Source organism: Martinezella multihospitum (assembly GCF_900094585.1).
GTDB classification, from domain to species: Bacteria; Pseudomonadota; Alphaproteobacteria; order Rhizobiales; family Rhizobiaceae; genus Rhizobium; species Rhizobium multihospitium.
Window position 1 is genome coordinate 55,542 of record NZ_FMAG01000006.1, and the last position, 224,971, is coordinate 280,512.

General features: G+C 58.5%; 227 protein-coding genes, 5 tRNA genes and 3 pseudogenes (2 of these 235 only partly in view). 90 read left to right on the forward strand and 145 right to left on the reverse strand.

Translation table 11 applies throughout. The features are described 5' to 3' along the window. On the reverse strand, positions 1 to 31 hold the start of the coding sequence (locus GA0061103_RS23020) for a VOC family protein (protein ID WP_167376635.1). It extends 341 nt beyond the left edge of the window; only the first 31 of its 372 coding nucleotides appear in the window; the start codon lies at positions 29 to 31; its stop codon lies off the left edge, out of view. A 31-nt stretch (positions 32 to 62) separates the two neighbouring features. Continuing rightward, the gene (gene tehA / locus GA0061103_RS23025; RefSeq protein WP_092715318.1) at positions 63 to 1,064 is read right to left on the reverse strand and encodes a dicarboxylate transporter/tellurite-resistance protein TehA; all 1,002 of its coding nucleotides are present in this window, start codon (positions 1,062 to 1,064) and stop codon (positions 63 to 65) included. A gap of 304 nt (positions 1,065 to 1,368) precedes the next feature. Between tehA and gnd the strand changes: the two genes are divergently transcribed. Next, positions 1,369 to 2,394 (forward strand): phosphogluconate dehydrogenase (NAD(+)-dependent, decarboxylating), encoded by a 1,026-nt coding sequence (gnd, locus tag GA0061103_RS23030; RefSeq protein WP_075856957.1) that lies wholly within the window; start codon positions 1,369 to 1,371, stop codon positions 2,392 to 2,394. A gap of 126 nt (positions 2,395 to 2,520) precedes the next feature. Here the strand turns inward: gnd and GA0061103_RS23035 are convergent, their stop codons facing one another. The 5 genes from GA0061103_RS23035 to GA0061103_RS23055 are packed head-to-tail and all read right to left on the reverse strand — an operon-like array spanning position 2,521 to position 8,009. Continuing rightward, entirely contained in the window at positions 2,521 to 3,747 is a 1,227-nt protein-coding gene (locus GA0061103_RS23035; protein WP_092715319.1) for a molybdopterin molybdotransferase MoeA, read from the reverse strand. A gap of 3 nt (positions 3,748 to 3,750) precedes the next feature. Next, on the reverse strand, positions 3,751 to 4,245 hold the full coding sequence (gene moaC, locus GA0061103_RS23040; protein ID WP_092715320.1) for a cyclic pyranopterin monophosphate synthase MoaC: 495 nt from the start codon (positions 4,243 to 4,245) through the stop codon (positions 3,751 to 3,753). A 1-nt stretch (position 4,246) separates the two neighbouring features. Further along, positions 4,247 to 5,062, reverse strand: coding sequence for an indole-3-glycerol phosphate synthase TrpC (trpC, locus tag GA0061103_RS23045; protein ID WP_092715321.1), 816 nt, complete (start codon positions 5,060 to 5,062; stop codon positions 4,247 to 4,249). Positions 5,063 to 5,068: 6 nt separating this feature from the next. Next, positions 5,069 to 6,091: an anthranilate phosphoribosyltransferase gene (trpD, locus tag GA0061103_RS23050; protein WP_092715322.1), complete on the reverse strand. Its 1,023-nt coding sequence runs from the start codon at positions 6,089 to 6,091 to the stop codon at positions 5,069 to 5,071. Between the two features lie 25 nt (positions 6,092 to 6,116). Then, on the reverse strand, positions 6,117 to 8,009 hold the full coding sequence (locus GA0061103_RS23055; protein ID WP_092715323.1) for a peptidylprolyl isomerase: 1,893 nt from the start codon (positions 8,007 to 8,009) through the stop codon (positions 6,117 to 6,119). 180 nt (positions 8,010 to 8,189) lie between these two features. Between GA0061103_RS23055 and GA0061103_RS23060 the strand changes: the two genes are divergently transcribed. The 4 genes from GA0061103_RS23060 to GA0061103_RS23075 all read left to right on the forward strand — a co-directional run bounded on the left by GA0061103_RS23060 (position 8,190) and on the right by GA0061103_RS23075 (position 11,996). After that, positions 8,190 to 8,471: a hypothetical protein gene (locus GA0061103_RS23060; protein ID WP_075856963.1), complete on the forward strand. Its 282-nt coding sequence runs from the start codon at positions 8,190 to 8,192 to the stop codon at positions 8,469 to 8,471. 304 nt (positions 8,472 to 8,775) lie between these two features. Beyond that, positions 8,776 to 9,240, forward strand: coding sequence for a MarR family winged helix-turn-helix transcriptional regulator (locus tag GA0061103_RS23065; protein WP_092715325.1), 465 nt, complete (start codon positions 8,776 to 8,778; stop codon positions 9,238 to 9,240). Next, the gene (locus GA0061103_RS23070) at positions 9,233 to 10,459 is read left to right on the forward strand and encodes an HlyD family secretion protein (protein ID WP_092715327.1); all 1,227 of its coding nucleotides are present in this window, start codon (positions 9,233 to 9,235) and stop codon (positions 10,457 to 10,459) included. Before GA0061103_RS23065 ends, GA0061103_RS23070 begins: the two co-directional genes overlap by 8 nt. Next, complete coding sequence (locus tag GA0061103_RS23075) at positions 10,452 to 11,996, forward strand: DHA2 family efflux MFS transporter permease subunit (protein ID WP_092715329.1); 1,545 nt, start codon at positions 10,452 to 10,454, stop codon at positions 11,994 to 11,996. Before GA0061103_RS23070 ends, GA0061103_RS23075 begins: the two co-directional genes overlap by 8 nt. 73 nt (positions 11,997 to 12,069) lie before the next feature. On the opposite strand, the gene GA0061103_RS23080 is transcribed toward GA0061103_RS23075, so the two are convergent. Further along, positions 12,070 to 12,666 carry a DNA-3-methyladenine glycosylase gene (locus tag GA0061103_RS23080; protein ID WP_092715330.1) on the reverse strand — a complete coding sequence of 199 codons (597 nt, stop codon included), beginning with the start codon at positions 12,664 to 12,666 and terminating at the stop codon, positions 12,070 to 12,072. 775 nt (positions 12,667 to 13,441) lie between these two features. Here GA0061103_RS23080 and GA0061103_RS23085 point away from each other — a divergent pair. Beyond that, a tRNA-Ser gene (locus GA0061103_RS23085) sits at positions 13,442 to 13,531 on the forward strand. A 111-nt stretch (positions 13,532 to 13,642) separates the two neighbouring features. Here the strand turns inward: GA0061103_RS23085 and GA0061103_RS23090 are convergent. Beyond that, positions 13,643 to 14,650 carry a lysozyme inhibitor LprI family protein gene (locus GA0061103_RS23090; RefSeq protein WP_092715332.1) on the reverse strand — a complete coding sequence of 336 codons (1,008 nt, stop codon included), beginning with the start codon at positions 14,648 to 14,650 and terminating at the stop codon, positions 13,643 to 13,645. Positions 14,651 to 14,726: 76 nt separating this feature from the next. Between GA0061103_RS23090 and GA0061103_RS23095 the strand changes: the two genes are divergently transcribed. Then, positions 14,727 to 15,176, forward strand: coding sequence for a phage tail tube protein (locus GA0061103_RS23095; protein ID WP_092715334.1), 450 nt, complete (start codon positions 14,727 to 14,729; stop codon positions 15,174 to 15,176). A gap of 56 nt (positions 15,177 to 15,232) precedes the next feature. Here GA0061103_RS23095 and GA0061103_RS23100 read toward each other — a convergent pair whose 3' ends face one another. The 4 genes from GA0061103_RS23100 to GA0061103_RS23115 all read right to left on the reverse strand — a co-directional run bounded on the left by GA0061103_RS23100 (position 15,233) and on the right by GA0061103_RS23115 (position 18,555). Further along, positions 15,233 to 15,538, reverse strand: coding sequence for a hypothetical protein (locus GA0061103_RS23100; RefSeq protein WP_092715335.1), 306 nt, complete (start codon positions 15,536 to 15,538; stop codon positions 15,233 to 15,235). Next, positions 15,535 to 16,761: a phage portal protein gene (locus GA0061103_RS23105; protein ID WP_092715337.1), complete on the reverse strand. Its 1,227-nt coding sequence runs from the start codon at positions 16,759 to 16,761 to the stop codon at positions 15,535 to 15,537. The genes GA0061103_RS23100 and GA0061103_RS23105 overlap by 4 nt, the downstream gene beginning before the upstream one ends. Continuing rightward, complete coding sequence (locus GA0061103_RS23110; RefSeq protein ID WP_092715339.1) at positions 16,761 to 17,300, reverse strand: HK97 family phage prohead protease; 540 nt, start codon at positions 17,298 to 17,300, stop codon at positions 16,761 to 16,763. The genes GA0061103_RS23105 and GA0061103_RS23110 overlap by 1 nt, the downstream gene beginning before the upstream one ends. A 67-nt stretch (positions 17,301 to 17,367) precedes the next feature. Beyond that, positions 17,368 to 18,555 (reverse strand): phage major capsid protein, encoded by a 1,188-nt coding sequence (locus GA0061103_RS23115; RefSeq protein WP_167376636.1) that lies wholly within the window; start codon positions 18,553 to 18,555, stop codon positions 17,368 to 17,370. 536 nt (positions 18,556 to 19,091) lie between these two features. Here GA0061103_RS23115 and GA0061103_RS23120 point away from each other — a divergent pair. Continuing rightward, on the forward strand, positions 19,092 to 19,802 hold the full coding sequence (locus GA0061103_RS23120) for a GIY-YIG nuclease family protein (RefSeq protein ID WP_092715343.1): 711 nt from the start codon (positions 19,092 to 19,094) through the stop codon (positions 19,800 to 19,802). 21 nt (positions 19,803 to 19,823) lie between these two features. On the opposite strand, the gene GA0061103_RS23125 is transcribed toward GA0061103_RS23120, so the two are convergent. The 7 genes from GA0061103_RS23125 to GA0061103_RS23155 all read right to left on the reverse strand — a co-directional run bounded on the left by GA0061103_RS23125 (position 19,824) and on the right by GA0061103_RS23155 (position 24,531). Further along, on the reverse strand, positions 19,824 to 20,192 hold the full coding sequence (locus GA0061103_RS23125) for a hypothetical protein (protein WP_092715345.1): 369 nt from the start codon (positions 20,190 to 20,192) through the stop codon (positions 19,824 to 19,826). Between the two features lie 280 nt (positions 20,193 to 20,472). Beyond that, positions 20,473 to 21,651 (reverse strand): AAA family ATPase, encoded by a 1,179-nt coding sequence (locus tag GA0061103_RS23130; RefSeq protein ID WP_167376637.1) that lies wholly within the window; start codon positions 21,649 to 21,651, stop codon positions 20,473 to 20,475. Positions 21,652 to 21,716: 65 nt separating this feature from the next. Next, positions 21,717 to 21,926, reverse strand: coding sequence for a hypothetical protein (locus GA0061103_RS23135; RefSeq protein ID WP_092715349.1), 210 nt, complete (start codon positions 21,924 to 21,926; stop codon positions 21,717 to 21,719). Further along, positions 21,923 to 22,105 (reverse strand): hypothetical protein, encoded by a 183-nt coding sequence (locus tag GA0061103_RS23140; protein ID WP_092715351.1) that lies wholly within the window; start codon positions 22,103 to 22,105, stop codon positions 21,923 to 21,925. The genes GA0061103_RS23135 and GA0061103_RS23140 overlap by 4 nt, the downstream gene beginning before the upstream one ends. Positions 22,106 to 22,178: 73 nt before the next feature. After that, positions 22,179 to 22,391 carry a helix-turn-helix transcriptional regulator gene (locus GA0061103_RS23145; RefSeq protein WP_092715353.1) on the reverse strand — a complete coding sequence of 71 codons (213 nt, stop codon included), beginning with the start codon at positions 22,389 to 22,391 and terminating at the stop codon, positions 22,179 to 22,181. 145 nt (positions 22,392 to 22,536) lie between these two features. After that, the gene (locus tag GA0061103_RS23150) at positions 22,537 to 23,700 is read right to left on the reverse strand and encodes a tyrosine-type recombinase/integrase (protein ID WP_092715355.1); all 1,164 of its coding nucleotides are present in this window, start codon (positions 23,698 to 23,700) and stop codon (positions 22,537 to 22,539) included. A gap of 306 nt (positions 23,701 to 24,006) precedes the next feature. Further along, a complete protein-coding gene (locus tag GA0061103_RS23155; RefSeq protein WP_092715357.1) occupies positions 24,007 to 24,531 on the reverse strand; it encodes a DUF6428 family protein in 525 nt (174 codons plus the stop codon). A 42-nt stretch (positions 24,532 to 24,573) separates the two neighbouring features. On the opposite strand from GA0061103_RS23155, the gene GA0061103_RS23160 reads away from it, so the two are divergent. From GA0061103_RS23160 to GA0061103_RS23205, 11 genes are all read left to right on the forward strand, one after another. Next, entirely contained in the window at positions 24,574 to 24,948 is a 375-nt protein-coding gene (locus tag GA0061103_RS23160; RefSeq protein WP_092715359.1) for an ArsR/SmtB family transcription factor, read from the forward strand. Continuing rightward, on the forward strand, positions 24,948 to 25,631 hold the full coding sequence (locus GA0061103_RS23165) for an aquaporin (RefSeq protein WP_092715361.1): 684 nt from the start codon (positions 24,948 to 24,950) through the stop codon (positions 25,629 to 25,631). The genes GA0061103_RS23160 and GA0061103_RS23165 overlap by 1 nt, the downstream gene beginning before the upstream one ends. After that, positions 25,628 to 26,050: an arsenate reductase (glutaredoxin) gene (gene arsC, locus GA0061103_RS23170; RefSeq protein WP_092715363.1), complete on the forward strand. Its 423-nt coding sequence runs from the start codon at positions 25,628 to 25,630 to the stop codon at positions 26,048 to 26,050. Before GA0061103_RS23165 ends, arsC begins: the two co-directional genes overlap by 4 nt. Before the next feature lie 152 nt (positions 26,051 to 26,202). Continuing rightward, positions 26,203 to 26,826 (forward strand): flavodoxin family protein, encoded by a 624-nt coding sequence (locus GA0061103_RS23175; protein WP_092715364.1) that lies wholly within the window; start codon positions 26,203 to 26,205, stop codon positions 26,824 to 26,826. Continuing rightward, on the forward strand, positions 26,819 to 27,691 hold the full coding sequence (locus tag GA0061103_RS23180) for a sigma-70 family RNA polymerase sigma factor (RefSeq protein ID WP_092715366.1): 873 nt from the start codon (positions 26,819 to 26,821) through the stop codon (positions 27,689 to 27,691). The genes GA0061103_RS23175 and GA0061103_RS23180 overlap by 8 nt, the downstream gene beginning before the upstream one ends. A gap of 73 nt (positions 27,692 to 27,764) precedes the next feature. Then, positions 27,765 to 28,274, forward strand: a complete 510-nt coding sequence (locus GA0061103_RS23185) for a GNAT family N-acetyltransferase (protein ID WP_208603560.1) — start codon at positions 27,765 to 27,767, stop codon at positions 28,272 to 28,274. A gap of 79 nt (positions 28,275 to 28,353) precedes the next feature. Beyond that, entirely contained in the window at positions 28,354 to 28,506 is a 153-nt protein-coding gene (locus tag GA0061103_RS35105) for a hypothetical protein (protein ID WP_162747640.1), read from the forward strand. Positions 28,507 to 28,606: 100 nt separating this feature from the next. Beyond that, positions 28,607 to 29,782, forward strand: coding sequence for a septal ring lytic transglycosylase RlpA family protein (locus GA0061103_RS23190; protein WP_092715368.1), 1,176 nt, complete (start codon positions 28,607 to 28,609; stop codon positions 29,780 to 29,782). A gap of 70 nt (positions 29,783 to 29,852) precedes the next feature. After that, on the forward strand, positions 29,853 to 31,064 hold the full coding sequence (locus GA0061103_RS23195) for a D-alanyl-D-alanine carboxypeptidase family protein (RefSeq protein WP_092715370.1): 1,212 nt from the start codon (positions 29,853 to 29,855) through the stop codon (positions 31,062 to 31,064). Between the two features lie 153 nt (positions 31,065 to 31,217). Then, positions 31,218 to 31,895: a dTMP kinase gene (gene tmk / locus GA0061103_RS23200; protein ID WP_092715372.1), complete on the forward strand. Its 678-nt coding sequence runs from the start codon at positions 31,218 to 31,220 to the stop codon at positions 31,893 to 31,895. Then, positions 31,892 to 32,923 carry a DNA polymerase III subunit delta' gene (locus GA0061103_RS23205; RefSeq protein WP_092715374.1) on the forward strand — a complete coding sequence of 344 codons (1,032 nt, stop codon included), beginning with the start codon at positions 31,892 to 31,894 and terminating at the stop codon, positions 32,921 to 32,923. Before tmk ends, GA0061103_RS23205 begins: the two co-directional genes overlap by 4 nt. Positions 32,924 to 33,060: 137 nt before the next feature. Here GA0061103_RS23205 and GA0061103_RS23210 read toward each other — a convergent pair whose 3' ends face one another. From GA0061103_RS23210 to GA0061103_RS23220, 3 genes are all read right to left on the reverse strand, one after another. Then, the gene (locus tag GA0061103_RS23210; protein ID WP_245304848.1) at positions 33,061 to 35,547 is read right to left on the reverse strand and encodes a glycogen/starch/alpha-glucan phosphorylase; all 2,487 of its coding nucleotides are present in this window, start codon (positions 35,545 to 35,547) and stop codon (positions 33,061 to 33,063) included. Positions 35,548 to 35,882: 335 nt separating this feature from the next. Next, the gene (locus GA0061103_RS23215) at positions 35,883 to 36,509 is read right to left on the reverse strand and encodes a cysteine hydrolase family protein (RefSeq protein ID WP_092715375.1); all 627 of its coding nucleotides are present in this window, start codon (positions 36,507 to 36,509) and stop codon (positions 35,883 to 35,885) included. 185 nt (positions 36,510 to 36,694) lie between these two features. Further along, positions 36,695 to 37,438: a sulfite exporter TauE/SafE family protein gene (locus GA0061103_RS23220; RefSeq protein WP_425349539.1), complete on the reverse strand. Its 744-nt coding sequence runs from the start codon at positions 37,436 to 37,438 to the stop codon at positions 36,695 to 36,697. A 306-nt stretch (positions 37,439 to 37,744) separates the two neighbouring features. Between GA0061103_RS23220 and metG the strand changes: the two genes are divergently transcribed. The 5 genes from metG (at position 37,745) to GA0061103_RS23245 (ending at position 41,963) form a co-directional block, all read left to right on the forward strand. Then, positions 37,745 to 39,298 carry a methionine--tRNA ligase gene (gene metG / locus GA0061103_RS23225; RefSeq protein WP_092715377.1) on the forward strand — a complete coding sequence of 518 codons (1,554 nt, stop codon included), beginning with the start codon at positions 37,745 to 37,747 and terminating at the stop codon, positions 39,296 to 39,298. 8 nt (positions 39,299 to 39,306) lie between these two features. After that, the gene (locus GA0061103_RS23230; protein ID WP_092715379.1) at positions 39,307 to 40,089 is read left to right on the forward strand and encodes a TatD family hydrolase; all 783 of its coding nucleotides are present in this window, start codon (positions 39,307 to 39,309) and stop codon (positions 40,087 to 40,089) included. Positions 40,090 to 40,093: 4 nt separating this feature from the next. After that, a complete protein-coding gene (locus GA0061103_RS23235) occupies positions 40,094 to 40,921 on the forward strand; it encodes an MBL fold metallo-hydrolase (RefSeq protein ID WP_092715381.1) in 828 nt (275 codons plus the stop codon). Next, positions 40,918 to 41,409 (forward strand): YbaK/EbsC family protein, encoded by a 492-nt coding sequence (locus GA0061103_RS23240; protein ID WP_092715383.1) that lies wholly within the window; start codon positions 40,918 to 40,920, stop codon positions 41,407 to 41,409. The genes GA0061103_RS23235 and GA0061103_RS23240 overlap by 4 nt, the downstream gene beginning before the upstream one ends. 74 nt (positions 41,410 to 41,483) lie before the next feature. Continuing rightward, positions 41,484 to 41,963, forward strand: a complete 480-nt coding sequence (locus tag GA0061103_RS23245; protein WP_092715385.1) for an SRPBCC family protein — start codon at positions 41,484 to 41,486, stop codon at positions 41,961 to 41,963. 288 nt (positions 41,964 to 42,251) lie between these two features. On the opposite strand, the gene GA0061103_RS23250 is transcribed toward GA0061103_RS23245, so the two are convergent. Beyond that, positions 42,252 to 43,049 (reverse strand): class I SAM-dependent methyltransferase, encoded by a 798-nt coding sequence (locus GA0061103_RS23250; protein ID WP_141694458.1) that lies wholly within the window; start codon positions 43,047 to 43,049, stop codon positions 42,252 to 42,254. A 402-nt stretch (positions 43,050 to 43,451) separates the two neighbouring features. Then, positions 43,452 to 44,306, reverse strand: coding sequence for a D-alanyl-D-alanine carboxypeptidase family protein (locus GA0061103_RS23255; RefSeq protein ID WP_092715388.1), 855 nt, complete (start codon positions 44,304 to 44,306; stop codon positions 43,452 to 43,454). A 123-nt stretch (positions 44,307 to 44,429) separates the two neighbouring features. Between GA0061103_RS23255 and GA0061103_RS34810 the strand changes: the two genes are divergently transcribed. Both GA0061103_RS34810 and GA0061103_RS23260 read left to right on the forward strand, forming a co-directional pair. After that, on the forward strand, positions 44,430 to 44,678 hold the full coding sequence (locus GA0061103_RS34810; RefSeq protein WP_141694459.1) for a hypothetical protein: 249 nt from the start codon (positions 44,430 to 44,432) through the stop codon (positions 44,676 to 44,678). Continuing rightward, complete coding sequence (locus GA0061103_RS23260) at positions 44,678 to 46,843, forward strand: TonB-dependent siderophore receptor (protein WP_425349540.1); 2,166 nt, start codon at positions 44,678 to 44,680, stop codon at positions 46,841 to 46,843. The genes GA0061103_RS34810 and GA0061103_RS23260 overlap by 1 nt, the downstream gene beginning before the upstream one ends. Positions 46,844 to 46,911: 68 nt before the next feature. On the opposite strand, the gene GA0061103_RS23265 is transcribed toward GA0061103_RS23260, so the two are convergent. Then, entirely contained in the window at positions 46,912 to 47,136 is a 225-nt protein-coding gene (locus GA0061103_RS23265; RefSeq protein ID WP_092715392.1) for a DUF1127 domain-containing protein, read from the reverse strand. 103 nt (positions 47,137 to 47,239) lie between these two features. On the opposite strand from GA0061103_RS23265, the gene GA0061103_RS23270 reads away from it, so the two are divergent. Continuing rightward, entirely contained in the window at positions 47,240 to 48,130 is an 891-nt protein-coding gene (locus GA0061103_RS23270) for a LysR family transcriptional regulator (RefSeq protein WP_425349533.1), read from the forward strand. Positions 48,131 to 48,174: 44 nt separating this feature from the next. Here the strand turns inward: GA0061103_RS23270 and GA0061103_RS23275 are convergent, their stop codons facing one another. Further along, positions 48,175 to 48,831 carry a dihydrofolate reductase family protein gene (locus GA0061103_RS23275; protein WP_092715396.1) on the reverse strand — a complete coding sequence of 219 codons (657 nt, stop codon included), beginning with the start codon at positions 48,829 to 48,831 and terminating at the stop codon, positions 48,175 to 48,177. 226 nt (positions 48,832 to 49,057) lie between these two features. Here GA0061103_RS23275 and GA0061103_RS23280 point away from each other — a divergent pair, with 226 nt between their 5' ends. The 3 genes from GA0061103_RS23280 to GA0061103_RS23290 all read left to right on the forward strand — a co-directional run bounded on the left by GA0061103_RS23280 (position 49,058) and on the right by GA0061103_RS23290 (position 53,579). Then, positions 49,058 to 50,947, forward strand: coding sequence for an ABC transporter ATP-binding protein (locus GA0061103_RS23280; protein WP_092715398.1), 1,890 nt, complete (start codon positions 49,058 to 49,060; stop codon positions 50,945 to 50,947). 2 nt (positions 50,948 to 50,949) lie between these two features. Continuing rightward, a complete protein-coding gene (locus GA0061103_RS23285; protein WP_092715400.1) occupies positions 50,950 to 52,851 on the forward strand; it encodes an ABC transporter ATP-binding protein in 1,902 nt (633 codons plus the stop codon). A 137-nt stretch (positions 52,852 to 52,988) separates the two neighbouring features. Continuing rightward, positions 52,989 to 53,579, forward strand: coding sequence for an NADPH-dependent FMN reductase (locus GA0061103_RS23290; protein ID WP_092715402.1), 591 nt, complete (start codon positions 52,989 to 52,991; stop codon positions 53,577 to 53,579). Positions 53,580 to 53,599: 20 nt separating this feature from the next. On the opposite strand, the gene GA0061103_RS23295 is transcribed toward GA0061103_RS23290, so the two are convergent. Further along, positions 53,600 to 54,091 (reverse strand): GNAT family N-acetyltransferase, encoded by a 492-nt coding sequence (locus GA0061103_RS23295; protein WP_092715404.1) that lies wholly within the window; start codon positions 54,089 to 54,091, stop codon positions 53,600 to 53,602. 188 nt (positions 54,092 to 54,279) lie between these two features. Here GA0061103_RS23295 and GA0061103_RS23300 point away from each other — a divergent pair, with 188 nt between their 5' ends. From GA0061103_RS23300 to GA0061103_RS23310, 3 genes are read left to right on the forward strand one after another with little or no spacing between them, the layout of a single operon-like run. Continuing rightward, the gene (locus tag GA0061103_RS23300; RefSeq protein WP_092715406.1) at positions 54,280 to 54,786 is read left to right on the forward strand and encodes a winged helix-turn-helix transcriptional regulator; all 507 of its coding nucleotides are present in this window, start codon (positions 54,280 to 54,282) and stop codon (positions 54,784 to 54,786) included. Positions 54,787 to 54,803: 17 nt separating this feature from the next. Beyond that, complete coding sequence (fabF, locus tag GA0061103_RS23305; RefSeq protein ID WP_092715408.1) at positions 54,804 to 56,069, forward strand: beta-ketoacyl-ACP synthase II; 1,266 nt, start codon at positions 54,804 to 54,806, stop codon at positions 56,067 to 56,069. A 57-nt stretch (positions 56,070 to 56,126) separates the two neighbouring features. Next, the gene (locus tag GA0061103_RS23310; RefSeq protein ID WP_092715410.1) at positions 56,127 to 56,549 is read left to right on the forward strand and encodes a DUF4864 domain-containing protein; all 423 of its coding nucleotides are present in this window, start codon (positions 56,127 to 56,129) and stop codon (positions 56,547 to 56,549) included. Positions 56,550 to 56,624: 75 nt separating this feature from the next. Here the strand turns inward: GA0061103_RS23310 and GA0061103_RS23315 are convergent, their stop codons facing one another. The 4 genes from GA0061103_RS23315 to GA0061103_RS23330 all read right to left on the reverse strand — a co-directional run bounded on the left by GA0061103_RS23315 (position 56,625) and on the right by GA0061103_RS23330 (position 59,377). Continuing rightward, positions 56,625 to 57,515 carry a cell wall hydrolase gene (locus GA0061103_RS23315; protein WP_092715412.1) on the reverse strand — a complete coding sequence of 297 codons (891 nt, stop codon included), beginning with the start codon at positions 57,513 to 57,515 and terminating at the stop codon, positions 56,625 to 56,627. A 253-nt stretch (positions 57,516 to 57,768) separates the two neighbouring features. Further along, the gene (locus GA0061103_RS23320) at positions 57,769 to 58,194 is read right to left on the reverse strand and encodes a VOC family protein (protein WP_092715414.1); all 426 of its coding nucleotides are present in this window, start codon (positions 58,192 to 58,194) and stop codon (positions 57,769 to 57,771) included. Between the two features lie 332 nt (positions 58,195 to 58,526). Continuing rightward, positions 58,527 to 59,066, reverse strand: coding sequence for a rhodanese-like domain-containing protein (locus tag GA0061103_RS23325; protein WP_092715416.1), 540 nt, complete (start codon positions 59,064 to 59,066; stop codon positions 58,527 to 58,529). Between the two features lie 5 nt (positions 59,067 to 59,071). After that, a complete protein-coding gene (locus GA0061103_RS23330) occupies positions 59,072 to 59,377 on the reverse strand; it encodes an ArsR/SmtB family transcription factor (RefSeq protein WP_092715417.1) in 306 nt (101 codons plus the stop codon). 78 nt (positions 59,378 to 59,455) lie between these two features. Here GA0061103_RS23330 and GA0061103_RS23335 point away from each other — a divergent pair, with 78 nt between their 5' ends. Next, the gene (locus GA0061103_RS23335; RefSeq protein ID WP_092715419.1) at positions 59,456 to 59,800 is read left to right on the forward strand and encodes a carboxymuconolactone decarboxylase family protein; all 345 of its coding nucleotides are present in this window, start codon (positions 59,456 to 59,458) and stop codon (positions 59,798 to 59,800) included. Positions 59,801 to 59,806: 6 nt separating this feature from the next. Here the strand turns inward: GA0061103_RS23335 and tgt are convergent, their stop codons facing one another. The 5 genes from tgt to coaD form a co-directional block, all read right to left on the reverse strand. Continuing rightward, positions 59,807 to 60,937, reverse strand: a complete 1,131-nt coding sequence (gene tgt, locus GA0061103_RS23340) for a tRNA guanosine(34) transglycosylase Tgt (RefSeq protein ID WP_092715421.1) — start codon at positions 60,935 to 60,937, stop codon at positions 59,807 to 59,809. Positions 60,938 to 60,943: 6 nt separating this feature from the next. Further along, positions 60,944 to 62,029 (reverse strand): tRNA preQ1(34) S-adenosylmethionine ribosyltransferase-isomerase QueA, encoded by a 1,086-nt coding sequence (queA, locus tag GA0061103_RS23345; RefSeq protein WP_092715423.1) that lies wholly within the window; start codon positions 62,027 to 62,029, stop codon positions 60,944 to 60,946. A gap of 75 nt (positions 62,030 to 62,104) precedes the next feature. Continuing rightward, a complete protein-coding gene (locus tag GA0061103_RS23350) occupies positions 62,105 to 62,614 on the reverse strand; it encodes a peptidylprolyl isomerase (protein ID WP_092715425.1) in 510 nt (169 codons plus the stop codon). Between the two features lie 114 nt (positions 62,615 to 62,728). Next, on the reverse strand, positions 62,729 to 63,301 hold the full coding sequence (locus GA0061103_RS23355) for a peptidylprolyl isomerase (protein ID WP_092715427.1): 573 nt from the start codon (positions 63,299 to 63,301) through the stop codon (positions 62,729 to 62,731). Between the two features lie 29 nt (positions 63,302 to 63,330). After that, positions 63,331 to 63,843 (reverse strand): pantetheine-phosphate adenylyltransferase, encoded by a 513-nt coding sequence (coaD, locus tag GA0061103_RS23360; RefSeq protein ID WP_092715429.1) that lies wholly within the window; start codon positions 63,841 to 63,843, stop codon positions 63,331 to 63,333. Between the two features lie 202 nt (positions 63,844 to 64,045). On the opposite strand from coaD, the gene GA0061103_RS23365 reads away from it, so the two are divergent. The 3 genes from GA0061103_RS23365 to GA0061103_RS23370 all read left to right on the forward strand — a co-directional run bounded on the left by GA0061103_RS23365 (position 64,046) and on the right by GA0061103_RS23370 (position 65,801). Further along, entirely contained in the window at positions 64,046 to 64,270 is a 225-nt protein-coding gene (locus GA0061103_RS23365) for a hypothetical protein (protein ID WP_245304850.1), read from the forward strand. A gap of 91 nt (positions 64,271 to 64,361) precedes the next feature. Beyond that, a complete protein-coding gene (locus GA0061103_RS35110) occupies positions 64,362 to 64,520 on the forward strand; it encodes a hypothetical protein (RefSeq protein WP_015339886.1) in 159 nt (52 codons plus the stop codon). Positions 64,521 to 64,910: 390 nt separating this feature from the next. Continuing rightward, entirely contained in the window at positions 64,911 to 65,801 is an 891-nt protein-coding gene (locus GA0061103_RS23370) for an NAD-dependent epimerase/dehydratase family protein (protein WP_092715870.1), read from the forward strand. Positions 65,802 to 65,952: 151 nt separating this feature from the next. On the opposite strand, the gene gyrA is transcribed toward GA0061103_RS23370, so the two are convergent. Further along, the gene (gene gyrA / locus GA0061103_RS23375; protein ID WP_092715431.1) at positions 65,953 to 68,748 is read right to left on the reverse strand and encodes a DNA gyrase subunit A; all 2,796 of its coding nucleotides are present in this window, start codon (positions 68,746 to 68,748) and stop codon (positions 65,953 to 65,955) included. 225 nt (positions 68,749 to 68,973) lie between these two features. On the opposite strand from gyrA, the gene GA0061103_RS23380 reads away from it, so the two are divergent. After that, positions 68,974 to 69,606: a MarC family protein gene (locus GA0061103_RS23380; RefSeq protein ID WP_092715872.1), complete on the forward strand. Its 633-nt coding sequence runs from the start codon at positions 68,974 to 68,976 to the stop codon at positions 69,604 to 69,606. 52 nt (positions 69,607 to 69,658) lie between these two features. Here the strand turns inward: GA0061103_RS23380 and GA0061103_RS23385 are convergent, their stop codons facing one another. Beyond that, entirely contained in the window at positions 69,659 to 70,219 is a 561-nt protein-coding gene (locus GA0061103_RS23385) for a single-stranded DNA-binding protein (protein ID WP_092715874.1), read from the reverse strand. 271 nt (positions 70,220 to 70,490) lie between these two features. Here GA0061103_RS23385 and uvrA point away from each other — a divergent pair, with 271 nt between their 5' ends. Further along, a complete protein-coding gene (gene uvrA, locus GA0061103_RS23390) occupies positions 70,491 to 73,412 on the forward strand; it encodes an excinuclease ABC subunit UvrA (protein ID WP_092715433.1) in 2,922 nt (973 codons plus the stop codon). 33 nt (positions 73,413 to 73,445) lie between these two features. Further along, positions 73,446 to 74,252, forward strand: coding sequence for a DUF72 domain-containing protein (locus GA0061103_RS23395; RefSeq protein WP_092715876.1), 807 nt, complete (start codon positions 73,446 to 73,448; stop codon positions 74,250 to 74,252). 2 nt (positions 74,253 to 74,254) lie between these two features. Here the strand turns inward: GA0061103_RS23395 and GA0061103_RS23400 are convergent, their stop codons facing one another. Next, positions 74,255 to 75,730 carry an NAD(P)H-hydrate dehydratase gene (locus GA0061103_RS23400; RefSeq protein ID WP_092715435.1) on the reverse strand — a complete coding sequence of 492 codons (1,476 nt, stop codon included), beginning with the start codon at positions 75,728 to 75,730 and terminating at the stop codon, positions 74,255 to 74,257. A gap of 348 nt (positions 75,731 to 76,078) precedes the next feature. Between GA0061103_RS23400 and GA0061103_RS23405 the strand changes: the two genes are divergently transcribed. From GA0061103_RS23405 to hspQ, 3 genes are all read left to right on the forward strand, one after another. Continuing rightward, positions 76,079 to 76,417 carry a P-II family nitrogen regulator gene (locus GA0061103_RS23405; RefSeq protein WP_015339877.1) on the forward strand — a complete coding sequence of 113 codons (339 nt, stop codon included), beginning with the start codon at positions 76,079 to 76,081 and terminating at the stop codon, positions 76,415 to 76,417. Between the two features lie 64 nt (positions 76,418 to 76,481). After that, positions 76,482 to 77,891, forward strand: coding sequence for a type I glutamate--ammonia ligase (gene glnA, locus GA0061103_RS23410; RefSeq protein ID WP_075852575.1), 1,410 nt, complete (start codon positions 76,482 to 76,484; stop codon positions 77,889 to 77,891). Positions 77,892 to 78,103: 212 nt separating this feature from the next. Beyond that, positions 78,104 to 78,433, forward strand: coding sequence for a heat shock protein HspQ (gene hspQ / locus GA0061103_RS23415; protein ID WP_069612159.1), 330 nt, complete (start codon positions 78,104 to 78,106; stop codon positions 78,431 to 78,433). A 149-nt stretch (positions 78,434 to 78,582) separates the two neighbouring features. Here hspQ and GA0061103_RS23420 read toward each other — a convergent pair whose 3' ends face one another. After that, positions 78,583 to 79,242, reverse strand: coding sequence for an invasion associated locus B family protein (locus GA0061103_RS23420; RefSeq protein WP_092715437.1), 660 nt, complete (start codon positions 79,240 to 79,242; stop codon positions 78,583 to 78,585). Positions 79,243 to 79,506: 264 nt separating this feature from the next. Here GA0061103_RS23420 and GA0061103_RS23425 point away from each other — a divergent pair, with 264 nt between their 5' ends. Beyond that, positions 79,507 to 81,315, forward strand: coding sequence for an extracellular solute-binding protein (locus GA0061103_RS23425; protein ID WP_092715439.1), 1,809 nt, complete (start codon positions 79,507 to 79,509; stop codon positions 81,313 to 81,315). 93 nt (positions 81,316 to 81,408) lie between these two features. Continuing rightward, on the forward strand, positions 81,409 to 82,080 hold the full coding sequence (locus tag GA0061103_RS23430; protein WP_092715441.1) for a DsbA family oxidoreductase: 672 nt from the start codon (positions 81,409 to 81,411) through the stop codon (positions 82,078 to 82,080). A gap of 80 nt (positions 82,081 to 82,160) precedes the next feature. On the opposite strand, the gene GA0061103_RS23435 is transcribed toward GA0061103_RS23430, so the two are convergent. After that, entirely contained in the window at positions 82,161 to 82,748 is a 588-nt protein-coding gene (locus GA0061103_RS23435; RefSeq protein ID WP_092715443.1) for a TetR/AcrR family transcriptional regulator, read from the reverse strand. A gap of 169 nt (positions 82,749 to 82,917) precedes the next feature. Here GA0061103_RS23435 and GA0061103_RS23440 point away from each other — a divergent pair, with 169 nt between their 5' ends. The 3 genes from GA0061103_RS23440 to GA0061103_RS23450 all read left to right on the forward strand — a co-directional run bounded on the left by GA0061103_RS23440 (position 82,918) and on the right by GA0061103_RS23450 (position 85,330). Beyond that, a complete protein-coding gene (locus GA0061103_RS23440; protein ID WP_092715445.1) occupies positions 82,918 to 83,340 on the forward strand; it encodes a RidA family protein in 423 nt (140 codons plus the stop codon). A 151-nt stretch (positions 83,341 to 83,491) separates the two neighbouring features. Next, positions 83,492 to 84,406 carry a 4-hydroxybenzoate octaprenyltransferase gene (gene ubiA, locus GA0061103_RS23445; RefSeq protein WP_092715878.1) on the forward strand — a complete coding sequence of 305 codons (915 nt, stop codon included), beginning with the start codon at positions 83,492 to 83,494 and terminating at the stop codon, positions 84,404 to 84,406. A 126-nt stretch (positions 84,407 to 84,532) separates the two neighbouring features. Then, entirely contained in the window at positions 84,533 to 85,330 is a 798-nt protein-coding gene (locus GA0061103_RS23450) for a class I SAM-dependent methyltransferase (protein ID WP_092715447.1), read from the forward strand. Between the two features lie 12 nt (positions 85,331 to 85,342). Here the strand turns inward: GA0061103_RS23450 and mfd are convergent, their stop codons facing one another. Further along, positions 85,343 to 88,843, reverse strand: a complete 3,501-nt coding sequence (gene mfd / locus GA0061103_RS23455) for a transcription-repair coupling factor (RefSeq protein WP_092715449.1) — start codon at positions 88,841 to 88,843, stop codon at positions 85,343 to 85,345. Further along, positions 88,840 to 89,154, reverse strand: coding sequence for an FAD assembly factor SdhE (locus GA0061103_RS23460; protein WP_092715451.1), 315 nt, complete (start codon positions 89,152 to 89,154; stop codon positions 88,840 to 88,842). Before GA0061103_RS23460 ends, mfd begins: the two co-directional genes overlap by 4 nt. A gap of 173 nt (positions 89,155 to 89,327) precedes the next feature. Here GA0061103_RS23460 and recG point away from each other — a divergent pair, with 173 nt between their 5' ends. Next, positions 89,328 to 91,433: an ATP-dependent DNA helicase RecG gene (gene recG / locus GA0061103_RS23465; protein WP_092715880.1), complete on the forward strand. Its 2,106-nt coding sequence runs from the start codon at positions 89,328 to 89,330 to the stop codon at positions 91,431 to 91,433. A gap of 42 nt (positions 91,434 to 91,475) precedes the next feature. Here recG and GA0061103_RS23470 read toward each other — a convergent pair whose 3' ends face one another. From GA0061103_RS23470 to pcsA, 15 genes are all read right to left on the reverse strand, one after another. Beyond that, the gene (locus tag GA0061103_RS23470; RefSeq protein WP_245304861.1) at positions 91,476 to 92,900 is read right to left on the reverse strand and encodes an esterase-like activity of phytase family protein; all 1,425 of its coding nucleotides are present in this window, start codon (positions 92,898 to 92,900) and stop codon (positions 91,476 to 91,478) included. A gap of 303 nt (positions 92,901 to 93,203) precedes the next feature. After that, positions 93,204 to 93,902 carry a DUF502 domain-containing protein gene (locus tag GA0061103_RS23475; protein WP_092715455.1) on the reverse strand — a complete coding sequence of 233 codons (699 nt, stop codon included), beginning with the start codon at positions 93,900 to 93,902 and terminating at the stop codon, positions 93,204 to 93,206. A 177-nt stretch (positions 93,903 to 94,079) separates the two neighbouring features. Then, positions 94,080 to 95,906 (reverse strand): glutamine--fructose-6-phosphate transaminase (isomerizing), encoded by a 1,827-nt coding sequence (gene glmS / locus GA0061103_RS23480; RefSeq protein ID WP_092715456.1) that lies wholly within the window; start codon positions 95,904 to 95,906, stop codon positions 94,080 to 94,082. A 116-nt stretch (positions 95,907 to 96,022) separates the two neighbouring features. After that, positions 96,023 to 97,384, reverse strand: a complete 1,362-nt coding sequence (gene glmU, locus GA0061103_RS23485; protein WP_092715458.1) for a bifunctional UDP-N-acetylglucosamine diphosphorylase/glucosamine-1-phosphate N-acetyltransferase GlmU — start codon at positions 97,382 to 97,384, stop codon at positions 96,023 to 96,025. 102 nt (positions 97,385 to 97,486) lie between these two features. Then, entirely contained in the window at positions 97,487 to 98,233 is a 747-nt protein-coding gene (locus GA0061103_RS23490; RefSeq protein WP_092715460.1) for a FadR/GntR family transcriptional regulator, read from the reverse strand. A gap of 16 nt (positions 98,234 to 98,249) precedes the next feature. Beyond that, positions 98,250 to 99,218, reverse strand: a complete 969-nt coding sequence (gene yjfF / locus GA0061103_RS23495) for a galactofuranose ABC transporter, permease protein YjfF (protein ID WP_092715462.1) — start codon at positions 99,216 to 99,218, stop codon at positions 98,250 to 98,252. Further along, on the reverse strand, positions 99,215 to 100,243 hold the full coding sequence (locus GA0061103_RS23500) for an ABC transporter permease (RefSeq protein ID WP_092715464.1): 1,029 nt from the start codon (positions 100,241 to 100,243) through the stop codon (positions 99,215 to 99,217). Before GA0061103_RS23500 ends, yjfF begins: the two co-directional genes overlap by 4 nt. Next, positions 100,240 to 101,763, reverse strand: a complete 1,524-nt coding sequence (gene ytfR / locus GA0061103_RS23505) for a galactofuranose ABC transporter, ATP-binding protein YtfR (RefSeq protein WP_092715882.1) — start codon at positions 101,761 to 101,763, stop codon at positions 100,240 to 100,242. The genes GA0061103_RS23500 and ytfR overlap by 4 nt, the downstream gene beginning before the upstream one ends. A 128-nt stretch (positions 101,764 to 101,891) precedes the next feature. After that, a complete protein-coding gene (gene ytfQ, locus GA0061103_RS23510; RefSeq protein WP_092715466.1) occupies positions 101,892 to 102,854 on the reverse strand; it encodes a galactofuranose ABC transporter, galactofuranose-binding protein YtfQ in 963 nt (320 codons plus the stop codon). Between the two features lie 142 nt (positions 102,855 to 102,996). Continuing rightward, positions 102,997 to 104,073 carry a BMP family ABC transporter substrate-binding protein gene (locus GA0061103_RS23515; RefSeq protein WP_092715468.1) on the reverse strand — a complete coding sequence of 359 codons (1,077 nt, stop codon included), beginning with the start codon at positions 104,071 to 104,073 and terminating at the stop codon, positions 102,997 to 102,999. A 53-nt stretch (positions 104,074 to 104,126) separates the two neighbouring features. Further along, a complete protein-coding gene (locus GA0061103_RS23520; protein WP_092715470.1) occupies positions 104,127 to 105,047 on the reverse strand; it encodes an ABC transporter permease in 921 nt (306 codons plus the stop codon). Continuing rightward, the gene (locus GA0061103_RS23525; protein ID WP_092715472.1) at positions 105,044 to 106,129 is read right to left on the reverse strand and encodes an ABC transporter permease; all 1,086 of its coding nucleotides are present in this window, start codon (positions 106,127 to 106,129) and stop codon (positions 105,044 to 105,046) included. The genes GA0061103_RS23520 and GA0061103_RS23525 overlap by 4 nt, the downstream gene beginning before the upstream one ends. After that, positions 106,119 to 107,693, reverse strand: coding sequence for an ABC transporter ATP-binding protein (locus GA0061103_RS23530; protein WP_092715474.1), 1,575 nt, complete (start codon positions 107,691 to 107,693; stop codon positions 106,119 to 106,121). Before GA0061103_RS23530 ends, GA0061103_RS23525 begins: the two co-directional genes overlap by 11 nt. 41 nt (positions 107,694 to 107,734) lie before the next feature. Next, the gene (locus tag GA0061103_RS23535) at positions 107,735 to 108,718 is read right to left on the reverse strand and encodes a quinone oxidoreductase family protein (RefSeq protein WP_092715475.1); all 984 of its coding nucleotides are present in this window, start codon (positions 108,716 to 108,718) and stop codon (positions 107,735 to 107,737) included. 12 nt (positions 108,719 to 108,730) lie between these two features. Further along, complete coding sequence (pcsA, locus tag GA0061103_RS23540; RefSeq protein ID WP_092715476.1) at positions 108,731 to 109,456, reverse strand: phosphatidylcholine synthase; 726 nt, start codon at positions 109,454 to 109,456, stop codon at positions 108,731 to 108,733. 211 nt (positions 109,457 to 109,667) lie between these two features. Between pcsA and GA0061103_RS23545 the strand changes: the two genes are divergently transcribed. Continuing rightward, positions 109,668 to 110,870, forward strand: coding sequence for a UbiH/UbiF family hydroxylase (locus tag GA0061103_RS23545; protein ID WP_092715477.1), 1,203 nt, complete (start codon positions 109,668 to 109,670; stop codon positions 110,868 to 110,870). On the opposite strand, the gene GA0061103_RS23550 is transcribed toward GA0061103_RS23545, so the two are convergent. Then, positions 110,847 to 111,809: an AEC family transporter gene (locus tag GA0061103_RS23550; RefSeq protein ID WP_092715478.1), complete on the reverse strand. Its 963-nt coding sequence runs from the start codon at positions 111,807 to 111,809 to the stop codon at positions 110,847 to 110,849. The two genes, GA0061103_RS23545 and GA0061103_RS23550, sit on opposite strands and share 24 nt — an antisense overlap. A 65-nt stretch (positions 111,810 to 111,874) precedes the next feature. Beyond that, the gene (locus tag GA0061103_RS23555) at positions 111,875 to 112,627 is read right to left on the reverse strand and encodes a cytochrome c biogenesis CcdA family protein (RefSeq protein WP_092715479.1); all 753 of its coding nucleotides are present in this window, start codon (positions 112,625 to 112,627) and stop codon (positions 111,875 to 111,877) included. 284 nt (positions 112,628 to 112,911) lie between these two features. On the opposite strand from GA0061103_RS23555, the gene GA0061103_RS23560 reads away from it, so the two are divergent. Further along, positions 112,912 to 113,190 carry a PsiF family protein gene (locus GA0061103_RS23560; RefSeq protein ID WP_092715480.1) on the forward strand — a complete coding sequence of 93 codons (279 nt, stop codon included), beginning with the start codon at positions 112,912 to 112,914 and terminating at the stop codon, positions 113,188 to 113,190. Positions 113,191 to 113,987: 797 nt separating this feature from the next. On the opposite strand, the gene GA0061103_RS23570 is transcribed toward GA0061103_RS23560, so the two are convergent. Both GA0061103_RS23570 and GA0061103_RS23575 read right to left on the reverse strand, forming a co-directional pair. After that, entirely contained in the window at positions 113,988 to 114,191 is a 204-nt protein-coding gene (locus GA0061103_RS23570; RefSeq protein ID WP_092715482.1) for a hypothetical protein, read from the reverse strand. Positions 114,192 to 114,666: 475 nt separating this feature from the next. Further along, on the reverse strand, positions 114,667 to 115,029 hold the full coding sequence (locus GA0061103_RS23575) for a hypothetical protein (protein ID WP_245304851.1): 363 nt from the start codon (positions 115,027 to 115,029) through the stop codon (positions 114,667 to 114,669). A 281-nt stretch (positions 115,030 to 115,310) separates the two neighbouring features. Between GA0061103_RS23575 and GA0061103_RS23580 the strand changes: the two genes are divergently transcribed. Further along, positions 115,311 to 115,733, forward strand: a complete 423-nt coding sequence (locus tag GA0061103_RS23580) for a hypothetical protein (protein WP_092715484.1) — start codon at positions 115,311 to 115,313, stop codon at positions 115,731 to 115,733. Between the two features lie 663 nt (positions 115,734 to 116,396). Here the strand turns inward: GA0061103_RS23580 and GA0061103_RS23590 are convergent. Next, positions 116,397 to 116,472: transfer RNA gene (locus GA0061103_RS23590), tRNA-Lys, on the reverse strand. A 376-nt stretch (positions 116,473 to 116,848) separates the two neighbouring features. Here GA0061103_RS23590 and GA0061103_RS23595 point away from each other — a divergent pair. The 3 genes from GA0061103_RS23595 to GA0061103_RS23605 all read left to right on the forward strand — a co-directional run bounded on the left by GA0061103_RS23595 (position 116,849) and on the right by GA0061103_RS23605 (position 118,322). Then, positions 116,849 to 117,106 (forward strand): GlsB/YeaQ/YmgE family stress response membrane protein, encoded by a 258-nt coding sequence (locus GA0061103_RS23595; RefSeq protein WP_075852549.1) that lies wholly within the window; start codon positions 116,849 to 116,851, stop codon positions 117,104 to 117,106. A 192-nt stretch (positions 117,107 to 117,298) separates the two neighbouring features. Continuing rightward, positions 117,299 to 117,505, forward strand: a complete 207-nt coding sequence (locus GA0061103_RS23600) for a hypothetical protein (protein ID WP_075852548.1) — start codon at positions 117,299 to 117,301, stop codon at positions 117,503 to 117,505. Between the two features lie 202 nt (positions 117,506 to 117,707). Further along, complete coding sequence (locus tag GA0061103_RS23605; protein ID WP_092715486.1) at positions 117,708 to 118,322, forward strand: GntR family transcriptional regulator; 615 nt, start codon at positions 117,708 to 117,710, stop codon at positions 118,320 to 118,322. Between the two features lie 54 nt (positions 118,323 to 118,376). Here GA0061103_RS23605 and GA0061103_RS23610 read toward each other — a convergent pair whose 3' ends face one another. From GA0061103_RS23610 to cysG, 5 genes are all read right to left on the reverse strand, one after another. After that, entirely contained in the window at positions 118,377 to 119,189 is an 813-nt protein-coding gene (locus tag GA0061103_RS23610; protein ID WP_092715487.1) for a ferredoxin--NADP reductase, read from the reverse strand. Between the two features lie 244 nt (positions 119,190 to 119,433). After that, a complete protein-coding gene (locus GA0061103_RS23615) occupies positions 119,434 to 119,946 on the reverse strand; it encodes a DUF934 domain-containing protein (protein WP_092715488.1) in 513 nt (170 codons plus the stop codon). A gap of 11 nt (positions 119,947 to 119,957) precedes the next feature. Further along, on the reverse strand, positions 119,958 to 121,637 hold the full coding sequence (locus GA0061103_RS23620; protein WP_092715489.1) for a nitrite/sulfite reductase: 1,680 nt from the start codon (positions 121,635 to 121,637) through the stop codon (positions 119,958 to 119,960). Positions 121,638 to 121,654: 17 nt separating this feature from the next. Further along, on the reverse strand, positions 121,655 to 121,969 hold the full coding sequence (locus tag GA0061103_RS23625; RefSeq protein WP_092715490.1) for a DUF2849 domain-containing protein: 315 nt from the start codon (positions 121,967 to 121,969) through the stop codon (positions 121,655 to 121,657). A gap of 3 nt (positions 121,970 to 121,972) precedes the next feature. Continuing rightward, on the reverse strand, positions 121,973 to 123,409 hold the full coding sequence (cysG, locus tag GA0061103_RS23630; RefSeq protein ID WP_092715491.1) for a siroheme synthase CysG: 1,437 nt from the start codon (positions 123,407 to 123,409) through the stop codon (positions 121,973 to 121,975). 295 nt (positions 123,410 to 123,704) lie between these two features. Between cysG and GA0061103_RS23635 the strand changes: the two genes are divergently transcribed. Further along, complete coding sequence (locus GA0061103_RS23635; RefSeq protein ID WP_092715492.1) at positions 123,705 to 124,292, forward strand: deaminase; 588 nt, start codon at positions 123,705 to 123,707, stop codon at positions 124,290 to 124,292. A gap of 22 nt (positions 124,293 to 124,314) precedes the next feature. After that, a complete protein-coding gene (mazG, locus tag GA0061103_RS23640) occupies positions 124,315 to 125,163 on the forward strand; it encodes a nucleoside triphosphate pyrophosphohydrolase (protein WP_092715884.1) in 849 nt (282 codons plus the stop codon). 14 nt (positions 125,164 to 125,177) lie between these two features. Here the strand turns inward: mazG and hflX are convergent, their stop codons facing one another. The 8 genes from hflX to dusB form a co-directional block, all read right to left on the reverse strand. After that, positions 125,178 to 126,512, reverse strand: a complete 1,335-nt coding sequence (gene hflX / locus GA0061103_RS23645; protein ID WP_092715493.1) for a GTPase HflX — start codon at positions 126,510 to 126,512, stop codon at positions 125,178 to 125,180. A gap of 78 nt (positions 126,513 to 126,590) precedes the next feature. Next, positions 126,591 to 126,833: an RNA chaperone Hfq gene (hfq, locus tag GA0061103_RS23650; RefSeq protein ID WP_003539403.1), complete on the reverse strand. Its 243-nt coding sequence runs from the start codon at positions 126,831 to 126,833 to the stop codon at positions 126,591 to 126,593. 107 nt (positions 126,834 to 126,940) lie between these two features. Then, complete coding sequence (locus GA0061103_RS23655; protein ID WP_092715494.1) at positions 126,941 to 127,804, reverse strand: D-amino-acid transaminase; 864 nt, start codon at positions 127,802 to 127,804, stop codon at positions 126,941 to 126,943. A gap of 49 nt (positions 127,805 to 127,853) precedes the next feature. Further along, on the reverse strand, positions 127,854 to 129,218 hold the full coding sequence (gene ntrX / locus GA0061103_RS23660; protein WP_092715495.1) for a nitrogen assimilation response regulator NtrX: 1,365 nt from the start codon (positions 129,216 to 129,218) through the stop codon (positions 127,854 to 127,856). Next, entirely contained in the window at positions 129,208 to 131,481 is a 2,274-nt protein-coding gene (locus tag GA0061103_RS23665; RefSeq protein ID WP_092715496.1) for a sensor histidine kinase NtrY-like, read from the reverse strand. The genes ntrX and GA0061103_RS23665 overlap by 11 nt, the downstream gene beginning before the upstream one ends. A 285-nt stretch (positions 131,482 to 131,766) precedes the next feature. Next, positions 131,767 to 133,218, reverse strand: coding sequence for a nitrogen regulation protein NR(I) (gene ntrC / locus GA0061103_RS23670; RefSeq protein ID WP_092715497.1), 1,452 nt, complete (start codon positions 133,216 to 133,218; stop codon positions 131,767 to 131,769). After that, entirely contained in the window at positions 133,215 to 134,372 is a 1,158-nt protein-coding gene (locus GA0061103_RS23675; RefSeq protein WP_092715498.1) for a two-component system sensor histidine kinase NtrB, read from the reverse strand. Before GA0061103_RS23675 ends, ntrC begins: the two co-directional genes overlap by 4 nt. Next, positions 134,369 to 135,397 carry a tRNA dihydrouridine synthase DusB gene (gene dusB / locus GA0061103_RS23680; RefSeq protein WP_092715499.1) on the reverse strand — a complete coding sequence of 343 codons (1,029 nt, stop codon included), beginning with the start codon at positions 135,395 to 135,397 and terminating at the stop codon, positions 134,369 to 134,371. The genes GA0061103_RS23675 and dusB overlap by 4 nt, the downstream gene beginning before the upstream one ends. A gap of 222 nt (positions 135,398 to 135,619) precedes the next feature. On the opposite strand from dusB, the gene GA0061103_RS23685 reads away from it, so the two are divergent. Together GA0061103_RS23685 and GA0061103_RS23690 are read left to right on the forward strand one after the other, a co-directional pair. Further along, positions 135,620 to 136,840 (forward strand): bifunctional 2-C-methyl-D-erythritol 4-phosphate cytidylyltransferase/2-C-methyl-D-erythritol 2,4-cyclodiphosphate synthase, encoded by a 1,221-nt coding sequence (locus tag GA0061103_RS23685; protein ID WP_092715886.1) that lies wholly within the window; start codon positions 135,620 to 135,622, stop codon positions 136,838 to 136,840. Further along, a complete protein-coding gene (locus GA0061103_RS23690; RefSeq protein WP_425349534.1) occupies positions 136,840 to 137,334 on the forward strand; it encodes a CinA family protein in 495 nt (164 codons plus the stop codon). The genes GA0061103_RS23685 and GA0061103_RS23690 overlap by 1 nt, the downstream gene beginning before the upstream one ends. 12 nt (positions 137,335 to 137,346) lie before the next feature. Here the strand turns inward: GA0061103_RS23690 and GA0061103_RS23695 are convergent, their stop codons facing one another. The 16 genes and pseudogenes from GA0061103_RS23695 to GA0061103_RS23770 all read right to left on the reverse strand — a co-directional run bounded on the left by GA0061103_RS23695 (position 137,347) and on the right by GA0061103_RS23770 (position 151,214). After that, positions 137,347 to 137,793 carry a type II toxin-antitoxin system RatA family toxin gene (locus GA0061103_RS23695; protein ID WP_092715501.1) on the reverse strand — a complete coding sequence of 149 codons (447 nt, stop codon included), beginning with the start codon at positions 137,791 to 137,793 and terminating at the stop codon, positions 137,347 to 137,349. A 9-nt stretch (positions 137,794 to 137,802) separates the two neighbouring features. Then, positions 137,803 to 138,369 (reverse strand): annotated as a pseudogene (locus GA0061103_RS23700) (P-loop NTPase family protein). 52 nt (positions 138,370 to 138,421) lie between these two features. Beyond that, positions 138,422 to 139,000 (reverse strand): P-loop NTPase family protein, encoded by a 579-nt coding sequence (locus GA0061103_RS23705; RefSeq protein ID WP_425349541.1) that lies wholly within the window; start codon positions 138,998 to 139,000, stop codon positions 138,422 to 138,424. 24 nt (positions 139,001 to 139,024) lie between these two features. Next, positions 139,025 to 139,618 (reverse strand): P-loop NTPase family protein, encoded by a 594-nt coding sequence (locus GA0061103_RS23710; RefSeq protein ID WP_092715505.1) that lies wholly within the window; start codon positions 139,616 to 139,618, stop codon positions 139,025 to 139,027. A gap of 158 nt (positions 139,619 to 139,776) precedes the next feature. Beyond that, positions 139,777 to 140,748, reverse strand: coding sequence for a lipoyl synthase (gene lipA / locus GA0061103_RS23715; protein ID WP_092715507.1), 972 nt, complete (start codon positions 140,746 to 140,748; stop codon positions 139,777 to 139,779). A 36-nt stretch (positions 140,749 to 140,784) separates the two neighbouring features. Beyond that, a complete protein-coding gene (locus GA0061103_RS23720; protein WP_092715509.1) occupies positions 140,785 to 141,033 on the reverse strand; it encodes a GlsB/YeaQ/YmgE family stress response membrane protein in 249 nt (82 codons plus the stop codon). Positions 141,034 to 141,067: 34 nt separating this feature from the next. After that, on the reverse strand, positions 141,068 to 141,322 hold the full coding sequence (locus GA0061103_RS23725; protein ID WP_092715511.1) for a GlsB/YeaQ/YmgE family stress response membrane protein: 255 nt from the start codon (positions 141,320 to 141,322) through the stop codon (positions 141,068 to 141,070). Between the two features lie 55 nt (positions 141,323 to 141,377). Next, the gene (gene lpdA, locus GA0061103_RS23730) at positions 141,378 to 142,823 is read right to left on the reverse strand and encodes a dihydrolipoyl dehydrogenase (protein WP_092715513.1); all 1,446 of its coding nucleotides are present in this window, start codon (positions 142,821 to 142,823) and stop codon (positions 141,378 to 141,380) included. A 52-nt stretch (positions 142,824 to 142,875) separates the two neighbouring features. Then, positions 142,876 to 143,517 (reverse strand): SGNH/GDSL hydrolase family protein, encoded by a 642-nt coding sequence (locus tag GA0061103_RS23735; protein ID WP_092715515.1) that lies wholly within the window; start codon positions 143,515 to 143,517, stop codon positions 142,876 to 142,878. Between the two features lie 23 nt (positions 143,518 to 143,540). Then, positions 143,541 to 144,917: a pyruvate dehydrogenase complex dihydrolipoamide acetyltransferase gene (locus tag GA0061103_RS23740; RefSeq protein WP_092715517.1), complete on the reverse strand. Its 1,377-nt coding sequence runs from the start codon at positions 144,915 to 144,917 to the stop codon at positions 143,541 to 143,543. 15 nt (positions 144,918 to 144,932) lie between these two features. After that, entirely contained in the window at positions 144,933 to 146,318 is a 1,386-nt protein-coding gene (locus tag GA0061103_RS23745) for a pyruvate dehydrogenase complex E1 component subunit beta (protein ID WP_092715519.1), read from the reverse strand. Positions 146,319 to 146,336: 18 nt separating this feature from the next. After that, positions 146,337 to 147,380, reverse strand: a complete 1,044-nt coding sequence (gene pdhA, locus GA0061103_RS23750; protein WP_092715521.1) for a pyruvate dehydrogenase (acetyl-transferring) E1 component subunit alpha — start codon at positions 147,378 to 147,380, stop codon at positions 146,337 to 146,339. A 157-nt stretch (positions 147,381 to 147,537) separates the two neighbouring features. Further along, positions 147,538 to 147,849, reverse strand: a complete 312-nt coding sequence (locus GA0061103_RS23755) for an FtsB family cell division protein (RefSeq protein ID WP_092715523.1) — start codon at positions 147,847 to 147,849, stop codon at positions 147,538 to 147,540. A 218-nt stretch (positions 147,850 to 148,067) separates the two neighbouring features. Continuing rightward, positions 148,068 to 149,342 (reverse strand): phosphopyruvate hydratase, encoded by a 1,275-nt coding sequence (gene eno, locus GA0061103_RS23760; protein ID WP_092715525.1) that lies wholly within the window; start codon positions 149,340 to 149,342, stop codon positions 148,068 to 148,070. A 148-nt stretch (positions 149,343 to 149,490) separates the two neighbouring features. Continuing rightward, positions 149,491 to 150,330: a 3-deoxy-8-phosphooctulonate synthase gene (gene kdsA / locus GA0061103_RS23765; protein ID WP_092715527.1), complete on the reverse strand. Its 840-nt coding sequence runs from the start codon at positions 150,328 to 150,330 to the stop codon at positions 149,491 to 149,493. Continuing rightward, positions 150,327 to 151,214: a VOC family protein gene (locus tag GA0061103_RS23770; protein ID WP_092715529.1), complete on the reverse strand. Its 888-nt coding sequence runs from the start codon at positions 151,212 to 151,214 to the stop codon at positions 150,327 to 150,329. Before GA0061103_RS23770 ends, kdsA begins: the two co-directional genes overlap by 4 nt. A 419-nt stretch (positions 151,215 to 151,633) precedes the next feature. On the opposite strand from GA0061103_RS23770, the gene lexA reads away from it, so the two are divergent. Further along, positions 151,634 to 152,356 (forward strand): transcriptional repressor LexA, encoded by a 723-nt coding sequence (gene lexA, locus GA0061103_RS23775; protein WP_047633298.1) that lies wholly within the window; start codon positions 151,634 to 151,636, stop codon positions 152,354 to 152,356. Here lexA and GA0061103_RS23780 read toward each other — a convergent pair. Beyond that, positions 152,337 to 154,568 carry a ComEC/Rec2 family competence protein gene (locus GA0061103_RS23780; protein WP_245304862.1) on the reverse strand — a complete coding sequence of 744 codons (2,232 nt, stop codon included), beginning with the start codon at positions 154,566 to 154,568 and terminating at the stop codon, positions 152,337 to 152,339. The genes lexA and GA0061103_RS23780 overlap by 20 nt on opposite strands. A gap of 527 nt (positions 154,569 to 155,095) precedes the next feature. Here GA0061103_RS23780 and gltA point away from each other — a divergent pair. After that, positions 155,096 to 156,385 (forward strand): citrate synthase, encoded by a 1,290-nt coding sequence (gene gltA, locus GA0061103_RS23785; protein WP_015339806.1) that lies wholly within the window; start codon positions 155,096 to 155,098, stop codon positions 156,383 to 156,385. Between the two features lie 27 nt (positions 156,386 to 156,412). On the opposite strand, the gene lpxB is transcribed toward gltA, so the two are convergent. The 18 genes from lpxB to GA0061103_RS23875 all read right to left on the reverse strand — a co-directional run bounded on the left by lpxB (position 156,413) and on the right by GA0061103_RS23875 (position 176,142). Continuing rightward, positions 156,413 to 157,594 (reverse strand): lipid-A-disaccharide synthase, encoded by a 1,182-nt coding sequence (gene lpxB / locus GA0061103_RS23790; protein WP_092715532.1) that lies wholly within the window; start codon positions 157,592 to 157,594, stop codon positions 156,413 to 156,415. Then, positions 157,591 to 158,472: an LpxI family protein gene (locus tag GA0061103_RS23795; RefSeq protein ID WP_092715534.1), complete on the reverse strand. Its 882-nt coding sequence runs from the start codon at positions 158,470 to 158,472 to the stop codon at positions 157,591 to 157,593. The genes lpxB and GA0061103_RS23795 overlap by 4 nt, the downstream gene beginning before the upstream one ends. A gap of 1 nt (position 158,473) precedes the next feature. After that, positions 158,474 to 159,289, reverse strand: coding sequence for an acyl-ACP--UDP-N-acetylglucosamine O-acyltransferase (gene lpxA / locus GA0061103_RS23800; protein ID WP_092715536.1), 816 nt, complete (start codon positions 159,287 to 159,289; stop codon positions 158,474 to 158,476). Then, a complete protein-coding gene (gene fabZ, locus GA0061103_RS23805; protein WP_092715537.1) occupies positions 159,286 to 159,759 on the reverse strand; it encodes a 3-hydroxyacyl-ACP dehydratase FabZ in 474 nt (157 codons plus the stop codon). The genes lpxA and fabZ overlap by 4 nt, the downstream gene beginning before the upstream one ends. Further along, positions 159,752 to 160,819 carry a UDP-3-O-(3-hydroxymyristoyl)glucosamine N-acyltransferase gene (gene lpxD, locus GA0061103_RS23810; RefSeq protein ID WP_092715539.1) on the reverse strand — a complete coding sequence of 356 codons (1,068 nt, stop codon included), beginning with the start codon at positions 160,817 to 160,819 and terminating at the stop codon, positions 159,752 to 159,754. Before lpxD ends, fabZ begins: the two co-directional genes overlap by 8 nt. Before the next feature lie 50 nt (positions 160,820 to 160,869). Next, entirely contained in the window at positions 160,870 to 163,203 is a 2,334-nt protein-coding gene (gene bamA / locus GA0061103_RS23815; protein WP_092715541.1) for an outer membrane protein assembly factor BamA, read from the reverse strand. A 196-nt stretch (positions 163,204 to 163,399) separates the two neighbouring features. Then, entirely contained in the window at positions 163,400 to 165,073 is a 1,674-nt protein-coding gene (rseP, locus tag GA0061103_RS23820; protein WP_092715543.1) for an RIP metalloprotease RseP, read from the reverse strand. A 126-nt stretch (positions 165,074 to 165,199) separates the two neighbouring features. Next, positions 165,200 to 166,033 (reverse strand): phosphatidate cytidylyltransferase, encoded by an 834-nt coding sequence (locus tag GA0061103_RS23825; RefSeq protein WP_092715545.1) that lies wholly within the window; start codon positions 166,031 to 166,033, stop codon positions 165,200 to 165,202. Further along, entirely contained in the window at positions 166,033 to 166,779 is a 747-nt protein-coding gene (locus tag GA0061103_RS23830; protein WP_092715547.1) for an isoprenyl transferase, read from the reverse strand. Before GA0061103_RS23830 ends, GA0061103_RS23825 begins: the two co-directional genes overlap by 1 nt. A 109-nt stretch (positions 166,780 to 166,888) precedes the next feature. Beyond that, a complete protein-coding gene (frr, locus tag GA0061103_RS23835) occupies positions 166,889 to 167,449 on the reverse strand; it encodes a ribosome recycling factor (RefSeq protein ID WP_092715549.1) in 561 nt (186 codons plus the stop codon). Positions 167,450 to 167,505: 56 nt separating this feature from the next. Continuing rightward, a complete protein-coding gene (gene pyrH, locus GA0061103_RS23840) occupies positions 167,506 to 168,225 on the reverse strand; it encodes a UMP kinase (protein ID WP_092715550.1) in 720 nt (239 codons plus the stop codon). Between the two features lie 238 nt (positions 168,226 to 168,463). Further along, positions 168,464 to 169,390 (reverse strand): translation elongation factor Ts, encoded by a 927-nt coding sequence (gene tsf, locus GA0061103_RS23845; RefSeq protein ID WP_092715552.1) that lies wholly within the window; start codon positions 169,388 to 169,390, stop codon positions 168,464 to 168,466. 272 nt (positions 169,391 to 169,662) lie between these two features. Continuing rightward, positions 169,663 to 170,430 carry a 30S ribosomal protein S2 gene (gene rpsB / locus GA0061103_RS23850; protein WP_047633284.1) on the reverse strand — a complete coding sequence of 256 codons (768 nt, stop codon included), beginning with the start codon at positions 170,428 to 170,430 and terminating at the stop codon, positions 169,663 to 169,665. Positions 170,431 to 170,619: 189 nt separating this feature from the next. Continuing rightward, complete coding sequence (locus GA0061103_RS23855; protein WP_092715554.1) at positions 170,620 to 171,726, reverse strand: substrate-binding domain-containing protein; 1,107 nt, start codon at positions 171,724 to 171,726, stop codon at positions 170,620 to 170,622. Continuing rightward, positions 171,726 to 172,343, reverse strand: a complete 618-nt coding sequence (locus GA0061103_RS23860) for a 5-bromo-4-chloroindolyl phosphate hydrolysis family protein (RefSeq protein ID WP_092715556.1) — start codon at positions 172,341 to 172,343, stop codon at positions 171,726 to 171,728. Before GA0061103_RS23860 ends, GA0061103_RS23855 begins: the two co-directional genes overlap by 1 nt. A 108-nt stretch (positions 172,344 to 172,451) precedes the next feature. Then, positions 172,452 to 174,026, reverse strand: coding sequence for a VWA domain-containing protein (locus tag GA0061103_RS23865; protein ID WP_092715558.1), 1,575 nt, complete (start codon positions 174,024 to 174,026; stop codon positions 172,452 to 172,454). Between the two features lie 4 nt (positions 174,027 to 174,030). Then, entirely contained in the window at positions 174,031 to 175,110 is a 1,080-nt protein-coding gene (locus GA0061103_RS23870; RefSeq protein ID WP_092715560.1) for a toxic anion resistance protein, read from the reverse strand. A 204-nt stretch (positions 175,111 to 175,314) separates the two neighbouring features. Then, positions 175,315 to 176,142, reverse strand: coding sequence for a cell envelope integrity EipB family protein (locus GA0061103_RS23875; protein ID WP_092715562.1), 828 nt, complete (start codon positions 176,140 to 176,142; stop codon positions 175,315 to 175,317). A gap of 135 nt (positions 176,143 to 176,277) precedes the next feature. Between GA0061103_RS23875 and GA0061103_RS23880 the strand changes: the two genes are divergently transcribed. The 5 genes from GA0061103_RS23880 to GA0061103_RS23900 all read left to right on the forward strand — a co-directional run bounded on the left by GA0061103_RS23880 (position 176,278) and on the right by GA0061103_RS23900 (position 179,651). Continuing rightward, positions 176,278 to 176,745, forward strand: a complete 468-nt coding sequence (locus GA0061103_RS23880; protein WP_092715564.1) for a RidA family protein — start codon at positions 176,278 to 176,280, stop codon at positions 176,743 to 176,745. Beyond that, entirely contained in the window at positions 176,745 to 177,464 is a 720-nt protein-coding gene (locus GA0061103_RS23885) for a glycerophosphodiester phosphodiesterase (RefSeq protein WP_092715566.1), read from the forward strand. The genes GA0061103_RS23880 and GA0061103_RS23885 overlap by 1 nt, the downstream gene beginning before the upstream one ends. 225 nt (positions 177,465 to 177,689) lie before the next feature. Further along, on the forward strand, positions 177,690 to 178,877 hold the full coding sequence (locus GA0061103_RS23890) for a GNAT family N-acetyltransferase (RefSeq protein WP_092715568.1): 1,188 nt from the start codon (positions 177,690 to 177,692) through the stop codon (positions 178,875 to 178,877). A 41-nt stretch (positions 178,878 to 178,918) separates the two neighbouring features. After that, positions 178,919 to 179,347: an HIT family protein gene (locus GA0061103_RS23895; protein ID WP_092715570.1), complete on the forward strand. Its 429-nt coding sequence runs from the start codon at positions 178,919 to 178,921 to the stop codon at positions 179,345 to 179,347. Between the two features lie 13 nt (positions 179,348 to 179,360). Then, positions 179,361 to 179,651: a Dabb family protein gene (locus GA0061103_RS23900; RefSeq protein WP_092715572.1), complete on the forward strand. Its 291-nt coding sequence runs from the start codon at positions 179,361 to 179,363 to the stop codon at positions 179,649 to 179,651. Positions 179,652 to 179,740: 89 nt separating this feature from the next. Here the strand turns inward: GA0061103_RS23900 and clpA are convergent, their stop codons facing one another. From clpA to cysE, 5 genes are all read right to left on the reverse strand, one after another. After that, positions 179,741 to 182,266, reverse strand: a complete 2,526-nt coding sequence (gene clpA, locus GA0061103_RS23905) for an ATP-dependent Clp protease ATP-binding subunit ClpA (protein ID WP_092715574.1) — start codon at positions 182,264 to 182,266, stop codon at positions 179,741 to 179,743. Between the two features lie 10 nt (positions 182,267 to 182,276). After that, the gene (gene clpS / locus GA0061103_RS23910) at positions 182,277 to 182,630 is read right to left on the reverse strand and encodes an ATP-dependent Clp protease adapter ClpS (protein ID WP_069612294.1); all 354 of its coding nucleotides are present in this window, start codon (positions 182,628 to 182,630) and stop codon (positions 182,277 to 182,279) included. 286 nt (positions 182,631 to 182,916) lie between these two features. Continuing rightward, positions 182,917 to 183,282: a phasin family protein gene (locus tag GA0061103_RS23915; RefSeq protein ID WP_075852495.1), complete on the reverse strand. Its 366-nt coding sequence runs from the start codon at positions 183,280 to 183,282 to the stop codon at positions 182,917 to 182,919. A 352-nt stretch (positions 183,283 to 183,634) separates the two neighbouring features. Then, positions 183,635 to 183,838 carry a DUF3126 family protein gene (locus GA0061103_RS23920; protein WP_015339784.1) on the reverse strand — a complete coding sequence of 68 codons (204 nt, stop codon included), beginning with the start codon at positions 183,836 to 183,838 and terminating at the stop codon, positions 183,635 to 183,637. Between the two features lie 124 nt (positions 183,839 to 183,962). Beyond that, positions 183,963 to 184,826 (reverse strand): serine O-acetyltransferase, encoded by an 864-nt coding sequence (cysE, locus tag GA0061103_RS23925; protein ID WP_092715576.1) that lies wholly within the window; start codon positions 184,824 to 184,826, stop codon positions 183,963 to 183,965. A gap of 76 nt (positions 184,827 to 184,902) precedes the next feature. Here cysE and GA0061103_RS23930 point away from each other — a divergent pair, with 76 nt between their 5' ends. After that, the gene (locus GA0061103_RS23930) at positions 184,903 to 185,703 is read left to right on the forward strand and encodes an enoyl-CoA hydratase-related protein (RefSeq protein WP_092715578.1); all 801 of its coding nucleotides are present in this window, start codon (positions 184,903 to 184,905) and stop codon (positions 185,701 to 185,703) included. 1 nt (position 185,704) lies between these two features. On the opposite strand, the gene GA0061103_RS23935 is transcribed toward GA0061103_RS23930, so the two are convergent. Further along, entirely contained in the window at positions 185,705 to 186,490 is a 786-nt protein-coding gene (locus GA0061103_RS23935; RefSeq protein WP_092715580.1) for an alpha/beta fold hydrolase, read from the reverse strand. A 201-nt stretch (positions 186,491 to 186,691) separates the two neighbouring features. Here GA0061103_RS23935 and GA0061103_RS23940 point away from each other — a divergent pair, with 201 nt between their 5' ends. Then, the gene (locus tag GA0061103_RS23940) at positions 186,692 to 186,937 is read left to right on the forward strand and encodes a zinc-finger domain-containing protein (protein ID WP_092715890.1); all 246 of its coding nucleotides are present in this window, start codon (positions 186,692 to 186,694) and stop codon (positions 186,935 to 186,937) included. A 29-nt stretch (positions 186,938 to 186,966) separates the two neighbouring features. Beyond that, positions 186,967 to 188,130 carry an FAD-dependent monooxygenase gene (locus GA0061103_RS23945; RefSeq protein WP_092715582.1) on the forward strand — a complete coding sequence of 388 codons (1,164 nt, stop codon included), beginning with the start codon at positions 186,967 to 186,969 and terminating at the stop codon, positions 188,128 to 188,130. On the opposite strand, the gene GA0061103_RS23950 is transcribed toward GA0061103_RS23945, so the two are convergent. Then, positions 188,131 to 189,321, reverse strand: a complete 1,191-nt coding sequence (locus GA0061103_RS23950; protein ID WP_092715584.1) for a cystathionine beta-lyase — start codon at positions 189,319 to 189,321, stop codon at positions 188,131 to 188,133. It lies immediately after the preceding gene. Between the two features lie 370 nt (positions 189,322 to 189,691). Here GA0061103_RS23950 and GA0061103_RS23955 point away from each other — a divergent pair, with 370 nt between their 5' ends. From GA0061103_RS23955 to GA0061103_RS23970, 4 genes are all read left to right on the forward strand, one after another. After that, a complete protein-coding gene (locus tag GA0061103_RS23955) occupies positions 189,692 to 190,717 on the forward strand; it encodes an amino acid ABC transporter substrate-binding protein (protein WP_092715586.1) in 1,026 nt (341 codons plus the stop codon). A 93-nt stretch (positions 190,718 to 190,810) separates the two neighbouring features. After that, positions 190,811 to 192,001 carry an amino acid ABC transporter permease gene (locus GA0061103_RS23960; protein WP_092715588.1) on the forward strand — a complete coding sequence of 397 codons (1,191 nt, stop codon included), beginning with the start codon at positions 190,811 to 190,813 and terminating at the stop codon, positions 191,999 to 192,001. A gap of 1 nt (position 192,002) precedes the next feature. Beyond that, entirely contained in the window at positions 192,003 to 193,157 is a 1,155-nt protein-coding gene (locus GA0061103_RS23965; protein WP_092715590.1) for an amino acid ABC transporter permease, read from the forward strand. An 18-nt stretch (positions 193,158 to 193,175) separates the two neighbouring features. Continuing rightward, positions 193,176 to 193,949: an amino acid ABC transporter ATP-binding protein gene (locus tag GA0061103_RS23970; RefSeq protein WP_015339774.1), complete on the forward strand. Its 774-nt coding sequence runs from the start codon at positions 193,176 to 193,178 to the stop codon at positions 193,947 to 193,949. 95 nt (positions 193,950 to 194,044) lie between these two features. On the opposite strand, the gene GA0061103_RS23975 is transcribed toward GA0061103_RS23970, so the two are convergent. After that, positions 194,045 to 194,512, reverse strand: coding sequence for an Lrp/AsnC family transcriptional regulator (locus tag GA0061103_RS23975; RefSeq protein ID WP_208603562.1), 468 nt, complete (start codon positions 194,510 to 194,512; stop codon positions 194,045 to 194,047). A gap of 104 nt (positions 194,513 to 194,616) precedes the next feature. Between GA0061103_RS23975 and GA0061103_RS23980 the strand changes: the two genes are divergently transcribed. Then, positions 194,617 to 195,225 (forward strand): LysE family translocator, encoded by a 609-nt coding sequence (locus GA0061103_RS23980; RefSeq protein WP_092715892.1) that lies wholly within the window; start codon positions 194,617 to 194,619, stop codon positions 195,223 to 195,225. Positions 195,226 to 195,315: 90 nt separating this feature from the next. Continuing rightward, positions 195,316 to 195,477: a hypothetical protein gene (locus GA0061103_RS35115; protein WP_167376638.1), complete on the forward strand. Its 162-nt coding sequence runs from the start codon at positions 195,316 to 195,318 to the stop codon at positions 195,475 to 195,477. A gap of 69 nt (positions 195,478 to 195,546) precedes the next feature. On the opposite strand, the gene GA0061103_RS23985 is transcribed toward GA0061103_RS35115, so the two are convergent. From GA0061103_RS23985 to GA0061103_RS24010, 6 genes are all read right to left on the reverse strand, one after another. Then, positions 195,547 to 195,623: transfer RNA gene (locus GA0061103_RS23985), tRNA-Arg, on the reverse strand. A 91-nt stretch (positions 195,624 to 195,714) separates the two neighbouring features. Beyond that, positions 195,715 to 196,020 (reverse strand): ETC complex I subunit, encoded by a 306-nt coding sequence (locus GA0061103_RS23990; protein WP_092715594.1) that lies wholly within the window; start codon positions 196,018 to 196,020, stop codon positions 195,715 to 195,717. A 179-nt stretch (positions 196,021 to 196,199) separates the two neighbouring features. Further along, positions 196,200 to 196,276: transfer RNA gene (locus GA0061103_RS23995), tRNA-Pro, on the reverse strand. A 149-nt stretch (positions 196,277 to 196,425) separates the two neighbouring features. Then, positions 196,426 to 196,968: a DUF192 domain-containing protein gene (locus GA0061103_RS24000; protein ID WP_092715893.1), complete on the reverse strand. Its 543-nt coding sequence runs from the start codon at positions 196,966 to 196,968 to the stop codon at positions 196,426 to 196,428. A gap of 186 nt (positions 196,969 to 197,154) precedes the next feature. Next, positions 197,155 to 198,129 (reverse strand): AlbA family DNA-binding domain-containing protein, encoded by a 975-nt coding sequence (locus GA0061103_RS24005; RefSeq protein ID WP_092715596.1) that lies wholly within the window; start codon positions 198,127 to 198,129, stop codon positions 197,155 to 197,157. 306 nt (positions 198,130 to 198,435) lie between these two features. Beyond that, on the reverse strand, positions 198,436 to 199,284 hold the full coding sequence (locus GA0061103_RS24010; RefSeq protein ID WP_141694460.1) for a hypothetical protein: 849 nt from the start codon (positions 199,282 to 199,284) through the stop codon (positions 198,436 to 198,438). Between the two features lie 284 nt (positions 199,285 to 199,568). Here GA0061103_RS24010 and GA0061103_RS24020 point away from each other — a divergent pair, with 284 nt between their 5' ends. Together GA0061103_RS24020 and GA0061103_RS24025 are read left to right on the forward strand one after the other, a co-directional pair. Next, the gene (locus tag GA0061103_RS24020; RefSeq protein WP_092715600.1) at positions 199,569 to 199,892 is read left to right on the forward strand and encodes a PadR family transcriptional regulator; all 324 of its coding nucleotides are present in this window, start codon (positions 199,569 to 199,571) and stop codon (positions 199,890 to 199,892) included. Positions 199,893 to 199,953: 61 nt separating this feature from the next. Further along, positions 199,954 to 200,373, forward strand: a complete 420-nt coding sequence (locus GA0061103_RS24025; RefSeq protein ID WP_141694461.1) for a hypothetical protein — start codon at positions 199,954 to 199,956, stop codon at positions 200,371 to 200,373. 122 nt (positions 200,374 to 200,495) lie between these two features. Here the strand turns inward: GA0061103_RS24025 and GA0061103_RS24030 are convergent, their stop codons facing one another. Next, positions 200,496 to 201,272 (reverse strand): hypothetical protein, encoded by a 777-nt coding sequence (locus GA0061103_RS24030; protein ID WP_141694462.1) that lies wholly within the window; start codon positions 201,270 to 201,272, stop codon positions 200,496 to 200,498. 888 nt (positions 201,273 to 202,160) lie between these two features. On the opposite strand from GA0061103_RS24030, the gene GA0061103_RS24040 reads away from it, so the two are divergent. Continuing rightward, positions 202,161 to 202,400 (forward strand): hypothetical protein, encoded by a 240-nt coding sequence (locus GA0061103_RS24040; protein WP_167376640.1) that lies wholly within the window; start codon positions 202,161 to 202,163, stop codon positions 202,398 to 202,400. A 98-nt stretch (positions 202,401 to 202,498) separates the two neighbouring features. Here the strand turns inward: GA0061103_RS24040 and GA0061103_RS24045 are convergent, their stop codons facing one another. The 3 genes from GA0061103_RS24045 to GA0061103_RS24050 form a co-directional block, all read right to left on the reverse strand. Then, entirely contained in the window at positions 202,499 to 202,978 is a 480-nt protein-coding gene (locus GA0061103_RS24045; RefSeq protein ID WP_092715608.1) for a hypothetical protein, read from the reverse strand. A gap of 168 nt (positions 202,979 to 203,146) precedes the next feature. Continuing rightward, positions 203,147 to 203,222: transfer RNA gene (locus GA0061103_RS35120), tRNA-OTHER, on the reverse strand. 14 nt (positions 203,223 to 203,236) lie between these two features. Beyond that, positions 203,237 to 203,602, reverse strand: coding sequence for a hypothetical protein (locus tag GA0061103_RS24050; protein WP_092715610.1), 366 nt, complete (start codon positions 203,600 to 203,602; stop codon positions 203,237 to 203,239). Positions 203,603 to 203,947: 345 nt separating this feature from the next. Between GA0061103_RS24050 and GA0061103_RS24060 the strand changes: the two genes are divergently transcribed. The 8 genes from GA0061103_RS24060 to GA0061103_RS24100 all read left to right on the forward strand — a co-directional run bounded on the left by GA0061103_RS24060 (position 203,948) and on the right by GA0061103_RS24100 (position 210,000). Next, positions 203,948 to 204,634, forward strand: a complete 687-nt coding sequence (locus GA0061103_RS24060; protein ID WP_092715614.1) for an AbiU2 domain-containing protein — start codon at positions 203,948 to 203,950, stop codon at positions 204,632 to 204,634. 222 nt (positions 204,635 to 204,856) lie between these two features. Continuing rightward, positions 204,857 to 205,210, forward strand: a complete 354-nt coding sequence (locus tag GA0061103_RS24065; RefSeq protein WP_245304853.1) for a hypothetical protein — start codon at positions 204,857 to 204,859, stop codon at positions 205,208 to 205,210. Beyond that, positions 205,207 to 205,749, forward strand: coding sequence for a helix-turn-helix transcriptional regulator (locus GA0061103_RS35445; RefSeq protein WP_245304854.1), 543 nt, complete (start codon positions 205,207 to 205,209; stop codon positions 205,747 to 205,749). The genes GA0061103_RS24065 and GA0061103_RS35445 overlap by 4 nt, the downstream gene beginning before the upstream one ends. A gap of 105 nt (positions 205,750 to 205,854) precedes the next feature. Beyond that, complete coding sequence (locus tag GA0061103_RS24075) at positions 205,855 to 207,168, forward strand: hypothetical protein (RefSeq protein WP_141694463.1); 1,314 nt, start codon at positions 205,855 to 205,857, stop codon at positions 207,166 to 207,168. A 105-nt stretch (positions 207,169 to 207,273) separates the two neighbouring features. Next, positions 207,274 to 207,525: a DUF982 domain-containing protein gene (locus GA0061103_RS24080; protein ID WP_092715618.1), complete on the forward strand. Its 252-nt coding sequence runs from the start codon at positions 207,274 to 207,276 to the stop codon at positions 207,523 to 207,525. 519 nt (positions 207,526 to 208,044) lie between these two features. Further along, on the forward strand, positions 208,045 to 208,557 hold the full coding sequence (locus GA0061103_RS24085; RefSeq protein ID WP_092715620.1) for a hypothetical protein: 513 nt from the start codon (positions 208,045 to 208,047) through the stop codon (positions 208,555 to 208,557). Positions 208,558 to 208,719: 162 nt separating this feature from the next. Further along, the gene (locus tag GA0061103_RS24090; RefSeq protein ID WP_092715622.1) at positions 208,720 to 208,941 is read left to right on the forward strand and encodes a hypothetical protein; all 222 of its coding nucleotides are present in this window, start codon (positions 208,720 to 208,722) and stop codon (positions 208,939 to 208,941) included. Between the two features lie 312 nt (positions 208,942 to 209,253). Continuing rightward, positions 209,254 to 210,000 (forward strand): hypothetical protein, encoded by a 747-nt coding sequence (locus GA0061103_RS24100; RefSeq protein WP_092715626.1) that lies wholly within the window; start codon positions 209,254 to 209,256, stop codon positions 209,998 to 210,000. A 90-nt stretch (positions 210,001 to 210,090) separates the two neighbouring features. Here the strand turns inward: GA0061103_RS24100 and GA0061103_RS24105 are convergent, their stop codons facing one another. The 3 genes from GA0061103_RS24105 to GA0061103_RS24115 form a co-directional block, all read right to left on the reverse strand. After that, positions 210,091 to 210,339: a hypothetical protein gene (locus GA0061103_RS24105; protein ID WP_092715628.1), complete on the reverse strand. Its 249-nt coding sequence runs from the start codon at positions 210,337 to 210,339 to the stop codon at positions 210,091 to 210,093. 123 nt (positions 210,340 to 210,462) lie between these two features. Further along, positions 210,463 to 210,756 carry a phospholipase D-like domain-containing protein gene (locus GA0061103_RS35685; RefSeq protein ID WP_092715630.1) on the reverse strand — a complete coding sequence of 98 codons (294 nt, stop codon included), beginning with the start codon at positions 210,754 to 210,756 and terminating at the stop codon, positions 210,463 to 210,465. Further along, a complete protein-coding gene (locus GA0061103_RS24115) occupies positions 210,757 to 212,001 on the reverse strand; it encodes a glycosyl hydrolase family 28-related protein (protein ID WP_092715632.1) in 1,245 nt (414 codons plus the stop codon). Between the two features lie 272 nt (positions 212,002 to 212,273). Between GA0061103_RS24115 and GA0061103_RS24120 the strand changes: the two genes are divergently transcribed. The 4 genes and pseudogenes from GA0061103_RS24120 to GA0061103_RS24135 all read left to right on the forward strand — a co-directional run bounded on the left by GA0061103_RS24120 (position 212,274) and on the right by GA0061103_RS24135 (position 214,858). Beyond that, positions 212,274 to 212,807 (forward strand): hypothetical protein, encoded by a 534-nt coding sequence (locus GA0061103_RS24120; protein ID WP_092715634.1) that lies wholly within the window; start codon positions 212,274 to 212,276, stop codon positions 212,805 to 212,807. A 365-nt stretch (positions 212,808 to 213,172) separates the two neighbouring features. Then, complete coding sequence (locus tag GA0061103_RS24125; protein ID WP_092715636.1) at positions 213,173 to 213,439, forward strand: hypothetical protein; 267 nt, start codon at positions 213,173 to 213,175, stop codon at positions 213,437 to 213,439. 384 nt (positions 213,440 to 213,823) lie between these two features. Further along, positions 213,824 to 213,949 (forward strand): annotated as a pseudogene (locus tag GA0061103_RS34815) (IS3 family transposase); the annotation flags it as partial. Between the two features lie 162 nt (positions 213,950 to 214,111). Further along, positions 214,112 to 214,858, forward strand: coding sequence for a hypothetical protein (locus tag GA0061103_RS24135; RefSeq protein WP_141694464.1), 747 nt, complete (start codon positions 214,112 to 214,114; stop codon positions 214,856 to 214,858). A gap of 48 nt (positions 214,859 to 214,906) precedes the next feature. On the opposite strand, the pseudogene GA0061103_RS35450 reads toward GA0061103_RS24135, so the two are convergent. The 12 genes and pseudogenes from GA0061103_RS35450 to GA0061103_RS24210 all read right to left on the reverse strand — a co-directional run. Further along, positions 214,907 to 215,044 (reverse strand): annotated as a pseudogene (locus GA0061103_RS35450) (DUF1515 family protein); the annotation flags it as partial. Between the two features lie 145 nt (positions 215,045 to 215,189). Beyond that, a complete protein-coding gene (locus GA0061103_RS35125) occupies positions 215,190 to 215,648 on the reverse strand; it encodes a hypothetical protein (protein WP_167376632.1) in 459 nt (152 codons plus the stop codon). A gap of 26 nt (positions 215,649 to 215,674) precedes the next feature. Further along, complete coding sequence (locus GA0061103_RS24150; protein ID WP_141694466.1) at positions 215,675 to 216,823, reverse strand: phage baseplate assembly protein; 1,149 nt, start codon at positions 216,821 to 216,823, stop codon at positions 215,675 to 215,677. Between the two features lie 204 nt (positions 216,824 to 217,027). Next, positions 217,028 to 218,854 carry a hypothetical protein gene (locus GA0061103_RS34825; RefSeq protein WP_141694467.1) on the reverse strand — a complete coding sequence of 609 codons (1,827 nt, stop codon included), beginning with the start codon at positions 218,852 to 218,854 and terminating at the stop codon, positions 217,028 to 217,030. A 415-nt stretch (positions 218,855 to 219,269) separates the two neighbouring features. Beyond that, on the reverse strand, positions 219,270 to 219,488 hold the full coding sequence (locus GA0061103_RS24170) for a hypothetical protein (RefSeq protein ID WP_092715652.1): 219 nt from the start codon (positions 219,486 to 219,488) through the stop codon (positions 219,270 to 219,272). 249 nt (positions 219,489 to 219,737) lie between these two features. Continuing rightward, on the reverse strand, positions 219,738 to 221,144 hold the full coding sequence (locus GA0061103_RS24175) for an AAA family ATPase (RefSeq protein WP_092715654.1): 1,407 nt from the start codon (positions 221,142 to 221,144) through the stop codon (positions 219,738 to 219,740). Beyond that, positions 221,116 to 221,388, reverse strand: a complete 273-nt coding sequence (locus GA0061103_RS24180; RefSeq protein WP_092715656.1) for a hypothetical protein — start codon at positions 221,386 to 221,388, stop codon at positions 221,116 to 221,118. The genes GA0061103_RS24175 and GA0061103_RS24180 overlap by 29 nt, the downstream gene beginning before the upstream one ends. A gap of 83 nt (positions 221,389 to 221,471) precedes the next feature. After that, positions 221,472 to 221,909 carry a hypothetical protein gene (locus GA0061103_RS24185; RefSeq protein WP_092715658.1) on the reverse strand — a complete coding sequence of 146 codons (438 nt, stop codon included), beginning with the start codon at positions 221,907 to 221,909 and terminating at the stop codon, positions 221,472 to 221,474. Between the two features lie 428 nt (positions 221,910 to 222,337). Then, positions 222,338 to 222,793, reverse strand: coding sequence for a hypothetical protein (locus GA0061103_RS24190; protein WP_092715660.1), 456 nt, complete (start codon positions 222,791 to 222,793; stop codon positions 222,338 to 222,340). Positions 222,794 to 222,832: 39 nt separating this feature from the next. Continuing rightward, positions 222,833 to 223,048, reverse strand: coding sequence for an AlpA family phage regulatory protein (locus GA0061103_RS35455; protein WP_141694472.1), 216 nt, complete (start codon positions 223,046 to 223,048; stop codon positions 222,833 to 222,835). 331 nt (positions 223,049 to 223,379) lie between these two features. Beyond that, a complete protein-coding gene (locus tag GA0061103_RS24205) occupies positions 223,380 to 224,573 on the reverse strand; it encodes a tyrosine-type recombinase/integrase (RefSeq protein WP_141694468.1) in 1,194 nt (397 codons plus the stop codon). 111 nt (positions 224,574 to 224,684) lie between these two features. Then, positions 224,685 to 224,971: the end of a cold-shock protein gene (locus GA0061103_RS24210; protein WP_092715668.1), read on the reverse strand. The gene runs 292 nt beyond the window's last position; only the last 287 of its 579 coding nucleotides appear in the window; the start codon falls outside the window, past its right edge — the gene reads right to left on this strand; its stop codon occupies positions 224,685 to 224,687.

The following is a 224,971-nucleotide window of genomic DNA, read 5'->3' on the forward strand; positions in this document are numbered from 1 at the left end:
CGCGAACCCCGATCGTCACATGATCAAGCACATCACCCTCCTGACGGCGATATTGAGCTCCATTATCGCTGACCAACGGCGCCGGCGTCGCTGCCGGCAAGTTCGACCCAGCTAATGACAAGTTTGCGGTTGGCAATCAGCCAGATCGTCGCCAGCGCGACCAAACCGACGACGATATTGGCGGCGACGAACAGAATGGGAGCAAGTTGCGTGACTGGACCGACATCGCCACGTTCAACAAGGCGCATCGGGGCGGTGGCCAGCGCGGTCGCGCCGAAGGTGAAGGCCCAATAGGCGGGGCTGAAGCCCTCCTTCATAATCCAGGGCAGGAGGCGCAACATGATCAGAGCCTGCAGCAAGCCATAGCCGATCATGGCATGGACGAGCATGTCGGGAGGGCCTTGCGTAACGCTGATATAGGCAAGTGCACCAACGGCCGGCGGAGCCAGTTGAATTCCGAGGGTCGGCCTTAGTGGCGGTGCCAGCGCCGGTCCCGTCAGCAGGCGATGCAGCAGGGCGGATTCGATGGCAAGCCAGGCGAAGAAGCCGGCGCCGAAGAAAAGCTGCGCCCATTGCGGGAAGCCAAGCGCCGCGCCGACGATGGCGGTGACGAAACTGCCGGCAACACTCGGCAGATAGAGCACGGCTGTCGTGGTGGCGATATCGCGTTCGCCCTGCCAGAGCCCTCCGGTGCGCCACACGGAGAATGCCAGGGTATAGACGGCGCCGATCAGGAATATGGTTTCTGCGCCGATACGCGAGTAGGGCAGGAGCCCACCGGCCACCAGCATGGTTGCGACACCGACAAGGCCGATGAAGCAGCACTGGACAGGGTGCGCCACTTCCTTGAGTGCCTCCTCGCGCGCCACCATCCATTTCAAAGCGTAGAGCACGATCAGCACCAGCCAGACGGTTAGCGCCATGAAAGTCAGCACTTCACCGACAAATGCCGGCAGGCGCCAGATGCGCGCACCCACGCGCCAAGCATTGGCGAGACCGGAAAGCCCGAGAACCACACCGAAAAAAGAAGCTGGAACCAACGGCAATTTCAAAGACGCAGCCATATGCCTCCTTTGACGCTCTATGTCAGCGCCGCACTAAAGAGAATAATGCAAAGAACCCGAGATCGATGCTAAATCCATCAACATGAATGAAGAGCAAAATACAGCTTTCCTCGAAACCGGCAAAGCGCGATCATGACGAAAAGCGGGAGGTCTGACCAAGCGACATCACAGATGCGTGAACGGGCGAATTTTTCTTCGCTGACTGGCTTGTGCATAGCTCGCCCGTCATTTGTTCATTGGAAAATGCTGCGAAATGTCTCTATTGAACATTCAAACGATTAAAACCGTCCTAGGAGACTGACATATGCAAATCGGAATGATTGGCCTTGGCCGTATGGGCAACAACATGGTGCAGCGCCTGATGAGAGGCGGTCACAGCGCGGTTGTTTTCGATGCGCGTCCGGAAAGCATCGCGGGGCTGGAGCAGCTCGGCGCCACCGGCAGCAAGTCTCTCGCGGATTTCGTATCGAAACTCGCAAAGCCGCGCGTCGTCTGGATGATGTTACCGGCTGCAATCGTCGATCAGGAACTGGCTGCGATCGTCCCGTTGCTGGAAGAGGGCGACATCGTCATCGACGGTGGCAACTCCTATTATCACGACGACATCCGCCGCGCCGAAGAGCTGAAGCCGAAGGGCATCCATTACGTTGACGTTGGCACTAGCGGCGGCGTTTTTGGCCTGGAGCGCGGCTATTGCCTGATGATCGGCGGCGAGAAGGAAACCGTCGAGCATCTTTCGCCGATCTTCGCGACGCTTGCTCCGGGTGTCGGCGACGTAGCACCTTCGAAGATGCGTTCCGAAGAAGCCGCCAAGAACAGCACGGCGGAGCAGGGCTATCTGCATTGCGGCCCGTCTGGCGCCGGCCACTTCGTCAAGATGGTCCATAACGGCATCGAATATGGCCTGATGGCCGCCTATGCCGAAGGCCTGAACGTTCTGCATCACGCCAATATCGGCAAGCAGACGGCCGAGAAGGACGCCGAAACCGCGCCGCTCTCGCATCCGCAATACTATCAGTATGATCTCGACATCGCCGAAATTTCCGAAGTCTGGCGCCGCGGCAGTGTGATCACCTCCTGGCTGCTCGACCTCACGGCCGACGCCCTGCATGGCGACGCAGCCCTTTCGCAATATGCCGGCCGCGTTTCCGACTCCGGCGAAGGCCGCTGGACGATCTCGGCCGCCATCGATGAGGGCGTTCCGACGCCTGTGCTGAGCGCTGCGCTTTACGGCCGCTTCGCGTCGCGCGGCAATGACGACTACGCCAACAAGGTGCTCTCCGCCATGCGCGCCGGCTTCGGCGGCCACCATGAGAAGCCGGCGAAATAATTGGTTGGCCGATCGATCTGATGATTGCGAGCCGGGTGGGTCAAACCTCCCGGCTTTTGCTTGTCCGCTTTTATGGTCCCGCTGCTTCGAGCCGGAAAACCGCCATGCACTTTCTCGGGGGTACCTTCAGCCCAGCAAATCGGGCCGCAGGAATATGACTGGAGTGGGCGAGCCGACTTCCAGCTGCGAGGCATGTGGCGGGCGGACGACCAGGCAGTCGGCGCGTGAAAAGACTTTCATCATCGACGAATCCTGCTTCGAAAAGGGCTCGGCGAGCCAGCTGCCGTCGGCTGCCTTTGTCAGGGTCGCGCGGACGTAATCCTGTCGCTGATCGTTCGCGGCAAAGGGCACGGCAGCGCGCGCAATGCCTTCACGCCTTATCGGAGGCAGGGATGCAAGCTTTCTTATCAACGGCTCGAGAAAGAGCAATCCGCAGACGAGGCTGGAGACGGGATTGCCGGGAAGGCCGAGGACATGCATGTCGCCGAGGCTGCCGACCATCAGCGGCTTGCCGGGACGCATGGCGATGCGCCAGAAATCCAGCTTCATGCCTGCAGCGATCATTGTCGCCTGCACCAGATCGTGATCGCCGACAGAGGCGCCGCCGAGCGTGACGATGATATCGGCCTTGGCGACCTGTGCGCGGCCGATGGCGGCGGTAATCTCGTCGCTATCGTCGGAAACGATACCGAGATCGAGAACATGCGCGCCGGCATTGCGGGCCAGTGCAGCAATGCCGAAGGTGTTCGAGGCAATGATTTGCGACGGCCCCGGTTCATTGCCCGGCGCCACAAGTTCGTCGCCGGTCGCGAGGATCGCCACCAGCGGCCGCCGGTAGACATCCAATGCCGGATGGTTCATGGCCGCGGCGACGGTAAGCCTCGAAAAATCCATCACCGTGTCGGCGGGAAGCACGGCTTCGCCTTCCAGGAAATCCTGTCCGCGCGGGCGAATATGCTGCCCCTTGCGCAAGCGATAGGTCGTGCGGATGCGATCACCCTCCAAGCGCTCGGCATCCTCCTGCAAAAGCACCGAATCGGCACCGGCCGGAACGGGCGCGCCGGTGAAGATGCGAACCGCTTCACCCTTGCCGACACTGCCATCAAAGGCATGGCCGGCGGCGGAGGCGCCGATGACCTGCAATTCGGAACCCGGCAGTGCCGCATCCTCAAAGCGCAGCGCATAGCCGTCCATCGCCGAGGCGTCGAATGGCGGCTGCGTCAGGCGGGCAGTCAGATCCTTGGCCAGAACCCGGCCCTCGGCCATGTCGAGCGGAACGCTTTCAACACGATGGATCGGCGCGGCACTGTCCAACAGGCGCGCCTGCGCTTCGGCAACGGGCAATAGGCTCATGTGTCAGGCCCCCGGATGGCGGAAATCCCCCGATTTGCCGCCGGATTTCTCCAATAGAGTGATACCGCCGATTTCCATGCCACGATCGGCGGCCTTGGCCATGTCGTAGATCGTCAGGCAGGCGACCGAGACCGCCGTCAGCGCCTCCATCTCGACGCCGGTGCGGCCGGTCAGCTTTGCGGTGGCGGTGACACGCAGGCCGGGCAGGGCGGCATCCTCTTCGATATCGACGGCGACCTTCGTCAGCATGAGCGGATGGCAAAGCGGGATGAGATTGCTGGTCTGCTTGGCGGCCATGATGCCGGCCAGCCGCGCCGTGCCGATGACATCGCCTTTCTTGGCATTGCCGTCGCGGATCAGCGCCAGGGTCTCCGGCGTCATCCTGACGTAGCCGGTGGCTGTGGCGCTACGGGCCGTCTCGGCCTTGTCGCCGACATCGACCATATGCGCTTTGCCTGAAGCATCGATATGCGTGAGACCGGCCTTCGGCGCGCTCATGTCACTCGGCCGCCAGAATGCCGGCTTCACCGTTCAGCAGCAGTTTCGTTGCCGCCGTCACGTCATCCTTGCGCATCAGGCTCTCGCCGACGAGGAAGGTGGTGATGCCTGCCGCTTCAAGACGCTTGCAATCGGCATGGGTGAAGACGCCGCTTTCGCCGACCAGCAGCCGATCCTCCGGCACCATGGGTGCCAGCTTCTCGCTGACAGTGAGACTCACTTCGAATGTGCGCAGATTGCGGTTGTTGATGCCGACCAGCGGCGAGGACAGTTTCAGCGCGCGATCCATCTCTTCGGCATCGTGCACCTCGACCAGCACATCCATGCCGAGGCCGAAGGCTTCGTCCTGCAGGCGCTCGGCATCATCATCCGAAAGCGACGCCATGATGAGGAGGATGCAATCGGCACCCCACGCGCGGGCTTCCTGCACCTGATAGGTGTCGAACATGAAGTCCTTGCGCAGTGCCGGCAGCGAGCAGGCCGCGCGGGCAGCCGTCAGGAATTCCGGAGCACCCTGGAAGCTCGGTGTATCCGTCAGCACCGAAAGGCAGGCCGCACCGCCGGCCTCATAGGCCCTGGCGAGGGAGGGCGGGTCGAAATCGGGGCGGATCAGGCCCTTGGATGGGCTTGCCTTCTTGATTTCGGCAATCAGGCCAAAAGCACCGGATTCCTGCTTGGCGAGCAGCGCCTTGTGAAAGCCGCGCGGCGCGGATTGCCCGGCCTGCATCGCCTTGAGATCGGCAAGAGAAAGCCTGGCCTTGGCAGCAGCAATCTCTTCGCGCTTGTAGGCTTCGATCTTTCTAAGGATATCGCTCATGATGTCCTAGTCCTGTCCTTCCTCGTTGGAAACGGCGATGAGCTTTTCCAGCGCAACGGCAGTGGCGCCGCTATCGAGCGAATGTGCCGCGAGCTTCATGCCATCATGGAGCGTTTCCGCCTTGCCGGCAATGACCAGCGAGGCCGCCGCATTGGCAAGAGCGATGTCACGATAGGCGTTCTTTTCGCCGGCAAGCACAGCACGAAGAGCTGCAGCGTTGGCAACACCATCACCGCCTTTGAGGTCGGCGAGGTCGGCATGCTTCAGACCGAAATCGGCAGGTGTCAACTCGAAGGTACGGATTTTGCCGTTTTCCAACGCTGCGACGGAGGTCTTACCCGTCGTTGTGATCTCGTCCAGGCCGTCACCATGCACGACCCAGACACTTTCCGCGTTCAGATCCTTCAGAACTTCGGCCAGTGGCAATACCCATTGCGGCGCGAAGACGCCCAGCAGCTGACGGCGCGCACCCGCGGGATTCGAAAGCGGGCCAAGAAGGTTGAAGATCGTCCGCGTGCCGAGTTCGACGCGCGAGGGACCGACGTGGCGCATGGACGAATGATGCAGCTGCGCGAACATGAAGCCGATACCGGCTTCCCGAATGCAGCGAGCAATTGTCTTCGGTCCGATATCGAGCTTGATGCCCAATACGGATTGCGTGTCGGCGGTGCCGGCCTTGGAGCTTTGGGCACGATTGCCGTGCTTGGCGACGGGTACCCCCGCGCCGGCAACGATGAACGCGGCCAGCGTCGAGATATTGTATGTGCCAAAACCATCGCCGCCTGTGCCGACGATATCGATCGCATCGGCAGGCGCTTCCACCGGCAGCATCTTGGCGCGCATCGTCGTCACGGCGCCAACGATTTCATCGACCGTTTCGCCGCGCACGCGCAACGCCATGAGAAAGGCGCCGATCTGCGACGGCGTGGCCTCGCCCGACATCAGGATTTCGAATGCCTGCCGGGCTTCGTCCCGCGTCAGCGCCTCACGATTGGCGACCTTGGCGAGGAAAGGCTTCAATTCTGTCATTGATGATCCATCCTCCCGTATGGGCCTAGCGGGACATCGCCTGCTCGGCGAGGCTCTGGTTGACCGTTACGGCGTATTTGGACTGCAGCTGGCCGACGATCTGGTCGAGGATGTCGTCGCCGGCAGCATTGGCGATCTGGGCCACCTGCTGATCGTCGTTGCTCAGCGCGTCAGTCGTCGGATTGTCGTTGACATCGGTGACCTTGAGCAGGATCTGCGTCGTGTCATCGGCACCGACGGCGTTTGCAGCCGTATCGACCGGACCGGAGAAGGCGGCAGCGATACCACCGCGACCCAGAACCGGATCATCCGTCGAACGCGTGATGCCGGTCTTGCTTTCAACGGCAATGCCAAGCGGCGCGGCGATGTCGGCAAGCGACTTGCCCTTCTGCGCCTCCTGCTTCAGCTCGGTCGCCTTGGCGGCAAGCGCGATCTTCTGCTGCTCGGCGGTCCAGTCGGCGACTGCCTTTTCACGGACTTCGGCGAGCGGGCGGTCATGGTCGGGCGTGACATTCATGACGTCGTACCAGATGTAACCGTCGTTGCCGACCGTCAACGGTGCGGGGTTGCCGCCCTGATCGGCCTTGAAGACTTCCGAAATCAGCTGCTGGCGCGAGGGTAGATCCTTGATCTCATTGCCATTCTGATCGAGGCCGGTCTGATCGATCGAATCGATGGTGACGAGCTTCAGCTTGAGCTGCGAAGCTGCGTCCTGCAGCGATGCGCCGGAGCCGCGCAGGTCTTCGAACTTGTCGTGGACGCTGGTGATTTCATTGGCAGCGTTGCCGAGCGCAATCTGCTTGCGGATATCTTCCTTGACCTCGTCAAAATTCTTGGCCGTTTCGTTCTTCACATTGGTCACACGCAGGATGACCGGGCCGAACGAACCGTCGACGACGGGGGTCGTACCGCCTTCCTTGGAGACGGCGAAGGCTGCTTCGGCAACGGTCTTGTCCGGAACCTGGTCCTTGGTGAAGGTGCCGAGCAGCACGTCGGACGGCTTCTTGCCCTGGTCGGAGACGAGCTGATCGTAGGTGGTTCCCGTCTTCAGCGCATCGGCCGCCGCGTTGGCGAGATCCTTGTTGGCGAAGGTCAGCTGCTCGATGGTGCGCGTTGCCGGTGTGGTAAAGCTGTCCTTGCGCTTATCGAACTGCGCGCGTGCTTCGTCATCGGTAACGCTTGCCAGATCGGCAATATCCTCGGCCTGCAATTTCACATAGGCGAACTTACGATATTCAGGCGCGCGGTATTTCGACTTCACGCCATCGAACCATTTCTGCAACACGTCGTCGGCCGGCGCCTTGACGGGATCGATATTGGCATTGGTCAGCAGCAGATAGTCGATGCTGCGGGTCTCGTCGTGATACTGCTTGACCGCATCGGCAAGAACCGCCGGTGCGGTAAAGCCGTTCGAGACAGCCTCGACGATCTGGCTGCGGATGGCGACCTTGCTGCGCTCCTTGATGTAGTCATCCGGCGATATGTTGCTGTTGCGCAGAAGCATATCGAACTTTTGACGATCAAATGCGCCGTTCGCAGCCTTGAAGGCCGGATCATCACCGATGAGCTTGGCAAGGCGATCCTGCGAGAGGCCGAGGTTCATGTCGGCGGCAAGCTGATCGAGCGACGCACCGGCGACGAGCTGGGCGACCGTCTGCTGACCGATGCCGAAGGCACGCGCCTGTTCCGGCGTGATCTGCATGCGCAGCTGCTGGCTGATCGCCTGGATCTGGCGGCGGTAGGCGAGGCGGAACTCATTGGTGTCGATGTGCTGGTCGCCAACCGTAACGACGGTGGTGCTGTTGCCGCCGGTGATGAGGGACCGCTCGACGCCCCACACGCCGAAGGCTGCCGCAAGAAGAAGCAACAAACCCTTGGCAACCCAGGTCTGGGCGATTTTTCTCAGCACGTCGAACATCGGAAAGCAAACCTCGTCATCATCAAGTCTTCGCCCGCAGGCGAAACAATCGGAGTTCCTTAGAACAATCCGAACCGGAATTGAAGAGCCAGTGGGGAAATCGCCTGATGAGGTGCTGCCATGCCGGAACCTTTGAGAAGTGGCAGCGTTCTAGCAACACGGAAACTCAAGGAGCATACGATGGCAGAGACAAAATCAGCTTCCGCCCAGTCCTCTTCGGCACGAGCCCAGACGGAAACGGCAATGGAGGATCTTGCCGCCCAGGTCGCAGCATTGCGCGAAGATCTGGCAAAGCTGTCACAAAGCGTGGCGGCAGTGGGGCAGGGAGCGAAATCTGTCGTCGCGGAGGAAGCCCAGGAGATCACCGAGCAGTTGCGCGAGAGAGTTCGCGAAGAGCCGATCTTCATGGTCGCGGCCGCAGCCGGCATCGGCTATCTGATCGGCCTTCTGAGCCGACGCTAGTCAGGGCGAACTCTCGACCGGTGGACGAGCCCCACGCGCCACCGCAGCTGCGAAACTGCCGAAAAGGCGCGGACGATTCGTTCGCGCCTTTTCAATTGGTAACTGCTGGGAGCGCCTGCGCCCAGGAATTGCGGCATATATGCATCGCGCTACAACCGAAGCCTGCTGCTGCGTCTTTGTGACACTCCCTGCGACATGTTGACCATCGCTATTTGTTGAACGCTCACCCTCTTGTATCACATGGGCGCTTACTATACGTAACAACAATTATAAGGTTGCTTATGAATAGCAGGCTCCCCATACAATGATTTCGACCCCCACCGTTGGTTTTCTCATCCATGACGTTGCGCGACTGCTTCGGAAGAGATTCGAGCAGCGTGCGAAGGATTTGGGCTTGACGCGCTCGCAGTGGCAAACCCTTGCCTATCTTGCAAACAATGAAGGTATCCATCAGGCCGGACTGGCCGAAATTCTGGAAATCGAGCCGATCACGCTGGTGCGTATCCTGGACAAGCTCAGCGAACGGGGGCTGGTGGAGCGCCGGCAGCATCCGAATGATCGGCGCAGCTGGCTCCTTTATATGCGCGAAGAGGCTCGGCCGTTGATGGACGCCATGCGCAGCATCGGCGAACAGTCGCGTAAGGAGGCGCTCGAGGGCGCTTCTCCGGAAGATCAAGAGCGCCTCTATGAATTGCTTACCCTTATGAAATCGAACCTGGTTAGCGCCTGCCGTTCAAAGGCAGTCGACAAAGAGTTACAACATGGCTGACGCATCCTCCCCGCTTCGCGTACCCGCGAACGCAAACTCCTCCGAACAAAATCAAGCTACCGTCGCTGAGGCTCCATCCTCCAACCCGGCGTCCCAGCCTTCGACGGCTGCGCCGGCCGCACCGGTAGCGCCCCCGGAGACGCCGCGCAAACGCCGTAGCATGACGCGACCAGTCCTGTTTGCGCTGCTTCCGATCGCGCTCGTCATCGGCGGCTATTACTACGTCACCGGCGGGCAGATCATGTCCACGGACAATGCCTACATCCAGGCCGATATGGTCGGTGTTTCCACCGACGTTTCCGGCACGGTAATCTCGGTCGACGTGCATGAAAACGAGGTGGTGAAGAAAGGGCAGGTGCTCTTCCGCCTGAAGCCCGATTCCTTCCGCATCGCCCTTGAAGGCGCGAAAGCGCAGCTCGGCAATGCCAGGAACCAGATCCTGAACCTGCAGGCGAGCTACAAGCAATCTCTGTCGGAAATTGCGCAGGCGCAGGCCGACATCCCGTACTATCAGACGGAATTCGACCGCCAGCAGAACCTGATCACCAATTCGGTCGCCTCCAAAGCGGCTCTCGACCAGGCCAGACACAATCTCGAAGCCGCGCAGCAGAAGGTATTGGTCGCAAAGGCCACAGCCGCTGCGACTCTCGCCCAGTTGGGCGGCGAAGGCACTGCCGATCTGCCTCCGGAGCAGAACCCGCTCTATCTGCAGGCGAAGGCTGCAGTCGACAATGCACAGCGCGAGCTTGACGATACCGTCGTAAAAGCTCCCTTCGACGGCGTGACCGCCAATGTTCCATCGCTGCAGGTCGGCGCCTATCTGACGGCATCCCAGCCGGGATTCTCGCTGGTTTCCACCACGCATCTATGGATCAACGCCAGCCCGAAGGAAACCGAACTCACCTATGTCCGGCCCGGCCAGAAGGTCGACATCTCGATCGATGCCTATCCGGGTGTGACCTGGAAGGGCACGGTCGCCAGCATTGCGCCGGCATCCGGTTCCAGCTTCTCACTTCTGCCGGCGCAGAACACGACCGGTAACTGGGTGAAGGTCGTGCAGCGCATACCGATGATCATCAATATCGACGACACGGCAGGCAAGCCTCCGCTGCGCGTCGGGATGAGCGTCGTTGCCGGTGTCGACACCGGCCATGCCCGGGGGCTCCCTGATTTCATCGCCAACCTGCTGGGCCATTCCCGCGGTCAGGATCATGAGTAACACCACCACAGCTTCGCCCGCAGCGCCCATCGCCAATCGCGGCGCGATCACCGCCTGCGTCATCCTATCCGTCATCATGCAGGCGCTGGATACTACCATCGCCAATGTAGCGCTGCCGCATATCCAGGGCGACGTTTCTGCCAGCGCCGACCAGATCAACTGGGTCCTGACGTCCTATATCGTCGCAGCGGCGATCATGACGCCGCCCTCCGGCTTTCTTTCTGCCAAATTCGGTCGCAAGCGCGTGCTGCTGGTCGCAATCGCCGGCTTCGTCGTTGCCTCGGTCCTGTGCGGCCTGTCGGAATCGCTGATACAGATTGTCGGCTTCCGCCTGTTGCAAGGCCTGTTCGGCGCTTCGCTCGTACCTTTGTCGCAAGGTATCCTGCTCGATATCTACAATGTCGAGGAGCGCGGCCGCGCCATGGCGCTGTTCGGCGTTTCGGTCATGGTCGGACCGGTGCTGGGTCCCGTCATCGGCGGCTGGCTGACCGACAATATCAGCTGGCGCTGGGTGTTCTACATCAACGTGCCGATCGGTGCGCTCGCCTTCTTCGGCATCGTCGTCTACGTGACGGAAACGAAACTCGATGCGCTTGCCAAGCTCGACTGGTTCGGCTTCGGCATGCTTTCGATCTCGATCGCAGGCCTGCAGCTTTTCCTCGACCGCGGCGAGCAGCTGGACTGGTTCTATTCCAGCGAGATCATCATCGAAGCGCTTGTCTGCGTCAGCGCCTTCTATCTTTTCCTGGTGCACATGTTCACGGCCGAGCGAAGTTTCGTTAATCCGCGGCTATTCATGGACCAGAACTTTGCCGTCAGCATCCTGTTCATCTTCATCGTCGGCGTGACCTATCTGGCTTCGCTGGCGCTAATGACGCCGTATCTGCAGACATTGATGGGCTATCCCGTCGTGACCGCCGGTATCGTCATGGGGCCACGCGGCCTCGGTACCATGTTCTGCATGTTCCTGGTCGGACGCTTGATCGGCAAGGTGGACACGCGCTGGCTGTTGTTCATCGGCCTCGCGCTGACCGCCTGGGCCATGTACGACATGACAGGCTGGACGCCGGATGTTTCGCAATGGACGCTGATTTCAGTCGGCTTCGTCCAGGGGGCGGGCCTCGGTTTCCTCTTCGTGCCGCTGACGACGATCGCCTTTGCGACGCTGCCGGCGCAGATGCGCGGCGAGGGGACCGGCCTCTACAACCTCTCGCGCAATATCGGCTCCAGCGTCGGCATTTCGGTCGTCTCGATGCTGATCACCGAGAACACGCAGGTCAACCATGCCAACATCGCCGCCTATGTCACGCCGTTCAACCGCTATTTCGACCTCACTGCCGCGCAGGGCGTGAGCCCGCTCACGGCAGTCGGCAGGGCCTCGCTTGACGGCATGATCACGACGCAGGCGACCATCATCGCCTATATGGACGACTTCAAACTGCTGATGTTGATGTCGATCTTCGCCATGCCGCTGCTGGTGCTTTTGCGCAAGCCAAAGGCACCGCCGGCAGTCGACCACAGCGTCGCAATGGAATAGCCGCGCAGCCTTTCCAGTTTCACTGCGTGGTTCACGGCCGCCGGGCGCCACCCCGGCGGCCGTTTTTGTTCGATCACGCAAAACGGCGGCTGACGAAGCGCGAGCCCGCAGCGCCGAAACGCCAAAGGGGATCGATGTTCTTCGTGATGCCGATGCGCTTGCCCGCCACGATCGGCACCGATTCCGCAAGCGTAAACGAAAACGGCTCCGTATCCAGTGAACGGCCGTTGAGCCCTATGTCGACGGCCAAGGCCTGCGAAAGCTTTCCCGGGCCGTTGCAAAGCGAAACGATATCGGCAAGGCCTCGCCGCCGGATCATTTCCTCGATGCCGCTCTCCGGCTCCAGCGCCCGGATGAGCACGGCGCTCGCGCCGATACAGACAAAGTTGAGGCACCAGTGAATGCCATAGGACCGATAGATGTAGACATGTCCGGCCGGCCCGAACATGGCCGCATTGCGCGATGTCGGCCCGTTATAGGCGTGGGATGCCGCATCATCCGGTCGATAGGCCTCCGTTTCGACGATTCGCCCTCCGATGCCCGCGACCGTCAGGCGCGCTCCGATCAGCTCGGCGGCGACTATAACAGCGTCCCGACTGAAGAAGGCAGCAAGGGCATCACCCGTGAGGGGCTTGGCGCCGAGGGAAAGGGAATCATCGTCAAGTGTCATGGGCGAGGGCGGTATCCAGATTGGTCGACGCCGAACGGTTTATAAAAAGCGCGGAGTTTGGGAGCCTCTTTTCCTACAAATTTTGGTGAAAGCACAGCAGACAATTAGCCCCACACGACGGATTTCCAGGATGCTCAATCCGATCAACGGCACTGGAAGGAGCATTCCTTCCGCTGGACTGTAGAATCCGCTGCTGGCCCCTTCTTTAACAAAGCCGCCCAACTTATTGATCTAAATGAATCTCGATCTGCGAAGAACTGAATAGATGAGAGCAAGGCGGCAAACAGGAATATTTGCCCGCGCCTTTGATTTGCCGAAATGAAGAGGTCGGATGATTTAGGCGATGATAATTGACAAACACTAAGCTTGACTTATCATTAGCTTGCTTCAGTCAGATTTGACCCCTGACCTGGCGAAAGGGGTTCGGCCGCTTTAGGTCGCCGAACCCCTTTATTTTGCCAGCTTGGGCAAGCGCTTTTGAATGGCCTGGATGCCTCTCGAGAAGCGATGTGGTCTCACAATCCAAATTCCGACTTTTCATCACGCTATCAAATCATCATCCAAACTTGGTTAGCCTCACCTGCGAGATATTTCCTCGACTTGCCCATTCGCATGATGCGCCGGCAATGGAGGCTGACGATACCGAATAAGTTGACGCAGCGTTGCAAGTCGCTATAAGCGCAAGTCGGAAACCGGAATGATCGCTGATTGCTTCGCGACGCTACGGTTCCTGCATCGGATATTGAAGAATAAAGCTCTTCGATATCAAATAGTTGGAAGAGTGTCCGAGTGGTTTAAGGAACCGGTCTTGAAAACCGGCGTGCGGGAAACCGTACCGTGGGTTCGAATCCCACCTCTTCCGCCAACAATCAATAAAATCAATGATTTAGGCGCAAATAAATCCTGATGACATAACCGATTGGCTGAGGCGCACGGCACGGCGCGCAAGATCAAATGACAAGCGAAAACTCTCAATTCAAAGATCGCTTTCTTCCCTTTCGGCCCACCATTGCAAGGTTTCAATACGACGGCGACTTTCGGTCACAAGTGAGCCTGCCCGCACAACCGGCTGCAACGTACCTCCAGCCACAAGTGAAGCTCGATATTCCGCCTCCGCGTTGGCAAAATTCCACCATGCTTCTTGACTTCGATCCAGCAATCGAAGGTCGGTGTCGTTACGCGAAATAATCCTCTTCATTAGGATTTCGATCTCGCGCTCAAGGTCCTTAACCTCGGAGACGGCTTGCCTGTTCATTTCCGTTTGTGTGCGGGGGACCGGACCATGCAATTCTCCTATTAAGACCCACTCTGTTGCGCCGATGAATTCAGTCGCCGCTTCAAGAAAGCCTGCGATCTCGGCGATGCGAAACGGGACCTCGGTCGGTAGCTCATGAGTTAGTATATGGCGTATCTCGAACAGGCGGGAGAGCTGTGCCTTCATGTGATTATAGTCGGCTATAATCGGCTCCTGCGGCTCCGTATCCTCGATCCATATCGTGCGGGAGTTCCGTAGCTTTTCTTCGAAGTTGGGAATTATTTTTTTGAAATTGTCGATCAACTGCGCGAGATTGTTAGTCGAAATGGAATGGCTGATTATGTCGCCAACCGATAGTTTGCGACCCGCAAGTTGGCGTAGAAAAGCGAAATCAACTTTCAAATCCTTCGCTAGATGTTCAGCGCGTTCCAGATATGAATCGCCGCAATCAACAAATTCGCGGATTTTGTCGTGGACAAACACTTCTATGATCGTGACAATTCTCATTGGAACAAAGGCGGCGAACACGGCCAACTCGCGACTTCTGCCCTCCCAAGCGTCGCGAAGTCCGCCAAGTTCCGCCACTGCTACAGAGTTCTCTCCACGGCGATTTTTCCATTCCAAAATCTTTTCGATAGAAGCCTTGGCCATTTTTAGTGAGGTCCGTGAGTGAATCCGTTTCACTGTCACATACCAATTTTTGACGGCCTCTTGAATCGGCCTTTTCATTCCACCGTCATTTATCAGCTTGACGATTCGCGCCTCGCCAAAAGCTGCCTTCTGCTAGCAACAGAAGGAATTCCATATGAAACCGACCACAGTACGCTTTGGTCGCTTTGTCGTTCAGCTCGGTAAGACCAGCGGCGGCACAACGACCTATACCAGCCCTTGCGGCTTTACTTCCAAGTCCCTCCAGTTTTCGAAGGACTTGAATGACGTTCAGATTCCAGATTGCGATGACCCGGATGCAGTATCGTGGCTTGGCCGCGACGTCGCCAGCCTGTCCGCTCAGGTTTCCGGCGAAGGCGTTCTCGCTCAGGAAGCCGTTGACGATTGGCTTGAGGCCGTTGAGTCGATTGACTCGATTCCCGTCCAGATCATCCTCCAGTTTCCGGCCAAGACTATTACGTGGACCGGCCACCTCCACGTCTCGGAATTTACCGTGAGTGGAGAGATGGGCGGCCGTGTGACCGCTTCCGTCACGATGAATTCGGATGGCGAGCTTACTCGTGTAACTACTCCGGTAACGCCGTAAGCTCTACGGGAAGCCTAAAACGACAAAGCCCCGGCGTCGAAAACCGGGGCTTTTCTTTATGCTACGCGGCCTAGATCGAAATGCCGTCGACCATCGGCAAGTTGCCGCTCGTAATGTTTCAGCGCGACCTTGAGGATGGCCCCTAGGATCGGCGAGCCGTTTTCGAAATACACTACCCGTCGCTGGGAGTGTGGGTTCTTCGTCGCGACTGCACGGACGTTGTATTTCCCATTTGGATGCTGGATAAGCGCCATATCGCTCAAATAGATGCCTTCAGACAGCCGAACGCCGAAGGTAGCGAGCGTCAGGTATGAATCAGACTTCCAGCCGTTATGCAGGCTCATAAACTCGATTTCGATCAAGCCGCACCTCCTGCATTCTGCTGCTGGCCATTCTTCGCCGGATCGTGGATTCCAGCCGTATTGAGTGGCACGCGCAATCCGTCACCGCCGTCTATTCTTGGCAGGTCAAACACCGCGCGAGATTCGTTCACGCTCATAATGCCGCTTGTCGTCAGGCTGGCGTAAGCCGCTGCGCGATCTTGCAGACTGCCCGCAATCAACGAGCTGAAGTCGTTTGCGATATACATGGCGCGTCGCTCACGGCTCGACAGCACAAACGCGGCAAGCTGGCTGTTCAAAGCATTCGACCAAGGAGTCATCGTAAGGTTGACGAACTGGCGGTTTGCCTCTGTTGCCGAACTCCATGTTGAATGGAACGGCAGGCCCGCGACGTCTGGCTGGACTCCATAAGCTTGCGCAACCAGATATGCGTTGAATCGACGGTTCTCGATCAGCTCCGAGTCCTTGTTGGACGGCGTAAATCGCTCGAAGGTAAGACCATCACCAGCGACCGCTATTTTTCCAGCCGCTTGAGGCCCCATATAGTTGTTTTCGAACGTAGCCTTGAGGCGCTTGGCTGCTTCATCGCTGATGGCCGAAGGAGCGGTAAGAATGCCTGAAGCACGGAATCCTTGTTCGGCGTCCGTCTTGGTGGCCTCTTCAACGCCGGCAGCGATACCCATACTCAGCGCCGCCAGCTCGATAGGTGAGCGGCCCATAAACCCATCTGGCAGCCACTTCGCATGGAAGATAGAATCTTGAGAATAGACCGTCTCAACGAAATTACGAAGCGAGTCGCTGTGCCTATATCGCAGGCGGCCGTTCCCGAGGGCTTCGACAACCGTATCCTTGAACGCCAGCGGCGTCAGATTTGTAATCTTGCCGTGCTGATCGAATTCCACATGAGCGTAAGCGTTGCCGTGCCGAACGAAGTCCTTCATCAGGCGCGTGCGAATCTCTTGGCTCGACATGCTAGCCGTGCCATCCATAAGGATGTTGTAAAGCGGGTGGTCCACGGCCGGCGAAGGACTGCCATCCTTCTGTATCTTGTACAGAATCGAGTCGTAGCTGGCGTACGTTGTAGCGATGATGGAAATACACCTCGCCGACGTCGATAGCTTGCTTGCCGTCTCAGCAGATGAGGCGACGCCAAGGATTCGAGCAAGAGCCGGATCATTAACAGAAACCGCGTCCCGCTTCTCAGATCGGCGGAACATGGCCATGATGTTGTTTCTGAAACCCATTAGCGGCCACCTCCAAGATAGTGCATGTAAAGGGCAGCTCGCATGGAAGCCTCAGCATCGGCATAGAGCTGACGAACGGACAGCGTTTTGCCGGTATCCTCGTACGCGGCATGCGTCACTAGAGACACCTCCAGCAATTCGGCCTCTTCAACGGTCCTGTGATTGCCGTTCCAAGATTCCTTGGTGGCAATGAAGCCCACGCTAGCGCCGCCCAAATCGCCACGATCCGCAAGAGCCTTGATGTCGTTGCCAAGCTGGGTTTCGGGCAGATCAATTTCGACGGCAAGTCCTCTCGCATCGCTGACCAGCCGCATAGTTCCGTTGGCCTGACGTGCAAGGTACTGGTCTGGATTGTGCTGTGCGAGGGCAATCACGTCTCGCTTGCCTGTCCGGTCGGCTAGGCTGCGATCAAAAGCACCCGGCGCGAACGACTCCGTAAAATCGCCAAGGCGGGCCTCGGTATTCCAAAGAGAGGCGTAGACGCGAATAGTTCGGCCTTTCACCTCTGCAAAATTAGCAGTCGCTAATCTCTTTTCCATTTGAACTCCTTTCCAGAGGGAAGAAAGGCCGCGCTAGGCGGCCTCTCAATTCCGTTCCGCTTGCCGATTAGGCGGCCAGATCGGCCCATGCCGCCGAAGCCGCGCCGTTCTTCAGCCCAACGTCCACATCGGTAAAGCCGACGATCTTCAAAGCGCCTTCAGATGAATAGGACGCGGTATCGATGATAATATCCACGCTCGGCGCGGTGCCTGCCTGATTCCAGAAGCCAATCAGGATGTCGCTCGGAACCGCCGCGATGACCTTTTGGCCGGTCGCGATGTTCGTCACGTAGGGCTTGCGGCCAAAGAAGTTGGTTTCCAGCGGGATCGGCAGCTTGTCGGTCGTCTTCAGCTTGCGAGCAGCCTGCGCAACGGCGTTCGTGATGTAGAACACAGCCGAGTCGGAATTCTGGTTCGCATTTTCGAGGACTGCCAGCAGATCGGCCGCAACATCGGAGATATCAGCTCCGGAAGCGGTTGTGGTTTCCGTGATGAGCGACATGATGCCCTTAGGAGCGTTCGTCTGACCACCCTGAAGAGCAACAGAGTCGACAGCGCGGCCAAGAGCGGCGTTGAGATCGGCACGGAGCACGGCGTCAAGGCCAATCGAGTTAGTGACGAGCGCGCGCCGACTGATTTTCAGGTACACGGCTGCGGTGTGCGGCTGCAACACGACGTTATCAAAGGTTGCGTTACCCTGCGGCGCGGCACCCGACTCAGGAAGCCAAGCGATCTGCGCATCCGGGCCACCAACGAAACGCGGCAGAGCGATGCTGCCGTAGCCAAGGCCGTTCAGGACAGTGGCTCCGGATCGAATGACAGTCGAGGCCGGCGTAAGGCGCGGAATCAGGTTGCCGAACTTCTGGTCTGCGATTGCCGGATTGCCGGCTGCGGTCACTTCGCGCTGTTCGTAGTCTGCGATTGCGGACAGAGGAATACGCAATCCACGCGTGGATTGCCCACGGCCAAGCTCCTGCGCGATTTCTGCCTCCCGGCCTTCAAGATTGCCATTCAGGAAGCCGGCGAGGGCACGGCTAACCGAATAAGAACGCAGCTCGGTTTCCAGCGTGTCGCGAGCGACGGAGCGGGCCGTCTCATAAGCCGCCATGCGCTCTTCGGCGTTGATCTTGGCGTCCAGCGCCTCTACGTCCTTCGCGAGCTTGTCGAATTCCGGCGTCTTGCCAGCCGACAGAGCGGCCCGCATTTCGGTGACGAGGGCTGCACGCTCAGAACGCATATTGTGAATCGATGTCATATGTACTATTTCTCCTTTGGATTTCGATTGGCTGTCCGCTTGCCTTGGAACGTTGGTGGACAGCCGGTTTGCATGTGTGTCCATTTCTGGACGGCTTTCCGTGCTTTTTGGGCGCGGAACTGGTTTCGCTGGCCTGAGATGCGGCCGGCGTGAAACTTGTTGCTTCCTCTGGCTGGTTCGACGGGCGACTACTTAGATTCGCCGCCCGTCAATCTCGAAGTCCGAAGGAGTAGACGGTGGGTAAGTTGCCAAGTGGCGCTGAACGTCAAAAAAATAACAGATCAATAAAATTGATAGATGGCCGATAGCGTATCAATTGGATTAATCCTATCTCCCCATTTGCAGGAGCTTACGAACAGGCCCCCCGCCGGTCCCACGTAGACGCAAATCTCGCAAAGTCGAGCCACCCCGGCCCATCGACGGCGGTTTCAGACTCGGGCCTGAGTTGATCATGCTGACGGTACTCTTGCGCGAAGAGTCACAATGCCGAATATAGTTGTCGCTTACTCACGGCAGTGTCATGGCTTAGGAACCTAATGCGGGAACACATTATAAGCGAAATCAGGCGATTAGCGGCACAAAGCGGAGGCCAGCCACCCGGCGTCCAAGCATTCGTCAGTGCTACGGGCATCATAGAATCTAAATGGCTGGGGAAGTACTGGGCACGCTGGAGTGACGCACTTATTGAAGCTGGATTTGAACCAAATTCGTGGGCCGGGAAATCAGATACAAGTGTCATCCTCACTGGTTTAATTGCCGCCTGTCGGCACTATGGTCGATTTCCCACCAACGCTGAGATGTCCATGCTAAGGGCCACAGACGCAACGATACCGTCGCCTAAGACAATTCTAAGTAATTTTGGCGGGCGCTCAGAGCTGATTGCCGCCTTGAGAGAACACATTGGCCGTGATCCACGATATGACGACGTGGAAGCCATGTTGCCAACGATGAAGCAATCCATGCCAGTGCAGCTAAAAGGCCCCAAGCCAGTTGATGGTCACGTGTACCTCATAAAGTCTGGCGAGTTTTACAAGATCGGTCGAAGCGATGAACTTGAGCGACGCGTGAAGGAGATACGTATAGCGCTGCCCGACGCCGCAACTCTGCTTCACTCGATAACTACAGACGACCCGCCAGGAATTGAAGCTTATTGGCATCGCCGCTTTGCGGATCGGCGGGCGAATGGAGAATGGTTTAAACTTACGGCTGACGACATAAAGGCGTTCATGCGCCGAAAATTCCAATAACGGCCGGTCAGTTGGCACTCCCTATGCGTAGGCATTGGCCGTTGGTTGCGCCTTGATGCGCTGCTGGCGCGCATACTCGCGTTCCTTGGCCTTTGCTCGCTTACGACGAGAATCCCGTTCCGCACCTTTAGCCAGCTCGGCTTGGTAGTTCTCAATAGGTTCGACGCACTTAACGAGCGTCACGCCTCTAAACGAGGGCACGCCGTCATTCCAGCCGAGAATGATATGCTTAGCCTCACATTGGGCGTGCGCAAGCTCTTCGAACCGCTGAACATGTGTAAGGCCGTCAGCGCTAATTTGCACTACCCAATAATCCCCGGAGCCGTTTACCGTCACAGCGGATTCGTAAACTGCCACCGCAGTCGTTAGGTTGATAGGTGTTGGATTCATGGTGTTTCCTTTCATCGGTTGTGTTACGCGCTCGCCCACGCGTTGCCGGCGCGTTCGTTCGCTGCTGTGATGGTTTGCAAGAGCTGTGCCGGGCTATCGCCCATATCGATGGGCAACGCGCTGATTATCTTCCTCGCGCAATTCCTCGCGCTTCCCCGTCTTCCTCTTCTTAGGGGATGGGGCTCCACCCCATTCCCCCTAAGAGGAAGAGGAGAAGAGGAGGGGATTTTTCCTCTTGGGTGGATTGATTTCCTCTCAAGAGGAGACAGGCAAGAGGAGATTAAATCTCTTCGTCCGTGGTAATTTCGTACCGCATCTTCACGTCATCCAACTCAAGAACACCTCTTGTCAGCAGAAGGTTTTTTCCCTTCTCGAAGTCCCGACCAAAATTCTTGGTGGCGATGAATCTGCGCGCCTTCTCTTCTGTGGCGTGCATGGTGGCGGAATACGCCCATCTACCCGAAGACAACCGCAAGGGCTGCTCTTCTCCAGCATCTTCCATTGCCGCCTTAACCGCCCGAAGAAAGGCCATCTCGCTTGCCTGTAAAGGCTTCTCTTTCGGCCCGGCCCTCAACACGGCTAGCTTCTGGTCGCCGTCAGTGTCCGCGCGCAAGACGGGCGCAAACATAGCTTCGCCTGTACCCTTTACGCCTACGCGGATAGCCTCAAAACTAAGGTCCGCGATATAGCCGGTATCGCCGTCTTTCGACTTGTCTGCATATATCCAGCGGCGGCTGACTTCGCCCTCTTGTTTATCGACCTTCACGCCCAAAACCACCTCAAGAGCGGCGTAGGAACTGGACGAACCTCGCCATATGTTTTCGGACTCTTGCGATTTCGCCGCGTGATGCAGCAGAAGGATAATGATGTTCAGCTCTGCACAGATCGAGTTCAGGTTGTCGATGACGACAGCCCATGAATCCGCCTCGTTCTCTTTGGCGACCATGCCAGACGCGGCAAGGGTGTCGATCATGGCGACCTTCAGCGGCACGCCGTGTTTTTCAACGAACTCATCGTTGATCACGGCAAGCGTGGCGGCGAAGCCCTCCCAATCCCTACGGCCGGCAAGGATGCGCGGGCGCTTTACCAGTCGGAATGGCACGTCAGCCGTTGCGCCTTGCGTGTCATCATAGATTGCCTTCCATCGACGCTTGACGTTGCCCGCACTCTCGTAAGGAAGGTACGCGACGCCTACAGCTTCCGGCACCTGATACTTACCTAGCCACGACTGGCCCAGCACAAGGCTTTTCGCCATATCTAGCGCAACTACGGTCTTGCCCGACTGTGATTGGCCGGCAAGCCCACAGATACCGTTTTCTGGTAGCACGCCTTCAATTACTTCCCGAACGACGGGCAGTTCGTCAGCCGGGTTGAAATCATCTAACTGCCACAGGTCCGGGTAGTCTTCCTGCGATGGCTCATTTCTAATCGGGGCCGACGCTTGAGGGGTATCGTTCAATTCCTCTTCATGTCCAATCGCTTGGAGGTGATCAGCAATGCGAATTGGTGTGGACAGCCTAGCCATTAATCCTGCACCATAAGCACGGAAACCGTACCCGGCGTGAGAGGATTCTCACAGGCTGGCGGGATATTGTGCTTCTGCATGAGCCGTACAAACCAGCCTTCATTATTGCGGGCAGGACGATAATAGATGCTTGCGCCGGCCCCGCGATAGGCGGCAATGGCCTGCTCATTTCTCGCTATGAGCTTTTGGATTTTCTTAAATTCGTTCAACTCATGTTTTCCTTTTTCCATAAATTCTCTGTAGCTTTAGACCTCAAAAACACATTCACCTCATCCAACTTGGGGTATTGAAGTCTCACCATCTGCTGAATCAGCTCAAATGCTTCTGGATGTTTGTTGTCAAAAGCCTGACGAGCAGCCATTAGTGCGTCATAAAATTCGTTGCTCATTTCACTATCCCCTAGATTGAAGCATCTTCACGCTAGCGCAACCTTTGGGAAATGTCCAAACCACTGCGCCTTGTCATGCCGCCACCCCGCCATTGATCTTGCCGTCAATCCAGTCCATAACCTCAGACCGCACGAAGGCAATTCGGCGAACACCGATCTTACGCGGCTTTGGGAACTGGCCCTCTGCCGCCATCAGCTTCAATAGTTTGTCGGACAGCGTGGTCATGGCCGCCGCTTCTGTAGGCGACATTAATGGACTAATGAACTGTTTCTTCTCTTTGCTCATTATCGCGTCCTTTCCTGTTGTTGGCGATAAAAAGCATCTGTGAATCAGCTCAAAAATCGTCAAAAAGAAAAACAAAGAAAAACCCGCCAACAAGCCGCTCGCGGGTCCGTAAGATTTTGAAATATCTTTTATATTAGGCGTGTAATTATTTTTGGCTTTGGCAGTATGTGGCCCATTCGTCCATCAAGGCGCGGCGCTTCTTCAGGGCATCCGATCTGCGGTAAGCCGCCTCTGTTTTGTCACTCAAACCGTGCGCAAGCGCATGTTCCATTACCTCACGCGGATGATGAGTTTCATCACCGGCCCAATCTCGGAAGCTAGAGCGAAAACCATGGATCGTCTCATTGCCGCCGGATGCCAGCCGTATGGCTTTCACCATCGCCGTGTCACTAATAGGCTTACCCTCACTCTCGCCCTCGAAAACCAGATCGCCGGTTGCCACTTGCTGCCTGTCCTTAAGGATTGTCACCGCACGGTCACTTAGTGGAACGCGATGCTCAACTCCCGCCTTCATACGTTCTTTCGGAATGACCCAAAGCGCGCCATCCAAGTCGATCTCGGGCCATACAGCGCCACGCACTTCACCGGACCTGCAAGCCGTCAGGGCTGTGAATTCAGCTGCCCGTGCAGCGACACCCGAAGACGCCCGCAGCTTGATCATGACAGCCGGAATCTTCTCATAGGCGACCGCTTCATGATTGCCGCGTGATAGTTTGTTCTGTGCGGGCAGTAGCTCTTTAAGGCCACCCTTCCAGCTTGCCGGATTGTCGCCGATAAACAGGTCACGCGCCTTAGCGTGGTCTATGACAGCTTCAATCCGCATGCGCGTACGATTCGCTGTTTCTGGCTTTTTCGTCCAGATGGGCTTGAGGGTTTCTACGATATCGTTGCGGGTAATGTCGGCAATCGGCTTTTTATGCAGCGGCTGGGCATAGGTGCGCAGGGTCATCTTCCACTGAGCTACATGCTTCTCATTCTTCGCACTGGCCGTCTTTACCTTAATGACGTCTTCCATGATCTGGCCGAACGTCTTGCGCCCTTCCTTGGGCGTTTCCATCGTGCCGCGCGCAAGTTTGTCGCGAATCTCCTGAGCTTTTTCGCGAGCATGTTCGATGGTTACGGGCTGGGTGCTAAAACCGGGGTAGGGGCCAAGGGCGATCTCTTGCCGCTTGCCGAGGCGCTTGTAAATGAAGTGCCACGACTTCGAACCGCCTGTGCGGACACGTAGAAAAAGCCCAGCACCATCGCTGTAGATTCCGGGCTTGGAAAGCTTCTCTATCTTGGTTTTCGTGAGCTTGTGAAGCGCCATCGCAGATTCCCTATGTCATAACTTAATCTAGAGAAAAGCCGAGAATAGGAGAAAATTCAATGGTTTTAACCGGTATTTTGCTTATTTTCCGGGAATACGCGGACACCTCTTCCGCCATATCTCCATGATAATGCTTGACAATTTTCGTTGACGTGATCGCGATCAATCTACAACATTGTCAACAATTACCTATAGCAATGCTGCCGCTGTATACGTGTAGCAAGAACGCCCACTTCGTGCTGCAGCGAGCGGTTCGACGAGAGGATGCAAAATCCACCCCACGCATATCGTTTTTCCTACCCCGGACTACGCACAACAACCGCTTTTTGAGGCGGCTGATCCGCAACAGGGAGGGGCTTCCCTCGTGTTCTCGGCCAACCACCGGTCACGTGGCTTGCAGCTTGCCGGACGCGGCAACAGTTCGACATGGACAACTCCGTTACGGAACGTCGGCAAAGACGCGCAATAGAGCTGCATCGGTCGCACGCCATCGCTGACTTCAAACGTCAGCTTTGCAGTTCTGTCGAGCTGTACATGCTCGGTCACCTTCCGGATGATCGAGTGGAACTTGCCCGCAGACATATGCATTCGATCGTCTTCGTCGATGTCCCAGAGCTGGATGAATAGCTCCAGCCAGGCCTCCGGATTTGCGCCGCAGTCGAGAGCCGAAAACTGGCCCGCCTTGACCTCCGTGACGTGATAGCCGGCCTTCACCGGACGTCCGTCATAGTGGAACACCAGCGGAGAATCCTTTGCTCCGGAGAGGATCGAGACCAGGTCGCCGAGGCTGATGTCGTCCGTTTGTATTTTGCTGTTGTCGATCGCATTCATTTCCGGTAATCCTTGTTTCAACATTTCAAGGATTATTGAAATATGGATCAACGTCAAGCCTTGGTATCGTTCGGCGCCCTGTCGCAGGAAACCCGCCTGCAGATCGTCAGGATGCTCGTGGTCGCCGGACCTGATGGTATGTCCGCGGGGATGATCGCCGAGAAGGCGGAAGTCTCGCCATCGAACGTCTCGTTCCATCTCAAGGAACTGGAGCGGGCAGGTCTCATCAACCAGCAGCGGGAGTCCCGCTCAATCATTTACTCGGCTTCCTACGATGTCCTTGGCGGACTTGTGCGGTTCCTGATGGAAGACTGCTGTGCCGGACATCCTGAAATCTGCGCTCCGGCCGCTGCCGTCGCAGCATGTTGTACGCCGACGATGGAAGGGGCGACATCGACGTCGAAGAAGGTGAACTGATGGAAGAGTTCGATCTTCCCCGGCGGCTGGCAGCCGAAGCTATCGGAACCGCCTTGCTGGTTGCGACCGTCGTCGGTTCCGGCATCATGGCATCCTCCCTGACGCAAGACACTGCGCTAGCGCTGCTTGGGAATACACTAGCGACTGGCGCAATCCTTGTGGTGCTCATCACAGTGCTCGGACCAATATCCGGAGCGCACTTCAATCCTGCGGTATCGCTGGTGTTCGTCCTGTCGCGTATGATGCCCGGGCGCGATCTCGCCGCCTACATTGCTGTTCAGATTGTCGGCGGCGTCTTAGGCACCATACTGGCTCATATGATGTTCGCGCAGCCCATCCTCGAATGGTCCGTGAAAGAGCGTTCCGGAGCAAGCCAATGGCTGGCGGAAGGGGTCGCGACCGTTGGGCTCGTGTCGGTCATTCTCCTCGGCATCCGCTTCGATCGGAAGTCCGTTCCGTGGTTGGTCGGCCTCTACATCACCGCGGCCTACTGGTTCACGTCTTCGACATCCTTCGCCAATCCCGCTGTCGCGGTCGCGCGCTCGCTCACAAACACCTTCTCCGGGATTCGACCTGCCGATCTTCCGGGGTTCGTCGTCGCAGAGTTCATCGGCGCGCTGTGCGCCTTCCTAGTGGTCACTTGGCTGCTTCGGCCGACCCCAACCGTGGAGACAGCATCATGAACGTCACCATCTACCACAATCCGGACTGCGGCACGTCCCGCAACACGCTGGCCATGATCCGCAATGCCGGCATCGAGCCGACGGTCATCGAATATCTGAAGAATCCGCCGACACGCGCCCAACTCGTGAAGATGATTGCCGACGCCGGATTGACTGTCCGGGAAGCGATCCGAGAGAAGGGCACGCCTTACGCGGAGCTTGGTCTCGATAACGCCGACCTGACAGATGCCCAGCTCCTGGAGGCGATGCTCAAGGATCCGATCTTGATCAATAGGCCGTTCGTCATCACGCCCCTGGGAACACGCCTTGCCCGGCCTTCGGAAGTCGTTCTCGATATCCTTCCGGACACTCATAAGGGACCGTTCAGCAAGGAAGACGGCGAAGAGGTTCTCGACGCCAAAGGAAAGCGTCTTGTCTGAGCGGTGCCGCTTCTTGCCGTGCTTGCACCGGACATGATCGTAGTTCTCCTAGTCGAGCGCTGATTGCCATCGAGAATGAAGCAGGACGTGTCACATTGGGAATTCCTGTCTTGTCTTGTCCTTCGCAACACCAATTTCGAAGGAGATGACACATGATCCGCCAGCGCATCGCAATCGTCTATCATAGCGGCTATGGACATACGGGCCGGCAAGCCGAAGCCGTCAGGGCAGGGGTGGAAGAGGTCGCAGGTGCAGAGGCCATGCTTTTGACCGTGGACGAGGTGGCGGGCCACTGGGAGGATCTCAATGCGGCGCAGGCGATCATCTTCGGCTCGCCGACCTATATGGGTGCGGTTTCCGCGCCATTCAAAGCATTCCAGGAGGCAACGTCGAATGCGGTTCTCGCCAGAGGCTATCTCTGGAAGGATAAGATCGCAGCCGGCTTCACCACCTCCGGATCACAATCCGGCGACAAGCTTTCGACGCTGATGCAGATGGTGATCTTCGCAGCTCAGCACGGCATGCATTGGGTCGGCCTCGATCTGCCGCCGGCAAACTGCTCTTCGACAGGCTCGGAGGATGATATGAACCGTCTCGGCTTCTGGCTTGGCGCGGCCGCACAGGCGAACACGGATGAAGGCCCCGAAACCGCGCCGCCCGCATCCGATCTTGCCACCGCACGCCATCTGGGAAAACGTGTGGCGCTGGCTACGCTGCAATTCGTTCGCGGCCGTGACTTCAATCCATTTCCACGCGAGCTTGCGGCCCATGAGTGAAACGGCCTCCGACCCGATCTTTTCCGAGCTGCGTCCACGCCTTGTCCGGCTTGCTTACAGGATGCTCGGGTCGGTCGCGGATGCGGAAGACATCGTGCAGGATAGCTGGCTGCGCTGGCTGGCGACCGATCGTGCTTCCGTTCGCGAACCGGCGGCATTCCTGCGGACTATCGTCACCAGACTTTGTCTGAACGAGCTGAAATCGGCGCGCCGCCGCCGGGAGTCCTATGTGGGCTCCTGGCTGCCCGAGCCGATCTTCGATCCGGAGGACGGCGATGCCGGCGACGATATAACCATGCCATTGATGCTGGCGCTGGAGCGCCTTTCACCGCTGGAACGGGCCGCCTTTCTTCTGCATGATGTGTTCGGCATGAATTTCGATGAGATCTCCCTGGCAATTGGTCGCGAGGCGACCGCCTGTCGCAAGCTTGCCAGCCGGGCGAGGGCACATGTCACCGAGGCCCGGCCGCGCTTCGCTGTCGGCAAGGAAGAAGGGCTCAAGCTTGCCACGGCCTTCTTCACGGCGTCGAGAACGGGAGACATGGCCTCTCTTCAAGCCTTGCTTTCCGAGGACGTCGTTGTCCATGCCGACGGCGGCGGCAAGGTGCCGACATCGCAGCGACCACACATCGGGCTTTCTGCCACCATGCGGCTTCATGAGCAGCTGGCGCGAATTTTCCGCGCGCATCCCTCGCAACTGATCCACTATGCCGTCATCGATGGCTTGCCGGGCTTCGTGACAATTGAAGGCGACAACGTGGTGCAGACGACCGCGCTGCAGGTCGAACGGGAAAAAATCGTCGCCATCTACTGCACCCGCAACCCGGATAAACTGCAGCACATTATCGGCGCCTTGCCGCATTGATGGTTGACGGCACGAAGAGCGAGATGCGAAACCCTCATCTTCTTCGCGCCGCTATGGCGCTTCGGCAAAGAGGATGGGCATGCAGCGCTTCAGCATACGCCGTCTATATCGTGACGACGCTTCGATGTTCAGGGAGATCCGCCTGGAAGGACTGGCCCGCCACCCGGAAGCATTTGGCGCATCTCACGAAGAAGAACTGGACTATTCGCTGACGCAGCTTGGCGACAGGATTGAAAACGGTGCGGTATTTGGCGGCTTTGCGGATGACGGAACGCTGGTTGGCGTCGCTGCGGTCGCACGATCAAAGAGCGCGAAAATGCGCCATATCGCCACGATCTGGGGAGTGTATGTACGCCCGGAAGGGCGAGGTACCGGCCTGTCGCGTTCCCTGATGATCGCGGCAATCGACGAGGCGAGACAAACATGCCGCTCGATCCGGCTCACCGTCGCATCTTCCAACGCGGCAGCCATTCGCCTCTATGAATCCCTTGGCTTCAAAGCCTGGGCGGTCGATACGGATGCGCTAAAGGTCGGCGAGATCTATCATGACGAAATACTGATGCGTCTTGATACAAGCACCTGAGAAAACTGCGCCAAATCTCCCCATCGCAATCCCAGCTCAATGACAAACCGAGTGCATCTGTTGCAATCCGGAACGACCGATGACGACCGGAAAACAGGTCATTACCGGAGCGGGATGGTCGTGGCCGACACTACTTACAGCCGGCAGCGCTTTACTGGGCATTAACCATGATCTTCAGAAATTCTTCGGTGCGCTCAATTTGCATCGCAAAATGGACAAACTGCAATCATGATTAAAGCACCGTTAGGTGATTGGAGCGTAGCAGGATACCGGAATGAGGGACGTACCGGTAGCAAACCTCCGTCAAAGTAATGAGTAGCGGCTTGGGACAGATGAAATTCGAAAATCGTGCGGTGACATACGCAACGGGTATGCGTTGGTTTGCTCTCTCACTGATGTGCGCAACCATCACGGCCTGCGGAACGTCTCAGAAGGTCGCTTCCACGCGCCAACACGGCAAGGAATATTTCTCCGAGAAGGAATATGGCGTGAAGGCGAGCCCTCGCGTCGTCAACAACGGCCCCGTGCCGAAGGGCGGCGGTCGCTTCATGGTCGGCAATCCCTATCAGGTGAAGGGCAAGTGGTACTATCCCAAGGAAGATTTCGGCTATAACAAGGTCGGCATCGCTTCATGGTATGGTTCGGCATTTCACGGCCGCCTGACCGCCAACGGCGAAGTCTACGACCAGCAGTCGCTGACCGCCGCCCATCCGACCTTCCCGCTGCCGAGCTATGCCCGCGTCACCAACGTCGAAACCGGCTCCTCCATCATCGTTCGCGTCAACGATCGTGGCCCATACCATCCCGGCCGCATCATCGACCTTTCGAACAAGACGGCACAGCTGCTTGACCTTCAGCATAGCGGCACGGGCGACGTGCGCGTGCAATATGTCGGCCGCGCCCGCATGGATGGCCATGACGATCCCTATCTGATGGCGTCCTATATTCCGAAGGGATCGCGACTGCCCAGCATCAATCCGGGTGGCCAGATCGCAACCGGCGTGATGGTGGCTTCTGCCGGCCGGATGACCGCCGATCAGCTGCCAGATTCGTATACCCCAACACCGACGCGCGCCAGCCGTCAGGTGCGCAATTTTGATGCTGCTCCGGCGATCGCACCCGTCCCACGTCAGTCGCCTTATTCGACGACGGCTTTCGCCGGCTCGACCCCGGATGGCGGTTACAACGCCACCAAGCGCAACGACCCGCCACCGATGATGTGGAATGGCGGGGCGATGCCTGCGGCGGAAGCGGCGGACCCGACCATGATCGTGCTTCCGCGGATCGGCCCGATCCCCCGCGAGCGGCCGGATTTCTCTCCGCGTCTGGCAAGCCAAGGGGACCAGTCCCTTGGCTCCATGGTTGCCGGCTATCAGGAAGCGCCGATCAAAACAGTTTATGTCGACCTCGCTTTCGATGCCGTCATGGTTCGCAACGACGGCCTTACGCAGGAATCGATTCTCTCGTCCTATCGCCGCCAGCATCAGGGTACGACGCAGGTCGATTGATCGGCGTCATTGCCTGAATCTTAACCCGTCACTAAAATAATCGTGCCGGTGGTCGGATGAAGGGGACGATATGCCAAAGCGCTTGATTCTTTTGTTCCTTTTGCTCCTCGGGTTCGCGAATGTCGCGGCCTTCGCGCAGCCGGCCGCACCAGGCGCTTTCGACACGAAAGCTGCGCAGGCATTCATGATCGAGGCGTCGACCGGCACTATTCTGCTTGCCAAAAACGAGGATCAGCTGATTTCGCCGGCGTCGCTTGCGAAACTGATGACGCTGGATGTCGTTTTCGACGCGATCGGGCGAGGGGAGATCAACCTCGACACCGAATATCCCGTCTCGGAAAATGCCTGGCGGACGGGCGGCGCTCCCTCGCGTGCATCGACGATGTTCGCAGCCCTGAAATCGCGCATCCGCGTCGGCGATTTGATGCAGGGTATAGCCGTGCAGCAGGCGAACGACGCATGCATCGTTCTTGCGGAAGGCATGTCCATCAGTGAGCGCGAATTCGCGCGGCGCATGAATGCGCGTGCCCGCGAAATCGGCATGTCTCGATCGACCTTCACCAATTCGACCGGCCTGCCCGATGCCAACGATCCCAATGCCGGGGGCAAGGTCTCCGCGCGGGAGATGGTGATGCTTGCGCAGGACCTGCAGGAGAAGCACCCGGATCTCTATAAATATTTCGGGCAGGCCGACTTTACCTGGAACAAGATCTATCAGCGCAACAAGAACCCGATGCTTCTGCTCAATATCGGCGTGGATGGCCTGGGGCTCGGCTTTGCCGAAGGCGAAGGCTTTTCGATCGTCGCCTCCATTCAGCGCGACGGCCGCCGGCTGTTCCTGGCGCTGGGAGGTCTGAAGAGCGACAAGGAACGTATCGAGGAGACGCGCCGTGTCCTTGAATGGGGCCTCAGCAATTTCAAGAGCCAGCGTATTTTCGCCGATGGTGAGGTGATTGGTGACGCCAGCGTCTATGGCGGCGCTGCTTCCACCGTCGGCTTGCAGGCGAAAATACCCGTCGATGTCTATGTTCCGATCGAGACGCCGGATCGGCTTTCAGCGCGCATCGTCTATCGCTGGCCTCTGACGGCGCCGGTGGCCGCGGGTTACGAAGCCGGCACCCTTCGCGTATTCCTGGGCGCGCGTCTTGTGCGCGAGCTGCCACTCTATACGAAGGAATCGGTCGAGCAGGGCACATTGGGTCGCCGCGCCTTCGATGCCTTCATGGAACTGACGGAATCGCTGCTGTTCTCCTGGCTGTGGGACAAGCCTTTGCCGACGTGAGTGGGCCATAAGGCTCGCGAAATCTCTGTTCACACCCCATATAGAGTGGCGGAGACCGGGACATGCACGGTTCCACCTGGACATGTCTTGGGTTAAACAGGATGCGTATCGCACGCCGCACGAATGGCACGCGAAAAGTGCAGGACATGATCATTGGCTGATGCAAACGGATTATTCGTAAGCTTCGAAGGCGGCGAGGGGGCTGGCAAGTCCACCCAGATTCGCCGCCTGGCTGAGCGGTTGCGCGAGCGTGGCCATGAGGTTCTGGTAACGCGCGAACCTGGAGGCTCGCCCGGCGCAGAGGCGGTGCGGCACGTCCTGCTTTCGGGAGCAGCGGAAATGTTCGGTACGCGCATGGAAGCCATTCTCTTCGCTGCGGCCCGCAATGATCACGTCGAGGATGTCATTCGCCCGGCACTTTCGCGCGGCACCATCGTGCTTTGCGATCGGTTCGTGGATTCTTCCCGCGTCTATCAGGGCGTGACCGGCAATCTCGAGCCTGACTATATCGAAGCCCTGCAACGGGTTGCCGTCAACGGCGTCGTTCCGCATTGCACGCTCATTCTCGACATTCCCGCGAAAGTCGGCTTGGAGCGTGCACGCAAGCGCGCCTCCGCCGTCACCGCACCCGATCGCTTCGAGAAGGAAGAGATGCAGACGCATGAGAAGCGCCGCGAGGCGTTCCTCGATATCGCCGCCCGCGAGCCCGAGCGTTGTCACGTCATCGATGCTCAGAAGTCGGAAGATGAGATCGCCGCTGAAATCGCCGGGATTGTCGACAAGCGGCTCGGTGCCGCCAATATCGCCGCAGGATCGGAAGCGGCGCAATGAGCGATGAACGTCCGGGCGTCCTCGACGGCGCCATTCCTCCGCAAGACAATGCGAAGCTCTTCGGCCATGAGGAGGCGGAAGCCTTTCTCGCGCAATCCTATCGCTCCGGCAAAGGCCACCACGCCATGCTGATCGAAGGGCCTGAGGGCATCGGCAAGGCAACGCTCGCCTTCCGTTTCGCCAATTATGTCCTCTCCCATCCCGATCCGGCATCCGCGCCGGAGACGATCGGCGATCCCGATCCGGCATCGGTGGTCAGCCGGCAGATTTCCGGCGGAGCATCGCATAATCTGCTGCATTTGAGCCGGCCTGTTGACGACAAGACAGGTAAGGTGAAGTCCGCGATCACCGTGGACGAAGTGCGCCGCGCCGGAAAATTCTTCTCGCAGACCTCAGGCACCGGCAACTGGCGGATCGTCATCATCGATCCCGCCGATGATCTCAATCGCAACGCGGCCAACGCCATCCTGAAAATCCTCGAGGAACCGCCGAAGCGCGCTTTGTTCCTCGTATTGTCGCATGCGCCGGGCCGGCTTCTGCCGACGATCCGCTCACGCTGCCTGCCTTTGAAACTTGCGCCGCTCGGCGATGATGACTTGCGCATGGCGCTCGAAAATCTCGGCGTGCCGCCGGGGCAGAGGAGTGAATTGCTCTCAGCTGCCAAGGGCAGCGTCAGCGAGGCGCTCAAGCTCCTGAACTACGGCGGTGGCGAGATCATCGAGGCCTATCGCCAGGTGCTTTCGGCTGATGGACCCGCGGCCCGCAAGGCGATGCACCGCCTGGCCGATGCGCTTTCCGGCAAGGACAGCGACACGATCTTTGGTTTCTTCCTGTCACATATCGGCGATGACATCATCGACCGGGCTCGCGCTGCCGCGCTTGGCGGCTCCATTTCCACGGCCGAGAGGTTGGCCCGGCTGCACTCCGAGACCACTGAGCGATTGAACGTATCCCAGGCGTACAATCTCGACCGCAAGCAGACGCTCATCACCATCCTCGGCGAACTCAAGCAGCAGCTTTCGGCGTAAATTCACCGCGTTGCGCCTGACGAAACGCAGCCGCATACCTTTTGAATTACGAGCGAAAACCACTAACGCGCACTTGCGGTCCAACGTGGACAGGTACCGGCGGCAAGCAATGCCTGTCCGCAATGATCGTATATGCCTCAGAGAACCGGGCAGGGCTGCATGTTCCAGACTTCCTCGGCATATTGCGAGATGGCGCGATCGGATGAGAATTTGCCCGAGCCGGCGACGTTGAGGATCGCCTTGCGAGCCCATGCGCCGCGATCGCCATAAAGCGTGCTGAGTGCTTCGTCCGCATTGAGGTAAGAGACGATATCGGCCAGATGCATGTAACGGTCGCCGTTCTTCAGAAGCACGTCGTGCAGGGCCGAAAACGCGCCCGGTTCATTTGCGCTGAAATAGTTCTGGGCGATCAGATCGAGCGCATGGCGCGTTTCGGCATCATTCTCATAATGCCAATAAGGGTTGTACCAGCCGCGGCCGTCAGAGACCTCCTGGGCGGTCAGACCGAAGAGGAAGAAGTTTTCCTCGCCGGCCTCTTCGGCCATTTCGATCGTCGCACCATCCCGCGTGCCGAGTGTCAGCGCGCCGTTCATCATGAATTTCATGTTGCTGGTGCCGCTGGCTTCGAAGCCGGCCGTGGAGATCTGGTTCGAAACATCGGCGGCCGGAATGAGCCGCTCTGCGAGCGAAACGCAATAATCCGGAAGGAAGACCACCTTGATCCGGCCGGCCACCAGCGGATCCTTCTCGATCGTCAGTGCGAGATTATTGATGAATTTGATGATGAGCTTGGCGATCTTGTAGGCAGGCGCCGCCTTGCCCGCGAAGAAGAAGGTACGCGGGGCCATGTTCATGCCGGGATTGGCGCGGAGACGGCTGTAGAGAATGATGACGCGGAGCGCATTCAGCAGTTGCCGTTTGTATTCGTGGATTCTCTTGATGTGACAATCGAAGATGCTGTCGGGATCGACAATCTGCCCGCTGCTTTCCTTCAACCAGCTGGCGAAACGCACCTTGGCATGTCGTTTTGCACCGAGGAAGGCCTCGCGGAATGCCGCATCGTCCGCTAGCGGCTTCAGCCGGCCGATCTGGTCGAAATCGGCCACCCAATTGTTGCCGATCGCCTCAGAAATGACGTCCGACAGCTCTGGATTGGCAAGACGCACCCATCGGCGAGGCGTCACGCCATTGGTCTTGTTGTTGAAACGCTCCGGGTATAGCTCGGCAAAATCGCGTACCGTCGTGGTCCGCAGCAGCTCGGAATGGATGGCGGCAACGCCGTTGGTGCTGTGCGATCCAACGATCGCAACATGCGCCATGCGGACCTTGTCCTCGTGTCCCTCCTCGATGAGGCTGACACGCTCCACGAGTTTGTCATCTCCCGGATGGCGATTGCGCACATCATCGAGAAAACGGCGGTTGATTTCATAGATGATTTCGAGCTGGCGTGGCAGCATCTGCCGGAAGTAATGCAGCGGCCACTTTTCCAGCGCCTCCGGCAGCAGCGTGTGGTTGGTATAGGCGAGCGTGCGCTGTGTCAGATCCCAGGCCTGGTCCCAGCCGAGATGCACGTCATCGAGAAGGATGCGCATCAGCTCCGGCACGGTCAGCGCCGGATGGGTATCGTTCATCTGTATGGCTACCTTGTTCGGAAGCTCGTTCCAGTCGTCATTGTCGCGGCGGAAGCGGCGCAGCAGATCGGCGAGCGAGCAGGCAACCAGGAAATATTCCTGCGCGAAACGCAGGCTCTGTCCCATCTCGGTGGAATCATCGGGATAGAGCACGCGTGTCAGCGTTTGTGCCGCGATGCTGCCGACGAGCGCACCGACGAAATCGCCAGAGCTGAATTCCTGGAAATCGAAATAGTCCGGTGCAGCAGCGCTCCACAGACGCAGGCTGTTGATCGTCTTTCCGCCGAAGCCAACGATCGGCCGGTCATAGGGGACGCCGATGAGGGTCGAAGGCTTGTTGGCGATGATCGTCAGCGCGCCCTGATGCATTTCGAAGCTGCATCCAAGCTTCACCTCGACGAACTGGCCGCGGCGCGATACTTCCCACGGATCCTGGCGTCGCAGCCAGTTGTCCGGCTGTTCGTGCTGCCATCCATCCTCTATCGCTTGGCGGAACATGCCGTATTCATAGCGCAGGCCATAACCCATGGCCGGCAGTTCCATGCTGGCCATCGAATCGAGGAAGCAGGCCGCCAGCCGCCCGAGACCACCGTTGCCGAGACCGGCGTCCGGCTCCTGTTCGAGAAGATCAAGCCAGTCGAGGTTCGCCTCGCGGCTGGTGCTTTCGATGAACCGGTCGAGCACGAGGTTCATGACATTGTTGCTCATCGACCGGCCAATCAGGAATTCCATCGACATATAGTAGACGCGCTTGGGATTTGCCTGATCGTAGGTGCGCTGGGTCCTGATCCAGCGTTCGGCCAGAATGTCGCGAACCGAACGCGCCATGGCTTCGAAACGCTGTCGCTGATAGGCCGTTGCCGGCTCCACCAGGGCGTCGGAGAGAAGATGACGCTCGAAAAATGTATCGGCCTGCCCAAGGTAAGGCATGGAACTCAGATTTGGGAGATGGGCATGCTTTTCGACAGCATCGGCATGAATCAATTCGTCCACAACCTTCTCCTTTGAAATCAATTAGAGATTTTATAGTGCGCGTTCGGCCTTCGCCGCCCGACGGCGCGTATGCGCCAACATTCGATGGACGTTACGATTTTTCGACCGCAGAAATGTGACGCATCCTGACCGTCAGCATGGCGTCCACTCCAGGGCGGGCAGCCTTACTGGCCATAGGGCGAGCTATAGTGAATTAGCACGCAGCGAAGCGTAGGAGATGCTTTCTGGCGGAAGAACCAGCACTCCATGATCCGACTGCCGTCCTCTATGAGATGGCGGCAACCCTCCGCCGGATCATATGGCGGCCATTTGCCGATATCGTGAACTGGTGATTTTCATCGCGTTCCGGAGACGGCACTTACAAACTCGTTCGAAGTCGTCACGATCGTATCGCCGAGGAAACGCAATGCGTCGATGGAGCGCATGGCTGCGGTTTCGTCTCCATGACCGCAGGCGTCTTCGATGACGATGGGAACGATCCCAAGATCGGCGGCATGTCGACATGTCGGCTCGATGCCGATTTCCGTGGCGATGCCGCAAATCGCCAGCGAGGAAAGCCCCGCATCGCGCATGGCCAATTGCAATGGTGTTCCTTCGAATGCAGACATGCCCAGCTTGTCAAAGACGAAGTCCTGCTCTTGCGGACGAAGTTCCGGCACGATCTCGACCGCCTCGCTGCCCCGAAGGAACCAGGGGTGCACCTTTTCCGGGTCGTCCGTGCGCTGCCAAGCCATTGCCATACGGGTCGCAAACAAACCCATCCATGGCTTGGGCAACGAAAGATGGCGGCAGAAGGCCACTCGGATGCCTGCACTTCTGGCCGCGGCCACGATCGTTGCAATGCGCCGGATTGTTTCATCCGAGCCTTTGACTTGCCGAGCGATGCCGATCTGCATGTCGTACACCAGCAATGCGGTTCGATTTGGAGAAAGCCAATCGGCGAGCGTCGTGGGTATGGTCATTGGCACAACATCCCTGACTGCGGTCGAGGGTTCTTTTTAGGGTAAGTGGGTCCCCTTGCATAGCGTCGCCATTGGCGCTGCAAGAATTGGCAGTTCCTCCACTGCTGGCATGATGCTGTCCATCCGATAATCGAACCCGGTTGGCGGCGCTCACCCCATAATTCTGCATTTCTCTATGAACTGCCCTAGGAAAAGATCAGCTTCCAGGCGACGATCGCCAGCGTGACGGCAAGGATGATGCGCACGGACCGCTCATGCAGGCGCGGCGCCAGCAGACTGCCTGCGACGATGCCGGGGATCGATCCCACCAGCAAGGCGAAGAGCATCGTCCAGTTGATCTCGCCGATGAACCAGTAGCCCATACCGCCGATCAGGGTCAGCGGCACGGCATGGACGATGTCCGAGCCGACAATTTCGCGGACATCCGTCTGCGGATAGAGCACCAAAAGCACCGTGACGCCGAGCGCGCCGGCGCCGACGGATGTCATCGTAACGAGAATGCCGAGTACAAGGCCGAGAATGACCGTCAGCATGGCGATGCTGCGCGGCGATATTGTTCCGCGTTCGCCGCGCCACTTGCGGATGGCTTCGAGAATCTGGCCACGGAAAATCAGCATCAACGCCGTCAGAAGCAGAAGGCCGCCAAGCGAGAGGGTAATGGTATGGGCGACGGCCGGGCTCTCGCGATTGACGCCTGCCATGATCCAGAGCATGACAAGCGCCGCCGGAACGCTGCCTGAAGCGAGAAGACTGACAACTCTCCAATTGACCCGTCCGTGCATGCCGTGCACGGCCGTTCCAGCCGTCTTGGTGATTGCGGCATAGAGCAAATCGGTTCCAACGGCCGTTGCCGGATGGACGCCGAAGAGAAGCACGAGGAGGGGGGTCATCAGCGAACCGCCGCCGACCCCCGTAATGCCCACCAGCATGCCGACGAAAAAGCCGGAAAAGGAATAAAGCGGCTGAAAGGAATCAATCAAACTCAAATTCACGGCCTCTTGAAGCCGTTAGACAGACCAATACATAAAACGATGAAATTCACGGCCACGTCTGTCCTGCGCTCCACTCTTCCGAAGGGGTAAAGGCGAGGCGGAGTCGTGTCAAGCAAGGTGCCATCCCGAAGTTCCGAATGCTGCGAGCGCGAAACTTGGTGTTTCGCTCATGGCAAACATGCGCTAAAGCGAGCGGAGCAAGAATAACAGCGACGTAACAGTAAAAGCGGGCCACTGCCTCACATGACCGAAAAAACTCCGTTCTACATCACCACCGCGATCGCCTATCCCAACGGCAAGCCGCATATCGGCCACGCCTACGAGCTGATCGCCACCGATGCGATGGCACGTTACCAGCGCCTCGATGGCCGCGACGTCTTCTTTCTGACGGGTACGGACGAGCATGGCCAGAAGATGCAGCAGACGGCGCGGGCAGAGGGCATGGAACCGCAGCAGCTCGCCAACCGCAATTCCGATGAATTCCAGGCGATGGGCAAGCTGCTGAACGCGTCGAATGACGATTTCATCCGCACCACGCAACCGCGCCACCACGAGACCTCGCGGAACATCTGGAACCTGATGGCCGACGCCGGCGACATCTACAAGGATTCCTATGCCGGCTGGTATTCGGTGCGCGACGAAGCCTATTACCAGGAAAACGAAACCGAGCTGCGCGCCGACGGCGTGCGCTACGGACCGCAGGGCACGCCGGTCGAGTGGGTGGAGGAGGCAAGCTACTTCTTCAAGCTCTCCGAATACCAGGATCGGCTGCTGAAGCACTATGAGGAAAATCCTGACTTCATCGGACCGGCTGAGCGCCGCAATGAAGTCATTTCCTTCGTCAAATCCGGCCTCAAGGACCTGTCGATCTCGCGCACGACCTTCGACTGGGGCATCAAGGTGCCGAACGACCCATCGCATGTCATGTATGTCTGGGTCGACGCTCTGACGAACTACATCACGGCGACGGGCTACATCGAAGATCGCAACAATCCGCGGGCGAAATACTGGCCGGCCGACCTGCATGTCATCGGCAAGGACATCATCCGCTTCCACGCCGTCTATTGGCCGGCCTTCCTGATGTCGGCGAAGCTGCCGCTGCCGAAGCGCGTCTATGCCCACGGCTTCCTGCTCAACAAGGGCGAGAAGATGTCGAAGTCGCTCGGCAACGTCGTCGATCCGGTCAATCTCGTGAACCATTTCGGCCTCGACCAGGTGCGCTACTTCTTCCTGCGCGAAGTCTCGTTCGGCCAGGATGGCAGCTACAGCGAAGAGGCGATCGGCACGCGCATCAATTCCGATCTTGCCAACGGTATCGGCAACCTCGCCAGCCGTTCTCTGTCGATGATTGTCAAGAACTGCGACGGCAAGATCCCGGAATGCGGGCCGCTGACGGATGAAGACAAGGCACTGCTCGCACAAGCAGACGCCTTGCTCGCCTCGACGCGCGAGGACATGGGCAAGCAGCTCATTCATCGTGCCCTTGCGTCCATCATCGCCGTGGTATCCGAGACCGACCGCTATTTCGCGAGCCAGGAGCCCTGGGCACTGAAGAAGACCGATCCGGCCCGTATGGCGACTGTGCTTTATGTCACGGCCGACGTCGTGCGCCAGATCAGCATTCTGCTGCAGCCTTTCATGCCGGAATCCTCGAGCAAGCTCTTGGATCTCATCGCCATCCCAGCCGACAAGCGCGATTTCGCGGCGCTCGGCGAGGCAGGTCGCCTCGTTGCCGGAACGCCGCTGGAAGCCCCGAAGCCGGTCTTCCCGCGCTATGTCGCGCCGACTGCCGAATAAGGTTTTCCATGCTGATCGATACGCATTGCCATCTGGATTTTGCCGACTTCGAAGAGGAGCGTGACGCGATCGTCGCGCGCGCCCACGAGATGGGCGTCAAGCAGATGGTCACCATCTCCACAAGGGTCAGAAAGCTCGATGGGTTGCTTGGGCTCACCGAACGCTATCCGTCGGTTTTCTGCTCGGTCGGCACGCATCCGAACAGCGCCGATCAGGAGCTGGATATACAGACGGAAGATCTGGTGCGGCTGGCAAACCAGCACGAGAAGATCGTCGCGATCGGCGAGGCCGGTCTCGACTACTTCTACGATACGGTGAAGCCGGAGGACCAGAAGACCGGCTTCCTGCGCCATATCGCTGCCGCGCGCGAAACGAAGCTGCCGCTCGTCATTCACAGCCGCAGCGCCGACGAGGACATGGCCGCGATCCTGACGGAGGAAACAGGGAAGGGGGCTTTCCCCTTTATCCTCCACTGCTTCTCCGCCGGACCTGCCCTTGCCCAGACTGGCGTCGAACTCGGCGGCTACATCTCGTTCTCCGGCATTTTAACCTTCCCGAAGTCGGAAGAGCTGCGCGAGATCGCCAAGTCGATCCCGCATGACCGGTTGCTGGTCGAAACCGATGCGCCGTATCTGGCGCCGAAGCGCTGGCGGGGAAAACGCAACGAGCCGTCCTATGTCGTCAACACCGCCGAAGTGCTCGCCGATACGATCGGCGTCAGCATGGACGAGATTGCCGACATCACCACGGCGAACGCCTTCCGCTGTTTCTCCAAGATGACGAGGGTCTGACGTCGTGACATACCGGCGGCGCTTCACCATTTTGGGTTGTTCATCGTCGCCGGGCGTTCCCCGTATTACCGGCGACTGGGGTGCCTGCGATCCGAAAAACGCAAAAAATCGACGTACGCGCGCTGCCTTTCTCATCGAGCAGATCGCGCCGGACGGCGGCATTACCACCGTCGTTATCGATACCGGTCCGGATTTCCGCGAGCAGATGATCCATGCCGGCGTCAGTTTCATTGACGCCGTGCTCTACACCCACGCTCATGCCGACCATATTCATGGCATCGACGATCTGCGCGGCTACTTCCATATTTCGAACGAGCGCATTCCGATCTATGCCGATCCGCCGACCATGGACCGCATCCGCGAAGGCTTCCGCTATTGCCTGGAAACGCCGCCCGGCAGCAGCTATCCGCCGATCGTACGGCCGATATTGATAGAAGATCTCGACAAAAGTTTCGTGATCGACGGGGCAGGCGGCCCGATCCGCTTCTGGCCGCATAAACAGGTACACGGCGATATCCATTCACTGGGTTTCCGCATCGGCAAGCTTGCTTATTGCAGCGATATCAGTGACTTCCCGCCGGAATCTATCAGTAAAGTTCAAAATCTCGACATCCTGATTATCGACGCGTTGCAGTACCGGCCGCATCCCAGCCATCTATCGCTGGAACAATCCTTAGGCTGGATCGAACGCCTGACGCCGAAACATGCCATCTTGACCCACATGCATACGCCGCTCGATTATGAAACCGTGCTGGCTGAAACGCCCGACCATGTCGAGCCGGCCTACGATCAGATGCAGATCGAACTCGACGTGGAGGATGACGATCTATGAGCGAAGATATCAAGAAGCTTTCCAGCCTGGAGCGCGTCGAACTTGCGGCGCGCACGCTGGGGCTCGACATTTCGATCAAGCGCATGGAGCAATCGACGCGGACGGCCGAAGAGGCTGCTAAGGCGGTAGGATGCGCCGGTGGCCAGATCGTCAAATCGCTGGTCTTCGTCAATGCCGATACGCACGCACTGACGCTGCTTCTGGTTTCGGGCGCCCATAACGCCGATACGGCTTATATTGCAACGGCTTATGGAGTTCGATTGAAGCGTGCCGATATCGATCGCGTTCGTGACGAGACCGGTTTCGCCATCGGCGGCGTCGCGCCGATCGGCCATCTGGTCGACCTGCCCGTTTTTATCGATGAAAGCCTTTTGGCCTATGATCAGGTCTGGTGCGCGGCCGGGCGCCCGGACAGCATTTTCTCCTGCAATCCAACGACGCTGGCCGAGAAGATCGCAGCCAAGGCGATCCGCATCAAAGCGAGCTGAGACTAGCGAATACAGCCGGCGCCGGCAGCCGGCAGAGATTGCATGGGATCCCGCGGTGCTACAGGGAGGATGCGATGAGCGAGGCTTCAGACGGTAAAAGGACCGATACGGCTTTCCGAATAATTCGCTCGACGCCACACGCGATCTTCAAAGCATTCCTCGATCCCAAAGCATTGGCCTCGTGGCTTGCGCCGAAAGGCATGACCTGCCGCATCCACGTCTTCGAACCGCATGAAGGCGGCGGTTATCGAATGGCGCTATCCTATGACGCACCGGATCATTCGACACCTGGAAAATCCTCCGAGCATATTGACATCGTCTCGGGTCGGTTCCTCGAGATCGTGCCGACTGAACGCATCGTTCAGGCGGTGGATTTCGAATCCTATGATGCAGCATTCGGCGGGACGATGATCATGACCTGGTCATTGGCAGAGGTTCCGACCGGCACAAGGGTCACCATAATTTGCGAGAACGTGCCTTACGGCATCAGCAGAGAAGATCATGACGAGGGACTGAAATCGACCCTCGAAAATCTGGCCAACCATCTGGAATAAAAGCCAAAAGCGTCTGCTTCATTGCTGTATCGATATCCGCTTTAGTTCCATAATCTATCTTATCTGATGTCTGTATGTAGCCGGGTGGGTTCAAGGATGAAGTGCGACTTGCGAATGATGCCAATGGGTTGTCACTCGCAAGGAAAACGCAATGAGACGCGCCGCCCCCGCATCGATCCGGATAAACAGCGCTTATCCTTCAGCGTCGATCCGATCCATCTGAATAGCCTCTTCGCCGTTCAAGCAAACCGAGGTGGTAAACTGAACATCAATCGCCCGGCAGGCCCATCATGCCTCCAATGCCATGACGACGATCCAGGCCTGCCATCGGACACCCGGGATTTTCAGGAGCAGATTATCGATCTGCTTGCCAGTACCCCGGACCGCGGTACCGAACGGGCTCTTGCGAAACGGAATGGAAGCAAGCGCAGCGAGCCCGAAGAATTCCAGATCACACTTCGAGAAATATTTGCGCACAATCTCGAAGTCCGATTTCAAAAGCGGATGCTCATCGACAGTACGGGCCTCGGGCGTCCGGTTGCGATAGAGATTGATCACGGGATTGTGGCCGAGCGGCTCGAAGAAGAAGGCTTTGCCGCCGGGTCGCAGCACCCGCCGGATCTCGCTAAGCGATTTCTCCAGGACGAGGTGGTGCAGGATGCCGCTACCGAAAACAACGTCAAAGCCCGCTGACGGCAGATTCATATCCTCCGCGTTATCGACCTGGAACGTTACGTTGTCGATTCCGCGAAGAGCCGCCGTATTTGTGGCCTGTTCAATGGCGACGTCCGAAATGTCGATACCGGTAATCCGCTTGGCGGAGTGTGCCAGACCAATACTGCTCATGCCGTTTGAGCAACCGTATTCGAGCACGTCCCTTTCAGGACAGGCCGCCCTCACCTGTCGCCAATAGGCGTCCACAGCGGGCTTTACGGCGAAATAGAATGAGTCCTCTTTGCGCTCCTCCACCGCACCGAAGCGTTCATTGTGAAAGTCTCGCTCACGCGCCAAACGTGCATCATACGTCATCCCGGTCCTCCCAACTTGACCTAATGCGTTGAAATGTTTGCGAAATCTATCTTGCAAGGAGCATCAGACCGGCCGCGGCCCACGATGGATCCTTCATTTTCGGAGAATAACAACTGAAACCAGATATCTCCGCCTACGCGAATTCGCAGTTCGGCGCTGATTCCTGCCAGAACATGACAAGCGCAGCGAACAAGCAACTTCCGCTGTAGACATAGGGCAGCCCGCCAGTTCGGCAATCACCGCTATTCATGATAAGCGAGCCTTCTCAGCGATCCCTCGCGAAAATACCTCGGATGAAGAGCAGCAGTCGAAGTTTTCATCGCACGTTTGCACGAAGAAACCCGATCCTCTACCCTCCACGACAGACACGACGCGGTAGGATCAGCTTCTTAGCGGAGCCGCGCTCTTGTCGGCTGCCCAAAGATGGGTGGCTGGCTGGATGCTGAAATCAGGCCGAACTCAGTTGGCCGAGCTTTGCTTGGGAGTTCCGGTTGATACCGTGGCTGTTTTCGCCACCGGGGCCAGATACATATCCAGAAGGTTCGCCATCTTGTCGTCACGAATCTGCGCGGTCTTTTCACCCATGACGACGCCGACGACACGGCGGCCGTTCTTCGAGGCGGATGTCACGAGGTTATAGCCGGAGGCGTCGGTATAGCCCGTCTTGATGCCATCGGCGCCGGCATAGCGATACATGAGATTGTTGTGGCCGCGCAGCTTCATGCCGCGGAACTTGATGCCGCGCATCGAGAAGAGCTTGAATTCCTCCGGAAAGTCTCGCATCAGCGCAACGCCGAGGGTTGCCATGTCACGGGCCGTCGTCACCTGCTCCGGGTCCGGCAGGCCCGACGGATTCTTGAAGACCGTATTGCTCATGCCGAGCTGATGCGCCTTTGCCGTCATCATCTTACCGAAACTATCTTCGGAACCGCCAAGCTGCTCGCCGATCGCAACCGCCGCATCGTTGGCGGACAGAACGATGATGCCCTCGACAGCTTCGCGCACAGTGACCTTGCGGCCCGCGCCGACTGCGAATTTGAAGGGCTCCTTGCTCTCGGCATTCTCCGACATGGTCAATTTCTGATCCCATTTCAGATGGCCGGCATGCAGTGCTTCAAAAGCGAGATAGAGCGTCATCATCTTGGTGAGCGATGCAGGGAAATTCAGCTCGTTCTCGTTCGATGCCTCCAGCACCTGGCCGCTATGAGCATCCACCACATAGCTCGCCTGCCCGGCCTGCGCCAACGAAGCTGCGCCAAGGAACGACGCGGTCGAGATTGCCGCGGCGAGCAGCATGGAGGTCTTCTTGAGCATGGTTTGTCTGCGTTTCCTGTGATTGAAATCTGTGAGCGAGCGACGGGCGATCGAAAGTGAATATTCGTCGCTTTTCGAAGGCGATGGATCGGGCAAATCTATGGCGGAAAAAAGAACGGCGCCATGAAAAAAGGGCTATGCGGCAATAACCCCCTGCTCTTTTCAATATCGGCTGGGCCGGATCACAAGCGCTTGATGACGCCGGTGCCCTGCCCTGCGCATCCCATCTCCTCCGGCATAGCGGGCTTTCACAATAACTTTATGCATAAACATGATTATTATACTCATATATTATTGACGATTCCGAGCTTCGTCTTTACACACTCACGCGCCGGTTGTGATTTTGAGAAAGAGGGGGCGGATCTTCCATGATGGCATGCTTGAATAACAATGACATAAGACGCAGGAGCTCCGGCGTGACAACTGCCACCTCGGCATTTGCGCTCGCCCTGTCACTGTCAGGAAATGCCTTCGCTCAGGAAGGCGGCGAAAGCGCTACACAGTTGGAGCCGATCATCGTCGAAGGCGCCGGATCCGAGCGGAACGACGACAGGACCGTAACGGCAAAGCGCAGCCGCGGCGCGACCAAGATCAGCACGCCGCTAATCGAGACGCCCCGTTCCGTTTCCGTCATCACCAAGAAGGAATTGGAGGAGCGAGCGGCCAGCAATATCGTCGAAGCCGTACGCTATACGGCCGGCGTCACTACCGCTTCGACCGGTTTCGACCCGCGCTATGATGTGATCATGCTGCGCGGCCAGGTGCTGTCGCTGAACGGCGATTATCGCGACGGCCTGCGCCAATACTACGTCAACTACGGCAATTTCCCGACCGAGCCCTACTCCCTGGAGCGCGTCGAAGTCGTCAAGGGACCGGTTTCGGTACTCTACGGCTCCGGTTCGCCGGGCGGGATCATCAACAAGGTTTCAAAAGAGCCGCTCGATCAGCCATTTCACGAAGTCGGCATTCTCTGGGGAACGAAGGATCGCGCGCAGGCGACCTTCGATTTCAGCGGTCCGGTCAAGCAGGACGACGACCATCTCTTCTATCGGCTGACGGGCCTTGCGCGTGCCGGCGATACCAATTTCGACATTGCCGACGACCGCTACATGCTGCAGCCCTCGTTGCGCTGGAATCCGGATGCGGCAACCTCCCTCACCCTCTACGGATTGCTGCAGGCAGACGAGAGCGATGGAAGCCCCGGCGCAGTCATAGCGCCGGATGGCCGTGTCCTCGACATTCGTGCCAGCGATCCGGATTATGACCATCAGAAGGTTCGCCAGCAGCAGATCGGCTACCGCTTCGAACACGAATTCGACAACGGCCTCACCTTCCGCCAGCACGCCCGCTACTCCCACATGGATCTGCGCACGCGCTATCTGAGCGTCGCCAGTTGGACCGGCACGATCGCGCATCGCAGCGCGACGGCCTTGCGTGACGACGCCCATATCTTCCAGGTCGACAATCAGCTCGAAGCGAAATTCGACACCGGCCCACTCGCCCATACCATGCTGTTCGGGCTCGACTATACCTACCTGACCTCATCCTTCGGCTACGGTCTCGATTGGGTCACGAACCCCGCCTACGATCTCGATATCGCCAATCCGCGCTACGGCGTTTCTGGTCCGACGCCGGACTATAATTTCTCGCTGCTTGACAAGCACATCAGCCAGACAGGCATCTACGCGCTCGATCAGATCGAACTCGACAGATGGCGGTTCACGCTCGGTGCGCGCCAGACCTGGGTCAAGCAGACGCTCGACACCACCTACCCCACATCAGGCACAAGCGACCATCAATCGGAGACGAATAGCGCGACCTCCGTTCAGGCCGGCGCACTTTATCTCTTCGACAACGGCATCGCGCCCTTTGCCAATTATGCCACCTCCTTCGATCCGGTAACAATGCGCTCGGCTTCCGGACGCGTGCTGGAGCCGACGAAAGGCGAACAGTTCGAGGCAGGCGTGAAATACCAGCCGCCGGGGACGAATATTCTTCTCTCTGCGACCGCCTATCATCTGATCGAAAGGAACAAGCCTCAATTGGTCAATCCGCTGCTGCTCGCCTACCAGTCGCTCGGGGAAGTGACGACCAAGGGGCTGGAGCTCGAAGCACGCACGGCGCTCGATTCCGGGCTCGACCTGATCGCCACCTATACGCTGAGCCGTTCAGAGATCACCGAGGGCGAGAATGCCGGCAAGGAAGTCGCAGCAAGGCCCCGCCATGTGGCATCATTGTGGGCAAACTATACATTTGAGGAAGACTCCGCTGCTGCGGGGCTGAGCGTCGGAGCTGGCCTGCGCTACAGCGGCAGGAACTATACCGACAATACGAACACCGCCGAAAACACCTCAACTTTTTATGTCGATGCCGGAATGAGCTACGATTTCGGCGCTGCGAACAAGGATTATGACGGCCTGATTGCGGCGGTGAACGTGCGGAATATCGCAAACCATCGCGACGCGATGTGCGAAAGCGGTTTCTGCTATCTGGGACAAGGCCGCAACGTCACCGCCTCTCTCAAATACCGCTGGTAGCCGCATCAAGAACACCACTGCTCAAAGGCGTTCGGCCCGATGGCTCGCGCGCCTTTGAGCGACATGCTTTATCCCCAAAACCAGGACTTGTTGACCTCGGCACGTGCTTCGGCGGGCGTCATGCCGATATCGCGAAGCTGATCATCGGTAAGGTCACGCAGGTCCCACCTCGTTTCACGCTTTTCGAGATAGACCAGAAATCTCGCCAGCGCCCTCCGCAAAATTCCGCGCCTTCGCGGACCACTACCTGCACCTGCCGCTGCAAGCATCGGCCTATCGACATCGGTGGTCATTTTCATGCTCCTTGGGGCTCGTATCAACATGGCCTTAGGATGCACTGGCGTAAGCAATGAATGAAGCTTATGCTATTTATACAATCCATAAGGAATTCTTCTGTTGCTCAATCTGGATCAGCTAGCCGCTTTCCTCAGCGTGGTCGATCTCGGCAGTTTCACGGCTGCTGCCGATAAGGTCGGGCTGACGCAGCCAGCCGTCAGCCTGCAGGTGAAACTGCTGGAACAACGCCTTGGCGTGAAACTGATCGAGCGTGTGGGACGACGGGCGCAGCCCTCGCCGGCCGGACTTGATCTGCTACCGCATGCGCGGCGCATCATCGAGGCCTGCTCCATGGCAGAGGAAGCAATGACGCCTTTTCGCGAGGGATCGGTCGGCCGTGTGCGGATCGGCAGCGGCGGCACGGCCTCGATCCATCTCCTGCCGCGCGCCATCGCCATGGCAAAGAAACGCATGCCTGATCTCGAGATCATCGTCCGCATCGGCAATATCGACGAGATTCTGCGGGATCTCGAAGCCAATGCGCTGGATCTCGCAGTAGTGGCCCTGCCCGCTGTCGGTCGTTCTCTCGAGGTCGAAGCATTCCATGAGGACGAGCTTTTGGCCGTCGCCCCCAAAGGAAGCGTAATGCCGGATGGCGGGCCTGATGTGGAATTCATGAAGGAGAGGACGCTGTTGCTCTACGAAGGCGGCAACACACGTCGCGCGACGAACGAATGGTTCGAGGCAGGAGGTGTCCGTCCAGAACCGGCCATGGAGTTCGGTAGCGTCGAGGCCATCAAGGAGCTGGTCGCTGCGGGTCTCGGATGGTCCATCCTCCCGGACATGGCGCTGAGACGCGACAGGTCCGATCTTCTGGTGACGTCGCCGCTCAGGCCGAGACTGGTTCGGCAGCTCGGGATAGTCCTGCGCCGGGACAAGCATCTCACGAAGGGCCTTCGCGAGATCATGAAATCGCTGCGTGAAATTCAGGCAATGGAACACATGGTATGACTGCGGCTGGATGCTCGTCGAACACCCGGCCGCGGCGAGATCGGTTATTTGAGCCGCTTGCGACGCTCGATCTCCTCTTCGGACGGATTCGGCCCGACGAAGGAGCCGGTCTTCACCGGGCCATCCGGCTGGTAGGTCGCAAAAATGACGCCGTTAGAGGACGACTGGGTACGCAGCAGTTTCATTGCGGCGGGAACCACCCCGCCGGCGAACAGCTTCTTGCCGCCGCCCAGCACGACCGGAAAGATCACCAGCTTGAATTCGTCGATCAGCCCGTGACGCAATAAGGTCTGGATAAGGTCGCCACTGCCCTGAATGAGAAGGTCCGGTCCGTCGTCTGCTTTCAACTCCTTGATCGCCACCACAACATCCTTGCCGAGCGACTGGCTTCTATTCCATTTCAGCTTGGCATCGCCATGCGTTGCGACGTATTTGACAACGCTGTTGAATCGCTGGCCGATTGGATCGTCGTCGCCTGCATAGGGCCAAAAGGCTGCGAAAATATCGTAAGTCTTGCGTCCGAGCAGCAGATCGAACGGCTTTTCGAACAATTCGAAGAGCGCCTTGCCAGTTTCTTCGTCGGCATGCGGGAATACCCAGCCACCATACTCAAAACCGCCGGTCGGGTCCTCATCCGGACCGCCGGGTGCCTGCATGACGCCATCGAGACTGATGAATGTTGCCGCTACAACTTTGCGCATGATGTCCTCCTTTTCTGGCACGGTGCCCAGAGGACGTCTCGTCGGTTTCGATCCCGACATCTCATCGATTATTTTTAAACACGCAATCTAACGTTCGCGTTGGACTTGTGACCGATTGACTCTTGAACGCCGCCACGGAATCGGCAAAATTCATCCTATCAATATTCTCCTTGAGATACGAACCCGTCTGCGGGCCCGCCTCGTTTAATTATGCCTGGATAAAAGCGTGAGCAGCGATTCATCAAGAAGCGCCGCGAAGCCACTGGCTTCGCGTGCGCATGTCAATGCGGTCGGTTGGGGCCAAGGCCTGTCGACGATCGTCCGGATCACCCATATGACGCTGCGCCATCCCTGGCAGACAAGCTTCGCCATTGGGGCAACTTTTGTGGCTGCAACGTTGCAGCTGTCGATCCCGCGCCTCTTGGGCCGTGCCGTCGACCAGACGCAGACGGCGGTTGCCGGCGGTGCCGCCGGCCAGATCGCCGAGAATGCCTTGATGACAACCGCTCTGCTGCTGCTCGTCGTCAGCATTTTGCGCGGCCTGTTCACGATGGTGCAGAATTACTACAGCGAAGCCGTCGGCCACCACATGGGCTATGAGCTTCGGCTCGCCTGCTATGAGAAGATCCAGCAGCTCTCCTTCAGCTTTCACGACAAGGCCCATTCCGGCGATCTCATCACGGTCGGCCTGCTCGATCTCGAAGGCGTGCGCATGTATTTCTCCACGGCGTTGGTGCGCATGGTGCTGCTCACCATGCTGATCGGCGTCGGCGCCTATATGCTGCTATCGACCGATATCGCGCTTGGCCTGTTGGCTTTGAGCTTCGTACCCTTCGTCGCGTGGCGCTCTTCCGTCACGCAGCTGCGATTGCGTTCGACTTGGCTCGATCTGCAGGAGCGCCTCTCGGTGCTGACGCGCGTGATGGAGGAAAATCTCGGCGGCATCCGCGTCGTCCGCGCCTTCGCCGCGCAGGCGCATGAACTCATGAAGTTCGACCGGGCCTCGCACAACGCGCTTTCGCTTGCCCACCAGCGCGTCGGCATCCGTGTCATCAATACCAGCGCCATGAACCTCTCCTTCTTCGTGTCGATGGGGCTGGTGCTCTGGCTTGGCGGGCTGAAGGTCATCAATGGCGAAATCAGCGTCGGTACGCTGGCCTCGTTCCTGACTTTCATGACCATTCTGCAGATGCCGGTGCGTCAGCTCGGCCTGATGGTCAATGCCTTCGCTCGAGCCTCGACCTGCGGATCGCGCCTGTTCGAGCTCCTCGATCTGGATATTCCAATCAAGGATGCGCCGGACGCCAGGCCGCTCGTCGTGACCGAAGGCACGCTGCGTTTCGAGAATGTCGACTTCAGCTATCCGGGCTCGGAAATGCGGCCGGTGCTGAAGAATATCTGTTTCGAGGCAAAGCGCGGCGAGACGATCGGCATTGTCGGCCCGCCCGGCAGCGGCAAGTCCACCATTGCCCATCTCATTCCACGCTTTTACGACGTCACAGCCGGGCGGATCACGCTTGACGGCCAGGATATTCGCAAGGCGACGCTGCAATCGCTGCGGCAGAACGTTGCCGTCGTGCAGCAAGATTCCTTCCTGTTCACCACCAGCATCGAGAACAACATCGCCTATGGCGACCCCTGGGCGAAGGAAACCCGCATAGAGCGCGCCGCAGAGTCGGCGCAGCTGCACAACTATATTCTTGGCCTGCCGGCCGGCTACACCACCGTCGTCGGCGAGCGCGGCGTGTCGCTCTCCGGCGGCCAGCGCCAGCGCCTGACGATCGCCCGTACCCTGATGCTGAAGCCTGCCGTGATGGTGTTCGACGATTCCACCGCCGCGATCGACGCCGCCACCGAGCAGCGCATCCGCAGCGCCATGAAGCGCTTTGCCCGCGACCGGGTGACGCTCATTGTCGCACACAGGCTGAGCTCGCTGATGCATGCCGACCAGATCCTGTTCATCGAGGATGGTGAGATCGTCGAACGCGGCACGCATGAGCAGCTCCTGGCCGCGGGAGGGCGGTACAAGGCGCTCTACGATCTGCAGGTTCGCCCGGAGGACGATGTCGTCAAGACATCCGGCGGCACGCTCGAAAGAGCGAAAAGGGAGGTATGACAATGTCGGAAACCATCGAAACCGAGCGCAACGATGTGCGCGAGGATGGTCGTCGCCCTCCCCGCGCCGTGGTCGGTTCGCATCGCGTCGAAGAGGAGATCTTCGGCAAGGTCTTCGATAGCAAGATCATCCGCCGCATATGGGCCTTCGTCAGCCCCTATCGGCGCCAGATCTATATCTCCGTTGCGGCCGTTCTGCTCTTCACCGCATCGCAGATCGTCATACCGCTCGTCATCCGACATGCGATCGACAGCGCGATGGCGCCCGGAGCTATAGATTATTCCGCACTCTGGTTGTCTCTCGCAGTTTTCACGGTGGCCATCCTCGTCAATTACGGGGCAAGCTACGTGCAGGAAACCTATGTCGGCCAGGTCGCCGAGGAAGTGCTGTTCGACATTCGTCGGGCGATGTTTGCGCATCTGCAGCGCGTCTCACTATCCTTCATGGATAAAACGGAAGTCGGTCGCCTGATGTCGCGCCTGCAGGGTGACGTTAACTCCATGCAGGAATTCCTTGAAACTTCAGTGCTTTCCGTCGGCGACATAGCCCTGCTCTTCGGCATCGTCATCGTCATACTGTCACTCGATTTCCGGCTCGGCCTGCTGACGCTTTCCGTCATGCCGATCCTTTTCATCGTGCGGCTGTTCTGGCTGCCGAAGGCGCGCGTCGCCTTCATGAACGCGCACGAGACCAACTCCGTCACCAATGGCGCACTGGCGGAGGCGATCCATGGCGTGCGTGCCGTCCAGGGCATGCATCGGCAGAGCGTGAACTTCTCGCTTTTCGACGACAAGGCCCACGCGAACCTTGAGACACACCTGACCGCGGCGCGCTACGCCCAGGTGATGGTGCCGATCGTCGATACGCTGACCGGCATGGCCATGGCGATCGTCATCATCGTCGGCGGTTCGATGGTGCTGAACCACAAGCTCGATGTCGGCATCATGGTCGCCTTCCTGTTCTACATTCAGCGCTTCTTCGACCCGATCCGTTCGCTGACCATGCAATATTCGGTCATGCAGCGCGCCATGGCGTCCGGCCAGCGACTGACCGAAGTGCTCGATGTTCCGGTCGACATCAAGGATGCGCCCGATGCGATCGAGCTGTCGCCAGACATGGATGGCTCGGTCGAATTCCGCGATGTGATCTTCGGCTACAATCCCCAGCATCCCGTGCTGAAGAATGTCAGCTTCAGGGTCAATCCGGGAGAAACGGTGGCGCTGATCGGGCCAACGGGCTCAGGCAAGTCGAGCTCCATGGCGCTCATCCACCGCTTCTATGATGTGCAGCACGGCCAGGTATTGGTTGGCGGTCATGACGTACGCTCCCTTACCCAGGATTCGCTTGGACGCCAGATCGCCATGGTGCTGCAGGAGCCGTTCCTCTTCACCGGCACAGTGCTGGAGAACATCCGCTACAACAAGACGGAGGCGACGCGCGAAGAGGTGATCGAGGCAGCCAAGGCCGTCGGTGCGCATGAATTCATCATGCGTCTTCCGGATGGCTACGATTCCGTTCTCGGCGAGCGCGGCGGCGGTCTTTCGCTCGGCCAGCGCCAGCTCGTCAGCTTCGCCCGCGCTCTTGTCGCCGACGCCAAGATCCTCGTGCTCGACGAAGCGACGGCGAATATCGACAGCTACACCGAAATGCTGATCCAGAAAGCGTTGGTGAAGCTGCTCGAAGGCCGCACAGGTCTCGTCATCGCCCATCGTCTGGCCACCATCCGCGAGGCCGACCGCATCATCGTGCTGCAAAACGGCCAGTTGCTTGAAAGCGGCAACCACAATCAGCTGATGGCAAACGGCAAGCTTTACTCGAAGCTCTATAACCTCAATTATGCGTCCTTCGACGATATTCCGGAGGAGGAAGTCTCTGCTTCGGTGCCGGTGGAGTCGCGAACCTAAAGCGATTCCCGGAAAAGTGCGTAGCGGTTTTCCGCCCGGAATTGCGTGAAAACAATAAGATAGAGCAGTTCAGAAACTTCGTGACGAGCCGAACTGCTCCATACATGTCGCACGAGACTGTGAGGACATAACCAACAATGGCCGACAATATTCTGGTTCTCTACGGTTCCTACCGCTCGGATCGTGTCGGCATCCGCCTCGCGAATTTTATCGTAGCCGGCCTGATTGAGCGTGGAAACGACGTGGAGCTCATCGATGCGCAGGCGGTTGGACTGCCGATGCTCGACCGAATGTACAAGGAATACCCCAAAGGTTCCGCACCGCCGGCAATGGAGGCGCTTGCGGCAAAAGTCCGGGCTGCCGACGCCTTCGTTTTCGTCACCGGCGAATACAACTGGGGTATGCAACCCGGCCTGAAGAACCTGACCGATCATTATCTTGAAGAATGGTTCTGGCGCCCGGCGGCGATTGCCAGCTACTCCGGCGGCCGCCTTTCCGGCGCACATGCGGCGCCCGCCTGGCATGGCACTCTTTCGGAGATGGGAATGGTCGTCATTTCAAGCACGCTTGCCGTCGCCAATATTTCGGCGGCACTGGACGCTGACAGTAAACCTACCGGGAACGGAGGCGATGCGCTGGCAAGGGCTTTTCCCCGTTTTGCCGACGACCTCGCCTGGTGGACCGAGGCAGCAAAACAGCAGCGCGCTCGTAAGGCACCTCCCTATTGAGGCCTCTTTGCGACGAACAACTAGCTCATATAGACGACTTGTTCTGCTCCAAACCGCTGCAATCGTCGCAGCTCCTTCATTCCTAACCTTTCGAGCAGACGACGGGACGCGGTGTTGGCAGACTGAGTTTCCGCTATCAACCGCTTGAGCCGTAGATCGTTCAGGGCAAATTCGATGACACGCATTGCTGCTTCGGTTGCATAACCGAAGCCCCATGCATCAGGATGAAGCTGGTAAGACAGTTCATAATCCTCGCCGTCTGTGTGGCGTGAAATGCTAATCAAGCCAAGAGGATGTCGCGCTTTTCTGGTTTCCACGAGCCATACCAACTTCCCTTCGACGGCAGAGCGATAATCAGATATCGCCGCTTCACGCTGAGCAATGGGAACGGGACCGCCGAGAAAGCGCCGCACCTCGTCATGGCTGATCAACTCTCCGATGAACGAGGCGTCGGAGGCAAGAATTTCGCGTAGGTGTAACCGCTCCGTGGTGAAATATGGGGTCGTTGCCATATCGCTACCCTAGTGGGACTCTCCCTTAATATCAGCCCTATCAGAAGCTGAACATCTGGATTGAAACTATCGCAAACGGATTCCGATTCACTCCATTTTATTGCTGACATCCTGATGCAAATTCCCGCAGATGTTGCGCCAACTTAGTAACTTGCATGATGATAGTTACTCGTGCTATCTGCCTCCGCATGCAAAGAACGAGCTTCAGTTCCTTCAAATGCCCTGCCGCCCGTGCGCTCGAAAGCGTGGGCGACTGGTGGAGCATTCTGATCCTGCGCGATGCGTTGCAGGGGCTGAGCCGGTTCGACGAATTCCAGAAAAATCTCGGTATTGCGCCGAACATCCTGACACGGCGCCTCAAGCATCTGACCGATGAAGGCCTGTTCGAGCGGCGACCCTATCAAGAGCGGCCGCCGCGCTACGAATATGTGCTGACCGGCAAGGGCCGGGATTTCTTCCCTGTGCTGATGGCGCTCTTCACCTGGGGCAATCGGCATTTGCCCGCCGAAGACGTCGCAATGCGCCTTGTCGACGCCAATACCGGTGAGGATCGCGACCCGCTTCTCATCGACCGCGTCACCGGCCGCGCCTTTAAACCCGAAGACACGATGCTCGTGCCCGGGCCTGCGGCCGATGACATCGTTCATGAACGCATCGCTCAGATGAAAGCATGGTTTCTAGGCTTCGACGCCTGATCGAATAGGAGCAAGACATGGATCGTATCGTCGTCACCGGCATGGGACTGGTTTCTCCCCTGGGCGTGGGTGTCAATGCAAGCTGGAAACGGCTGGTCGAGGGGCGCTCCGGCCTCAGGCTGCTGCCTGAGGAAATGGTAGGTGATCTCACCGCCAAGATCGGCGGTGTTGTTCCCGACATCGCGGAAGATCCCGAAGCCGGCTTCGATGTCGACCGCTATGTGCCCGTCAAAGACCAGAAGAAGATGGATCGTTTCATTCTCCTCGCCATGGCGGCAGCAGAGGAGGCGATCCTGCAGGCCGGCTGGCAACCGACTGACGTCGGCGCTCTGGAACGGACGGCCACGATCATTGCATCGGGTGTCGGTGGCTTTCCCGCCATTGCCGATGCCGTGCGCACGGCCGAGACAAAGGGTGTGCGCCGCCTTTCGCCCTTCACTATCCCCTCCTTCCTCGTCAACCTCGCCACCGGCCAAGTGAGTATCCGTTACGGATACAAGGGGCCGCTCGGCGCACCGGTTACAGCATGTGCTGCCAGCGTCCAGGCGATCGGCGACGCGGCACGGCTGATCCGCTCAGGCGAGGCCGATATCGCCATCTGCGGCGGTGCCGAAGCCTGCATCGACAAGGTGAGCCTTGGCGGCTTCGCTGCCGCGCGCGCTCTCTCGACCGGCTTCAGCAACCGGCCGGAAGAAGCCTCCCGCCCCTTCGACAGCGGTCGTGACGGTTTCGTCATGGGCGAAGGCGCCGGCATGCTTGTCATCGAGACCTTGGAGCATGCCCTTGCGCGTGGCGCGACGCCGCTTGCCGAGCTTGTCGGCTATGGCACCGCCGCCGACGCCTATCACATGACCGCCGGACCGGAAGACGGCGATGGCGCGCGCCGGGCCATGCTTGCGGCACTTTCCCAGGCTCGCATTTCGCCAGCAGAGGTCAAGCATCTGAATGCGCATGCGACATCGACCCAGGTCGGCGACCGAGGCGAGATGGAAGCCATCAAGACTGTTTTCGGCCGCGAAGGTGCGATTGCCGTCAGCGGTACGAAGGCGGCGACCGGCCATCTGCTGGGTGCCGCCGGCGGTATGGAAGCCATCTTCACGATTATGGCTCTGCGTGATCAGATCGCCCCGCCGACGCGCAATCTGCAGGATCCGGATCAAGCGGCCGAAGGCATCGACATCGTCGGCACCACCGCGCGCCCGATGGCCATGGAGTATGCGATCTCCAATGGCTTCGGTTTCGGTGGCGTCAACGCCAGCGCGCTCTTCCGCCGCTGGCAATAATCACTTCTGCTTGAGATCAAAGCGCGCTAAGCTCTTCCCATATGGCTGGGGACGGACATGCGCGCTTTTTCCATAGCCGCTTTTCTCTGCTGCATAGCCTTCGCGCCGGCCGCCTATGCGGAAGATCCGGTGCAGACGGCGCAGAGCCTCATTGAGCAACAAATCGAGGCCTTTCTGCACGATGATGCGGCGACCGCCTATTCCTTCGCCGCACCCGGCATCAAGGCACTCTTCCCCGATAAGGACAGCTTCTTCGCCATGGTGAAGAGGAGCTACCAACCAGTCTATCATCCCGGCAACTATGCCTTCGGCAAAAGCCGGGCGATCGACAACGGCGCAGTCGTTTATCAGGAGGTGTTGATCACAGGTACCGATGATAAGGACTGGACGGCGATCTATCAGATAACCCGTCAACCCGACGGTAGTTACAAGATCAATGGCGTGCAGATACTCCCGAAAGCAACGAGCGAGGGCATCTGAGATGGCTCGGCCCAAATGAAAACAGCGCGCCTCTAAGAAAGAGACGCGCTGCTCAAGGGTTTGGGCCAGTTGCTGCTAGCCGCGAATTCTAAGCGAATTTCCCGCCGGCGCGTTGCCGTCGAATTCCGGGCGCGGCTGCGGAATGACGACCGTCGATGCCGGCATTGGCGTATTCGTGTAGGTGGTTTCGCCGCTCGAAAGCGGTCCCGAAATCGCCATGTCCGTGGGTGCCGGTGTCGGGATCGGTACCGCAGCCGGGATCAGAACGGCGCTCTGCGGCATCGTCACCACCGGGTTGGAGACAGGCGTAAAGGCCGCGACGGTCGAAGTCGTCGGCGCCGGCTGCATTTCCGGCAGGACGAACGGAGATTGCGGCGCGCCCTGCGTGGGCACGTAATTCATCGCAACCTCATAGGCCGGAAGCGGCGCAGGCGTCTGCAATTCGCCATCGTGACCACGCTTCTCATAGAACGCGTTGCCGCCGGCGTAAGCGACGTAGTGCATATTATCGTATGGGAATCTCAGGCCTTCGGTATGGAAGAACATCGCGTCCTTCACCTGGGGATGCCGCTCGCCGCGCAGGATCTTCGAGGCAGCAACTTCGAGATCGGGCTTTGCCTGATCCTTGACTTCCCTGGTCATCACGCCTGGCGCGAACTGCCTCTCCTGAGAGACCACGCCACAGATCGTGGGCGGATAGGCACCGGAGGTCAGTCTGTTCATCACGACCGTGCCAACGGCCATGTAACCGCCGGGATCGGAGCGTTCCGACTCGAAGTACATGGCACGTTCGAGACAGTCCTTGTCCTTCATCGTGTAATTATACGTCACCTTTGCCCCACGAATGGGCTTGGTGGTATTACTGGGGGTAGCTGTTGTCTTCTGTGTCGTCGTGCAGCTGGTAGCGGCCAGACCGACGACCAATAGCCCCGAAAGACATGCCCCGAATTTGCGTTGCGCCCTCAACGGCAAGTGCCTCCTATTTTCGGTAGTACAGCCCTTATCGATCAAGAGAATGCGTTTTAGCCGGATTTTTTCAAAATTCCAAGCGGCCACGCAATCAAATCAGCCAATGACGTTTTTCAAAGGCGGATGGACCGTTTATTCCGATTCGCTATTTTTCCCAATGCTTTATTGTCGCCAAACTCATTTTGAAGCACGGCCGGAAGCGGAAATTGCCCGAGGCAAGCCCGTTCCAGCCGGCTCAAAATGATGTTTATTAAGGATAGCAATCAATCGATAATAAATGATTTACCAACAGCGCAAGCTCCATGCGCCAGCCGACTTCGATGAGGATTCGCCCCGGTGCAAAACAATAAAACGACCAATTGCCACGTATGGCCGAAGGTGGTTTCCAGATTTCACTGCCGCTCGATTTCGCCCGCTCGAACAGCAGATCGACCGCCTCGCGAGAGGGCTGCATGAAGCCGATATGATAGGTATTGCGACCGACGGAGACGCCATCGGCGCCGCCGAATTTCTCGACCGGCCGGCTGATGACAAGTTCAAGCCCGGCATCGTCTCGAAGGATGGCGAGGCCATTTGCGCCCCGCGTTTCCACCTCCGTCAGGCCGAATACGGAAACAAAAAAATCCCGGGTCGCAGCGACATCGGGAACATGCAGATCCAGGTGGTTCAGTCTCATGACAGCTCCAAAAGGCTTTCCCGCGGAGACATGTCGGTCGATCCGGCCCACGCCAACGCGAGACACTCGACCACAATGGCCAAGTTCCGCGTCGTGGGTTCTCACGCCAATGGCGAGGAGCAGAGCTTCAAATAGAAGGGGTCGGGCTTACCGATCCGCCCCTGCCTTTTTCGACGAAGTCCAACTAACGCTAAATCGGAATCGAGGCAAGGCCTGCATCAAGACCTTATCGCTGCCGGATCAAACCGACTCGAGATCACCCCTCACCCGGTTTTCCCGCGCCTCGGCCATGAAATCGGCAAAACTGCTTTCATCTACCGAACGGCTGGGCGTCACAGGCCCTTGTTCCAAGGCATTCGGCCCAGCACCAAGGCAAGACCGCACCAGCCAGAAATGCCGGCAACGGCCAATGCCGCACCGAAGAAAGCCGCGACAGCGAATCCGACCGGTGTTACAAAATAGCCCGCCAGCACAGAGAACAGCACCAGCAGTCCGACCGTGATCTGGACCTGCCGGAAGATCGACACACGCGGCGCGGACAAGCTTGCTCCGATAACGGGAAGTCCTGCAGCCTTCCAGGCGGTGATGCCACCGGTCAGATTGAAGGGTTCACGAGCCTCCGCATCCGAGGAACGAAAAGCTTCGCATGCTTTTTCGCCACGGCCGCCCTTCAGGCATTGGAAGATCACCTTCTTTCCAGAGGGAATGGCCAGGAGGGACGATATTCTCGCCACCTGCGATAGCGGAACCGAGATGGCGCCGGGGATATGTTCGCCACGGAATTCATCAGGCTCGCGTACGTCGACCAGCACCGCCTCTCCGGACAAGAGCCATTCACGGGCCTGTTGGCTATCGATAGTTTCGATCGGCATGATTGCTAGTCCTTTTTGCAAAAGCGGTTGTAGAGAACCTGCATGATCTCCAGCGCGGCAGGATCGCTGATGTAGTAGTAAAGCGTGCGGTGATCGCGCCGATAATCGACGAGTCCCTCCTTCTTCAATTTCGCCAGATGCTGAGACATCGATGTCTGGCCAATAGACGTTTCCGCGATCAGAGCCGTGACGCTCTTCTCGCCGCTCGCAAGCTGACAGAGGATAAGCAGTCGGCTGGGATTGGCGAGACCACTCAGGAAATCCGCTGCACCGCCCGCCTTTTCCTGCATTTCCAACATGAAGTCAGTCATGATTCCCTGCCTTTACATTTCATATTTTTATGATATCAATTTTTTATGAAATGAAAAGCGAAGAATTGGAGATGGAAAATGACCAAGGACTACAAAGAGATAACGCGCGACATCTCTGCTTATACGAGCGAATTGCGCAAACTTTCACCGGATGCGATGCAAGGTTTTTATGCACTCGCCAAGGGCGCGAGCGCCGATGGAGCTCTCGACAAAAAGACCAAAGAACTGATCGCACTCGCTATCGGCATCACCCAGCGATGCGATGGATGCATTGGCTTCCACGCCAAGGCTCTGAAGGAATTGGGGGCAACTCGTCAGGAAATTGCCGAGGTCATGGCGATGAGCGTCTATATGGGCGGCGGGCCGGCGCTGATGTATGCCGCAGACGCGCTACGCGCCTATGACCAATTCAGCGCCGTATGAACCTCTTCAAACGGGCTCCAAATCACCCCTGGCCCAATTTTCCTGGGTTTCGGCCATGAAATCGGCGAAGCGGCCTTCGGCGATTGCCTGTCGGATGCCCTGCATCAGCTCCTGGTAATAGGCGAGATTGTGCCAGGAAAGCAGCATGCCGCCGAGCGCTTCGTTGGCGCGGACGAGGTGATGCAGATAGGCGCGCGAATAATCCCGTGAAGCCGGGCAATTGGACTGCTCGTCCAGCGGACGCATATCCTCGGCATGGCGCGCGTTGCGGATGTTGACCTTGCCGCGACGCGTAAAGGCCAAACCATGACGGCCCGAACGGGTCGGCATCACGCAATCGAACATATCGATGCCACGGGCGACGGACTTCAGGATGTCATCGGGCGTGCCGACACCCATCAGGTAGCGCGGCTTCTCCGTCGGCAGTTCGGGAAGCGTGATCTCGAGCATGCGCAGCATGACTTCCTGCGGCTCGCCGACGGCAAGGCCGCCGACTGCATAGCCCTTCAGGTCCATGCCGCTCAGTGCCTGCGCCGAACGGACGCGAAGCTCTGGAACGTCGCCACCCTGGACGATGCCGAACATGGCCTTGCCGGGCTGGTTGCCGAAGGCGACCTTGCAGCGCTCCGCCCAGCGCAGCGACATTTCCATGGCGCGCTCGATGTCCTTCGGCGTTGCCGGCAGGGCGACGCATTCGTCGAGCTGCATCTGGATATCGGAATCGAGCAGGCCCTGGATTTCGATCGAGCGCTCCGGCGACATATGATGCAGGCTGCCGTCGACATGCGATTTGAAGGTAACGCCCTGCTCATCGAGCTTGCGCAGGCCGGAGAGCGACATCACCTGGAAGCCGCCGGAATCGGTGAGGATCGGATGCGGCCAGCGGATCAGCTGATGCAGGCCGCCGAGGCGGGCGACGCGCTCGGCCGTCGGGCGCAGCATCAGGTGATAAGTATTGCCGAGAATGATATCGGCGCCCGTCTCACGCACCTGGTCGAGATACATGGCCTTGACGGTGCCGACGGTGCCGACGGGCATGAAGGCCGGCGTGCGGATCGTACCGCGCGGCATGGAGACTTCGCCGAGGCGGGCGCCGCCATCGGTCTTCTTTAATTGAAACTGAAAGCTCTCGCTCATGTCGTCCTAGTCTTTCCGGTAGAGCAGGCTGCCATCGCCATAGGAATAGAAGCGATAGCCCGTCTCGATAGCATGGGTATAGGCCGCGCGCATCGTATCGAGGCCGGCAAAGGCCGATACGAGCATGAACAGGGTCGAGCGCGGCAGGTGGAAATTGGTCATCAGCATGTCAACGGCCTTGAAACGGTAGCCGGGCGTGATGAAAATGCCCGTGGCACCTTGCCAGGGCTGGATGGTGCCGTCGTCAGAAGCGGCGCTTTCGATCAGCCGCAGCGAGGTGGTGCCGACGCAGACGATGCGCCCGCCCCTAGCCTTGACGGCATTAAGCTTTTCGGCGGTGACGGCATCGACGTAGCCAATCTCGAAATGCATCTTGTGATCGTCGGTATCGTCGGCCTTGACCGGCAGAAAAGTGCCTGCGCCGACATGCAGCGTCACGAAATGCCGCTCGACGCCGAGGGCATCGAGTGCGGCAAACAGAGACGGCGTGAAATGGAGGCCCGCGGTTGGTGCCGCGACGGCGCCCTCTTCGCGCGCGTAGATCGTCTGGTAGTCGGCGCGATCACGCTCATCTTCCGGGCGCTTCGCCGCGATATAGGGTGGCAGCGGAATATGTCCAACGCTGGCAATCGCCTCATCGAGAGCGGGACCGGACAGATCGAACCGAAGCGTGATCTCGCCACCCTCTCCCTTTTCTTCGACCGTTGCATCGAGCGAGCCGAGTGCGCAGACATTCTCGCCATGGCCGAACTGGATGCGATCGCCGATCTTGATGCGCTTGCCAGGCTTGGCAAAGGCCTTCCAGCGATCCGGCGCGGTGCGCATATGCAGCGTCGCCGAGACCTGCTGGCCTGGTGCGCCTTCGCGATGGCGAATGCCTTCCAGCTGTGCCGGGATCACTTTGGTATCGTTGAAGACCACGGCGTCGCCGGGGCGCAGGAAGGATGGCAGATCTCGCACCTGATGATCGCTCAGCGTATTCGCACCGCCGTTCGGATCGACGACGAGCAGGCGCGCGCTGTCGCGCGGCTCGGCGGGCCTCAGCGCTATACGCTCATCCGGCAGATCGAAATCGAAAAGGTCAACACGCATTGAATTCATCCAGGCAAAGCGAAACCCGCCCCTCACGCCAGCGACGCAAGAGGCGGGTTTCAGGAATAATCACGATCAGACGTCGGCAGCAACCCGAGCAGATACGATCGAATCCGGATCCTTTACCGGCTCGCCGCGCTTGATCTGGTCAACGAATTCCATGCCGGAGATGACCTGACCCCAGACAGAGTACTGCTTGTTCAGCCACGGAGCGTCGGCAAAGCAGATGAAGAACTGCGAGTTGGCCGAGTTCGGGTTCTGCGAACGGGCCATCGAGCAGGTGCCGCGAATATGCGACGTCGCGGAGAACTCGGCCTTCAGATCCGGCTTGGAAGAGCCGCCCATGCCGGCACGGCCGGGATTGAAGGTTTCGCTGCCCTGCTTGCCGAACTGCACGTCGCCGGTCTGGGCCATGAAGCCGTCGATGACGCGATGGAAGACGACGCCGTCATAGGCCTTTTCGCGCGCAAGCTCCTTGATGCGGGCGACATGCTCGGGAGCGACCTGCGGCAGGAGCTGAATGACAACCTGGCCCTTGGTGGTTTCCAGGATGAGGGTGTTTTCTGGATCCTTGATCTCAGCCATGTTCGTTTCCTTGTTTTTTCTGTTTGTGCATGATCCTGCCCGGATCATGCAGCTTGCCTTGGCGTGATCTCATCCAAAAGCCGCGCCGCGTCTTTTGGGATCATGCCCGTGAAATCACTTCTTGGTGACGGTGACCTTGATCATCTTGTCAGGGTTGCTCACTTCGCCGTTCTGGCCCTCGCCACGCTTGATCTTGTCGACGAGCTCCATGCCCGAGATGACCTTGCCGACGACCGTGTACTGGCCGTTCAGGAAAGCGCCGTCTGCGAACATGATGAAGAACTGCGAATTGGCGGAGTTCGGGTCCTGGGCACGCGCCATGCCGACGGTGCCGCGCGTGAACGGAACCTTGGAGAACTCGGCCGGCAGGTTCGGCAGATCGGAACCGCCGGTGCCGGCCTTGTTCGGGTCAAAACCCTTGGCGGCATTGCCGTACTGGACGTCGCCCGTCTGGGCCATGAAGCCATCGATGACGCGATGGAAGACGACGTTGTCGTAGGCGCCCTTCTTGGCCAGCGCTTCAATCTGGGCGACATGCTTGGGAGCGACCTCAGGCATCAGTTGGATGACGACCGGGCCGTCCTTGAGCTGGATCGTCAGAAGATCGGCGGCCGAGGCAGAGAGGGCGCTGCCTGCGAAGGCGGCGAGGCTCAGGAATCCTGCCAATGCAATATGAAAGAGTTTCATGGATGCTCCGTTCGGGATTGGATTTTGGCTCAGCTATTGCCGCTGGCCATATTTTTGAGTTTGCCGGTCAGGGCTTCCAGAACCGCTGACGGCACGAAGGCGCTGACATCGCCGCCCATGGATGCGATCTGCCGCACCAATGTGGCGGTTATGGGCCGCGAGGCCGTGCCGGCGGGCAGAAACAGCGTCTGTATATCCGGCGCCATCTGCCTGTTCATGCCCGCCATCTGCATTTCATAATCGAGATCGGTGCCATCGCGCAGGCCGCGCACGAGCAAGGTCGCGCCATGGGTGCGGGCCGCATCGACAACCAGATTGTCGAAAGCGACGACGGAAATATCGCCTGCCTTTTGCGGCAGAGCATCGGCGAGCGATCTGCGGATCAGTTCGGCACGCTCGTCGAACGAGAAAAGCGGCTTCTTGCCGGGGTGAATGCCGATCGCGACGATCACCTTTTCGGCGACGTTCAACGCCTGCACGAGGACATCGAGATGTCCGTTGGTCATTGGGTCGAAAGACCCTGGATAGAAGGCTGTCGTCATTACCAAGCCGGCTCGTTGTTTCGACGCCTTTTGTCACGGATGAGGCCGTATCGCAAGTGATTTGCAACCCGGCGGCCGCCGCTAAACTGCAGATGAACACGCCGTTCAAGCCCGTTTCAGCTCGACAATGCTTTACTGACATCAACATCGAAACGGGCATGCTTCAACGGCCCGCCGGTCTCCGCTTCAAGGACATCATACCATGCTCGTCTTCATTATCGCAGGCGCCATCATCGGTTCATTTCTCGTCGAATACCTCGTTCATGTTTTCGCCGACCATTATGAGATCGAATGGGATTCCGCCTCGGGAAACAGCAACGAGATCGATTTTGCCCAAGAAATAGCCATCGCCATGCGCAAGACGCATCGCGAATCTGAACGCCAGATGAACGGGGCATTCAAGGTCGCTTCAGGCGCGCATTGCTAGATAGCCATCAAGATCGGCGGAACCATTTGGAAAACGCCGCGTTAACAGTCCGAAACGCAGATTGCACATTCCGACAAGAAGGAAGAAGAGTATGCCCGACAAGATCACCCTTATTAACGTTGTTTGGATGGCTATGATTTCGGGAATGCTCGCAGCAACCGTTGCGCTTTACGATCAGAAACCCGACCAGTCGAAGATCTATGGTCCCTTTGCTTCGGCTCGTCCTTTCGTTGCTTCGAGCCAATACTAAGGGATCTGAACGCTAGTCCCACCAAAGGAGGGAGCGATCATGTTCACAATTTTGACGCTGCTTACAGTTTTTATCAGCATCATGTTTGTCGTGTCAGTCGCATCCACCATTTCGGCGCTCCATCGCGAAAGCGAAGAGAGCAAGAGGCTGCATAAGCGTCACAAGACGCTCTGATCTCCGCGTACCGAGCATCTCTCCCCGCCACATATGCTCGGATGGACCCTGAACCGGACGCTATCCCCGCCAGCGTCCGGTTTTTTATTGTCATTATGGTTCCGACCCTTTCCCTGCAGGCCCCTCCACCAACACGCAAAAGCATGATCTTGCGAGAGGAAGCACGCCAGACGCTTCGATCATGCTATGGTGACTGAGGTTCATCGAGGGATCGAGATGCGCATTGTCCTGACAGGCAGTTCCGGGCGACTTGGCCGGGCGATCTTTAATGCGCTGGCACCAAGCCACACGGTGATAAGCATCGATCGTTCGCCGTTTTCGACGACGCATCTCATTGGAGATTTTACCGATGCCGCGTTGCTGCGCCAGGCGCTGACGGGTGCGGATGCAGTCATCCATTGCGCGGCCCTGCATGCCCCTCATGTCGGCGCGGTTTCCGACGATGAATTTCGCCGCATCAATGTGGACGGAACACGGCAGCTGGCTGAGGCAGCGCTTGCTGCCGGCGTGAAGCGATTGGTGTTTACCAGCACGACCGCACTGTATGGTCGCGCCGTCGTTCCCAGTCATTGCACATGGATCGATGAAGACACCGTGCCGCAACCGAAAAGCATCTATCACCGCACGAAACTGGAAGCCGAGCAGATCCTTAAAGGCATGACTGGCCCGGATTTGCAGGTCCGCGTTTTACGCATGTCTCGAAGTTTTCCGGAGTCGGCAAATGTGATGGCTGTCCATCGCCTGCATCGCGGCGTCGATATCCGCGATGTCGCCGACGCCCATGTCGCGGCGCTGACGAATGGCGGCAAGGATTTTCAACGGCATATCGTTTCCGCCGGCACGTTGTTCAAGCCGGAGGATTGCGAGGCGCTCGCGGTCGACGCCGCTTCCGTCATTCGATTGCGTGCACCCGGCCTCGCCGCGAAATTTCTACAGCGAAACTGGCCGCTGCCTGACAGAATCGATCGCGTTTACGCATCGAAATCTGCGGGCGTGATCCTCGGCTGGCATTTCCGCTTTGGCTACGACGAGGTTTTCGCGCAGCTGGATCGGGAGAGCCTGGAGGTTCTGCCGTCCTTTGCCCAAAGCGATAGAAGACAGGAATAAAGAGTTAGGAATCAGCTGCCAGATCCGCGCACGCCATACTCCAAATGACAATCGCATGAGCCTGTTGCCAAGCTCATGCGATTGAAAACATTCAACTTCCAGACGGGCCGACCGAGCAGCCGCTGGTCTCTTCGAGCGGATACAGCGAAGACTATTCTTCGCTGCTGCCCTCGCCACCGGCATCTCCGGCCTCACCGGCAACAGCATCGTCCTCGGCTGCCGAGGCATCATCCTCGTCGCCTTCCGGTTCGCTGATACGCTCGACGGATACGACCTTCTCATCCTTCGCAGTGGAGAAGATGGTGACGCCCTTGGTGGCGCGGCTGGCGACGCGGATGCCGCCGACCGGCACGCGGATCAGCTGACCGCCATCCGACACGAGCATGATCTGATCGCCATCCTCGACCGGGAAGGCGGCAACAAGCTCGCCGATCTCGCCTGTCTTCGAGGTGTCCGTGGCACGGATACCCTTGCCGCCGCGGCCGGAGATACGGAAATCGTAAGAGGAAGACCGCTTGCCGAAGCCCTTTTCCGAAACCGTCAGGATGAATTGTTCGAGCGCCTTGAGTTCTTCATAGCGTTCGTCGCCGAGTTGTCCCTCTTCGGTGACTTCCTCGCCGACCAGAGCGATTTCCTCGTCGTCGCCCGTTGCGGAGCGACGCTCGCTGACGGAGCGCTTAAGGTAGGCAGCACGCTCCCATGGCTCGGCATCCACATGCCGGACGATCGTCATCGAGATGATGCGGTCGCCGGATGCAAGCGTGATGCCGCGAACGCCGATCGAATTGCGGCCGGCAAAAACGCGCACATCCGATACCGAGAAGCGGATGCACTGGCCGAGCGCCGTGGTCATCAGCACGTCGTCATGTTCCGTACAGGTCTCGACGGAGAGGATTTCATCGCCCTCTTCCTCGAGCTTCATAGCGATCTTGCCGTTGCGGTTGACCTGCACGAAATCCGACAGCTTGTTGCGGCGCACGGTTCCGCGCGTCGTCGTGAACATCACATCCAGATTGTCCCAGCTATCCTCATCCTCGGGCAGAGGCATGATCGTGGTGATGCGCTCGCCAGGTTCGAGCGGCAGCATGTTGATCAGCGCCTTGCCGCGCGACGTCGGTGTGCCGATCGGCAACCGCCAGACCTTTTCCTTGTAGACGATACCGCGGGACGAGAAGAAGAGAACCGGCGTATGCGTATTGAGAACAAATAGCCGGGTAACGAAATCCTCGTCGCGGGTGGTCATTCCGGAGCGGCCCTTGCCGCCGCGGCGCTGCGCACGATAGGTGGTCAGCGGCACGCGCTTGATGTAGCCGAGGTGGGAAACGGTAACGACCATGTCCTCGCGTGCGATCAGATCCTCGTCGTCCATCTCGAGACCGCCATCGACGATCTCGGTGCGGCGCGGCGTTCCGAATTCATCACGAACAGCGGAAAGCTCTTCCTTTACAATGGTTTGAATGCGAGCGCGTGAAGACAAGATATCGAGATAGTCCTTGATCTCGGCGCCGATCTGGTTGAGCTCCTCGTCGATTTCATCGCGACCGAGAGCGGTCAGACGTGCGAGACGCAGTTCGAGGATCGCGCGGGCCTGCTCTTCCGAGAGGTTGTAGGTGCCGTCTTCGTTGATGCGGTGCCGCGGATCGTCGATTAGCCGGATAAGAGACTCGACATCCGCCGCGTTCCAGCGACGTGTCATCAGCTCTTCGCGGGCCGATTGCGGATCCGGCGCCTGACGAATGACGCGGATGACCTCGTCGATATTGGCGACCGCAATGGCCAGACCGACCAAGACATGGGCGCGATCACGCGCCTTGCGCAGCAGATACTTGGTGCGGCGACTGATCACTTCTTCACGGAAAGCCACGAAAGCGCGCAGCATATCCATCAGGTTCATCAGCTCGGGCTTGCCGCCGTTCAGCGCCACCATGTTGCAGCCGAAGGAAGTCTGCAGCGGCGTATAGCGATAAAGCTGGTTCAGGATGACATCGGCATTGGCATCGCGCTTCAGTTCGACGACGACGCGATAGCCCTGACGGTCGGACTCGTCGCGCAGGTCCGAGATGCCCTCGATGCGCTTCTCGCGCACGAGTTCGGCCATCTTCTCGATCATCGACGCCTTGTTCACCTGATAGGGAACCTCGGTGATGATGATCTGCTCGCGATCGCCGCGCATCGGCTCGATGGTCGCGACACCGCGCATGACAACGGAGCCGCGGCCCGTCTCATAGGCGGAGCGGATGCCCGCACGGCCAAGGATCTTCGCACCCGTCGGGAAATCCGGGCCGGGGATGATCTCCATCATCTCCGGCAGCTCGATCGCCGGATTGTCGATCAGCGCAATACAGCCGTTGATGACTTCGGAAAGGTTGTGCGGCGGAATGTTCGTCGCCATGCCGACGGCGATACCGCCCGAGCCGTTGACGAGCAGGTTCGGGAAGCGCGCCGGCAGAACCTTCGGTTCTTCCGTGGTCGCGTCGTAGTTTTCCTGGAAATCGACCGTTTCCTTGTCGATATCCTCAAGAAGCTCGTGGGCGACCTTCGTCAGGCGCGATTCCGTGTAACGCATCGCCGCCGGCGGATCGCCGTCGATCGAGCCGAAATTGCCCTGCCCGTCGATGAGCGGTACGCGCATCGACCAATCCTGCGCCATGCGGACCAAGGCGTCATAGATCGAAGCGTCGCCGTGCGGGTGGTAGCTACCCATGACGTCGGCGACGGGACGAGCCGACTTTACATATTTGCGGTTCCAGTGATAGCCGCTCTGATGGGCCGCATAGAGAATGCGCCGATGAACGGGCTTCAGACCATCGCGAACGTCGGGAAGCGCGCGGCTGACGATCACGCTCATGGCGTAATCGAGATACGACCGCTGCATTTCCTCCATGATGGAAATCGGCTCGATGCCTGGCGGGAGCTTCCCGCCGCCGGGTGGTGTTTGCTCAGTCAAAACAGATCACGATCTCTTTTAGAATCACTGCGAAATTTATAGCCGAAAGGCCTGGCGAGCGCCAATTTGGGCCGGTGTTTTTGAACAGGCTTTTGCCCCTTTAAGCCATGAAATCGAACATTTCCATGGCGTAACCAGCCAATAGCAGCGCATGGCTCTTTGCGAAAGCTCGTTCCTCGCATAACAATGCTCGATAACAACGACAGAACAAGCTTTGGGGACTATATGGCGAGCGCGGATACGCTGATCAATGCCTTCACGACTCTGCTTGTGACCGTCGATCCGCCTGGGCTCGCACCGCTTTTTATCGGGCTTACGGCGGGCATGAATCGCTCCGAGCGCAAGCAGGTGGCTCTGCGCGGATCGTTGATCGCCTTCTTCATCCTGGCAGCCTTTGCGCTATTCGGAGCAAGCGTCCTTGGCGTGCTCGGCATCTCCATCGGCGCCTTCCGCATCGCCGGCGGCCTGCTCCTATTCTGGATCGCTTTCGAGATGGTATTCGAGCGGCGGCAGGACAGGAAAGAGAAGACGACGGAAGTCGCCATCACGAAGGATCATATTCGCAATATAGCGGTCTTTCCCCTCGCCTTGCCGCTGATCGCCGGCCCCGGCGCGATCTCGGCCACGATCCTCTTGGCAGGATCGCTGCAAACGACACTCGACCGGGCGCAGCTGATCGGCGTCATCGCCGCCAATCTCTGCCTGGTCTTTGCCGCACTTGCGATTTCCGACAGGCTGGACCGCATGCTTGGCGCAACCGGCCGCGCCATCCTGACCCGCCTGCTCGGGGTTATCCTCGCGGCACTTGCCGCGCAATTCGTCGTGGATGGCGCGAAGGCGGCACTCGCCCTTTCATGAAAAAGCCCGCCAAACGGGGCGGGCTTTTAAAGATCAAGCGGCTGCGCCGATCTCAGAACGGGATGTCATCATCCAGATCGCGCGAGAAATTGCCGCCGCCACCGCTCTGGTTACCGCCGCCGCGGTTGCCACCGCCGCCGCGAGAGGAGCCCTGCGAAGAGGACTGGCCATAGTCGTCACCGCCGTAATCACCGCCACCGCCGAAGTCACCGCCGCCACGACCACCGCGGCTTCCGCCTTCGAAGGAGCCGCCGCCTTCGCCGCGACCATCGAGCATGGTCAGGGTCGAATTGAAACCCTGCAGCACGATCTCGGTCGAATATTTGTCCTGACCGTTCTGGTCCTGCCATTTGCGGGTCTGCAGCGCGCCTTCGATGTAAACCTTGGCGCCCTTCTTCAAATACTGCTCCGCGACCTTGCAGAGGCCTTCATTGAAGATGACAACGCGGTGCCATTCCGTCTTTTCCTTGCGCTCACCGGAATTGCGGTCGCGCCAAGTCTCGGAGGTGGCGATATTGAGATTGGCGATCGGACGGCCATCCTGCGTGCGGCGGATTTCCGGGTCCGCCCCGAGATTTCCAATCAGAATTACCTTATTCACACTACCGGCCATGACACCACCCTGCTTGCCGCCCATCGACGGCTTTGAAATTCAATCCGAGCACCTTAACCCATAGCAGGCATCGGGTGCTATTTATGCGGCCTTTCCAGCTCCGTTCATCCACAAAGAATTCGCCGCGATAATTTTGTTCTTTATTTGTTCTAATTTATCCCTATGATCATGTCAACGGAATCGAAAACCCGGCTCCACCCTTCATTTCAGCCTCGACTCGCGGGCTGACATCACTAAATAAAGGCAGACTCCAAGGGACCTGCATACGACGATGAGCGAACTGAAGACTATTTCCATACGTGGTGCGCGTGAGCACAATCTCAAGGGCATCGATCTCGACCTGCCACGCAACAAGCTGATCGTCATGACCGGCCTTTCCGGCTCCGGCAAGTCGTCGCTCGCCTTCGACACCATTTATGCCGAGGGCCAGCGCCGTTATGTCGAAAGCCTTTCGGCCTATGCGCGCCAGTTCCTTGAGATGATGCAGAAGCCAGATGTCGACCAGATCGACGGCCTCTCGCCGGCGATTTCGATCGAGCAGAAGACCACCTCGCGCAATCCGCGCTCGACGGTCGGCACGGTCACCGAGATCTACGACTATATGCGTCTGCTGTTTGCGCGCGTCGGCGTTCCCTATTCGCCGGTCACGGGTCTGCCGATCGAGAGCCAGACGGTCAGCCAGATGGTCGACCGCGTGCTCGCATACGAGGAAGGCACCAGGCTCTATATTCTGGCGCCGCTCGTGCGTGGGCGTAAGGGCGAATACAAAAAGGAACTGGCGGAGCTCATGAAGAAGGGCTTCCAGCGCGTCAAGGTCGACGGCCAGTTCTACGAGATCGCCGATGTGCCGGCGCTCGACAAGAAATATAAGCACGATATCGACGTCGTGGTCGATCGTATCGTCGTGCGCCCTGACATGGCGGCTCGTCTTGCCGACAGTTTCGAGACTTCACTGCGTCTGGCTGATGGTCTTGCGGTCGCGGAATTTGCCGACAAGCCCTTGCCGCCGGAAGAAACCGCCGCCGGCGGTTCGGCCAACAAGTCGCTGAACGAGACGCATGAGCGCGTGCTGTTCTCGGAGAAGTTTGCCTGCCCGGTTTCCGGCTTCACCATTCCGGAAATCGAACCGCGCCTGTTCTCGTTCAACAATCCCTTTGGCGCCTGCCCGTCCTGCGACGGCTTGGGCTCGCAGCAGAAGATTGATCCCGAACTGATCGTGCCGGAGCCGGAGCGCACGCTGCGCGATGGCGCCATCGCGCCATGGGCCAAGTCGACCTCGCCCTATTACAATCAGACACTGGAAGCGCTCGGCAAGCATTATGGCTTCAAGCTCGGAAGCCGCTGGAACGAGCTTTCGGAAAAGGCGCAGGATGTCATTCTGAACGGCACGGAAGACAAGATCGAATTCCACTATGCCGACGGTGCGCGTTCCTACACCACGCACAAGAATTTCGAAGGCATCGTGCCGAACCTCGAGCGCCGCTGGAAGGAAACGGATTCCGCCTGGGCGCGCGAAGAGATCGAGCGCTTCATGTCGGCGGCCCCTTGCCCGGCCTGCAACGGCTATCGCCTGAAGCCCGAAGCTTTGGCGGTCAAGATCGACAAGCTGCACATCAGCCAGGTGGCGGAAATGTCGATCCGCGTCGCCCGCGACTGGTTCGACGCTCTGCCGGGGACATTCACCGACAAGCAGAACGAGATTGCCGTGCGCATCCTCAAGGAAATCCGTGATCGCCTACGTTTCCTGAACGATGTCGGCCTTGAATATCTAAGCCTGTCACGCAATTCCGGCACGCTTTCCGGCGGCGAAAGCCAGCGCATTCGCTTGGCGTCGCAGATCGGCTCGGGCCTGACGGGCGTTCTCTATGTCCTCGACGAACCGTCCATCGGCCTGCATCAGCGCGACAATGCCCGCCTGCTGGAAACGCTGAAGCATCTGCGCGATATCGGCAACACCGTGATCGTCGTCGAGCATGACGAAGACGCGATCCTGACGGCCGATGATGTCGTCGATATCGGCCCGGCCGCCGGCGTCCATGGCGGCCAGGTCGTGGCGCATGGCACGCCGCAGGACATCATGGCGAACCCGAAGTCACTGACCGGTAAATATCTTTCCGGCGAACTCGGCGTGCTGGTTCCGGACGAGCGTCGCAAGCCCAAGAAGGGCAAGGAAATCAAGGTCGTCGGCGCTAGAGGCAACAACCTCAAGAATGTCACGGCTTCGATCCCGCTCGGCGTGTTCACGGCGGTGACGGGCGTTTCCGGCGGTGGCAAATCGACCTTCCTGATCGAGACGTTGTACAAGTCGGCGGCGCGCCGCGTCATGGGTGCGCGGGAAATTCCCGCGGATCACGACCGCATCGACGGCTTCGAGCATATCGACAAGGTGATCGATATCGATCAGTCGCCGATCGGCCGGACCCCGCGTTCGAACCCGGCGACCTATACCGGCGCCTTCACGCCGATCCGCGACTGGTTTGCCGGTCTGCCGGAAGCCAAGGCACGCGGCTATCAGCCGGGCCGCTTCTCCTTCAACGTCAAGGGCGGCCGCTGCGAGGCATGCCAGGGTGACGGCGTCATCAAGATCGAGATGCACTTCCTGCCCGACGTTTACGTCACTTGCGACGTCTGCCACGGCAAGCGCTACAACCGCGAGACACTCGACGTCACTTTCAAGACCAAGTCGATCGCCGACGTGCTCGACATGACGGTCGAGGAAGGCGTCGATTTCTTTGCCGCCGTTCCGGCCGTGCGCGACAAGCTGCAGAGCCTGAAGGATGTCGGCCTCGGCTACATCAAGGTCGGACAACAGGCCAATACGCTTTCGGGTGGCGAGGCGCAGCGCGTCAAGCTAGCCAAGGAATTGTCGAAGCGATCGACGGGCCGCACGCTCTACATTCTCGACGAACCCACAACCGGTCTGCACTTCCACGATGTCGCCAAGCTTCTGGAAATGCTGCACGAACTGGTCAATCAGGGCAATTCCGTCGTGGTCATCGAGCATAATCTCGAAGTCATCAAGACCGCCGACTGGATCCTCGATTTCGGTCCGGAAGGTGGCGACGGCGGCGGCGAGATCGTGGCCGTCGGTACGCCGGAAGCGGTCGTCAGGGAAAAGCGCTCCTATACGGGGCAGTTCCTGAAGGAATTGCTGGAGCGGCGCCCGGTGAAGAAGGTTGCGGCGGCGGAGTGAAAATCACCCGGCCGAATGGCCAAGGAGGAAAGAATGACCAAAGCGGGCGAAATCCGCACAGGCATAGGCGGCTGGACTTTCGAGCCCTGGCGCGGGACCTTCTATCCCGACACGCTGAAGCAGAAGGACGAACTCAATTACGCCAGCCGCCAGCTGAGGGTGATCGAGGTCAACGGCACCTATTACAGCACGCAGAAACCCGAGGTCTTTGCCAAGTGGGCCGCCGATGTGCCTGATGGATTCATTTTCTCCTTGAAGGCCACCCGCTTCGTCACCAATCGCCGGATTCTTGCCGAGGCCGGCGAATCCATGCAGAAATTTCTGGAATCTGGGATCAGCGAGCTCGGCGATCATCTCGGCCCGCTGCTCTGGCAGTTCGCGCCGACGAAGAAATTTGATTCCGACGATTTCGAGGCCTTCCTCAAGCTGCTGCCGGGGAAGCAGGACGGCCTTGCCTTGAAACACGTTGTCGAGGTCCGGCACGATTCCTTCAAGGTGCCGGAGTTCGTCGCGCTGCTCGAAAAATACAATGTCGCACCCGTTTGCGCCGAGCATTTCGACTATCCGATGATCGCCGATGTCACGGCCGATTTCGTCTATGCCCGCCTGCAGAAGGGATCGGACGATATCAAGACCTGTTATCCGCCGAAGGACCTGAAAGCCTGGGCGGATCGCCTGAAATCATGGGCCACAGGCAATGTGCCTGATGATCTGCCGCTGATCGACGCCAAGCGCAAGGTCAAGGCGGAACCGCGCGATGTCTTTGCTTTCATGATCCACGAAGGCAAGGTAAATGCACCGCCCGGCGCGATTGCATTGCAGGCGGAAGTCGCCAAGTAGCTTTAAAGCGGCTTGACGGCCGCCACGAGATCTTCGGCCGTCAGCCCCTTGCCGGCATGCTGGCCTGCCAGGCCATGCAGCCAGACGCCGGCAGCGGCCGCCTCGAAGGCCGGCGCCCCTTGCGCCATCAGGCCACCGACAATGCCGGCGAGCACATCGCCGGAGCCGGCGGTGGCAAGCCATGGCGGCGCGTTGGCATTGATCAGTGCCCTGCCGTCCGGAGCGGCGATCACGCTATCGGCACCCTTGTAGATGATGGCGGCATGGGCTCTGGCGGCCGCCGCCCTCGCCTTGTCAACCTTGCTCAAAGCGTCATCGGCGGCGATATCGGGGAAAAGACGACCAAACTCGCCTTCATGAGGCGTCAACACCAATCGCGTCGGCCCTTCGGCGAAAGCATCGAAAAGCTGTTGCGGATCGCCGCGAAACGAGGTGATGCCATCCGCATCGAGCACCAGATGTCGATCCGCGACCGCGAGGCAGAATTGCCTGGCCTTCTCGCCGACGCCGAAGCCAGGCCCGAGAACGAAGGTCGAGAGGCGCTGGTCAGCGAGCCATTCGCGCAACGAAGCTTCATCCGCGACAGCGTGCAGCATGATTGCGGTGAGCAAGCCGGCGTTGACACCAAGCGCTTCGGGCGGCGAGGCGATGGTGACTAGCCCAGCCCCAGCCTTCAGCCCGGCCATGGCCGACATGCGCGCGGCACCTGTCGCGTTCGGCCCGCCCGAGAAGACGACGAGATGGCCACGCTTGTATTTGTGCGTCTCGGTGCCTGCCGAGGGTATGGCGGCCAGCCATTGCGCCGGCGTGTTTTCGGCGAGCGCGCCGTCTGCATGGGCGCGTACGATACGTCCGGGAATGCCGATGTCGAAGACCTCCAGTTCGCCGCACAGGTCGCGACCCGGCAGGAGAAGATGCCCGGGCTTGCGTGTCATGAAGGTCACGGTGCGCTCGGCATGGAAGGCTGCACCAAGGGTCTGGCCGCTACGCCCATCGATTCCTGATGGCAGATCGACTGAAATCACGGAAACACCAGCTTCCGCGACGCGAGCGATCGTGGCAACCAACTCGTCCGGAATCGGCCGCGAGAGGCCCGCACCGAAGACCGCATCGATGACGACATCGCCGGCCTGTGGAACATAGCCGTCGATCGTCTCGCCCTCGATCGGGCAATCGGCAAAAGCGCAGGCCGCATCGCCCTTGAGTCGCCGGGGGTCGCCAAGATGGAAAAGCCGCACTTCGGCGCCGGCCTCTTTCAGCGCGCGGGCCGCGACATAGCCATCGCCGCCATTGTTGCCCGGTCCGCAGAGAACGGCATATCGGGTGGCTCCGGGAAAGTGCCGGAGCGCGGATGCGGCAACCGCCTGCCCTGCCTTCCCCATAAGCCCATAGGAATCGATGCCGGATGCGGCCGCAGCGCGGTCGACGGCAGCCATGGCGTCGGGAGTGAGAAGCAGATCGGCGAGCGGCAACATCATGGCGGATATTATAGATGCGAAATCTGCCTCAAAAACAACCGCTATTGCGGCCGCCATTTTGGTCGATAAATATGCATTTGCATAATAATTAAACAATAACATTCAAAGTCTTGCCGAAGCACAAACCTACCGCGCATGGCTCTTTTTTGCGAATTTTTGCTTATCCCACGCATTTCCGCGCGAAATCGCTTCCATTTTTCCGAAAAATCCTCATCAATTCATCGTCTCGGTGCGAATTCGCCGAGATTTTTTACAGCGGTTCGTCCTCAGTTGGCATGATACGTGCATCACGTTGGCCGAGCGGGGAGTAGTCCTGCTGTATCAGGAGAAGCGGAGAGACATTTTCTCATGAAAAAGATCGAAGCGATCATTAAGCCCTTCAAGCTCGACGAAGTGAAGGAAGCCCTTCAGGAAGTCGGCCTGCAGGGTATCACCGTCACGGAAGCGAAGGGCTTCGGTCGTCAGAAGGGCCACACGGAGCTTTACCGTGGCGCCGAATACGTCGTCGACTTCCTGCCGAAGGTGAAGGTCGAAGTTGTATTGGCGGACGAAAATGCGGAAGCAGTGATCGAGGCCATCCGCAAGGCTGCGCAAACAGGCCGTATCGGCGACGGAAAGATTTTCGTTTCCAACGTGGAAGAAGTCATTCGAATCCGCACCGGCGAAACGGGCATCGACGCCATTTAATCCGCCCGGCCTATTCTCGGCCGCGGCTCGTTTAATCGTCATCTAAGTCAAGGGAAGTAATTTAATGACGACCGCAAGCGAAATTTTGAAACAAATCAAGGACAACGACGTCAAGTTCGTCGATCTGCGCTTTACGGATCCGAAGGGCAAGCTCCAGCACCTCACCATGGATATCGTCTGTGTCGACGAAGACATGTTCGCCGATGGCGTCATGTTCGACGGCTCTTCGATTGCCGGTTGGAAGGCCATCAACGAATCCGACATGGTGCTGATGCCCGATCCGGATACGGTCCACATGGACCCGTTCTTCGCGCAGTCCACCATGGTCATCCTCTGCGACATCCTCGATCCGGTGTCCGGCGAAGCCTATAACCGCGATCCGCGCGGCACCGCCAAGAAGGCCGAAGCCTATCTGAAGGCCTCCGGCATCGGCGACACCGCCTTTTTCGGCCCGGAAGCCGAATTCTTCGTCTTCGACGACGTCAAGTACAAGGCTGATCCATACAATACGGGCTTCAAGCTCGACTCCAGCGAACTGCCGTCCAACGACGACACCGACTACGAAACGGGCAACCTCGGCCACCGTCCGCGCGTCAAGGGCGGCTACTTCCCGGTCCCGCCGATCGATAGCTGCCAGGACATGCGCTCCGAGATGCTGACGGTTCTCACCGAAATGGGCGTCGTCGTCGAAAAGCATCACCATGAAGTCGCAGCTGCCCAGCACGAACTCGGCATCAAGTTCGACACGCTGGTGCGCAACGCCGACAAGATGCAGATCTACAAGTATGTCGTGCACCAGGTCGCCAACGCCTACGGCAAGACGGCAACCTTCATGCCGAAGCCGATCTTCGGCGACAATGGCTCGGGCATGCACGTTCACCAGTCGATCTGGAAGGGCGGCAAGCCGACCTTCGCCGGCGACGAATATGCAGGCCTCTCCGAGAGCTGCCTCTACTACATCGGCGGCATCATCAAGCATGCCAAGGCGATCAACGCCTTCACCAACCCCTCGACGAACTCCTACAAGCGTCTCGTCCCGGGTTATGAAGCTCCGGTTCTGCTCGCTTACTCGGCCCGCAACCGTTCCGCCTCCTGCCGCATTCCGTTCGGCTCCAACCCGAAGGCAAAGCGCGTCGAAGTCCGCTTCCCTGACCCGACCGCCAACCCCTATCTCGGCTTCGCAGCCATGCTGATGGCCGGCCTCGACGGCATCAAGAACAAGATCCATCCGGGCAAGGCCATGGACAAGGACCTCTACGACCTGCCGCCGAAGGAGCTGAAGAAGATCCCGACGGTTTGCGGCTCGCTGCGCGAAGCGCTGGAAAGCCTGGACAAGGACCGCAAGTTCCTGACCGCCGGCGGCGTCTTCGACGACGACCAGATCGATGCTTTCATCGAACTGAAGATGCAGGAAGTCATGCGCTTCGAAATGACCCCGCATCCGGTCGAATACGACATGTACTATTCGGTCTGATATCGAATACGAAAGCCCCGGCTTGCCGGGGCTTTCTTCATTTCATGATGAGGAAGCCGGTGGCAGGCGTCCCTCCAGATAGCGCTTCACATTGAATCGACGCTCCAAGTAGATCGGAGCCGAATGTGACAGTTCAATGAAGGAATGGGGGCAAAAATCCTTGATATCAGTGGTGAAAGTCACCACATGGTTAGTTGAAAGGAAGTCGTGCCATGAAACAACGAAACGCAAAATTCAATATTGGCGACGTGGTTCGACACCGGATGTTCCCCTTCCGTGGTGTCATCTTCGATGTCGATCCGGAATTCGCAAATACAGAGGAATGGTGGAATTCCATTCCCGCAGAAGTGCGTCCCGACAAGGACCAGCCCTTCTATCATCTTCTCGCCGAAAACGACGAGACGGAATATGTCGCATACGTGTCGGAACAGAACCTCATCAACGATGAGAGCGGCGTTCCCCTGCGCAATCCGCAGGTCGCTCAGATTTTCGACCAGGCCCCGACCGGGCAGCTCAAGCCCAAGATGAGCTTTGCCCACTAAGCGACGGTAGAATATATCCTATTTCAAAGGGAAGGCGCTCCCAACGCCTTCCCTTTTTGTTTGGCCAATGCATCGCATGTTGCGATCAGGGCAAAGAAAAAGCCCGGATCACTCCGGGCTTTTCCTCATGAAACGAAACGATCGTCAGCTTACTGCTGCTTGGCAGCCTTCTGCGCATCTTCGAGCTTCTTGCGTGCTTCCTCGGCCTTCTTCTGCATGCTGTCCTGCAGGCTCTTCTGGCTTTCGGCAAGCTTGCTGTCGGAGATCGCCGGGCCGTCATAAGCCGCGCCGAAGCCGGTCAGCGAGATCTTGATCGGGTTCGGAGCACGGCGGAAGTTGACCGAGGTGAAGGTGACGTCGGTGCCCTTCTTCAGCGAGGCGATCATCGCGTCCGTCACGGGGACTTCCGCGGTGCACTTGTCCGGAAGGCAAACGGCGTAGTCGAGCTTCTGGCCCTTGCCGCCATCGACCTGCATGGTGATGCCGGGCGGGATCAGGCGAGCGGTCGGAACCGAGATCTGCAGGATCTTGCGGTTGACCTTGCCATCGACGGAGATGAGGCCGACAGCCGTCACGAGCTGGCCGTTGTTAGCCATGATCAGGTTCTGCACGATGCAGATATCGGCATCGTCCTGCTTGGTGCAGGTCTTGTACCAGCCAAGACGCGGCTGGTTGGGATCACCACCGCCATCGGCAGGAGCCGCGTTGGACGCATCCTGGGCGAAAGCAGCTGCCGGCATGGCTGCGCCGATCATGAGAGCCAGAGCAGAGAGACCTGCCCGCATTTTGTTGTCAGTCTTGAACATCATAGCGAAACCGCCTCCTGAAATCCGCTTCGGAACGACAGCGTGCCGTCCCATGCAATTCGGGTCAAACCGTCGTCCACCTGTCGAATGAATAAGGCAAATACATGACCCGAGAAACCCGGCACCCCTGTTACATCGCACTGGCACGGATATCCAGCTTTTCTTTGGTCTTTTCTGCCAAGTCCTAAGATTTCCGCAGTCGCGTGTTGAATTCGGCACGCTCATGATAATGTTCGGCCGAATCGTACCCTTCCCGGAAAGGATGCCATGCAAGCGCTCCGGATCGCTGCCTTCCTGCTCTTCGCAACCTTGTGCAATGCTGCCGCGGCTCAGCCGCTTTATGGCATCGCCATGCACGGAGATCCGGCGCTGCCGGCAGACTTCAAGCATTTCCCCTACGTCAATCCGGATGTCAAAAAGGGCGGCCGCGTCAGCTATGGCGTCGTCGGCACTTTCGACAACCTCAATCCCTTCATTCTGAAAAGCATGCGCACGACCGCACGCGGCATGTGGGACCCGGAATTCGGCAACCTCGTCTACGAGTCGCTCATGCAGCGCTCGAGCGACGAGCCTTTCACGCTTTATGGACTGCTGGCACAGACGGTCGAATGGGACGACAATCGCAGCTTTATCCAGTTCAACATCAATCCGAAGGCCAGATGGTCGGATGGGCAGCCGGTGACACCGGAAGATGTGATCTTCACCTTCCAGCTTCTGCGCGACAAGGGTCGCCCCAACCTTTCATCTCCGTTGAAAGGGGTCGGCAAGATGGAGAAGGTCGGCGAGCATGGTGTACTGATCCACTTCAACGAGACGGCGAATCGCGAGACGCCGCTGATCATCTCCATGCTGCCTATCTTGCCGAAACACGCGATCGATCTTGATAATTTCGATCGCACCACGCTTAGCATCCCCATCGGCTCCGGCCCATATCGCGTCAAGAGCGTAGATCCCGGTCAGCGAATCGTCTTCGAGCGAAATCCCGACTATTGGGGCAAAGACATCCCGACGAAGGTCGGCGTCGATAATTACGATCAGATCATCGTCAACTACTTCCTGCAGGATACGACCGTGTTCGAATCCTTCAAGAAGGGCGATATCGATATCTATCAGGATGGTAGCCCCGCCCATTGGCAGCAGGCCTATGATTTTCCGGCCGTAAGCTCCGGCGTGGTCGTCAAGGAGACGTTTAGACCAAAACTGCCGAGTGGCATGCTGGGCTTCGTCTTCAATACGCGCCGGCCGATCTTTGCCGACAAGAATGTGCGCAAGGGTCTGGCGCTTGCCTTTGACTTCGAATGGTTCAACCGCAGCCTTGCCTCCAGCGCCTATACACGCACAGAGAGCTACTGGCAGAACTCCGATCTCTCCTCCTTCGGCGTGCCCGCCGACGCCAACGAGCTTTCCATGCTCGGCCCGATCAAGGACCATGTCGACGCAGACGTGCTCGACGGCACCTACAAGCTTCCGGTCAGTGATGGCTCCGGCCGCGACCGAAAGATCCTGCGCAAGGCCGTCAATTTCCTCAAGCAGGGCGGCTACACGATCAAGGGCGAGCGCATGGTCGACAGCGCCGGCCGCCAGCTCAGTTTCGAGATCATGACGCAGAATGCGGATCAGGAGCGCGTCGCCATTGCCTATCGCCGTTCGTTGGCGCTGCTTGGCATTGCCGTCACGATACGCACGGTTGACGATTCGCAATATCAGCTTCGGACGGGGAACTACGATTACGACATGATCCTGAAGGCCTATCCCTCCTCACTATCTCCCGGCACGGAGCAGCTTGGACGATGGGGATCGGCCGCCGCCAGGGTGCCGGGCAGCTTCAATTACGCCGGTGTTGCGGATCCTGACGTTGATGCGTTGATGGGACATTTCCTGACTGCCCATTCGGCCGAAGACTTCCGCGACGCGGTGCGCTCCTTCGATCGCATTCTGATATCAGGCTATTACATGGTGCCGCTCTATCATATCGGCCAGCAGTGGATAGCACGGCGCAGCCGCATCGATCACCCCGGAGTTTTGCCGCTCTATGGCTACTATTTGCCCGCGTGGTGGGATGCCTCGGCGCAATAGCGCCGCAATGGTTCCCTTTCAGTAACCGGTTGAAGCCATCGGCGCAAAGGCCTAGATGGAGGGGAACAGCCCGAAAACCGAAAGGATGAAACCATGGAACGCATCACGATCGACATCGTCTCGGACGTCGTCTGCCCATGGTGCTATCTCGGCAAGGCCCGCCTGGAGCTGGCGATTGCCGAGGTGCAGGACGAAGTGGGCGTCGACCTCAACTGGCGGCCTTATCGGCTCAATCCCGACTATCCGCCAGAGGGTGTCGACCAAAAGAAGGCGCTTGAGCAAAAGCTCGGCGGTGCAGAACGCGTCGCGCAGGGCCACAAGATGCTGACCGAGCTCGGCCGCGAGGTGGGCATCAAGTTCGATTTCGACGCCATCAAGATCGGCCCGAACACGCTCGACGCCCATCGCCTCATCCATTGGTCCGTCACCGAAAGCCGTGAAAAGCAGGACAAGGTGGTGGATGCCCTCTTCAAGGCGAATTTCGAACAAGGTCGCAATGTCGGCGATCACGCCGTGCTGCTCGACATTGCCGAAGAAGCCGGGCTCGACCGTTCGGTCATATCAACCCTGCTTGCCTCCGACGCCGACCGCGACCTCATCATCGGCGAAATCGACGCCGCCCAGAAGATCGGCGTCAACGGCGTGCCTTTCTTCATCTTCGACCAGCAATATGCCGTCAGCGGTGCCCAGACGCCGGATGTGCTCGCTGAAGCATTGCGAGACATCGCCAAGATGAAAGCGGAAGCGCGCGCCGGAATGAACTAAGCGGGATTCTGCTTTTCGATCATGGCGGCAAGGGCTTCCGCGAGCCGCCGATCGCAGAAGCAGCCGAGCCATAACCGGCATCAGGTCTTTGCCAGCAGTCCCGAAGCCATCGCGCGGAAGGCCTCTATCGCCTTGGGCAACACTTCTGCCGGATTATCGCTGGCGGCAACCCAAAGGGCAGCATTCAGCGCTGCGCCGGAAATGAGCCGGGCTGCCGCCTCGGCATCGACCGGCTTGACCACCTGTTGTTCCAGAAGCTTTGACACCGTCTGCCGGGTTCCCGTGAGGCAGCTATTCTGGCTAGGCCATTTCGAGGGATCGCCGAGCACCGCTGGGCCATCGAGCAGGACGATGCGTTGGACCTCGGGATCAAGCGCCATCTCGATATAGGCCTCGCCTTCCGCGAGCAGGCCTTGCCAGTCGCCGCCCGCCTGTGCACCGATTTCCTTCGCCCGCAGCGCCATCTCATTGTCGATCTGATCGACGACGGCGGCGAGCAATCCGCGCTTGTCTCCGAAATTATGATAGAGCGCGCCCCTCGTCAGGCCGACATCCGCCGTCAACTCGTCCATCGACGCTGCAGCGAATCCTTTTTCGGCGAAGGCTTTGCGTGCGGCAGCAATCAGCTTGTTCCGATTCTCTTCCATCGTTTCCAGGCGCTTTGCCATATCACCCTCAAATTTCACATACGCTTCGTATTTGAAATATTGACATACGCAGCGCATATGAATATCTCACATACATGCCGTATATCAAATAAGGCAGCGCTTTGGAATGGCCGCACAAGCTTGCGCCCCTCCGATCTTTTCACGTCAACACGAATGAGAGGCGAATATAATGACGACCAGGAATGCAATTTTCCCGAAGAACAGACATGCGCTTTATGAGGAGCACGGCTATTCCGCCGCGATCCGCTCCGGCGATCTGCTGTTCGTCTCCGGCCAAGTCGGCAGCCGTACGGATGGGAGCCCGGAGCCGGATTTCGAAAAGCAGGTCCAGCTCGCCTTCGACAATCTGAGAGCAACCCTGGAAGCCGCAGGCTGCACTTTCGACGACATCATCGATGTCACCACCTTTCACACCGATCCGGAGCAGCAGTTCGGCGCTATCATGACCGTGAAGAACCGGATCTTCACCGAAAAGCCCTATCCGAACTGGACGGCGATCGGCGTCAACTGGCTAGCGGGCTTCGATTTCGAAATCAAGGTCATCGCGCGCATTCCTGATTCTGGGGAGATGCGTGAGCCGCAGGCGGCTTGAGAGTATGGTCAGATTTCGGCCCGCGACAGCAAATGGCCGTCGCGGGTCGGAGGCGGCCCCTAAGGCTAATTGGCGCAGCCGCGCTTCCAGCCGTTGCGAGATGTGCAGAAGTCGCTATTTTTCTTCGTCGATGAAACTGCGGATTTCGATGATGAACGTTTCCACCCGTCCCGATCTAAGCGATATAAAACTGGGAGACTGGGTGGATCGCCGTTTGCCCCCGGCATTGCGGCCCTACACGCGGCTCGCACGGCTGGATCGGCCGGTTGGCATTTGGCTGACGCTTTTTCCTTGCTGGGCAGCGCTCATTCAAGCCTCACATGGTTTTCCGGATCTCAGACAGCTGGCCATTTTCTCGCTAGGCGCGTTGCTGATGAGAAGCGCGGGTTCTACCGTCAATGACATTGCCGACCGGAAATTCGACGGCCACGTGGAACGGACCCGTTTTCGGCCTTTGGCGAGCGGCCAGATCGGCGTGTCAGAAGCAGTCATGTTTCTGCTGGCAGAGCTCGCGCTGGCTGCCTCGCTGCTGTTCTTCCTGGCGCCCCTTACGCGCCTTGTCGCTATCTGTGTTTTGCCTCTGGTCTTCGTCTATCCGCTCTGCAAGCGCTTTACATATTGGCCCCAGGCTGTGCTCGGCGCGGCGTTCAACTGGGGTATGCTGATGGCCTGGTCGGAGATCACAGGCGCGACCCCCGCCGGTGCGTTTCTGATGTGGCTCGGCGCCATCGCCTGGCAGATCGGATACGATACGGTTTACGCCTATGTTGACGTCCGCGACGATACGCGACTGGGCTTGAAATCGACCGCCATCCTGTTCGGCTCGCGCGGCAAGGCATGTATCGGCCTCTTCTACGCCATGGCCGTCGCAGCATGGTCCGTTGGTGGGTGGCTGGCGGGCATGTCGTTGCCCTATGCCGCCGGAATGCTTGTCATTGCCGTACATCTCGGCTGGCAGACCTGGCGCCTCGATCTTTCACGCCCCGAGATCAATTACCGACTGTTTCTGGCGAATATTCTTACAGGTATGTTGTTGGCCGCGGCGGCCTTTGCTGGAACGCTGTAAGCGAACCAACCATAAAGAGAGTTGGCCTTCGATATTTTTCCATTACGGGTTAGCATCCCAAGCAGCCAATAGCGGAAGACAGGCGAAAACTGGCATTCCCCAATCCAGATCGAAAGGCATCCGGGCATGTCGTCGATAAACTCCGTCAACGAAAAGCAATATGCGGACAGCAAGAAGCTCGCCGCACGCGCACGCCTCAACAGCGAATATATGATTGCCGAAATCGGCTGGTTTCCATGGGTGGCGCGGCAGCTTCCGTTGAAATCCGGCGATCGCATTCTTGATATCGGCTGCGGCCCCGGCTGGTTCTGGGCGGCAACGGCGGCGTCACTGCCGGAAAATCTCGACCTGACTCTTGCCGATCTTTCTCCGGGCATGGTTCAGGAAGCCATCGAGCGATGCAAGACATTGCCGCTTGGCAGCCTCGCCGGCGAGCGCGCCGATGCTGCTTCGCTGCCCTTTACGGACGGCTCCTTCGATGGTGTCATTGCGATGCATATGTTCTATCACCTGCCGGACCCGTTCAAGGCCATCGCGGAAATGCATCGTGTACTCAAACCCGGTGGCTTCCTTGCCGTGACGACGAATGGTGCCGGCAACATGCGCAAGATATACGAGCTGACCACCGTATTCGGCAGCCCGCCTTACGACCCTGCCGGCGCGGCCTTCGGCTATGATACCGCCGAGCGACTGATGCAGACCCAGTTTGGAAATGTCAGGATGACCGAACATCCGGCCCGCCTGCGCGTGACGGAGCCGGAAGACGTGTACCTCGCCCTCACTTCCTATCCTCCCGGCGACGGGGCCGACGAGGCGCAGCTTGCCGAATTTCGCAAGACGATCGCCGAAGCGTTCGAGGCTGGCAACGGCGTGCTTGAGACCGAGAAGGAAACAGGGCTATTCATTAGCCGCGAGGAGAGCTGAGAGTTCGCCCCACTATTTCGCCAACTCCGCCAGTTGCGTCATGACCACAGCCGCCCCCTGCAGCCGCTTTTCCGGCGTCGGCAGGTCGCGGGTCAGGAACACGCTCTGGTCGGGGCGGATCTTTGCCATCGTGCCCTGCTTGGCGATGTAGCCGACGAGGTTGGCCGGATTCGGAAATTCCTTGTTGCGGAACTGCACGACGACACCCTTCGGGCCGGCGTCCAGCTTCTCGACATTGGCGACGCGGCAGAGCGACTTGATGTAGACGATCTTGAGCAGGTGCTGAACCTCGATCGGCAAGGGACCGAAGCGGTCGATCATTTCGGCGCCGAAACCATCGATTTCCTTGAGTTCGGTGATCTCACCGAGGCGGCGATAGAGAGCCATGCGCAGATGCAAATCGGGCACGTAATCGTCGGGGATCATCACCGGCGTGCCGACGGAGATCTGCGGCGACCAGCCGGTATCCTGGATCTCGTCGACGCCCTTGACCTCGGCGACAGCCTCTTCGAGCATCTGCTGGTAAAGCTCGAAGCCGACCTCCTTGATATGGCCGGACTGCTCCTCGCCGAGCAGATTGCCGGCGCCGCGGATATCGAGATCGTGGCTGGCAAGCTGGAAGCCGGCGCCGAGCGTATCGAGCGACTGCAGCACCTTGAGCCGGCGCTCCGCCGTCGTCGTCAGCACCTTGTTGACGGGCAGCGTGAAGAGCGCGAAGGCGCGGACCTTGGAGCGGCCGACACGGCCGCGCAGCTGATAAAGCTGGGCAAGGCCGAACATATCGGCGCGATGGACAATCAAGGTGTTGGCCGTCGGCACATCGAGGCCGGATTCGACGATGGTGGTGGAGAGCAGCACGTCATAACGGCCTTCGTAGAAGGCGTTCATGATGTCTTCCAGCTCGCCGGCCGGCATCTGACCATGCGCGACCGCCACCTTCAGCTCCGGCACATCAGACTGCAGGAAGGCGTGGATGTCGGCGAGATCGGCGAGACGCGGACAGACATAGAAGCTCTGGCCGCCACGATAATGCTCGCGCATCAGCGTTTCGCGGATCACGAGCGAATCGAAGGGCGAAATGAAGGTGCGCACGGCCATGCGGTCGACCGGCGGCGTTGTGATGAGCGACAGTTCGCGCACGCCGGTCATGGCAAGCTGCAGTGTGCGCGGGATGGGCGTCGCCGATAGCGTCAGCACATGCACGTCGCTCTTCAGCTCCTTCAGGCGTTCCTTGTGCTTCACGCCGAAATGCTGCTCCTCGTCGATGACGAGCAGGCCAAGATTGGCGAATTTAATGCCGGCGCCGAGGAGCGCATGCGTGCCGACGACGATATCGGTCTTACCCTCGGACACTTCCTTCTTGGTGAGCGCCAGATCCTTGGCGCCGACCAGACGGGACGCCTGTTGTATTCGGATCGGCAAGCCGCGAAAGCGCTCGGAAAAGGTCTTGAAATGCTGCCGTGAAAGCAAGGTCGTCGGTACGACCACCGCCACCTGCACGCCGTTCATGGCAGCGACGAAGGCGGCGCGGAGCGCCACTTCCGTCTTGCCGAAGCCGACGTCGCCGCACACGAGACGGTCCATCGGCCGACCGGCGCCGAGATCCTCGCGTACCGCCTCGATGGCGTTCATCTGGTCGTCGGTTTCGTCATAGGGAAAGCGCGCAGCAAACTCGTCATAGAGGCCATCCGGCGTGCTGAGTACCGGCGCATGGCGCGTCAAGCGCTCGGCCGCGACGCGGATCAAGTCACCAGCGATATCCAGAAGGCGCTTCTTGAGCTTGGCCTTGCGCATCTGCCAGGCGCCGCCGCCGAGCTTGTCGAGCTGCGCCTCGGTGCCCTCGCCGCCAAAGCGCGAGAGCAAATCAATGTTTTCGACCGGCAGGAACAGCTTGGCGTCATCGGCATAGCGCAACTCAAGGCAGGCATGCGGCGCGCCGGCAGCTTCGATGGTCCTGAGGCCAACGAAACGACCGATGCCGTGCTCGGCATGAACGACGATCGAACCTTCGTCGAGGCCGGCCACTTCCGAAATGAAATCGGCGGCACGCTTGCGGCGCTTGGCGCGGCGCACCATGCGGTCGCCAAGAATATCCTGTTCGCCGATGACGATGAGATCGCCGGCCTCGAAACCCGCTTCCAGGCTGAGAACGGCAGCAGCCGCCTCGCCTTTCGCCAGACTGCCGAGATCCTTGAAGGCCTCGATCGTCTTGACGCGTGCCAGCCCGTGTTCGGAGAGCACCTGCAGCAGGCGATCGAGCGAGCCTTCGGTCCAGGCCGAAATCAGCACCTTGCCGCCCGCCGCCCGCTTGTCGGCGATATGCTTGACGACCGCATCGAAGACGTTGACGCGCTCGCTGTCGGCGCTATCGGTGGCGGAGCGTGCCCAGCGCGGTCCCTGGCGGGCGTCGAGGCTGACGACACGGCGTGCCTCGCCCTCGTGCTCGTTGAAGGGCGAGATACGAATGGCGCCGAAGGCATCGAGCGCGTTGCCGAAAGCCTTGCCATCAAGATAGAGCTGGCCGGGCGTGACCGGCTTATAGGGCGTGCCCTGCGCCATCTGCCCCTTGGCCTGCTGACCGGAATTCAGGCGGGCATCGTAATAGTCGAAGACGAGCTTGGAGCGTTCCTCGGCCGCCTCGCGCACGGTGTGATCCGTCACCAGCCGGAAGCCCTTGAGATAGTCGAAAACTGTCTCCAGCTTCTCGTAGAAGAGCGGCAGCCAATGTTCCATGCCGGCATAGCGGCGCCCCTCGGATACCGCCAGATAGAGCGCGTCGTCGCGCGTGGCCGCGCCGAAGGCAGAGAGATAATTCTTGCGGAAACGGCTGATCGTATCCGGCGTCAGCGTCACCTCGCTCATCGGATTGAGATCGAGCGAGCGTACCTGCCCCGTCGTGCGCTGGCTGGCCGGATCGAAGCTGCGGATGCTTTCCAGCGTATCGCCGAAGAAATCCAGGCGCACCGGCTCTTCCGTGCCGGGAACGAAGACATCGAGAATGCCGCCGCGCACGGCATATTCGCCGACCTCGCGCACGGTCGCCACGCGCTCGAAGCCGTTGCGCTCGAGGCGGGCCGCGATATCGTCCATCCGGACCTGGTTGCCGGGACGTGCCGAGAAAGCCAGGCTCTCGATGATATCCTGCGGGGCGACCTTCTGCAGCATGGCGTTGACGGTCACCAGCACGATCGCCGCATGCGGCTTGCGATGATGCGCGATCAGGCCGGACAAGGCGGCCAGGCGCCGGGCCGAGGTGTCGGAGCTCGGGGAAACTCGGTCGTAGGGAAGGCAATCCCAGGCCGGCAGAGTAAGCACTGGAATTTCAGGCGCGATGAAGCCGAGCATCTGTTCGACATCGGCCATGTGCTGACCGTCGGACATGACATAGGCAACCGGCTGGCCGGCCTTTGCCATTTCGGCAATCAGGAATGGCTCCATGCCGGCGGGAACATGACCAACCGTCATCGGCTCACTTGCGGCGAGCAGCTTCTTCGCGTCGAAACCGGGGATCATTTCGTTAATCCGAACCTTTCGGCGATCTCTTCGAAATCGGGCTTGTAGGATGCCAGCCGCTCAAAGAGCGGCGTCTGCAGGTGCTGCGGCGTCGGTTCACTACCGAGGATCCATTTAAGAAGATCGTTGTCCTCTTCGGCCATGATGCGTTCCAGCTCATCAAGATCGGCTTCAGCGAGGTCCGGCAACTCGTTATCGGCAAACTGGCCGAAAACCAGATCCATCTCGCGGATGCCGCGATGCCAGCAACGGAAAAGGACGCGCCGACGGCGAGGATCGAGATCGGCACTGCTGAGGGTCAGCCCAGTCATCAAAAACACCTTTATGTTGATGCGTCTCTATAAAACCAGCGCTCAAAGGTGGGAACCGGTTTTTCAGAAAAAAGCACCTGCGATGCAATTTTCCGGGGAGTGTTGACCTCAAAGAGATCGAGTTCTTCGCTGCCCCTTGCCAAATGCGCCCTGCCCGTCGCATTTTGCCGGCCATGCGTCCCGCTATCCTCGACCCGCTGTTTGCCTCCATCTCCTCGCTATCAGGCGTCGGGCCGAAGGTATCCGAGCTGCTGGTGAAGCTGCTGGATCGGGAAACCATCGACGATTGCCGCGTCATCGACCTGATTTTCCACGCGCCGCATTCGATCATCGACCGGCGCGAACAGCCGGGCATCGCCCGAGCACCGCAGGGCGCCATCGTCACCATCACCGGCCGCGTCGACCGGCATCAGCCACCGCCCAATGCGCGCAGCAACGTGCCCTATCGTGTCTACTTGCATGACGAGACTGGAGAACTGGCACTGGTCTTCTTCCGGGGCAAGGCGCAATGGCTGGAAAAACAGCTACCGATCGACGAGACCGTAACCGTCAGCGGCAAGGTCGACTGGTTCAACGGCCGGCCGTCGATGGTGCATCCGGATTACATCATGCGCGAGAGCGAGGCCGAGAACCTGCCTCTGGTCGAGCCGGTCTATCCACTGACCGCCGGCCTCACGCCGAAATTCCTGCGCAAGACCATCGAGGCGGCGCTGCCGCGCATTCCGCAACTGCCCGAATGGGACGACCTTGCGCTTACCCAGAAGCAGGGCTTTCCATCGATCTCCGATGCCTTCCACATGCTGCATGCGCCGAGAGATGCGGCCGATATCGATCCGCAATCTCCCGCACGCCGACGGCTTGCCTATGACGAATTCCTTGCGGGTCAATTGTCGCTTTCCCTCGTGCGCCAGAGGCTGCGCAAGGTTGCGGGACAGCCGGTGCATGCGACGGGAGAAATCAGCCACAAAATACTGGAATCTCTACCCTTCTCGATGACGAACAGTCAGCGCGACGCGGTGGCTGATATTCTGAAAGACATGGCGGGCACCGAACGCATGCTCCGGTTGCTGCAGGGTGATGTCGGCGCGGGAAAGACGCTTGTGGCGCTGATGGCGATTGCTGCTGTGATCGAAAGCGGTGGTCAGGCCGTGCTGATGGCACCGACCGAAATCCTTGCTCGCCAGCATCATGCGACAATCTCGAAATTCGCAGCGAATGCAAATCTTTCCGTCGAAGTCCTCACGGGTCGCACGAAGGGACGCGAACGCGATGCGATCCTTGAACGTATCGCCTCCGGCGAGGCGCAGATCATCATCGGCACCCACGCTCTGTTCCAGGATAGCGTCGCCTATGCCAACCTCATGCTTGCCGTAGTCGACGAGCAGCATCGCTTCGGCGTTCACCAACGTTTGCGCCTGACCGCCAAGGGCATCTCTCCGCATATGCTTGTCATGACCGCGACGCCGATCCCGCGGACGCTGGTGCTGGCCGCGTTTGGCGATATGGACGTTTCCAAGCTCACCGAGAAGCCGGCTGGGCGCAAGCCGATCCAGACGATCACCATCCCGAACGAGCGAACCGGCGATATCGTCACCCGCCTGAAAAGTGCGCTAGCGGAAGGCAAAAAAGCCTATTGGATATGCCCGCTTGTGGAAGAATCCGAAGAATCCGATTTAATGTCGGTCGAAGAGCGGCATGAGACGCTGACCAAGGCACTCGGCCCCGGCATTGGGCTCATCCATGGCCGGATGAGCGGCCCGGAAAAAGACGCCGTGATGATGGCCTTCAAGAATGGCGAAATCCGCCTGCTGGTCGCCACGACGGTTGTCGAAGTGGGTGTCGACGTGCCCGACGCGACCATCATGGTCATCGAACATGCGGAGCGGTTCGGCCTGGCGCAGCTGCACCAGCTGCGCGGCCGCGTCGGACGCGGCGATGAGGCCTCGACCTGCATCCTGCTCTACAAGGGACCGCTCGGCGAAACCGGACACGCCCGGCTTTCGATCATGCGCGAGACGGAAGACGGCTTCCGTATTGCCGAGGAGGATCTGAAGCTACGTGGCGAAGGCGAGCTTCTCGGCACGCGCCAGTCCGGCACGCCGGGCTTCCGCATCGCCAGCCTGGAAGCCCATGCCGATCTTCTGGAAATCGCCCGCAAGGATGCCGCCTACCTTATCGAGCGCGATCCGGAGCTGACCGGCGAGCGCGGCATGGCAGTACGCACCCTGCTCTACCTTTTCCGCCGCGACGAGGCGATCCGGTTCCTGCGAGCGGGATGAGCGGATGGACGCGTTAGCCGCGTCCATCCCTTTCTCACAACATTACTTGGCAGCGAGGCCTGGAATGGTGACCTGAAATACCTGGAACATGGTGTCGACATCGCCACCGCCATCGCCCTTGTAGGCGGCGCCGACCTGAAAACCATCCTGGGTCAGGAAGTCGTTGTCGTTGGCAACGAACAGGAAGTAATCGTCCGGCAGCTTCGGATCCTGAACGCTGACGAGCGACATGGCCTCCCATTTTTCCGAGAGATTGTTGCGGTCGTTCGGTGCGCCGTTATGCAGGTCGAAACGGGCCAGATCGGCATCATTATTGATGTCGATGAACTGGCTGACTGCTGCCGGCTTCACGGATGAATCGAGAACGCCCTTGGGAGCGACCGCCGTATCGGCGTCGAACTTGCTGCCGGCGATGTCGGTCGCAGCGGACACGTCGACGGCGACGATGCTGCGGTAAAGCGACTTGTCGCCCTTTTGGCCGTAGCCATTGTTGCTGTCGCGGGCCAGCATCAGAAAGCTCGTCGGCGAGAGAGCATAGATCTCGCTCTGCGCCGCAACGGCCGTCTTGCCCTTATCATTGGTGAAGACCGGCAGCGGCACGACATATTCGTGCACCAGCTTCAGATTTGACGGATCGGCGGCATCATAGACCAGCGCGCGGGTATTCTGGCGGGTGGAACTGGAGTCGCCACCATCCTGGCGCGTTGCGGACTGCAGCACGGCGATCAGGAACTTGCCATCCGGCGTCAGCGACATGCCTTCCAGGCCCTGGTTGTTCTGGCGGCCGCTGGTCGGATCCTTCGGATCCGGAGCGGATTCACCGGGAGCGGGGTTGTTGGAAGCGAAGTTGACCACGCCATTGCGCATCGGCAGCAAGGCCGCCGGCGGAGGGGTGGCGGACATCATGCGGCCATCGGCAGCGAAGCGGTAGATATAGGGGCCGTACTCGTCGCCGATGAACATCGTACCGTCGGGCAGTCGTGCGATCGCTTCCGTATCGAGCGAGATCTTGCCGTTCGGCGCCTCGGGCAGGAGCGGCATCGCGCCTGCCGCCTTGCGGGTGCCATTGGCCGGATCGAGACCGGTCGTGTCGGCGCCCTTATCGTCCTTCAGAAGCGTTGTCTCGACGAGCTTGGCGTCGACGCCAGACTGCTCCTTGCCAGCCGCCGGGGTGGCACCCAGAGCGACGGGGGTCAGCGTGACTTCAATCGTATTCAGACGTGGGCGATAATCGGTCGTGCCGACGGCATTGTAGCCGCGATCCGGCAGCAGCCACAACGAACCCTTGTAGGTGCCATCGGCATTGCGGACCCAGCTCTTGGTGTCGATGGACATGCCCGAACCGGAACCGAAGGTTTCGCCGAACTTGTCGCGCAGATTGGCGGGGATGCGACCGACGGCGACGCGGCCCTTGTTGACGAGCGTCACGCCTTCAACCGTTACAGAACTATCCGCCAGTGCCACCATAGGGGCCGCGAAAACAAATGTGGCCAATGCCGCCGACAACAGCGGCAGGTTCTTCGAACGCGTATATCTCAAGACAATATCCTCCTGATGAAAACCTTTGTGGAGACAACGGCATCCATCTCCGGCTGGCCTGTCAGGCCGCGTTGAAGAATCGCAGCCCGGCGCCGGCGCGCCGAACATTCGATGCTGAGATACATGCGATTATCTGTCCCCAACGACGATCTAAGGCGTCAATATGATAGGGGCATGACAGTTCGCGTAACACGCGAGGATATCAATCCAACTACAGGAATGGGAGTAGTTCTAGGTCAGCGACTTCATGGGAACAGGCTGCCGCAGCTCCTTGGTCGCGATCAGTTCCTTGTAATCAGGCGCCACGAGGCCGCCCGAGATCAGCAGCTTGGCGCCATCCTCCGGGCTCATATCGAGCACGGTGATCTTTTCGCGCGGAACGAAAACGAGAAAGCCCGCCGTCGGTACAGGCGTCGGCGGCAGGAACACCGCCACCATGTCCTGGCCCATGGCATTGAATTTCGAGGCGATCTCGCCCTTGGCATCCGTCGATATGAACACCATGGACCAGAGGCCGGGGCTCGGATATTCGATCAGCCCGACCTTCTTGAACGAGGTGCCCTGCTCCTTCAGTACGGTTTCGAAGATCTGCTTGACACTCTTGTAAATGGTTCGAACCAGCGGCACGCGATTGACGATCGACTCGCCGAAACGGACGATGCTTTGGCCGATCAGGTTTTTGGCCAGGAAGCCGACGAGCGTGATGAAGATCATCGCGATCACCAGGCCGGTGCCGGGGACGGCGAAATTCAGGTAGCTCTCGGGATCATAGCGTGCAGGGATATAGGGGCGCACCCAGCTATCGGCCCAGTGGACCACCGACCAGGTAAGCCAGAGGGTAATGGCGATCGGAGCGCAGATGATCAGGCCGGCCAGGAAATTGTTTCTGATCCGCGTGGTTACGGACATTTTGATGAGTTTTTCAGTCATTCGCCGCTCGAAAACTCCGTTTCGCCGCCTACCGCTACCCGGCAAATCCTCCCCACCATCTCTGTATAAGAATCGTGCCAGAAATCAGCGCGGCATACAACCCGCCAGCCGCTTCTGCGAGCCGAACAAACGCCCGGCTCACGACGACGTGACAGCAAATGCGGGACGGAAGTTGTCCTATTCCACGGTGACCGATTTGGCGAGATTGCGCGGCTGATCGACGTCCGTGCCCATGAAGACAGCCGTATGATAGGCAAGCAGTTGAATCGGCAGCGAAAAGATAATCGGTGCGATGATCTCATCGACGACGGGCAAGGTGATCGTCGCCATGGTCGGCAATGTCGAGGCTGCCGCGCCAAGCTCATCCGTGATGAAGATGATTCGGCCGCCGCGCGCCGCCACTTCCTGCATGTTGGAAACGGTCTTGTCGAAGAAGCGATCATGCGGGGCGATGACGATGACCGGCATATTTTCGTCGATCAGTGCGATCGGCCCGTGCTTCAACTCGCCAGCCGCATAGCCTTCAGCGTGGATATAGGAGATTTCCTTCAGCTTCAGCGCGCCTTCCAAGGCGAGCGGGAAACTGGTGCCGCGACCGAGATAAAGCACGTCCTTGAACTTCGATATCTCGCGCGACAGGTTTTCCATCTGCGGCTGGATGATATTCAGGACATTCGCCATGATGCGCGGCATCTCGACGAGATGGCGCACCATTTCTTCCTCATCCTTGGCGCTGATCGTGCCGCGAGCGACACCGGCACCGATCGCCAGCGATGCGAGAACGGCAAGCTGGCAGGTGAAAGCCTTCGTCGAGGCGACACCGATCTCGGGACCGGCCAGGATCGGAAACACCGCGTTGGATTCACGCGCGATGGTCGACTCCCTGACGTTGACCACGGCGCCGATCTTCAAACCGTTGTCCCGGCAATAGCGCAGCGAGGCCAGCGTATCGGCCGTTTCGCCGGACTGCGAGATGAACAGCGCCGCCTGCGACGGCGACAACGGCATTTCGCGATAGCGGAATTCGGAGGCAACATCGATTTCGACCGGAAGACGCGCATAGCGCTCGAACCAGTATTTGCCGATCAGGCCAGCAAGATAGGCGGTGCCGCAAGCCGAAATCGCCAGGCCGGACACGCTGCCGAAATCGATCGTCGAGACGTCTGGACGCACGCGATGGCTGCCAAAATCGACGTAATGGCTCAGCGCATGGGAGATGACTTCCGGTTGTTCGTAGATTTCCTTTTCCATGAAATGGCGATGATTGCCCTTATCGACCACATAGGCGGTCGCTTGGGAAATCTGCCGCGGTCTTTTCACTTCCTTGCCGTTGAAATCAAGAATGGTCGCGCCGCTATGCGTGACAATAGCGCAGTCACCATCGACCAGATAGGTGATCTCGTTGGTAAACGGTGCAAGCGCGATGGCATCCGAGCCGAGGAACATCTCACCCTTGCCGTAACCGACGGCGAGCGGCGGGCCGGAACGCGCTGCCATCAGTGTGCCGGGATCGTTCTGGAACATCACAGCCAGTGCATAGGCACCCGTCACGCGGTTCAGCATCTTCAGCATGGCCGCACGCGGCTCGAGGCCGTCACGGATGTAATTCGCCAGCAGGTGCGCGACGACTTCGGTATCGGTCTGCGAGGCGAAGACCCTGCCTTCGGCCTTCAGCTCCTCACGGAGTTCGGAAAAGTTCTCGATGATGCCGTTGTGGACGACGGCAACACCTTCGACGAAATGCGGATGAGCGTTGGTTTCATTGGGAACGCCATGCGTTGCCCAGCGCGTATGGGCAATGCCTGTGGTGCCAGGCAAAGGATCGGACTCGAGCCGCTTTTCCAGATTGAAGAGCTTGCCCTCGGCGCGGCGGCGATCCATCGCGCCGTCATGGATCGTCGCAACACCGGCCGAATCATAGCCGCGGTATTCGAGACGCCGCAGCGCATCCACCAGGCGATCCGCTACGGGTTTCGTTCCGACAATGCCAACAATACCGCACATACAGCTCTCCGTTTGACCTCAGATAATGAGGGCAAGTCCTAATCATTCCTAGCATTTTCTCAATTGGCACAACGGTCACTTTCGATTTCCGACCGTTACGTCAGCCGACCAAGGGTTTAGTGACCACCCTTCTTCGCTGCCTTGATGGCAAGGGCTCTCTCACGGATCACCTTGGCACGCTCGGGTTTCACCTCCTGACGCGCGCGACCGAAGGCCAAGGCGTCGGCAGGTACGTCGTCGGTGATGACACTGCCGGAAGCAACATAGGCACCGTCGCCGATGCGTACGGGCGCCACGAGGGAGGAATTGGACCCGACAAATGCATTTGCGCCGATATGGGTCTCGTGCTTGTTCACTCCGTCATAGTTGCAGGTGATGGTGCCTGCGCCGATGTTGCTCTCAGCGCCGATCGTGGCGTCGCCGATATAGGTCAGGTGACTGACCTTCGCACCCTCGCCGATCTTGCCGTTCTTGACCTCGCAGAAGTTTCCGACCTTGGCACCATCTGCAAGATCGGCACCCGGACGCAGCCGGGCAAAGGGTCCGACCGTCGCGCCGGCACTGACATGCGCGCCCTCGATATGAGAGAAGGCATGGATGACGGCGCCCCCATCGATCACCGCGCCTGGGCCGAAGACGACATTCGGTTCGATCAGCGCGTCCTGGCCGATCACGGTGTCATAGGCCAGGAACACGGTTTCGGGCGCGATCATGGTCACGCCCGAGAGCATCAGCTCATGGCGCCGGCGCTCCTGCCAGAGGCGCTCGATGAAGGCGAGTTCGGCGCGATTGTTACAGCCGGTCATTTCGACCTCGGGCGCATCGACGGCAACGGCGTGTCCCCCGAGCGAACGGGCTATCTCGACAAGGTCTGTAAGGTAGTATTCGCCCTTGGCATTGTTGTTGCCAATGCGATCGAGAAGATCCAGCGCCTTGCGGCCGTTGATCGCCATCAGTCCGCTATTGCACCACTTTATCGCCAGCTCGGCATCGGTGGCGTCCTTGGCTTCTCGAATGGCAATCAGTTCGCCATCCTTGACCAGCAATCGACCGTAGGCATTCGGATGGTCTGTGTGAAAACCGATAACGACGATGTCGTTGCCATCGGCCAATCCCTGGCGGGCGGCGCGAAGCGGCACATCGGTCAGCAGAGGGACGTCTCCGTAGGCGACGATAATATCGTCATATCCGCGAGCGATCGCCTCGCGCGCCGCCAGCACGGCGTGACCGGTGCCGAGCCGCTCCTTCTGCAGATAGGATTCGACGGAGATGCTGCCGATCGACGACGCCGCGCTGACCTCATCCGCATTACGCCCGACGACCAGAGCCGCCGCCGAAATCTCGGTCTTGGCAATCGCCTCCATGACATGGGCGATCATCGGACGCCCGGCAATCGGATGCAGGACCTTCGACATCGACGACTTCATGCGGGTACTGTCGCCGGCGGCGAGGATGATGGCGAGGCAGCTGCGTTCCATTTCAAGCTCCGAGATATACGGTCAATCACCGCCCGGGGGCTGGGCGACTCCCCTCATATCAACAAGTCGAGCGCTGAACTACGGCGAAATTCAAGGCGGCCTTCAGGCCTCGGCAAGAGCCTCGAAAGCTTCGAGGACATGCTGACGCCCATCGATGATCACAAATTCCATCGCCTTATGGGCCGAAAGACCGTCACGCGCCGCTATCGCGTCCACTATGGCCATATGCGTATCCGCAATATTGGCAAAGCCATTGGTTGAAGGCGGCGCGCTCATGCGGAACATGCCGACAAGTGCGGCTTCGATAAGTCCACCCAGCGATCGCATGAATGGGTTCTGCGAAGCCTCCGTAACCGCCAGATGGAAATGCAGATCGGCGACCGCGAGACTATCGGAGGTATGATGCGGCGCTGCCATGGCAGCGGCAAGACTGCGAAGCAGTTCGATGTCCTCCTGACTGGCCCTTTCCGCCACGAGGCTCGCGGCAAAAGGCTCGAATGCCATGCGTATGTCGTAAAGATGGAGAAGGAACTCCTTGTTGACGCCGCTTTCGAAATGCCAATTGAGCACTTCGTTGTCGAACATGTTCCAATGGATCTTCTCGGTGACGCGTGTGCCGACGCGCGCGCGCGGCACCACCAACCCCTTTGCGGCCAAAGTCTTCATACTCTCACGCAGGACCGTGCGGGATACCTTGAATCGTTGCAGAAGCTCGCTGTCGCCTGGAAGAATGCTTCCGATCGGAAATGCGCCAGAGACAATCGCCTTGCCCAGCTCATCGACCACCTGAGCGTGGCTCGTGCGCGATTTTCCCTCTGATTTTCCGGTCTCAAGCAATCGGTCGCGCAAGCGCTCTGTCCTTCCCTCAGACATATCGTCGATTCAAGCGGGAAAGCAGCAGAAGTCCCTTCTGCATCAGAATAAAGGCAAACAGCAACAAGCCGATCAATATCTTCGTCCACCAGCTGGAAAGCGTTCCATCGAAGGTGATGTAGGTCTGAATCAAGCCCTGTATGAGAATTCCGATGAGTGTTCCTCCGACGAACCCCGCTCCTCCCGTCAGCAGTGTTCCGCCTATAACCACGGCAGCGATCGCATCGAGTTCGACGCCGACCGTGGCAAGCGAATATCCTGCTGAGGTATAAATGGAAAAAACGATTCCGGATAGACCGGCAAGAAAGCCCGATAGCGCGTAGATCTGGATCGTCGTTCGCCCGACCGGCACGCCCATCAGCTCCGCGGTCTGCGCTCCGCCGCCCAGCGCGTAGACATTGGCACCGAAACGGGTGCGATGCGCCAGCACGATACCGCCAGCAAAGACGAGCAGCATGAGGCCGCCGATCAAAGTCAGCCGGCCGCCGCCGGGCATCAGCCAGTAGAGATCGTTGAGCTGAGAGTAGAAATCATGCTCTATCGGAATGCTGTCGATCGACAGCACGAAGGCGATGCCCCGCGCCAGGAACATGCCGGCCAGAGTCACGATGAACGGCGGCATGCTGAGATAGTGAATGATGGCGCCCATGCCGGCGCCAAAAATCGTCGTGATCACAAGGACCAGAGCGAAAGCGATCAAGGGATGGATCGCGGTATCACGAAGGACGATCGCCAGGAACACGCCGGTAAAGGCAATGACCGAGCCGATGGAGAGATCGATCCCGCCAGAGATGATCACGAATGTCATACCGACGGCTGCTATACCGAGAAAGGCGTTGTCGGTCAGAAGGTTGCCGACCACGCGTGTCGACAGCATGTTGGGGTACTGCGTCACGCAGCCGGCATAAGCCAGGATGAAGATGACGATGGTCGCAAGCAGTGGAAGATATTTCGAATTCACTTTGCCTGCTCCTTTTGCACCATCTGCCCGTCGCCGCGCCGGCGCCAGAAAAATGCAGTTGCAGACTGCATGGCGGGCGACTGGATGACCAGAATGACGATGACGATGATCGCCTTGATCACCAGATTGAACTCCGGCGGAAAGCCGGAGAGCAGGATGCCCGTATTGACCGATTGAATGATCATCGCGCCGATCAGCGAACCGACGATGCTGAAACGGCCGCCGAGCAGCGAATTGCCGCCGACCACGACTGCAAGAATCGCATCCAGCTCAAGCCACAGACCGGCATTGTTGGCGTCCGCCCCCTTGATGTCGGCCGTAAGGATGATGCCGGCGATGGAGGCACAGAGACCGCTCAATGCATAAACTGCGATGAGCAGGACCGGGGTGCGGATACCGGAGAGCGTGCTTGCCCGGCGGTTGATGCCGATGGCTTCGACCAGCATTCCGAGCGCCGTGCGCCGAACGAGAAGAATCACGGCCAGCGCGGCGACGAGCCATATGACCACCGGCATCGGCAACGCCGCGAAAGAGCCGCCGCCCAGAAAGGTCAGTCCGTCATTGTTGAAAGTGAGGATCGTGCCCTCGGTGATCAATTGCGCGATGCCGCGGCCGGCGACCATCAGAACCAGCGTCGCGATGATCGGCTGAATATCGAGCGCGGCAACGAGGAAACCGTTCCAGAGCCCGCATGCCAGACCGATGCCGATCGTCAGCAACAGCGTATAGGCAAGCGAATAGCCCGCAACGATCGAGGATGCCGCGACAGCACCGCAGATGGCGATCACCGCGCCGACCGAAAGATCGATCCCCTTGGTGGCGATGACCAGCGTCATACCGATCGACAGCAGCGCCACCGGCGCACCGCGATTGAGCACGTCAATGAGGCTTCCGTAGAGTCTTCCATTCTGAATTTCCAGATGAAAGAAATGCGGGAACATAATGAAATTCAACAGAAGAATGACTGCAAGCGCTATGAGCTGCGGCATGAGGCGAAATAGGGATGCCTTGATTTGCAAGCTCATGCGTCCTCCAGCGTCTTTTGAGCCGTGGCGATGGCCTCGACGATATTTCCGGCCGTTATCTCGCTGCCGGCCAACTCGGCAATATGCTCGCGATCACGCAGAACGATGACGCGCGAACTATAGGCGACTAGCTCCTCGAGTTCGGATGAAATGACCACCAGGGACATTCCCTGTCGGCAAAGGTCCTCGATCAGACGAATGATTTCCGCATGAGCACCGACGTCGATGCCACGGGTGGGTTCATCCAGGATCAGGAAGCTCGGGTTGGTCGCCAGCCACCGCGCGAGGATCGCCTTCTGCTGATTGCCACCAGACAGAAGCCTGATGGGTTTTTCCCGGTCGGTCGTGCGGATATCGAGCGCCTTGATGTAGCGATCGGCGATGGCATTCTGTTCGCTGCGGGCAAGAGGTCTCGCCCAGCCCCGCCTTGCCTGCAGTGCCATGATGATGTTTTCACGAATGGAAAGATCGCCGATGATGCCATCGGTCTTGCGGTCTTCCGGACAAAAGCCGAAGCCGCTCTTGATCGCGGCGCGCGGACTGGAAAGCGTAATCGTCTTGCCTTCGATCCTTGCTTCACCGCTGTCGGCGCGCTCGACGCCGAAGAGCACTTCGGCAGTTTCCGTACGCCCGGAGCCAAGCAGGCCGGCAATGCCGACCACTTCGCCGACGCGCACCTCCATGTCGAAGGGCTTGATCTTGCCGCGCTTGCCGAAGTTCGTGAAGTGATATCGGACCGGGCCGCTTTCCGTCTCGCTCTGTTTCGCCGTGCTTTCCGTTTCAGCAAGTTCGCGGCCAAGCATCATGGCGATCAGGGTTTGTCGTGGAAGGCCGCCCGCGTCGCGTGTGCCGACCAGGCGACCGTTGCGGAGAACGGTGATGCGATCGCAGATTTCGTAAACCTGCTCCAGAAAATGCGTAATGAAAACAATTCCGAGCCCGCGTTGCTTCAACTGCCTGACGATGCCGAACAGCATTTCGACTTCATGCGTGTCGAGGCTCGCAGTCGGCTCGTCGAGGATGAGGACTTTGCCGGAAAGATCGACGGCCCGAGCAATTGCGATTACCTGCTGGATTGCTACGGAGAAGCGGTCAAGCTGGCGGCTGACATCGATATCCAAGCCATACTGCGACAGCAGATCGCTCGCCATGTTGTTCATCAACCGGCTGCTGACCAGACCGAACCGCCGCGGCTGGCGGCCCAGAAAAAGGTTTTCCGCGACGCTCAGATTGGGCAGCAGGTTCACTTCCTGATAGACGGTTCCGATGCCGAGGTTCTGCGCGGCAAGCGTGTCATGCGGATCGATCTCGGCCCCGTCGAGAACCAATGTACCGGCATCGGGCCGATAGGCGCCGGTCATGCACTTGATCAGTGTGGATTTTCCGGCACCGTTTTCGCCGAGCAGCGCGTGAACCTCGCCGCGCATCAAAGCGAAATCGACGTGATCGAGAGCGGTCGAGCCGGGGAAATATTTACAAAAACCTGTCGCTGTCAGAAGTCGCTCTACGTCGTGAGCCATGAAGCGCGAATTTCCTTGGAATGAATCAAATTGCGAAAGCGACAGCCGGCGCATTCCTTAGATGCGCCGGCATCTGCACAAGACATCGCACCGGCGGCGTTGCCAGTCCGGTGCGATGGGCTTTCGTCTCAGTAGCCGAGATCCTTCTTCTGCTCGTAGACCTTCTGCGGATCATCGGCCTGCGTGTAGAGCTTGGACTCAGTCTGGATCCACTTCGGCGGCTCCTTCTTGGTCTTCAGGTAGGCATCCAGCGCATCGAAGGCCGGACCGGCCATGTTCGGGGTCAGCTCGACGGTCGCATTCGCTTCGCCGGCCGCCATGGCCTTGAAGAGATCCGGAACCGAATCGACCGACACGGTCAGGATATCCTTGCCCGGCTTCAGACCGGCTTCCTTGATCGCCTGGATGGCGCCAACGGCCATATCGTCGTTATGGGCATAGAGCGCGCAGATGTCCTTGCCGCCGTTCTCGGCCTTCAGGAAGCTTTCCATGACTTCCTTGCCCTTGGCGCGGGTGAAGTCACCGGTCTGGCTGCGAACGATCTTCAGGTTGTCATGACCCTTGATCGCCTCTTCGAAGCCCTTCTTGCGGCCGATAGCCGGTGAGGAGCCGGTCGTGCCCTGCAGCTCGACGATATTGCACTTCTTGTCACCGACTGTCTTCACGAGCCAGTCACCGGCAACCTTGCCTTCATGAACCAAGTCGGACGTAACGGCGGTCAGATAAAGGTCCTTCGGCGCGTTGACCGTGCGGTCAAGCAGGATGACCGGGATCTTTGCTTCCTTGGCTTCCTTCAGGACGGCATCCCAGCCGGTTTCGACGACGGGCGCGAGAAGGATCGCATCGACGCCTTGCGCGATGAAGGAGCGGATCGCCTTGATCTGATTTTCCTGCTTCTGCTGCGCGTCGGCAAATTTCAGGTCGATGCCGCGCTTCTTCGCTTCCTGCTTCGTCAGCGTCGTTTCAGCCGCACGCCAACCGGACTCCGAACCGATTTGCGAGAATCCGACGACCAGGTCTTTAGCCGATGCCGACGTAAACATGCAGGCAGCAAGCATCGTGGCACTGATCAGTGCAGTCTTCAATTTCATGATATCCTCCCAAAGGCCGTTTCCTCAGGCCCGCAGTCAAAAAATCATATAGTAATACTTTTGTAAATCGGCATTCGATGATGCAGTGCAACAAAAAAGGGCGCCTTTGGCGCCCTTTCTCAACTTAGACTATTTAGTCTGCTTATTTCGAAGCCGGCAGCTTGTCGTCAACGCCTTCGATGTAGAAGTTCATGCCGAGCAGCGTGCCGTCGTCAGCCTTTTCGCCAGCCTTCAGCCAGGGCGTGCCGTCCTGCTTGTTGATCGGACCGGTGAAGGGAGCGAGTTCGCCGGACTTGATCTTGGCTTCGGTTTCCTGAGCCATCTTCTTCACGTCGTCAGGCATGTTGGTGTAGTCGGCCATCTTCAGGATGCCGTCCTTCAGGCCGTCCCAGCTCTGCTCGGACTTCCACTTGCCGTCGAGCAGCGCATGAACGCGCTTGGAGTAGTAATTGCCCCAGGTGTCGACGATGGCAGTCAGCTGCGCCTTCGGGCCAGCCTTGATCATGTCGGAAGCCTGACCGAAGGCATGAATGCCGCGCTCTTCGGCAACCTGCATCGGCGCCGTCGTATCGGTATGCTGCGTCAGGATATCGACGCCCTGGTCGACCATCGCCTTGGCAGCATCGGCTTCCTTGCCGGGGTCGAACCAGGTGTTGACCCATACGACCTTGAGCTTGAAGCTCGGATCGATGGAGCGGGCACCCTGCTCGAAGGAGTTGATCCCCATGACGACTTCCGGAATCGGGAAGGACGCGATGTAGGCAGCACCATGGTTCTTCGACATCTTGGCGGCGATCTGGCCAAGGATGTAGCGGCCTTCATAGAAGCGCGAGTTGTAGGTCGCAAGATTCGGGCCGCTCTTGAAGCCGGTCGCATGCTCGAACTTCACCTTCGGGAACTTGGCGGCAACCTTGACGGTCGCATCCATGAAGCCGAACGAGGTCGAGAAGATCAGCGAGCAGCCGGAACGGGCAAGACGCTCGATGGCACGCTCGGCATCCGGGCCTTCCGGCACGTTTTCAAGGTAAGGCGTATCGATCTTGTCGCCGAATTCCTTCTGGATCTGCTGGCGGCCGAGATCATGCGCCTGCGAGTAGCCACCATCCGTATGCGAACCGACATAGACGAAGCAGACCTTGGTCGGCGCCGCTTCGGCGGCGGCAGCGAAACCAACGATGGCGGCGGCTGTCGTTGTGAGGGCGAGTGCTAGTTTTTTCATGGTTACCCCTGTTGGTTTGACATGTTTTGCAGAAATCGGTCCGGCCGTTGCAATCAGCGCTCCGGAACGAAGGCCTTGCCGAGCGACGCTGGCGTGTTGATCAAGGTCGCGCGACGATTTTGAGAGATGATGACGAGAACCACAATAGTCGATGCGTAGGGTAGCATCGACAGGAATTGCGCGGGTATGCCGACGCCAAAACCCTGCGCGTGAAACTGCAGGATCGTCACGGCACCGAAGAGATAGCCGCCGGCCATCACACGCATCGGCCGCCAAGATGCGAAGACGACGAGAGCCAGCGTCACCCAGCCACGGCCGGCCGACATGTTCTCGACCCATTGCGGCGTGTAGACGAGCGAGAGTTGCGCGCCGGCAAGCCCGGCGCAGGCACCGCCGAACATGACGGCGAGATAGCGGGTGCGGATGACATCGATGCCAAGCGCATGGGCCGAGCCGTGGCTGTCGCCGACGGCGCGCAGCTTCAGGCCGGCACGACTGCGGAAGAGGAACCAGTTCACGCCGATCAGCAGCGCGATCGAGAGGTAGAAGGTCAGGTCCTGCTTGAACAGCACCGAGCCGATCAGCGGAATATCCGACAGGAACGGGAAGACGATCTCGTGCAGCTGTACGCCCGGCACGCTGACATAGCCCTCGCCGATCATGCCGGAAAGGCCGAGGCCAAGAATGGTCAACGCCAGACCGGTCGCCACCTGGTTCGTCACCAGCGTCAAGGTCAGGAAGCCGAACAGCAATGAGAAGAGCGCACCGGCAATAATGCCGGTCAACAGGCCGACATAGGGCGACCCGCTCATCTGCGCGCCGACGAAAGCGGCGACGGCACCGATGATCATCATGCCTTCGACGCCGAGATTGAGCACGCCGGAGCGCTCCGCCACCAGTTCGCCGAGGCCGGCGATGACGAGCGGCGTTGATGCGGTGATGATGGTGAGCAGAATTGCTTCGAAGACGCTCATGCCGCACCTCCCCGAACCCGCGACCAGACCAGCCGGATTTTGTAATAAATCAGCGTGTCGCAGGAGAGCACGAAGAACAGAAGCAAGCCCTGGAAGACGCTGGCCGCCTTGGCGGAAATGCCGGGTGACAATTGCGCCGCCTCGCCGCCGAGATAGGTGAGCGCCAGCACCAGACCGGAAAGGATGGCTCCGAGCGGATTGAGGCGTGCGAGGAAGGCAACGATGATGGCGGTGAAACCGTAGCCCGGCGAGATCGCCGGCTGCAGATGGCCGATAGAGCCGGAGACCTCGGATATGCCGGCCAGCCCAGCCAGTGCGCCTGAGAAAAGGAAGGCGAACCAGACCATTTTTCGCGAGGAAAAGCCGGCAAAGCGCCCTGCCCGTGCCGACTGGCCGAGCACCACGATCTCGAAGCCTTTCAGCGTGTACTTCATCAGGAACCAGGCGAGGATCGCCGCAACAACAGCAAAGACGATGCCCCAATGTGCGCGCCCAGAATCCTCCCAGATCGCCGGCAGGACCGCTTCGGGCGGAAAATCGATGCTCTGCGGGAAGTTATGACCCTGCGGATCGCGCCACGGCCCGCGCGACAGCCAATCCAGGAAAAGCTGGGCAATATAGACGAGCATCAGGCTCGTCAGGATCTCGTTGGTATTGAAATGCGCCTTCAAGAGCGCCGGGATGGCGGCATAGAGCGCACCGCCGATGGCGCCCGCAATCAGCATCAAAGGCAGGACCATCGGCGAATGCCAATCGGTGAAGACGATCGGGATGAAGGAGCCGGCGACAGCTCCCATCGTGAACTGGCCCTCGGCACCGATGTTCCAATTGTTGGAGCGGTAGCAGAGGCAAAGACCGACGGCGATCAGGATCAGCGGCCCGGCCTTGATCGCCAGTTCGTGCAGCGACCAGACTTCCAGCAAAGGTTCAACGAAGAAGGCGTCGAGCGCCTCGACGGGATCCTTGCCCATGAGGGCGAACATGATGGTGCCGGCAATCAATGCCAATGCAAGTGCAAGCAACGGCGACAGGATGCCGAACAGCTTCGAGACCTGCGGGCGCTTTTCGAGTTCAATGCGCATGTGCAGGCTCCGAATGCGTCTTTGCTTCATGCAGCCCGCCCATCAGCAGGCCGATCTTTTCGCGGGTCAGCTCTCCAGCCGGGTAGGATGGCGATAGGCGCCCTTCCGAGATGACGGCGATATCGGTCGCGACCTCGAAAATCTCATCGAGATCCTGGCTGATGACGACTACGGCCGAACCATCGCGGGCAAGATCGACCATCGCCTGGCGGATGCGGCTCGCAGCACCTGCATCCACACCCCAGGTCGGCTGGTTGACGACGAGGACGCTTGGCTGACGGTCAAGCTCGCGGCCAACGATGAACTTTTGCAGATTGCCGCCCGAAAGCGCGCCGGCGGCCGGATCTTCGCCGCTCTTGCGCACATCCATCGCCTCGCAGATCCGCTTCGTCGCCTGCCTGACTGCGCCGTGCCTGATGATGTTGAGGAAGCGTCCGCTCAAAAATGCCTTGCGATCCGACTGATTGCGGGCGAGCACGAGATTGTCGGACAGTTTCAGCGCCGATACGGCGGCGTGACCGTGACGTTCCTCCGGCACGAAACCGGCTCCGAGCAGCCGGCGCGCGTTAATGCCCTTGGTGCCGACGCCCTTGCCGCGCAGCTGGACCAGATCATCCGCTACGACCGTATATTCGCCCGAAATGACATCGAAGAGTTCTGCCTGGCCGTTTCCGGCCACGCCGGCTATCGCCAGCACCTCGCCGGCGCGCACGCGCAGCGAAAGATCCTTGAGCGACATGGCAAAGGGAGTGCGCGCGGGAGCGGAAAGGCCGGCGACCTCCAGTAGAATATCGCCTTTCTTGTCCAGGCCTTCATGCTGCACGCTCGCGACATCACTGCCGACCATCATGCGGGCGAGCGATCCCGTTGTCTCCTGCCGTGGATCGCAGGCCCCGGTAACCTTGCCGTGCCGCAGCACGGTAGCGCGCGAACAGATGCGCTGTACCTCTTCCAGCCGGTGGCTGATGTAGAGTACCGAGCGCCCCTCGTCTCTGAGCTGATACAGCGTCTCGAACAGGCGATCAGCTTCCTGCGGCGTCAGAACGGAAGTGGGCTCATCCAGGATAATAAGCTTCGGGTTCTGCAGCAGCGCGCGGAGAATTTCGATGCGCTGACGCTCGCCAACCGACAGATCGGCAACATGCGCATTGGGATCGAGCGGCATGCCATAGGCGCGCGAAAGCTTTGCCGTCTCCTCCGCGACCTTAGCGAGCGGGATATTGTTGTCGAGCGAGAGCGCGATGTTTTCCGCGACGGTCAGCGCCTCGAAGAGGCAAAAATGCTGGAACACCATGCCGATCCCGAGCTTGCGCGCCGTACTCGGCGCGTCGATCGACACAGGCTGCCCCTGCCAGACGATCTGCCCGTGCGACGGCTCGAGCACGCCGAACAGCATCTTGACCAGCGTGGATTTGCCAGCGCCGTTTTCGCCGAGAAGGGCGTGAATTTCGCCTGGCTGGATTTCAAGATCGATTTCGTTGCAGGCCGCAAAACTGCCGAACAGTTTCGTCAGTTTGCGAACCGACAATAGTGCACCGGTTGCCGGCGCATCAGATGACGACACGTTCCCCTCATTTCCTTCCCACCGACCTGTCCTTTGCGGATCTATGGGATCAGTAGTGTAGTTCCACTCGTTTTCCTGGCTTCCAGATCCGCGTGCGCGCGCCCTGCATCAACAAGCGGATAAGTCTGATGAATATTGATACGCACTTTGCTGCTTTGCACAACAGCAAATAACGCATTTGCACTGGCTCTCAACTCCTCAGGCGTGCCGATATAGGCAAAGAGGCTCGGGCGCGTCGTGAAAAGAGAGCCCTTCTGATTGAGGATTGCGAGATTGAAGTTCTCGATCGGGCCGGAAGACTGACCGAAGGTGACCCACATCCCGCGCGGCTTCAGGCAATCGAGCGACTGCGGAAACGTGTCCTTGCCGACCGAGTCGTAGACGACATCCACACCCTTGCCGCCAGTAATCTCACGAACCCGCTCAGCAAAATTCTCCTTGGTGTAATCAATGACGTGGTCGTAGCCATGTGCCAGTGCGAGCGCGATCTTCTCGGCGGAACCGGCGGTGCCGATGACGGTGCCGGCGCCAAGCGCCTTGGCCCATTGGCCAGCAATCAGGCCAACGCCGCCAGCAGCCGCATGGAACAACAGCGTCGTGCCTGAACCGACCTTGAAGGTGCGGTTCAGCAGATACTCGGCTGTCATGCCCTTCAACATCATCGATGCCGCGGTTTCGAGCGGAATATCATCTGGCACCTTCACGAGATGCCGCGTCTCGATGTTGCGCTCGACGCTGTAGGCACCGTCGCTGCCGACATAGGCAACACGATCGCCGACGGCGAAATCGGTCACGCCAGATCCAACTTCGGTGATCGTGCCCGCTGCTTCCTTGCCGAGGGCCAACGGAAATTGCGGTGCCTTGTAGAGGCCGGAACGAAAATAGACGTCGATGAAATTGAGACCGATCGCGGCATGGCGAAGCTGCACCTCGCCCGCGCCGGGAGGCGGCAGATCCAGCTCCTCCAGCTTCATGACCTCAGGACCGCCATTTTCATGGATACGGATAACTTTGGTCTTCTTCATAATGCGTCGTCCTTATTGACGTCCGAGGGACGGGAAAAACTGCAGTACGGCACCGATGCAATAAAGATAAATACCACTGATGATGAAGAGGACAACGGCCCATTGCGGCATGACGAAATGCATCAGCAGCGAATAGATGCCAAGCGCCGACCAGAAGAGAAATACGCCCAGGTTCAGTGGCCGCAAGCGCTTGACGCGCACGGGATGTAGAAAATTGATCGGCAGGAAGGTCAGGACGACGGAAAAGCCGACGAGGATCATGGCTGTCGTGGCGCTGGCGCCGATGACGAAAAGCGTGAAGATCACCATGTTCCAGACGACCGGAAAGCCGGAAAAGAAATATTCGTCCGTCTTCATGCCGGTATCGGCGTAATAGATGGCGCTGGAGACCACGATCATCCCGGCCGCGACAAACGACCAGGGCTCACCGATCATGCCGCTCTCATAGAGCGCGAAGGCCGGCAGCAGCACATAGGTCACGTAATCGATGATATTGTCGAGCGTATCGCCAGACCAGTTGGGCAGCACCTCCTTGACGCGAACCTTGCGCGCGATCGGCCCGTCGATCCCATCGACCAGCAGCGCCAGGCCGAGCCACCAGAACATATCGACAAAGCGGTGCTCGGATGCTGCGACCACGCCGAGAAAGGCGAGAAACGATCCGGATGCCGTGAGAATATGAACGGAGAAGGCACGCATCTCCGCATAAGGCACCCGCTTGTAATTGAAGATTTTCATCCGCCCCACGACTCGTCAGCTTATGCGCCTGCCCCGGCAGGCGGTTTTTTCGCTAATATGCATCCTTTGGTTTGCACCGCCAGCACAAAAGCGTCGATCCCCACACGCTAGCGCGACTTGTTGTCATTTTCACCAGTTGCGATGTTTCATCCCATGGATTTCAACAGGCTAAGCGCTTATTTTCAGAACCAAAGGCAATTGAGGCATCGATATGAAGCAGATTGAAGTGGCCGTCATCGGCGGTGGGCTCGCCGGCATGATCACGGCTTTCGCGTTGGCACGCGGCGGAAGATCCGTCGCCCTTGTCGCGGCACCGCATAATAAAGCCGACAAGCGGACGACGGCTCTGATGGATCAATCGATCCGCTTTCTGGAGCGCCTGACGCTGTGGGACCGGATCGCGCCTTCGGCCGCGCCGCTGACCACGATGCGCATCATCGACGGCACGTCGCGGCTGCTGCGGGCGCCGACCGTCTCATTCCGATCGTCCGAAATCGGCCTGGACGCCTTCGGCTACAATATTCCAAATGCCGTTTTGCTCGACAATCTCAGCGAAGCCATCGACGCCGAAGGCAATGTCAGCCGCATAGAAGCCACCGCTTCTGAAATCACCTTCGGCGATGATGGCGTATCGATCACCCTCGACAATGGCGATTCGATCGATGCCGCATTCGTCGTCGGCGCGGACGGCCGCAATTCGATGGTGCGAGAGACGCTTGGAATCAAGACCAAGGGCTGGTCTTATCCGCAATCGGCAATGGTTCTGAATTTTTCGCATAGCCTGCCGCATCAGAACATCTCCACGGAATTCCACACCGAAAGTGGCCCCTTTACACAGGTGCCCCTGCCCGGCCGGCGCTCCAGCCTCGTCTGGGTTCAAAAGCCAGCCGAAGCGGCTGTCAATGCGGAGAAGTCGCTGGAAGAACTCGGCCGGCAGGTCGAGGAGCGGATGCAGTCGATGCTCGGCCAGGTCACGATCGAGGACAGCGTGCAGGTCTGGCCGCTTTCCGGCATGACGGCCTATCGCTTCGGCAAGGGCCGCGCCGCGCTGATCGGCGAAGCAGCCCATGTCTTCCCGCCAATCGGCGCGCAGGGGCTCAACTTGAGCCTTCGCGATATATTGGTGCTGTCGGAAATTCTGAACACACGTCCGGATCAGCCGATTGCGGCAACATCGGGCGATAGTTTCGACCGCAAGAGACGCGCCGACATTCTCAGCCGCACGGCGAGTGTCGATCTCCTCAATCGTTCGCTGCTGTCGGACTTCCTGCCCGTACAGATGCTGCGCGCGGCGGGCCTGCATGTCCTTTCGGCCATTGCTCCGCTGCGCAACATCGTCATGCGCGAGGGCATCGAACCCGGCGGCGGCTTGCGCAATTTCTCGTCGGCATTACGTGAAAAGCTGCGCCGGTAAGACGCCCGACTTTATCAGATAGAGAACCAGGGAAACCGTCACCACGGAACATGCCGTGGTGATCAGGATGGTCGCGGAGGCCCGTTCCTGCCAGACGCCATATTGCTGGCCGATGACGAAGACGTTCGTTGCCGTCGGCAGCGCTGCCAACAATACGGCCGCCTCGATCCAGATCGGATCGAAGCCGCCGACAGCTTGCAGAACGATATAGACGACCAACGGATGCAAGATGAGCTTTGCCGGCACGATATAGCCGATCTCGACTGGAATCCGCTTCAACGGACGCAGCGCAAGCGTTACCCCCATGGCGAATAGTGCACAAGGCGCAGCTGCTTGCGCGAGATAATTGACAAATCGCTCGAAGGCGATGGGCTGATGCAGCGAAAGCGCAGCCACGACGAAACCAAGCGCGGTCGACAGGATGAAAGGGTGCAGCAGCACCTTCCGGGCGATATCCGCTGCAAGCCGCCATGGCGAGCGTTTGTCGCCGCCTTCCAGTGCCATAAGGGCGGGCGCGACGATGAAATGCAGTGCGTTTTCAAAGCACACGATCAGCGCCACCGGAACCGCGGCCCTTTCACCGAGCGCCAGCAGCGCAAGCCCCGGCCCCATATAGCCGATATTGCCATAGGCGCCGGCAAAGGCCTGGATGGTGCTGTCGGCAAGCGAATTGCGGCGCAGGAAACGGCCGATCAGAAACAGCAGCAGAAAAATCGAATAAGTCGCGGCGATATCGGTGGCGATAAAATCGATCCGAGTCAGCTGTTCGATCGGCGTCTGCGAAACGAGCTTGAAGAACAGCGCCGGCAATGCCGCGTAGATAATGAACGTATTCAGCCAGCCGAGCGCTTCTGCCGGCTGCTTTGTGACACGTGCGGCAACATAGCCGATCAGGATCAGGCCGAAGAATGGCAGCAGCAGACCAATGATATCAGCCATGGGGGTCAGCCATCAAGCACGTTCCATTTTGCCGAGGGAAATGAGGGCGAAAGGTATCGCCCGGCTTAGCCGATTTTCATCAGGATTGGAAAGGTCTGCTGAAACCAGATCGCCATATCGCTGACATAGCCGAAGATGAAAGCAAGGCCGGTCAGCACCAGAAGTCCGCCCATGATTTTTTCGACCGTCCCGAGATGGCGGCGGAAGCGGGAGAGAAACCGCATGAAGGCGCCGGAAAAGCCGGCGGCGATCCAGAAAGGGATGGCAAGCCCGAGCGAATAGACGGCGAGCAGGCCCGCGCCAGCGCCGACCGTCTCACGCGAGGCGGCAATGCCGAGGATGGCGCCGAGCACCGGGCCGATGCAGGGCGTCCAGCCAAAGGCAAAAGCAAGCCCCATGATATAGGCGCCCGTCAGCGTCGCCGGCTTGCCGCCGCTCTGGAAGCGGGCCTCACGGGCGAGAATGCCGATACGGAAAACGCCAAGGAAATTCAGGCCCATGATGACGATGATGATACCGCCGATCTTGGCGAGGACATCGAGGTGCTGGCGCAAAAGCATGCCGATCGAGGATGCACCGGCACCCAGCGCGACGAATACGGTGGCAAATCCCAGCGTGAAGAACAATGCCGACATCAGCACATTGCCGCGAACGCTCGGGCTCGCCGCTACGGCTGCACCGCCGCCGCGAAACTGTTCGACCGAGATTCCCGCCATGTAGCAGAGATAAGGCGGCACGAGCGGCAAGACGCAAGGTGAAAGAAACGAAAGCGCTCCGGCGAGCAAGGCACTCAGAAGCGAGATATCGGCAAGCGACACGATGGACTCCGGCTATGTCATTTCGGCTCCCTTCCTAGCGGCGCGGGTATCGGAAAGCCAATCACCTTTTCGAGCGGGCTCGGCATCTTGCCTTAAAGTTGACGGAATTGAGATACCTGCGGCAACGCGTAAAACCCCGATTTCCCCCGGTTTTCCGGGCGCAGCCAACAGTCGCGAAGCTGCCTGATGAACGAATTGCTTTTGTAAAAATATTGGTTCAAGCTGTTGATGTTCGTCGAACAACGCACATTCCACCCCAGCTAGTCAGCAGAGGAAAAGCCCCCATGAGAATTGCTACTATGTTCACGACTGCAGCCTTTGTCGCACTCTTCAGTGTAAGTGCCATGGCACAAACCGCGACCACCCCCAGCACCACCACAACAACCCCGAGCGCAACGACGTCGACCCCCTCGACGACGACAATGACCAAGCCGAAGGCAATGAAGCCGGCGCAGACTGCCGTCTCCAAGGCATGTTCGACTCAGGCTGACGCCAAGGGTCTGCATGGAAAGGCACGCGCCAAGTTCCGAAGCGATTGCAAGAAGAACGGCGGCAAGGCCTAAAACTCGTTTCACTCTCGAATCGTGGTCAACTTTACCGTCCAGCTGGTGGTAGAGTTGACCGCTACGGCGCTCCATCAAATATCCTGACGAAAGACCGAGCTGCGGCAGCTTGAATGCCGCTTGCTTAATATGATCGTTTGTTTTGCGATCCTTTCGTCGGATGTCTCTCGCTGTTTTCGCGGAATTCCGGACGGAAGACCGCTGCGCACTTTTCCTGGAATGATTCTGGAGGCTGGCTCCATCGATGTCGGCAGGGGCAAGTGTGCATTATCCGGATATCGCCCGCCAAATACCGATATCGACCTTGGCTCTCTTGAAGCCACTCGGCAGTAGCAACGTTCTGCAATAAACGAGACAAACCCGGGAAACCCGGTGAAATTACAGTCCATTCCTATCCGGTCAAATCAATAGACGGAGCAGGAAGTTGAGACCCGCCATAAACCCTCCCCCTTTGGAAGCAGCATCACAGACAAATTATCTGACAGCCTGTCTTTTCGCCCTGGAACCCTCCATCGAGAGCCTGGTTGCTGCGGCGATGAAATCAGGCTGGAAGCGCGAATATGTTCTTCTTGCCATCATGGCCATTGCGCTGAACGATGGCAGCACAAACCGGCCGTCATCCCAGTCACTGCATTCGTGAATGATGGAAAATCAAGTCGCCCACACAAACGGCACTGCCGAAACGATTATCGTCGTGCGATCGTCCCGCCGCCACGTTGTCGGGCCGCAAGATTATCTTCTCTCCATGAGGAAACGGCACATGGAACACGCAGGCAGCCATCCGACACCGGTATCGCTCATGCGTCCCTAGGCTTGCGCTCCTTTGTCACCGGATCGACTTTACCCTCCGTAAGCCTGTTGCGGGGATCGGCAACGAGGGAAGCCTCGTCCTTTTCTTTGTTCAGCCGGTCGTCCTTGCGCACCTTGCTGTGCTGTATTTTCGCCAGGGCTTGCTTCTTCTCACGTTCGCCATGCGATTCGCTTTGTCGATCCTGTGCCAAGTTGCGCCTCCTCTCTTTTGAAAAAGGAACTCGCTTGATGGGATTAGGTTCCGATGGAAATAACGACACCAGCATACGCGGCGATCTCTCAACCGGCTACCGCGCGATTTTCGGAGGATTTCCGTCTTCGAAAGTGACACAGCGCCACATCACTGTACTTTTAGCGACACATAATATTATAATGCGACGATAGACGTGAAACGAATCATGAATTTCATGCGTTTAAGCTTCACTGCCATGTGAGGAAAGCTGATCATGACGTCGATCGAAAAGAAGAAACTCGCGCGGCTTGTTATGCTGAAACTGCTGCCGATCTTCGGCGGCCTGACTGCGGTCGCGGTCGTCGCACTTTCGACAATCGCATAGGCCCACAATCGCATAGGCATTGGCCGTAGAACCTGTATCGACGATGCTCGACCACGAGTGACGGCCGATCTCGAATCAGGGCGCTCTTGATATTTTGCCTGTCCAAACCTCAGGAGCAGTCGGTGCTGTCGACCGAAAATGAATAGTCTCTGCCCTTCAGCTGATAGATGTAATTCGCCAGAGATGCTTCGCCGGAACTGAACTTCGGCAGCAGGAAGTCGCAGAGGTCCGTGAGCTGCGCGGATTTGACGAGAGGTGGATCGAAATCGTCATCATCCTCGTCAAGATCGTAGAAATAGCTGTAGATATGATCGGTTAGGTCTATTTTCGTCAGCGTGGTTTTCTGGTCGATCTTCCTGGGTAGATCCTTGTTGGCAAAGATCACCGGATAGCGTTCCGTAAGGTAAGGGATCACAATTCGCTCCGTCACCGGTGTCGTGATCGCGATACCGATCAGTGGCAGCACGCTCAAGGCTACCGAAAACTTCCTGCCCGCGATCAATCCAAACAAAAGTCCCAGAGACCCCAATAAACCGCAAACGATTGCATAGATTTCCCATAGGGACAGCTCTGCCACGAATTCCATCATTCGCCCGTCGTCTTCACCAACCATCTTATTGATGAGATTATGGTACTATCAAATCGATATTTTTCACCAGTCAATTTGCACCAAATGTCATCAACAACCTGTGCGTTATGGCTAGCCAGAAAAATCGGCGGGCGGCGGAGCCGCGCAATCAACGAGATTCAACAATGCAGACACAGCCGAGAAAGCTGCACGTTTTTATCGCTTCGTTCGAAACTGAAGGACAGGCGCTGACCTACTCCCAGCCGCACTGGGAGCCAGAACCAAGCGAAGAAGCTTCTGACGAGGAATATCAAGCCTGGGAGGATCGCAACCCTTTATGGCCTATGAAACGAGAACTCGGAGACGCCGAGCTCGATGAAGATTTCATCGAAACCATTTGGGCAGTCGACGACGGCCTAACCAGCCTAGATTGGAAATATCTATCCGGGCGTCTCGAAACGGCTGACGTCGAAGCGTGTAAAGCCATTGCACCATCAAGGAGCAGCACATTGATATTGATTGATGAACCGGGGCTGGGCGGGCTCGATTTCAAACCCTCGTCGACGTCGACGATCACCTATTGCGGAAGCTACCCGCAGCGATCCTAAATATCGCTCATGGGCCTATTTCCGTATCGCTAGCAAATAGAGGCAATATCCCGCAGCTCAGCTTTCCGATCTAGGCCACACACCAAAGCGAGGATTGCTGACTTCCGTTCGATTGGATCGGTCCTTGGCCGAGCCAGCCATTCCGATTCAATGAACCAGCTTCGCAACCGGCGGGACAGTTTGCATCCCGCTCTCGTGCCGTCCCGAAGTCGCCCCGATGATAACCGCAACGACAGCAACCATTATGTAGATAATGGCTCCTTTAGGCTTTCGGTCCGATACACAATGCCTTGTCGACTCTAGTGAACGCGGATGGTCAGACATCTTGATCCTTTGGTGTTGAAGAGCGCTCATTTAGTCGATCAGCAGGCCCTAATGAATATCTCGATTCGCGCATCTCCCTTGCAGGAAGCGAATACCGGCCTTTTCTCGGGTCCCAGTTGCTCGGCAAAAAGATCGGACTCCCTGCTCGCACGCAGCATCTGGGACGAGATGCCTGCCTTTGCCGAGAGAATGTCAACATCGAATAGGAAAATTTGGGCGACACAAAGTTCGGGGCTTTTTCAAGACATCGCGTTCCTTCACGACATGAACGGCAGATTTCAGCGCCGTCTTTCATGAATGGAGCCAAAACCGAATCCCGAAAGAATACTGCAAACTTGATGGTGAGAGCGATGGGATTCGAACCCATGACCTACTGATTAAAAGTCAGTTGCTCTACCGACTGAGCTACGCTCTCCCTTTCCGCAGACAGAGGCTGCCTCGGCTGGAAGTGCGCGGAACATATGCAGACACCCTATTGTGGTCAACCCATAAAATTGTGGTTGCTAGCGACCGACGATGCTTTTCCTCATCTCGCTACCACGAAGTGACGGCATCGAGCCGAAGAAATCGCCATTAAAACGGAAAATCAGAAGTCCGGCGCCATAGGCGGATGAGCTCCGACAAGGCAAACGATTCTGAAAGACCCAAACAACCGTAACAATTTCCCTTAATAATCAGGGTTGCAATGAACGGATCGATCGGCTCGCCATCTGCAACAGTTGGGGTGCGAATCGTTTTTGGTGTATATCAGTTATTGTTAACAACCTGTCGGGCCCTCAGGAGGTTCTTTTATGGAAGACGCAAACGTCGGTTGGATTGCAGCAATTATCATCGGCGGCCTAGCTGGCTGGTTCGCCGAGATGATCATGAAAAGCAACACAGGCATCATCATGAACATCATCCTCGGCATCGTCGGCGCACTTGTCGCCAGCTGGCTGTTCCGGACACTCGGTATCGCGCTGCCGTTCCATGTATGGCTGAACTACCTGATCACAGGTTTCATCGGCGCCTGCATCCTGATTTTCGTCGGTCGACTGATCAGACGTTAGCAGCGCATCGGGCTATACAAGCCCGAATCGGGAAGAGGAAAAAAGGGAAGGCGGAACAAACCGCCTTCCCTTTTTTGTTGCGTTCGCCCGATGAGACGCAAGACGCGAAAAAATGGGCCGTGGCTTTTGAGGCCTTTCCAAGCCCGGCCTCGGCGCTATCTACCAAAGAGGAACCGAAAGGAGGTTGGAAATATGACGGAAAACGCCAATCGGACAACCACCCGCAAAGTCATCCGCGGCCGCCCTTACAGCATTGCCGAGTTTGCGCGGAAATATCGCCTCGATGATGCGGAGGCAAAGCGCCTCTTCTACAAATTCGGCCCGTCGTCCACCGAACTGGACTTGCTCATGGCTGCCAAGCGAAGGCCGCCCACCCTTGCGACCGCAATCGGTCGATAGCACGCGGCTTTTCCAGCCAGGCTTGCGAAATGCCACCGAGATCGTCGACAGCAAAGCGACGATCCGGCAGACACGATATTCAGGCATGCTGCATGGCCGTGATGCCTAGCTTTGCAATATGCTGATATATCACGCTTGGTTGCCTTCGGAGATGCTAGATGACACTGTGTGCCACCCAAGCATAAGCCGGACCCAGCCTCGAATGCAGAATTCGCTTAGCCACCTCGCCTATCTCGCGTTGGAATACGCGATCGTGACGCTTGCGCTGAAGCCAGGCGCCCTCGTCACCGAAAAGCAGTTGATCGAAGTGGCCGAGCATGGGCGAACACCGGTGCGCGAGGCAATCCAGAAACTTGCATGGCAGGGATTGATCCATGTGCGGCCGCGCGTCGGCCTGCAAATCGCGGAGATTCGCCCCGAAGACCATCAATATGTCATGCAGGTGAGGCGCGAATTGGAGCCGATTGCGGCCGCGCTTGCCGCCACCCATGCCGATCAGCAGCAGCGCGAGCAGTTGGGGGAATGCGCCCGCCTGATGACGGAGTGTGCTGTTACCGGCGACCTTCCCGGCTTTTTCGCTGCCGATAAGGCCTTCGACGAGATTCTCGAAGCCGCCTGCCCCAACAATTTCATCATGGCGGCGCTCGCGCCCGTACAAACGCACGCACGCCGGCTGTGGTATTCCACCGGAACGCATGATCGCATGGGTCGGGCAATCGCTATGCATGTTCAGGCCATCGAAGCCATTCGGGGCGGTGATACGAAAGCCGCCGAGACGGCCATGGCGTCACTCATCGATTATCTCAGCCGCGCATGAAAAAGGCGGCTCCGTTGCCGAAGCCGCCTTTCATTCTGCATTGAAATAATTCGCTTAACCGACGAAAGCGCGTTCGATGACGAACTCGGCCGGATTGTTGTTTGCACCTTCGTTCAGGCCGGCTTTTTCGAGCAGCACCTTGGTGTCCTTCAGCATGGCGGAGGAGCCGCAGATCATGCCGCGATCGATCGTGGGATCCAGCGCCGGCACGCCGAGATCGCTGAAAAGCTTGCCGTTTTCGATGAGATCGGTGATGCGGCCGGTGAAGGGGAACTCCTCGCGGGTGACGGTCGCATAGTGACGCAGCTTGTCGCCGACGACTTCGCTCAACAGCTCGTCGTTGCGAATTTCCTCGACGAGATCGAAGCCGTATTTCAGCTCGGCAACATCGCGCGTGGTGTGGGTGAGGATGACCTCCTCATACTTCTCATAGGTTTCCGGATCGCGGATCAGGCTCGCGAACGGCGCAATGCCGGTGCCGGTGGAAAACATGTAGAGACGGCGGCCGGGGGTGAGCGCGTCCAGAACCAGCGTGCCGGTCGGCTTCTTGCGCATCAGCACTTCATCGCCGGGCTTGATATTCTGCAGGTGGGAGGTCAGCGGGCCGTCCGGTACCTTGATGGAGAAGAATTCGAGCTCGTCGGCCCAGGCAGGGCTCGCGATCGAATAGGCGCGGTACAGCGGCTTGCCGTCGACCATCAGGCCGATCATGGCAAACTCGCCGGAGCGGAAGCGGAAGCCCTGCGGCCGGGTCATGGTGAAACGAAAGAGCCGGTCGGTATAATGCGTGACGCTCAGCACCCTCTCGGCGAAGACGCCGGCTGGGACTGCTGAAGCAAATTCATCTGATTTGGCGGGGGCGTTCATTCTGTCTCGGATCCCGTATTAATCTTACACGTATTCCTTGGCACGTCTTTCCTGGCAGGCTCATTTCGCGACGCTGATATTATAATATAGCCGGTTTTGAAAGGCATTCCATTCCAACCGACGGCTCAGGACTGAAATATGCATATTCCAGTCAAGTTTCCAGATTGCCGACATTACATCATTCGAAAGGCTTGAATACGGCAATCCGACATTGTCAAATTGCCGCAACGCAAGCCGTTCGGTGTCAGGCCGACTTTGCTGGCAATCGCCGCCAGCTATAGGCCTGTCCACCTTCGGCACGCTGCGCCGTCGGCTGGTAGTAATGCGGAATACCCGGCAGCCGGTTTTCCGAAAGTCTCTTCAGTGCTGTCTCATTCGTTACCGCAAAACTGTCGATGCCGACGCGCAGCATCAACGGAATCTGGTCGATCAAAACATCCCCTACAGCGCGCAGCTCATTGGCGTAGCCGAGGCGTTGGCGCAGCAGCGAGGCATGGCTGAAAGCGCGACCGTCGTTGAAGGCCGGAAAGGCAACCGCCACAATATCGAGGCGATCGAGATAGGGCTGCAGCCGGGTGACATCGTCGGCCGGCTTGATGACGACGCCGAGGCCGGCCTCATTGCTTTCTTCGGCTTTCGCGATCAGTGCATCGAGGCTAAGCAGCGGCTTCTGTGTCTCCGCCACCTTCACCTCCTCGGTCTCGATAACCCACGGATCATTGTCGACGAAGCCGGTTTCACGCCAGATCTTGGTCATGGTCAATCTCCTTACGCTGCTTCGGCTGCCGACGAGGACGCGCCGTAGAGCGCGGTCTTGAACGGCTGCGGCCCGACGCGGCGATAGGCGGCGAGGAAGGTTTCTGAAGCATCGAGGCGAAGGCCGAGATAGGTATCGACAATGGTCTCGATGGCATCGGTCACCTTGTCGGGCTCGAAGCCACGGCCGATGATCTCGCCGATCGAGGTGTTCTCGTCGCCGGAGCCGCCGAGCGTGATCTGATAGAGTTCCGCACCCTTCTTCTCGACGCCGAGCAGGCCGATGTGGCCGATATGGTGATGACCGCAGGCATTGATGCAGCCGGAAATCTTGATCTTCAGCTCGCCGATCTCCGCCTGACGCTCAGCCGAACCGAAGCGCCTGGAGATCTCCTGCGCGACCGGAATGGAGCGCGCATTGGCAAGCGCGCAATAGTCGAGACCGGGACAGGCAATAATATCCGTGATCAGGCCGGCGTTGGCCGTTTCCAGACCGATGGCGACGAGGCCGCGATAGACGGCTTCGAGATCGGCCAGCGCGACATGCGGCAGGATGAGGTTCTGCTCGTGGCTGACGCGGATTTCGTCGAAGGCGTATTCCTCGGCGATATCGGCGACAGCTTCCATCTGCGCGTCCGAGGCGTCGCCCGGAATGCCGCCGATCGGCTTCAGCGAAATCGTCACCATGCCGTAATCCGGGTTCTTGTGCGGCTGTACGTTCTGCTGCACCCAGCGCGCGAAAGCCGGATCGGCCTTCTTCCAACGCGCCAGGCTTTCCCAGCCTTCGGCGCGCTCAGGCAGTGCCGGCGGTGCGAAATAGGCCGAGATCGCCTGAACGTCGGCTTCCGGCAGTTTCAGTTCGGTGTTCCTCAGCTTGTCGAATTCGACTTCGACCTGGCGTGCCAGTTCTTCGGCGCCGGTTTCGTGCACGAGGATCTTGATGCGCGCCTTGTACTTGTTGTCGCGGCGGCCATGCAGATTGTAAACGCGCATGATCGCCGTCGTGTAGGACAGGAGATCTTCTTCCGGCAGGAAGTCGCGGATCAGTTTGGCAATGAGCGGGGTACGGCCCTGCCCACCGCCGACGTAAACGGCAAAGCCAATCTCGCCCTTGTCGTTCTTCTTCAGATGCAGACCGATATCATGCACCTGGATCGCGGCGCGGTCGCGCTCGGCGCCGGTCACCGCGATCTTGAACTTGCGCGGCAGGAAGGAAAATTCCGGATGCACGGACGACCACTGACGCAGGATTTCGGCGTAAGGCCTGGGATCGGCGACTTCATCGGCCGCAGCCCCGGCAAAATGATCAGCCGTCACGTTGCGAATGCAATTGCCCGAGGTCTGGATGGCGTGCATTTCAACGGAAGCGAGATCGGCCAGCGCATCGGGCATCTCGGACAACTTCGGCCAGTTGAACTGCAGGTTCTGGCGCGTGGTGAAATGGCCATAACCGCGGTCGTAGGTGCGAGCGACATGGGCGAGCATGCGCATCTGGCGCGAGCTCAGCGTGCCGTAGGGGATGGCGATGCGCAGCATATAGGCATGCAGCTGCAGATAGACGCCGTTCATCAGGCGCAGCGGCTTGAAGGCATCTTCGGACAGCTCACCCGAGAGGCGTCGCTCCACCTGATCGCGGAACTGGGCAACCCGTTCCGCAACAAAGGCGTGGTCGAATTCATCGTAACGATACATGACTTCCTCGGGGCTTCTCAGACGGCAATGAAATCGGGATCGGCCGCGGCGTAGCCCGGCGCGTATTCCATGGTGGGGCCTTCGGCGCGGATACGCTCGCGCAGGCGCAGCGGCCAAAGCTTGCCACCGGTTTCCTGCACGTCGATCAGATTGACGTCGACAACCTTGTTGTCGGCATAGGCCTGCTTACCGATCGCTTCCAGAGCGGCTTCCGCTTCGGCATGGCGAGCGACAAGCGCTTCCTGCAGCGATAACGTCCACTCACCATTTGCGTTCAGCCAAACGGCGACGCCATCGGTGAGCCGGTTTGCGGTCAAAACCTTGTCGACCATCAATCAGCTCCTTGCATAGTCTTGAGCGACGGTCTCGCGACGGACCAGCGGCTCGGATTGTTCGAAATTCGCGCCGGCGACGGCATCGCCGATAATGACCATGACCGGACCGCTCAATTCATCGCGATGCTCGAGATCAGGCAGATCGCGCAATATGCCGTGCATCAGGCGGCGGTCGCGGCGGCTGGCATTCTCGATGATGGCAACGGTCGTCTCGGGCGGCAGGCCGGCCTGCATCAGGCGACCGGCGACGGACGCAGCAACCGTGCGCCCCATATACACGGCAATCGTGGCGCCGGATACGGCGAGGCTTGCCCAATCAGGCAACACATCGCCTGTGAGATCGTGACCCGTCGTGAAGACCAGCGACGAGGCAACACCGCGCAACGTCAGCGGCAGTTCGAAGTCGGCAGCGGCAGCAAAGGCCGAGGTGATGCCTGGAACGATCTCATAGCCGATGCCGGCGGCGCGCAGTGCGGCCATTTCCTCGCCGGCTCGGCCATAAACCAGCGGATCGCCCGACTTCAGCCGAACGACACGCTTGCCTTCGCGGCCAAGCTGCACCAGCAGATCGTTGATCTCTTCCTGCGACTTGCTGTGGCACCCCTTGCGCTTGCCGACCGACAGGCGCTCGGCATCGCGGCGACCCATATCGACGATCGCCTGCGGGACAAGCGCGTCATAGACGATGACATCGGCCTCCATCATCACGCGCTGGGCACGTAGCGTCAGCAGGTCTTCAGCGCCGGGACCTGCGCCGACCAGCCACACGTGGCCGTCGACGTCACGCGAGGACTGCAGCAACTCATCGGCTGCCTGCTCCGCCTGCGAGACAAGGCCGGCATTGACGGCATCGGCAACGGGACCCGAAAAGAACTGGCGCCAGAAGATGCGGCGGGCAACGCCGCGCGGTACAAAGCGCTCGACCGGCTTGCGGAAGCGCGTCGCGAGCTCAGCCAGCTTGCCGAGCGACGGCGGCAGCATCTGGTCGATCTGCGCGCGGATCATCTGTGCCAGCACCGGGCCGGCGCCTTCCGTGCCGATAGCGACAGCCACTGGAGCGCGATTGACCAGCGCCGGCGTATAGAAATCGCAATAATCAGGCTGATCGACGGCGTTTGCCGGAATTTTCTCAGCACGGGCCGCATCGACGATCGCGCGATCCGCCTCGGCATCGCCAGTGGCAGCAAAAACAAGCGCCGCGCCCTTGACCTGATCAGGCGAAAAATCGCCGCGTACGGTTTCGATGCGGTTGGCGATGAGGAAAGCGTGATAATCAGCCTCGGGCGCCTGCACGAAGGCAACGATCTTCGCCTGCGTGTTCATGAGCAGCCGCACCTTGGCAAAGGCTTCGTCGCCATTGCCGAAGACAGCCGTCATCCTTCCTTCTACGCGAAAGAAGGCGGGAAACACCGAAAGCTGTTCAGTCTTGGGAGGCATCGCTATTCCACTTCAAGGTTTGCCGAATATCGCCTCTGCGGCCAAGAGATTGAAGAAACAGAATTCTAATGCTCAGGCAAGCGCGTATTCTTTTGCTCGACATCTACGGGATTTGAGCAAAACTCACCAGGCAAGCAGATTGCAATAAATATATAAAATCTATAGATTTTTACGATTCAGCGGCATCGGCGGATTGCTTTATTGCCTCTGGCGAACATAGTCTTTAACTTATTTGCGCATACCGCCGCATTTCCAACCCCGTTAGACTGCAGCGAAAATCGCTGGAGGAAACCCCTTGCCTGACAATAGCATCGCTGCACGCCTTCTCAACGTCGTCGAGCACGACATCCTGCCCCTGACCCGCAAGGGCGTCGCCACTGGCAACAAGGTCTTCGGCGCCGCCATCCTGCGCAAATCCGACCTTTCGCTCGTCATCGCGGAAACCAACAATGAGCTGGAAAACCCGCTTTGGCACGGTGAAGTCCACGCTCTCAAGCGCTTCTACGAACTCGGCGAAAAGCCTGCCACCAAGGATCTGATCTTCCTGTCGACCCATGAGCCCTGCACTATGTGCATGTCGGCCATCACCTGGGCCGGCTTCGACAATTACTACTATTTCTTCAGCCATGAGGACTCCCGGGATGCCTTTGCGATCCCGCACGATCTCAAGATTCTGAAGGAGGTCTTCGGCCTGGAGCCGGGCGGCTACCGCCGCCAGAATGCATTCTGGAAGAGCTTTGCCATCGCCGATCTGGTGGAAACCGAAGAGGATCCACGCAAAAGCGAATTGAAAGAGCAGACGGCGCGTATTAAGCAGGCCTATGCTCGTCTCTCCGACAACTATCAGGCGTCGAAGGGCAGCAACGACATTCCCTTGAATTGACAGAGCAAGACCCGAGGCAATGATGGAAGCATCGCGAGACATTTCCGGCCTGATTGACATCATGGCGGCGCTGCGAAATCCCGAAACCGGTTGCCCTTGGGACATCGTCCAGACCTTCGAGACCATCAAGCCCTACACGATCGAAGAAGCATATGAGGTGGCCGATGCGATCGAGCGCAAGGATAATGACGATCTCTGCGACGAGCTCGGTGACCTGCTGTTGCAGGTCGTCTTTCATTCGCGGATCGCGGAGGAAGCCGGTGCATTTTCCTTCGGCGACGTCGTGCACGCCATCAGCCGCAAGATGATCCGACGCCATCCGCATGTCTTTGCCGTCTCGGACGCCAAGACCGAGGATGCCGTGACGCTGCAATGGGATCGGATCAAGGCCGAGGAGAAGCGCGAACGGGCTGAACGCCGCGCCAAGAGCGGCATTACCGAAGATTTCAAGGCCGGATTCCTGGGCTCGGTGCAGCGCACCTTCCCTGCCTTGACCGAGGCGCTGAAATTGCAGGAACGCGCCGCCAAGGTCGGCTTCGACTGGTCGGCGCCTGAACCGATCCTCGACAAGATCGAGGAGGAGATCGGCGAATTGCGGGTAGCACTCGCAAGTGGCGACAAGGCCAAGGTCAGCGACGAGCTCGGCGACCTGATCTTCGCCGTCGTCAACATCGGCCGGCATGTGAACACCGATCCGGAACAGGCTCTGCGCGGCACGAACACCAAATTCCGCCGCCGCTTCCATCACATCGAGACGACGCTAGGCGCGGAAGGCGAGACGCTGGAAGGCGCCTCGCTCGAGCGGATGGAAGAGATCTGGCAGTCGGCAAAGGCCATCGAGCGGCAGTTGCTGGGCGCGAAAACGGCGTAAGGCCGCTTACCCGCCTATTCCCAATCCTCACGCTGCGGCTTCGGGCCGTTGCCCATGCGCCGCTCAAGTTCCACCGCCTCGGTTTCGGTCAGGCGAACCTCGAGCGTGACCGTGCCGTCCTCGTTGTCTTCGCGGTTGTCGACGATGGCATGATTGTAGAGCCAGGGCAGTAGCGCCAGCTTTTCCACAGGCAGCGTGATCGTCGTTTCCGTCAACACGCCGGAAAGACGGCGACTGATTTCATCCATCAGGCGATCGACGCCCTCGCCGCTCTTCGCCGAAACGGCAATAACGTTTTCCGCCGTCGACGCCTTCTGCACGATGGCATCATGCGCTTCCGGCTCCATACGGTCGATCTTGTTCCAGACTTCGAGGATGCGCTCTGCACCTTCCGCCTCGCCGATGCCGAGATCACCGAGAATGCGCATGACGTCGGCGCTCTGCACCTGATTATCGTCGTCGGAGAGATCGCGGACATGCAGGATCAGATCGGCTTCCAGCACCTCTTCCAGCGTTGCACGGAAGGCGGCCACCAAGTGAGTCGGCAGGTCGGAAATGAAGCCGACGGTGTCGGAGAGGATGACGGTACGGCCATGTGGCAGCTTCATGCGGCGCAGCGTCGGATCGAGCGTCGCAAACAACATGTCTTCCGCCAGAACGCCAGCGCCGGTGATGCGGTTGAACAGCGTCGACTTGCCGGCATTGGTATAGCCGACCAGGGCCACGATCGGGTGCGGCACCTTCTTGCGCTTGGCGCGATGAAGCTGGCGGGTGCGAACCACCTGCTCCAGCTCGCGCTCCAGCCGGATGATTCGTTCCTGCAGCATACGCCGGTCGGCTTCGATCTGGGTTTCACCCGGGCCGCCCATGAAGCCGGCACCACCACGCTGGCGCTCAAGGTGAGTCCAGCTTCGAACCAGTCGGCCCTTCTGATAGTTCAGATGCGCCAGCTCGACCTGCAGCGTGCCTTCCTTGGTGGAAGCGCGTCGGCCGAAGATTTCAAGGATGAGGCCGGTGCGGTCGATGACCTTGGCGTTCCAGGCCTTCTCGAGGTTGCGCTGCTGCACCGGCGTCAAAGGATGATCGACGATCACAAGGCCGGCGTCGAACTCGTCGAGCAGCGCGAGGATTTCCTCTATCTTGCCTGTGCCGAGAAGCGTCGCCGGCCGCGGATCGTTGATCGGGACAATGGAACCACTCACCACATCGAGGTCGATGGCGAGCGCAAGCCCTTTTGCCTCTTCCAGCCGGCTTTCGGGCGGTCGGGTGACAGAGATGGCATTATCGGCTTGGGCAGCACGTGCCGCGCGGGCCTGTTTCAACACGGGCACCACCACGACAGCCCGCATGTCATCCCGGTGCCTTACAGTCTCCGGGATGAGGGAATCATTTTTGGTATCGCGTGTCGTGATAACGGCTAGTCCCGGTTAGGATGCGGCTTCTTCGCTCTCGAACATCTGCATCGGCTGACCCGGCATGATCGTCGAGATCGCATGCTTGTAGACGAGCTGCGAATGGCCATCACGGCGGAGCAGGACGCAGAAATTGTCGAAGGAGGTTACGACACCTGTGAGCTTCACACCGTTAATCAAGAAAATTGTCAGTGAAATCTTTTGCTTGCGAACAGTATTGAGAAACAAGTCCTGCAAGTTCTGAGAACGTTCCGCCATCGCGCCGCTTCTTTCTTTTTTGCCGACCTGAGCCGGTTAAATGTCATGATATACAGAGGTCCCGGACGGGAGATACCCTCATTCTCTCCCCCCAGCGAATGTTGGTATCAAATCGCAGTCTTTTCCGCAACGTCGAAAAAGGCTTCACGAATTTTCTGTGACATGCTGCCGGGATGGCCGTTCGCAATCGTCTCTCCATCGATAGAAACGACCGGAAAACAGATACTTGTCGCCGCTGTAATGAAGACTTCGCGGGCCTTCATCATCTCCTCGACCGAGAAGAATCGCTCGACGATCGTCACATCGAGCTTGGCTGCGACGTCCATCAACGTCGTGCGCGTGATGCCGCGCAGGATGCCATGCTCGGCCGGGCGGGTGACGAGATTCCCGTCGTGATCGACGATCCAGACGTTGGTCGCGGCCCCTTCCTTCACCATGCCGTTGTGGTCGATATAGATTGCCTCTTGCGCGCCGGCCTCCTTGGCCTGCTGGCGGGCCATGGCATTCGGAAGCAGGCCAACCGACTTGATATCCACCCGATCCCAGCGATTGTCGCGAACGGTGATCGCCTTGATGCCATTGGCATTCTTCATGGCGATCACGGACTGATCGGTGCTCTTGGCGGTGACGACGATCGAGGACGGCGTGCCGGCCGGCGGGAAGACATGATCGCGCCGGGCGACGCCGCGCGTCACCTGCAAATAGAACAGGCCGTTGCGAACATAATTGCGGCGCAAGGTCTCGCGAATCACCAGCGCCAATGCCTGACGCGTCATCGGCCAGGCGATCCGCAGCTCGCTCAGTGAACGGTTGAGGCGATCGAGATGGCGCGTCATGTCGACGATCATGCCATGACGAACCTCGCACACCTCATAGACGCCATCGGCGAACTGATAGCCACGATCCTCGATATGCACCATGGCATCGCTGTGCTTGATGTAGCGGCCGTTGACATAAGCTATTCTCGGCATGGAAGCCCCTGACCCAAATTCTGCATTGTTTGAGATGCCGGGCGACCGATCAGACGCCCAACGACTTCAGCTTCCGGTGCAGCGCCGAACGCTCCATGCCGACAAATTCCGCCGTGCGCGAGATATTGCCACCGAAGCGGTTGATCTGGGCGATGAGATAATCGCGCTCGAACATTTCACGCGCTTCACGCAGCGGCAGCGTCATGATGTGATAGTCATTCTTGGCGGAGACCTTCGGCAGCATGTCGCCAAGATCGGTCGGCAGCATTTCCGCCGTGATCGGCGTATCCGCGCCATCCGAGCGCGCCAGGATCATCAGACGCTCGATATTGTTGCGCAGCTGGCGGATGTTGCCGGGCCAGTCATGCGCCTGCAGCACGGCCATGGCGTCATCGCCGATCCGGCGCGGGCGGATGCCAGCTTGCTCGGAAATCTGGCGCATCAGCTGGTCGACAAGGAATGGAATGTCCTCCCTGCGCTCGGCAAGGGCAGGCACGCGCACGGGCACAACGGCCAGACGATGATAGAGGTCCTCACGGAACAAGCTTTCAGCAATACGGCTTTCAAGATTATAGGCCGTGGACGAGATGATACGCACATCCACCTTCACGCGCTTCGAACCGCCGACGCGCTCGAACTGCTGATCGACAAGCACGCGCAGAATCTTGTTCTGCGTCTCGCGCGGCATTTCGCCGACTTCATCGAGATAGAGAATGCCGCGATGGGCTTCTTCCAGGGCACCGATCTTGCGGGCCTGCCCCGGCGAGCCTTCGGTGCCGAACAGGGCGACTTCCATGCGCTCGGGCGTGATGGTCGCCGCATTCAGCGCCACGAAGGGGCCGTTTGCGCGGGTCGATTTCTTGTGGATCATCCGGGCCACCAGCTCCTTGCCGGAGCCCGACGGACCGAAGATCATGATGCGGCTGTTGGTAGGCGACACTTTGTCGATCGTCTGGCGCAGCTGCGAAACGGCAACCGACGTGCCGATCAATTCTACGGCGTCACCGGTGCGGCGCTTCAGCTCGGAGACTTCACGCTTCAGCTTGGAATTTTCCAAGGCGCGCTCGGCGATCAGGATGAGGCGATCAGCCTTGAACGGCTTCTCGATGAAATCGAAGGCGCCGCGCTTGATCGCGGAAACGGCCGTCTCGATATTGCCATGACCCGAAATCATGACTACGGGCAGCTCCGGATGGCGCGCCTTGATCTCGTCCAATAGCGCCAGACCATCGAGCTTGCTGCCCTGCATCCAGATATCGAGGAAGATCAGCCGTGGCGCACGATCGGAAATTGCGGCGAGCGCGCTGTCGCTATCATGCGCAGTGCGGGTTTCGTGCCCTTCATCCGAAAGAATTCCCGAAACGATTTCGCGAATGTCTTCCTCGTCATCCACTACGAGAATGTCAGATGCCATAGACGCTTTCCTTGTCACTTGCTGTCGGGGCGACGGCGGCCTGCTCACGGCGCGGCAGATGCACGCGGATCATGGCCCCCCTGCCCTGGTCGAAATCGGCCGGCGCATCGTGGAGTTCGATCTGCCCGCCATGGTCTTCAATGATCTTCTTGACGATGGCGAGGCCGAGGCCGGTGCCCTTCTCGCGCATCGTCATGTAGGGTTCGAGAATGCTGTGCCGGTTCTCGACCGGCAGACCGCGGCCATTGTCGATGACATCGACCGTGAAGCGATCGCGCTCCGGGTCCAAAGACGAACGCACCAGGATTTTCGGCTGCTCGCGCGCCTGATCGCTCGGTACGCCCTCGATCGCCTCGACGGCATTCTTGATGAGATTGCCGAAGGCCTGGCCGAGCATGCGGGCATCGAACATGCCCTCCAGTCGTTCATCGCCCAGCTCACGCTCGAATTTGACGTGATTGTTGCCCATTTCGCGCAGGAAGACGGCATCGCGCAAAATATCGCGCAGGTCGGTCGGCTCCATGGTCGGCTTCGGCATGCGGGCGAAAGAGGAGAACTCATCGACCATGCGGCCGATATCCCCCACCTGCCGGATGATCGTATCCGTGCATTGGTCGAAGACCGGACGGTCGGCATCGGCGATGTTCTTGCCGAACCGGCGGCGGATGCGCTCGGCGGAAAGCTGGATCGGCGTCAGCGGGTTCTTGATCTCATGCGCGATACGGCGCGCGACGTCGGCCCAGGCCGTCGAACGCTGCGCGATGACCAGATCGGTGATATCGTCGAGCGTGATCACATAGGATTCATTGGCATCGCGTGATTCCTCGCGCGTCACCTGAACGCTGAGCGTACGGACCGTTCCGCCGCGAACAAGGCTGATCTGCTTGCGGAAATCGCTGCGATGGCGCGTCGTCGCTTCCGTGACGACCTGCTCGACCTCGGGGGCGATGTCCGACAGGTTTTTGCCGATAAGCTCGTCGCTCTTCAGCGTCAGCAGATCTTCGGCCGAGGTGTTGACGATGGTGATGCGCCGATCATGCTCGACACCGATCACGGCCGCCGTCACGCCTGAGAGCACCGCCTCGATGAAGCGGCGGCGGTCATCGACCTCGTCCTTCGCCTCAAGGATTTCGTCACGCTGGGTGCGAATTTCGGAAATCATCTTGTTGAAGGTGCGCGACAGGCTGCCGACATCGCCATCGGCCGAGCGTACCGGCACCAGCACGTTCATATTGCCCGAGGCGACATTGTCCGCAGCGCTGATAAGAAGGCGGATCGGCCGCACGATGCGGTCAGCAATCGCAATCGCGGTCCAGATTGCCGCCAAAAGCACGATCAAAGCAAAGCCGATATAGAGGACGGCAAAGGCGATCTGAAGCGACATGCGGCCGGCTTCCATCGCCTTGTATTCGACGGTGTTGTCTTCGACCATGCGCATGGCATTCATGACACGCGGGTCGACGGCACGCACGGTATAGAGGAACGAACCAGGGATCTCATCGAGCTTGATGACCGCGCCGACAAGATTGGTCACCCCTGGCGGGATGAGCGTCGGCTGACCATTGGCGGAGGAATCAAGCGCATCCTTCGGGATGGCCGGCAGCGGGCGTTCGGTCTTGATATCGGCCTGGACGATGGCGGTGCCGTCGCGGCGCACGAGAAAGGCGCCCAGCAAGCCACGTCCCCGCGCCTGCCGGGTCATCAGATCGGCAAAACCGGTGCGATCAAGGTTGAAGAGCGAGCGGTTGCGCTCCAGGTCATTCGCCATCGAGACGGTTTGACCCTGCAGATAGCTCGCATTCTCCATCAGATAGGCCTGCGCGACATTCTGCGAGGAGCTGATGATCTGCTGCGTGCGCACGCCGAACCAGCGGTCGAGGCCGACATTGAGCGTCAGGCTGGCGACGATGGCGACGAGGATGGCCGGCGTGATCGCCACGATCGAGAAAAGGACGACGATGCGGATATGCAGGCGGGCTGCCGCGCGGCCGCGGCTGCGCGCCTTCATCAGCCGCGCCACTTCGCGGGCGATCAGCGCAATCAGTCCCAGCACGAAGAGGCCGTTGATGACAACAGAGGTGAAGACGACCGAGGAGGTCGGAGCAATCGGCGTCAGCCCGAGAAGCATCAGCAAGGTCGCGATGGCGCACAGAAGAGCGCCGCCGGCCAGGATCAGACCAGGTAGGGCAAAGGAAGCACGACGGTCCGTCACCTTGACAACCGCCTCGTCGCTCGCCGCCGGCGACACCGCGTCCTGCATCATTCCCATCAATCTCCACGCCCGAGCGACGGTCGGCGCCCTGGTCGAATCGCACGGCCACTATTGGGCACGGGTGCGAGCGACAAGCAGAGGCGGGAACTGTCGTCCGGTTTCGCTTGGAAGCGAAACCTTTACTTCATGTCACTTTTGCAACAAGTTGAAAAATCAGACGAACTCTCGTTCTGACGAGAGTGGGCCAGATGAATCGCCACCGCAAAAACGACGAATCTGCTGCGTGACCTTTAAGCAACGCATTGTGGCGAAAATGCAACGCATCGGATTGCGTTGTCAAGCCGTACGGGAGCTTCTGTAAACCGAAACACCCAGTTCTCTGATCTTTTTGCGCAGCGTATTGCGATTCAGGCCTAAAAGATCGGCCGCCTTGATCTGATTGCCGCGTGTGGCGGTCAGGGCAGCGAGGATTAACGGGTATTCCATTTCAGTCAACACGCGATCGTAGAGACCCGGCGGCGGCAGATTTTCGCCGAAACCGGCAAAATAGGTCCGCATGTTCTCTTCCACCGCCTGGGCTATGGTCATCGTACCGGTGCGGACCGGCCCCTTCTCGATAGGGCTGTCGGGCACGTCGGCGCGCAGCTCAGCGTCGATGATCTCCTTGGTGATGACATCCTGCGGATAGAGCGCCATCAAGCGGCGAATGAGGTTTTCTAGCTCACGGACGTTGCCCGGCCAGGGGTAAGCCTTCATCAGCTCGAGCGCTTCCTGGTCAAAACGCTTGGAGCCCAGGCCTTCCTTTTCAGCCTGCTGAATGAAATGGCGCACCAGATCGGGAATATCCTCGGCGCGGTCGCGCAGCGGCGGCAGGCGCAGCGGCACGACGTTGAGGCGGTAATAGAGATCCTCGCGGAAGAGGCCCTGATTGATCGCCTGCTTCAGGTCCTTGTTGGTGGCGGCGACGATGCGGACATCGGTGCGGATCGGGGTGCGGCCGCCGACGGTCGTATATTCGCCCTGCTGCAGGACGCGCAGCAGGCGCGTTTGCGCATCCATCGGCATGTCGCCGATTTCATCGAGGAACAGCGTGCCGCCTTCGGCCTGCTCGAAGCGTCCGGTCGAGCGGGTCTGCGCGCCGGTGAAGGCGCCCTTCTCGTGGCCGAACAGTTCGGATTCGATCAGGTCGCGCGGGATAGCAGCCATGTTGATGGCCACAAAGGGACCGTTGCGGCGCTTGCCGTAATCATGCAGGGCACGCGCGACCAGCTCCTTGCCGGTACCGGATTCGCCGGTAATCATCAGCGTCAGGTCGGTCTGCATCAGGCGCGCGAGCACGCGGTAGATTTCCTGCATGGCAGCGGAACGGCCGACGAGCGGCATACCGTCCTGCATGTCATCATCGATCTTTGCCGGCTTGCGCTTCGGTTCGGACAGAGCACGACCGACAATGGCGATCAGCTCGGTCAGGTCGAAGGGCTTCGGGAGATAGTCGTAGGCACCCTTCTCGGAAGCCTTGATCGCCGTCATGAAGGTGTTCTGCGCACTCATGACCAGAACCGGCAGATCCGGCCTCGCCTTTTTGATGCGCGGCAGCAGATCGAATGCGTTTTCGTCGGGCATGACGACGTCGGTTACGACAAGGTCGCCTTCGCCGGCGGAGACCCAACGCCAGAGCGTGGCGGCGTTCGATGTGATGCGTACATCGTAACCCGCGCGGCTCAAGGCCTGGTTGAGCACGGTGCGGATGGCCGCATCGTCATCGGCGACAAGGATCGTGGCTGTCATCGAGTAGTCCCTGTAGAGTTCGGAAGTGGGGCATCTTCTGAGGTGATGCCCTTGGAGGCAGGCATCAAAACACGGAAAGTGGTACGATGGTTCTGGCTGTCGCATTCGACAATGCCGCCGTGGTCACCGATGATCTTGGCGACCAGCGCAAGGCCGAGGCCGGTTCCGTTCGTCTTCGTGGTGATGAACGGATCGAAGAGATGCGGTACGAGATCGGCCGGCACGCCGGGGCCATTGTCGATGACGCAAAATTCCAGCGGCAGCGAGATCTTCTCGCGCGTTCCTGCGACCGAAAGCCGGATGCCGGGACGATAGGCTGTCGTCAGCATGATCTCGCCATCCTGGCGGTCGCCGACTGCCTCGGCGGCATTCTTCACCAGATTGAGGAAGACTTGCACCAGCTGATCCCGATTCGCGAAGACCGCCGGCAGTGAGGGGTCGTAATTCTCGGAAATCTTGATGTTGCGGGCAAAGCCAGCCTTGGCAACGGCCTTCACGTGGTCAAGCACGGAGTGGATGTTGACGGGAACACGATCGACCGGCCGCTCGTCGGAGAAAACCTCCATGCGGTCGACGAGCGAGACGATGCGATCCGTCTCGTCGCAGATAAGGCGCGTCAGCGCGCGATCATCATCCTCGACCGACTGTTCGAGCAGCTGTGCAGCACCGCGGATGCCCGAGAGCGGATTCTTGATCTCGTGCGCCAGCATGGAAGCAAGGCCGGTGACCGAACGGGCGGCGGCGCGATGCGTCAGCTGCCGATCGATCTTGTCGGCCATGGAGCGTTCCTGGAACACCACCACGACCGAACCAGGCGTGCTGGAAACGGGGGCAACATAAATGTCCACCAGCTTGTCCTGCCCCAGGCGCGGCGAGCTGAGATCGACGCGGTATTCATTCACTGGTGCGCGGCGTTCGCGCACCTGGTCGATCAGCGCCAGCAAGGGGCTGCCGAAAGGGATGAAGCTGGAGATCTTGTAGCGCGACAGGTGCGACGCGCTGGCGCCGAAGAAGGCTTCCGCCTCCCAATTGGCAAAGGCAATGAGGCCGGCCTCGTCAACCATGACGACAGGGTTCTGGATCGCATTGAGAACGGCCATGGCCACGGAGTTGGCCGGGCTGTCACCGGCGCCGGAGCTGGATTTCGAAGTCATGCAGCCTCCTGGACGCAGTGGGCGAGATCAACACCTGCCTGCAACGCGGCATGGAAGGATGCAGCCGCCTCGCTACTCTCCTTCGACGTCATGATTTTCGCCTTGTCAGCCCCTGCCGTCGCAGGCGCATATCGATCGAGATACCAGGCCAGATGCTTGCGGGCGTGGCGAATGCCGACGGCCTCGCCATAGAACTCCAGCATCATCCGGTAGTGTTCGAGCGCGATTTCCACGATCTCCTGACGTCCCGGCTCGCGATGACCGGCCAGTACGCCAGCATGCCAGGGACGGCCTTGGCAACCTCGGCCAATCATGACGGCATCAGCACCGGAGCGGCGCAGAATTTCCTGCGCATCTTCAGCCGTTTCGACATCACCATTGGCAACAAGCGGAATGGAGATGACTCCGCGCACGGCGCGGATCGCATCCCAATCCGCCCTGCCCTCGTAGAATTGCATGCGCGTTCGGCCATGAATGGTGACGAGCTGAATGCCGGCCTCTTCGGCCCGGCGCGCGATATGAGGCGCGTTGATGGAATTTTCGTCCCAGCCGAGCCTCATCTTCAGCGTCACGGGGATGCTCACCGCACGGACGGTCGCTTCAATCAAGGTCAGCGCGTGATCCGGATCGCGCATCAGTGCCGAACCGGAATAGCCGCCAATGACCTTCTTCGCCGGGCACCCCATATTGATATCGATGATATCGGCGCCATTATCCGCAGCGATCCTTGCCGCCTCGGCCATCCAATGCGCTTCACGGCCGGCGAGCTGCACCATATGCGGCTTCAATCCGGCGCTCTTCAGGCGCGCCCAAGATTCTGCTGTATCCTGCACGAGCTCACGGCTTGCCACCATTTCCGTGACGACCAGACCGGCGCCGTAGCGCAAAGCGAGCTGCCGGAAGGGAAGATCGGTCACGCCCGACATCGGTGCAAGAATCACGCGATTTCGGATAGGCACGGATCCGATGGAAAATGGAGCTGCAAGCTTGGAAGAAAGCAAATGATTATCTTTCGGGCACACCATACATCTGCACTATTTTTAGACACGCTTTGAAAGTTTGCCAAGGGGTTTCGACGAATCCCGATATTTTTTGGGCAGATGCTGGAAAATACTCAGTTGAGGCGATAGACCCTGCTGGAACAGGGTCCCGTTTTGGCGATCTATTTAGCATGTGCTTGTTCAAAGGAAAGCTCTACGCTTTTCAAAGCCATGCCACAGACGGCGCCTTTCAGCCTTCGGGGGTTTATGACGCAAATGCATTCAAAGCAACCGCTGTCGGTGGGAATCGTGATCGTTGCCGCCGGGCGCGGCGAACGGGCAGGCTCTCCGGAAGAAGGCCCCAAGCAATATCGCCCGATCGGCGGCAGAGCGGTTATTGCGCATACGCTTGAAAAATTCGTGACATGGCCGCAGGCATCGAAGATTGTCGTCGTCATCCATCGCGACGATGAAAAGCTGCTCCGGGCAGCATTCGACCAGGTTGCCGGCTTGCCCGAAGTCGAGATCGCCTTTGGCGGCGCGACCCGTCAGCAATCCGTGCTCGCAGGACTTCGGCAGCTGAAGGACAGCGGCGTGCCGCATGTGATGATCCATGATGCCGTGCGCCCCTTCTTCGACCATGATCTGCTGGATCGTGTTGCCGCAGCCCTCGCCGCCGGCGCACCCGCCGTGCTACCCGCCATGCCTGTCACCGACACGCTGAAGCGCAGCGATGCGGACGGGCTGGTGGTCGACACCGTGCCGCGCGCCGGGCTGCACGCCGCGCAGACGCCGCAGTCCTTCCGCTTCGCCGATATTCTTGCCGCGCATGAAAAAGCAGCCGGCGATGGCAGAACGGACTTTACCGACGACGCCGCCATCGCGGAATGGTGCAATCTGCCAGTGACGCTCGTGACCGGCAGCGCCGACAATGTAAAACTGACGATCAAGAGGGATATTGCCATGGCCGATGAAAAGTTGAGTGCAGGCCTGCTGCCCGACGTACGCACCGGCAACGGCTATGACGTCCACCAGCTGGAGCCCGGCGATGGTGTTACCCTTTGCGGCGTCTTCATTCCGCATGACCAGAAGCTGAAGGGGCATTCTGACGCCGATGTCGCGCTGCATGCCCTGACGGACGCCTTGCTCGCCACCTGCGGCGCCGGCGATATCGGCGATCATTTCCCGCCCTCCGACCCGCAATGGAAGGGCGCACCCTCGCGCATTTTCATCGAACACGCGGCAAAGATCGTGCGCGAGCGCGGCGGCACCATCATGAATGCGGATGTCTCGCTGATCGCCGAAGCGCCGAAGGTCGGGCCGCACCGCGACGTCATGCGCGCCAAGCTCTCCGAATTTCTTGGCATCAGCATCGATCGGTGTTCGGTCAAGGCAACGACAAACGAGAAGATTGGCTTCGTCGGCCGCCGCGAAGGCATTGCAGCCATCGCGACCGCAACCGTCGTTTATCGCGGAGGCAAGGCATAATGCATTTTCCCGATGAGATTATCGCGCTGGCGCAAAAGATCGTGGCTGACTTCACGGCAAAGGGCTGGATGGTCGCGACAGCCGAATCCTGCACCGGCGGGCTGATCGCTGGCGCGCTGACGGAAATTCCAGGCTCTTCGGCCGTAGTCGATCGCGGCTTCGTCACCTACACCAACACCGCCAAGATGGAGATGCTCGGCGTCCAGGAGCAGACGCTGGCGCAATTTGGCGCGGTGTCGAAGGAAACGGCGTTGCAGATGGTGCACGGCGCCCTCTTCCGCTCCCGCGCCGATTTTGCCGTCGCGGTGACCGGTATTGCCGGCCCCGGCGGCGGCTCAGCGGAAAAGCCGGTCGGACTCGTCCACCTCGCTGCCAAGGCACGCAGCGGCGCACTCATCCACCATGAAATGCGTTATGGCGATATCGGCCGCGACCAAGTTCGGCTCGCCACGCTAAAGACGGCGCTGGAGATGCTGGTTACGCTCGGTCAGTGAGTGGACGCAGCTTCAGGCGTAGATCTTGTTGGCGCGCGTCTCGAAGGCATCCGTGAACATCCGGAAGGCGCGATCGAACATCGATCCCATCAGGGCGCCGAGGATGCGGCTCTTGAATTCGTAATCGATGAAGAAATCGATGCTGCAGCCGCCATTTTCGGACGGCGCGAAGCGCCAGCGATTGTCGAGATACTTGAATGGGCCATCGATATATTTCACATCGATCGCCCGCTCGACCTTGTTCAACAGCACCTGCGTCGTAAAGGTCTCGCGGATCGCCTTGTAGCCGACGGTCATGTCGGCAATCAGCAGGGTCTTGCCGTCACGCTCCTTGCGGCTGCGGACCGTAAGCGCCTCGCAAAGCGGCAGGAATTCCGGATAGCGTTCCACATCGGCAACGAGGTCGAACATCTGGTCGGGCGAATGCGGAACGGGGCGATGGGTTTCGAATTGAGGCATGAGCCGCAATTAAGCAGGACGGCCAAGAAGATCAAGAAGCTGACGCATTTCGCCGCGGGATTTCAGCTGCAAAACCGGCACATCGGGTCCATGCTGCGCCAGGCCGGCCATAACTTTTGGCGCAAATTTCTGCTCCCAATCCCATATGTAGCGCAGAAACTCTCAATCGATGCGCTCGGGGCACCCTGGGGCCATGTCGGGGCGCGACCGCCCCAGCCATCGCAGCGCCCTCGACAAAGCGCCCCACATGCAAATCCAGCGCGGCACGCGCACCCAGAGCACAAGTTCGGTACGCGGCAATCTGAGATCGAAGCTGGAAGGTCCCGTGCCGTCGATCAGCCAACGATCCTCAGCAACCTTCACCGCAATAAGCGCACGTTTCTCAACCTTGTCTCGCTTCACCCAGCCCGGCAGCCAGAAAAACTCCCGGTCCATGGAGGCGTAGGGCAAATCCAGAAAAGCAACGATCTTTTGGGCCAATGTCGACTTGCCGCCGCCAGAGCAGCCCATGATGAGGATACGATCAGCCACCCTAAGATAGGCCGCGCCCTCTGCTATGCTGCTCAATTCCCGCATATGTCACCTCCGGCAACCGAACGAGCACAATAATTTGAATGTCTGGAAACGCCTATGTCGGTTTTGCGAGCAAATCGAGCAATTCACTCATTTGCCGGCGACTGGTCAATTGAAGGACAGGCACATCAGGCCCGTGCTGAGCAAGGCCGGCCGTGACGCGCGGCGCGAATTTTTCCTCGAACGTCCAGATGAAGCGCAGAAATTCCCAATCGACCTTCTCGATACAGCCCGGCGCCATTTCCGGGCGCGTGCGGCCCATCCATCTGATCCAGCGAGAGATTACGCCCCAAATGCACAGCAGCCGTGGCATCCGTACCCAGATGACGAGATCGGTACGCGGCAGGCGAACATCGAATGTGGATGGATTGGTGCCATCCAGGATCCATCGCTCTTCCTGAACCTTGGTGATGATAATGGCGCGCTGCTCGTCCTTTGCGCGCTCAACCCAGCCCGGGAGCCACAAGACGTCGCGATCGATCGAGACATAGGCAAGGCCGAAGCGGGTGGCGATCTTCTGCGACAGGGTCGATTTTCCACCGCCGGAACACCCCATGACAAGGATGCGGTTCGCATTGCGGACGTGATCGGCAGCCACGCCAAGATCGCGTATCTCACTGCGCAATGTCGGCATCGTGATATGGTCCATGGCTGCCTCTCAGGTCTTGCTTCGCAGACACGACAACAGCTCCTCGCCGTCGCGGTAGGATTTCAGCGTCACGACAGGCACGTTGTTGCCGTGCCGCGCCAGCATCTCCTGAAACTGCGGCGCCTCGTCACGCTCGAATGTCCAGATGTAGCGCAAAAACTTCCAGTCCAGCCGCTCCGGACACCCTGGCGCCATTTCCGGGCGCGAACGGCCCCTGTAGCGTAGCCAGCGTGAAATCACGCCGCGCAAGGCCACATGCCGTGGCGGCCTTCGCCAAATGACGATATCCGTGCGCGGCAACCTCAGTGGCAGGGTTCCGGGGCTGTTGCCGTCGATGATCCAACGCGGCCCGGCGACCGCCTGCTCGATCAGCGAGATCGCCTCCGGACGTGGCCGCATCTTCCAGCCCGGTAGCCAGAAGATGTCGCGATCCATCGAAACATAGGTCAGTCCGCGCAAGGAGGCGATCACTTGCGCCAGCGTGCTCTTGCCAGTGCCGGAGCAACCGATGATGAGAATTCTATCCGCCTTTTCGAGGATGCGAGCCGCCTCACCAATATCGACAGCACGGGAAAGCGCCTGCGGCGCGACGGTCTGCTCCACGGTACAGCTCCATAGTCGAATCGAAAGCGCCGATACCGGTGACAAACGGCGGCGTGTTCCCTAGGCCGCGTCGATGACAAATAAATGACGGAACAAAGAAAAACCGCGGCGCACTCGCACCGCGGTCCGTTCAAAAGGCAAATTCAGTTCGGCTGGGCTTATTCGGCGGCCAGCAGCAGCTTCTTTTCGCGGGCGGCGCGCAGACGCTCGAAATCGTCGCCGGCGTGGTGCGAGGAGCGCGTCAGCGGGCTCGAAGCGACCATCAGAAAGCCCTTCGTGTAAGCCACGGTTTCGTAGGACTTGAACTCTTCCGGCGTGACGAAGCTCATCACCTGGTGATGCTTGCGCGTCGGCTGCAGATACTGGCCGATGGTCAGGAAATCGACATCGGCGGTGCGCAGGTCATCCATCAGCTGCAGGACTTCGTTACGCTCCTCACCGAGGCCGACCATGATGCCAGATTTGGTGAACATGGTGGGATCAAGTTCCTTGACCCGCTGCAGCAGACGAACGGAATGGAAGTAGCGCGCGCCGGGACGAACCTTCAGGTAGTTCCCCGGCACGGTTTCCAGATTGTGATTGAAGACATCGGGCTTGGCGGCGACGACACGCTCCAGAGCGCCCGGCTTCTTGAGGAAGTCCGGCGTTAGGATCTCGATCGTGGTTGCCGGCGAAGCAGCGCGGATCGCCCAGATCACCTTTTCGAAATGCTCGGCGCCGCCGTCTTCCAGATCGTCACGGTCGACCGAGGTGATGACGACGTGGCTGAGGCCCATCTCCTTGACGGCCTTGGCGACGTTTTCCGGCTCGGCCATGTCGAGCGCGTTCGGCTTGCCGGTCGAGACATTGCAGAAGGAACAGGCACGCGTACAGATCTCGCCCATGATCATGAAGGTGGCGTGCTTCTTGTCCCAGCACTCGCCGATGTTCGGGCAGCCAGCTTCTTCGCAGACCGTGACGAGCTTATGCTCCTTCACGATCGAGCGGGTTTCGGCATAGCCCTTCGATGTCGGCGCCTTCACGCGGATCCAGTCCGGCTTGCGCAGGACTTCGGTGTCAGGCCGATGCGCCTTTTCCGGATGTCGCACGCGCTTGGCGTCCGGGTTGATCGTGTCGAGAATGGTGACCATGAAACGTCTACTTTCCGCCGCTTGAAATGCGGCCCTTCATCGCCGAGCGAATTTGGCGAGGAATATCAGAATGCATGCACCGATGAAACCGGTGATGAAAAAGCCGAGCCGGCCGCCCGGGACGCCGACATGCAGGGCCACCAGAAGCCCCGCAGCAACGACCGAGCCGGCAATGCCGAGGATGATGTTGAGAATAATGCCATAGCGTGCGTCCATCAGCTTGCCCGCGAGCCAGCCCGCAAGACCGCCGATGATGATCAGACCCAGCCAACCGACACTTTCCATCAAACCCTCGTTCCAGACCTATTGCCAAGATGCCCTAGACGATCAGTCTCGCCAACAGCACCACGATAATCGCGCCGACCGTGGCATGGATGACTTCCACGACCAGAGCATTTTGAATGCCGAGCGATATCCCGAAATAATGGAACAGGAAACCACCGACGAAAGCCCCGATCACGCCACTCACCAGGCAACCGATGAGCCCGCCTCCTCCGACGATCAGGCTCGCGAGAAAACCCGCGACCAGCCCGATGAGAAGAAAGACGATCCAACCTTCCGTAGCGATAGACATGTTGATTTCCTTTCCTGTTTTCCACCCCCTGGATAAAGGGCATGGCAGGAAATTATCAAGCGTTCAGCACTCGGCCATAGGCGTCCAGCACGGCTTCCTTCATCGTTTCCGAAACGGTCGGATGCGGGAAGATCGTATGCATCAGTTCTTCTTCCGTCGTTTCCAGGTTCATGGCGACGACAAAGCCCTGGATGAGTTCGGTGACTTCGGCGCCGACCATGTGCGCACCCAGAAGCTCGCCGGTCTTCTTGTCGAAGATGACCTTGCAGAGGCCCTGGTCTTCACCGAGCGCGATCGCCTTGCCGTTAGCAACGAAGGAGAAGCGGCCGACGCGGATATCGCGGCCGAGTTCCTTGGCCTTGGCTTCCGTGAGGCCGACGGAGGCGACCTGCGGATGGCAATAAGTGCAGCCGGGAACCTTGCCCTTGTCGGTCGGATGAACGTTCGGCAGACCGGCGATCTTCTCGATGCAGACGACGCCCTCGTGCTCGGCCTTGTGGGCGAGCATCGGCGGGCCGGCGACATCGCCGATGGCGTAGATGCCTGGAACATTGGTCTTGCCGTAGCCGTCGATGACGACGCAGCCACGGTCGGTCTTCACGCCAAGCGCCTCGAGGCCGAGGTTTTCGATATTGCCCTGCACGCCGACAGCCGAAATCATGCGATCGGCAACGATCTGCTGTACCTTGCCGTCTTCAGTTTCGACATGGGCGGTGATCGAGTTGGCAGCCTTGTCGACCTTGATGACCTTCGCCTTGGTGAAGATCTTCAGGCCGCGCTTTTCGAGCTGCTTGCGAGCGATGCCGGAGATTTCGGCGTCTTCGACCGGCATGATGGTCGGCATGACTTCGACGACGGTGACGTCAACACCCATCGAGCGATAGAAGCTAGCGAATTCGATGCCGATCGCGCCAGAGCCCATGACCAGCAGCGACTTCGGCAGGAAGTCCGGCTTCAGCGCTTCGAAATAGGTCCAGATCAGCTTGCCGTCCGGCTCGATGCCGGGCAGAGCACGCGGACGGGCGCCCGTCGCGACGATGATGTGCTTGGCAGTGTAAGTGCCCTCGCCCTTGACGTTCTTCGGCAGCGGATGCTGCGGCTCAACAACAGGCTTGGTCGACTTGCCGACGACGATCTCGCCCGGCTTGGTGATCTTGGCTTCGCCCCAGATGACGTCGACCTTGTTCTTCTTCATCAGGAAGCCGACGCCGGTATTCAGGCGGGCGGAAACGCCGCGCGAGCGGGCAACGACTGCCTTCACATCCGCGCTCACCTTGCCTTCGAGCACGAGGCCGTAATCCTTCAGATGGTTGGAATGATCGAGAATTTCGGCCGAACGCAGCAGCGCCTTTGTGGGAATGCAGCCCCAGTTGAGGCAGATGCCGCCCAGATGCTCGCGCTCGACGATCGCGGTCTTGAGGCCAAGCTGGCCGGCGCGCACAGCGGCGACATAACCGCCGGGACCGGAGCCGATGATAATGACGTCGTAATTCTCAGCCATGTGTTTCCTGCCTTATTGCTGGCGGCGGATCGAAGCCGGCGCCTTGACTGTATCAGAGACCGAGCATCATCCGCACGATCGGCTCGAGGCCGCGACCGAGCGCCCGGGTGTTTTCCGCATCGAGATGCACGCCATCAAGCGGTGTGGTGACGGCGGCCGTATTGGCATCGAAGAAACCGCAGCCCAACTCGTCGGCCAGATCGCTATAGAGCGTCGGCAGCTTGTTCGATTCCTTGACGGCACCGAGAAAGCTTGCCGCAAAGGCTGCATTGGCCGTCTCGGTGATCGCCGGCGGGGCGACGATGAGGATGTCGGGCACCTCGTAGTCGAATCCCCAGGCGTGATTGCGAACCAGTTGCACCAACCGGCTAATGCCTTGAAGAGCAGCAAAGGCCGAGCCGGCCACGACCGGCTTCATGTCATTGGTGCCCAGCATGATGATGACGAGATCAAGCGGATTATGAGACTGCAGGATCGTCGGCAGGATCCTCGCGCCGTTGCGGTCGCAATCGGCGAGATGATCGTCGAATGCCGTCGTGCGGCCGTTCAATCCTTCCGGTATCACGCGCACCTGGTCGCCGAGCGCCTTTTGCAGCACGCTCGGCCACCGATCTTCATAGGCATGACGGCCGACCGTTTCGGCACTGTAGCCCCATGTCAGCGAGTCGCCGTAACACAGAACAGTCTTGGTCATTCATGCCTCCGTGTCATCAAGGCTCAGACGAGCATCCCCATCGGATTTTCGATGTAGCCCTTGAAGGCTGCCAGGAGCTTGGCGCCGAGCGCACCGTCGACGGCGCGGTGGTCGGTCGACAGCGTGACGGTCATCACGTTGGCAATCACCATTTCGCCCTTCTTCACGATGACGCGCTGCTCACCCGCGCCGACAGCCAGGATGGTCGCATGCGGCGGGTTGACGACGGCGGCGAAGTTCTTGACGCCCATCATGCCCATGTTCGACACGGCAGTCGTACCGCCCTGATACTCCTCGGGCTTCAGCTTGCGCTCCTTGGCGCGCTTGCCGTAGTCCTTCATCTCGTTGGAGATGGTGGAGAGCGTCTTCTGCTCGGCGCTGCGGATGATCGGCGTGATCAGGCCGCCCGGAATGGAGACAGCAACGCCGACATCGGCATGCTTGTGCTTGACCATGGCGCTGTCGGTCCAGGACACGTTGGCATCCGGGACATCGCGCAGTGCCAGCGCCAGGGCCTTGATGACCATGTCGTTGACCGAGAGCTTGTAGGCCGGCACGCCGTCCTTCGACTTCGGCGCGGAATCGTTGAGCTGCGTGCGGAGCGCCAGCAGCGCGTCGAGTTCGCAATCGACCGAGACGTAGAAGTGCGGGATGGTCTGCTTGGATTCCTGCAGGCGCTTGGCGATGGTCTTGCGCATGCCGTCATGCGGCACGAGCTCGTAGGAACCCTGCTCGAACAGCTTGAGGACGGCGTCGTCGGACATGCCCTTCGGCGCTGCCGGAGCAGCGGCGGCAGCGGCAGGCTGAGCAGCCGGTGCGGCTGCAGGAGCTGCCTTGGCGGCGCCACCGGAAACTGCAGCTTCGACATCCTTCTTGATGACACGACCATGCGGGCCGGTACCGGAAACTGCCGTCACGTCAATACCGGCTTCCTTGGCAAGGCGGCGAGCGAGCGGCGAAGCGAAGGTGCGCTGACCGTCGTTCGCTGCCGGAGCCGATGCAGCGGGTGCCGGAGCAGATGCGGCAGGAGCCGAAACGCTTGCCGGGGCCGGGGCGGCAGCAGGTACCGCGGCCGGAGCCGCTTCTGCCTTCGGTGCTTCCTTTGCAGCCGGAGCAGCAGCGGCGCCAGCGCCGGACGCTGCAGCCGCGACATCTTCACCATCGGCAGCGAGCACGGCAATCAGGGCATTGACCTTGACGCCTTCGGTGCCGGCGGGAACGACGATCTTGGCGACGGTGCCTTCATCGACGGCCTCGACTTCCATCGTTGCCTTGTCAGTCTCGATCTCGGCGATCACATCGCCGGACTTGATCTTGTCGCCTTCCTTGACCAGCCACTTGGCGAGGTTGCCCTCTTCCATGGTCGGCGAGAGGGCAGGCATAGTGATGTTGATAGGCATCGATGAGCCCTCCCCTTACTTGTAGCAAACGGCCTTCACCGCATCGACCACTTCGGCGACGCTCGGGAGCGCCAGCTTTTCGAGGTTGGCGGCGTATGGCATGGGTACGTCCTTGCCAGCGATCGTCAGGATCGGCGCATCGAGATAATCGAAAGCCTGCTGCATGACGCGGGTGGCGATTTCCGTGCCGACGGAGGACTGCGGATAGCCTTCCTCGACGGTGACCAGACGGCCGGTCTTCTTGACCGACTCGATGATCGTCGGAAGGTCCATCGGACGGATGGTGCGCAGGTCGATGAGTTCGACGTCGATGCCCTGGGCTTCCAGTTCGGCAACAGCCTTCGTGGCATAGGTCATGCCGATGCCGAAGGAGACAACGGTCACGTCCTTGCCCGGACGATGGATGCGGGCCTTTCCGATCGGCAGAACGAAATTATCGAGCTTCGGCACATCGAAATGCTGACCGTAGAGGATTTCGTTCTCGAGGAAGATGACCGGGTTCGGATCGCGGATGGCAGCCTTGAGCAGGCCCTTGGCGTCGGCTGCCGTGTAAGGCATGACGACCTTGAGGCCGGGAATGTGGCTGTACCAGGCCGCATAGTCCTGGCTGTGCTGAGCGCCGACGCGCGCAGCAGCGCCGTTCGGGCCGCGGAAGACGATCGGAGCGCCCATCTGGCCGCCGGACATGTAGAGCGTCTTGGCAGCGGAGTTGATGATCTGGTCGATCGCCTGCATGGCGAAGTTGAAGGTCATGAACTCGACGATCGGGCGAAGACCGGCCATTGCGGCACCGACGCCGATACCGGCAAAGCCATGCTCGGTGATCGGCGTGTCGATGACGCGGCGGTCGCCGAACTCCTGCAACAGGCCCTGGGTTACCTTATAGGCACCCTGGTATTCGGCGACTTCTTCACCCATGACGAAGACGTCCGGGTTGGCGCGCATTTCCTCAGCCATGGCATCGCGCAATGCTTCACGCACTGTCATCGACACCATTTCGGTGCCGGCCGGAACTTCCGGGTCGGCAGGAGCGGCAGCCTTCGGCTTGGCCGGAACCGGTGCAGCAGCTGCGGGCGCCGGAGCGGCGGCAGGAGCCTCGGCCTTTGCCGGCTCAGCTACGGGCGCAGCCTTGGCCGACGAAATGGCGTCGGCCGATTCACCGTCCTGCAAAAGGATGGCAATCTTGGCGTTGACCTTGACGCCTTCGGTGCCGGCTTCGACCAGCAGCTTGCCGATCGTGCCTTCGTCGACGGCTTCCACTTCCATGGTGGCCTTGTCGGTTTCGATTTCGGCAATGACGTCACCGGAAACGACCTTGTCGCCTTCCTTCTTGAGCCATTTCGATAGGGTACCCTCTTCCATCGTCGGAGAAAGGGCGGGCATGAGAATGTCTATGGGCATGGATCGTCCCTCCCCGATTTAGAGCAGAATGTCGGTGTAGAGCTCGGATGCATCCGGCTCCGGATCGTTCTGGGCGAAATCGGCGCTGTCTGCGACGATGTCGCGGACATCCTTGTCGATATCCTTCAGATCGTCCTCGGTCGCCCAGCCCTTTTCGATAAGGCGGGCACGAACCTGCTCGATCGGATCATGCTCCGAGCGCATCTTCTGCACTTCGTCCTTGGAACGATATTTCGCCGGGTCGGACATGGAGTGACCGCGATAACGGTAGGTCAGCATTTCCAGAATGATCGGGCCCTTGCCGGAGCGGCAATGCGCGACGGCCTCATCAGCCGCAGCCTTGACAGCGCGAACGTCCATGCCGTCGACCTGAATGCCGGGAATGCCGAACGAAGCACCGCGCTTGGAGAAATCGGCCTGCGCGGTGGCGCGGGCGGTCGAGGTGCCCATGGCGTAGCGGTTGTTTTCGATCACGAAGATCACGGGCAGCTTCCAGAGCTGCGCCATGTTGAAGCTTTCGTAGACCTGGCCCTGGTTGGCAGCGCCATCACCGAAATAGGCGACGCTGACATTGTCATTGCCGCGATACCAGTTGGCAAAGCCGAGACCGGTGCCGAGCGAAACCTGGGCGCCGACGATGCCATGGCCGCCGTAGAAATTCTTTTCTTTGGAGAACATGTGCATGGAGCCGCCCTTCCCTCGGGAATAGCCGCCCTGGCGCCCGGTCAACTCGGCCATGACGCCACGTGCGCTCATGCCGGTCGCCAGCATATGGCCATGGTCACGATAGCCGGTGATGACCTGGTCGCCATCCTTCAACGCCAGCTGCATGCCGACGACGACTGCCTCCTGGCCGATATAAAGGTGACAGAAGCCGCCGATGAAGCCCATGCCGTAAAGCTGGCCCGCCTTCTCTTCGAAGCGGCGGATCAGGAGCATCTCACGATAAGCCTTGAGCTCCGCATCACGATCGAAATCTGCGATCGGGCCGCCATTGGTTTCCTTGGCAGGCCTTGATGCTGTCTTACGGCTGGAAACGGTCGCGTTCTTTCGCGGCGCCATTCAACCCTCCCTGTGTGAGTAGCCTCGTTTTGTGGTGAGGCGTAACATAGGCAAGATTGTTCGCCACAGCAATGCTATAATTGCATGGCTCATATTCATTGCAAGTTATTGATATAACTCACAAAAACTCAATTAACCGAAATTCGGTTAATTGTGGCTATTTGTTGAAGATGACGATCTCGTTCGTCTTGGAATAGGTCAGCTGATAGCGCGCATATTGATCGAGCATATCCTTGTCCAGAGAACCGTCACTCAGCAGCGCAACCTCTTTTTCAAGGTGCTCGCGCTTGGCGACGAGATCAGCCAATTCCTTGGCGCGATCGATGCGGCGCTGCTCGAAAACCTCGGTCGCCTTCAGGCCGTAATCGCCATGGATGCAATGATAACCGAAGTAGCTCACAAAAGCGATGGTGATGGCGGGAAGGATGAGACGGCCGAACCTTCTCTTCTTATGATACTTTGTCCACATACTCGCTCGTCACGCTCTGGCTTTAGGCAATCTCCCCAAAGCCAATGCGCTTCGAACAAGATCACATCAAATCAAACACCTAGAGCTAATTTAACCTACAGAGATTAACCGTCCGTTGACTCTAACTGCCAGGGCCAACAAAATACCGCGCCCGAAGGCGCGGTTCGATCCAAGCGATAATTTTGCCGCGGATCCGGATGGATCCGACAGATCAGATATCAACCACGAAGGATGGAGCGGCCGGCATATTTTGCCTGCGGGCCGAGTGCTTCCTCGATGCGGATGAGCTGGTTGTACTTGGCAAGACGGTCGGAGCGCGACAGCGAGCCGGTCTTGATCTGGCCGCAGTTGGTGGCAACGGCGAGATCGGCAATCGTGGAATCTTCCGTTTCGCCCGAGCGGTGCGACATGACGGCCGTGTAGTTGGCCTTGTGCGCGGTCTCGACGGCGTCGAGGGTCTCGGTCAGCGATCCGATCTGGTTGACCTTGACGAGGATCGAGTTGGCAACGCCCATGTGGATACCGTCGCGCAGGCGAGCGGAGTTGGTGACGAACAGGTCGTCGCCGACAAGCTGGGTCTTCTTGCCGATCAGGTCGGTCAGCGTCTTCCAGCCTTCCCAGTCGTCTTCAGCCATGCCGTCTTCGATCGAGACGATCGGGTACTTGGCTGCGAGTTCTGCGAGGTATTCAGCCATGGCGCCGGATTCCAGCGTACGGCCTTCGCCTTCGAGAACGTACTTGCCGTCCTTGAAGAATTCGGTCGAAGCGCAATCGAGGCCGAGAGCGATTTCGTCGCCCGGCTTGTAGCCAGCCTTTTCGATGGACTTCATGATGAAGTCGAGAGCTGCCGGAGCGCTGGAGAGGCCCGGTGCAAAGCCGCCTTCATCACCGACGTTGGTGTTGTGGCCCTGCGATGCCAGTTCCTTCTTCAGAACGTGGAAGATTTCCGAGCCCATGCGAACGGCGTCGCGGATGGATTCGGCGCCGATCGGCAGGATCATGAATTCCTGAAAGTCGATCGGGTTGTCGGCATGAGCGCCGCCGTTGATGATGTTCATCATCGGGACGGGCAGCAGGCGGGCGTGAGCGCCGCCGACATAGCGGTAGAGCGGCAGGTTGGCGCTCTGGGCGGCAGCCTTGGCAACGGCCAGCGAGACGCCGAGGATGGCGTTGGCGCCGAGACGCGACTTGTTCGGCGTGCCATCGAGTTCGATCATGATGTTGTCGAGCTGGATCTGGTTTTCGGCATCCATGCCGCCGATCGCGTCGAAGATTTCCGAATTAACGGCTTCGACGGCCTTCTCGACGCCCTTGCCATGATAGCGCTTGCCGCCATCGCGAAGCTCGACGGCTTCATGCGCGCCGGTCGACGCGCCCGACGGAACCGCCGCGCGGCCCAAGCTGCCATCTTCGAGGTAGACATCGACTTCGACAGTCGGATTGCCACGGCTGTCGAGAATCTCGCGGGCGATAATGTCGGTGATTGCGGTCATGATAGCTTCCTGCTCGCTGGTTTATAAATCGATTTAAATCGTCTTAATCGAAGGCGCGGAAATTACAATGGCGATCCGCGCCGCGATTTAGCACTCCTGCAGGCCCGTAACGCAAATTCATGTCAGCCTGTTGAATGCCGGCTACATTTCAGGCCTTGGCGATGGCGTCGAAGGCCAGCAACTTCTCCAGAAGCCGCGGCATGTCCTTCAGATAGACCATGTTCGGGCCGTCGGATGGTGCATTGTCCGGATCCTCGTGCGTCTCGACGAAGAGACCGGCAACGCCGACGGCAACGGCCGCTCGTGCCAGCGTCTCGACGAATCGACGATCGCCGCCGGTCGAGCCGCCCTGCCCGCCGGGCTGCTGCACGGAATGGGTCGCATCGAAGACGACAGGCGCGCCCATCGCCGCCATGATCGGCAGCGAGCGCATGTCGGAAACCAAGGTGTTATAGCCGAAGGAGGCGCCGCGCTCGCAAAGAAGGATGTTCGGATTGCCGCTATCATTGAGCTTGGCGAGCACGTTCTTCATGTCCCATGGCGCCAGGAACTGGCCTTTCTTGACGTTGACCACGCGGCCGGTCTTGGCGGCAGCAACCAAAAGATCGGTCTGGCGTGACAGGAAAGCCGGGATCTGAAGAATATCGACCGTCTTGGAAACGATGGCGCACTGCTCTTCCGTGTGGATGTCGGTCAGGACCGGAAAGCCATATTCCTTCTTCAGGTCTTCAAAGACTTCCAGTGCCTTTTCCAGGCCGATGCCGCGTTTACCCGACAGCGATGTGCGGTTCGCCTTGTCGAAGGAGGACTTGTAGACAAGACCGATGCCGAGCTTGCCGCAGAGCTCCTTCAGGACGCCGGCAACCATGAATGCATGATCGCGGCTTTCCATCTGGCAAGGGCCGGCAATCAGCGAGAGCTTCGCGCTGTTGGAAAAGAGGACCTTGGAGGCTCCTTCGCCGACGGTCACTTCGGAATTCGTGCTCATACTATCTCCTCGAAGGCGAACAGCGCGCCCTCACCGGGCGCCAGTCTTGCCAATATACGATTGTTCTTACGCGTATAGGTGACGCCGTTAGCAGTGAAATGCGACGATGTCACGGAAAGATCGCGCGTTTTGAAAAGGATTGCCCGCGCCCTGATCCCCGGATCGTTTGTGCGAACAGGCAGATCATAGAATGCCTCCATTCCTTCCGGCGTCAAAATCTCCAGATCGGCATTGGCGGCCCTGATCGTCAGGCCAAAGGAATGTTCCGTAATGTGCGGGCCACCTAGGACCTCCTCGAAAAAACCGCGATAGACCGCCGGCTTCGGCGCGCAAAGCGCTACCCGCGCGATGCCGGTCACGCCGTTCTCGTGACGCTCGAGCACGCTGCGGTCAGCCGGCAGCGGATTGATGCGCTGACAGCAGAAAGCGAGAAAATCCGGCGCGCGCAGATCGGCGGCGAAGGCGAGACGAAAGCCGGCCATGGTTTCCGTTCCATCCGGCATCTTCATCGGACGGGAGAAATCCAGCATTTGCCCCGCCGAAATCGCGGCTGCTTTGAAACGCTGTTCATCCGCCACCGCATCATCCGTACCGAATACCACGGCCGAGAAGCCATCCTCCCCCACCCGGAACCGATAAGCCTGGTCGCGCGCGACGAAAACATTGCCATCCACGATGCTCTTCTCGCATTGCTCCGGAGATGCGACGCCCAGAGGTTCGAGATAGGTTTTATCGGCAAGGAAGACGCAGGCATTCTGCGTGCCAAAGGGATGGCGCGCATCCGGAGCCACCGTGAAACCGAGCTTGCCAAGGCGTTCGCGCGCCAGAGCGATGTTGACGGTCGGCAACACGAGATGATCCAGCGGATGCGGGGGCGAAACCATGACTTCTCCTGTTTGCTTGCGGAAGCAGATTTGCGCCCATCCCCCGAGCAATTCAAGATGGAAGCATGCAACACCCGAAGCACACGACATGGACCGAAGACAATCTCGCAAACGTGATTGCCGATTCTCTCCCATAGCCGGCTTATGCAGTGACCCGCCGCATTCATCCAAATCCTGGGTGCACTGGCGGAACGACAAAGTCCTGGAAGCGAGCAGAGCGGCATTTCCTATATTTTTCCGTGGGTTAACGCAGATATAGCGCCCCGATGTACCGAGCCGATCCATTCGCAAATGGTAATTATTTAACTGACCCCACAAGGCTTTACCGAAATTTAAGCACTTGCGGAACACATATGGAACATATAGTGTCCGTTCTGGATTTGTTTCACCGCTTTTCTTGATTCTGGGGTTCTAAGACGATGTTGACGCGCAAGCAGCAGGAACTGCTTCTCTTCATTCACGAACGCATGAAGGAATCCGGTGTGCCGCCATCTTTCGACGAGATGAAGGATGCACTGGATCTGGCATCCAAATCCGGCATTCACCGCCTGATCACGGCTCTGGAAGAGCGCGGCTTCATCCGCCGGCTGCCGAACCGGGCCAGAGCGCTCGAAGTCATCAAGCTTCCCGATGCCTATAATCCGAGCCTGCAGCCGCGCCGCGGTTTTTCACCGAGCGTCATCGAAGGCAGCCTCGGCAAGCCGCAGCCCGTTGCCCCGCCGGCTCCGCCGAAGGTGGCAAATGACGATCACAATGGCTCGGCGTCCGTACCCGTGATGGGCCGCATCGCTGCCGGCGTTCCGATCTCGGCCATCCAGAACAATACGCACGATATTACCGTCCCCGCCGACATGCTCGGCTCCGGCGAACATTATGCGCTGGAAGTTCGCGGGGATTCGATGATCGACGCCGGAATTTTCGACGGCGATACGGTCATCATCCGCAATTCGACGACGGCCAATCCCGGCGATATCGTCGTGGCACTCGTCGACGATGAAGAGGCCACGTTGAAGCGTTTCCGTCGCAAGGGTGCCTCGATCGCGCTGGAAGCCGCAAACCCTGCCTATGAAACCCGCATCTTCGGGCCAGATCGCGTCAAGGTTCAGGGCAAGCTCGTCGGCCTTATTCGTCGCTATCACTGACCGGCGAATTGTCAATAACTGGCGACACCTGCGCAACTGGTGCATCGAATTTGCCGGTGCGCCAATCATAGGTTCGATGCCTGGTCCATGGCCGCTGCGGGTTTTCGAACGCGGCGGAGATGATGGGTTTATCGGTGGTGAGCGCCATTTCGATGGATCCCGTTTTGCGCAATGTCGCACCCGTTATAAGCATCGCGCCCGAGCGGCAATGGTCCAACCGCAATCGGATTGGCGTGACGACGATGTTCGCCATATCGCAGGCTGAGGGCAAATAGGCTGCGTTCTCGATCGTGACCAATATCGCGCCGTTTTCGAGGATGGCTGCGCACCATGCTCCTTTCTGGCAGGCGAAACTGCCCTGCAAGGTTCGGTCCAAGGCCTCTTCCATCGCTGTCCGGACTGCCTTCTGTTCTTCACTGTTCAATCGCTTATGACGATCTGCCTTGCTGATCTGTGGAAGTCTGCTATCGGCAGGGAGCATGGTCGGAGGCTGATGTTCCGCCGCAACCAGCGCCTTTTGCCATTGTTCGAAAATGAAGGCCTGGGGTCTCTCGCGATTGGTCGCGAGTATATCGTCCTGGCGCAACGCGACCAGGACGCCATCTTCGGAGATCATCAGGTCGGGTTTCGGTACGCCAGGTCCGAATGCCGCCAAGCCCGTGGACGAAAGCAATAATAGCAGACCCAGATGGCGAAGCCAGGTCCGCAATATGCTCATGATCAGGAAGCCGACAATGAATGTCGGCATCAGCCAGGCGGGCTGGCGGCCGAAGGTAATGTCGCCTCCCCAACCGGCCACGGTTCTTGCAATCACGATGACGAGCTCCAGTCCCTCTCCGGTGACTTTCCAGAAAGGTCCGTCGAGACCGAGCGGCATGAGCAGCATCGCCGCCATGCCGAATGGCATGACGATAAAGGAGACGATGGGCATAGCCGCGAGATTGGCGGCAAGGCCATATGTCGCCAACCGGTGAAAATGCTCGATCGAGAAGATGGCCGTCGACGCGCCGCCGATGAATGAGGTCGACATCACGCCCCCAAAGAAACGCGTGACGAACAATAGTGGACTTAATAGACGGACGCGCGGCAGAATGTTTTCGCGATGCCGCCGCCGCTTCCATAGCGAATAGCCCGACACCAGTGCCAGCGTCGCCGCATAGGACATCTGGAAACTCGGGCCGAGCACTTGCGACGGCGACAGTACAAGAATGATGATCGCTGAAAGTGCGACATTGCGCAGACTGATCGATGGCCGATCGAAAAGCACAGCCACGAGCATGATCGCCATCATGATGAAGGCACGCTCGGCGGATACGCCGAAGCCGGAGATGAGGTAATAGGCCGTGACAGTGAGAAGCGCGCCGATGGCTGCGAATTTCTTGGTCGGCCAAGCCTGCGCGACACCGGGAAACAAGCTGAACAAATAGCGTAGACCAACATAGAAAATACCGGCCGACAGCGCCATGTTCAGACCGGAAATTGCGATAATATGGGTCAGGCCGGCAATTCTCAGCGCTTCGGTCGTATCCTTGGAGATTGCGCGTCTCTCATCGGTGACAAGCGCTGCTGCAAAGGCGCCGGTATCTCCCGGCAAGGTTTGCCTGATCCTGTCGCCAATGCTGTTGCGCAGGCCGGCCAGCCAGATATCGGCGGTATCCATCAGAGAGCTGGCTGCATTATCACCGGCCGGGGACAATAATTCTGGCGTTCCGTAGGCAAAGCCGTTCGCACCGATACCGTTGAAATAGGAACTGAAGGCGAAATCGTTGAGGCCAAGCAGGGCTGGCCCGGCCGGAGGCGTCAGCCGCGCCCTGCCCTGAATACGATCACCGAGATCGAACGACTCCGCCTGCTTGCGCACGAAGATCGTAACCCGCTGCGGCGCGCGGCGGATGGATGGCTTTTCCGTTGCCTCGACGCGGACAACATAGCGCCAGCGTCCATTGTCATAGGATTCCCGTCGCTCGATCTGACCGGTCACAGTCGTCGTCACGGCCGAATCGAGCATGACAGTGGAAACCCGCCAGCTTTCGCATTGCGCCAGTGCCATGCCCAGACAAAGGAGCATGCCGGCAAAAAGCAGATGGCGAAACAGCCTGCCCGCCTCCCGCATGAGCGCAAAGCCACTGGTAAAGACCAGCAGGCCTGCAAGAACCGCCTGTGAAGGCGGATCGCTGCCAGCCTTGAACCAGAAAATTGCACCAAGCCCCATATAGATCGGCGCAAGCAGGATCGCGCGACCATGGGCCGCCTCTTCTTCGATCAACCTAACGGTGCCAAGCCGAATGCGGCTTGATATCCGCAGCAGCCGAGATGTCAGCCGCGTCTGGTCCTGCGTCCGTTCCCGTCGCTGCACTTCGGCAGGCAAGATATTCGTGGCAACAATAGGACGAGGCTGCGAGAGCGCCGCAACGTCCCCACCCTCTTTCCGCTGCTCGGATGCCTCCAAATTAGGCACTCGCCGCCGCCCCCACGCAAAACTACAGCTTTCGCGCGATTTTTGCCGTCAGCAGGCGGTGAATTCAACCAAAATCGACGCAAGCTGGGCTCAATTGGGCCGGTTTCGCCGCCTAGCATAATTAAAGGCGCTTCTGCAGTGCCCAAAAGTTGATACTGCATTGCACAATTCAGCGTTAGGATAACTTGGCATTAGGCTCTGGATCATATAGCTAGTCGGTAGTCGCTTAACCTTTTGGCGCTTTTTATGGCGTCAATCCCGCCAAATCTTGGAGGATCAGCATGACGGAACAAAGCGCGAAACTAACTTGGGGTGAAAAGACGGTGGACCTGCCGGTCAAGACCGGAACCATCGGCCCGAGTGTCATTGATATTGGTGCCCTTTATAAGAACACCTCCACTTTCACTTACGATCCTGGTTTCACCTCCACCGCGTCGTGCGAGTCGAGCATTACCTATATCGATGGCGACGAAGGCGTTCTGCTGCACCGCGGCTATCCGATCGATCAGCTGGCCGAACACGGCGATTTCCTCGAAGTTTGCTACCTCCTTCTCTACGGCGAACTGCCGACGGCAGCGCAGAAGAAGGACTTCGACTATCGCGTGACCCACCACACGATGGTGCACGAGCAGATGTCGCGCTTCTTCACCGGCTTCCGCCGCGACGCGCATCCGATGGCCGTCATGTGCGGCTGTGTTGGCGCGCTCTCTGCCTTCTATCACGACTCGACTGATATCACCGATCCGCACCAGCGCATGGTCGCTAGCCTGCGCATGATCGCCAAGATGCCGACGCTTGCCGCCATGGCCTACAAGTACCATATCGGCCAGCCCTTCGTTTATCCGAAGAACGACCTCGACTATGCGTCGAACTTCCTGCGCATGTGCTTTGCCGTTCCTTGCGAAGAATATGTCGTCAATCCGGTGCTTGCCCGCGCCATGGACCGCATCTTCATCCTCCACGCCGATCACGAGCAGAACGCTTCGACCTCGACGGTTCGCCTGGCTGGTTCTTCCGGCGCCAATCCGTTTGCCTGTATCGCAGCAGGCATCGCCTGCCTCTGGGGACCGGCTCACGGCGGCGCCAACGAAGCGGCATTGAACATGCTGAACGAAATCGGCACGGTCGACCGCATTCCGGAATTCATCGCCCGCGCCAAGGACAAGAACGATCCGTTCCGTCTGATGGGCTTCGGCCACCGCGTCTACAAGAACTACGATCCGCGCGCCAAGATCATGCAGAAGACGGCGCACGAAGTTCTCGGCGAACTCGGCATCAAGGACGATCCGCTGCTCGACATCGCAATCGAGCTAGAACGCATCGCTCTGACCGATGAATATTTCATCGAAAAGAAGCTGTACCCGAACGTCGATTTCTACTCCGGCATCACGCTGAAGGCTCTCGGCTTCCCCACGACCATGTTCACCGTTCTCTTCGCTCTTGCCCGCACCGTCGGCTGGATCGCTCAGTGGAACGAAATGATCGAGGATCCGCATCAGCGCATCGGCCGTCCGCGCCAGCTCTACACCGGCGCTCCGCTGCGCGAATACGTGCCTGTTTCCAAGCGCTAAGCTTCGGTATTGAAACAAAAAAACCGGTCAGAGATGACCGGTTTTTTTATGGGCGAGAACCTGCAGCAGTACCTCTGCCGCCTTGTCGCCGGGCGGCACCTCCGTCTGCATTCGCTCCCAGACCAGATCGTAGCCTGCCAGCATAGCCGCGCGCTCGGGAGTGTCGTTCGAAAGACGCTCCATGTATCGCGCAAGCAGGCCAGGCCGCAAAACATCGTTGATCAATTCAGGCAGGACGGCGTAATCGGCGATCAGGTTCGGCAAGGCCGCTGTCCACACCTTGATGCGCGACATCACGAACCTCGCCAGCCATTCCGTCTTGTAAGTCGAAACGACAGGCACACCAGCAAGCCCTAGCTCCAGGATTACCGTGCCTGAAGCGGCCATGGCGGCATCCGCCTGCGCAAAAGCGCTCCACTTGGCATCCTGGCCCACGAGAATATCCGGCTTGACCTGCCAGGTCTCGACGAGAGAGCGAACCAATGCCTCCTGCCGCGGCACGGTTGGCAGCAGAAGACGAACATCATCATTTCGCCGACTAAGCTCTTCGGTAGCCCGCTCAAAAACCGGAAGCAGCTGCCGGATCTCCGATGCACGCGATCCGGGCAGCAGGAGGATGGTTTTGCTGGTATCAGGGCCAGTTGCGCCACGCAAGGCGCGCTGGCGCCGCGTCTCCACAAGATTGGCATCGACGGTCAGGCGGTGACCGACATAGGTCGTTGCCGGACCGCTCAGGCGCTGCATTGCGGCGGGTTCAAAGGGCAAGACGGCCAGCACATGGTCGACATAGGCGAGCATCTTCTGCGCGCGATATTCCTTCCACGCCCAGACGCTGGGACAGACGTAATTGATCACAGGCAGATCAGGCAACGCCTTGCGCACCCGCTTGGCAACGCGATGAGTGAAATCGGGGCTATCGATGATCAGAAGCACATCTGGCTTTGCAGCAATGATCGCATCGGCCGTCTGCCCGATGCGGGCCAGCAGCTTCGGCAGCCGTTTGATGACCTGGATGAAGCCCATGATCGAAAGTTCGGAATAGTCGAAAAGCGAATGCAGGCCCTGTGCCTCCAGTGCCTCGCCACCGACGCCCACCAGCTCGACCGGACCATCATGACGTCGCTTCAAGGCCGCGACGAGATCGCCACCCAGCAGGTCGCCGGAGACTTCCCCGGCAACGACGGCGAGCTTCAAGGACGCGGCGCTCACATGAAGCCCTCCGCGCTCAGACCACGATCAATGCCGCAGACGAAAATGCCGGCCTCGTCGGCTGCGGCGATGACAGCCGGCCGATCAAGTATCAGTGCCCTGCCGGCTTCGACGGCAACACCTGCCAAGCCCGCCTTCTTAGCGTTCAACACCGTGGAGACGCCGATCGACGGCAAATCGGCCCGGACATCCTGCTGCGGCTTGCAGAGCTTGACGAGCACGCCGCGCCGACGCGTGGAAATGCGTCCTGCCGCGCGCAACTCCGCAACGCGCTCGATCATCTTGTCCGTGCCCTCGGCGCCTTCGAGCGCCACGACACGGCCGCCGACGCTGACCGCGCCCTGCCCCACATCCAGAAGCCCCAGCGCATCGGCGGCTTTGGCACCCTGCGCAATATCGCGCAGATCTTCGTCAACTGGCGCGATTTTCCCCAGAGAACCTGTCGTCGCCAGGAGATCAGGCGCAATTTCATGTGCGCCGACAACGCGAACGCCACCGGCTTCGATCAGGCGAATGACCATCTGCAGGACGGCGTTGTCGCCACCCGAAAGAAGGGTGCGGATGGTCGAGGGCAATTCCTTGATGACGCGCCAGGTCGGATGCACCTGCCGCCAGGAGGGGCGCCGCGCCACGCCACCCGACATGACGACGCGGTCGACGCCATGTCGGCGGAACATTGCTTCCAGGCCGGCAAAATTGCCGACGCCAAGATTGGCATGATCGAAGGCGGACCAATCTCGGTCCGCCTCGTCCGTCAAAGCGATGATGACGGGGTTTTCACCGGCCTGCCGGGCGGCGTCAGCGACATAAACCGGCAAAAGACCGCTACCTGCGATGATCGCCAGCCTGCCCTTGCCGTTTTGGCCGGCCGAAACCACCTCAGGCCTTGCCGCGATTGGGCGACGACAGTGCGCGATCGCTATCGGCAGCGATGAAATCGAGAATCTCCATCGCTTCCTTGCAGTCGGCATATTCATCACGGATGGCGGCTGCGTTATCGCGTACCGAACCTTCGGTCTCGAAGATACTCTTGTAGGCGCGGCGAACCCGATGAATGACAGCGCGCTCAATACCCGCGCGCGTCATGCCAACGATATTCAGCCCGGAAAGCACGCCCGGATTGCCGTTCAGCATGCCATAGGGAATGACATCGTAGCTCGCAGCCGTAAGACCACCAATGAAGGCCTGGCGGCCGATACGGGTGAATTGGTGCACCGCGCAACCGCCGCCAAGAATGGCGCGATCCTCGATGGTGACATGTCCGGCCAGCATGACGTTGTTCGACATGATGACGTTGTTGCCGACGCGGCAATCGTGAGCGACATGCGAATTGGCAAGGAACAGGTTGTTGTCCCCGACGATCGTCTTGCCGCCGTAATCGGCCGTGCCGGTGTTGATCGTCACGCCCTCGCGGATCGTGCAATTCTCGCCGACATCAAGCGTCGTTTCCTCGCCGTGATGATGAACGCTCTGCGGATCACCACCAACAACGGCCATCGGAAAGATCTTCGTTCCCTTGCCGATCGTCGTACGACCCGTCACGACGGCATTGTTGAGCAACTGGATATCGTCATGCAGCACAACCTTGGGACCGACATAGCAGAACGGGCCGACAACAACATTCTCGCCGACGACCGCGCCGTCTTCGACAACCGCCAGCTTATGGATGCGGGCGCTTTTTGCGATGCTGCTCATGCCTGTTCCTGATCCTTCCGTACGATCATCGCACCGATATCGGCCTCGGCGACCAGAGAACCGTCGACCTTGGCATCGCAATGGAATTTCCAGATGGTGCCGCGCTGCTTCTGCTTGACGACATGGAATTCGACGCGGTCGCCCGGAACGACCGGCTTGCGGAAGCGGGCATTATCGATCGTCATGAAGTAGACGAGGTTGCCACCGATGCCGTCTTTGCGGGCGCAGATCGCGCCGGCGGTCTGCGCCATGCCTTCAATGAGCAGCACGCCCGGCATAATCGGAGAACTCGGAAAATGGCCGGTGAATTGCGGCTCGTTGGCCGTCACGTTCTTGATGCCGATCGCGGAATTATCGCTATCGATCTCGATGATCCGATCAACCATGAGCATGGGATAGCGATGCGGCAAAAGCTTCATAATTTCCAGAATGTCAGCCGACGACAACGACGCCTTGGCTTCTTCAGTCATGCTCCGCACTCCCGTCTTTCTTGTCTCTGGCTCCTGACCGCTTCGCGATCTCCGCCGATTCCCTTAGAAAATCCCATAGCGGCCGCGCAGGAAGACCCGCATAGCGCTCGCCCGCCGGGATGCTGTTCATCACGCCGCTCTTGGCACCGATCTGCACGCCGTCGCCGATGTGGATATGCCCGTTGAGGCCCGCCTGACCACCGATCTGCACACCATCGCCGATCACCGTACTGCCGGCAATGCCGACCTGACTGACGATGGCACAGTGGCGACCGATGCGGACGTTATGTCCGATCTGGACCTGATTGTCGATCTTCGTGCCTTCGCCGATCACGGTATCATCCATGGTGCCGCGATCGATCGTCGTATTGGCGCCGATCTCGACATTGTCCTGGATGATGACGCGACCGATCTGCACGATCTTGATCATACCGCGCGGTCCAGGCGCATAGCCAAAGCCGTCCTGACCAATGCGCGTGCCATTGTGGATGATGACGCCATTGCCGAGATAGGCACAGAGCACGCTCGCACCGCCGCCGATGCTGCAATTGCGCCCGATTTTGACACCCGGCCCGATGAGGGCGTTAGGGCCGATGTAGGTCCCCTCGCCGATCTCCGCGCCAGGGCCGATGATTGCACCCGGCTCGATGCCGACATCGGCCTCCAGCTTCGCAGTCGCGTCGATTGTCGCAGCGGGTGAAATTACACGCGGATTCGCGGTGAACGTAACCGGCCGCATGGCTTGCGGATGCAGCAACGCACCGGCAATGGCGAAATCCGTATGCGGCTTCTTCGACAGAAGTACCGGGATATGATCGGGAACGAAAGACCTCAGTGCCGGTAGGCAAATGATGGCCGAAGCCTTGCAGGTCTCCAGCTCAGCCCGATTCTTTCGGGAAAGGAGATAACAAACGTCACCCTCGCCTGCCCGATAGACGGGAGCGATAGATCTGATGACGACCTCGGAAGAGGCCGTATCAGCCAGTTCCGCCCCAAGATGCTCAGCCAGTTGTTTCAAGCTGATGCCACCATGGGGCGGGAAAAAACCAGTATGTTCCATAAGCACAGCTCCAGAACGGTGTTCAAGCCCGCAGTTCTGGACTGCCGATATCAGAACTGGTTGGCGATGCCAAACCGGAAATTCTCAACCTTGTCGTAGTCTTCCTTGAGAACCGGCACAGCATAGTCAACGCGGATGACGCCGAACGGTGACGACCAGATCAGACCAGCACCGAGCGATGCACGGATCGAGTTGTCATTGTGAAGCGTATCGCCGAAGAGATTCGCCTTGTTGCCGTAGAGCGTGCCTGCGTCAGCGAAGGCTGCGATACGCAGGCCGATATCCTGGGGAACACCCGGCATCGGCATGCTCGCTTCAGCCGAAGCTGTGAAGTAGGTCGTGCCACCGAGCGGATCGCCATGCGACGAACGCGGACCGATACCGGCATTCTCGAAGCCGCGGATTTCACGGCCGCCGAGCGTGAACTGATCGAAGACGTTCAGCTTACCATTCGTCGGCATCACGTAGCCGGCACCCACCGTCAGCGAGCCGATGATATCGGCTTCGTCGCTGATCATCTGGTAGTAACGAGCCTTACCGCTCAACTTGTAGAAATCAGAGTCGCCGCCGAGACCCGCAAATTCATGCGTGAACTTGGCGATGAGGCCTTCGCGCGGAAGATTCTGATCGTCCAGCGTGTTGTAGGTGAAGGTCTGCGAAACCGTCGACTGTACCCACGGACCGTTCTCGACGAGATTGAGATACGGAGCCGAAAGATTGTTCTGCCAATCGTTCGTGCCGTCGTAGGTCAGGCGCTTGTAGTTGTAGCGCAGGGTCGTCGCCAGGTTCTCGGTGATCGGCGCGGTAACGCGCAGCGAGAAGCCTTCTTCCGAATAATCGTAGTAATCGTCGCTCGACGTCTGGTTCTTGAAGATATCGAAACCGGCAGCCAGACGATAACCGAGGAAATAAGGCTCGGTGAACGAGATGTTGTAGGTACGATTACCTTCCGTACCGGCACCTGCAGCGAGACGGATGTACTGACCGCGACCGAGGAAGTTCTTTTCTTCGACCGAGGCTTCGAGAAGCAGGCCGCCATTGTTGCCGACGGCGTAACCGGCGCCGATACCGAAGGAGCCCGTCGGCTGATCTTCGACGTTGACGATGACGACGACGCGGTCCGGAGCGCTGCCCTGAGCCGTCGAGATGTCGACCTTGGTGAAGTAGCCGAGCGCGTCGAGGCGGCGCTTCGCGCGCGTGATCATTTCCTGGTTGAAGGCATCGCCTTCGTTCAGGTCGAACTCGCGGCGGATGACGTAGTCGCGCGTGCGGGTGTTGCCGCGGATTTCGATGCGCTCGACATAGGCGCGCTCGCCCTGGTCGACCAGATATTCGATGCCGATGGTGTGACCGGACAGATCGCGGTTACCGCGTGGCGTGATGCGGGCGAATGGATAGCCAGCAGCCGCGACGCGCTTGGAAATGTTCTCGATCGACGTCTGGATATCCTTGGCACTGTAGACATCGCCCTTGTGGGTGATGACAAGGCCCTTCAGTTCGTCGGCATTGATGCCTTCGACGGTCGAGATGACGTTGATGTCGCCGTAGGTGTAACGCGGACCTTCGTCGACATTGAAGTTCAGCGTGTATTCGTTGTTCTGCTCGTTCAACGTCGCATCGGCGCTGACGACGCGGAAATCGGCGTAACCATGGTTATAGTAGAACTGACGCAGCTGATCCTGGTCGCCCTGCAGGCGCTCGGGGCTATAGACGTCCTTGCGCGTCAGGAACGACAGGAAGTTGCTCTTCTTCGTGCTGATGACCGAAGCAAGGCGACCACTGCCATAGGCCTGGTTACCCGAGAAATTGATCTTGTCGATCTTGGTGCGATCGCCTTCGTTGATGACGAAAGCCACGTTCAGGCGGCCCGGCGCGACCTCGGCGGTCTGCGTCGTTACCTGCACATCGTTACGACCGATGGATGCATAGGCATCCTTGATGGTCTTGACGTCAGCCTGGACGGTCGCCTCGTTATATGGGCCTGCCGCATGGGTCTGGACGATCCCCTGCAGCTTGTCATCCTTGATCTTTCGGTTGCCGTTGAAGACCACGGCGTTGATGAGCTTGTTTTCGCTGACCGATACGACCAGCGTGCCGCCCGAAACGGTGATGTGGACATCGGAGAAATATCCGGTGGCATAAAGCTGCTTCACCGAAGCGTCGATATCACTGGGGGAGAAGCTCTTACCGGGCTTAATGGTGATATTGTCCCGGACAGCCGTCTCACCGACTCGCCCAGCTCCGCGAACGTCAACCCGCTGAATAACAGCTGCTTCCGCGACTGAAACAGAGGCAAGGGTGATCACACCAGCGCCCGACGCAACAACACCTGCAGACAGCGCTACCGCCGACACTGCGTTCAAAAATTTTGAACCAGCCTTCATTTCACTTCTTACCTTTTTTCAATCGTCCCCAGCCCCGGGCGAACCCGATTCCGGCCACGTGTGTCGTTTTACCCGCTTTTGACATACAAGCAAGGGAGCACGTTAATTTCTGTTTACTTCATTTCAAAGCGTGGCCCATTCGCCACTACGGCTTTGAAACATCGTAAATAAATCGTAATTTCCTCTCGTCGCCCCACTAGCCTATTCTGGAACTAATATCGTTCCAGGTCGCAAACACCATGAGCGAGAGCACCATCGCAAATCCAATCCGGAAAGCGATATCCTGCGCCCGTGCACCCAAAGGTTTTCCCCTTACGGCTTCAATCGCATAGAACATCAGATGCCCGCCATCAAGTACCGGGACCGGCATCAAATTTAATAACCCTATTGAAACAGAAAGTATGGCGGCGAATTGGAGCACCGCCGCAAAACCCAGGGTTGCCATCTGCCCCGAGAGTTGTGCAACCCGAATCGGCCCGCCGAGCTGATCGGCCTTCATGTATCCGCCGATGACGTTGCCAATATATTCGAACGTGCCGGAAACGATGCTGCCGGTCTGCTTCACACCTTCGGTAAGCGCCTGCAGCGGCCCGTAAGCCTCGTAACGCAGCCTGATCGGCTTCTGGCCATCGCTGATGCCGATCGTGGCAATCTCCGTCCGTGCGCCGAAGACATCAGTCTCCTCCGACTTTTTCGGTGTCACCGTTAGGTCGCGCGTCTGGCCGTTACGCTCGATCGACAGCGCCATGGGCTTGTCGGCATGAGCAGCCGCATAACGCTGCACTTCGCCGATGGAGCCGATCTCTCGTCCATCCACAGAAAGAATGCGGTCACCAAGTTCGAGGCCCGCCGTCTGAGCCGGACTGTCGGAACCGATCGATGCAATCAGGGGATCGATCGGTGCAATGCCGATGCTGCCGACATCCTTCTTGTCTCCGGATGCGTCCGTATCCGTCAATGTCGCGGTCACGATCGGCAAATCGCGGATCACGCCATCGCGCTGGATGGTCAGCACGATGCTCTTGCCGGGGCGCTCGGCGATATAGCGGCCGATATCGTAATAGGTAGCGGCATTATTGCCATCGACGGCAATCAGACGGTCTCCCGCCTGCACACCGGCCTTTGCCGCCGGCCCGGCCGGTTCCACCGCAGTCACCACCGGATCGACAAGTGCAATACCGATACGACCCATTTCCATCTTGTTGCCGAACTGATCGGTGTCCTCGACCAGTTTCGGAACGATCCGAAAATCGCGATTCTGGCCATCCCGGTCGACGGTCAGCACGATAGTGCGGCCGGGGCGCAGGCCAACATAGCGCTGCACCTCGTCGAAAGTCGTCACCTTGTTGCCATCGACGGCAATCAGGCGGTCGCCTGGCTCGATGCCGGCCTCCGCGGCCGCACCGTCGCGCGTCACCATCGCAACGACGGGATCGGCGACCGTGCGGCCGTAAACGCTGAAGAGGACTGCGAAGATTGCAATGGCGAGGAGGAAATTGGCGATCGGTCCGGCCGCAACGGTTGCAGCCCGCTTCCAGAGCCTGGCTCCAGCGAAGGATTGGGCGCGCTCCTCCTCCGTCATGGCGGAGAGCTGATCCACATCGGTCTTGCTGGAGGCGTCCTCGTCGCCGAAGAATCGCACATAACCGCCGAGTGGAATAAGGGAAAGCTTCCAGCGGGTGCCGTGTCTGTCGGTAAATCCGGCAATCTCCGGCCCGAAGCCGATCGAAAAAGCCATAATGCGGATGCCGGACCAGCGGCCGACCAGATAGTGGCCCATCTCGTGCACAAAAACGAGCAACGACAGCACAAAGACGAATGTGATGACGTTGTTCGTCAAGAAACCGATGAAGCCAGCCGCGCTACCCATGCAACGATCCTGTTCGTGTTAGAGCGGTTCAGCTTTCTCGGAAGCTCTGAGCCACCCCATCTTTCTGTTTTCTCGCAATTCCGAATGGAAAACCGCTGCACGCTTTTCCTGGAATTGCTCTTGTATTCAGACCCCGAGCAGAACGCCGCCCAATGAAAAGGTCTCGCCGCTCATTGTCAGCGATATTACGATAGCCAACAAAAACGCTGCAAAACAAGCAAAAATTAGTCCATCGACCCGATCCATGACGCCGCCATGCCCGGGAATCAGATGGCTGGAGTCTTTCACGCCAAACTTGCGCTTGACGAACGATTCGAACAGGTCGCCGATCTGACTGCAGACGGAAAGCACCAGGGCAAGAAGAGGAATCCACAGGTCCTCGGCTGAAAAGAAGCTCCAGACCACCGCCGTTCCCGCGATGACAGCTGCGATAGCACCACCGATGGCGCCCGACCAGGTCTTGCCCGGCGATATGCTCGGCGCGAGCTTCGGCCCGCCGATAGCGCGGCCGACGAAATAGGCAAAAATATCCGTCGCCCATACCGTTGCAAAGACGAACAGCATCAACACAAAGCCGCGAAAATCGTCATCGCGGATCTCGGCAAGGGCAATTGCCGTCAATCCGGAATAGAATATGCCGCCCGGCAGCCACCAGCTCTTTCCACGTATGGCGACCATGATCGCGGTGACGGCAACGAAAGCGGCCAGAACCTCGATGGAATAGACGGATTCGCTCAATGCCGTCGCACCGGCGATCAATACCAGCCCAAGCCAGCCTAGCGCGTTTCCCTGAGGGTCGCGGCCATGCAGGTCCGATATCGTCGACCATTCATAATAGACGAGCAGGCCGATCACGGCGGCCAGCAGGCGAAAACCCGAACCGCCATACCAGGTAGCCACGAGAACGATAACGGCAAGAATAATGCCGGAAATAATACGCAGCCTGAGTTCGTGGCTCATTACGACCCCACGGCCGCCGCCGGCTTGACGGAAAGGCCGCCAAAGCGCCGGTCGCGCGCGGCATATTTCTCCAGCGCTGCAAAGAAAAGGTCGCGACTGAAGTCGGGCCAGTATTCCGGCATGAACATGAATTCCGAGTAGGCAGCCTGCCAGAGCAGGAAATTCGAGAGCCGCTCTTCGCCGCTCGTACGGATAATGAGATCCGGATCGGGAATGCCAGCAGTGTCCAGACGGGCATCGACCAGCTCCGGAGTGATATCCTGCGGGCGCAGCCGCCCGGCCTCGACATCTTTTGCAAGGCCGGCAAAAGCACGCGTGATTTCGTCGCGCGAGCCGTAGTTGAAGGCAATGACCAGCGTCAGGGCCGTATTGTTCCTGGTGGTCTCCTCCGCCTCGATCAGCAAGGGCAGGATATCGCCGCGCAGGCCGGTGCGATCGCCGATGACGCGGATACGCACATTCTGCCGATGAAGCTCGGCAAGGTCCCGCCGAATAAACGCCTTGAGGAGGCCGAGGAGATCGCTCACCTCGGCTTCGGGCCGGCGCCAATTCTCCGAGGAGAAGGCGAATAGCGTCAGATATTTTATGCCGATATCGCCGGCCGCCCGCACCGTCTCCCGAACCGCCTCCACGCCCTTGCGGTGGCCCATGGTGCGCGGCAGGCCGCGCGCATTGGCCCAGCGACCGTTGCCATCCATGATGATGGCAACGTGTTCAGGAACAACAGAGAACGTAGGAGCTGACATATGGGTCCAGTTTCGTTCGGCAGAAAGATGCTCTGGCCTCGTAATCTAGGGCGCCGTCGCCGCTTTCAATATTGTAAAAATCGAAAGCGCGACATTCCCCGGCGTACGATCAGACCTGCATGATTTCCTTTTCTTTGTCGGCTAGCAAGCGGTCGATTTCCGAAATCGTCTCATCCGTCATCTTCTGCACACGTTCAGAGAGAGAGCGGCTTTCGTCCTGGCCGATTACGCCATCCTTTTCGGCCTTTTTGAGGCCATCCATGCCATCGCGACGGACATGGCGAATCGCCACTTTCGCCTTTTCCGCGTATTCATGGGCAACCTTCACCAGCGAACGGCGGCGCTCTTCGTTGAGTTCCGGTAGCGGGATGCGCAGGTTCTGACCATCGACGATCGGATTGAGGCCGAGATTGGATTCGCGGATGGCGCGCTCGACGGCGCCGACCATCGACTTGTCCCACACCGACACGGTCAGCATGCGCGGTTCCGGTACGGTGATGTTGGAGACCTGGTTCAGCGGCATGCGCGAGCCATAGGCTTCGATCGTGACCGGATCGAGGATGTTGGCGGATGCGCGCCCGGTGCGCAGTGAGGCAATGTCGCTCTTGAATGCCGCAATGGCGCCATCCATACGGCGCTTCAGTTCCTTGAGATCGCTGGCTTCACTCATGTCTATGCTCCCCTGTAATGAGGCGACACCGGGGCTGACCCGACGTCACAGGAATGTCAGTTGTCTGATACGATGGTCTTGCGGCCGCCGCCGGTCAAGATTTCCGCGAAGCCGCCCTTCTCGTGAATGGAGAAGACGACGATCGGAATGGAATTTTCGCGTGCAAGTGCCACGGCGGCCACATCCATGACAGCCAGCCCCTTTTCGAGCACCTGGCTATGGGTCAGATGGTCGAAGCGCTCGGCATCGGGGAATTTCTTCGGATCGGCCGAGTAGATGCCATCGACCTGGGTTCCCTTGAAAATGGCTTCAGCGCCCATTTCGGCAGCGCGCAGTGCTGCGGCAGAATCGGTAGTGAAGAACGGATTGCCGGTGCCGCCGGCAAAGATCACCACGCGACCGAGCGAGAGATGATAGAGCGTGGCGCGCTGCGAGAAGCTTTCGCAGATTTCCGGCATGGAGATGGCCGAGAGCACCACGGTATCGATATCGAGCTTGCGCAGCGAAGTCGCAAGCGCCAGCGCATTGATGACCGTGCCGAGCATGCCCATGTGGTCGCCGGTCACGCGGTCACCGCCCTTGGAGGCCACGGCAACGCCGCGGAAGATATTGCCGCCGCCGACCACGACGCCAACCTCGACACCCATTTCGCGCGCCTGCGCGATGTCACCGGCAATTCGGTCCGCGACGGTGACATCGATACCAAAACCCTGGCTGCCCATCAGAGCTTCACCAGAGGCCTTGAGCAACACGCGCTTGTAGATCGGCTGGGACATCGTAGCTCCTTGAAGTGATCACCGGGGGAATGATTGTGAATGCCGGATACACGAAGGGCACCGCGTTGTCACGCGATGCCCATACGTTTTCCCTGATATGGTTTCACCAAACCGGGATGTGTCTCTTTTCGACCGTGCTTTTCCGCACTTCTTCGAATTGCGTAAAAACCCTATCGTTTTGTTTCCTTACGCATTCCGGACGGAAAACCGCTACGCACTTTTCCTGGAAATGCTTAAATCAGCCCTTGGCGACCGCTGCAACTTCGGCAGCGAAGTCGCTTTCTTCCTTTTCGACGCCTTCGCCGAGCAGCAGACGGGCCATGCCGACGACTTCGATCGGGGCGCCGGCAGTCTTTTCAGCTTCCTTGATGGCAGCTGCGACCGTCAGGTCCGGGTTGATGACGAAAGCCTGCGAGAGAAGAGCGACTTCCTCGAAGAACTTGCGCATGCGGCCTTCGACCATCTTTTCGATGATGGCTTCCGGCTTGCCGGATTCGCGGGACTGCTCGATGAAAACGTTGCGTTCGCGCTCGGCGACTGCAGCATCGACTTCTTCGGCGCGGATAGCCAGCGGGTTGGTCGCAGCAATGTGCATGGCAACCTGGCGGCCGATCGACGTCAGAACGGCCTTGTCGCCGACCGACTTCAGGGCGACGAGAACGCCGAGCTTGCCGATGCCGTCGCCGGCAGCGTTGTGGATGTAGGTCGCAACGACACCGTGCTCGACTTCCAGCTTGGCTGCACGACGGAGCGTCATGTTCTCGCCGATGGTAGCGATCGCGTCCTTGATGGTGTCGGCGACCGGCTTGCCCGAAGCCGGGTAGGTCGCAGCAGCAATAGCCTCGACGGTGCCGTCGGTGGACAGCGCAACTTCGGCGACGCCGCGAGCGAGGTCCTGGAAGGCATCGTTGCGGGCAACGAAGTCGGTTTCGGAGTTGAGCTCGACGACAACAGCCTTATGACCGGCGCCGGCAATGGCGATCAGGCCTTCAGCGGCGGTGCGGCCGGACTTCTTGTCGGCCTTGGAGATGCCCTTGGCGCGCAGCCAGTCGATCGCGGCTTCGATATCGCCGTTGGTTTCGGTCAGCGCCTTCTTGCAGTCCATCATGCCTGCGCCAGACTTTTCGCGCAGTTCTTTCACCAGTGCAGCCGTAATCTCGGTCATAAGCTTCCTCTTGTCGGTTCATACGGTGCAGCCAGCGGCATTAAGTCGAAGCGGCACCGATTTGAGGGACGAAATGTACCCGTAAGTATGACAGCGTTATGAAGCATCGTCATACCGGGGAATTCTTGAATGGAACAAGCCTGGATTTACCGCCCAGGCAAAGCGTTATGCAAAACGCGATAAGGCCGCTCGAACTTCTTGAAGTCGCAAACGGCCTTATCCGGATGTCATTGCGCTTGGGCGGACAGTCTACTGCCCGCCTCTTGGCGCGATCAGGCTTCGGTGCCGTCCGCCAGGGTCGGCTCGACCGGAGCTTCTTCAGAAGCGCCGAGGTCGCGGCCCGATGCGCTCTGCTGGCGAGCGATGCCGTCGATGGCAGCGCGCGAGATCAGGTCGCAGTAAAGAGCGATGGCGCGCGAGGCGTCGTCGTTGCCCGGGATCGGGTAGTCGATCAGGTCCGGATCGCAGTTCGAGTCGATGATGGCAACGACCGGGATGCCGAGGCGCTTGGCTTCGTCGATCGCGATCTTTTCCTTGTTGGTGTCGATGATGAACATCAGGTCCGGCGTGCCGCCCATGTCCTTGATACCGCCGAGGGCCTTGTCGAGCTTTTCGCGTTCGCGCTCAAGGTTCAGACGCTCCTTCTTGGTGAAGCCCTGGGCTTCGCCGGAGAGGATTTCGTCGAGCTTGCGCAGACGCTGGATCGAGTTGGAGATCGTCTTCCAGTTGGTCATCATGCCGCCGAGCCAGCGCGCGTTGACGTAGTACTGAGCCGAGCGCTTCGCGCTGTCAGCTATCAGTTCGGACGCCTGACGCTTGGTGCCGACGAACAGAACGCGGCCGCCACGAGCAACGGTGTCGCTGACAACCTGCAGAGCGCGGCTCAGCATCGGAACCGTCTGGGCGAGGTCGATGATGTGGATGTTGTTACGATCGCCGAAAATGTACGGCTTCATCTTCGGGTTCCAGCGATGCGTCTGGTGGCCGAAGTGAACACCCGCTTCGAGAAGCTGGCGCATAGAAAAATCGGGCAATGCCATGCCTTTGTATCCTTTTCCGGTTGAACCTCCGCAAGGCGAACAGCATCCTCTTCGAGAATGCCACCGGGCGGAAAAATCCGGATTTCTCCCGGACAATCCCATGCCTTACGTGTGGAATGCGGGTGCCCATACATTCGATTCGCTTGGAATGCAAGGCTTTTGGATAAAAAAGCGACAGCGCCCTGCCCCTCAGCTCACCAATTTATCGAGCAGCGCCAGCATGACATTGGCATCCGGCATGGGCAATACGGCATCGATCTCAGCTGGCAGCAGGCCGGCAATGGCGCTATCGGCATCGCCGGTCGCGGTGCCGAGCGGCCCGCGGAAGCCGTGCTTGGTCCAGGCGAGCTCCTGCAATCGCGGACTGATGAGAGCCTCGATCATGCGATCGACCTGTTCGTCGATAGCGATGAGCGGATGCGCGGAATAGACGGTCGGGTGCGGATAGAGCACCACGGGCTTGGCGCTGTTGCTCGCCTGCACCCTTTTCCAGCGCTGCGGATCGGCGATGATCCATTCCACCAGCTGGTTCTCATAGCCGACGATCATCGGCTCGCCACCAATGCCGCCCGCCAGATATTGCTCGAACAGCTTGCCCGACGAGGACGATTTGAAACCCATGTTGCGGAAGATCGCCTGGGCCTTGTCCCCGAACTGAGCCAGAGCGTCTGCGCTTGCGACATTGCCGCTCAGCAGGCTGAGCACCAAGCCGGAGAACATGAAGCCGGAGTTGGAGCGATTCGGATCGGTCGACACGATTCTCGCCTGGCCATAGAGCGAGTTGACGCCGAGCTTCGACCAGTTCGTGCCGGCAAGTATCGCGTCGAGCAGCGCCTTGAGATCAAGCTGGTGCTGTCCCTCCGGCGTCGTGGTGACGAGCCCCGCCTTGGTCAACCCGTCGACGACCGGTTGCCAGGAATAGACGACGACGGGCGTATTGAGGATGACACGGTCGTTGCGGATCTTGATACCGTTCTGCCGGGCGATATCGACCATGATCGACGAGGAAGGCCAGAGAAAGGCTGGGTTCTGTGACAGAAGAGCCTGCTCTCGCACCATCTCGACGGAGCCCGCGACACGGCTGTTGATCTCGAGGCCATGGCTGTGCAGCGCCGATACCACGTCGGCATCGGCAAGGAATGCCTCTTTCTCGCCGCCGATGAAGCCGAACAACTTGGTGCTGTTGCCGAGCAGGCCCTGCAGCTCCGGCCGGTCCTTGACCGCGAAATAGCCGCCAGTCCCTGCGGCACCGGCGGCAAGAAGCCCTACTCCAAAAGCGCGGCGGGAAATGCCCATCAGCGTCCTATATCCTCTTTGAGCGAGGCCTGTATCAGGCGCAGCTCTGTATCAAGCGTATCGAGCCTGTCTTCGACCAGGCTATCGGAGTAATGCACGAAAGCGTCTTCCAGCTTGGTCAGAACGAGGCCGACCTCCTGCAGGCGTGCCGCATCCGGCTGGCGTTTCGCCTCGATCACGGCAAACCCTTCCGCCACCTCAGCCGCACGCGGCAGGTAATAGCTGAGGAAGCGCCTGACAGTGCCGGCGCTTTCCGGGTTGGCCTCCACCTTGGCGAAAACGTCGGCGGCGATCTCCGCCAGATGCCGCACCCGCCTGGCCACGTCCTTGCTGCCGATCTGTTTTGCCGATGCCTCGAGCCTCTCTGCCGCTGGTGCCGCCGTGCTCAAAAGATCACGGGCAAAATCCAGACGCCCGCGGCTGATTGCTTTCGCATCCAACCCCTCGAACAGGCGCTTGGGTGCAAGCGCGAAGATCAGGCCGACGAAAACCAGGAGGCCAATGATCGCCGCGATCCATATCGGCATGCCTGCAAGGAAGCTGAGCACAGGAACGACGATCGCGGCGGCAAGCCCCGCCACGATCCAATTCCAGTCATTGCCGAACCAGTTGCGCATTATCGTCCTAGAGCAATTCCAGCAAAGGTGCGAAGCGGTTTTGCGTCCGGAACTGCGTGAAAACAAAGAGATAGAGCATTCTGTGACTCCGTTCAGAACAGAAATGCTCTAGTTATAGCCGCGCACCGCCCGGAATGCGCTCACCAGATCGCCACGGCCGTCGAACACGCGCGCCGAGGTCTCCTGCGCAAGCGTATCGAGCTGCCGCTTGTCCGCATCGCCGAAGGTGATGCCGAACACGGGCACATGCGGGCTTACCGATGCCCAGCGGCTCATGAAATAGCCATTACCATCGTCGGATTTTCCATCCGTCATGATGACGATCGCCGGCAGGTAGGATGACAGCTCTTGCGTCGACTTCATCCAGTCGAGCGCCTTGCTTGCACAGGCATACATATCCGTACCTCCGCCCGCATGCTGACGCGAGACCCTTTCGACCAAAGTCTTCTGTTGATCGGGCCTCCCCGTCGCCTCGATCGTGGTGCGCACATTCGCATCAAAGGGAATGACCATGATGCGATCGGCGGGCGTCCATTGCGCCAGGACCTTGCCGGTCTCATCGGGATTGAACAGGAACTGCATGGCCGCCTGCAGCTGCTCTTCCCCCTTGCCCGCCATCGAGCCGGAAAAATCGAGGCAGAGAGCCGTCAGCGAAGGCTTGCGCAGCGCCACCTGATAAAGATCCAGCGCCTGGCGGATCATGGCAGGTTCCGGCATGCGGATCGCCGTCACGATCCGGGTCGGATCGAAATTCCATGTCGGGTCCGGTTTCGCGGCAATATCGGAGAGGGGAATGCGGCGGCCCGTGTCGGCGATGCGCTTCTGCACCGGCGCGGAGCGCAGATAGTCGACGAGCTGATTGAAGAAGGTCTCCACCTCCTGCCCTCGCCCGTGATCGACAAAGCCGATCGGCGAATCGGCGACGACGACGCCATCGGCGGGGTAGATGGCATAAAGCGGCTCCTTGCCCATGCCAGCAAGCTTGTCGTTGGTTTCCTTCAGGATCGCTTCGTAATTCCACATGGCGTCGTAGAGCACGCCCTTGCCGGCGGAATCCATATAGAGATCCGCAAGCCAGCCCGACGAGCCCGACGAGCGCTCGACACCGCCAAGCAGCGAACGGACTGCATTCTGGACATCCGGCTTGTCGAGATCGCCCGGCTCGATGACGGGCTTGTTGCCGAGCGTGCTCGACAGCATGGCAAGATAGGCGCTGGCGCCGGAATTGGATTGCGTGGCCGATGTCATGAGAAACTTCAGCGAGCCGCTCTTCACGGCCGCCAATATGTCCTTCATATAGACCGGCTTGCCGAGCCAGCCGAGCGCCTCGGCCTTGGATTTGCGAACGCCGAGGATGACCGGCATCTGCGCGACCGATGTCAGCGACTTCACCCGGCGCTTGGTATCGAACATATCGACCCAGACACCCGACGCCGGCCAGACGGCATCCTGCTCGACACCCTGTTCGCTCTGGAGCGCCAGGCCGATATCCAGCGTGCCCTCATAGGAGAAGCTGCAGGTCGCCTTCTTCTCCTTGCAGAATTCCTCGACGATCGGCTGCAGCACGGTGTTTTCCGAGCCGGAAATGATCGAGAATTTAGGGCCTTGCCCGCCGACATTGCAGCCTGCGAGCGCCAAGATGCCTGCCAGCATCAACCCGGTAACGAATCTGCGGATCGTCATGAATTCACCGCGCCTCGATCATTGCCTTCTTGAGGTCAATCGTCATCTTCTGCATTCGCTGCTCGGCCTCGGCCCGCTTGGCGCGGCCCTCTTCCTGCACCTTCAGCACGCCGCCGATCGTGTCGATCAGGTCGCGGTTGGCGGCAGCAAGCGTGTCGATATCGACGATACCGCGCTGCGATTGCTGTTCGATGGCGATCGCCTGGTCCTTCATCATTTTCGATGCCTGCCGGATCATGTCGTTGGTGGCGTCGGTGACCGTCTTCTGCAATTCGAGTGCCGACTTCTGCTGGGTCAGACCGAGCAGAATCACCATCTTCTGCTTCCATGCCGGCACCGTCAGCGCGGAGGTCGCCTGCAGGTTCTCGATCAGGGTTTCGTCACCGGCCTGGACGATGCGGATCTGCGGCAGCTGCTGAATGCCGAGCTGGCGCGCCTGCTGCAGATAGAAGACCCGCTTTTCCAGCCGGTCGAGGGCCTGCAGGCTGTCCTGATAGACCTGCGCCTCCAGCATGCCGCCGCCGGGATTGGCCGAGGCCGCGTCGGCGGCACTCTTCAGACGCGGAAGTTCGGTGACGCGAAAACGCTCGGCAAAGGTCTTGCCGGCCTGCACATAGGCATCGAGCTGCACGATCGATTGCTTGGTCTCCTCGTGCAGGTCGTCGAGAAGAGCGATATCCCGACGCAGGACATCCTTGTGACGATCGAGCTCGAGCCCGATGCGATCGATCTGGCCGGCTACATCCTCGAACTGTTCCTTGAAACGCTCCAGCTTGGCCCTGAACGAGGAAAACATCCGCGACAGGAAGCCCTCGTCCTTCAGAGAGGCCGGATCGAGCTTCTTCGACTTGACGATGATATCGGTCAGCAACTTGCCGACTTCGCCGAGATCGCGATTGCGGACCTCGCGCAGGATACGGTCGGAATAATCGGAAACGGCCTGCTGGGCTCGATCGCCATAGACGGAGATGCCGGCGCGGTCGGTGAGGTCGATGCTGTCGCCGATGCGGGCGATTTCCGCCGGGTCGGCTGTGACAGCCGGCAGCGTATTGTTGGAGCCGGCTGTTAGGTCGGTGTTGCTCATAGGTCGTGCTTTCTCGTCCATAGACTCGGGAGCCGACCGCAAAAATTGCCAATCGCCCCCAAGACGATGCCCCCGCGCGCCCCACTACAATTCCAGATCGAAGCAGAGAGAAGCTACGCTTACTTCTGCGTGTCGATCATTTCACACAATAGTGAAACTTGGATCACAGTTTTATGACAGAGATTTTGCACGCCGGACGAGAGTCTATTGGCACGCCTTCGTACCGAGAACTTCAAGCTTGGTGAGCTTGCCGGTCAGCACGAAGTCGCCATAGTCCATGGTGAGGTCGCGTGTTATGCCGTTCTCGTAGAGTTTAAAGGACATGCGGTAGACGGGCATGGCATCGCCCGTGGACTTTTCGTTGAAATAAGCCACGGTCACTGGCCAGAAAGGCGTCTTGGAGAAGGCGCCAGCCTTGTCGGCATCGGGATCATCGGTCGCAGGCGTCTGTTCCTTGCCGACGACGGTGGTCGCGATCAGCGGCTTGTCGCCGTCATCCGAACCATCGAAAACCTGCGCCTCGAAAAAATTCTTGCCGAGCTTCGCATTGTGGATGATGTCGAGCATATGCTCCGTCGGGAAACGGCTCTCGATGATCTGGACCTGCTTGTTGTGCGGCTGCGTAAGATCGACCTTGATGCCCTTCTGGTCGTCGCTTGCGGCGCCACGCACGTCCTTGTCGAGCTGATTGTCGGTATAGGACTTGGTCTCGAAGCGGAACAGGCGCTTGCCGAGATCCTCAAAGGTCGTCGTCTGCTGGTCGCTGACGCGCGTGGAATCACCGGTGTCGATCTTCGTCACGAAGCGGAAATTGGTGGTAAATCCGGTGCAATCTGAACCATCGAACTCATAGACCATGCGGCCGACCATGCCCGAAATGCCGGAGCGATCCGAGGCATCCTTCAGCTCAAGATCATAGACGGCACGATGCGCGATCAGCCCGCTCGGACCGGCCGCATAGGCTGCCGAAGTCCCCAGTGACAGAATGCCCAGCCCCGAAACGACGGCGGCAGCAAGACTCGAGCGGAACATTCATTATCTCCTGTTGGACTCGCATGCGATGTTATAAGAACGCTTTCGGCTGAAACGAGGCTGCCGATCCTAAGTGACGGAATTTAGTCTTGATGCCGGATTTTTGAAGTTTTTACAACAAAACGGGAGATGAAAATGTCCGACGCTATCGAGGGTCGCCTGAAGGAACTCGGCATCGTTCTGCCGCAGGCCGCGGCACCGGCCGCCAACTACGTTCCCTATGTCATCAGCGGCAATCTTCTTTATCTGTCGGGCCAGTTGCCGATGGAAAACGGCAAGATCGGGGTGACGGGCCATCTCGGCAAGGATGTGGACGTTGCGGGCGGTCAGCGAGCCGCCGAGCTCTGCGCCATCAACATTCTCGCCCAGGCAAAGGCTGCTCTCGGTGGCGATCTCGGCCGGATCAAGCGGCTGATCAAGCTGAACGGCTTCGTCGCCTCGACGCCTGATTTCGTCGAACAACATCTGGTGATCAACGGCGCCTCCAATCTTCTGGCAAACGTATTGGGCGAAGCCGGCAAGCATGCCCGCGCCGCCGTCGGCATGGCAGCCCTGCCGCTCAATGCGGCCGTCGAAATCGACGCCATTCTGGAAATCGCCTAATGAGCAAGCTCGCCTGGTTGACCGAGCGTCCCGTCGCCCATCGCGGCTATCATGACATGAACAAGGAAGTCTGGGAGAACACACTCTCGGCCTTCAGCCGCGCCATCGACGCCGGTTTTGCCATCGAATGCGATCTGCATTACGCCTCGGACGGCGTTCCGGTCGTCTTCCATGACGACGATCTGCAGCGCGTCTGCAATCTGCCTGGCGAAGTGCGCGAGCGCACCTCGGCCGAACTGGGTCTGCTGTCGGTCGGCGGTACCAAGGATAAGATCCCGACGCTCAAGCAGCTCCTGCGGCTCTGCGATGGCAAGGTGCCGCTCGTGCTGGAGCTGAAGGGACGCGAGGGCGATGACGATGGCTTCGCCGAATCCGTGCTCGAAGTGCTCGAAGGCTACAAGGGGCACGTGGCGCTGATGAGCTTCGACCATTGGCTGCTCAAGGACCTTAAAAGCCTGGCAGCGCCCTACCCGGTCGGCCTTACGGCTGAAGGAAACAAGCCTGAGACATTTTTTCAGCATGACGAAGCCATGCATCTTGGGCTAGACTTCATCTCGTACTTCTACGGCCACCTGCCGAACCCCTTTGTTACGGCGCAACGCCAGCGCGGTATTCCGGTCATCACCTGGACCGTGCGCGACGAAGCGGCCCGCAAACATACATTTGCCAATGCAGACCAGATGACCTTCGAAGGTTTTGATCCGCGCCTGGCCTCGTAAATCGGCATCGATCGAAGGAGAGGCTTTGCGCATACCAGCGCATTTCCGTTTCAAACGGAATTATGGAAATACGCTGTTTCTTTTGTTTGAACGCAATTCCGGACGCAAAACCGCTACGCACTTTTGCTGGAATTGCTCCAAATTGCCGCTGCGCCGACAATACGCCCCTCGGGCGGGTGGCGCAGCGGTGAGAGCCCCTCCCTTCCTTCCAAGCGCAAGACCTTGATGACAGACGAATTATCCATTCGAGTCGAACGATCCTTCAAGAATATCGCCCCGGAGAGCTGGTCCAAGCTGGCCGGAGCGTCGAGAGCCGGCGGCATCCTACCCTACAATCCCTTTGTCTCGCACGCCTTCCTCTCATCGCTGGAGGAATCCGGTTCCGCGACCGACAAGACGGGCTGGCTCGGCAATCACCTGCTGCTGGAAAAAGATGGCGGCGAGTTGCTCGGTGCCATCGCCGGCTATCTGAAGAGCCATAGCCAGGGAGAATATGTCTTCGACCATGGCTGGGCCGACGCCTTCGAGCGGGCCGGCGGCCGCTATTATCCGAAGCTGCAATGTTCCATCCCGTTTACGCCTGCCACCGGGCCGCGGCTGCTGGTTGCCGAAGGACACGACCGAAGCGTCATGCAGCCGGCGCTGGCCGAAAGCTTGAAAGAGGTCACCCGGCAGCTCGGCGTTTCCTCCGCGCACATCACCTTCCTGCCAGAAGATGAGGCTTCGGTCTTTGAGGGCGATGGCTATCTGCATCGCACCGACCAGCAGTTTCACTTCATCAACGAGGGCTATGCCGATCACGATGCCTTCCTGGAGACGCTGGCATCCCGCAAGCGCAAGGCCTTGAAGAAAGAACGGCGCGCGGCAGTCGAGCACGGCATTACCATCGACTGGCTGACCGGCAGCGATCTCACCGAAAACATCTGGGACCAGTTCTTCGCCTTCTATATGGATACGGGCAGCCGCAAATGGGGCCGCCCCTACCTCACCCGGAAATTCTATTCGCTGATCGGCGAGCGCATGCCTGACGATATTCTGCTCGTCATGGCGAAGCGCGAGGGACGTTACATCGCCGGCGCCATCAACTTCATCGGCGGCGAGACGCTGTATGGCCGCCATTGGGGCTGCATCGAGGATCATCCCTTCCTGCATTTCGAAGTCTGCTATCACCAGGCAATCGATTTTGCGCTCAGCAAGGGACTGAAGCGCGTGGAAGCCGGCGCGCAGGGCGAGCACAAGCTGGCGCGCGGCTATCTTCCCGTCATCACGCATTCCGCGCATTATATCGGCCATCAGGGCCTACGGCGCGCCGTTGCCGATTACCTGAAGCATGAGCGGGAGCAGGTGGAGGAGATGAGCGAAATCCTTACCGAGCACAGCCCCTTCCGCAAGGGTGAGCGACAGGATATCTAGCCGTTCGGCATAAACACAAACGCAAGACGAGGAGACACTGGATGACCAGCCCCGCCTATGACGACAACAATATCTTCGCAAAGATCCTGAAAGGCGAGATCCCTTCCTACCGCGTCTACGAGGATGAGCACACCGTCGCTTTCATGGATGTGATGCCGCAATCGCCGGGCCATACGCTGGTCCTGCCGAAATCCCCTTCCCGCAACATTCTCGACGCCGATCCCGCCGCGCTGCAGCAGGCGATCATCGTGGTACAGAAGATCGCTGTCGCCGTGCAGGAGGCTTTTGACGCCGACGGCGTCTATATCGCTCAGTTCAACGAGCCGTCTGCCGGCCAGACCGTGTTCCATCTGCATTTCCACATAATCCCGCGCCTTGAAGGCGTGGCCCTGAAGCCGCATTCGGGCAAGATGGAAGACGGTGCCGTGCTGGCTGAAAACGCCAGAAAGATCATCGAAGCACTGGCCTGAGCTGGAGACGCATATGATTCGCCATACCGTCGCCTTTCGGCTGAAACATGCAGCCGGCTCGGCTGAGGAAGCCAGCTTCCTCAAGGACGCCCTTGTTCTCAAGAAGATACCGAGCGTACGGAATTTCGAGCAGCTTCGCCAGACCAGTCCGAAGAACGATTTCACCTTCGGCTTCTCGATGGAGTTCGATGATCAATCGGGCTACGACGCCTATAATGTCCACCCTGATCACGTCGCCTTCGTGAGGGATCGCTGGTTACCTGAAGTCGCAGCCTTCCTCGAAATCGACTACACCGAGCTCTAGCTTCTCATTAGAATATCAAAATAAGCATATAAAAAGGCTGCATTGTTTCCAATGCAGCCTTTTATTTTTCTCATGCAGCCACTCGGCGGCTACTTGCGCGGAACCTTCGGAACCGTGCCGCCCTTGCGCGGCGACTTGCCTTCCGACTCGTCGCTTGATGTCGAGGCCTTGGCCGAGCGGCGGCTATCGGCTGCCGTTGCAGCCTTGCCGACGCGGGTTCTGGCCTTGACGGTGGTATCGCCGTCATCCTCTTCCACCTCGACATGCTGTTCGCCGACCTCGGCCTCCGGCTTCGGCCGGATCGGCGCGGTATCGGCGGTGGCGTCGAGCAGGATACCGGTCGAGCCGTCTTCCTTCTTGCCGACCGTAACGGTGACGACGCCGCCCTTCTTCAGCTTGCCGAAAAGGATTTCGTTCGCCAGCGGCTTCTTGATGTTTTCCTGAATGACACGCGCCAGCGGACGGGCGCCCATCTTGTCGTCGTAACCCTTCTCGGACAGCCATGCGATGGCGTCCTCGTGCAGGTCGAAGGTAACGTTCCGTTCGGAAAGCTGCGCTTCCAGCTGCATGATGAACTTCTGCACGACCTTGTGGATAACGGTCGTCGGCAGCGGCGCGAAGGGAATGACCGCATCCAGACGGTTGCGGAATTCCGGCGTGAACAGGCGGTTGAGCGCCTCTTCATCCTCGCCCGTACGCTTGGACGAGCCGAAGCCGATGGCAGCCTTGGCCATTTCCGAAGCACCCGCATTGGTCGTCATGATCAGGATGACGTTGCGGAAGTCGATCTTCTTGCCGTTATGATCGGTCAGCGCGCCATGGTCCATGACCTGCAGCAGGATATTGAAGATATCCGGATGCGCCTTCTCGATTTCGTCGAGCAGGACCACACTGTGCGGATGCTGATCGACGCCATCGGTCAAGAGGCCGCCCTGATCGAAGCCGACATAGCCGGGAGGTGCGCCGAGCAGACGGGAAACCGTATGACGCTCCATGTATTCCGACATGTCGAAGCGCAGCAGCTCGACGCCCAGCGACGAGGCAAGCTGCTTGGCGACTTCCGTCTTACCGACACCGGTCGGGCCGGAGAAGACGTAGCAGCCGATCGGCTTGTTCGGCTCGCGCAGACCCGCACGAGCGAGCTTGATCGAGGTCGACAGCGCTTCGATGGCCGTATCCTGGCCGTAGACGACGGAACGCAGTTCCTGTTCGAGGTTGGCAAGAACCATCTCGTCATCCTTGGAAACCGTCTTCGGCGGAATGCGGGCCATGGTTGCAATCGTCGCTTCGATCTCCTTTTCGGTGATCAGCTTGCGGCGCTTGGACGGCGGCAGCAGCATCTGGGCGGCACCCGTCTCGTCGATCACGTCGATCGCCTTATCCGGCAACTTGCGGTCGGAGATATAGCGAGCCGACAGCTCGACAGCCGTCTTGATGGCGTCGTTCGAGTAGCGCAGGTGATGATACTCTTCGAAATAGGGCTTCAGGCCCTTCATGATTTCGATGGCATCCTCGATGCTCGGCTCGTTGACGTCGATCTTCTGGAAGCGGCGGACGAGCGCCCGGTCCTTCTCGAAGAACTGACGGTATTCCTTGTAGGTGGTCGAACCGATGCAACGGATCGCGCCTGAGGACAGGGCCGGCTTCAGCAGGTTCGATGCATCCATCGCGCCGCCTGACGTGGCGCCTGCACCGATGACAGTGTGGATCTCGTCGATGAACAGCACCGCGCCCGGATATTCTTCGAGCTCCTTGACGACCTGCTTCAAGCGTTCTTCGAAATCGCCGCGATAGCGGGTGCCGGCCAGCAGCGTGCCCATATCGAGCGAAAAGATCGTGGCATCGGCCAATGCTTCGGGAACCTTGCCCTCGACGATCCGCTTGGCGAGGCCTTCGGCAATCGCCGTCTTGCCGACGCCAGGGTCGCCGACGTAGAGCGGATTGTTCTTCGAGCGGCGGCACAGCACCTGAATGGTGCGGTTGACCTCAGAGTTGCGGCCGATCAGTGGATCGATCTTGCCGTTCTTGGCCTTCTCGTTGAGGTTGACGCAATAGGCCTTCAGCGCGTCCTGCTGCTTCTTGCCATTGCCCTCCTCCTGCTCGCCGCGGGAGGTCGGCTTGCTTTCGGATTCGCTTTCCTCGGCGCCGCGCGGCGTGCGGGTCTGGGAGGAACCCGGGCGCTTGCCGATGCCGTGGGAGATATAGTTGACCGCGTCGTAGCGGGTCATTTCCTGCTCCTGCAGGAAGAATGCAGCGTGGCTTTCCCGCTCCGCGAAAATCGCGACGAGAACATTGGCGCCCGTCACTTCCTCGCGGCCGGAAGATTGTACGTGGATCACGGCGCGCTGGATGACACGCTGGAAGCCGGAGGTCGGCTTCGAGTCCTCATCATAGCCCGTGACCAGATTGGAGAGTTCATTATCGACGTATTCAGTCAGAGTCTTACGGAGCGCGTCGAGATCAACATTGCACGCGCCCATGACAGCTGCGGCATCGGCGTCGTCTACCAGCGCCAAAAGCAGATGTTCCAGCGTGGCATACTCGTGATGCCGCTCGTTCGCGTAGGTCAGTGCCTGATGCAGCGCCTTCTCAAGACTAGGCGAAAATGTTGGCACGTTCAGATCCTCACTTCTTTTCCATAACACATTGCAGCGGATGCTGGTGCTGCCGGGCAAAGTCCATCACCTGGCTCACCTTCGTTTCGGCTACTTCATATGTATATATCCCGCATTCGCCCACGCCGTGGTTGTGGACATGAAGCATGATGCGGGTGGCACTTTCGAGATCCTTTTGAAAGAAACGCTCCAGGATATGGATCACGAAGTCCATGGGCGTATAGTCGTCATTCAGAAGCAGCACGCGGTATAGATTGGGTTTCTTGGTTTTGGGCTTGGTGCGTGTAATCACCGAGGTCCCGCGATTTCCGTTGTCCCCGTTCCTTTCGCTATTGTTTTGCATCCGGATCGGCTCAGCGATCATTTCATTCATTCCTCAAATCATCCGGCAGAAGCTATCGCATTCCGACTTGGCATTAGGTTGGGTTCTTCACTTGGTCGGGCCGGATATCCGAACCTCTAACTTAGTTCATATTGGCGTGATTTTAAGCCCCTTGCGGGACACTGCAATCACAATTCGCTGACAAACGGGGCTGCGGTCAAAAAAGTCGCTGCATATCGCCACGTCCGGTTCCGCGCGCCAAAACGCAAAAGACCGGCCACGAATCGCGTAGCCGGTCTTTCTGGAAATTTTGCCTTTCGGCGAAAGTTTAAGCGGCGGTCGCCGTTGCTGCTGCCTTGCTGGCAGCCTTCGTTGCAGCCGCAACGGGCGCTTCGTAAGGCTTGTACGCATTCTTGGCGAGATCGGCATACATTTCGCCGAGCTTGGTGGCTTCGGCGACGAAGTTTTCGTAGGAGGACTTCACGTAGCTGCTCTGCAGTTCGAAGGCAGCTTCGAAGCTCTTGACGCCGGCGAGTGTTTCGAAGTGCGCAACGCCATCCTGGAAAGACTTCTTGGAGTATTCAGCGGCTTCGGCAGCAATTGCCTGAAAGCCCTTGGTGACATCGGAATAGCTCTTCAGCGCCGTGTCCATGGCTTCCTTGCCCTTCTTGTTCGCTTCATCGAAATTGAACATGCTTCTCCGTCCCTTGTTGGCCGGCCGGCGGCCGGTTTACAGGGATAAAGGTTAAATGCGGCGCACAATTAGTCAAGTAGTCTTGTGCGTCGCAATATCACCTTTCAGTTGCATTTCGAATGACAACGCGGTGTCGATGATAATGAATGCGCCGCATCATTCTGTTTTTCCTAATATATATCATTCCACCTGCAACCACAGGCTTTGATTAAAATATTGGCATTTGGGCAGAAAGAAGCCGTGAGAGATCAGAACGGCAGCGGAATGATCAAATGGGCAAATGCCAAAGAAAAAGACCGTATTTCAACGAAATACGGTCCGAATATTCGATCACTATACGAGACCGATATAATTAGAGATCGACGTCCAGAATGGCCATCGAGAAATTATAGGAGCGGTCGCCATCTTCGTCGTCGATATAGACGACACCCAGGAACTCTTCGCCAAGATAAACTTCAGCCGAATCGTTCTTGCGCGGGCGGGCCTTCACCACGACCTGCGGATTGAACGTGCGCTTGAAATAGGCGTCGAGTTTCTTGATTTCTTCAGGCTTCACAATGCTTCTCCGTGAGGATCTCGGTTGGCCGCTTCTTGCATAGGAAAAGCGGCGGTGTAAAGACCGGAACCGCGCATAGCTATCCAGCGACAGCGCAAACCTCCGAAAATCGAACTGGAATTTCCTAGATTCCTGCACCCATAATCTGATCCACGACCAGTTGCTCGGCAAGCAGCTGATCCATCGAGCGAGATGGCTCGGAACACCCTGCTTCTCCGACCACCTTGGCCGGAACGCCGGCAACGGTCGTCTTGGCCGGCACTTCCTTCAGCACTACGGAGCCGGCGGCAATGCGCGAGCAATGACCGATCTGGATATTGCCGAGGATCTTGGCCCCCGCACCGATCAAGACGCCGTGGGCGATCTTCGGATGGCGGTCGCTGCCTTCCTTGCCGGTGCCGCCAAGCGTCACCCCGTGCAGGATCGAGACGTTATCGCCGATCACGGCCGTTTCCCCTACGACAAGACCGGTCGCGTGATCCAGGAAGATGCCCTTGCCGATGCGCGCGGCGGGATTGATATCCGTCTGGAAGACGCTGGAGGAGCGGCTCTGCAGATAGAGCGCGAAATCGCGGCGGCCGCGATTATAGAGCCAATGCGCGAGGCGATGCGTCTGCAGCGCATGGAAGCCCTTGAAATAGAGGACCGGCTCGAGGAACCGCAGGCAGGCGGGATCGCGATCGTAGACGGCCTGGATATCGACACGGAGGATCGACCCCCATTCCGGCCAGTCGGCGAGCATTTCCTCAAAGGTCTGCCGCAGGAGAATGGCCTGCAGGTCCGGATGGTCGAGACGCTCGCAGATGCGATAGATCACGCATTCTTCCAGCGAACGGTGATTGATGATCGTCGAATAAAGGAAAGCGGCAAGGAGCGGGTCCTTTTCGGCAGCGGCGCGTGCTTCGTCGCGCATGCTGTCCCAGATCGGGTCCATGACCTTCACTGCGCCCAAGCCTTCTACCTGGCGAATATCCGTTGCTGCGACCATTGGCGGTCTCCCGATTTTCTGTCAGGGCTGCATTATATAGAATAAAAGCCACACAAGACAAATGGGTTGGTTGGGCATGAGTTTCGAGCATGACTTTGCTGGTGGTTTCATTCGCGCGACGTGCAGTGATGCGATCGGTACGATCACCATCAACAACCCCGGCCGAAAGAATGCCGTGACGGCTGCCATGTGGCGTGCCATCCCGCAAGCCGTACGCATTCTGACCGATGAAGCGCACGCACATGTCATCATTGTCCGCGGCAGCGGCGTAGATTTTTCCGCCGGCGCCGACATCAGCGAATTCGACAGCGTGCGCAAGAATTCCGAGACCGCAGTCGCCTACGAAGCACTGAACAGCCAGGCTTTCGAGGCTATCCGTCACTGCCGCGTGCCGACGATCTCTGCGATCCGCGGCATTTGCTATGGCGGCGGCTTTGGGCTGGCCGCCGCCTGCGATCTTCGAATCGCTGAACGGGGCGCGCGATTCTGCGTGCCTGCCGTCCGCCTCGGCATCGCCTATCCCGCCGACGCCGTGCAGGACATCGTCAACGCGCTCGGAGCGCAGATGGCGAAGGTCACGCTGTTCACCGGCGCGCCCATGCCTGGCGAGAAGATGGTGGCCGCCGGCTTTCTTCTGGAGGAAATCGAGGCGGAGGCGTTCGATGGCGAAGTCTCCGCCCTCGCCCATGCGATCGCCGCCAATGCGCCGATCGCGCTGCATGCCTCGAAACTCGCGATCCGCGCCGTCATCGAGCAGAACGGCGACCTGCTGCGCGAGGCGGAAGTGATCGGCGCCGAGACGTTCGATAGCGCCGACTATGTCGAGGGCCGCGCTGCCTTTGCAGAGCGGCGGAAGCCGCATTTCACCGGCAAGTGACTCAGCTCTTGCCGAGACGCTGATAGAATTCGAGAACCGCAGCCTTGAAGATCTTGTCGCCGACGGCAAGCATGTGATCGCGGTTCGGGATGTCGATGGCCTCGGCGTTCGGCATCAGTGCAGCCAGTTCCTGCCCGGAGCCGGCGATATCGTCCTTGGTGCCGACGGCGATCAGGGTCGGCACATCGATCCTTGCCACATCCTCCCTCGACGCCAGATCGCGTGAGCCTTGGATGCACGCGGCCAGCGCTTGCCGATCGCTTTTCGTCTGTTCGGCAAAGGCGCGGAACATGCGCCCGCGTGCATGGGTGACATCATCGAGCGACGGTGCCACCAGCGCATCCGCAATCGGATCCCAATCGCCGACGCCCTCGACCATGCCAATGCCAAGACCGCCGAGAACCAGCGAGCGGACGCGATCCGGATGAGCGATCGCCATGAAGGTCGAAACACGGGCACCCATGGAATAGCCCATGACATGCGCTTCAGGTATGCCCAGATGATCGAGGAGTGCCACGGCATCCTCGGCCATGATCCATGGATGGTAGACATCCGCGTCGTAAAGCTTGTCGCTCATACCGTGGCCACGGTTATCGATGGCAATCACGCGATAGCCCGCTTCTCCGAGTGTCTTCAGCCAGCCCGGATTGACCCAGTTGGCAATCGCCGTGGAAGCGAAGCCGTGAATCAGCAGCACCGGCGGGCCGTTCGGATCGCCGTCGTCGAAAAAGGCAAGCTTCAATCCGTCTCTGATAAAATGGGACATCGGGGGAGCATTGAGATTCATAGCGTCGTCTTCACAAACTGGGTCCTGTTGGCGCCGGACCATATTTTATCGGCGATATCAAATGAACCCTATGCCTGCGAAAATCTCTGCATCAAGCCGGACTTTCGCACTACACAATCGGGAAGAAGGATTATAAAGAGGGGCTACCAAGTCTGGCGCAACATTCATGCCGCTTACGGCAAGACGCATTCGGAGATCATCATGGCCGGCCACAATATTCCCCATTTCCAGAACGACGGCGGACATCGCGTCATCGAAATCGGCGTTAAGGAATTCATGTGCACCGGCGCCTCGATCCCTTACGATCATCCGCACATCTTCATCGACCTCGGCGACGAGAGCGAGAAGGTCTGTTCTTACTGCTCGACGCTCTTCCGCTACAATCCGTCGCTGAAGGCCGACCAGACCAACCCGGCCGGCTGCGTCTTCCACTTCAAGGCGGCCTGACGCCATAGCGTCCGATCGGACATAAGAGAATGCCGATCAAAGCAGCCGCAATCATCGGCGCCGGGATAGCCGGATTGACGGCGGCTCTGGCGCTGGCAAGACATGGGATTGCCTCCGACATTTTCGAGCAGGCTCCGGTATTGACCGAAGTCGGTGCCGGCCTGCAAATTTCGCCGAATGCTTCACGCATCCTCGATACGCTTGGCGTGCTCGACGCGCTTCGTCCGATCTGGCTGGAACCGGAAGACGTCCGTCTGGTATCCGGCTCCTCGCTGGAGCTTGTCGCCTCCGTTCCTTGCGGAGAGTTCGCCCGGCAGCGATGGGGCGCGCCTTACGGAACCGCCCATCGCGCCACCCTGCAGAAAGCGCTCCTCGATGCCGTATCAGCCAATGCTTTGTGCAGGCTGCATCTTGGCCAGCACATTGACATCAAAGGCAAGCAGGCTCTGGAGGAGACCGTCGGAAGAGAGCTCGATCTCGTCATCGGCGCCGACGGCGTCTGGTCGAAGGCACATGCGATGGTGCCTGGTGCGCCGACGCCGCAGTTTTCCGGCAATATCGCCTGGCGATTCTCCGTCGCACAGACGGCGGCCCCGGCCATTCTGAACAGGAAGAGCGTCACGGCATTCCTCGGTCCTTCCAGCCACCTCGTCTGCTATCCGATCCGGGAAAATGCTGCCTTCAATATCGTCGCCATCGTCTCCGGCAGCGGCACCAGCCGCACTTGGGGCGCCGCCGGCAGCAAGGCGCAACGCGAACAGATGCTCCGCGGCTTTTCCGGCTGGAACGGTGCAATCCTGCAAATACTGGAGGCCCAGGAGCAGGCGAGCTTCTGGCCACTCTACGAGATGAAGGCCGGTCGGTGGCACAATGGCAGCGATACGATCCTGATCGGCGACGCTGCGCATGCGATGATGCCGTTTGCCGCGCAAGGGGCGGCCATGGCGATCGAAGACGCATTCGAGCTTGCCGGCCTGCTTTCGGCCCGCTCACCGGCGGAAGCCTTCGAACTCTATGAGAAACATCGAGCGCCGCGCATCGCGCGCCTGAGGCAGCGCGCCGCCTTCAATCAATTCGCCTATCATGCCCGCGGCCCGATCCGCATGGCGCGCGACCTCGTTCTCTCGCTCCGTCCGCCGCAAAGCCTCGCGGCGGATATGGACTGGATCTACGGCTATCGCGCCATCGGTTGATCAGACCTCTTTTGTGGCAGCAAAGCCCTTCTCGATATCCGCCTTGAGATCGGGCACGTCTTCCAGGCCAACCTGCAGGCGGATGACCGGCCCTTCCGTCGGCACCTTGGTGACTCGCCGGTCGTTGAGATTAACGTGCAAGGCGAGGCTTTCGAAACCGCCCCAGGAATAGCCGAGAGCGAAAATCCGCAAGGCATCGAGGAAGGCATGCGCCTTCACCTTGAATTTCTGCGGATCGTCGACAGCCAGAACGAAGGAGAAAATCCCGCTCGCGCCCTTGAAGTCACGCTTCCAGAGTTCGTGGCTGGGGAAGCTCGGCAAGGCCGGATGCAAGACGCGAGCGACCTCCTCCCTGCCCTCGAGCCACTGGGCGATCGCAAGCGCGCTTTCCTGATGGCGATCCAGGCGCACGCCCATGGTGCGCAAGCCGCGCAGCACCTGATAGGCGTCGTCAGGCGCACCACAAAGGCCGAGCTGACCGTGCGCGTCGAGCAACCGCTTCCAATGCGCCTCATTGGCGGAAACCGTACCCATCAAAATGTCGGAGTGGCCGGCGGGGTATTTCGTCACCGCATGGATGGAAACATCGACACCATAATCGAGCGGCTTGAAATAGAGCGGCGTTGCCCAGGTATTGTCCATAGTCACCACGCAGCCATGGCGATGCGCCACCGCCGCGATTGCCGGGATATCCTGCACTTCGAACGTGTTGGAACCCGGCGATTCCGTATGAACCAGCTTCGTGTTCGGCTTGATCAGCTGCTCGATTCCAGCACCAACCGACGGATCGTAATATTCGACCTCGATGCCGAGGCGCTTCAGCATGGTATCGCAGAAGAAGCGCGTGGGACCGTAGACCGAATCAACGATCAGCGCATGATCGCCGGCGGAGAGGTACGCAAGAAGCGGCACGGTGACTGCAGCAAGCCCGGACGGCACGATGATCGTTCCCGCCGACCCTTCCAGCGCGTTCATTGCTTCGCATAGCGCATCCGTCGTCGGCGTGCCGCGTGTTCCGTAGGTATATTTCTGGTCGTGCGTCTCCATCACGCGCGCATTGGGAAACAGCACCGTCGAGGCACGCACGACAGGTGGATTGACGAAGCCGTGATAGTCGAACGGCGAATTGCCGATATGGGACAAACGCGTGTTGATGCCGGCGTTCGGCAGGTTTGTGTCTTTGTCTTTCATGTCAGGATATGCCTTTGGCGCTGTTGGAAGCTGGATTTGTGGCGGCCAAGTCCAGTGGGGTCAACCCCGATCGTTCCAACGCCAACATTATTAGAAGGCTAAAATAACAAAAATGGCGACCAAAACCGCATTTTCGCGCAGATTTTTGGCAAAACGCCGCTCATTTTGACGCCAAATGCCCAGTTTTCCGCCGCCCCGGGCGAAAATGCCGAATAAATCCGCAATAATTGGGGCGATCTCTTGACCGCTACACCATTTACGACTGTGATAGCGCCACTCGCACCCGAAAAGGGAAGGAACGTGGTTCTCCAGGGACCTGTCGGGCAGCGATACACTTTAACTATAAAACAAATAGACAAAGGTAGGGAAAATGAAAAAGATTGCTCTCTCCGCATTCCTCGGAGTCGCAGCCTTGGCTTACACCGCGTCCGGCGCCTCCGCGTCGACGCTGAGCGACGTAAAGGCCAAGGGCTTCGTGCAGTGCGGCGTGAATCCTGCTCTTCTCGGCTTCGCACAGCCAGATGCGTCCGGCAACTGGGCCGGCTTCGACATCGACTTCTGCAAGGCTGTGGCTTCGGCCGTATTCGGCGACCCGACCAAGGTGAAATACACCCCTCTCAGCGCCAAGGACCGCTTCACGGCGCTGCAGTCCGGCGAAATCGACCTGCTGTCGCGCAATACTACCTGGACGATCAACCGCGACACCGCGCTTGGCCTCAAGTTCCGCCCCGTCACCTATTATGACGGTCAGGGTTTCCTGGTTCACAAGGAGCTGAACGTGAAGTCGGCGCTCGAACTCTCCGGCGCGGCTATCTGCGTCCAGTCCGGCACGACGACCGAGCTCAATCTTGCCGACTATTTCAAGACCAACAACCTTCAGTACAATCCGGTGGTCTTCGACAAGCTCGAAGAAATCACGACGGCCTATGACTCTGGCCGTTGCGACGTCTTCACCACAGACCAGTCGCAGCTTTATGCCGTGCGCCTGACGTTGAAGAACCCGGACGATAACATCGTTCTGCCCGAGATCATCTCGAAGGAGCCGCTTGGCCCGGCCGTTCGCCAGGGTGACGACCAGTGGTTCAACATCGTCAGCTGGACGGCCTATGCGCTCGTGAACGCCGAAGAGTTCGGCATCACGCAGAAGAACGTCGACGAGATGAAGAATTCGGCCAACCCGGATATCAAGCGCTTTTTGGGTGCCGAGCAGGGCTCCACGATCGGCACCGACCTCGGCTTGACCAACGATTGGTCCTACAACATCATCAAGGGCGTCGGCAATTACGGCGAAATCTTCGAGCGTAACATCGGTGCAAGCAGCCCGCTGAAGATCGCCCGCGGCCTCAACGCACTGTGGAACAAGGGCGGCATTCAGTATGCACCTCCGGTGCGCTAATTCGCAGAGAGCCTAACTTTAAGAGAGAGGCGACTTCGCCTCTCTCCCCTCAAGAAAACAAGCCTGAACAGGCACATTGGGGAAAATTTCTATATGGCAATTACTGTAAACTCGCCTGAAGGCGAGCGACCGCGTATATCCGCGCTATACAACCCAAAAGTCAGGGGTGTGTTCTACCAGGCCGTCACGATTATCATCCTCGCGGCTTTCTGCTGGTTCATCGTCACGAATACGATGGACAATCTGCGCGCTTTGAACAGATCTTTTGGCTTCGACTTCCTCCAGGGCCGCGCCGGTTTCAATCTCGGTCAGGCGCTGATCCCCTATTCCAGCGATTCCACCAATACCACGGCACTCATCGTAGGCCTGCTCAACACGCTTCTGATATCGTTCGTGGGCATCATTGCCGCAACGATCGTCGGCTTCATCGTCGGCATCGGCAGACTTTCGCATAATTGGCTGATTGCGAAGCTCTCCCAGACTTATGTCGAAATCTTCCGCAACATTCCGCCGCTGCTCGTCATCTTCTTCTGGTACAGCGGCGTTCTGGTGCTGCTGCCGCAGGCGCGCGATGCCGTGCACCTGCCCTTCTCCAGCTATCTCAGCAATCGCGGCCTTGCCTTCCCGAGCCCGATTTTCGGCGCGGGCATGTGGGCCGTGGGCATTGCCTTCCTCGTCGCCATCGCTGCCGTGTTCTTCGTGGCGCGCTGGGCGCATAGGCGCCAGGCGGCAACCGGTCAGCAATTCCACACGATCTGGGTGTCGATTGGCATATTGATCGGCCTGCCGTTGCTGGTCTTCCTGGTGACAGGCATGCCGCTTTCCTTCGACTATCCTGTTGCCGGCAAATTCAACCTGACGGGTGGAACGGTGATAAGTCCGGAGTTCCTTGCGCTTCTCCTCGCCCTTTCCCTATACACCGCGTCCTATATTGCCGAGATCGTGCGCGCCGGCATTCGTGGCGTGCCAAAGGGGCAGTCGGAAGCAGCAGGCGCACTCGGTCTGCGGGCATCAGCCATCAACCGGCTGATCGTCATACCGCAGGCAATGCGCATCATCATTCCACCCCTGACGAGCCAATATCTCAATCTCATCAAGAACTCGTCGCTTGCCATCGCCATCGGCTATGCCGATGTTGTCGCTGTCGGAGGCGTGATCCTCAACCAGTCCGGCCGCGCCGTCGAAATCGTCATCATCTGGATGATCATCTACCTCATCTTGAGCATCGGAATGTCGTTGTTCATGAACTGGTTCAACGCCAAGATGGCTCTGGTGGAGAGATAAGATGTCGAGCGTGGATCAACACTTCGTCAGCAAGACATTGCTTTTGGCGCAGCCGGCACCCGCCAGCGAAAGAGGCCCGTGGCACTGGTTGAAAAAGAACCTGTTCGCCACACCCAAGGACATCGTTCTGACCTTGCTTGCTGTCGCCTTCCTTGCCTGGACGATACCGCATCTGGTCGACTGGCTGTTCATAAACGCAGTCTGGAGCGGCACAGACCGCACATTCTGCGCCACCACGGTTCAGGGCGGAACACAGCCGGATGGCTGGAACGCCGCCTGCTGGGCCTTCGTCCGCGCGAAATTCGTCGTCTTCATGTTCGGCCTCTATCCACCGGACGAGCGCTGGCGGCCGATACTCGTCTGCATCCTGATGATCGTCAGCTTCGTTCCGTTGCTGATACCGTCCGTTCCCAGGAAGGGGTTGAACGCAATCCTGGCATTCTTTGTGCTGCCGGTCATCTCGTTCTTCCTGCTTCGTGGCGGTTTCGGCCTTGAGATCATCGAAACGGAAAGATGGGGCGGCCTGCTGGTGACGCTGGTGATTGCCTTCGTCGCGATCGCGGTCTCCTTTCCGTTCGGCATCCTGCTTGCGCTTGGCCGCCGCTCGAAGATGCCGGTCGTCCGCATGCTGTGCGTGATCTTCATCGAAGTGATCCGCGGCGTGCCGTTGATCACCGTGCTGTTCATGGCCAGCTACATGCTGCCGCTGTTCATGCCGCAGGGCTGGACTGTCGATAAGCTGTTGCGTGCCGTCGTCGGTGTTGCGATCTTCACCTCGGCCTATATGGCTGAAGTCATTCGCGGCGGTCTGCAGGCGATACCCAAGGGCCAGTTCGAGGGAGCCGACTCGCTCGGCCTCGGCTACTGGCAGAAGATGCGGCTGATCATCTTGCCGCAGGCGATCAAGCTGGTCATCCCCGGCATCGTCAACACCTATATCGGCATGTTCAAGGACACGTCGCTCGTCGCGATCATCGGCATGTTCGACCTGCTCGGCATCGTCCGCCAGAACTTTGCGGATGCGGCTTGGGCGAGCGCAGTAACGCCGGTCACGGGCCTCGTATTCGCAGGATTCGTTTTTTGGCTGTTCTGCTTCGGCATGTCGCGCTATTCAGGCTTTGTGGAACGCCATCTCGACACCGGCCACAAGCGATAAAATTGAGGGAAATAGAAAATGGCTGAAGCCCAATCGAAAAAAATGACCGTCTCCGAGACCGAAGTCGCGGTCGACATGATCAACATGAACAAGTGGTACGGCGATTTCCACGTGCTGCGCGATATCAACCTGAAAGTCATGCGCGGCGAGCGCATCGTCATCGCCGGTCCGTCCGGCTCCGGCAAATCGACGATGATCCGCTGCATCAACCGTCTGGAAGAACACCAGAAGGGCCAGATCATCGTCGATGGCGTCGAGCTGACGAACGATCTGAAGAAGATCGATGAAGTGCGCCGCGAAGTCGGCATGGTGTTCCAGCACTTCAATCTCTTCCCGCACCTGACCATTCTGGAAAACTGCACGCTGGCGCCGATCTGGGTGCGCAAGATGCCGAAGAAGCAGGCGGAAGAAATCGCCATGCACTTCCTCACCCGCGTCAAGATCCCCGAACAGGCAAAGAAATATCCCGGGCAGCTTTCCGGCGGTCAGCAGCAGCGCGTGGCGATTGCCCGCTCGCTGTGCATGAACCCGAAGATCATGCTGTTCGACGAGCCGACTTCGGCGCTCGATCCGGAAATGATCAAGGAAGTGCTCGACACCATGGTCGGTCTTGCCGAAGAAGGCATGACCATGCTGTGCGTGACCCACGAAATGGGCTTTGCCCGCCAGGTCGCCAACCGCGTCATCTTCATGGACCAGGGCCAGATCGTCGAACAGAATTCGCCGAAGGAATTCTTCGACAATCCGCAGCACGAGCGCACGAAGCTGTTCCTCAGCCAGATCCTGCACTGATACGGAATGGATCGAATGAACAGGACCCGCCGCTGCATCGCAGCCGGCGGGTTTTTCATAGGTCACCTGTTATCGATCGGCTCGGTTGAGAGCGGTCAACGCAATGGCAAAGCATAGGTCTGCTTGACAACCTGGCTCGGCACGTCGGTCTTGACGTTCTGAATGCCATTGACCTTTGTCAGATGCGTGGACTGGAACTGCCTGTACTCGTCAAGATCGGCGACGGCGACACGCAGTAACGCATCGCTCTCGCCCAGCATGATGTAACATTCCATCACCTCAGGTAGCTTCTTCATGGCGGCGATGAAGCGATCGATCGTTTCAGCATCCTGGGCCAGCAGCCAGACGCGAGCAAACATCGAGAGCGGCAGGCCCGCCTTGACCGGATTCACCACGGCCACATAGCGATCGATGATGCCGGCATCCTCGAGGAGCTTCACGCGCCGCAAGCATGGCGATGGCGATAGCCCCACTTCCCTTGCCAATTCCACATTCTGAATCCGCCCGTCGCGCTGCAGCGCGCGCAATATACGCCTGTCGATTTCATCCAGCCGCATTGGCATCCTCCACCGATAATCTGCTAATCTTGAATTCCAATGCCAATAATCTGGCAGAGATTGGCATCTTCGCAAGCCGATTGCGCCGGCAGACCGCTAGGCTTCCATTCATGGAAAACACCAATCTTCTTCTCTTTGCGGCCACCGTGCTGCCTCTTATCTGCACGCCGGGGCCTGATACACTGTTCGTGGCATCGCAGACGGTCTCCGGCGGCGCCATCGCCGGACTACGTTCGACGGCCGGTATCTGCATCGGCTACATCGTCCATTCCACGCTGGCTGCTCTTGGAGTGGCAACCATCATTATCGCCTTCCCCGTCCTGTTCATGCTGCTGCGCTGGGTCGGCATCGCCTATCTTGCCTACCTTGCGGCTCGCCTCATAGGCTCTTCGCTGAAGGCTGGCCAGGTCACGCCGGCATCCAGAATTGCGACAAGTGGGTTTCGGCGCGGCTTTCTGACCTCAGTCCTCAACCCCAAGGGCATGATGATCTATTTCGCCATCCTGCCGCAGTTCATCAACCACGATGGAAACGTAGCGCTGCAGGCATCTTTACTGTCTGCCGTATTCATCGGGCTCTGCGCGATCGTCGATGTCATCCTCAGCCTCGTCCTCGCAGCGATCGGATCACGCGCCGGCTTCAGCGATCGCCACCGGCGTTGGACCGAGGGTATCGCAGGCTGTCTTCTCTTGATCGCCGCCTGGCGATTGGCAGCGTGAGCAAGGCCTGTAGCGCTTTGCATAAAACGCGATATACTCTTTGCCGCCGCTAATAACGCGGCATTCACGAGACGTCGAGGGAAGCGGGCCGTGAAGAAAAGCGACAGAATCATCGGCGGGCTTGCACTTTTAAGCGCGGCCATCATCGTCATCAAACTGGCCGGATCGATGTTCGGCTACGACCTCATCCAGATGACGGTCGATGCGACAAGACCTGCGGACACCGGCGGCTGGCCGACGGCAGCGAACTGAACTGGAACTTACTGATACCGCCTGGCTAGCGGCACGCGATGCTACCGCACGCAAATCATATCGGGAAAATGGCGACCCCTGCAGGATTCGAACCTGCGACCACATGCTTAGAAGGCAAGTGCTCTATCCAGCTGAGCTAAGGGGCCATAAGGCCTGGCCGCACCCAAGGTGCGGCGGGCAACACATGCCTGAAACCGCCGCCAAACTCAATGGCCGGCGTTCAATAAGTGCTTGGCTTCAGTGAGTCCAGGGCTGGATGCGATTGAAGCGGAAGTTGTCGGAATAGGAGACGGTCTGCCGGATCGGATCCTTCGGAGCGATGACGCGGTATTCGATACCATTGCGCTTGGCGTAATCTTCCGCCTGCTCCTGCGTCTCGAAGGTGAGCTTGAGCTGCTGGCGCGTATCGGCCGACGAGGTATAGCCCATGATCGGGTCGATCTTGCGCGGTGTTTCCTGATCGAACTCCAAAACCCAGATATTGGTTTTGGCCTTGCCGGATTGCATGGCGGTTTTTGCAGGACGATAAATCTTGGCAGGCATTGCTGCAGCGCCTCCGAATCAAGCGGGAATGATCCGCTTTCTTGCTTCTCTTGCCTCGGCGCGATCCCTTGCAGGCCGCGCAAACACGACTTTTGCTTAGCCGCGAATCCCTTTGTTTTCAAGCGAAAAGGCAGCCGTCACCAGGACGAATTCAACGACGTCAATGAAGGGGTTTTAAATGGTCGGAGTGGAGAGATTCGAACTCCCGACCCTCTGGTCCCAAACCAGATGCGCTACCAGACTGCGCTACACTCCGTACCAACGGCATGATCGCCAAAACAAGATCATGCCCTCAATTTCGCATCGCCGAACACTCGACCCTGCGGAACGAGTGGGGAGATACACGGTTCATCTGCCCGCTGCAACAGATAAAATCTTGCCGGGCAAATCTTCCCCGATGAAAATCTATTTGCCGAGCTTTGCCGAAATGGTGGCGCTCGTCACCGTGTCGCCGACGGCAAGGCCGAGTTTCCGAACGATGCCGCCATTGAGCTCGATGACATAGGCAACCGGCCCACCGGAGCTGATGATCGCTTCGGAATAAGGCACAGCGTTTTCCTGAATATGGGTAACGACACCCTTCTGATCCAGAAAGAGCATGTCGAGCGGCAGTTCGGTGTTCTTCATCCACATCATGACGGGCCGCGTCGTGCCGAAGTCAAACAGCATGCCATGGTCGGCCGGCATCTTATCGCGGTACATCAGGCCGAATTCGAGCTGTGCCGGCGTCAAGGCCAGTTCCACGGTGAATTTATGCGTCTGGCCTTTAGACGATGCGATCGAAAGCGGCTCCGAATCGAAAGCCATCGACTGCTGCCCTGCGGTCTGCGCCGCGAAAGACGATGGGGCGATGGCCCCTACGAGAAAAAGCGCCAAAATGGCGCTTTTAATGGCACATAAATACTTGTTTTTAAACGGCTTTATATATTCTACCATAACTAAAACCATATTCAAATAGGTTGCTATCGTGGTCATTATGGTCGTAATAGCGCTCGGTGTCGATGCGTGCCTGATGTGAGCGAGTCAGTCGACGACATTGTGTAGCGATCGCAAGGAATGTGGCTTCAGATCGCCTGTATTTGAGCAAAACCATTGTCACAATATCATTGGCGGATTTGGACCACCGAGGAATGCTTAGCCCCAATGGGCGTTAAGGAGCGGAGCAAGTTGCTCATCGCTCAGAACGCATTTCTGCTCTGCCACTCTCATATTTTCAGCTCCAATTGCATAACAGAATCGAATGCAACCGCTCCGCAACAGGCTGTTTCCCAATCGGACCTCACCCGACGTGGGATTGCGTTTCAGTCTGAGCTGAAATTCGTGAAACATTCGGGTTTCATGGGGATGAATAACAAAATCCGAAGGTGCACCGATATATTGACGTCCTCTATAATTCGATACTTCGTTTCTGCTCGTTGAATAGTGCGATGTACCAAATGCTTCCCCAGCTAGGCTCCAAATCTGCAAGGACACCGACTTGGCGCTCACTTCGCCTTCATTCATAAGGCCGAATTGAAAGCTAAACACCTTTTCCGTCATGCCGATACTCATGCTCTCCTGGAATGATGTATCGAGAATTAGAATTGGCGACGTCGTGCGCCTGAACGCATCCTCGATGTCATAATGTTCCATCGGATAGGATCGGCTTCCGATCCGCTTGAAATATTCCTTCTGGCCCTTCGCTTCTGAGCGATGAGGTCGTCTGTCCGACCGAGGAACGCGGACGATGATGTACCCAGAGGTTGGATCTGCAAGCGAAGGAATCCTAGCTACCTCAATACCGGTATGTCGGGGCTGCAGAAACTCAGCCGCCGCATCGCGCACGGACGTTTCAGCTCTTGCTAAGCTGGATATCGGGGTGAGCAGCTCGGCCTGATCAATTCCATCGGTTGACCTGCAATCCACGCCAAAAACGATCACGCCACCGGCTGAATTTGAGAATGCTGAGGCCTCTTTTGCTAAGATTTTCTTTCCCGCCGGAGAGAGGCTGCCATCAAGAAAGATCGGCTCGCGCAGATCATTTGCTTTAAACTCAAGCGTCAAATCTTCCTGGCGTCCGAGCAGGCGTTCGATTGCTGCTTCGCCTCCAGACAATAGTTCGTCCCACATAAATTTGCTCCTTAAACCGTCCACTGCATAGTCGACTTTTACGCTTGGTTGAAGATGTCCGCCAACTTCTCCCCCAACGTGTTTGACAACATCGAGAGGCGACAGAATCTCAATTGCCAGGTGGCCTGTCTACGCGGCGCATTGTTGATCAGGTCGCCCAACGCGGGGGCGAGATGATCGATTGATACCGATTGGTCAGCCTAGGCCATCAAAGTCCGGGCAGCGCTGTGCAGGTGTCACCGCACGCATGTGCACGGATAATTAAACGTGCATTGGAAGTCGTAGGCGAAGATTTGCACGCGTGCATTACTGAGCCAACGGCGGCGGATCAATCTTGTATTTATCGGGTATTTCGTTTGCGAGCTCTATTGGTTCAATTTTCGAAATCGATAGTATGTGACGTGCTTGGTTGACCGCAATGTAGTCGGTGTCGGATTGAGAGAACGACCCCCTGAGCTCACGAAGTAATTTTTCCTGAAGCTGATCCACGAGATATAACGGTGCAACTTCCGGATATTGGTCAATATAAGACGAATACTCAGGAAGAACTTTTTTGATCGCGTCATTTCCTGATGATAGCTTTTTTAGAATTCCGAGATCTAAGCCATTCTTAAGGGTCAAGAGCGTTATGGCGGCGTGTCCTCCAATTGTTCGTAGTGCATCAAACGCCAGCCAAGCCTCATCAGATACAAACAACTGCTCGACATCCGCCACAAGCTCATTAGGTTGGCCCTGATCCGCCAACCCGGTTGTTTGCCATATAACCTCTGCGAAAGTTCGCATTTTTTCTGCCTCGACACCGCCGGATTTGATAGTCTCATCGATCTTGGCAATGTTCAAAATTGCGACGGTGGAGATTGCGCTTCTATATTTTCGCTGGTCGATAACCGCTCTCCAAAGAGACTCGGCAGCCTTGATGCGGCGCCTATCCAGCTCTTCGTGCTTTGCGGAAAGAGCAGACAACGCACCGGACCTTAGGGATCTTAGGTCTTCCTCTTTGGATTTTATGTCGGCGCGCAACGTTTCAATTTGACGGTCAAAGCCGTGTTTCACGCTCTGCTCGATCATTGATTTCAGAAAATGGCTGCCGAGTATAGTCAACGCTGCTACCGTTGAACTAGACAACAACGCCGGACCCCAATTTTCCCAATTCATCAGCCACTCCATGCCTTAGCTGAGGCGAGAATCGCAGAAGTCGGAAAAAATAAAAGCGGCATTTCTGCCGCCCCAGATTACGCCGCCCGCACGAACATAGCTGTCTCTCATCGTATCGGGTCCCGGCCCTCGCGCTCGACGAGCACGCCCTCTTTCAACAGGGCCTTGGCCATGATGGCTGCTCGCTTTAGCGCCGCATCTGTATCTTGTAAGTATGCAACGCATACGTTATCTTTGTATACGCAAGAGACAACGCAGTACGAACCACGCACCACGAACGAGAAATGGAAAAGCCGGACATGATTGGAAAATTTGAGGAGATTGCTTTGTTAGCACTCGTGAAGGCCGGACCTCGCTCGCACGCGGCGAAGGTCTACCAAGTAATAGAAGACACTCAGATCAAGCCACCGGCGTTTGCGGCGCTCTACACCGCACTGGATCGGATGGCAGCGAAAGGCCTCGTTACTGAGGTCCGGGATGCCGCCGACAAAAGGGCAAAGCGCCTGTTCACTATCAGCGCCGAAGGCCAGCAGGCCTTGCGGGATGCGGTGAACGCGACACGTTCGATTGAGGCGCTATTGCCGGGCGGAGGTCTTGCACATGTCTGATAGGAACTACGCACAGTGGAAACAAGTGGAATGCTATATGCTTCCAGAGAGGCGCCAGCAAATGGACGACGCGGATTATCCAGCATACGGAGCTTCTGCTTGGATTTGGACGGAGAAGGATTTCGCCGTCGACGACGTTTCGCTTGTCCTTAGGCATAACTTGAAGGCGACGCCGATCTATCTTGGCGATAATCTAGACGCAGCCCTCACGGAGGCGGCAAGCTTTGTGATTGTGAGCAACATGCAGGTGGAAGTCGAAGCGTCCGCCCCGCCATCTGCCTATCTAGCCGAGCTCCTGACACCCACCAGTAAGGCGTCGGACTTTCTCGCCAATCTTGAAGAAGCCAAGTGGAATGAATGGGTCAAGCGGTATGGGGTGAAGCGAGCCACCGTCGTCTGGCATGCCCAAATTGGTCATTTTGTGTTCTTGCACTGGCTAGGCGTCGCCCTGGATGTATTGAAGCTCATCCCGAGGACATGATAAAGTCTCAGTGCTATCGCGCTCGACGAGTGATTGCCCAAGTGTTCTGGCGCGATAAAGGAGCAACTCGCCTGGAAGCGCTTTCATCATGGTGGCATCGTCATGCGCAATGCAACTCACAGTTATGCATGGCTTGGCGTGGAAGGTGACCGCGGCGATCCGGAACTTGAACGATTATTTTCGGACGTGAAGGGTGCATCCTCAGTAGCCTCACTCTCGCTTCGTTCGCCGAATATTTCCTCAACCTCAGCTAAAAACGCGGCGGCGTGTCGCGATACCGCTTTCGAATATTTCCCGACATTTTCAAAGAGAACCATCAAGTGGGCGGCGCGTTGATCATCCCGCGCACCCGCCAAATGCTCTGCCTGATGATGCATCTTCATCATAAGAAAGACCACTTCTAGCGTCCTGTCGGGGCTGACCTCAATCTCATCTTCGAACTGCTGAAAGCCTCCAGACTCAAGTAGGCCTCGGACCATATCAAAAATCGCATCATGCCCTTCAATGCTCATCGGCTCATTCGAGCGTATAGCTGGGATCAAGAGCAATTTCACAAGCATATCCGTCACATATGTCAGGGAGCTCGCATTTCGTAGAACATTGCGCGAGAGACTTTTCGACCGTCTCAGTTGAATTTTGAACGAAATGCGCTGATTGCGATCAGCATCACGCACCTGCCGCCAAAGGACATAAAGAGAAGGACCGCCGACGAGAAGCGCGGCCCAGCCTCCCAGAGCCTCAAGCCAGTCTCTCAAACACGGCACACCTTGCTTGCCGGCATCGCACCAGGGTTGGTCCAGCCACCCCCAAAATACCAGTACCAGAAAGATTACGGCAAGGATGACATAAGCCACGATCCAGCCGGTCCAATAAGTCCAGTCCTGATCCTTCTTTTGCATGATGCTGTTCTTTCGTGGTTCTTCGCGAAGGTAAGCGAGTTGCCGCATTTTTTGCAATGGCCGCGCGATTGAACCGACTCAATATCGCAGCTGATATCGGCGGTGGCGGACGGCTTGGATAGTCGATCTTTATCCCAGACTGCCTTTGGGCGGGCAGCCGCAAGGCTGCTTTGTACGCAGAAGTGATAAGATAAAAGCATCACATTGATCCGCTCTCGACCAGCAAAGGAGCGCGCGTGTATCGACATTCACCGCTGTCGAGCTTGATCACGGCATCCCGCGGACGCGCATCTATGTGCGCCTATCCTCCCAGAATTGCCTGCTCTGAGAGGTCGGTCGAGACCGGAGCATGCAACAGCGTGGCGGCGAATAGGAATGGGCCACTTCTAAGGTGTGGTAGTCTGAAAGACGCTAACCTTGTCGACAATACGAACTGAGAGAGTTTGATCGCCCAAGCTTATAAAGCAAGGCTGTATAGACGAGCCACAGGACAATTGCTCCGCGTGGGATGGCCGGACGTCGTTCTTGAAAATGTTTAGCACCAGGCCGATAGCGATGACGGTCAACACAAATTTTGAATAGCGGTCGATCATAGCGTTCCCCTAACGAATAGACATACTCCTCTTAATTGCATCGTTCTAAAAGTCAGTAGAATTCAAGATTGCATGCCGTATTGGATGCGCGCCTTCTCCAGCTCGCACATTTTGTGGGACTGAAAGTGTGAAAGTAATGATTCTGGGCGTATCGGCTGTCGCCGGTCTGTGGGTTGTATAGTGCACTGCCAGGATCGTAACGCTCGGCTCTAGCCTACACCTCCCGCCCAACAGCCTCCTTGGAACATCCCTCGCCCGCATGAGTTTTCCTCCCGTCGCAAGAAGGAGGAGCATCATGACCGACGAACTAAGTGCGGGCTTCACCGGCAAACCGACAGATCCGCCCACAGGCGCCCGGAAGGTCGCAAAGGAAGCGAAGGATGCTGTTGTCCGTGAAAGCACTGCACTCGCCGCGGGCGCTGCCCAGCATCCGCATACAGCAACCGGGATCGTCCTGACGATCGGCGCCCTCGCCTTTGCAATCGGCTATGTCATGGGCCGCGACGCAGCGTCTAGGGATACTCGCTGGTGGTGAGGGTCGCAACATAGAAATGCCGCCGGCTGGTGAGACCGGCGGCGCGCTTGTGGTGGCTGTGGTGTTGGTGGCCTGCCGCGAGCGTGCACCCTACGATCTCAGCGGCGCATGGCTTCTTGTGCTCGACGTACATCCTTGAGCATCTTCTTTTGCCACGCCTCACGGCGCCAATAAGGTATGCCGGGTCGGCTTATGTCTTCGGGAAAGGCAGTCTGCCACGCAGTAATCGGTGCGCCATCCTGATTGTCGTGCGCTTCCAGAATCCATTCTGGCTTAACCCAGCCAAAGTAAATCCACCAAGTAGCAGCCGCAGCTCCATCCGCTTTCTCAAGGGCGCGCCGTGTCTTGGCCGACACATTTATCGGTGACCAGTCCGTCCATCGGACTAACTTTACATCACCGTCCGGAATTCCGACTGTCAGCCGCACCCTTTTTTTATCAAGCCTGGCGCCTTCGAGTCCATGTCCATTCGCGTCCGCAGTATCCGTGAACCACACGCCAATTCGTCCAGCTGCAGTATCGAGATCGGTAGGCACATCCCCAACCGTTATCCCACACTTAGCAATCCCTCTGAGCATTTCGGCTCCAGTAAAGTGATATAATATCAAGATTTCCTCCAGGCCGAACGAATGAGTGAACCTATACAGGATTAGCTACGGTATGCGGAAGCCCAACGAACCTCCAAAAACCGGCCAGCGCGCTGCAGGTGTGGGCGCAGGTGGTGGTCGCGCCGGCCATTGGTGTGGTGGAGCCCACGGCTGGATTCGAACCAGCGTGATCCTCTACGGCTACTGAGATAGAAGCTCAGACCGTTACGTGGGCGAATTTGGTGACGACTATTGCTGCTCGTGCCTCGCGATGTGCCCGTACCAGGTACAGGGTTTGCCGAATTCCCTCTGCCACTCCTGATCTCGAAACCGCGCCAGATCTGCCAACGCTCCGAATACCGCGGCCGGCTCATCGGCCATTAGACCGTGCGGGCACTCAATTAGCGCGGCAGCGAACCGGAACTTGTTTGCAATGTCCGCCTCGCTCGTTATCGGCGCCGCTATGATCGCCTTGGAGATGATTATGCTGGCTTCGGTGAGCGCGCTCATAGCCTCATCTGGCATTGGACAGAATTCCGCGCCGAGAGCGTCTATTGCCGCATGAAGGCCGATCATGCGGCCGATATAGGCTTCGGTAACCATGATCTGTGTCATTTCAGTACCCTCGTTGCCGTCAATCGATTTTCGATATACATAGCGATAAACGATATTAATGTTGACAGCAAGCGAAAATCGCTAGCATTAGCTATTATTGGAGAGAGGACCGATGCTGACACCATCCCAATGCCGCGCTGCCAGAGCGCTCCTAGACTGGTCACAACAGAACCTGGCCGAATATTCAAGGATCGGTAACGCGACCATCCGAAACTTTGAGGGTGGTAAATCCGTGCCTCAGCATGCCACTCTTGATGTTCTAAGAAGATGCTTTGAGGCTGGCGGCGTCCTTTTCATTGATCAGAACGGTAATGGCCCGGGCGTCCGGTTGCGGAATCGGCAGCCTTGACAGATCCGACTATATTGACGATCGACGATGTTATCCGGATGGAGCCACAACTTCACGCGTGGGCTGAATTGGCGGCTCACGCATATGGCTTATACTCTGGTGTCAATGAGGCCATCAAACGATCCACCGAGAAGTGGCCAGCGGCCGCGCACCACGCCGCTGAATATCGGCAAGAGTTGGCGCTTATGGCCATTATCAGGATTTTTGCCACGATGGATCGGAGCGCAGAAATTTCTTTCCAAGCCGTTCACCGCTATCTTAAGTTGGCTCATGCGAGTGAGGAGATTGCGGCTTCCTATGCTGCATCAGATCCTCCCTCTCCTTTGGAGGCAGCCAAGAGAACTGTCAGGGATTCGATTGAGCGCTTTTTCGATTTATACCAAGCCATCGACTTCAAAGCGTTTGGTCGAATACAGTCCTTTAGAAATGGTCAAATTGCTCACATATCATGGCCAGAAGTTGAAGCCGCTAAGGTCACTTATGCTGACGTAGAAAGATTGGTCCGAACTTGCTGCCGCATGGCTGGCGAATTGAAACTGATGCTGACGGGCTGCAATGATTGGCCTGAAGAGCATTTGGACGACTGCCATAAGCGCGCGTGTGAATTCTGGAACGCAGCGATAAGCGCCGAAGCAGAAAACAAAACGATGCGCCGGCTTGACCCCCACATTTTCCCGCAATAGCTTCCCTCTGCGGCCCACCAATCCGCGACCACCACATCAAGGAGACTTGCAAAGCTTTCCGGCATTCGTGCCGGCGGGCGACGGTTGTTCTCTTGATGGAGGTGCGCTCGTGAGCACACCCAGTCCGCTCGATACCATTTACACAGTCGGCGAAATGGAGGTGCGACGGCGCCTGACCAATCGAGCCGTGATCAAACTAGGCAAAGGCTGGATGATGCGAACATGAGCGACCCGCTCTCAAAACTCCCGATGTTCGCGACCGACCGAGAGATTGCCATTGCCATCGTGGGCAAGGAAAGAGCCTCCATGTACGTAAAGGCCGTCATCCCGCAGCTTGAGCGGAAGGGATTTCCAAGGATCGACCAGCTTCATGATGGCCGCCCAGTCCCTTTGGTCCGTAAGTTCTACGATGGCTATTTCGGCATCACGGCTGGCTTTGCAGCTGTCGCGCCGGACGGAGAGGAAAGGCTAGGAGAATGGAAGAAATCAAGGCGCCGGCCTGACAAGCGAACTACGGTCGGCAGGCATCGTCTCCCGGCGACACGCGCTGCGCCCACAGAAGAGACACCAGAATGACTGAAAGTGATTCTCCCCGCCTAATCGGCAGGAAGGAAGCCGCCGCGTACCTCGGCATTTCAGAATCGACATTCTCGCTCTGGGTGGCCACCTACAAGATGCCGCCGTGCATCCCAGGCACGCGCAAATGGGATCGGCGTGCAATTGATGCCAAGCTTGACGAGATCAGCGGTCTTGGTGCGAATGACGGCGAAGATCCGTACGACAAATGGATGCGTGAGAACTCGCAAGGTTCGTCGGCCGGCTCAAATGCGGTTTCGGAATGGCGGGCGAAAAAACTCAACCGCCAGGCAAAGTATCGGCCACAGATGGGTCTCGGCGCAAAGCTGGAGCGAGTTTTGCTGGAGATGGCCGCCTATCCCGAACGTGATACCGTCGCGTCGATTGCCGCGGCCGGGCCGGTGCTGATGGATCAGCTTATCGAGGCTGGCGCTGTGCGTTTGGTCGGCCTTGAGCGCGACGCATTCCGCTATGCGCTTACTGAGGAAGGCAGGGATGAAGCAAAGCGGATCACAAAATGGCGCGCGTTGGCGCCCTAAGTCGGTTGCGATTCGAAACTCGACATTCCCGGTTCAAAAGTAAGAAGTAACGGGGGGAGAGTGTCATCGATGCCCGGTGTTTGCACGATTATTTCCGAGGAGCCTATGGACGATATCAAGCGGTCCTATAGCCGCGAAGAGCTGCACGAACTCGTGTGGTCCACACCAATGCAAAAGTTAGCACAGAGGTTTGGATTATCCGATCGTGGCCTTGCCAAAACATGCGCAAGACACCTTATACCAGTGCCGCCGCGCGGCTACTGGGCAAAGATTGAAGCCGGCCAAAGCGTGAAGAAAACGCCGTTGCGCTCTGTGGAAAACACAGATCTTCATACAGTTGCGATCGGAAGTGCATCTCAGCCGCCCACGCCCTTCGTGGCGTCGATAATCAAGGCAGCAATAAAGCAGGCGTCAGAATGGCAAGCGGCATCGCCGCAAACCGAACCACCCAAAGCAAGGGTCTCATCGGCCGTTAGCGAGGTTGAACGAAATCCATCCGACCCCTTCGGGCCGGAGTTCGAAGCTATAAAAAAACCTCATCGTTCGATAGCAAATCTTTGTAAGGAGCTCAGAACCTCAAAAGCCGACTCCGATGGCGAATTGCGCCTCCCTGGCATTCGCGTTCATCAATCGAGCATGGAACGGGTCGTATCGTTGCTAAATAGCATCGCTTTGCAAGTGATACAGTCTAGTATCAACATAACGCGAGACGAAAATGCGCTGCGAGCTTCCATTGGCCAAGACTGGGTAAATTTTAAAATTACTGAAGGCGTTCGTCGTGAAACACACACACCGACCGAAGAGGAGTTGGAGAAAAAGCGCTTATATGAGGGAAGGCGTAACGCGGCAAATCGACGTGGTGAATGGCTCCCGCCGAAGGAGTTTTGGCCGAAATTCGACTTTCACTATCTTGGCACCCTGACCGTCGAAATCGATAAGTGGGCGCAGGGTGCCCAAAGAAAATGGGCAGATGGGAAGAAGCGAACTCTTGAAAGCATGATTGATGGGATTGTATCGGGCATCCAATATCATCTCGCATATGAGAGGGCCGAGAGAGAAGGACGGGAGGAATCTCAGCGCCGCCGACAACACATGGCCGGCCGTAGAAAACTTCATCAACTTCGCATCGAGCGGGAAAGCAAACGTATCGCGTTTCTGAAGCAGATCGCGGATTATCAGCGCGAGGCGGCGGACCTTCGGGCGACCATTGATGCAGCGGGCTTAATAGACGCCAGCGGCTCACCTGAATATCAGCGCATGATTGAATGGGCTTGCCGAAGGCTCGCGACTATCGAGGCCTGTAATGATATTGCGACGCTCGATCAGACCCTAAAGGACAACAACCTGTTTCCTGAGAATGACGAACTTTTCGATCCAGAAGGCGATCCATCGCCGAAAACAGATTATTGGGGTCATTAACGGCTAGCGAGTAGCGATTCGTGAGACAGCTATCGGTATCTCGCCACGCGAAGTAAATCGGCCTATGAGACGAGCGAAAAGCGGCCAAAAGTTCGAGGTTTCCCCGTGACGCACAGAAAATGGAGCAAGGCGGTCACGATCGCTCTTGAGAGCCCCGACGAGTGGGTCGTTATCGATACGACGCAGGCCGCCAGTTGGGCTCTCATCGAAGATTGGCCACTTGAGGAAGCCCCCGCGCTGGACCGTGCCTTGTCCGTCTGCGCCGACGTAATCAGCGGCAAGCGAACCCCAGAGGATGCTCGCCGAGCGTTCATCGATGCCGTCAACGAAGCCAAGATACCGATGAAGGAAGGTTGAGGTCGCGCCGCGGCTCCGGTTTGCTGCCGCCTCAGCACGGGCAATCAAATCGGCGCGCTGCTGTGGCTCTAGCTTAATGAGCGCATCCATCTCGACGCCTTTGTCGAGGCTCGTGTTGGCGATGCGGTTGATATCGGTACCAAGCTCGCGAGCGCGGGCGATTTTGATGTTAATGTCGCGTTTGGAGGCGCCTGTGACGCTCGCTACCTCAGATGCAAATTGCTGAGGCATCCCTCGACCCCTAGCAATAGTGGGAAAATTTTTCCCACTATTCATCTCATCCCAGATCTGCTTTCTGCGATGGATATGTGCCGCTTCTTGTGCCGGCGAAAGCTCGGCACGCTGCAGGTTCTCGTCGATTTCCATGAGCTCGGCGCGCAGGTCGTCGACGTCATAGACGACACATTCGACGATTTTCAGAGCTTAAATGACGTGCCACTACGAAAACTCTCCTCCCTTCATAGTTGATTTATTTAGATCCATTGGCGCAATATATGCGGGCATCGAAAGGGGGCCGAGATGTTTCGTAGTGTTTCGCTGGCAGCAGCTGTATTTTTTGTAACAACCCTGCCGGGACAGGCCGGTTTCCAAAGCTGGTCTGTCGACAAGGAATCCGACCCGTTCTCTGGTGGCGAGAGCGTATCGGTCAACTTCATGACAACGCTTCGTTCTGGTATTCTCGTGCTCTGCGACAGCGCCAAGAAAGGTCTGAAGGTCCGAGCAATTCCCGGGTTTGCCTACGACCAACGCCTTGATAATTTCAAGCCGACGCTGAAGTTCGCATTTGACGGAAAGCTTCTATTTACCGCTGAGGGCGAAACTGGATCAGTGGGCAATAATCTAGCCGCCTCAGAGGTTATGTTGGAAGGTGACCAAGCGAAGCAATTCGTTGAGTCGTTCGCATCAGCGAAGAAGCAGATCGCGATTGACGACGGGATTGCAGACAAGCCTCATCTTCTGACTGCCAAAGGTTCGACTTCGTCAGGCGCTGCGATTGTTTCGTGTGTCGAAAAGCAGGGCAGCCCGTCCTGATCAGTAAGCCCATCCATCGTTTGTATCGGCGCCATGATCGAGTGGCTGTTCTTGCTGCGCTTTCCATTTGGCGACCATGTGCCGCGTATAGGACTGCGACGCGCGGCCTAGAAGGTCTGCGAGATTCCGAAAACTTACGCCGATGATTTTCAAGAGGTGCCTATGAAAAAATCCGAAGCAGAGAAGGCCATCCGATCTTTGAGCACGACATGGTTTCGATCGCTGCCGGAAGCGGAAAAAGAACATCCAAGCTTCGGCTCGTTTAAGAGCTGGATGCGATCCAACGGATATGGCCACTATCTCGACTTCCGATCAACAGGCGGCGCAGATGAGGCGGCCGAATGGTGGTTCGATCAGGAACTCAAACAGACGTGGCGAAGATAAGCATGGGTTATCCTGACAAAGTTTTCGCGCTCATTGACAACGTGCATTCCGCCTTCAGCGCAGCGAAGACAATAGAGCAGACAGAAGCCGCATGGGACTACTTTCATGTGCTCGAAGCATACATTGAACGGACATGGCCACATGAGCCCGCAACGATGGACACCCTGCGGCGCCTAATTTCCAGTCTATCTACGTTCACCATGCACGTGCGTCAGAGGATGCCGTCGCCCTACAACGGCTGGCGTAGCGATCTAGGTTTGCTGCGCAGCCGCGTTTCACCGAATGTTAGCGAGAACGGCTAGGGAGCTTGCGATGGGGAAGCCGCAGCGGCCGGCGATAAAGGCGCAAAGAAAGCCTCGTAAAAGGACCGCCTCTCGCCCAGCCCTGCCGGCGTGGATTTACTTCGTCGCGATCATTGCCACTCCAGTGACTATAGAGTTTTTTATCCCCAGGCATTGGGCTCACTTTCCCTGGATAGTCGGTCCAATTGCTTGGTTGGTGACAATTGTGGCCGCGATCTCTTTCCTATGGTCGCTGATTACTCTCAAAGGGCTGACCATTGGATCTGCGGGCAGTTGTATGGCTCTCGCGGCCTTCATTGTTGCCGGCACGGTATACTTGTTGGCGCCGCCGATAGCGTTTGTATTGACGCTGTTGGTCTCACAGGTCGCAGCGACAATCATCTTCATCATGCTGATGTTTATCTTACGGAGGATTCAAATTGCCTTGGATCCTCTGCACCATCAGGAAATTCGCCCTCCGATCCTGAACCTGGCCACAGGCCGCGAGTGGCTACGGCGCGCCCTGCCGGGTCTGGTTTTATGGGATGGCCTAACGCTTATTTTCCTCCAGACAGGATGCAAAGATCTCACCATAGCGACAGACGTTCGCAGGTGCATGGATGGCGAAGTCTTAATGGGAATCCATGGCCCCTTTTCAAACATCTACTACGCGGCATACTTCGGGATGATGGCTTTCGTGTCACCAGTTATGGCTATCCTTCAAACGCTTTGGCGCCTTGCGAAGCGTTCTGACGATAACAATGAGATGTCGCTATAGCGGGATGCCGGAAGGCAACAATGTAATTATTGCGATCGCGGCACCGATATCGAACGCATCATCGGGGCTGCCAACGCAAGAGGCGGTCTGTCAACGACGCCGACGGAAGTGAAACATCAGGGCCAAAAGCAAAATTGTAGGAATACCGGCGATGCTGGAAAGCGCCGCGTACCCCCAGAGATCCTGCGCCTCGCCAGTGCATCGAGCAAAAGGACAAACAATCTGCGCCGTTGCAATCAGCGCGAGAAAGGCAACTGCGAGCAGGATTAGAAAGGCCATGATCGCGGAAGCTAACGTGAACGCGAAAATGCGATTGATAAACCCAATTGCCGCCTGCATTGCCTGACCTTTTCCGGCTTAACCTTCCCGCTTTTTTTACATGAGCTCAGTTGTCCTGGCCATGCTCCTCGAAAGCTCTCGACACCTTCAGCCGGCTATCCCAATTTGCCAGATATTCCCGCGCTAGTTCCCGGCTCTCCGTAAACGTGACATTCTCCGCGTTCCGCTTCTGCGCTCCGCGGTGTAATTGTACGAGCCGCCAATGGTTAGGTGGCCGTCAATCACGATAATCTTGTTATGCGCGATCGCCGGCTCGAAATCGATCCAGACCGGAACGCCGGCGCCTTCAAGCAGTGTCGCGCCCGAGTATTTCCTCTCATTCGTCTTGTCGAGGATGGCCAGGACTTCGACGCCCCTGCCCGCGGCTCGCTGGAGGGCATGGATGATCGGAAGCGACGTGAAGCCATAAGCCTGGATCTACGAGAGATTGTTGCTCACAATCTTGTTCGAGCCGGTCCCATTATCCACCACACCGCCGCCGGAATTACCGTGGACGCGATTATTGGTGATGATGTAACGGTCCGAGGCGCCTGAACTTACGACAATACCGTACGTGTTTGATGGCGTCGTTGGGTCATAAGATCCAGCGCTGACATTACTGATCGTAAAGTCAGATACGCCAGGGCCAGCCGCAATTCCATAGTAGTAACCTGCACACATACCGTTCGAAATCGTTACGTTTTTGACGTTTGCGCCTTGAAAGAGAATCCCCGAATTCGCAGGGCCAAAATCATTGTGGCAGACGAAGTTCGAAATGTTTACGTCAGCGACGGTCCCTGCAGAACCATCGATGAATATGCCATTTTGTCCACCGCTAGCCGGGCTCGCCCAAACATTCGAGAACTTCGTCCATATGACGCTTCCGCCACTTGCCGGCTGGATGGCTACGCAGTTGCCGACACACGTATCGAAGTACGTATTCGTGGCGTAAATCGCCTGTGCTACTTGTCCTGAGCCGGGGTTAACCAGCAGAGCGGTCCCTTGGCCGACAATATCGCTATTGTCCAACATGAGGGCGCCAACGGCTTTTACGTTGATCCCATAGGTTGGGGGGCCGACCGTATCATTGAGAAACAAAAGTCCTTCTAAGCGTACATCTGTGCCCGGCACATTCATCCAAATTCCGCCGCCGTTGGGGGCGGCGGCTGCAGCAACTGCGTTGTGAAGTACGCAATCTCTGACGTACACCGGAGCGGCGGGAGAGTTGATATTTATCGCGCAATAATGATTATCGAAACGGCACCGTTCGATATGGCTAAAGGCACCTGTCAGCAATACAAAAGCACCGGCGGTGCGAGCGACCGACGATGTGAAGCCGAGCATTTCCACCGCGGAATCCCAACCGCTGATATTTAGAATGTTGGCCGTTGCTGACGTCGTCGACAAAATGGAGCCCTGTTGACCGGCACCGCAGAACACTACGCCGCGAACGGTCGATGAAATTTCCGCTGAGACGCGATAAGTCCCTGCGGGGAAAAATACTTTTCCGCCCGCGGATAGCGAATTTACTGCCGCTTGAATTGCCGCAGTATCGTCCGTGGATCCGTTGCCCAGCGCACCGAAATTCTTAACGTTCGCTACGTCGCTAACAACTGCCCGCAATGTCCGGGCTACAGCACCAGTCCCTGATGCCGTTACTGTGTCGCTTGAGAGATCGGTCATGAAAACTCCTCTAGGTTAACGCAGGCAGGAAAGCTCACTTAGCGACAACCTGCAAGATCAACCTCTGCGACATAAGCTGCGCCGAACTAGTAGGTGCCGCGTTTGACAAGCATCCTGAAAACGCTCTTGTCGGGCTTCCCTTGCATGTCCGCAAGCCTTGACGTCCATGTGAAAACATCCATCCACTTAGAGTGGTAGACACACCGCCTTTTGTGGCAATGGACTAAATGCGTCCGGCAGCGATGATTGTTTTCTCAACCAGGGAGACAGTCATGCGCAAAGCGTTTGCTATTTTAACGCTGATGTCGTCAGCGCTGGCAAGCTGCGCTAGTTTCACGCCGGCGCAAGTGGCAAAGCCGAGTGACATCTCGCTCGACAGCGCCCTCAACGACGTTGCGACATCCCTTCATAAGCTACAGCGCAAATATGCCGACAAAGAGAAAATCGGCATGATGGTCGATGAGGTGCAAGTCCAGTTTGCAATCGCCGTCACAGCGGCGGACAGCGGCAAAGTTCAATTGAATGTCGCGGATATACCGGTTGGCACCGCAGGTGGCACACTTGGCGCAAGCGCTGAGCATGATCAAAGTTCCGGCGCCAATCGCGGGAACACTATTACCGTTACCTTCAAAAACGTAGCGACAGCAGACCTCAGCAAGGGAAGTTTTTCCCTTCTCAAGCCTGCGGGTAAAGGGGGAAAGGCTATCGGCGATAACGCCCCGAAATGGACACCCGAGCAACTCGCTGCCCTGCAAAAGGCGCTCGATAAATTGAAAGTCTATGAAGTCCAACCGGGTGGCAGTTAATGCAGGTGGCGCCGTTTCACAGCTGCCGCCTGGATGCAAAAGGGGTGGGGTGATAGGGATGAATGAGGAACATCCTCATATCGAGCCCGAATGGAAAAGCGCCTTGGCGGTTATCGCTGTGGTGCTCGCCTGCATCTTTCTGATTACCGCTCCCTTTTGGCTCTGACCTGCCGCCTCACCCTCGTATCCACCGCTTTGAATTTCGTACCGGTATGGAATATCATGCGGAGCTTTCGTGCTCTCTCAGGCCTAAGTCCGTACTTGATCGGGACTTTGGTCCATGTTCACGCGCAGCGTTCATGGCATATTACATCTAAGGCGTGGATTAATGCCTCGCAGCCGTGTGTAAATCGGAATGGAAAGACATGAAAAGAATCGTAATCGCCGCACTGGCGCTCGCAACGACTTTGACCGCATCGCCGGCATTCTCTCAGGTCTACTTTGAATACGGAGTTGGGCCTCGCTACGACTACGATCCGCCGCCACGCTACTATCGCGATCCGCCGGCCTATGCATATGATGGGTACTATGACGGACCGCGCTATCGGTATCATCGCCGGTGCTGGACGGAGAGACACTACGCTTACCGCCATCATCATCGAGTGATGGTGCGCGAAACTGTGTGCGACTAGTTGATACGAAGGAACGTTGTTCTCTGTTCGCTCACGTCCGGTCCCAGATGTAATTGGTAGCGCTCACAAAACTGTCACACAGTGATGGATTGAGGCTGTGCAAGTGAATAAACTCCAGTTCACCCCCCTGCTTTTAACAGTGCTCCTGTTGGTGCCCTGCGTGGCCCCACCCGGCAGGGCAATTCATTTTAGACCACTGGAGCCTTAATAGGACGACACAGTTTGATACTTTCCCACCAAGCTTAGCCCGACGTTAAGTCGGGCTTTTTCGCGGAAATGTACCGCGCCGGGTTTGCCGGAAACTCTAACTTCTGAGAAAGTAGAGCCCATGCAAGCAAGACAACAAACAAATTTCCACCGGAAGTCCGCGCCCGAGCAGTGCGGATGGTTTTGGATCTCCAAGGCGAATATTCCTCGCGATGGGCGGCGGTTTCCTGGATCGCCGCCAAGATCAGCTGCTCGGTGCAGACGCTCAATGAATGGCTGAAGAAGACGGAAGTGGACGATGGTTCGCCACCTGTGTGGCAGCGTAAGAACCTGTGCCGGTGCTCGCCAATCGGTGGCGGAAACACCCAATGTTACTTGTGAGAACCGCTGCTAACCACTGGCGCCGAGCTCTACAGATCTGGTACTGCGCTCCTGGGCGACAGCTTTTCTAAAGAGGGCATCTACTTGCTTAACATCATCGCTAAGAAATTGCTCCGACCACTCCGAGAAAAGCGCCATCAGCGTGCAAACGTGTTGATCCATATCGGACTTCATAAAACAGGCTCAACCTCTATCCAGCATTTCATGGCCAGCAATAGGGAGCGGCTTCGCGATGGGGGCATACTATACTACCGGGGGGCCTTGACCGATCATAACCACGTGGACCTGCATGTCGTTTCAATTCGCCCTGACAGAGGAACTCCCTTCAAGCGCGATACTGGCATTCAAAACACCCCCGAATTCTTAAAGAAGGTGCAAGGGCGCGTTAGAGATGCCCTGGCCCAAGATGCCAAATTAATAGTTTTCTCGAATGAAGGAATTTCATTAATTGCTCACAGAGATGAGGCGCTTCGCCTCAAGTCTCTATTCACGGATTCCAATATTAAAATCCTCGTATACCTGAGAAACAAAGCCGATTTTTTGGCTTCGTATCGCGCTGAGATGGAGAAATATAAGCATCCCATTACTATTACGCAGGACTCTTACGCCTACACTGAGGACGACAGCTGGTTAATCAACTATCCAGAACGATTGAAGGTATTTAGAGAAGTATTCGGAGACAGCAATATCGTTACGATAGACTACGATAAAGAGATGGAATCACATGGAAGCGTACTTCCATCGTTCATCAGCGCCATCGGTGCAGAGTCCCTTTTCGCGCCTTCAGATTGGCAAGACGTTTGGCTGAATGCACGACCTGCAAGCAATTGAAGCCTGAGGAGCGGAATTGGAAATGCAATTCCTCATCGGAGCAGTGTTTCAGCGGCCAATGAGAACCAACATCAAACGCTTTAGCGCATCGGCGAAAGACACACCGAGTGCCATACCGGCAATCCCGATCATTCCTAACGCCCCAAGACCTATGAGCTTCCACCGCTTCACGTCATCGGTGACCGGCCAGCCAGGGGCGCCGATGGCGGATTGTCGTGAGCCGCGATATAGTGGATCAGCCGGAGGTTGACTAGCGACGTTAATCCCAATGCACAGAGCCAGCGCCGCGGAGCTGAAACATGATGGCCCCCCTCCAATAAAATATCTGTGCCTAGCGAAAGCGCGCGGTGGCGCGATCAGCGAGAAAATTCTTTCCCAGAAGGACCCACCGTTTTTTTGGGGGGCTGTCGGCCTTAGTTGGCTCCAGCCCCTGATCGAGCCGCGCATCAATGGCGCGTCGCGTTATTCCCGGCTCCACCACCTCAGCATCGCGGATCTGGCGGGCCTCGTGAATGTCTTTTCTGGTGAGGCCGATGTCAGCGACGGTAGCAGCGTTACGGACTGGAACGGTGCTATCCCCGCCACCTTTGGGTCCGACAACCTCACCGCGTTCTTGCGCGGCATCATACTCGTCGGCAAGGCGACGCTTGGCCATGGATTCGATTTCGAGGGCATCAGCCTGTGCCCGATAGACGGCGCTGATCAGGCGCCATGGAGTCATGCCGTACGAAGTGCGCCACTCGCCACAAGGTAATGACGAGCGGCCTGTTTTGGATTGGTCGCCCGCCAAGGATGTTGGGCTTCTCGCGTAATGCGCTAGAGAATGGATTCTTGCCCCTTAGGTCCGTCCATCGTTGGCGTACCGGGCGTGATCACGGTCGACGTCGCTTTCTGCACGTCGGTCTGTGCTGGCGCCGAGCTCTCGACGCTGCCAGGAGCCGTGATCCAGTCTTGCAGGAGGATTGTCGTGCGCGTGCCGGCCTGGTCCTGCGTGAACGTCACCTCTGCAATCTGAAGGCGGGATGTCTTCAACATCAGCATGGGGGAGTCGACAGTTGTATAATCAGCCACCTCCGGCAGGTTGCCAGAGGACAGCAACCAACCCTGATAGACGATGCGAACGGTGAGCTGCCCACCTAACGACGCAAGCTGGTTGTGTGCAGCCGCCTGCTTCAGATCGTCGGCGTCGACGGGGATGTCGGCCTGTATTTGCCTCTCGACGGTGTAGTTGGCACCCTTCGCGTCAGCCTTCCCAGAATAGGCGCCGCGGTTCTGCGCCGGCGTGCTATTGTCGGTCCCGCGCTGTTGACCGACCACTTCGATAGTCGTGTCCTGTGGATTGTGATCAAGACAGCTTGCGGAAAGGATATTCCTGCCCTCAACGAATTCGGCTGTCGGCTTCTTATCGGCGCTTCCACGCGCAACCATGTTCCCGTTCTTGTCGTCGTGAAGCCTGATACCGCGGTATTTCGACAACCTGGACAGCAGACTGAAAGGCGTTTCTCCAGGCTCGATATTGACGTATTTGAATGCCTTATCCCAGCCGGATGGCGGATTGAGAGCCTTCAGCACCACACCAACAGGTGATAGCACCTTGTTTGCGATAGCCTGAAAGCTATAGCCCTTGAATTCTCCATCCTTGAGAGGGATGGACTGCTTTACCGCTTTCAATACCTGCGACGCGAAAGTCACTCTCACAGAGTGGTTGTTCGCGTCATAGGCGACCTGCCGCTCGTGAATGTGACCCGATGCAAATAGCTGGCCGGCGAGCTTCACCGTAGCGGAGTCACCCTTTTTGATCTGCAGCGCCTGTCCAACCGCACCATTGGCGCCGACCTTCTCGGTGACCGTCAAGGTGACAATCCGGGCGAATGGATTGATGCTAGCTATGGCCGTCACCGAGTCCCAATCACGGAAAACCTTTCCGTTGATCGTGACCTCGCATGTTTCTTCAATTTTTGGCAAATTTGTACTCCATGGCGTCCGATCCGGCATGAAGGCCGGATGAACTGGGCTATTTTCATTGATGATTTCATCGGCTCGGCTGGCGTCGCCATACAGGATGTTTGCCAGGGTCAGCGCCGTGCGGCACCGCGAAATTTCGATCGGTCCATTATAGACTCCAATGAAAAAGGCGCCCCGAAGGACGCCTTGTGAATGACATGCTTGTTAGCAGTGCGTGACGATGCCATTTACAACAACCATCGTCGAGACGTTCACAGATCCGACAGAACAGGACACACCAACAGAACTTCCGGCCGTAATGCTTCCCTGAAAGACGGTTCCAGACGAATTAATCGTGATTGGTGTCGCTCCAGGGACAGATAAGGCCATGGAGCTATCTACCGCACCGGCTGAAACTGACGTGACTGTTGCTGTGATATTCGCCGAATTCTGAATGGTGCCATTGCTATCGGCCCCCTGAAAAAGCACCGTTCCCAGCGTATCACCAACATGCACCGCACTCCCGGCGCCGCTTGCCCCGCGACTTTTTTTCAACTGAATATAGGCCGCATTCGCATCATTTGCCTGGTTTGCAAGCGAATTTTGCGGTGCGAAAGATGCTGTTGAAACGGTCGTTAAAGAGCCTTGAAGGTGCGCTCCTGTTCCATCGACAGCAAACGTCGGCGTTCCGCCAAAGGATGTTACGATAGCACCGGAATTCGGATTTACCGGCGAGACAGTAGTCGAGTAGCCAAGAGTAGACGTACCGTAATTATTACCATACCAATTGATGCCGTCGATCGCCGAGGCCGTGGAATTGAAATTGATGGTTTGGCCGCTTGCCATATTCAAGGCAGACTGCAAACCGGTCATTTGGGTCGTATCGAGTCCGACGTTATAGCCGCCGCTCCCAGATAGAAAGACATCAACATTCTTTGAGCCAGATGACTGGCCGCGATATCCCATCCATACTTCGCCAAGAGCGGCAGTATTGTTGGTGCGGATGAAATTTCGTACATCGCCGATCGCCGCAACATCGTGGCCGCCATCAGAGAAATTGAGATCTCCAACACCTTGCAAATAACCGCCATCGGTCGTGGCGCCGAAATCACCAAACATGCCGACGCAGGCCGGGCTAGCAAGAAAATTTGTCGCGCCCGCACGGGTATTGGTGATCTGGCAGAACGTATAATAGCCACCAGCATCCCCCTGTCCGTTATGATTGATCATAGTGCGGTAGGTCGAAAATCCGGTGCGTTGACTATTAGTGGTCGTAGATCCATTGGCCCCGGAGCTAAAATTTATGAGGGACTGGAACGGTGTCACGGCAGGCGACCAATAATAGGTTCCGTTTCCCATCGTTCCTGCACCAGTGACATTGTATGTCAGTGGCAAGAACGTCTTGCTAAAATCACCATTAAATTCAGTCGCAAGATTTTCTGGGAAACTATAGGTTGGTTGCGATGATACGTTAACGGTGGCCGACGTATTTGCAACGCTCGACGGGGCTATATTATTGGGCCGCACCGAAACCGCAGACCCGATGATCCCGGAATTAATTTGGCTGGCATCGATGCTCTTGTTGGTGACGGTGGCCGCGCCGTTCGCAGTGAGGAGCGTATCAGTTCCTGACGGAATCGTGATCGTGCCAGAGGCTGTTGAAGACGCCTGCAGGACTGTCGCACCAGATGTCGAGCCGCTGAAGTTCGCGCCACCGGTTATCACTGGGCTTGGGAGGGTTTTGTTCGGAAGCGTCTGGGTATCCGTGGTCCCGACAATGGCGCCGGAAGGCAGAGATTTGCCGCAATCAGCGATCAGATTGGCACTTGTTCCCCAGCAGGCGATATTCCCATTGACCGGTAAAGTGGAACCCGGCTTGAGAAAGTCCGTGACGGGCTCGCGTCCTGCAAGGCCACTGCTATCGTGGCCAACCATGTAAGAAAGGGCGCGAGTCGGAAGATTATTGATCGAAACAGATGTCGATTGCGCAAGTGCTCCAGTCGCCACAGCGCACGTCAGTAGCGCGCCGAGGATTAGTCGGTTCAAATTCATCGATTATTTCCTGTGATTGGGCGCTCTTCGTCGGCCGAGGCTACCCTTGGCCCATTGAAATACCTCCCCCTATGAACAAATTGACCATATGTTCAGAGGGAAGCTGATGTTGACTGAAGAGCTGTTGAATCAGCGCGACCTTGAAGAATGTTCGTCAAGGCAGCGCTTTACTGCGCACGCTCTATTTGAGGTGCGTCCTATTTCGCGATCGCGGTCGCGGGTCAGCCGCTAAATTGCGAGCTCGGCCGTTGGGATAGCGATCACGACATGCTTTCTTAGTGCCGGCTCACCGACGCTAAGTTTGATTGAAGCTAGGTTCGGAGTCATCGTCACTGGGAAGCTGACGGCGCTGGCTTGGTCTGTCATATCGAGATAGAAACTGCCGTCCTTGGCGCGGATCTCGACAATGTATCGGTCACAGCGGGTTGCCGCGCTCCGAGCGACGGACATAGCTTTCTGTTCCGAGGTAGGTGATACCGTCGTGCGTGTATTCGACGATGTATGCGGGCTCGCCGTCATCGTCTTTCGTCACGCCGATAACACGACACGGCTGCCAACTGGCCTTCATCGAGCCGCCGGCTTGCTTTGTGTAGATTTCCCGGCTGGCGAAGTAGGGGGTGGGTATTGCGAACATGTTTTCATCCGATCTTCTCCTCGATTGTGTTTTCGATAAGCGGTGGGTAGCGAGCGGCCGGATTCCACCGGCCAGCGGTGCTTCCACCGCACGGGGGGTATAAGGGGGGTGGTGGCTACCCCCGGTGGAAGGCGGTGGAAGGGCGCTGGAAGCGCGGTGGAAGGGTCGGTGGAAGCACCGCTGAAAGGCCAATATTCCGCCGTCAGATCTACGGTGGAACGGCGGTGGAAATGCCAAGAGGTTTGACGTTCACGCCTTCGGGCCGAAATCTTCAGACGCCAAGATCAGTCGTTTTCGTTGTCTGGACGGTGGCCCCTCCATGATGATCCGCACATCACCTGAATCAATGAGACGCTGCATCGCATCTGCAAGCGCCTTCTTCGACATGCCCTCTGCGGCCGGATGCTTCGCCATCTTCGCAGGTGCGTAACTGGTACCAGTGACGTCGCTGACGTTCTGGCCAGTGCGGTTGAACAGAGACAGCACCTCCTTAAACACGCGTTCGGCCTTTGCTGCCAGAAGCTGCGATCCCAGCTGAGGCTTGCCGTCGTCGAGAACAAATGCACCATCCTTCCAACGCAGCCGGATTTCGCCGCCGGTCGTGCCGTAGTTCGCTTTCATCGTCTTCAAGATACGCAGGTCTGTGTCCGCATCCTTCGCTTCTGGTCGCGTCAGGTAGAGTCGCGAGCGAACACTGTTGTTCCAGGCCGTCGAGCCGGACGAGCCGGTGCCGGTTTGGATGCCCTGTACGGAAGGATGGGCCAGCAGGATAACGGCACAATTGACGCTAATGGCAAGCTGACGAAGCATGCCGATGAATTGGCGCACCTGGCCGCGCTTGATCTCGTCACCACCGAAAAGATCGGCCGCGGTATCAAAGACAATAAGCTTTGGCTGCCATTCGCATGCGCGATCGACAATGCTCTGCATGAGCGGCGTGCCTAGCATCTTGCCGGATTTATCGGGCACCGCCAAAAGCGCGTCTCGATCAGCGAGAGGTATGAGACAAAAACCTGCAAGGTCCGCGAGAGTGCGGCCGTGCGACCTGGCTATGTCCAGCAGGCGACGGTGAAACTCTTCAGCTTCATCCTCGGCGCCGACATAAAGCGTGCGGCCTGCGCGCGGATTCATTTCCAGTGTATCGACAGCCATGGCGCCGGCCGCAGCAAGTTGAAGCGTCAGAAGGGATTTGCCGACGCCACCGTCGCCATTTACGATGGTGACTTGGCGCATGGGTATCAGCTCTTCCACGTACCACTCACGCACGGGCACCGGCTTGCCGTGCCACTCAGCGGGATTGACTACCGTCAAGACGTTCTCGCCGTTTTCGGCTTCCTTGGATGAATGCTCAGCTATGACTTCGCGCGTGTTGGCACGTTTCGCATCGGCTTCGCGATACCCCATAACGCGCCTTGCGGCCTTTGGGGATATTCCTTGTAAATCGTCCGGGATGTCATCGTTCGCTGCGAACGACGTTAATGCACGCGATTTCAAATATGAGGGATGGATTGTTTTCGAGTCGCCGCTCTCGAATATCACCAAGCATTTGTCGCCCGTTGCCGCAGACACCCTCCCATTCCCCCAGATATCATGCCGGACATTCTGCCCAACAGCGAATTTACGCGCATCAGGCAGCGCGGTCGGTATTGTCGCCATCGGCCGTCATTGCCTCGAATTGGTCAGTTGCAAGTTTGGTAATGCGTTCGGCTAAGGGCGCTGCGAACGTTGCTACCCGCCGGTAGCCGGACTGCGGTGCGAAGGTAAGTAGCCGGCCGTCGCGCATCTTCAGAAGTCGCAATCCGTAAAGCCGCACCTCGGGGGTCAGCTCCAGATCGAAACAGGCGATGGCGCGGTGACCCCCGCTCTGCTCGTCGATCAATTTAAAATCAAGAATCTGCATTTCATCCTTTCTGTTGGCGCCAAAGGGCGGGACCCACCGCCGAAGCGGGCAGATAGAGTGGAGTCACTTGTTGGTGATGTTGGTCAGGATGCTTCCGTTGCATGCACAGCAGCGGCACGATCCAGAACTCGTTCCAGCACGCCCCTGAGCGGTATGACGGCGCCGGGCTTATCGTCGATGACCACAGCATCGGTCATCTCGAAGTCGGTCGCAGCACCGTTTGTGCGCACGATCATGTATTCATGGTCTAGCTCGCCGTCCGCTGTGTTGTTGGCAATCGATCCTGCCTCGCGCATAGCCGGCCTGACGGAGACGCCATATGCCGTCAGCTCCCGGAGGATGGCAAAGTAGAGCGCGTCGTGGGCGCTGAACCACAATCGGCTACCCGACTTGACGCCGGTGAACTCAGGCACGAGGTTGCGGGCGAGCCAGCCGCGAAGGGTATCTTCCGGGACATCGACGATGTCGGCGGTTTCGGCGACGCTGAAATCAGCTCGTCGCCAGAATATTGGCAAGGTCATTGTCTGTCCTTTGTTGAAGGTTGAAAGGGGCTGAAGGCAAAAAGAAAGGCGTCCGAAGACGCCTTGAGCTTGTGAAGAAGTGCAGATGCACGGCAGATAAGTAGTGTCTGGGTGGCAACGCCCCGCGCTGCCATCGAGAGGCGCGCGGGGCGATGATCAACAGTCGGGAGAGGAGGAGACCGACTGGATTGGAGTGCCGTCGCAGTACGGCTGGCGAATAAAAAAACCGCCCTGAAGGACGGCCATAACAGATTGAGCGGAGCCCGAAAATTTCGCACCCCTTCATATATACTCTCCGCGAGAAGCCAAAAAATGGCACATTGGCCCGTTTTCATTAACGCCAAAATGAAAAGCGTAATGATTTCAATCCAAGCAATTTTTGTCTTTCGGCCGTACAATCCCAGCTGCAGGAGCGGCGTGGGCGGTCCCTATGCAGCCGCATCCCAATCGATCGCCGGCTTCCGTCTCTCCCGGAACGGCACAATAATCCCGCCATATCGTTTCGCTGCGCGGATCTCCGCCGCCGCGTGAGACAGCCTGCGCTCAAGCTCTGCGATTTTCGCCATATCTGCCCGCTGACGCGCGAGAAGCTTCACGGACAGCACAATAGCGTACGCTGCGGCCGAAAGCTTTCCTGCGGCCCAGGCGCGGCGCTGCGCTGTAGTTCCATAGGGTCCGCTCGCCCCGATTTCCTCCAATGTCTCTCCGGTCACCAAGGCGCGTTGCGCAACATCCAGAAGATCGAGCTCGTCGAGAATGCCGTCGATGGCGGTATTCGGTGTGCTTGCCCACTTCGCGGCGGCCTTTGCCGCGAGATTATCAAGCGAGCCGTGTTCTGCGTCTGGCAGCGCTTGGCGCAGGTTCTTTGTGGCTTGGCTGTTCATGCGGTCCTCCTCAATGATTTATTGTCGTGCGCATGCCGCTCATGCCGCCCTTGCGGCGATTTTGGCTTCTATCCAGGCAGTAACTTCCTCGCGAACGAACGCTACGCGACGCTCGCCGAGCTCGACAGCAACCGGGAAGCGCCCCTCAGCGCGGTATCGATTCAACATCGTTCGGCTCATCGAAGTGACGCGGCATGCATCATTGAGAGAAATGAGTATTGGAATGTTGTCGTTGCTGGCGGAAGGAATAACAATATCTCCTCTTTATCGACGCGGACGGAAGCCTGACGTCAAGTTGATCGATCGTTTTCAAGAAGATTTGGTGACCAGCACGCGGTTGCTGGGTTTATCGTTAAGCGACGTCCGAGACGCCACGTTCCCCGGGAACGCGTCCGGCGGCCACGCCGCAGTTATATCCTCAGAAGAGGTCAGGCCTGATCGGGGCCTCATCAAGGCTTGCACCTTGGAAAACTCGGCGACAGCCGCCAAGCATCTTCATTATCTAGCGTAAAGTTACAAAATGGACAACTTGTTTATTTACCTATGGTTGTCAAAAATTTCTTGACGCATTTGTAAAGACGCATGTTTACACCGACAGATACTTCGCCCAAGTCTCCATAAGCTGCCGGCGCTTCTCAAGCGCGTCGCTTCTTCTGTAGGCTTGCTCAACTGCATTGCCGACCTTGTGCCCAAGTGCCATTTCGGCGATTTCCCTAGGGAATTCAGTCTTGTCACCGGCGAAGTCGCGAAACGCTGATCTAAAGCCATGCATCGTTATATCCGGCTTGTTCTTCCTGATCCAATTTGGCATGGCCATGATCGGTAATGCTTGGTCATCCTGAGTGAAAACAAGGCCCTTGCCCTGTTCTGGCAGCGATGCGATTGCTTGATCTGTAAGCGGAACAATCAATTCCCGCCCAGTCTTTGTCCGCTCTTTCGGTATCGTCCAGATCTTGGCGCCGAGATCGATCTCATCCCATTCGGCAAGACGGGCCTCGCCGCTACGGACAGCGGTCAGCAGGATAAAGCGTATAAGCTGCTCGACGGAGCTGTCGCCCAACGACGAAAAAAAGGCAGGCACATCTTCGTATCGCATCGCTTTGTGATTGGCTCCGGTAACCCGTCCAGCCTTGGTGAGAAGGTGCTCCAGGTGACCAGACCAACGCGCGGGATTGTCACCGGTACGCATCTTTTTGACAGTTGCGTAGTCCAATACAGACTCGATTTTCCCTCGGACGCGCTGCCCTGTCGTCACACGCTTTTCCCATAGAGGTTTGAGCGTCGCTTCGACGAGGTCCGTGGTAACAGCGTCGATCTGCGTGTTAGCTAGTATCGCAGCATGCTCAAAGAGGTGGCGCTCCCATTCCTTTCGGGTGTGCTCCTTCCAATCGTCCCGATCTGCGATGAATTGCTCAGCGACCTTACGGAACGTTTTCTCAGACACGGACCTGGCAGCGACTTTTTCAGCATGCGGATCTATGCCGTTTGCCAGCATCACGCGCAATTCATCAGCCTTGCGCCGTGCCAATGCAAGACTCACCGGAGCTGTACCACCAAAGCCACCGAGCCCGAGCTCTCGTCGTTTTCCATCGCGCGAATAAATGAAAAACCAGGATTTCGAGCCGGCCGCGTGCATACGCAGATAGAGCCCGTCACCATCAGCGTAGATACCAGGCTTCTTGATCGCCTTGATTTTTATGTCGGTGAGCCGATTGCTTACCATAGCCTCTACCATAAAGTGGACGGTTGCCAATATGGATAAGGTGGACAGCTTAGGCAAGGGAAAAGCCTGAAAATCAGGCGTTTAGCAATATTAGATCAGTGAAATCAATGCCGCCTAAGCGCCAAAATGGCGCTTTTCAAAATTCCCAGAAATCCAGCTTTATTCATATCAGTGCGGCCGCGTGACCGGGCTCGGCGCATCCGGATGGATTTCCGCCGCCATCAGGCCCTTTTCGCCAGGCCCGAAGCGCACGAGCACCACCTGCCCCGGCCGCAGCTCGGCCAGGCCGAAGCGACGCAGCGTTTCCATATGCACGAAGATATCCTCGGTGCCCTCGCCGCGCGTCAGGAAGCCGAAGCCCTTGGTGCGGTTGAACCACTTGACCAGAGCCCGTTCCAGGCCACTCGTCGCCGTTACCTGCACATGCGTGCGCACGGGAGGCATCTGCGAGGGAT

Excerpts from the sequence above, each read along its gene's own strand:
- tehA (WP_092715318.1), bottom strand. The coding sequence starts at position 1,064 with ATGGCTGCGTCTTTGAAATTGCCGTTGGTTCCAGCTTCTTTTTTCGGT.
- gnd (WP_075856957.1), top strand. The coding sequence starts at position 1,369 with ATGCAAATCGGAATGATTGGCCTTGGCCGTATGGGCAACAACATGGTG.
- GA0061103_RS23035 (WP_092715319.1), bottom strand. The coding sequence starts at position 3,747 with ATGAGCCTATTGCCCGTTGCCGAAGCGCAGGCGCGCCTGTTGGACAGT.
- moaC (WP_092715320.1), bottom strand. The coding sequence starts at position 4,245 with ATGAGCGCGCCGAAGGCCGGTCTCACGCATATCGATGCTTCAGGCAAA.
- trpC (WP_092715321.1), bottom strand. The coding sequence starts at position 5,062 with ATGAGCGATATCCTTAGAAAGATCGAAGCCTACAAGCGCGAAGAGATT.
- trpD (WP_092715322.1), bottom strand. The coding sequence starts at position 6,091 with ATGACAGAATTGAAGCCTTTCCTCGCCAAGGTCGCCAATCGTGAGGCG.
- GA0061103_RS23055 (WP_092715323.1), bottom strand. The coding sequence starts at position 8,009 with ATGTTCGACGTGCTGAGAAAAATCGCCCAGACCTGGGTTGCCAAGGGT.
- GA0061103_RS23060 (WP_075856963.1), top strand. The coding sequence starts at position 8,190 with ATGGCAGAGACAAAATCAGCTTCCGCCCAGTCCTCTTCGGCACGAGCC.
- GA0061103_RS23065 (WP_092715325.1), top strand. The coding sequence starts at position 8,776 with ATGATTTCGACCCCCACCGTTGGTTTTCTCATCCATGACGTTGCGCGA.
- GA0061103_RS23070 (WP_092715327.1), top strand. The coding sequence starts at position 9,233 with ATGGCTGACGCATCCTCCCCGCTTCGCGTACCCGCGAACGCAAACTCC.
- GA0061103_RS23075 (WP_092715329.1), top strand. The coding sequence starts at position 10,452 with ATGAGTAACACCACCACAGCTTCGCCCGCAGCGCCCATCGCCAATCGC.
- GA0061103_RS23080 (WP_092715330.1), bottom strand. The coding sequence starts at position 12,666 with ATGACACTTGACGATGATTCCCTTTCCCTCGGCGCCAAGCCCCTCACG.
- GA0061103_RS23090 (WP_092715332.1), bottom strand. The coding sequence starts at position 14,650 with ATGAAAAGGCCGATTCAAGAGGCCGTCAAAAATTGGTATGTGACAGTG.
- GA0061103_RS23095 (WP_092715334.1), top strand. The coding sequence starts at position 14,727 with ATGAAACCGACCACAGTACGCTTTGGTCGCTTTGTCGTTCAGCTCGGT.
- GA0061103_RS23105 (WP_092715337.1), bottom strand. The coding sequence starts at position 16,761 with ATGGGTTTCAGAAACAACATCATGGCCATGTTCCGCCGATCTGAGAAG.
- GA0061103_RS23110 (WP_092715339.1), bottom strand. The coding sequence starts at position 17,300 with ATGGAAAAGAGATTAGCGACTGCTAATTTTGCAGAGGTGAAAGGCCGA.
- GA0061103_RS23115 (WP_167376636.1), bottom strand. The coding sequence starts at position 18,555 with ATGACATCGATTCACAATATGCGTTCTGAGCGTGCAGCCCTCGTCACC.
- GA0061103_RS23120 (WP_092715343.1), top strand. The coding sequence starts at position 19,092 with ATGCGGGAACACATTATAAGCGAAATCAGGCGATTAGCGGCACAAAGC.
- GA0061103_RS23125 (WP_092715345.1), bottom strand. The coding sequence starts at position 20,192 with ATGAATCCAACACCTATCAACCTAACGACTGCGGTGGCAGTTTACGAA.
- GA0061103_RS23140 (WP_092715351.1), bottom strand. The coding sequence starts at position 22,105 with ATGAGCAACGAATTTTATGACGCACTAATGGCTGCTCGTCAGGCTTTT.
- GA0061103_RS23145 (WP_092715353.1), bottom strand. The coding sequence starts at position 22,391 with ATGAGCAAAGAGAAGAAACAGTTCATTAGTCCATTAATGTCGCCTACA.
- GA0061103_RS23150 (WP_092715355.1), bottom strand. The coding sequence starts at position 23,700 with ATGGCGCTTCACAAGCTCACGAAAACCAAGATAGAGAAGCTTTCCAAG.
- GA0061103_RS23155 (WP_092715357.1), bottom strand. The coding sequence starts at position 24,531 with ATGAATGCGATCGACAACAGCAAAATACAAACGGACGACATCAGCCTC.
- GA0061103_RS23160 (WP_092715359.1), top strand. The coding sequence starts at position 24,574 with ATGGATCAACGTCAAGCCTTGGTATCGTTCGGCGCCCTGTCGCAGGAA.
- GA0061103_RS23165 (WP_092715361.1), top strand. The coding sequence starts at position 24,948 with ATGGAAGAGTTCGATCTTCCCCGGCGGCTGGCAGCCGAAGCTATCGGA.
- arsC (WP_092715363.1), top strand. The coding sequence starts at position 25,628 with ATGAACGTCACCATCTACCACAATCCGGACTGCGGCACGTCCCGCAAC.
- GA0061103_RS23175 (WP_092715364.1), top strand. The coding sequence starts at position 26,203 with ATGATCCGCCAGCGCATCGCAATCGTCTATCATAGCGGCTATGGACAT.
- GA0061103_RS23180 (WP_092715366.1), top strand. The coding sequence starts at position 26,819 with ATGAGTGAAACGGCCTCCGACCCGATCTTTTCCGAGCTGCGTCCACGC.
- GA0061103_RS23185 (WP_208603560.1), top strand. The coding sequence starts at position 27,765 with ATGGGCATGCAGCGCTTCAGCATACGCCGTCTATATCGTGACGACGCT.
- GA0061103_RS35105 (WP_162747640.1), top strand. The coding sequence starts at position 28,354 with ATGACGACCGGAAAACAGGTCATTACCGGAGCGGGATGGTCGTGGCCG.
- GA0061103_RS23190 (WP_092715368.1), top strand. The coding sequence starts at position 28,607 with ATGAAATTCGAAAATCGTGCGGTGACATACGCAACGGGTATGCGTTGG.
- GA0061103_RS23195 (WP_092715370.1), top strand. The coding sequence starts at position 29,853 with ATGCCAAAGCGCTTGATTCTTTTGTTCCTTTTGCTCCTCGGGTTCGCG.
- GA0061103_RS23205 (WP_092715374.1), top strand. The coding sequence starts at position 31,892 with ATGAGCGATGAACGTCCGGGCGTCCTCGACGGCGCCATTCCTCCGCAA.
- GA0061103_RS23215 (WP_092715375.1), bottom strand. The coding sequence starts at position 36,509 with ATGACCATACCCACGACGCTCGCCGATTGGCTTTCTCCAAATCGAACC.
- GA0061103_RS23220 (WP_425349539.1), bottom strand. The coding sequence starts at position 37,438 with ATGCTGGTGGGCATTACGGGGGTCGGCGGCGGTTCGCTGATGACCCCC.
- metG (WP_092715377.1), top strand. The coding sequence starts at position 37,745 with ATGACCGAAAAAACTCCGTTCTACATCACCACCGCGATCGCCTATCCC.
- GA0061103_RS23230 (WP_092715379.1), top strand. The coding sequence starts at position 39,307 with ATGCTGATCGATACGCATTGCCATCTGGATTTTGCCGACTTCGAAGAG.
- GA0061103_RS23240 (WP_092715383.1), top strand. The coding sequence starts at position 40,918 with ATGAGCGAAGATATCAAGAAGCTTTCCAGCCTGGAGCGCGTCGAACTT.
- GA0061103_RS23245 (WP_092715385.1), top strand. The coding sequence starts at position 41,484 with ATGAGCGAGGCTTCAGACGGTAAAAGGACCGATACGGCTTTCCGAATA.
- GA0061103_RS23255 (WP_092715388.1), bottom strand. The coding sequence starts at position 44,306 with ATGCTCAAGAAGACCTCCATGCTGCTCGCCGCGGCAATCTCGACCGCG.
- GA0061103_RS34810 (WP_141694459.1), top strand. The coding sequence starts at position 44,430 with ATGAAAAAAGGGCTATGCGGCAATAACCCCCTGCTCTTTTCAATATCG.
- GA0061103_RS23260 (WP_425349540.1), top strand. The coding sequence starts at position 44,678 with ATGGCATGCTTGAATAACAATGACATAAGACGCAGGAGCTCCGGCGTG.
- GA0061103_RS23265 (WP_092715392.1), bottom strand. The coding sequence starts at position 47,136 with ATGACCACCGATGTCGATAGGCCGATGCTTGCAGCGGCAGGTGCAGGT.
- GA0061103_RS23275 (WP_092715396.1), bottom strand. The coding sequence starts at position 48,831 with ATGCGCAAAGTTGTAGCGGCAACATTCATCAGTCTCGATGGCGTCATG.
- GA0061103_RS23285 (WP_092715400.1), top strand. The coding sequence starts at position 50,950 with ATGTCGGAAACCATCGAAACCGAGCGCAACGATGTGCGCGAGGATGGT.
- GA0061103_RS23290 (WP_092715402.1), top strand. The coding sequence starts at position 52,989 with ATGGCCGACAATATTCTGGTTCTCTACGGTTCCTACCGCTCGGATCGT.
- GA0061103_RS23295 (WP_092715404.1), bottom strand. The coding sequence starts at position 54,091 with ATGGCAACGACCCCATATTTCACCACGGAGCGGTTACACCTACGCGAA.
- GA0061103_RS23300 (WP_092715406.1), top strand. The coding sequence starts at position 54,280 with ATGCAAAGAACGAGCTTCAGTTCCTTCAAATGCCCTGCCGCCCGTGCG.
- fabF (WP_092715408.1), top strand. The coding sequence starts at position 54,804 with ATGGATCGTATCGTCGTCACCGGCATGGGACTGGTTTCTCCCCTGGGC.
- GA0061103_RS23310 (WP_092715410.1), top strand. The coding sequence starts at position 56,127 with ATGCGCGCTTTTTCCATAGCCGCTTTTCTCTGCTGCATAGCCTTCGCG.
- GA0061103_RS23320 (WP_092715414.1), bottom strand. The coding sequence starts at position 58,194 with ATGAGACTGAACCACCTGGATCTGCATGTTCCCGATGTCGCTGCGACC.
- GA0061103_RS23325 (WP_092715416.1), bottom strand. The coding sequence starts at position 59,066 with ATGCCGATCGAAACTATCGATAGCCAACAGGCCCGTGAATGGCTCTTG.
- GA0061103_RS23330 (WP_092715417.1), bottom strand. The coding sequence starts at position 59,377 with ATGACTGACTTCATGTTGGAAATGCAGGAAAAGGCGGGCGGTGCAGCG.
- GA0061103_RS23335 (WP_092715419.1), top strand. The coding sequence starts at position 59,456 with ATGACCAAGGACTACAAAGAGATAACGCGCGACATCTCTGCTTATACG.
- tgt (WP_092715421.1), bottom strand. The coding sequence starts at position 60,937 with ATGAGCGAGAGCTTTCAGTTTCAATTAAAGAAGACCGATGGCGGCGCC.
- queA (WP_092715423.1), bottom strand. The coding sequence starts at position 62,029 with ATGCGTGTTGACCTTTTCGATTTCGATCTGCCGGATGAGCGTATAGCG.
- GA0061103_RS23350 (WP_092715425.1), bottom strand. The coding sequence starts at position 62,614 with ATGGCTGAGATCAAGGATCCAGAAAACACCCTCATCCTGGAAACCACC.
- GA0061103_RS23355 (WP_092715427.1), bottom strand. The coding sequence starts at position 63,301 with ATGAAACTCTTTCATATTGCATTGGCAGGATTCCTGAGCCTCGCCGCC.
- coaD (WP_092715429.1), bottom strand. The coding sequence starts at position 63,843 with ATGACGACAGCCTTCTATCCAGGGTCTTTCGACCCAATGACCAACGGA.
- GA0061103_RS23365 (WP_245304850.1), top strand. The coding sequence starts at position 64,046 with ATGCTCGTCTTCATTATCGCAGGCGCCATCATCGGTTCATTTCTCGTC.
- GA0061103_RS35110 (WP_015339886.1), top strand. The coding sequence starts at position 64,362 with ATGCCCGACAAGATCACCCTTATTAACGTTGTTTGGATGGCTATGATT.
- GA0061103_RS23370 (WP_092715870.1), top strand. The coding sequence starts at position 64,911 with ATGCGCATTGTCCTGACAGGCAGTTCCGGGCGACTTGGCCGGGCGATC.
- GA0061103_RS23380 (WP_092715872.1), top strand. The coding sequence starts at position 68,974 with ATGGCGAGCGCGGATACGCTGATCAATGCCTTCACGACTCTGCTTGTG.
- GA0061103_RS23385 (WP_092715874.1), bottom strand. The coding sequence starts at position 70,219 with ATGGCCGGTAGTGTGAATAAGGTAATTCTGATTGGAAATCTCGGGGCG.
- uvrA (WP_092715433.1), top strand. The coding sequence starts at position 70,491 with ATGAGCGAACTGAAGACTATTTCCATACGTGGTGCGCGTGAGCACAAT.
- GA0061103_RS23395 (WP_092715876.1), top strand. The coding sequence starts at position 73,446 with ATGACCAAAGCGGGCGAAATCCGCACAGGCATAGGCGGCTGGACTTTC.
- GA0061103_RS23400 (WP_092715435.1), bottom strand. The coding sequence starts at position 75,730 with ATGATGTTGCCGCTCGCCGATCTGCTTCTCACTCCCGACGCCATGGCT.
- GA0061103_RS23405 (WP_015339877.1), top strand. The coding sequence starts at position 76,079 with ATGAAAAAGATCGAAGCGATCATTAAGCCCTTCAAGCTCGACGAAGTG.
- glnA (WP_075852575.1), top strand. The coding sequence starts at position 76,482 with ATGACGACCGCAAGCGAAATTTTGAAACAAATCAAGGACAACGACGTC.
- hspQ (WP_069612159.1), top strand. The coding sequence starts at position 78,104 with ATGAAACAACGAAACGCAAAATTCAATATTGGCGACGTGGTTCGACAC.
- GA0061103_RS23420 (WP_092715437.1), bottom strand. The coding sequence starts at position 79,242 with ATGATGTTCAAGACTGACAACAAAATGCGGGCAGGTCTCTCTGCTCTG.
- GA0061103_RS23425 (WP_092715439.1), top strand. The coding sequence starts at position 79,507 with ATGCAAGCGCTCCGGATCGCTGCCTTCCTGCTCTTCGCAACCTTGTGC.
- GA0061103_RS23430 (WP_092715441.1), top strand. The coding sequence starts at position 81,409 with ATGGAACGCATCACGATCGACATCGTCTCGGACGTCGTCTGCCCATGG.
- GA0061103_RS23435 (WP_092715443.1), bottom strand. The coding sequence starts at position 82,748 with ATGGCAAAGCGCCTGGAAACGATGGAAGAGAATCGGAACAAGCTGATT.
- GA0061103_RS23440 (WP_092715445.1), top strand. The coding sequence starts at position 82,918 with ATGACGACCAGGAATGCAATTTTCCCGAAGAACAGACATGCGCTTTAT.
- ubiA (WP_092715878.1), top strand. The coding sequence starts at position 83,492 with ATGAACGTTTCCACCCGTCCCGATCTAAGCGATATAAAACTGGGAGAC.
- GA0061103_RS23450 (WP_092715447.1), top strand. The coding sequence starts at position 84,533 with ATGTCGTCGATAAACTCCGTCAACGAAAAGCAATATGCGGACAGCAAG.
- mfd (WP_092715449.1), bottom strand. The coding sequence starts at position 88,843 with ATGATCCCCGGTTTCGACGCGAAGAAGCTGCTCGCCGCAAGTGAGCCG.
- GA0061103_RS23460 (WP_092715451.1), bottom strand. The coding sequence starts at position 89,154 with ATGACTGGGCTGACCCTCAGCAGTGCCGATCTCGATCCTCGCCGTCGG.
- recG (WP_092715880.1), top strand. The coding sequence starts at position 89,328 with ATGCGTCCCGCTATCCTCGACCCGCTGTTTGCCTCCATCTCCTCGCTA.
- GA0061103_RS23470 (WP_245304861.1), bottom strand. The coding sequence starts at position 92,900 with ATGGTGGCACTGGCGGATAGTTCTGTAACGGTTGAAGGCGTGACGCTC.
- GA0061103_RS23475 (WP_092715455.1), bottom strand. The coding sequence starts at position 93,902 with ATGACTGAAAAACTCATCAAAATGTCCGTAACCACGCGGATCAGAAAC.
- glmS (WP_092715456.1), bottom strand. The coding sequence starts at position 95,906 with ATGTGCGGTATTGTTGGCATTGTCGGAACGAAACCCGTAGCGGATCGC.
- glmU (WP_092715458.1), bottom strand. The coding sequence starts at position 97,384 with ATGGAACGCAGCTGCCTCGCCATCATCCTCGCCGCCGGCGACAGTACC.
- GA0061103_RS23500 (WP_092715464.1), bottom strand. The coding sequence starts at position 100,243 with ATGAGCTTGCAAATCAAGGCATCCCTATTTCGCCTCATGCCGCAGCTC.
- ytfR (WP_092715882.1), bottom strand. The coding sequence starts at position 101,763 with ATGGCTCACGACGTAGAGCGACTTCTGACAGCGACAGGTTTTTGTAAA.
- ytfQ (WP_092715466.1), bottom strand. The coding sequence starts at position 102,854 with ATGAAATTGAAGACTGCACTGATCAGTGCCACGATGCTTGCTGCCTGC.
- GA0061103_RS23515 (WP_092715468.1), bottom strand. The coding sequence starts at position 104,073 with ATGAAAAAACTAGCACTCGCCCTCACAACGACAGCCGCCGCCATCGTT.
- GA0061103_RS23520 (WP_092715470.1), bottom strand. The coding sequence starts at position 105,047 with ATGAGCGTCTTCGAAGCAATTCTGCTCACCATCATCACCGCATCAACG.
- GA0061103_RS23525 (WP_092715472.1), bottom strand. The coding sequence starts at position 106,129 with ATGCGCATTGAACTCGAAAAGCGCCCGCAGGTCTCGAAGCTGTTCGGC.
- GA0061103_RS23535 (WP_092715475.1), bottom strand. The coding sequence starts at position 108,718 with ATGAAGAAGACCAAAGTTATCCGTATCCATGAAAATGGCGGTCCTGAG.
- pcsA (WP_092715476.1), bottom strand. The coding sequence starts at position 109,456 with ATGAAAATCTTCAATTACAAGCGGGTGCCTTATGCGGAGATGCGTGCC.
- GA0061103_RS23545 (WP_092715477.1), top strand. The coding sequence starts at position 109,668 with ATGAAGCAGATTGAAGTGGCCGTCATCGGCGGTGGGCTCGCCGGCATG.
- GA0061103_RS23550 (WP_092715478.1), bottom strand. The coding sequence starts at position 111,809 with ATGGCTGATATCATTGGTCTGCTGCTGCCATTCTTCGGCCTGATCCTG.
- GA0061103_RS23560 (WP_092715480.1), top strand. The coding sequence starts at position 112,912 with ATGAGAATTGCTACTATGTTCACGACTGCAGCCTTTGTCGCACTCTTC.
- GA0061103_RS23580 (WP_092715484.1), top strand. The coding sequence starts at position 115,311 with ATGCAGACACAGCCGAGAAAGCTGCACGTTTTTATCGCTTCGTTCGAA.
- GA0061103_RS23595 (WP_075852549.1), top strand. The coding sequence starts at position 116,849 with ATGGAAGACGCAAACGTCGGTTGGATTGCAGCAATTATCATCGGCGGC.
- GA0061103_RS23600 (WP_075852548.1), top strand. The coding sequence starts at position 117,299 with ATGACGGAAAACGCCAATCGGACAACCACCCGCAAAGTCATCCGCGGC.
- GA0061103_RS23605 (WP_092715486.1), top strand. The coding sequence starts at position 117,708 with ATGCAGAATTCGCTTAGCCACCTCGCCTATCTCGCGTTGGAATACGCG.
- GA0061103_RS23610 (WP_092715487.1), bottom strand. The coding sequence starts at position 119,189 with ATGAACGCCCCCGCCAAATCAGATGAATTTGCTTCAGCAGTCCCAGCC.
- GA0061103_RS23615 (WP_092715488.1), bottom strand. The coding sequence starts at position 119,946 with ATGACCAAGATCTGGCGTGAAACCGGCTTCGTCGACAATGATCCGTGG.
- GA0061103_RS23620 (WP_092715489.1), bottom strand. The coding sequence starts at position 121,637 with ATGTATCGTTACGATGAATTCGACCACGCCTTTGTTGCGGAACGGGTT.
- GA0061103_RS23625 (WP_092715490.1), bottom strand. The coding sequence starts at position 121,969 with ATGGTCGACAAGGTTTTGACCGCAAACCGGCTCACCGATGGCGTCGCC.
- cysG (WP_092715491.1), bottom strand. The coding sequence starts at position 123,409 with ATGCCTCCCAAGACTGAACAGCTTTCGGTGTTTCCCGCCTTCTTTCGC.
- mazG (WP_092715884.1), top strand. The coding sequence starts at position 124,315 with ATGGAAGCATCGCGAGACATTTCCGGCCTGATTGACATCATGGCGGCG.
- hflX (WP_092715493.1), bottom strand. The coding sequence starts at position 126,512 with ATGCGGGCTGTCGTGGTGGTGCCCGTGTTGAAACAGGCCCGCGCGGCA.
- hfq (WP_003539403.1), bottom strand. The coding sequence starts at position 126,833 with ATGGCGGAACGTTCTCAGAACTTGCAGGACTTGTTTCTCAATACTGTT.
- GA0061103_RS23655 (WP_092715494.1), bottom strand. The coding sequence starts at position 127,804 with ATGCCGAGAATAGCTTATGTCAACGGCCGCTACATCAAGCACAGCGAT.
- ntrX (WP_092715495.1), bottom strand. The coding sequence starts at position 129,218 with ATGGCATCTGACATTCTCGTAGTGGATGACGAGGAAGACATTCGCGAA.
- GA0061103_RS23665 (WP_092715496.1), bottom strand. The coding sequence starts at position 131,481 with ATGATGCAGGACGCGGTGTCGCCGGCGGCGAGCGACGAGGCGGTTGTC.
- ntrC (WP_092715497.1), bottom strand. The coding sequence starts at position 133,218 with ATGACAGCCACGATCCTTGTCGCCGATGACGATGCGGCCATCCGCACC.
- GA0061103_RS23675 (WP_092715498.1), bottom strand. The coding sequence starts at position 134,372 with ATGACTTCGAAATCCAGCTCCGGCGCCGGTGACAGCCCGGCCAACTCC.
- dusB (WP_092715499.1), bottom strand. The coding sequence starts at position 135,397 with ATGGTGTGCCCGAAAGATAATCATTTGCTTTCTTCCAAGCTTGCAGCT.
- GA0061103_RS23685 (WP_092715886.1), top strand. The coding sequence starts at position 135,620 with ATGACGCAAATGCATTCAAAGCAACCGCTGTCGGTGGGAATCGTGATC.
- GA0061103_RS23690 (WP_425349534.1), top strand. The coding sequence starts at position 136,840 with ATGCATTTTCCCGATGAGATTATCGCGCTGGCGCAAAAGATCGTGGCT.
- GA0061103_RS23695 (WP_092715501.1), bottom strand. The coding sequence starts at position 137,793 with ATGCCTCAATTCGAAACCCATCGCCCCGTTCCGCATTCGCCCGACCAG.
- GA0061103_RS23705 (WP_425349541.1), bottom strand. The coding sequence starts at position 139,000 with ATGCCGACATTGCGCAGTGAGATACGCGATCTTGGCGTGGCTGCCGAT.
- lipA (WP_092715507.1), bottom strand. The coding sequence starts at position 140,748 with ATGGTCACCATTCTCGACACGATCAACCCGGACGCCAAGCGCGTGCGA.
- GA0061103_RS23720 (WP_092715509.1), bottom strand. The coding sequence starts at position 141,033 with ATGGAAAGTGTCGGTTGGCTGGGTCTGATCATCATCGGCGGTCTTGCG.
- GA0061103_RS23725 (WP_092715511.1), bottom strand. The coding sequence starts at position 141,322 with ATGTCTATCGCTACGGAAGGTTGGATCGTCTTTCTTCTCATCGGGCTG.
- lpdA (WP_092715513.1), bottom strand. The coding sequence starts at position 142,823 with ATGGCTGAGAATTACGACGTCATTATCATCGGCTCCGGTCCCGGCGGT.
- GA0061103_RS23735 (WP_092715515.1), bottom strand. The coding sequence starts at position 143,517 with ATGACCAAGACTGTTCTGTGTTACGGCGACTCGCTGACATGGGGCTAC.
- GA0061103_RS23740 (WP_092715517.1), bottom strand. The coding sequence starts at position 144,917 with ATGCCTATCAACATCACTATGCCTGCCCTCTCGCCGACCATGGAAGAG.
- GA0061103_RS23745 (WP_092715519.1), bottom strand. The coding sequence starts at position 146,318 with ATGCCCATAGACATTCTCATGCCCGCCCTTTCTCCGACGATGGAAGAG.
- pdhA (WP_092715521.1), bottom strand. The coding sequence starts at position 147,380 with ATGGCGCCGCGAAAGAACGCGACCGTTTCCAGCCGTAAGACAGCATCA.
- GA0061103_RS23755 (WP_092715523.1), bottom strand. The coding sequence starts at position 147,849 with ATGTGGACAAAGTATCATAAGAAGAGAAGGTTCGGCCGTCTCATCCTT.
- eno (WP_092715525.1), bottom strand. The coding sequence starts at position 149,342 with ATGACCGCAATCACCGACATTATCGCCCGCGAGATTCTCGACAGCCGT.
- kdsA (WP_092715527.1), bottom strand. The coding sequence starts at position 150,330 with ATGAGCACGAATTCCGAAGTGACCGTCGGCGAAGGAGCCTCCAAGGTC.
- GA0061103_RS23770 (WP_092715529.1), bottom strand. The coding sequence starts at position 151,214 with ATGGTTTCGCCCCCGCATCCGCTGGATCATCTCGTGTTGCCGACCGTC.
- lexA (WP_047633298.1), top strand. The coding sequence starts at position 151,634 with ATGTTGACGCGCAAGCAGCAGGAACTGCTTCTCTTCATTCACGAACGC.
- GA0061103_RS23780 (WP_245304862.1), bottom strand. The coding sequence starts at position 154,568 with ATGGGGCTTGGTGCAATTTTCTGGTTCAAGGCTGGCAGCGATCCGCCT.
- gltA (WP_015339806.1), top strand. The coding sequence starts at position 155,096 with ATGACGGAACAAAGCGCGAAACTAACTTGGGGTGAAAAGACGGTGGAC.
- lpxA (WP_092715536.1), bottom strand. The coding sequence starts at position 159,289 with ATGAGCAGCATCGCAAAAAGCGCCCGCATCCATAAGCTGGCGGTTGTC.
- fabZ (WP_092715537.1), bottom strand. The coding sequence starts at position 159,759 with ATGACTGAAGAAGCCAAGGCGTCGTTGTCGTCGGCTGACATTCTGGAA.
- lpxD (WP_092715539.1), bottom strand. The coding sequence starts at position 160,819 with ATGGAACATACTGGTTTTTTCCCGCCCCATGGTGGCATCAGCTTGAAA.
- bamA (WP_092715541.1), bottom strand. The coding sequence starts at position 163,203 with ATGAAGGCTGGTTCAAAATTTTTGAACGCAGTGTCGGCGGTAGCGCTG.
- rseP (WP_092715543.1), bottom strand. The coding sequence starts at position 165,073 with ATGGGTAGCGCGGCTGGCTTCATCGGTTTCTTGACGAACAACGTCATC.
- GA0061103_RS23825 (WP_092715545.1), bottom strand. The coding sequence starts at position 166,033 with ATGAGCCACGAACTCAGGCTGCGTATTATTTCCGGCATTATTCTTGCC.
- GA0061103_RS23830 (WP_092715547.1), bottom strand. The coding sequence starts at position 166,779 with ATGTCAGCTCCTACGTTCTCTGTTGTTCCTGAACACGTTGCCATCATC.
- frr (WP_092715549.1), bottom strand. The coding sequence starts at position 167,449 with ATGAGTGAAGCCAGCGATCTCAAGGAACTGAAGCGCCGTATGGATGGC.
- pyrH (WP_092715550.1), bottom strand. The coding sequence starts at position 168,225 with ATGTCCCAGCCGATCTACAAGCGCGTGTTGCTCAAGGCCTCTGGTGAA.
- tsf (WP_092715552.1), bottom strand. The coding sequence starts at position 169,390 with ATGACCGAGATTACGGCTGCACTGGTGAAAGAACTGCGCGAAAAGTCT.
- rpsB (WP_047633284.1), bottom strand. The coding sequence starts at position 170,430 with ATGGCATTGCCCGATTTTTCTATGCGCCAGCTTCTCGAAGCGGGTGTT.
- GA0061103_RS23855 (WP_092715554.1), bottom strand. The coding sequence starts at position 171,726 with ATGGGCATTTCCCGCCGCGCTTTTGGAGTAGGGCTTCTTGCCGCCGGT.
- GA0061103_RS23860 (WP_092715556.1), bottom strand. The coding sequence starts at position 172,343 with ATGCGCAACTGGTTCGGCAATGACTGGAATTGGATCGTGGCGGGGCTT.
- GA0061103_RS23865 (WP_092715558.1), bottom strand. The coding sequence starts at position 174,026 with ATGACGATCCGCAGATTCGTTACCGGGTTGATGCTGGCAGGCATCTTG.
- GA0061103_RS23870 (WP_092715560.1), bottom strand. The coding sequence starts at position 175,110 with ATGAGCAACACCGACCTAACAGCCGGCTCCAACAATACGCTGCCGGCT.
- GA0061103_RS23875 (WP_092715562.1), bottom strand. The coding sequence starts at position 176,142 with ATGTTCCGCTCGAGTCTTGCTGCCGCCGTCGTTTCGGGGCTGGGCATT.
- GA0061103_RS23880 (WP_092715564.1), top strand. The coding sequence starts at position 176,278 with ATGTCCGACGCTATCGAGGGTCGCCTGAAGGAACTCGGCATCGTTCTG.
- GA0061103_RS23885 (WP_092715566.1), top strand. The coding sequence starts at position 176,745 with ATGAGCAAGCTCGCCTGGTTGACCGAGCGTCCCGTCGCCCATCGCGGC.
- GA0061103_RS23890 (WP_092715568.1), top strand. The coding sequence starts at position 177,690 with ATGACAGACGAATTATCCATTCGAGTCGAACGATCCTTCAAGAATATC.
- GA0061103_RS23895 (WP_092715570.1), top strand. The coding sequence starts at position 178,919 with ATGACCAGCCCCGCCTATGACGACAACAATATCTTCGCAAAGATCCTG.
- GA0061103_RS23900 (WP_092715572.1), top strand. The coding sequence starts at position 179,361 with ATGATTCGCCATACCGTCGCCTTTCGGCTGAAACATGCAGCCGGCTCG.
- clpS (WP_069612294.1), bottom strand. The coding sequence starts at position 182,630 with ATGATCGCTGAGCCGATCCGGATGCAAAACAATAGCGAAAGGAACGGG.
- GA0061103_RS23915 (WP_075852495.1), bottom strand. The coding sequence starts at position 183,282 with ATGTTCAATTTCGATGAAGCGAACAAGAAGGGCAAGGAAGCCATGGAC.
- cysE (WP_092715576.1), bottom strand. The coding sequence starts at position 184,826 with ATGGTCGCAGCAACGGATATTCGCCAGGTAGAAGGCTTGGGCGCAGTG.
- GA0061103_RS23930 (WP_092715578.1), top strand. The coding sequence starts at position 184,903 with ATGAGTTTCGAGCATGACTTTGCTGGTGGTTTCATTCGCGCGACGTGC.
- GA0061103_RS23935 (WP_092715580.1), bottom strand. The coding sequence starts at position 186,490 with ATGAATCTCAATGCTCCCCCGATGTCCCATTTTATCAGAGACGGATTG.
- GA0061103_RS23940 (WP_092715890.1), top strand. The coding sequence starts at position 186,692 with ATGGCCGGCCACAATATTCCCCATTTCCAGAACGACGGCGGACATCGC.
- GA0061103_RS23945 (WP_092715582.1), top strand. The coding sequence starts at position 186,967 with ATGCCGATCAAAGCAGCCGCAATCATCGGCGCCGGGATAGCCGGATTG.
- GA0061103_RS23950 (WP_092715584.1), bottom strand. The coding sequence starts at position 189,321 with ATGAAAGACAAAGACACAAACCTGCCGAACGCCGGCATCAACACGCGT.
- GA0061103_RS23955 (WP_092715586.1), top strand. The coding sequence starts at position 189,692 with ATGAAAAAGATTGCTCTCTCCGCATTCCTCGGAGTCGCAGCCTTGGCT.
- GA0061103_RS23960 (WP_092715588.1), top strand. The coding sequence starts at position 190,811 with ATGGCAATTACTGTAAACTCGCCTGAAGGCGAGCGACCGCGTATATCC.
- GA0061103_RS23965 (WP_092715590.1), top strand. The coding sequence starts at position 192,003 with ATGTCGAGCGTGGATCAACACTTCGTCAGCAAGACATTGCTTTTGGCG.
- GA0061103_RS23970 (WP_015339774.1), top strand. The coding sequence starts at position 193,176 with ATGGCTGAAGCCCAATCGAAAAAAATGACCGTCTCCGAGACCGAAGTC.
- GA0061103_RS23975 (WP_208603562.1), bottom strand. The coding sequence starts at position 194,512 with ATGCCAATGCGGCTGGATGAAATCGACAGGCGTATATTGCGCGCGCTG.
- GA0061103_RS23980 (WP_092715892.1), top strand. The coding sequence starts at position 194,617 with ATGGAAAACACCAATCTTCTTCTCTTTGCGGCCACCGTGCTGCCTCTT.
- GA0061103_RS23990 (WP_092715594.1), bottom strand. The coding sequence starts at position 196,020 with ATGCCTGCCAAGATTTATCGTCCTGCAAAAACCGCCATGCAATCCGGC.
- GA0061103_RS24000 (WP_092715893.1), bottom strand. The coding sequence starts at position 196,968 with ATGGTTTTAGTTATGGTAGAATATATAAAGCCGTTTAAAAACAAGTAT.
- GA0061103_RS24005 (WP_092715596.1), bottom strand. The coding sequence starts at position 198,129 with ATGTGGGACGAACTATTGTCTGGAGGCGAAGCAGCAATCGAACGCCTG.
- GA0061103_RS24010 (WP_141694460.1), bottom strand. The coding sequence starts at position 199,284 with ATGAATTGGGAAAATTGGGGTCCGGCGTTGTTGTCTAGTTCAACGGTA.
- GA0061103_RS24020 (WP_092715600.1), top strand. The coding sequence starts at position 199,569 with ATGGAAAAGCCGGACATGATTGGAAAATTTGAGGAGATTGCTTTGTTA.
- GA0061103_RS24025 (WP_141694461.1), top strand. The coding sequence starts at position 199,954 with ATGGACGACGCGGATTATCCAGCATACGGAGCTTCTGCTTGGATTTGG.
- GA0061103_RS24030 (WP_141694462.1), bottom strand. The coding sequence starts at position 201,272 with ATGCAAAAGAAGGATCAGGACTGGACTTATTGGACCGGCTGGATCGTG.
- GA0061103_RS24040 (WP_167376640.1), top strand. The coding sequence starts at position 202,161 with ATGACCGACGAACTAAGTGCGGGCTTCACCGGCAAACCGACAGATCCG.
- GA0061103_RS24045 (WP_092715608.1), bottom strand. The coding sequence starts at position 202,978 with ATGCTCAGAGGGATTGCTAAGTGTGGGATAACGGTTGGGGATGTGCCT.
- GA0061103_RS24050 (WP_092715610.1), bottom strand. The coding sequence starts at position 203,602 with ATGACACAGATCATGGTTACCGAAGCCTATATCGGCCGCATGATCGGC.
- GA0061103_RS24065 (WP_245304853.1), top strand. The coding sequence starts at position 204,857 with ATGAGCGACCCGCTCTCAAAACTCCCGATGTTCGCGACCGACCGAGAG.
- GA0061103_RS35445 (WP_245304854.1), top strand. The coding sequence starts at position 205,207 with ATGACTGAAAGTGATTCTCCCCGCCTAATCGGCAGGAAGGAAGCCGCC.
- GA0061103_RS24075 (WP_141694463.1), top strand. The coding sequence starts at position 205,855 with ATGGACGATATCAAGCGGTCCTATAGCCGCGAAGAGCTGCACGAACTC.
- GA0061103_RS24085 (WP_092715620.1), top strand. The coding sequence starts at position 208,045 with ATGTTTCGTAGTGTTTCGCTGGCAGCAGCTGTATTTTTTGTAACAACC.
- GA0061103_RS24090 (WP_092715622.1), top strand. The coding sequence starts at position 208,720 with ATGAAAAAATCCGAAGCAGAGAAGGCCATCCGATCTTTGAGCACGACA.
- GA0061103_RS24100 (WP_092715626.1), top strand. The coding sequence starts at position 209,254 with ATGGGGAAGCCGCAGCGGCCGGCGATAAAGGCGCAAAGAAAGCCTCGT.
- GA0061103_RS24105 (WP_092715628.1), bottom strand. The coding sequence starts at position 210,339 with ATGCAGGCGGCAATTGGGTTTATCAATCGCATTTTCGCGTTCACGTTA.
- GA0061103_RS24115 (WP_092715632.1), bottom strand. The coding sequence starts at position 212,001 with ATGACCGATCTCTCAAGCGACACAGTAACGGCATCAGGGACTGGTGCT.
- GA0061103_RS24120 (WP_092715634.1), top strand. The coding sequence starts at position 212,274 with ATGCGCAAAGCGTTTGCTATTTTAACGCTGATGTCGTCAGCGCTGGCA.
- GA0061103_RS24125 (WP_092715636.1), top strand. The coding sequence starts at position 213,173 with ATGAAAAGAATCGTAATCGCCGCACTGGCGCTCGCAACGACTTTGACC.
- GA0061103_RS34825 (WP_141694467.1), bottom strand. The coding sequence starts at position 218,854 with ATGAATTTGAACCGACTAATCCTCGGCGCGCTACTGACGTGCGCTGTG.
- GA0061103_RS24170 (WP_092715652.1), bottom strand. The coding sequence starts at position 219,488 with ATGTTCGCAATACCCACCCCCTACTTCGCCAGCCGGGAAATCTACACA.
- GA0061103_RS24175 (WP_092715654.1), bottom strand. The coding sequence starts at position 221,144 with ATGGCGACAATACCGACCGCGCTGCCTGATGCGCGTAAATTCGCTGTT.
- GA0061103_RS24180 (WP_092715656.1), bottom strand. The coding sequence starts at position 221,388 with ATGCAGATTCTTGATTTTAAATTGATCGACGAGCAGAGCGGGGGTCAC.
- GA0061103_RS24185 (WP_092715658.1), bottom strand. The coding sequence starts at position 221,909 with ATGACCTTGCCAATATTCTGGCGACGAGCTGATTTCAGCGTCGCCGAA.
- GA0061103_RS24190 (WP_092715660.1), bottom strand. The coding sequence starts at position 222,793 with ATGAACAGCCAAGCCACAAAGAACCTGCGCCAAGCGCTGCCAGACGCA.